Raw genomic sequence first — 230,686 nt, forward strand, 5'->3', positions numbered from 1 at the left:
GAGCGAGGGGGAGAGCCGCAACAGCGTGAACGTGTGTGTCCAGCCGCTGTCGCTCGCTACGACCGCTCTCCAAATGGCCTTGTCGTCCGGTGTGGCCTGCAACATGCCGTGGTCTTGCAGCACGTTGAAGACGGCCGTGTTATTGGCAGGGATACCATCAATGCCCTGCGACAACAGGTGTGCTCGCAGCTTGTCTGAAACCGTTTTGCTGACCAGCCACAATGCGTCTTGCGTCAGCCATCCATCCGATGCTTGCGGCTGGTTCAGTTTCAGCTCCTCTTTGAGTAGGTAGCGCAGACCTTCCAGCAGCTTGCGCTGCAACGCGTGCTTCGGTGCAGCCAGGGCCTTGGCAGGGTCGCCGCCGAGTTCCTGGGCAACAGAGGCCCGGTCCGCCTGCGTCACCAGTTCGCCCAACACTCCGGCGCGTTCGTACTGGCCAGCGAGGACATAGAGCAGCGCCGACCAGAGTGGAGGGTAGCCACTGAGCCAGTCGAGGATCTGACGGTCGAGCACGCGGTTGTACAGGAGCCCGGTGGCCGCGCCGTGCAGACGATATTCCCGATCGCTGCGGTAACGGAAGCGGTATGGCTGCTGCAGCGGCCCGTGCCAGGGATGCCAGACGTTGCCGTCGCCACAGTCAACCTCCAGATCGACGGCAATTTTCCCAATGTCGTGCAGGAGCGCTGCGTAGGCGGTCGCCGCCGTCCAGGCCTCGGCTTGTGCAGCCTGATCTTCTGGGGTGGTCCCTGCCGGGAGCAGATGAGACTGCCGCAGCTTGAGTGCATAGGCGACGATTTCCAGCCCATGGTCGAGCATGCCCCCAGCATAAGCGTGATGGTGCGATTCTGACGCGGGGAACTGCTGGACCAGCTCTGCGTAGCGATGCAACGGTGCGAGGTAAAGCTTTGCAAACTGCGCGCGCGGAAGCGACGTACGTTGCCAGATATGCTCGAGCAAGCGCTGACGGCGAGGAGTTGCCAGCAGGGTGGTGGCGGACGCCGGCTGCAGCAACCCTTTTTCTTTTTCCATCCGGGCGGGTGCAGGCGGTGGAGGTGGGGCAGGGGTCTTTCGTTGAAACAAAGAGAACATGGTGGCACCTGCTGGAACCGGCGACGACGCAGATCGCCCCTCTTGTTCTTCGACACAGGTATAGCGCCGACGACACCGCTGGGACGACCAACAATGCGGGGAGTTCGATGTCCGGTTGAATGTTTGCGGGGTGCAATTCTGTCAGCGCCTAGCCGTGGCGAGCAGCTTCTTCGCGAGCATGCATCGTCGATTGCTAATAGACGACGGTTACCGCTCTTCGGTCAACACGCCAACAAAGGAAAGCAGACGGCTTCTGACGCGCGGTGGCAATTGCAAGAGATGTCCAATGAAGTCACGCCCTTCGTTGGTCGCAATGTAGGCGATCAACTTGCTGGATTTTGGAGCGATGTCGGAGAGCTCTCCTGAACCAGGCTCCGGTAGACCTTCGAAGAACGAAGCAACAGGCACCCTCAGATGGCCAGCTATGTCATAGAGCATTGAGCCGCTAACGCGATTTTTGCCGCTCTCGTATTTTTGGACCTGCTGGAAGGTAACCCCAATGCCCTCAGCGAGGCTGACTTGAGATACATCTGACTGAATTCTGCAAAGCCGAATCTGTTGCCCTATATGGCGATCAACCGGATGCACTCCGCCACCTTTTACTCGCATCGCATATGCTCCTGCAATCTTGTTTGCACTTCATCGCGTATCCCATCTCTAAAAGTCATTGCGACAAAATATGCGGTATTCGGTTCATCCGGCATCCGGAATTATGATGCAAAGTGTGTGGAAGTGCAAAAGCTTGATCCCTTGCCGCAGATCTGAGTAGCGCCTTTTCCTTTTCAAGATAGGCCCATTTCCCTTGGCTCCCTTCCATTCTCCCCTTGTTAAAAAGCCTTTTTCGGGTGCACCGTTTGGATCTGCCGAAGTTATCCTCTCAGATGATTGATCCATCACGATTTGGCGTGACCACTCGCGGGTGTCGTTTGCCACAGTAGCGTAGCTGTCTATCGGCTACACCAGTGAGGAATCGATAGCCGCGTATACCAGTACGGACTACGCCTATTCACATCTGGCGCTGCAGTTGCTGTATTAGCTTTATATCCGCCCAAGTTGCTGTGAAAGATCGGCCGGGATGTTCCGGCCGATCTGCTGAGAGGGATTGAACTATGAAATGCGTAGGAATTGCACTGTGGCTCTGCGCCGGTCTGTCGGCTACGGCACAGGCGGCTGAAGGCAAGGCAGCGCGGCCGGCCAACCTGTCGGAGAACTACGTGGGTTCACCGAGCGAACAACTGGAGTTGGCCACCGGGCCGATCGTCCAGCAACTGCGAGAGCAATATGCGGGACGTCTTGCAGGTATGTTTTTGGAACGGGACCAGCGCCAGATCGTGGTGCGGCTGACTGGCCCAGAGCGGGTCGCGGCCGAGACGCATCGAGTGGGTGGCGGCGATTTGCAGGTCGTGTTCGAGCCGAACGCCGAGCACACGTTTGCCGAACTCAACCAGGTCATGGCCAACAACGACGACAAGATCGCCGAGGCATTGCCGACCGCCCATGCGCGCTATGTGGACGAGCGAACTGGCGAGGACGTCATTGCGATTGCACCGGATCCCTCGCTGGAAGCGAAGCGGAAAGCCCTAACGGGCGCGCTGGGTGTCCCGGTGCGGATCGTCGTGGAAGAGCCGGTCGTGCTGCAGCCAGCGATGCGGAAATAAGGGACTGGCAGGCGGTTCGAAGAAGAGGTACTCGTAACCTCCGCCGCGGGGTCGCGCGGCGGACAAAGAGACGGACCTTACTGGTTCAACCTGGGAACGCCGGGAACTTCTGGTCGGGATGGCGGGCCTTCCACTCATTGTAGGCGGCGGTGCCTTCCCAGGCGGCGAAGGCCCTGGGCATGCGACCGCGGCCACTCCAGGTTTCATGCGAGTGCGGCAGCCAGTATTTTGGAACGGCCTCACTGCGCGTGGCATTGGCCGATTTTTTGGGTTTCTGCTCCCCCGCGCCGACGAGAGTGGCAACTTCGGCCTTCTGCTTCGCGCTGAAATGGGAGCTGAACTCGGCCAGGAGTCTGACGATGGCCGAGAAGGCCTCCATCGCCTGTGACTGGAGGAGCTGCGCTTCCTGTACTTCCAGTTCGCGCAGTTCCTCGGCGAGCTTGGCTTTGGCTTGGGTAATCGACTGCAGGTTCACGGTCTTCTTGTCGCTCATCGGATGTTGTTCTGCATATGGTGGAAGGATCACGGTGGGCTTTTCGGGAACGAGATCTGACGCGGCGACAGCTGTCGCGTCCATGTCTTGCTTCCAAGCGTGTCTGGTCAGCTAACGATCGGTCTTCAGGCGATCTGACCCATTCTACGTATGATCTGAAAGCGAGCCAACATAGTTGCTCGCCTAATCGCGGTTGAAAAAGACGAATGACCGTAGCAATATTGATGAACGCTGGCCTGTTTCAGCAGGCGATCAGAACCCCCTTTCTGAGCTGATGCAGCACTGATGGGAGAGGTACACCATGGCAACACGTGCACATGCGAACCGAGGAGCTTTCCGGCTGGGCCGAATGATGGGCCGAGCCTGGCGCGGTTATGTGTGCCGGGAGCGCCACGTCGCTCACTGGCTGGTGGATCGCGGCTTGCCGACGGTGGGCGCGGGGGTGCTGCTGTGGTCCATCAAGGTCGCGCTGCTGGCCGCGCTGCTCTATCTGGCGTTCTGGCTGACCTTCGCGTTCGCTTTGGTCGTCGCGTTTGGCTGGATGGCCGCGAATGCGGATTTGGAACCGCAGGAACCCAAGTTGGAGTGGCAGGATGGCCATAGCGGTTTTGGTTTGTACGACAGGAACGAGTGGCGGCACGATCAGGGCGATCCTGACCGGCAGTGACAACTCACTTAAGGATCGATTTGGCAGCGGCCATGGTGGTACGGCCACCTGCAGCTCCGGCCGATTTAGCATCTGACGTCGCGGTCGTAAGTCCCCCAACAACGTTGCCTGCACGAACGCCGACCCAAGTCAGCGCTGTTACCCAGAAACCGGGTAGAACGATGAACATCGTCGCCATGACGAAATTCAACAGCATGTCTCCAAAGGCATTGTTCAGTCCCATCACCGGATCGAAGTTGCTGACCGGGCGGTTCCAGCCCCATCCCCAGCCGTAGAGCGCATCGAGGATCGTGCTGTCGATCCAGCGGGCAAGCTGGAACCAGAAGTCGACGAAGAACAGCGCGAACTGCACGACACTCACCGTGACCAGGTTCTTCAGTTCATATGTGCCGATCACCAGCACCAACGGGATGCAGATCACCAGCGCCATCTTGAGCAGCGCCAGCACCATCGGCAGCGCCTGCCGCATCACGTCCATCGCTGGGAAAAATCCGACTGCTCCGACCGCCATACCCACGTCGCCCGCGCCACGCGCCACAACGTTCGGCAAGGTCTTGTCGATCTGACCGCCGTAGTCCGTGTAGACGTCGCCCTGGTTCAGCTTCTGCTGCCGCGGCGCGGCGATCGCGCGGATCACCGAGTCGTCGAGGTCGGTCTTGGAGATGAAGCCAGCCCAGTTTCCCATACGCGACAGCAGGCTCGGGTCGACTTGGGCCAGGAGGCGGGAGCGCAGACCGGTGCTGCTATCGCTCCACCATTCCTTGCAGTTCGGATATCCGGCACCGCTCGGCACCTCGGTCAGGCCCGCATCGCGGTTGCTGTCATAGGGCCAGGATTCGCGCGGCGTGCTCGATCGATACGTGTCGTAGTAGCCAGGGGTATCGATGAAGAACCGCGAGCCGATCCAGCTTACGTCGTGCATCTGTTTCTCGTCGAGATCGGGACGAGTCATGAACAGCTTGGCGCGCGCGGGGCCGTAACAGTTGAGCGCGAAATCCGTGACCTCCTGAGCCAGGACCGGATCATCGATCCGCGTGTTGTCGATATCCATGCGCATCTGCCGCAGGTCTGTCCCGCAGGGGATCGCCGCCACGGCCGCACCGGTCACCGCCCGCGAGATCGCGTGCATGAAAAACCACCAGACGGGAACCTTCGCCGACTGATTGTTGAGCGTCGTGAAGGACTGCGACCAACCGGTCTGGTCGGGCGTGGGCACACTTACCTGACACTGCGAGGAGCGCGACTGGTCGAAATTGATCGTGTTCATGTCCACGTCGATGAAGGGCATGCCCGCAAACATGATGACGATGATGGCAACGAACACGCGGTTCTCGATGCGCATCGAACTCAAGACGCCCTTGTTGCCTTCGTCTGCGCCTTCCGAGCGAGCCTTGAGCCATTCCTGCATGATGATGGAGAGGAACGGGATCGCGAAGACGCCGCTGGCGACCAGGACGTTCCAGATACCGTTATGGACGATCCAGCCGACGAGGGTCAGGTAGTAGTCCAGATAGTCGGTTGAATAGAGTGTCATGGCGATGTCCGAGCTAAGCAGATTGCAGCTGCAGGCCTTCGAGCACGGCGAGAGCTATAACCGCGCAAATTTCCAGGCGCATGAGACGCTGGCGCGACTCCGCGTCGGGTTCGCGGCTTTGCAGGCGCTTGCGCATCCACCACCAGCCGCAAGCAACGCCCGCATAGAGCAGGAGGCGCCAGGCCAGAAAGTAGACAGCGTGGTCGCGCATCCAGCGTTCCCAGGTGTCGATGTTGCCGAGCAGCTGTATCCCGGCGAGATTGACTGTAAATGCCGTGGCGAGCAGCAGCGCCGTCCATAGAAGCGCGAGACCGACGCGGCGATTGAACAGCCAGCGGAAGCGTAGCCATCCGAAGTTCATGGATTGCTCCCGCCAGGTTTCGAACGCTGCAACTCGTCGAGTCGATCAGGTGTCGGATCCCCTTGGTAGACGCCCCGCGATCCTGCGGCACGGGCGCTATGGCGCTGGATGATCGCCATGGGCGCGTTGTTTGCCAGTTCGCGGCGCAGCTCCAGTTCGGTCTTGAGGTTGTTGATCTCGCGGTCGAGGACATCGCTCTGCTGCGTCACCGCGCCCTGTGCGAGTTCGTTGGCTGCGACGTTGGGTTCCATCCGCCCTGTCATCAGCGTGCGCTGCAACAGCAAGGCTTTTTCGAGCGTGCTCGCGAGCGCGACTTCCGAGGCTAGCCGCCGGGCAAGGATGTCTTGGTCGGGTTCGTCGCGCAACGCCTCGATGACCCCGCGCGTGATCGGCAGAGATGTACTGCTTGCCGCCTGCAGGTTCTCGAAGCTGGTTGTACGGCTCCCTCCGATCAATTCCTGCAGCGCCTGAAGCTTGGTCTCGTATTCCTCCTGAATGATCGGCGTCAAACCGACACCGGGGACGGTTTGCGTTTTCGTGCAGTTCTCGCACGTGCGCTGCTGCTGTTCCCCCAGCACACGCGTGGCCCATTCGACAGCGCCCTGCGGCGAGTCCCAGGTTTGGCATGCGAGACGGTCGCCGCAACTGGCCGTATCGACCGGCGACGTGTCGTCGGCACTGCGTCCATTGATCAGGTTGTAGCCGGCGCGGGTGACGTCGGCGACCACCTTGATGGGGGCTTGGCCGGCGCCGCCAGCGTTGTCGCCGCCGACCCACGGCACGCCATCGTTGCCTTTGCTGGCCTCGGCTTCTTCGACGGCCGAGACCGCATCGGTGCTGGCGACAGCCTTCTTCAGCGCCATGCCCTCTGCCAGCTGGTCCCAGCCGAGTTGGCCGCCGGCCATGTCGGCCATGCGGTTTGCAATTGCGCGGCACGTCAGCTTCGAGCGATCGAAGTCCATGCGTGCCTGCAGCACACCATTGGTGAGCAGGTTGTAGAGGCCGGGATCGGCGCGTTGGATGATGAGCGCGGGCAGGGACGCCACGGCGCTCGTTGCGTTCTGGACGACACTCGACATGATGTTCTGAAAACCGTTGGTGATGCCGTTGAGCTGGTTCTGGATCGTCGTGGCGATGTTCATGTTTCCGCAGATCAGGTTGCTGTTCCAACCCACGCCCACGCCGATCGACCGCATGTTGGCGGCGCCGGACATCGAGACCGCGCGGCCGCCTCCAATGCTGTACAACACGTCGTCACCGATGACTTTGCCTTGGTACTGCAGGCCGTACTGTTCGGTGCCAGTCTCGGCGCGGATTTCGGTGCTGGTGGTCGCCAAGGCGGCCATCAGCAACGCCATCCCGAGAGGATTGCGAGTGGCGTGGCGACGGGACGTGCACGTTGGGATATTCATCGCATCTGGCCCCATTGGAAATCCGTACTGCCGAGGAACACTTGGCCGCGCCGCTGGCAGCAGCTGTAGGGCCGCCAAAGCGCCCAGGCGTAATCACCCTGCTTGGCCTGGACCTGGGTGCCCTTGTGGGGGAAGACAGCGCAACTGTTCGAAAGGGTAGGGGTCAGCTCCTGCCATTTCCCCGTCGAGGCATCGCCCTCGATCAGTGCGCCTGCTGGCCAGTAACCATCGCTGGCCTTGGCGAGCAGTGGTCGATAGACGTGGATCTGATTGCGGCGAGTGACGACGTCGCCGGCGCGTTGTGCAACCACAGCACCGCTCTTGTAATCGTCGGTCTGGTGCAAGAAACCGCCGCGCGGATAGACGTTGCCCCACAGATTGGAGGCCGAACGCGCGCCGATCTCCCGGCGGCCGGGAATTAGCGCTTCGGGGTAGACCGCTTCCGGTAGGTTGTAGCGCCACGCCACGGTATCGAGCGTGCTGAGCAGGTAAGGGCTGAAGGCCGTGCCAGCCCCTTGGCATGTGTAACCGAACGTCTTAGCGAACTGGTTGAACACCGCACTGCCGGGATGCCCGATCACGTCGGCATTCTTGAACTTGGACAGATTGTTCTCGTGCTCCTGGGCAGTCGTGCCGTCGCCACCAGCCCGAGCCGTCGTGTTGGAGGGGCTCATCACCCGCACGTCAGTCCATGGGTTTTCGCCTGTGTTGGCGTAGCTCGATACCACAGCGTCGGGCACGTAGTGGCGGATCTTCACGGACGTGCGAACGGAGCAGCCGAAGGTGGTGCAGTACAGCCAGTAGCAAATGCCGACGACCCGGTATTCGAGGCAGTCCGTCGATAGCGCTGACGAGACGATGGTCGTTGAGTTGAGAGCGAACGCTGACGATGCGAATCCCAATGCAAGGGCGGCAACGCCAGTGCGAAGGCGTCGGACGCACCTCATGGCTGTGTCCTCCGGTACGCGTCTATCCGGGCGACGGCTTTTGCTACGTCGGGCTCGCCGTAGACGACATAGCGCCGATCGACGACCACGGCTGGCAGGGTGGTAACGCCCAGATCCCAGGCATCAGCTACGCTTTGGTAGGCCGATGCAAGATCGCGCTGTAGTTGGTCGCCGCCCTGCTGCAGACGCTGTTGGGCGATGGCCTGGGCGCGGTTGGGGTCGGCAGGCAGATCGGCCGCAAGCTGCGTCTCGAGGGTGCGGGCAGCGTCGAGGTGAACGACGGTGGCACCGGCCGCTCCTCTCACTGGGACGGACTGGTCGGTGAAGACCGTGATCTCGGTGGCGCTTGCCAGCGGCAGCACAGCCAGCAAGATGCCGGCCGCGACCAGCGGGACGTACAGCGGCCCGGGTGCGGGACGAGGAAGGGGAAGCATGGCCGGACTCCTGCAAGCATGGTTGCCGTGATGGAGCCTGCGAGTTCACCCTGAACCGGGATGCATGTCAGTCTACAATCGGAACGGTGCGATCACCGCATTCGTGGCGACGACCTACCGCCGCCGCTCAACGGCGCAATATGACGTGACCTCGATTGCTGGTGCATCGACAGAAGACGTGCCGCAACGAGCTAGTGGCCGAAGAGGGTTCTCTGCTCGCACTTTTCGAGTCATGGCTAAAGCCGCCCGAATGGGCGACTTTATTTCTTCATCAAACAAGTTATCGGTTTTCGTGTGCGGATCGACATGATCCATGTTACAAATTAAAGTCGAGATCTCAGTTGCTTGGTATCTACTAGGCCTGCCCCTGGGACCCAAAATCTCATATCGTCCGGAAGGAGAGTAATGTCGTTCAGCGCGCGAGATTTTTCATTGACTTCAATTAGGGAAAACGCCCGCAGGAACAGCGCGGAACTTAAATAGTAATCGAAATCTTCTTTGTCTCCGATTTCTATAACGTGATCTAGCGCCTCGATAGCATCCAAGTGTTTTCCAAGCCTAATGTTTGCCCGCGCTAAGTCAAAATAGTCAGAGGGTTCATCAGTGCTCGTTGAAAGGATAGATAAAATATCCACTGCCATTTCAACCTGACCAATGCCAATAAGTGCAGAAGATTTTTCTCTCAGAATTGAGTGATCCGTCGGATCTTGTGACAATATCTCATCGCAAATTGCAATTGCCGTTTTGTAGTCCTCTTTTTCTAAGAGCCTCTTTATTTCGCTTAATTTTTTAAGATTATTCATTTTAATCACCGTAGTCCACGGCATTTCCGCCGCAGCGCTCGCTAACTAGTCCAGCAGCACATCTATAGAGATCCGTGTATCCGCCAGTAACGCCCGTGACGCTTCTTTTTTTCTTTCTCCCAGCTCGCTGAAGCATTTGCTCATAAATAAGCTCACGACATCTTTTAAATGCATTCTCCCATTGCCTGTCGCAGTCGCTTTTGTCTTCGCTCAGGCAGCTTGTTCCAATAGCGGTTGCGTAGGGTGCCATAAAAGGAATGCTGCTGACGGCGGTGAAAGCCAGCAAACCAAGTTGCATTTTTGAGGGTGCCGTTAGCGTAGGGTCTGCGTATCGCTGCCCAGAACTCAAATCTCGTTGGTCTGCGCTATATGGAGCTGCGCCAAAACGAGTCCCGACGAGCCTCGAGGCTTGAAGTCCAAATGAATCGATAGAGTCAATTGGATTTGAATCTACATACGCATAGGTTGAAATGCTGGCTGGAAGACCGATAGGATCACTCTGTACATAGCGGCCGTCTGGCGGCGAGAAGTCTCGGTAATAATTCTGGTTTAGCCCACTGGCTGCATCGTATCGCTGCCCCGGGAAGCGCATGTCGAACACGAAGGCGGTGCCGTCCTTGTCCGGGTCCTGATCCGGCGGGGTGTTGCCGAACGCTTCGCCCTTTAGGTCCCAGGTCCAGATCGCCACGTCGCGGACCGGGTCGATCACGGCACGCGGCGTGCCCAGGTGGTCCGGCTGCACGTAGCGAACGCTGTTCTTAGCCAGCACGCCGACCGGCAGGTCGTCCAGCCAGATCGCCTGCTGCAGCGTGGCGCCATTGGCGTCGTAGTTGCCCAGCCAGTGCCCGCTCTCGTCGTACAGCGTGTAGGTGTTGGTTTTGTCCACCCGCCGCACCTGCTCGCCGCGGCCGTTGTAGCCGTACTTCATCACCACCGTGCCGGCGCGCTTGGCCTGGTTCATCCGGCCCGTGGCGTCGTAGGCGAATTCCTGTGCCGTGCCGCCGATGGACAGCGTGTTGCCGATCGCGTCGTAGGTGCGGGCGGTGCCGGCCACCGCGCTCAGGCGGTGGTTGGTGGTCGGGTACGTGTAGCTCTGGGTGATGGTGTTGACCTTGGCGCTGAGCCGGTTGCCGGTGGCGTCGTAGCTGTAGCCGTCGATCACCGCGCCAGTCGGGCCGTCCTTGAATGCGGTCAATCGGCCCAGGGCGTCGTAGTCCAGGCTGACGACTGGAGCGGTGTTACCGGCCGCGGTCAGCGCACTGAGGTTGCCGGCCGGGTCGAAGGCGAAGCCGGTGCTCAGGCCGTCGCTGCGGGTGTCGCTGACCGCCAGCGGGCGGTAGTCCTGGTCCAGCACGCGCTGCATCGGGCGGCCGTTGCCGTAGGACCAGCTCGCCACCGGGCCGAACGGGTAGTAGGTCGCATTGCCCAACAACACCTGCCGCGTGCCACCCGCCGGGGTCACGCCCACTTCCGTGGTCTGGCCCTGGGTGTTGCGCACGTAGTCCACCGCCGCGCCGTCGGGATAGGTCAGCCGGCTGAGCTGGCCCGCCTTGGTATAGGCATAGCGCAGCACGAACACCTTGCCGTTGGTGGTCTGCACCTTGCGCACCAGGTCGCCGAAGCGGTCGTAGCAGTAATCGGTGGTGCCGCTGCCGTCCTGCATCCGGGCCAGACGGCCGACGGCGTAGGTCTCGCCGCTGGCGCACGTGGTCTGGCTGACGTCGTAGGTATAGGTGACGTTGAGGCTGGTGGTCGGATAGGCCACCCTGGTCAGCCGGTTCAGCGCGTCGTAGCTGTAGGTGGTCTTGATGTTGCGCGCATCGGTCTGCGTAGCGCGGTTGCCGGCGCTGTCGTAGGTGTAGGTGGTAACGCCGGTATCCGGGCTGGTGCGCGTGGTCAGGTCACCCAGGCCATTGTATGCATAGGTTGTATCTAGGCCCTTTGGGTCAGTCACTTTGATCAGGTTATCGAATGCGTCGTAACCGAATTTTGTCTCTGCTGCTATGCCGCCCACGTCCTGCAGCGTGCGCGCCAAGCGATTGAGCGGGTCGTAGTCGTTCTGGGTCTTGTGGCCCAGCGCATCGGTGACTGTGCCGGTATTGCCACTGAGGTCGTAGCCGAAATCGGTGGGGTCGCCTTTAGCGGTGGCTTGGGTCGCTAGTTGCCCGAGTTGGTTGTAGACGCGCGAAAGCGTGCGCTTTAGTGCACCCGAGGCGTCCTTGGTGTCTTCCTTAACCCGGTTGCCGGCGTTGTCCAGCGTGTAGTGCAGGGTGTTTCCGGCGTTGTCTGCGATATCGGTCAGCCTGTGTGCCGTATCGTAAGTGAAAGCGGTGAACGCGCCGTCGGGCTGCGTTACCTGCTTGACCAGGCCGGTCGGCCAGTAGTCGATGCTGGTAGCACGGTTGCTGGCATTGTCGGCACCGCGTACGGTACTGGTGATCAGCCAGCCGCGCGGGTGGTATGCGTAGTCGGTAGTCAGGCCGTTGGCGTCTCGGACCGATAGCACGCGGCCGGCGCCGTCGTAGGAGAGATACTCGGTCACTTGGCCCAAGGCAGTGGTGATTTTCCACAGGTCACCTTTTTTGTGCCCGCAGGCCTGACCGCAGCCTGCATCGTTGTCTGTGTAGTAGGCGAACGCCGTGGTATCGGAAACGTCCACGCGCGGCCCATCCGCGGCCTTGAGCAGCCCTTCTAGCGGGCATCCCGTATTGGGCGCTGCCGCGTCGGCGGCCGTGCAGTAGGTCAGCGTAGTCTGCCTAACACCGGCTGGCGCATTTGCTGCACTGCCGCAGGGATAGTTGTCGTCCGAACTACTGTTGTCGTAGCCGCAATAGGCCAATGGACGCCCGCTGTCGTCTCGCTTGATCGCCTTGAGCTGCCTTCCGAGCTGCGTCTGCTCCGTTCCCGAGACTAGCGAACGCACCACTTGCATCGAATGATCGCGCTGGATGGTCTTCTTTCTCTCTTGGGGGGTGGCGGCTGCTTCTGTGGTGACGTTCGGATAAGTAAAGCTATCCGCATAGGCGATGGCGGTCTTCGTACCTCGCGGATCCGATGCATCAGTCAGCCAGCCCACGCCGTTTAACCAAAAATGATAATAATTGTACGATCCTGTGCCATAGCTCATCTTGGTAATTTGAGGTCCGACGTAGTTATACGCGCGATTTTCCCCAGTTGGACGAACGACCGATGCTGAGCCGTTGGTGTCGTTGTAAGTGATTGTGGTGGTGTCGGCTTTGTCGCTGACTGAGGCGTGCAGGGTGCTGTTAATGGGTCGCCCCTTTGCATCGTAGGAAAATGTTGCGTAGCGCACGTTGTTCTCGGAGATGCCTGTCAAGTGGTGTAGCATCTGCGCTGTTGCCAGACCAGTTTCCGCATAGTGGTAGGTGCGCGTGTAGCCGGGTGTCTCGGCGCTGACCAAGTTGCGACTGGTGTCGTATCCGTAGGTGACAGTCTGACCGTCGCTTGAGGCGATTCCTGCCAGTAGTCCCATAACCGTGTCGTCGGTGTATTTGAGGACGAGTTGGCGTCCGGTGGCGTCTGTCACATAGGAAAGACGGCCCAGCTCGTCATAGGAAAGCGTCACGCTTTTCTGAGGCGCCGACCTCGAATCGATGGCGATAAGTTTTCCTGACGTATCGAATGTCTTGATCAGATCGCCCTGATCCACCATCTTATAGATAGAGCCGACTTTATTGACGGTCCTGCCAGGAAAAGAAGCGGAATGGCCACTGACCCATGGCTCAGTAGTTATATAGGGTTCGAGATTGCCTTTCTCGTCGTTTGCGAAAAGCGAGCCATTCGAATCGAAAAATAGCTTCTGGGCATAGCTATGTGTCCAGCCAGGCGCCATGCCTGGCGCGAATGTCTGCTGCATCGAGTGATAACTACGGATGAAAGGACCTATCGGGAACTCCAGGTCTTTCTCGAAACGTGCTTTGTCACCCGTAGCTGGAAAGCAGGGCTGTCCATTGGCCGGGCAGCTATCGACTTGCAATACCTGACTTGCAATAGATGGACTATATGTGCTTTTGCACAATATGGAGAGAAACCTATGTTCCGGTGGCGTGTAATAGACCGCATCGAAGCCGACGGTGCTATATCTTGATCTGCAGGTGAAGCTAGCTTTTTTTTCAATGCTCCTGTGATCTGTGTAGCCGTCTTTGCCAGTTATATTTATAAGGCGGCTACCGAAAGAAATGCGTTCACCACTGTCCATGTTGACAAATTTTGGATCTTCATAATAAGCCCCTTCGACAGTGTATGTGAATTCCCCTATCTTTTGCTTGACTTCAGCAATAATTGAATCGAGAGCTTTCTTTTCGGAATCTTCGCTGTTCCAATTATAAACTATTGTTTCGGGTCGCTCCAGTGGCACTGCATAGCTTTCTGTCCAATTATTCTTACTGTATTCCGCCTTGTATTTATAAAGCGGAAAATATGTATCAAGCGATGCATAAGCAGATGGGTAGTCAGAATAGTTTGTGCATCCCGCGCGAACACAAACTATGTATTTCCCAATCGACTGCGCATTGCTGACGCTTGACGTGATTGCCAAAACAAACAGTGCAAATATACTTGCATATGCAGAGATTGAATAAAATTTTAATTTTTTCGTCGCACCAAAGGATCGATAGATATTCATAAAACGTCCTGTAAGAATTTCCATATGCAGCACGACTTAGCGGCCAATTTTATGAAGGTATCTAACCCTGCCAGTGCCCGTACTACCCCGCTCGAATAATGCCAGCTTGGAACTGAGATTGGTCAGGCATTTCCATCCCGGTTGTGTACTGCTCCGCACAACTTTCAGCTGGCTATTCAACATGCACTTGGGCCGCGCAATCGTCGCGCCGCCACCCCTGTGCGTTGCCATGTCCCGGTATCAATTCTCGCGCTTTCTTGCCGAATTTGGCGGAGTGTAAGGTGGCCTCTGGTTCTGTGCCCAGGCCCGATGCGAGTCGGTCCACCCGGTGGTTTGCGCCCAGTCGTTCTGAGACTTGGAGGTCATGAGGCTGTCGGTGGGTGAGGTGCGCGGGAGCTCTAGAGCTCCCGCGTGGATCATGAAGTTGCCGCCAGAGCCACCTTCCGAGCGTGTACGCGCCAGAAGTGGGCCACCAAGCGGCCCTCAAGCACACTTGCTTGAAGTCGCAATCCTTGGGCGGTGGAGAAGTTGTCCCATCCGGCTTCGAAAGACGCTTCGTCGCGAAGGGCGTTAGCGCGCTTGGCGACTTCTCCCGCTTCCTCATCGGAGGCAACTGGGATGGACCATCGAACGCAATTTCCCCACGCCTGTCCTGCGAGGACAAGACAGTTGCTTCGGTCGCGGATCTGGATCCGCTCCGGATGGAAGGCGAGCGCTTCGGGATAGTCCAAGAGATCGAAATCGCGCTGTGCTATCACGGCTTCGGCCAGGGCCTTGGCGTCCTCGATCAGACCATGGTGGCCAAGATCAAGGCTGTGGGAGCGTCGCCAGGTACCATAAACAGGATCGTCTTCCAGATACTCGATTTCGCCGAAACAGGTGATCGAGAATTGGCGCCAGAAGACATCTTCTCGGATGTAGGTTCCAGTTTGATAGGGATTGGCGACGAAGGGTTTGCCGTCGATGTCATGAATTTGGATGTGCATGGTGGGCTCCTCTCGAGAAAATGCACGGGCTGTGTGCTGCCCGTGCGGGGCCAGACGCAGCCCGTGCAGGGTGAAAACAGAACGAACGTGGGAAGAGGCGCGCTCTTGGCGCACGGGCGACCTGCTACATCAGGCCGGCTTCGGCGAGAGAGAACGGCTCTCCCTTTCCGACAATGAAGTGATCCAGCACTCGGACATCGACCGTCGCCAATGCGGCTTTCAACCGCTTGGTGATCAAACGATCTGCCTCGCTGGGCGTGGTCCCGCCCGAAGGGTGGTTATGCGCAAAAAGAACGGCGGCGGCATTGATTGCCAATGCACGCTGGACAACCACACGCGGGTAAACGGCGGCCTCGTCGACGGTGCCTTGAAACAGTGGCTCGTAGGCGAGGACTTGAAACTGGGTATCAAGGAAAACCGCAGCGAAGATTTCATTGAACTCTGACGCCAACTTCAAACGCAGATAGTCCCGAACATCGACGGGGCCGAGTAACGTGGGTCCGGCTTTGAAGATGCGCCGTTCGAGCAAGACGATAGCCTGATGGATGATCCAGTCATCGTGCTGGTTGGAGGGAATGGCAACCAATTCCCGATGGGTTCCGACAGCAACTGGCGTAGCGGACATGGCGATCCTCCAATGGATGAAATCGGAGGGTGCTCACCCCTGAGAGGGGGAGCCCTCCAGGGACGGGATTGATGACGATCAACGGACCTCCACCACCACGGACGTGGTGATCGTTCGCGACGTGGAGGGATGCGAACAGCTGTGATCAGCGCGAATGCATCGCACCGTAGCCTTGAAGATCGGAGGCTACCTGGGCACGTCGCCGACTACGTCGGCAGGCATGTTGGCGTTTTCGATCGCGCCGGGATCGTCCTCACCCGACAGCAGGTCCAATGCAGACAGCAGCGTGTCGCCGTCAGCAGGGCCGGGCAGGAACAATGTCTTGCCGCTCTTGTCTGCGATCACTTTCAGCGTAGGCGTGGCGGTGACACCGTCTCTCGCACCCTCGTTTATGTGTGCCTGGATGTGAGCGGCGGGGCGTCGCCCGTCAATGCACAACTGGATCTGCGGATTGAGGCCAGGAAATTGCGCATCCGGAGGAAGCCCTTGACCGTCACTGCGGGTTCGCTGGTAGATCCATGTAACCGCATCCCAGAACGCGGCGTTGCCTTTGACCTGTCCGACGCATTCGGCCAGCAGGGCTTCGCGAGAAGCGGCGGGTTCGTGGATGGACAGTGGCAGATGGTGCCATTGCAGATTGGCGTCGGGATGCCGGTCCACCCAGGCTTTCACGATTGGGTAATAGCTCTTGCAGAACGGGCACTCGAAATCGGCATACAGGACCAGTGTGAAATTCGCATTTGCCGGGCCGTAGCGCCATGGCCGCCCCACATCGTGGTCACCGGCATGCGTGCGCTGATCGGCGTGGTCTTCCTTCTTGGCGAGTTCTGGCGCACCGGGCCCCGCCAAATGCGAGATCGCCAAAGCCACCAGCAAAAGCACAAGGGTTACTGCAAGGCCGCGGGGGATAGGTCGTTGCAGAAGAAAGGGAGCAGGCATCGCGAGTTCCTCATATGGCGTCGGCCGCGTCGTTCAGCAGTCGGCCACATGACTGAGCGTCTTCATACAAACAAACCGTAATTGGCTGCGGCGGTTTGTCCGTTGCTGGATGCCGCGACCAACTCAAGATGCTGGCATGTCGTCGCTTATCAGGAAGCACTCGCAGGCGGTGCTGCAAGATGATGGAAGTGAAGCAAGTGCCGCGCGTTCGCGCGGCCTGCGACAAGGCTCTACCACCGGGTTGCAACTTGTTAGGTTTTCATGTAAATTATCTAACAAATGGAGGTCGGTATGACTACGTCCCAAGCGATCCGCGAGCGGATCGCCACGCATTCTGCGGGTGAACCCTTTACTCCCGCCCTGTTCGCAGGGCTGGGTTCTCGCGCGGCCATCGATCAAACCCTGATGCGCATGGCCAAGGCCGGCCACATTGCACGGCTCGGGCATGGACTCTACAGCGTGCCCAAGCCAAGTCGCTTTGGAGTCAAGGCCATGCCGGCACCGGAAGTGGTGGCCCAAACGCTGGCGGCAGCGGAAGGCGCGACCGTCGATGTCCATGGTGCCGAAGCCGCGCGGCGGTTCGGGTTTTCCACGCAAGTACCAGCGCAGCCCGTCTTCTATACCACTGGGTCTTCCCACGCGGTGAGGATTGGCAAGATGGTCGTCCGGCTGCAGCACGTGGCGCCGCGTAAACTGGTGCTGGCTGGCCGTCCGGCCGGACAGGCGCTGTCGGCACTGTGGTATCTCGGTAAGCGCCAGGTCACCCGTGCAACCTTCCGGCGGTTTGCCGAAAAGTTGCCGCCGAAAGAGTTTCAGGCGTTGCGTGAGGCCAAGTCGTCAATGCCAGCCTGGATGGTGGAGGCGTTGATGGACTATGAGCGTAGCGAATCCACGCATGTCTGAGTCCATTCCCACATCCTACTTCGACCTGCCCGGGGAGGAGCAGGCGGAGCTGTTGAACGGCCTGGCACCGGTGCTGGGCCGCCGGGCTGAAATCCTGGAAAAGGACATCTGGCTGTGCCGGATCCTCGGCATCCTGTTCAGTCTGCCATGCCGCAAGCCCATGGCGTTCAAGGGGGGCACGTCGCTGTCCAAGGTCTACCAGGCCATTGAACGGTTCTCCGAAGATATCGACGTCACCGTCGACTACCGCAGTCTGATCGCGGACGCGCCAGAACTGGCGACGCTCACCAGCGGCGGCCAGCGCAAGAAGCTCTCGGAGGCGCTCAAGTTGGCGCTGATCCGTCATGTGCTCGATGAGCTTGTGCCGGCGCTGCGGGAGGCTCTGTTGCGTGCGTTGCCGGGGTTGGAAATCGGGATTGAGGTCAGCGAAGACGCGGAAAAACTTTGGATCTACTACCCGAGCGCCGTGGAAAACACGGATGCCTATCTGCGTCCCAATGTGCTGATCGAGTTCGGTGGACGCAATGCCACACTGCCGCAGGACACGCTGACCATCACCCCGGATGTGGCCGCGCATGTTCCGGAGCTGATGTTCCCCACAGCAGAGGTCACTGTCCTGTCGCCAATGCGCACCTTCTGGGAGAAGGCAACGTTGATCCACGTTGAATGCCATCGTCCGGATCTGCGGCAGGGTGCTGACCGGATGTCGCGGCATTGGTACGACCTAGCCCGCCTCGCCGACCATGACATCGGGCGTCGTGCCATACCTGACCTTGGGCTATTGCGGGATGTACTGTCTATCAAGGAAACCTTCTATCGCAGCGGCTTCAGCAACTACGACCTCTGCCTGGCCGGAAAACTCAAACTGATACCGGCGGCGGCGCTGCTCGATGCGTTGCGACAGGACTACCAGGCCATGCTTGGAGCGCAGATGTTCTATGGCGATATCCTGCCATTCGAGCGCATTGTGGAGCGCCTGACTGCGCTGGAAGGCGAGATCAATCAGGCGCGGTAAACGCCCTCGTGCTAAGTCTCGTCTTGCCGCAGCGCATCGAGACGTAAGGACTCGATGCCCCGCGCCCGGTCGATCTTCTCGGCGACCTTGAGGGCAGCGTCCAATTCGCTGATCCCGAACTGCTGCATCAGCTGGAAGCGCTCGGCTTTCTCCTCCGGCTCGGTCATCGCCAGCGCAAGGTACAGACTCGGTGGCACAGCGCGGAAAAGGAGTTCCATGGATTTGGAAAGGATCACGCCTTCCGTGTACTTGCCAGCTTCCTTGCGCGCCGACAGCATCAATGCCTTCTGTGAGTCGTTGAGCTCGCGGAATCGGGCAATTTTCTCGACTTCGTCCGGCGGCATGGACAGGCAGATCCACCATTCGATCATGTTGAGCATCGGCTCAGCCGCTTTCGGGAGGTCGTCCAGATTCTGCGTTGCGAGCCAGAACCAGGCGCCGAGCTTGCGCCACATCTTAGTGACCTTGACCACGTAGGGTGCGAGCAGTGGATTTTTGGTAATGATGTGGCCTTCGTCGGTGACGTTGATGATCGGCCGGCCAAGGAATTGGTCGCGCTCTGCGATGTTGTTGACCGTGTTGATCAGCGAGATGTAGGCGATCGAAAGCTGCGCGTTGTAGCCCTCGCGCGCGAACGTTGCTAGGTCCACGATAGTGATGTCGGCCTCGGGCCATGGCGTCCCCGGCCGGTCAAACATTTCACCATCGACGCCCTGGCAGAACATGTCCATTGCATCCGCCATTTCCAGCAATCGCGTGCGTCGGCTTTCCGGCAAGGTTGCGTCGCGGCCACGCTCCCGCAACGCATCGCGCACGTCGCGGGTCAGCACCGTGCGGTGCTCTCTGACGCAACGCTGCGCAGCTTCGAGAATGCACTGGCGGATCAGGCTTCGGTCGGCGCGGGTCATGCGCGCTTCTTCCTTGTCCTCGCCACCGGTAATCATCAAGCGCGCGGTGATCTCCAACTCGCCCAGCACGTCGCGCTGTTCGTCGCCCTCAGCTTCGCCCTGAGCCTCACGGTCCTCATCCAAAGCGTCGGCATCGAGCGTCTGAACCTGGCTCGGGGTATTGACCAGGCGCCAGGCATCGGCAAACGGAGCCAGGCTTACGCCGGACCCAGGCGACAACTTGACGCGATGCACCGTGAGGCCCAGCCGCGCCGCGAAATCGCCGAACAGGCCAAAGCTGTTGCCGGCCTCAACGACGAACATCCGTGGCCGGTAGATGGCGGTGACCTGATTGAGGATGTTGTTCAACGTCGCGCTCTTGCCTGAGCCAGTGGGTCCGAACAGAAACAGATGCGCGTTCATTTGCCGGTCGAGACGGTTCAACGGATCGAACGTGACCATGCCGCCGCCGCGGTTGAAAAATGTGATGCCAGGATGGCCGGTGCCCTGGCTGCGCCCCCATACCGGCGAAAGGTTCGCGACGTGCTGAGCGAACATCAATTGCGTGTACCACTGGCGCTTGTCTTTGGCCGGATCGTAGACGCAGGGCAGCCAGCGAAGATAGCTGTTGATCGGTGCCACTTCGTCTTCCTCGCGAACCGGCTGCAGGCCGGCGTTGAGCAGCACGTTTCCAAGTTGCAGGCCGCGCATGTCGAGATCTGCAAGGTCGCGGCCACGCAGGTAGAAGGCGAGGGACGCGCGATAGAGCTTGTGTGCACTGCCGATCAACCCACGGGCCTGCTGGACATCTTTCAAAGTTTGCTCGGACGCCAGCGTGTCGCCGACGGCTTTTTTGGCGAGATGGTTCAGATGGGCTTCGAGGATGTCCTGCGGGGTGATGACCATGGTCAAGCACATCACCGTCCCCTCGGGCATCTGATCCATCAGGGCGTTCGTTGCGTCGCCTCCCTTGCGAGTTTCGCCGGTGACATGCCCCGTGTTCGGTGGCGCGCGCAGACGGTCGAGCACAATCGTTCGATGGGGCATCCCATCGAAATACCACAGCCCATTGTCGACGTCCGATCGCGGTTGGCCGAAGAACAGGCGCTGCGCAAAATCGGTACCGCTGGCCAGTTCGATTTCGCCTGGCTCGATTTCCTCCGGATATGCGGCGACCCGATAAAAGTGTTCGCGATCTTCCGCAGTGGGACCGAGCAAGGTGGGGTTGGGGTTGAACCACGGTAGCAGCCAGGCGTGTATTGCAGCCGCATCGAGGCGCCGTGCACGCACTCCGGCGTTGGCGAGGCCGCCGACCAGGCGTTCGCACACGACGTTCAATGCCTGTTCGGGGGACTGTCCGCGGCGCGCTGGCGTGTGCCCGACGCGTCGGTAGACGACCAGACGCACCCGACGTGTCTGGCCGCGCCAGGGCAAGCGCGTCACGGTGCGGTCCTCAAACAGGCCGCCTTGCTTCGCGACGGCGCGCAGATGATGACCGAAGAAGCGCAAATAAAAGTCGCTGAACGATGTTCCTTGCGCGCGCGGCTGTAGGTAGGTGCGCAAATTTTCCAGGTAAGTGTTCCAGTCCGGCTCGTCCTGAGCGTAGAGCTGCATCACCCATGGAGACTCGTCCAGCTCGTCGAAACTGTCCTGAAGGGTGTTTTCGAGCGCGTCGCGCGCTTGCGCGAACCACGATGCTTCTCGACCTTCGGTCCCGATGGGGGTCAGTTCGAAAAACGCCGCGACCGAGACGCCATCTTCCAGCAGCATGCACTTTGTTTCGGGCAGGTATTCGACCCAAGGCAGCAGATCGGCGAAGGAGGGGGACACGTTGTAAAGCGCCTGTTCGTCGGCGAGGGTGGCACGTCGACGCTTGGAACCACGTTGCTGTCCGGGCTCGGGAATGCCGGCCGCCTTCAATTCTTCGACGTGCCGCGCCCAGGGATCGGACGCGTCGTCGTCGTCGGTGGACGCTTCACGATCCGAGCGGAAGAACGGCCAGCGCATATCAGTATTCCTCGGTGCGTTCGCCCGGCATTGCGTACTGGACGCGCTGGTACAGCGGAAACACGGTGGTATAGCCGGGAACGGGAGCCGGATCGCTACCCGCCAGATGCGGGAACACATACATGGCGAGATCGGGATTCGGCAGTCGGTGAAACTGCCTGTCGATTTCGTTTTGCGCTGTCCGGGTGTAGCTGGCGTTGACGGCAGGCGCAGCACTCACGTCTTTGTCGGTCAATGGGCGGCGCAGGGACTGCCTCGCATCAAGCAGCTGACGGCCCGTTTGACCGCCGCGTGCACTGCCGCCGGTTTCCGTGTCCCAGACATCCTGCATCGTCCGCCCGTCGTGCGGCAGCAGCTTTTCCTTGCTGGTCGAGCAACTGCCCAACAGTACGGCGACAGTGAGAACCCCAAGTCCTTCAGTCCAGATCCTGCGCATGCGATGCACCTCCGAGGCGATGATCGACCTTGCGACCCTTCGGGTCGTAGTCGATGTTGAGGGGTTGTTCCAGGTGGACCGCAACCTTGGCCCCAGGCTTGACGTAGACGGCGGCAAAGGCCTGGCCGTACAGCTTGTTGACCCATTTCGACATGTCCTGCACGCCGCCAGCGAGGATGCGGCCCATCGCTTCATTGCCGGAGATGCCGACCGTGCCGAGTGAACCGCTGTCGTTGGAAACCACCGCAAAATTGCCGGTGTCAGACTTGATGAGCGAGGCGGCTCCGGCCCCGGCGGCGGTGATCAGCGCTTGGGTTCCAAGATACTGCTGCGCGTTGCTGCGACGTTCGCCACTGACGCATGGAATGCCGTAGGGATCGCTGATCCAGCCCAAGCCTTCCTTCGTATCGCCACCATTGCCAGTGCCGTTGTTGTTCTGCTGACTATTGCCGCCGCGATCGCCGCCTTCCGGTACGGTGCGGATGGTGCCGTCGTGGAAGACAAACGTCACGGAGCGAATCTGCCCACGGACGCACGACAGTGTCCAATCGCCCGAGGCGGTCCCACTCATGACGGCACCGGCGACGTCGGGGATATCGATGCCGTTCGCCGTGAGATTGTCGGCACCGATCAACACTTTGAACGGGTAGGGATCGTTCACTGTTCCATCGATCGGGACACGACCGATCAATGCCGTCATCGAGACGGAGCCCATCAACGTAGCGTTGGTCGGGACGGTATAGACGGGTTCGGCCGCAGAGACCTTGGTCGTGCGGTCGCCCTCTCCTCCGTTTGTCTCCCCGGAGGTATCCAAGGTCTTCTGGGCTGGACCAAAGCTGGTGGGGAAGTTGAAGTTGCCGCCTTTGTTGGAGGCCTTGCCCTTCTCGTCGCTTCGGACATCGTCCGGCTCGATCCATTTCACGCCGTCGCTACCAAGTGCAGCACCGTCACCGGGTGCCAGACCCAGTCCGACCGGAAGGTCGCTGCCGCCTGGCTTGCCACGCAGCGTATCGAACTGACGTTGCAAATCTTGCAGCAGGCCTTGCGTCTCCTGCCGCTCGTTGGCGACCTGCTCGCGATCGTTCTTCAGCTGGCTGCGCTCGGTTTCCAGCGCGCTCTGAATTCGGCGGTCGATCGCTCCTTCGCGCTGGCGCAGACGTTCGTTCTCGGCCTTCTGTTCCTTGGTTGCGGTCAACGCACTCTGCAATTCGGTGCGCAACTGCTTGACCTGGCCAACCAACGTCGCAACGGTATCGCGAGGGGTGTCGCCATCGATACCCAGCGCTTTTGCTTCTTCCTCGGTGAGCTGTGCCCCTCGATCATGGGTGGGCTGGTTCTTGCCACCGGAGAATAGTTTTATTCCGACGAACACCAGTAGCAACGCCATAGGGATCATCAACCACTTCAGCAGACCATTACTTTTCATGGTTGCCCCCATCGTTCAGCATGGACCGGGCAGGCTCGGGCAGGTTGAGCGCGGCGTCGATCCGACTGACCGCCGGCAGCAGGGATTCAGCCAGCCCGTGTCCTTTGGTCACCAGGTAGACCACGGTGGTGTCGTCAGGTGCACCCTTGGGGCCAAGCGTCGCATGCTGGAATGTGCCGGTTTGAAAATTTCCCTGCAGCGCTCTGGGGTCCATGTGGAGTGGGCGCGTTGACGTGTTGCGCAAGCGCACTGCGGTGAGCCAGAAGTCGTCAAGGCGCCAGGCGGCGATGGCCCTGGCGTCCACAGGCATGGTCGGCAGCAGCGTGTCCAGTGGAAGTTTCCGGGGCAGTGTCACACGCGTAACGCCAGGAACGGGTTCAACAGTACGAAGTGGCGCGTAAAGGTTCTGCGCCGCAAATCGGGTCAGCACGACCGGAACCGGTGTCTCGCGCACCGCACGGGGTGGAGCGGAATCCTCCGTCGTGTCTGCGTCGGATTTGGCAGCAGCGGCCGCGTCGCCGTAGCGCGTCGGGGGCATTTCACCCTCTACGATACGGACCGGCTCCAGCGGCGAGGAGTCCGCTTGCGCAGGTTCGGCGGCGATGTCGAGCAGTATCAGCGCGCCGGTTTCGGCATCCTGCAGCTGCAGTCGGGTGGGCTCGATCGGCTGGCTGGCACGCAGATAGATCGCGCCCCCAGCGCTTTGAACCCGCAGGTGCCCACTCAGCGAAGCAGGAACGCCGACGCGCACATTGCGGTCGATGAAGATGACACGTTCCTCGTCCACATGCAGAGGGATCGCCAGTGGTAGCCGCTCCCAACGCATGATTTCGAGCGCATGCGCGGTGGGTGGCAGGGTGGTTGTCAGCAGCAGGCTGAGGGTGGAAAGAGCGCGCTTCATGGTGTCTCCACAGCGCCACCGGGACCGCCAGGTGTTGTACCGGCGGGCGTGGCGGGATCAGGGGTAGCGATGCGTTGAGGTGCACCGTCGTAGCAGTCAAGCGCGAGGCCGAAGGGGTTGCGCTGCGGGTCTACATCCATCCGCACGACTTTGAGCGGATAGCGCACGAGCGCGCGCTTGACCTGTTCCGAGCCGAAGTATTCGTCAGCCGTGACATCCAGCGTGACCACCCAATCGCGGTCGGAGACGGCCTTGACGCGCAACGTCGGATCGTCGCCAAAGCCACGGCCGGGGATCTCGTAGATGCCGCGCACGCGTTGACGGAGTTCGCCTGCGTTGCGGCGGTATTCGTAGTCGGCTTGCAGAATGCTGCGACAGCTCGGCGTGAAATAGGCCGATAGCGCATGCAGATTGCGCGGGTAGTCCTCGTCACCATTCGTGGGCCAACGCTGAAGCTGCTGCCAGATGTAAAAGGTGAAGGCGTAAACGCTCTCGGGAGGAACTTCCCACCACTTCCTCGTGCTGCCCGAACGAAGATCCGGAGGTACGTGGATCGTCAGATCGCGCGGCGCGCTCCACCAGCCCAAGCCAAGCATCAGCGCCAAGGCGAATAACGCACCGCCGCCCAGACGTAAGGTTTTGATGTGTGCCTGCAATTGGACGATTTCGTTCTTGAACCGGCTCACGTCCTGGTCCTCCGGGTGGTCCAGTAGCCGGAGCGCGTTACGATACCGAGAGCACCGACGAACGTCGCCAGGCGTGGGTGCCGGCGCGCGATCCACCATTGGAGCTGCCGATACAGCCAGGTGTCCGGTCTGCCGCGCTTCTGACGGCGCAGCATTCCGCCGCCCACGAAAACGCCGGTAGCGATCCCTAAGATCATGACAGTGGGAACGATAGCGATCTTGGAGAGTGCGAACGCTAGCGGTATGCCGACAGTCAGGCCACCCGTAGCCGACAGCCCCGCACAGACCCAAAGTTCGTCCGCGGTCAGTCCGCGCACGACGACCGGGTGCCGGTTGAGGCGGTGGGGAAGGAATGCCACCGTGCCGTCGGCACGGATATCCTGATGCTCGGCCATGTCGGGCGCGCTCTTACAGGATGCCGGTGGCTTCGGTCAGCAACCAGATGCCGACTACGAGCAACACCGCACCGACTGCAATCGTCAAGCCGAACTGTCCCCACGTCTTGCGACCGGTGTGGATCTCGGCATAGGTGCCGTATGCGTGGTAGCACACGCCGACGAACATGCCGGCGATGACGATCAAGGCAATCAGCATGACGATGTCGTAGCTGTAGTTGCGTAGCGTATCCATAATCCCGCTGCCCTTGCCGCGGGACGGATCCTCCAAGGTGGGCAAGCCTTGGGCTTGGGCGAAGGACGACAGCATGCTGAGCGCGGAAGCGCTGCACAGTCCGGCGATACGGCGACGCTGAAAGAGAGTGTTCATGATGCGAAACCTTTGCGTTAGGAGAGCAGGAAAAAAGTCAGGACGAGGTACATCGCGACAAAACGCACCGCGACACCTAGAAATTGACGCTGGGAAATTCGCTGTTCAGACCAGCCGACATACGCCGCGCGCAGCGCCCACACGCCCCAGAGCAGCAGAACCGCAAACACAGCGCCCACCAGCACAACGGATGCAGTGGATGGGGTGAAGCCGCCATTTGCCTGGAAGGCGCTGAGCTGATTTGCATTCATTGGGAGGGCTCCTGCTCGGAGTCTTTCCGATAGTCAGCAGGCAGCGCCGTCGCGTCGCGAGGCTGAGCGCGCTGCGGTGTCAGGTAATCGTTGATGCCCGCGCGCACGCGCAGCAGGTCTGCTGCAAGGCGTGGATAGTCGAAGTGGTAGCGGGCACGATCCGCAGATGCCGACGCTGCGGACTCCTTCGCAAGACGGTCGAGTAGATCCAGCTGGCGAACCACCGCCGCCAGCTTCTCGCGTTCGGCGCTGTCGTCCGCCGCCGCGGCGCGCGGTACCATTGCCGCGCATCCGAAGGACAGCGCGATACATAGAGGTAGCCGGGAAAAGTCCCAGTTGCGCGATCGTGCCATCGTGCCGTTCCCTGTTGGGCTTGAAGCGAATGGCTGGATGCTGCTGCGATGGCGAGCAGAAAGCCGCAAACAATCAGGATCGGAGAGGCACCACTTTCTTAGTGGGGCGGCCACGAACGAGTGCTGTAGCACCCGGATTGGGCAGAGTTGATCGCGTTGGGTTGGATCGGCCAAAATACCGAGCCACGAGACTGCGTCCTGTACTTGCAGGCCGCGCCCATCCTCAAGCCGGAAGCGATATGATTGAAATATCAAACGATGGTGCGGCGATCGCGTACACGAATTATTTCGACACGGAGCTCGCACGAGCGGGCTACTTTTACGTGAGCTACAACGCGGGAGCAGCCCGTCTACTGGTCCCCGATAGCCGCAAGACCATGCTTGATGACATGCGTACGGGGCGCTACGTCATCGTGTCCACCGGCCCCTGGAAAGATCAGCAAGATCGAAGCGGACTGGAATTGCTGTTTGAAGATGGCACGGATTCACCGTTCTGCTTGCATCTGCTCGTGCAAGAGCAGAGCGATCGCGTACTGCCCGAGACCGATCAGGGCAGCAGCTTCATAGTTGCTGCTTGGACGCGTGAGGGCAAAGTAGCAAGTTGGCCAGGTAAATACCGGCGCGTCGGCTGTATTCCGTGCCTGGAGCCATGGCAGGAGCACTGACGGTGGTATGCAACGGAGCGACAACCATCGAGCGATTGTAATCCGATCGCTCATTCTGGCGATGAGCGGTGCATGCCATAATGTCCCAGTTCTCGCTTCTACCCATGTTATGACTATTCCACGGATTCCCACCTTCAAGCTTCTTGGTCACCTTGCGGTGCCGTGCGACAACTTGCTCGAATGGAGCGAATGGTACGAAAGCGCAGATCGCCGTGTGGCCGAAGACTGGATCGACGACGTGCGAATATCCACAGTTTTCCTGGGGATTTGTCCGCTCGGTCAAAGCGAGCCCCTATTGTTTGAGACGGCAGTCTTTCTTGCCGGGGCCGTTCACCAGATGCAGCGATACTCACTTTGGGAAGACGCGCAAGCCGGCCATGCGGAGGCGGTCAACTTGTTTCAGGCCGAACTGATCGCGGCGAAGGGAAAGGCAGACGAAGCACTAGCGGCGGTTCTCTGCAGGAAAGTAGGGCAGTAGGAGTTCTGCTGAGGCGATGACTATCTCGGTTTGATCGGAAGATAGTCGTTGTTGGCTCCACGCCGGCGCGCTTTGGTGTCCACACGGGCGCACAGTCCCGTACCGCATTGCACGATATCTGCCTGGTTGAAGGCCTGTACCAGATCGCCGCGATCTTTCGCCGGCACTACTCGGCTCTCGTAATAACGAAGCACCACGTGAGCACTCAACAATGGTCCGGCGGCTGCAATGATGGCAACGCCGAGTACGATCCAGGCATGGCGCAACTGCCGCGCGCCGGCTTGCCGTTGCTGCGCCATGGCGCTCTCGGACGCGGCCGTAATCTGGCGCGCGGCGACTTGCACATCGTCCAGGTATTTTTTGGTCGCCACCGTCAAACCATCTTCCAGTGCGGAACGCACCTGGGCGCGCAGCCGATCCAACGCGTCGGACTGTGTGGCGTGGATCTGCTGGACGGTTGATGCCACCGCCCGTTGCAGTGCCTGAAGGTGGTGCTCGGTGGTGTCGGCGAGGCGCGCCTCGCTCTGCTTCATCGCCACCGCCAGGCTAGCCAGCGCTTGCGCGGCGGTGTTCAGATCGGCTCTGTTTTCTTCCATGGCAATGCCCGGGTCAGGGGAGGAGATCTTGCAGTTGAGGGTAATCTGATTGCAGCCGGGCTGCCGCTTGCAACGCCAGCGGGGTGCAGTTGGACAGACGAAGTCCCTGAGCCGCCACCCAGGCGTTATCGACCATCGCGTTGCCAGCCTGGAACTCGGGCAGGCCGTCGCGGCGGCGCAGAGATTGCACCGCCAACAACTCCATGGGAAAGATCCAATCTGGCGGATCGTCGAAATCGAACGGGGTTTTCTCCGTAGAAATCCTGGATTGGGATTCGTGATAGACCGCCGCAGCCTGCATCGCCTGACGAAAGGTGTCTTCGTTCCGGGTGCGCCACTGCGAAATCAAGTCCGCATAGGCCGTATGCAAGGGGCGGACCGGCGCGTAGGTCGTCGAGACATCGAGCGCGTCGGCGAAAAGCGCAATCAGAAAAGCATCGCTGGTGCCTTTCCCCCAGCCGGTCGATCGCACTTCGGGCGGCTTGAGTCGCTGGTTCGTCTCCGCGACATGAGCAAGCCAACGGGCGCACTGGGTTGCCCAGGGCCACCAGCCCGCAACACATGGGCCGGCGGCATCTAGGCCCGACTCGAAGGGCAGCGGGAGTATCCCGGGCTGTTTGGGATGCGGTACTGCCGCCTGAAGTAGGAACGCGAGTGCCTTGAACGCGACGGCATTGGCCAAGGACGTGCGCACCTCTTCGTGATCGCCTCTTCCCAAGTACGCGCCGGCACGCACTGCATAGAAATAGCCAATCATTCGCAACGTCGCACACTGTCCGCGACTGATCTTGCCCGGCAGGGAAAGTTGGCGCGTTAACTCGACTTCTTCTTTCTCGATGCCTCCGCTGGTGATGGATTTTGCAAATCCACTCTCCAGCATTTTGAAAGCGTTTTCCATGAACGGGTCTTGCATCTGCACACTTCCGATTCGCCAGGAGAATTCTCGAAACCAGACTCAACCACCACCACCACCACCACCGCCTCCTCCGCCAGCACCTCCTCCTCCTCCGCCGCCGCCGTCTCCACCACCACCGCCGCCACCCGGACCCTGCATCATGGTAGGAGGCGTGAGGCGATGCATCATGACCGGACCGCGGGTGGTCTGCACTTCTGCAACGGCCGTCTGCAGTCCAATATTTTCAGCCATGTTGGCTTGATCCTGGGCTAACGCCATCGTCTGCTCATCCAGGCGCGCTTCCGCTTCCTTCATTAGGGTTTGGGCTCCTGGAGAGGCCGCTACCCGTTCCATCGCCGCGTAGAGTTGCTGGTCGCTGCCACTCTTTAGCGCGTAGAACATCTCATCGATGTCCGGGGCGCCTATGATGCCGGGCGTGTGTGTACCGTGGAGGCCCAGACTGCCGTGCTGCTGGGGCGGCAACCACTCCTCGATGGACATGTCGCTGCTCAGCTTTCCGGTATGCAGGTCTCGGTCGAGGTTCACCCGCACCCACTTTGCGGTGATGCCACTGGCTTGCACATCCGTCATTAGCTCGCGTGCGCGAGCCACTGTTTCTTGCTCCCAGATGTTGTGGGTCTCCCAATATTTTTCGTTGCCGACGGCTTTCGCCAGACGACCGGGAATGATTTCTTCTGGATCACCGGATGCGGCGCGTGCCCGGTTGTATACCGAAGCTTTCACTTCGAAATACTCGATCTCTCCATTCGGGGCCAGACCCACCATGTCGTTGCCGTGCCCCGAGATGTTCTGAATGGGCATCAGGTCGGTATAGCCTTCCTTGACCAGCCGGTGCGCTAGCAATGCCTCACCAATGTCTCCGATATCGCGGCGGCCCAGGGACTGTAACGGTCTGTCGCCGATCCAGGCCTCCAGCGATTGCTCGAACGGCACCTTGCCGGAGAAGACGTCCGGCTGCTTGCGAATCAGGTAGTTGAGTTCGTTGGGGTGCAACGCGCCGCTACCGAGCAGGTCGTCCATGTGCCCGGCCTTACGCACGGTGTCGATCAGTTCGTGCAGCTCACCCTGGCTGCGTTTTATCCCGGCCATGCCGCGGTAAAGGTTCTCCGCGACTTCCTCGCCAGCGGCGCTGCCGCGCAGGGCGCGCGCCTGGCCGAGCGTCTCGGCGATCTCGGCTGCGGCTTCCGGCCCGCCGAGCTCCAGTCCGCGCACCAGCTTGGCAAGCCGCGTCGCGCCGCCCACGGGCAGGGCAGACATCGCCACCTCGAAGCCGACGGCACCGCGGATCTGGCCCCCGGCTTCATGGCCCTTGCCAGCCTCCTGCGCCGCCTCCATGCGCTGGGCGAAGCCGGTGTAGACGGCCTTGGCCGCCGATCCCAGGTCGTGCAGCGGTTTGCTCGGATCCTGCGCGGCCTGCGCTGCGTACACGCCCACCGCGCCATTGACCACGTCCCGGTAATTGGCATCGTGCTGGTAGCGGTAGCCAAACTGTGCCGCGGCGCCAGCGCCGGCCACCATGTCGAACGCGGCGCCGTACTGGCCCTTCTTTTCGCCGTAGGCTTCCTGAGACTTGCCCAATGCGAACCCGGCGACATGGCCGACTGTGCGTTCGGCCGACGTGGCGGCGGGATCCGTGGCCACGCCATCGCTCAGCCGCTTGGCATCGGCCAGCGTGTCACTGATCGACTGGTCCACGCGCTCGGCGGCTTGCCGCACCCTCTCGTGCGCTTGGTCGTATGCGGCGCGCGCGCGGTCGGCGAGGCCGGGATCCGTGATGCCGCCTGTGGCGAGCGCACCAGCCAGCTGCGCGCGGCTGGCAGCATCCAACCGGCTGTTGATAGCCTCGACCAGGGGCTGAACCTGGGTCTTGCCATCAGGGCCGGTGAAGGCGGGTGAGTCCTTGAGGTCACGGACCAGCGCGTCGGCATCGATACCGTCGATGGTCTCGTTGGCGTGGATCAGCCGCTGCGCCTCGTAGGCCGCCGGATCGAAGCGGCCGTTGTCGTCAATGGCACCAAGCAGTGCGGCGTATTCACCAGTGGTATAACGGCTCTGCCGGCGCTCCGTGCTCATGAGTATGGTTCCTGCCGTTGCGAACTTCGACGCAATGATGCCGGTGTGGGCTTGCGGGCGGAGTAGGGAAATTCTGAACTTTCGTAGACAAATCGCTCGGGGTTAGCCGGTGAAACGCATGGCCGTGGGGCGTTATGTAGACAATTGCCCCCTTCAGCGTGGGAGGCGTTGTGGGTGGCAGAAACCAGGCCTAGCCTCCACACGGCTGGTGCTGTGCCTGCTGGGCACACGGCCGCAGACCAAGGTCAGACGGCTCAATCGGAACATCTGAGGATGGACGCTATGAACAGGCGATGGCTTTTGCGGATGGTGGTACTGGTGAGTGCGCTTGTTGTCTTTGAAGCAGCCGCATCGGAAAACAAGGCGGGAACCGACATCATCCAGGGGATGGGCGACAGGGTCCCTGCCGGCAAGGACAACGTCAGTTTGTCGCCCCAGTTCAAGGTCTATACGTTCGAGAAAGACGGCCTCAAATTCGTGCAGATCAACTCGTTGGATGACGAAGTGCTGACTGTGATCTCCGTTACCCCGGGCGCAGTGTCGCGCTTGCCGATCGGCTCGGCTGCGAATGAGCCGCTGGTCGTCGTTCCGTAGTCGTTGAGACATCGCCTCGGCGAAGGATGCCGTTCGCCTGACAAATCGTGCAACGGACGGCCGCCACGTCAAAGATACTTCTTGAAACTGGCGGCGGCGATGTTCACCGCGAACCCGAGCAGCACTGCGCTGGGCAGCAGGATGAGCAATGGGTTCACACTGATCGGCAACGCGAGATAGGTGACCCATGGCAGGACCGCCAGCGGCATGAGGCTGGCCTTTGCACGGTGATAGACGAACCCGGACTCGCGCCCGGCACCGAAGCGGCGGATATCCCGGCGTGCCAGACCGTCGACAAGTCCGACGAAAGCGGCGAGTAGGAACAACGGTAGCGTCAGCACGAGGACGAGCAGCCGTACGATGAACACGAGAACAGTGAATGCGGCCGCGATCAGGTAGCTCTCCAGCCAGACATATGCGTGACTGATGTAGTAGCGAAAATCCCGCCCGGCACCCTGGTTGGGTGCACTGGCCTGGGCCGAGGCGTTGCGGATCCATTCCATCAGACCGCTCCTCACGAAGAGCCACTCGTACCCCTCTTTAACCAGTTTGTTTGCGGTGCGCCCCGGTTCCTGCACGACGGCGCTGCGCGTAAAATTGTCCGAGAGTTGAGCCACCTCGTAGTCCAGCATGCTCGACGCGTGCCGCCAGCCCTGATCGGGCCAGAAGAAGTGCATGCCCACGCATTCGAGTGTGATGGACAGCAACAGCGAGCCACACAGCACGCCAAACAGACGAAACGGCAGCGTGATGAAACCGGCAATCAGCCCCTGCTGTTGTGTCTGCTGGCGTTGCGCCGTGGTGGCTGGATCGCTCATGGTGATACCGGCGCGTCGTCCGAGCCGGCGATGTGTTTAAAGTCATCGAGGAGGTCGTCCGGCAGCGCCGCTTCTTGCAGCCCGGGCACCGCCTGATGCTCCCACCAGTCACCCGCTGCAACATAGTGCTGGCGCATGTATCCCGCGAGTTGCTGCAGATCCTGCGGCATCACCTCGTCGGGATCCGGCGCTGGCAGCGGCATGCGGATCTTCCAAAGGTTTCCGCCCTCGATCAGCGCAAAGCACTGCCCTTTGGGAAGTGCAACCACATGCGCCGGCTCGATCAGCGGTACGCTGGTGGAGCTGATCCGGTCTTGCGTGTTCGATGTGAACGCGGTGTTGCCGCGTGGATCGGAACTGTCGGTCGCACCACTCATGACCGAGGTGGCGTAGACCTCGACCTTGGGGAGTTGCCGCGTCAGCAATTCGGCGGTGGCGGTCTCGCGCACGCGCAGCATGAACAGATTGTTGAAGTTGCCGACGACCTGGCCGGCCTTCGCGCGGTTGCCAATGCGCGCTTCGATGTCCGAGAGCGTTTGGGTATAAGCGGTGACCTGCACGCCGGCACCGCCGCCCTTGTTGACCATGGGAACGAACTCGTCGCCCATCAGTTCGTTGAACTCGTCCGCGTGGACATTGATGGGTACCTTCAGGCCACTGGCCGAACCCGGCAAGCCATCATCGATCCCGAACTTGTAGATGTGGCCGGCCACCGAGACCAGATCGCTGAACATCGAGTTGCCGACGGCTGCGGAGACCTCCGCATCCGATAGTGCATCGAGGCCGACGTAGACGACTGCACGTTTGCGGATGATCTGCATCCAGTCGAAGATCGGGCGCGGGTCGCTCAGGTCGGAGTAGTTCGGCGCGAGCAGCTGGGCGATCTTGCCCGTGGTGAGTTTTTCCAGCAGCGGCAAGAGTGACGCTACGATCTTGTCGAAATAGGTGCGGTCGTAGCGCACAGCGCTGCGCAAGCCGTCAAGCACGGGGTCGTAGACCCGCACCTGGGAGAGGTACTGTTCCAGCGCCACCACGCGCTTTTCGCGGCCGACCATATGGCGTGGGATGTTCTTGTCATTGATCTTCGCTTCCAGCTGGACGATCACTTCCCAGGCCTTGGGCTCATGCTTGGCGAAATACTGCTGGGCGTACTCGATGAAAAGCGCATCGATGTTCACCACGTGCCGCTGGATCAGCAGGTAATCGGGGCGTTGCCCCAGCTCGACCAAGGCGCGTGCAATGATGTTGACGAAGCGCCAGGCGAATTCCCGAAATGCCGCGCTATTGCCTTCACCGGAAAGCTGTCCGGCGATGCGGGTGGCAACTTCGCTGATCCGCCCGAAGCGCCCCACGGCGTTGTAGCGGGATGAGATATCGGGCCACCCCAGATGGAAGATGTAGAACTCGCCCTCGCGTCCGGCGCGCTTGGCCTCGACGTACATTCGCTTCAGCAGGTCCGCATCGCCCTTCGGATCGAAGACGATCACTACCTCGAATTCGCCGGCGCCGTTGCGGCGCCGGATATCCTGCGTGATGAACAGCTCGGCCAGCCTAGTTTTGCCGACGCGCGTGGTGCCGAGCACCAGCGAGTGGCCGACGCGCTCGCCCAAGGGCAGAGTGACATCGATTTCGTGCGGCTCGATACCATGCAGACGTGGTAGTCCTCCCACCGGGGGGAGTGGGCGTGCCGGGTTAAGCGGGCTGTCCCAGGCGATCAGGCGGGCGAGCTTGGAGAGCGGAAATGGCGCGAATTCAAGGCGCTCTTCCAGACGGCGGCCGAGGCGATAGATCGATGTCGGTTCGACGTAGCGGCGGAACTCGGGCCGGTAGGTCTGCATCAGGCGGTGCGTATGCCGCTGGTCCCACCGAAAACCACGGCCGATGAACAATCGCTGCTGGCTCACCGGCACGTCGTGGCTGGTCATCAGGTAGCGCGGCAGGCGGCGAATATTGCGGCGGTAGCGAAGAATGGCCACCGCCTCGCGTAGCCGAACGGCACCGAATGCAAAAAATGCCAGAGAACTGCCCAGGCCGAGAACAGGACTCAGCGCGAGCGACCACGGTGCCACCACGCACACCAGCGCGGCGCCCGTGCAAACCGCAACGGTGTATAGCTCCACTGCCGGGCGTAGGAGAACTTCGACTGCATGGTGCTGGGCCATCGTCGCGGACTCACTGTTCGATGCCGGTGGCAGTGATCAGAACCGGGTAATGTTGCAGGTTCAACCGCTGCGCCAGGTCATCACCCGCGGTTGGCGAAAGCGTCAAATCTGGGACCAGCTTGCGCAGTGCAGCCAACGCTTCCGCCGAAGCAACATTGACGACCAGGCCGATCGCGTTCATCTCGCGCAGTGCCGTTCCACGCTGGTCCAGCCAGGCGCGAGATTGATCATCGTCGCCGATCAAGAAGACTGGCGTCAGACCCGGAGCGCGGATCACGCGCCGCGGTTCAACACCAGGGGACAAGCGTTCGGAACGTACCGGCAGCATGTCCGCCTCGCTGAATGATTTGCCTTCGGACGACGGGACCGAGAGTGTTGGAGCAGGCGGTTGATCTTGCCGTGGCGGTAAGTCCAGCGCCTGGTAGTAAGGCAGGGCCGAGACGCCACCATGATCCTCAACCACGATCAACGGCGCAGATTGGGCGAAGGCGGGTGGAGCGGTCATCCAGGAAAGGATGAGCAGAATGGGCGCGTAGGCCTGCGATGGGAGCAAGTGTTTCATGGAGAGTGTCTCCTTGATGCTTGCCGGCCTGGTGAAACCTGTTGGGTCTGCCGGCTTGACGGCGGTGTGTTCCGCAAGGGAGATGGTCATCCGGTGTTCCTCTCGCAGAGCGCCAAGTCGGAAGTACATCCGCCACCTTGCTGATCCTCGAAGAACATGTCGTACTGCCGTCCTCCCCGGCTCGTCCGGCTCCAGTCGACGACTGTGCGAATGCCGGCGTAGGTGCCGGGCCTGTCGGCATCCATCGGGTCTTTAAGCGCCGGGAAGAATGTCGAGATGCCGCGTTTGTTCGCCGCTGCGACGACGGCTTCCCAGCGCTCGATGCGATCGATGTGTGCCGGGAACCTGTCGGCGATCGAACGCAGCTCACTTTTGCGGCAGTTCATGCAGGGCATGCAGCCGACACGATGCATGCCTAACGCGTAGAGCGGATTCGGAGATAGGCTATGGCGGCGGTGAATCGCCCAAACGTCGGTCTCGGCCCAATGGAAGATCGGGCGCCACACCATCGAGCCGCTGTCGTGGCGGTTCCAGCGTGGCTGCTTCGCCCGGTGTGCACTTTCCGCCGCACGAATGCCCAACCACTGAAGCACCGGGCCATTCCGAAGCATGGGGAACACCACCTGCAGCGTGATCGGCAGGGTCTTCAATTCCTCCGTGCAGAATTGTGCCATCCGGCTCGGGAATCGGCCTTTGGAGATGCACAGATCCAGGAACGGAATGCCCGTCGGCTCATGAAGGGCCGCGGCTTCGAGGACGATATCGTCGGAAATACCCTGTTGCGGCCATTCCCGCAGGATATGCTCGCGATGCCGCGCAAGCTGTCTGCTAAAATCCGCGCGCACAATCTCGACGTTCGGGCCGCCCGTGTGCAATGCAAGCTTGTCTACGAACTCGTAAGTCAACTCGTGTTCGTTGCCAGTATCGGCAAAAATCGCGCGGAAGGGTCGCCCAAATTCGAGTGCAAGCAGATAGGTGGCGGTGCTGTCCTTACCACCAGAGACATTGACGAGATGTTGGACCGCCGAACGACCTGTGCGGCTTGGAACGGGGAGCGCGCGCTTCATTGCTCGATCCTCGTCGGCCCGGTATGTTCCGCGCGTGCGGATGGCCTTGCGATGACGCGTGCCAGGTGCTGGCTCACGCTGCGTCGATAGCGCTCAGCAGGCGCCCCCCCAGCGGGGCGATGGTATCGACCGATCGCAAGCAGCCAATCTTCGCCAGGGGCATGTTGTTCGCGCAGGATTTCTGCGGCGATGGCGAGGTTGCGATACGGGTCAAGCAGCTCGCAAGGCTGGCGATAGCGATGCTTCTGGTAGCCGAGATTGATCTGTCCCAGCCCTGCATCCACTCGGGTCGCCGGCACTTCACGCAACGCTTGGCGTAGCCCAGCGCAGGCTTCAAGTTGTGTGGAAAAGCGTCGTGAGGATCCGGCGACATTCAGGCTCCAAGGCCAGGGCACCACACGGTTGCCGCGCGACAATCCGCTTTCCTGCAACGCAACTGCATACAGCACCGGGGAAGGAACACCGGCATGCTGTGCCGCCAGCTGGTAGGCCGGCGGTGGCACCTCCTGCGCCCCGACTGCCGGGTCTATCCCGATCCAGCCGATCAGCAGGAGAAGCACGCGCGCGCCGCGCATCACTGGCGTTGCCATTGGCCCGCGACCTGCCGCACCACGGCCGGCAGCTCTCCCTGGAGGCCTAGCGACAGCCAGCGGCCCGCATCATGGTTCAGAGTGATCGTGCGTGCGCGCACCCTGGCTGGATCGATGCCGGCTTGTGCGGCCCACTGGCGAATGCGGGCGTCGTCTCGACGGCTGCCGACGAAATAAATATCGAACGGCGTGCCGGCGCTCTGCAATTGCTTCACGCGTTGCTCGCAGGGTGTGCAGTCGCCCTTGACGAATACAGCGAGACGCCCAGTGTCGGGAGATGGCTCCCCGGCCTGACCGGGTGTGGGGCCGGCGCCCGTCAGGTTGACCCGTTGCAGGCCCGGGTGCAGGCGCTGCCAGGCGGTGTCGTAAGCGCGTTGGTAGGCCAGCATCTTCTCGACGCGTTGAGCCTCGACCTGGACCTGCAGTTCCGCGTAGCGACGACGCTCTTCATCCGAGCGCGCCTCGATACCGAGGGCAGTAAGCGGATCGAGATTGGGTGAGAAAATGCCGAGCGGCCCTTGCATCACCTCGCGGTAGCGCGTCCATTCTTCGGTACGCAGCCCCCAGTCGCGCGCTTGCCGTTCCTCGGTGACAGTGGTGGCTGTGGGCTGTTCGCGGCTAGGCGCCATCGTTGCCGCATTTGTTGGCGCGTTCTGCGCAAATGCTGGAGGCAGGCTGACAACCACAAGGCAAAGGGTAAAGGCGGTGGAAATCGAGTGGTTCATCCGATCCTCCTACGGCACGCGGATGCGATGGATCTGACCGTTGTGCTGAAACAGCGCCGTCTGGTCGTCGATGCTCGCTAGCGTCCACCCGGCCTCTGTTTCGCTTGGCCGCAAGACCCGCGTCTGAGAGGCCTCAGCTGAGGCCGCAGGCAAAATCGACAGGAAACGCTCGCCGCCGCGCAGTTCAAAACCGATGACCGTAAAGGGCGGCCCCGTCCTCTCGGACGGCTTTGGCTGGCTCTTCCGGGTCTGACCTAGTGCAGGAGCGGTTGGGCGGGTTCTCGCCAGCCGAGCCTCCACCTGGTCGATGCGAGCACTGAGCGGTGACAGGCTTTCTGCGGTCAAGCGCGCAGCGACTGCCTGCTCGATTGCGGAAAGCCGCTGTTCCTGCGCGTGGCGTTCGGTATCGAACTGGGCCTGCGAAAGGGGGGCTGGCCGTTGGCGTTGCTGATCGATTTGTTGGCCGAGTTCCGCCACGCGTGTTTCTAGGGCGGCAACTTTCCCACCTTGTGCATTAGCGTCCGTCCGCGTGGTCAGGCGCGATAGCGCCACCTGATTGATGACGGTGCCGACACCGATGAGCAGCAGCCATGTGGCCACTGCCGCGCGCAACAGCTTGGCGCGCTTCTGGCGGTTGTCCGGCAGAGCGGTCATGGCCGGACCTTCGTGGTGAGCGGACGTTTTTCAACGTGGTCAGCGCGTTTGTTGGCCGTGGTAAGCGATTGAGGGAAGTTCGCGTCCGGGATTGGAGGTCCGACACGGATGAAGCAGATCCGCCGTGCGCGGTCGTCGACTTCGAGATCCCAAGCCGGGCCGGCCAGCGTTAGCAAGGCATCGCGCAACAGCAGCGGCCCCAGGTGGTAGTGCGCCGCCGGCAGTGGCAAAGTGTTCAGCGCAGCGATATCACCACCCGCGCAAAGCTGGTAACCGGAGCGCAGCAGGACATGGCGCAACGCATCGCCTACAGTTGCCTTGCGAGTATCGGGAATGACGACATCTACGACTTGCAGCAGCAAGTCCTGCTGGGCGGAGGCGGGGGCCATTTCAACCAACGTGTAGCGGCCATAACGGACGACTGGAACGAGTTCGGGCTGTTGTTTTGCCGAAGGTGTGGCAGGTTTCTGGTCAGGCGCCGTGGTCGGGGCGACGGCTTTCGTGGCGCAGCTGGTCACCAGCGCAGTGGCGATCAGCAGGCCACAGCCCACCAGGTAGCGACGAAAGGGAATGGTCGGTTGCATGTGCCGGTTCTCTGAAGCATCGAGCCGACACCATCGCCACGGATAGCCAGGACATCAGCAAACAACACGATCCGGCGAACAACCGCTTTGCCTCAGGTGGCGATACGTTGCCGGGGCGCGCGACTGAGAAAAAGAAAGGCCGGCGACCCGTAGGTCGCCGACCTAATGCGCATCAAGCTGCGATAAGTTGCTTGGCTAGTGCCACTTCGACCGAGTCGGCATCCTGATTGAGAACGTCAAGCCCGGATTCCGGCACGTCTCCTGATGTGCTTTGAGACACCAGGATTTTTTTCGCCATCAACGATAGGCAAGCCATCTGCGACGTGGCGGCGTAGCCAAGGTAGATGACCTTGATCAGCAGCTTCTGTCCGATGCGCCAGGAGCGACGCGCGGCTTGCTGAAGCGTGTAGACGTTCCACCCCGACTGCATGAACACGATCGTTGGGAACTCCAGCAGATCCAGACCGGTTTTGACCAACTCGGGATTTGTGATGAGCACGTCGATGCCGCGATCGACCTGTTCTGCAATCCAGTCCTCGCGCCGGGAGGTGTCCACGCTCGCGCGCAACACTGCGACTTTCAGACCTTCCTGCTCCAGCAGCAGCTTCAACCTCGACATGGTGTCCCGTGTTACAGTATAGACCGTATAAGCCAGCACCTTGCGGTTTTCGGCTTTCTCTGCCTTGCAGATGTCGATTAGCTCACGCTCCTTCGGCGTGATTTCAAGTTCGCTGAACTGCGACGGCGTGAAGGCGAGCATGGCCCGCGTACGCGGATGCTTCACCGTTTCGGGACGAAAACATGTGTCCGGCCAGGCCAGCAGCACGTTGAGTACAACGCCCAGAAGCGTCGTGTCTCGCTTCCTCAAGGCATCCTTGAGCTCCGCGGTCAAACGCCCTGACAGATCACGATAGGCGACTGCCTGGTCCGCTTCCATTGCGACTTCTCGGAACTCCTCCTCGTAGGGAGGAAGGACGTTGCCACCGATATCCCGCAGCTTGAGGAACACGGTGAACGGCAAGACGCAACGCAAGATGCCCTTGGGACCGAAGCCCGGAGCTTTGACGGTGCGCACAGTAACCTTGCTGCCTTTAGCGGTCTTGTGCGCGGTGCCCTTGCTCTCGGAGTAGATGTCCTTGAGCACTCCATGATCTCTCATGAAGGCCATGGCTGCGGAGGTCATGCTGCCGGTTTTGGAAGGCCGGTAGCCATCTTCGATCATCCGCTCCGGAAGCATCCGGAACAGCAGTGCGAACAGATCATCCGCATAGCCGCCCATCAGTGTTCCAGTGAGCAGTAGCGCTTTGCGGACCTTGGCGGCGAGTACACCCATAGCCTGCCCTTGGGCAGATCCAGGCGATTTGTACTCGTGGCCTTCGTCCACGACCAAGAGATCAAAGAACCTCTGTGGAAGGTAGCGCTTCACGAACTCCGTTGGTTGGTATCCGCCTTCACCGAAGCCGAATTCCATCGAAGCCATGGCACGTTCCATCCGCTGCGCCTGTCGATCCGAGAAGACCAGTTCGCCATTGCCATCCATCAGGTTGATGAACTCATGGATGTTGTCGCCCAAGAGGGACACCAGGAACGACTCGCCGAACTTTTTCATCAGCTTCTGCGCTGTGGCTTCGCCGATCGTCGGAATACGCTTCAACGCTTTGATCACCGCAGAGGACTGGTCCGTGAGAGACAGCGAGCGAGGACGTATCAGCGTCCAAAGCGCGGATGTGCAATGGCTGCATTTGCGCCGCGACTCTTCAGCCTCCAGTTCGACTGTATTGACGGGCTCGCCGTCGAGGTCGGTGATAACTTGGCCGCAATGCGGGCATGTTCCGATGAAGCCATCATGGGTGCGCCGACGAACGAATGCCGGCTTCCAGTGGAAACCCATGCGCATGCGTACACGGCCCAGGACAAAGAACTCCTGACCCTCTGCCGGCACACCGAGTTGCTCGCGCAGCTTCAGCAGCTTGACCAACGTGTCGGGTCCGTTGAGAACCCATACTTTCGCACCGGGGACAGTTTCGAGGATCTCGCGGCGCCATTTGTAAACCAGGTGCGGCGGGGACAGTACCAACGTCCGCCGATAGCCTTCGGCATGCATGACCGCCGCAGTGGCGATGGCCATGATGGTCTTGCCGGTGCCCATTTCCGCATTGATGATGGCGGCGCGTTCGTTCCTGTCGATCAGCAGTTCTCCGACTGCATGTACGACCTCGGCCTGGGCCGGGAACAGCTGACGCTTGAGACCGGTGAGAACGTCCTGCCGGTATGGCCGGGCCTGTCCGGTGTAGACCGGGGGATTGGCGCGGTTGAGAGAGTCCAGTAGTTCATCGCCGAACTCGGAGACGAAGTCAGTCAGGCTGATGGTGAGAGGTGATGTGTCAGCGTCCAGCAAGTCATCCTGCACGGGCGCGTCGAGAACGGTATCGAGATGGGTCATGGTGATGCTCCAATAGAAAAGGGGCATGCACCGACCCCAGCAGGGCGATGGACATGCCCCGGCTGGGAAGAACGGACCGGCAAGCGGCCGGTTTGATGAGGGTCAGTATTCGCTTGGCAACAACAGCGTGGTGGCGCTGCGATCCCATTCGGTGATGATCCAAAGCCTCAGATCGGGTTCGATTTCGTAAGCCGAGAACAGACGATCCTCGCCGGATTTCAGCGCGGTGTCGTTGCACTGCCAATCGCTGTCATCGACGTCGCCCCAGTCGCCACGTAGGTGACGATGTAGGTACAAGTAGAGACGTGGCTGGCAACGTCGTTCTAGATCATTGACCCCAGCGGTCGTGATAATCCGGCCAGGCGAGAACTTCTGGCTCAGGATCAAGCTGTAGAGCAGTGTTTCGAGTGTCATGGTTAGCTCCTTGATGAGAAGGAGGAGCCACGGCACCCCTTTTGGGGCGTGTGGCCCCATTGGGTGGATAAGTTGGTAAGCAGACGCTATTGTCCTGTCGTGACGGAACAGCGCTGCAACAGAGTTAGTCTTCCGATGCAAGGACGATATGCGTCTCGCTGCGATCCGCTTCTGTGACGATGCGGATGGTCAGTTCACGAGTGACCACGTACCAGGAATCGAGGCGATCGCTGGACTTGAGGGCAGCGTTGTTTTCCTGCCATTTGTCGTCGGCGATATCGCCCCAGTCACCACGCATGTGGCGTTGAAGGTAAGGTAGGGGATCAAGCCGGCCCTCCCGCATCAGACGGTCGATGCCTTGGCTGAAGATCAATGCGCCGATCGGGAACAGAAGATTGCGCCGATGGTGGGATGTCATGGTGTTTCTCCGTTGCAATGGGAGAGCCACGGCACCCCTGCGGGGTGACATGACCCCGGTGGGTAAAGAAAATCCGACAGTGCTGCCTGTCTAGGCAACAGCGCCGAGAGGATGTCAGCGGATGGTCAACACCTCGCCCCGTGTAGGGGAGCCAGGTGTCATGTCCCATGCGCGGATGACGGGGACGAACCTGTCGGTCAGGACACGCGTCTCGGCCACAGAGCCGTCGTCGCGTTCGGTGTACTCCACGGCGGAGGTTTTCTCTTTGTGGGTATCGCCTTTGACGACCATCACCTTTCCGGTCTTGGAGCGAACGACGCCGGAAATAGCGCCGGCGGCCAAGGCGAGAGCCATGTGCCACGGAGACAGTGCACGCGCTGGTGGCCGCAGCGATTGCTGAGCCACGCCGAGGTGTGTTTGGAAAGAAGGCCACAGCCCTTGCAGGCGGTGAACTTCGTTTGCGAATTGCTCCGGTTCCATCGTGACCCGGTAGAAATGCTCCGGCTCCGCTATTGCGGCGGGAACCTGATACGGCAGGAACGGCCATTCGGCCGGCAATTCCTCCGCTTCGATATCACCCGCACCGATCTGCAGTAGCGCAGTGCGGGCGGATTTCGTCGCATCCCCCACCAGATCTCGCTGGCGGGACCGCGTTCCGAAGATCACCACTTGCTTGAACTGTGTTTCCACAGCGCGATAGATGCGTAGGTCGGTGAAATGCCGTGTGAGCCAGCCCACCAGCTCTGCATCGAGGACGTAGTGCGGGATGATGAACACCAGCACGCCACCATACTGCAGCATTGCAAGCGTGCGCTGATAGAACAACTTTTCGAGCCTTGCTCGGCCCTGTCCCTGATAGCCAATGTTGCCATTGACGTCTTTTGACAGATCGCCATATGGCGGGTTGAGCCAGAGCAGGCCGAAACTTTGTCGAGAAATCAGTGCGTCCATCAGGTCGCTGTGCAGGCAGTGATCGACGAGGTTCCGGGCGTGCCTGGCGCGTTCGCCGTCGTACTCGACGGCGTAGGCATTGACCAGGTCGCGACCGAGTGCATGTGCGGCTTCGGCGATGGCAACGCCTTCGCCCGCACATGGATCGATGATGTTCATCGGAGCAACTGCTGGTGCCAGCGCTCTCAGCGCCCGCTCCAGCGTGGGTTCGTCCGTTGGGTAGTACCCGTTCTTCGCAAAGTTCCGGGCGAGCCGGGGGAACATGAGAGCCATGGGAATCTCCTGATGGTTGGGAAAAAATAAAAGGCATGTGCGATGCACATGCCCTTGTGAGATCGGGTCAGGCGACGCGCCGGAGCGGTTCGCCGGATGCCAGTTCGTGTTCGGTGGCGCTGAGGGTGCCATTGCGGATCAGGTTGCCCAGCGCGTTTGTTAGCACCGGAACATCGAGCGAGAGCCGATGGCCTTCCAACCGCCCGAGGGCCATGGGAAGACGCGTCAGCATGGAGTGCTCCAGCAGCAGGGCCAGCACGGTGTCGCGCCAGTGATCGAGCAGCGGCAGTGGGCAGGTGTCTTGCACCAGCGTCCACAGCCGGTCGGACTGTTGGTTGGAGTCCCGGGGCAAGAGTGCCAATGCAGTAGCGTTGGTCTTGTCGGGCTTTACGCAACGTCGATCGAACAGCCACACATTGACCATGGAACCGAACAACGTGCGACGGAACATACGCGTGGAACGCTTCTCCAGCTTATCGACGCTACCGATGAACACCGGGACGGAGCCGCCCTGTTCGGTGAGGAGATGGAACTGGTCCAGTCCATCCTCATCACGCCCCAGCGTGAGCCGGGCCAGGAACTGTTGGACGGCGGTGTCGCGCGCCCAGACGGATAGGAAGACCAGATTGCCGGTTTCCTCACCGACGCAGCCGTCGGCCATCAGGTCTGGGCATTCGTCGATGCGAAACAGCGGTTGAGCAGATGCAGATAAGGTATCGGGCATGATGATGTCCTCTCGGATGAAGAAGGACAGCACGGCCCGTCGGGCAGATGCTGCCCCATGGGGTGGATGAAATTCCGCGGTTGCGGTGGTGGAGATCAGCCCGCCTCGCGGTGCCAGTGCTGCGACGTGGCGCTGAAGGTGTAGCCGAGTTCGGGCATGCGCTTGGACTGCAATCGCAGCGTACGGCGATCGACGGTGGCATCGAGCTTTACGACATCCTTGAGCGGCCAGAGCACACCGAACAATGCTTCGTCCTCTGCGTCGACCGAGGCTTCGGGCGAAGATGGAGGCTCGTAGCCGAATGGTGTGGTGTCGATCAGCGGGTCGCGCGGGTTGGGTGCCTTCGCTTTGGCTGGAGCCTTAGCAACGGGCGCGGGCGCCTGCGCTTCTTCGTCGATCGGATCGACTTCCTGCGGGCTTAGCTGTTGGGCTTCGTCCGTACTCAGGCGATCGACGTTGGAGAGGGTCATCCCGCCCAGGAGCGCGCGGATCTCGATGACCATCCGTCCACTGGTGTTGTAGGTAGATGGTCTGATTTCTGCGATAGCGAAATCGCCGTCGTATTTGCCTTCACAGTATTGCTCCAGTTCGGCATTTTTGATGACGAACTCGCCAATGCTGGTGGACAGTCGGCCAACATTGAAGTCGCCGTTCCTGCCGTGGATGGTCTTGATGGCCAGCTGGCCGGGTAGGGTGATCATGGAGGGCTTCTCCTGGTGATGATGGGACAAACAAAGGCCACCGATGCAGAGCATCGGTGGCCTTTGAACGGGAGAGAGAGGACAAGGCCCGGGATGGAACCTTGTGGATCAGTCAGAAGGACTCGGCCATGGCCGGAGCCTGTTCCTCGATGCTTTCTTCGGGCGCGACAGCGGTCTCTTCAGTTTCGGGAGCCGGTGCTTCTTGCTCGACAGGAGTAGCGACGCGCTCGCTGGCTTCGTTTTCAGACGCTGCCGACTTCGGCTCGGCCTTGTAGACCATGCTGCCGTCGACCTTGATCCAGCTGATGTACAGCAGACGGGCCTTGAGGCTGACGCCCTGTTCGCCGATGCGTTCACCTTTTTCATAGGTGAAGACGTCGGTCCACAGATCGCCGAGGCGAAAGCCGATCAGCACTTTCTTCTTGTCGTCGACGGCCTGCCGGCACTTACGCACCAGGTGCTGAGCTTCGGTGCCCGAAACGCGCGTGTCGAAACGCACCTTCGAGACGTCGTCACTCGGACCATTGAGCGCTACGATGTCGCACGCCAGGAAAGGCGCGCCTTTCTTCGGCTTCACTTCGCGAATGCGATTGAGATAGCCGAGGCCGGTGATGTGCAGGTCGAAAAAGGACTTTTCGTTGGATGTGGTCATGGTGGATCTCCAGGAAAAAGAATGCGGAGACACACCGACCCTGACGGGGGAGGTGTGAAAACCCCCGCGTGGGTTGATGGATCGTGATATGTGCTGTGACTAAATTGGCATCACCGCCGATGGCTCGGCGATTGTTCGCACTGGGATGCCGGATGCGAACTGGTCTGATCACGCGGACGGAACCGCGCCGTAGCCTCGAAGATCGTGGCTACCTGGGCATGTTGCTGACCGAGGTCAGCTGAACATGGCGGCAGCGTCGCACCAGCCCCCTCCGGCGGCCATGGGAAATCGGTACTGGCCCATCGCCCCATTGTGTCTGAGGTATTCGCCTCAACGGAAATCCGGATAGTCCCGGCGCACCCGCTCCTCCACCGCCACGGCGAGCGGATGCGGTGAACATGCGGGCAGGTTGCGTAGGATGGCCCAGGGCGTGTCAATCAGCAGATGGCCGGTGTCGAAATGTGGCAGGCCGTCGCGCTGGCGCAAGGCCTGCACGGCGAGCAGTTCGGCGGGGTAGACGCGATCGATGTCCTTCTCGAACTCGTAGGTGTTGCGCTCGGTGCCGTCCTTGCTGCGGGCGATGTGCCAGTCGGCCGCGGCCTGCATCGCGGTCTGGAACACCGCTGCGTCTGTGCTGCGCCAGTGGTCGAGCATGGCCTGGTACTCGGGGATCAGCGGAAGCACGGGCCGGTAATGGGTCGAAATGCCGAAAGCCTGTGCGAACAGGAAAATCAGGAAAGCGTCGTTGGTGCCTTTTCCCCAGCCCTCGCGACGCCACTCGTCCGGCTTCAGGGCCTGGTCCTTGTGCGCGACCTGGATCAGGAAGCGGGCGCCGGCTTCGGTGGCCTCCCACTGCGAGAGCATTGCGGTGGCGGCCACCTTCATGCTGGTCCAGAACGGCAGCAGCGGTTGCCGCTCGGTGGTCCAAGCCAGAGTCACGGCGGCCTCGAAGCGGAACGCGATCGAGCGCATCACTACCGCCCAGCGCAGCGGTTGGGCGAGTTCGTCCACGCGGCCCTGACCGCTGATGGAACAGGCTTGGACCGCATACACATGGCCCGCCCAGGTCAGTTCCATCCAGAGTTTGCCCGACACGGGGCCGGGAGCCGCAAGATAGTTCTCTATGTTCTCGAAATACCGCTGTGGTTCATTGTCTTGGCTGGCACGTTCGATCCAGCGATCACACTGCTTGAAGGTCTTCTTCAACGAAGGATGCCACGTGGGCAGGTGTTGGTCGCTCTTGTCGTTTGCCATCAACTCATCCTCGGGCCGCGCTGAGCCAAGTTCTGTTGCTCCGTTTCCTGGGCCAGCGCTTGTTGCTGGTTGAGCTGCTGGACCTGAGCGAAGCTCTCGGCCGCCGGATGCTGCGCGGCTTGCTCGGCTTCGACGTGGACATGGAAACCCGGGCCTTTCTCGCCGTGCGGAGAGCTGACTGCGAAGATGCGTGGCGTATCGGCGCTGCCGCCGATGCGCACCGAATCCAGGGTCTTACACAGCGGGTCGGCTTTATATTCCTTCAGCAGGCTCGCGGCAATATTGTGGCTTTCCGCAACGTTCCAACGACCGTCGCCCTGCACCGTGCGCAGCATCGTGTCAAATGCGGCGTGGTCGGGGTGGTCGGCATCGCCAGGAGTCAGCATCGTCTGTTTGGGCGCTGCGGGCTTGACCCATGGATCTATCTTGCGTTCGATCTGCAAGTGCGGCGCGTCTGGGCTCCGGCTCAGATTGAGCCGCACCCACGTGGCGTTGATGTTCTCGGCCTCCGGGCCGATTTCCCTGCTGATATCCTGAGCGATCGACTTCAGCCCAGGTATCGTGTTCTTCGGATCCCAGTGACCCTGGGCGTCAATCGCCCGCTCAAGCCGCTTGGCTACGAATTGTTCCGGGTCCCCATGTTGCGCCGGCGCCAATCCCTTGGCCGAGGTCTTGATCTCGAAGAACTCCAGATCACCGTCAGGGTTGCGGCCGACCAGGTCGATGCCGTGACCGGAGCGGTTCTTGATCGCGACGATGTCGCTATATCCCTGCTTTACCAGGTCATGGGTCTGGATGGCTTCGCCGATGTCGCCGAGCTGGCGGGTGGTGAGCCGGGTCAGGTCCACGCCCTGCGTACTGTGGTCTAGGGCCGTCGGGAAATCGATCTTGCCGTCAAAGACATCCGGGGTGCGCTTGAGGATGGCGGTGAGTTCGTGCGGTTCCAGTTGGCCGCTGCGCAGCAGGCCTTCGACGTTGTCGGTGGCGCGCGCGGCGCGGACTAGATCGTCCAGGTGGCCGTCCTGGCGGGCCTGGCCGACCAGCCCGCGCAGCATCTGCTGAGCCCCTTCGCCGGCCTCACCACCACGCCGGGCGGCCTGGCCCACTTCATCCAGTGCCTCGGCGTAGGCGCCAGCGCGGCCCGGCAAGCCAGCACGGCGCTCGGGCGCATGCTCAGCGCCGTCGTGGGCGCGCGCACCAGTGCGTTCGGCGCGCGCGGCATCGGCCAGGCCTTCGCCGGCCTCGGCGGCGGCACGCGGGGCGATGTCCTCCATGATCTGCGCGGCCTTGCCGAGCTTGCTCACTTTGCTTGCCGGCACCAGGGTGGCCAGGATCTCCACCCCGGCCGCACCGGCCGCGCTGCCGATGTATTCGCGCTCGCGCCCATCGCGCTGCGCCTGCGCCAATCCCTGTTCCCAGTGCTGCCACGCCTGCGTGGCGGCGCTGCGGGCCTGGTCGATTGGCTTGTGCGGGTCGGCGGCGACCTCGGCGGCATAGATGCGGACCATGCCGACCACCACGTCGCGGTAGTTGGGATCGGAGGCCAGGCGCACGCCCATGCGCGCCAGATCGACGGTATCGCTGAGCGTGGACAGGGCGTGCGTGGCACCGCCGGTGACGAAACCGTAGCCTTGCTGAGCCTCGCCGATCACGTTGCTGCCGACGTTCGCTGCAGCACGCAAGGCGAGCGAGGCACCGGGATCGGCGGCCGTGTGGCGGGTGCTGCGCTGCCCAGCGGCCAGGCCGTCGCTGACCTGGGCGCCGGCCCGGCTCGCCGCGTTGCGCGTAGCGTCATAGGCCTGCTCACCGGCCTCGAAGGCCCGCTCGCCCATTCGCTCGAGCCAGCTGTCGCTGAGGTTGGCCTGGTCCAGCGCATCAGCAAAGCGCTGCCGTTCCTGCGGCGTGTCCAAGCGCTGGTCGATGGCGGAAAAGAAGGCGTTACGGTCGAAGGTGGCGAATCCCGGCGAGGCCGGCAGAGCACCCACCAGTGCAGCGGCATCCACGCTCCCCATGCCTTGGTGCTGCAGGATCAACCGTTGCGCTTCGTAGGCCATCGGATCGACCCGGCCCTGGGCATCGGTGGCAGACAGCAGGGCGGCGATCTCAGTGGTGCTGGCCATGTGGCTTCCTCCGGGCATGTAAGGTGTGCATTCCCTGCGACCCTATTTTGAGCGCGGTGCAGCCGGTACTGCAAGTGTCGGCCAGACCCAGGGGAAGTGGCCGGAGGATACATTCCCCGGCATGTTGCACTCTCTACGACAGCCATTACAGCCCCGATTTTGGCAGGATCGACGGTCCGGGCGATCACGACATGCGCGTCGATCGAGAAGGCCGCAGGTAGGCCAGCAGCTTCTGGCGTCCTTCAGGCGTTCGCTCGCCGTGCTCGGACAGGAAATACACCCCTTGGTCCTTTACCAGGACGACGCGGCATTTTTTCGCGGCTGCTTCGGCAAGAACTGGGCGCAAATCGGCACCTTTGAATCGCAACATGGGTCACTCCATTGATTAAAAAAGGGGAGACTTCCCGCCGGGGCGGCGGGAAGTCGATCGGTAAGGAAATTGTGGGTGCTGGATCAGTGATTGGTCGGCTTGCTTTGGCCAGAAAGGACGCTCACCTGGATATGCCGCCAGGTACCATCATCGATCAGCTGCTCCAGCGTTTCTCCGAGGGTGTCGAAGAAGACCGAGTCCACCCGTTGGACCAGCTCCTCGCCTCGCCGCAGCTCCACGGCATAGAGGTCGCCGACGCGTTCGTAGAGAACAGTGACCTGGCCCTGGAACTTCGCCGTTGCGACGGTGAAGCTGATGGACGGCGGGGTCTTGATGATGTCGCGCGGTAGCGGATCGACCCAGGCGAAGTCCCGTGCGTTTGCATCCACCAGCAGATGGGTGATACGCCGGAAACCATCGGGAGCCGGTAACTGCTCCAGCTGCTGAACGAGTTCCTGCAGTTCCAGGCAGCGCGGTTCGGGGATCGGAAGCTTGGCAGGTGCCGAGCCGAGAATGCGCGTCTTAACCACATAGGGCGTGCCATCCGGCGTCCGTTCTGTCCGCTCCTCCGGCGTGTCCGCACGCAGACCATCGAAGCGGCGCCGGGCGTAGGGTTGGACGTGTACCTTGGCACCTTCGTCTGGCTCCTGTGTCGCCAAGCGGCGATCCAGAACAGCGAACTCGGTGCGGCCTATCTTGACGACGATGGCGTCGTCGGTCTTGGCGACGACCTTGCCTTCGAACGGCTGGGGATCAACGTGGAGGCCGAGTGCCGACACCAGAGGCTGCCCATCGTGAATGCGGAACTTGATTTTGCGGGTGTTCCTTGGGACATGGCCCGATACCAGCGTTGGTATTTGGGCGCGAATGGTTTGATGATCCATGGGAGATACCTTGAAATCAAGGGACTCCCGCCCACAAGGGAGGAGATCCCTTGTGGGTTGATAAAAAGGCGCGGTATTGCGCCGGGACGAAATGCAACCAGTGCGGCGAACCGCACCGTAGCCTTGAAGGTCTGGGCTACCTGGGCATGTTGCTGACTGCGTCAGCGGAACATGACGCTCAGACTGCCGGAGCGGTCATGTGGCGTCGTGTGAGAAGTGGTATTTCGGCGAGCCCGCTTTTTTACCCTGAGCCGCAAAAAAAGAGCCTCCCGAAGGAGGCTCGTTGTGGGTCAAGTCAATTGTCTATCATTGTCAATCCGTCCAGCGGTGGCGCGTCAGGATCGAATATCAGGAAGCGGGTATCTGCTCGGCCTGCCAGATGTAGAACTTCCCGCAGGGAGTTCGGAACGCCTGCGGCTTCCTGCTCTTGCCAGAGCTTTTCGGCGCCGTGTCCTTCGATGGGAACCAGATTGGCGTCTGTCCACGGCGTGGAGATCAGTTTCACGCCGATGCCCACGTCGTCAGGGAACCGGAACGCTTCGAACAACAGACCCAGAGGCGTCGAGGCGTCGGCCAGTTATTTGAGGTACTGCATCGCGTCTTCGGTGATGTGCCCCGTGCTGATTTCCCAAGCTCGGCTGTAATGGCCCGTCTCGAATGCCAGGCGTCTGATGACTGCTAAGCCGTCGGCCCGCGACCGCGTGTCGCAGACATGGATTAGCTTACCGTCCTCTTCTGCGGTAACGGTATAGATCACCGCGCGGACAATGCCATCGACGGGACAGGTTGAATCGATCTCGTCCGGAACATCCTGACCTTCGGTAACCACCGCGTGATGTTCATTGAAGATGCAAGGATGGCATTCGACCGATTGGTCGGGAAGGTTGTACTGGTAGTCATGCAGAGGTCGATAAATCAACGTCGGATCGCTGTCCGTAGAAATAGCCAACAGGCGGCGCATGGATAGCTTCTGATAGCCTCGGATGAAGGGATTTCGATCTTGGGACATGGGGGTTCTCCGGTAGGGACAAGATGGAGCCACCCCAACGGGGATTGGCCCCAAAGGTTGTAAGAGGTGTGTTCCCAAGCGGAACTGCTATCTAGTCAGGGTCTGTGACGCGCGTGACGCGGCTATGAAGCTTCCTGCATCAACTCGTTCAGAGCCTCTGTCAGTTCTTGTTCGTCAAGTGTGATAAACAGTCGCCGTGCTGATGCATTCAAAGCGAGGCGCGCGTTACGGTCATTGAGTACGAAACCGTACTTTCGAGCGGTGTAGCGAGCCTGAGTTACGACAGCAGCGACGTCCATACGGCGCAACGTGTCGATGAGCGCTTTCGGTGATACGACACGCCGGCCAGGATGGTAAGGTTTTGGAACAATCTCATAGCCGCTGGCCTCGAACACGGCGTCTCCGACGGGTATCTGGAACAGATCGTCCGTATGCGTAAAACGGGTTGCGACGTCGCCGACGGCAATGCGCGGGGGAGCGACGTTGATCGGCCAGTTTTCGATGATGATGTCCTTTACCAGTGTGCCATCGACAATGACGGCAATAAGCGGGACGTTTGACATGAGACGCTCCTTGAAGTGAAGCGAGGAACGCAAGCCCCAACGGGGACATGTGTCCCTCGTGAGGTGGGTGAAGAAAGTCAGGGCAAGGCGAGCACGCTCACCAGCCGTTGTAATTGAGGATCAGATCGGCGATCACTTTGCGGCGAGGCAGATCGAGGCCGCTGAAATCCGCCAGTCCTTTGAAGCCGGCGCGGTTGAGCATCTTGCCGCCATCGCGGGTGTCGTAGATGCTCACCATGGCAGACAGAAACATGCGCTCGCTGGGACTGAAGACTCCCAGGGCGTCGTTGATCAACAGGACGTTCGGGCACAAGTCCCATTTGCTGGTGGCCTGCTCCAGACCGGCTTGCGTGCCAGCACCGAACCATCTGGCTCCCGCACACGCCGCGCCACGTTTCCAGGCTTGGAAGAACGCAGAAGGCGCTTGGTCAAAATGCGCGAGTTCCTGTACGAGCTGATCGGCTACGTCTTGAGGCAAGGAGGAGTGCATGGATATTCTCCTGAGACAGAGAGTGAAATTACGGGTGCAACCGCTGCGTCCATGCACCTGTCGCCAGGGCGTGGGTTGCAGCTTCGTCGCTGGGGAAATACTCGATCGACTCGCGCGAGACAGGACCTTCGTTATCGATGGTTCCGATGTAGTGGTCCGCTGCGCTTGCCAGCACCTGTAGGGGCAGGCGAGTGCCGACCCAGATCAGAGCCAAATAGCCGACGAATTCGGTTTTTGCCTCCCCGGGAGTCAAGGACGGCGAGGTGTAAGCAGGGGACATGGGTTCTCCTGATGAACATGATGGGAAAGTGCAACGTCCTGACGGGCGTGGAAGCTTCCAGAGGGACGGTGGTGGAGCATCTACGTCGTAACGACGCGCGTCCGCGGAGGCGATGCGAGGCGGACTGGTTGGGTCAACGCAGATGATTCCGCGGCGCAACCGGCTTGACCCTGGCTGCTGGCATGGTGCTGACGGATCAGCGACGCATATGCGGCAGCTTCAGCCGGATCGCTGGGGGCGTCATGCCGGAATGCGGTGCCGGGCTCGCCCTATTCGAGAGCGGATAAGGAGAACGCTCCCGAAGGAGCGTTCTTACAATGGACTCAGGATGAAACTTCCTGCAGCCTTCCTTCGCCATCGAACACCAGACACACGGTCGCCCCGGCTAGCCGCGGCAGCGGACTGTGGCGCAGCGAGGTCGGCAGCAAGGCGCTGACGACACCAGCAGGATCCGGCGAGCGGCCCACTGCGATGAAGGTGGCGATGGTGGCCGCGTCTTCAGCTTCGCTATTTTCATCGTAGCGATCGTTGAAGATGTAGTCGGAAACGAACCGCGTGACCTGATCTGCCCCAGATGTGAGGTAGAGGGTTTCGCCTTGGCGCACGGTTTCGACCGTGTATACGCCTGGCTCGCCGTCGAGGTAGACACTGAGTGTGTCAACTAGCTTCAGCACGAGCGGCGGATAGTCAGCCAGCGGAAGGTTGGCGTCCTCATGCAGGATGGCCCCTTGCTTGATGACGATTCGGCTCGGCTCGATAGTCTTGACCATGCCGCTCAACCAATGCCCGGGATCGAGATATGCCTCCTCGAGCAGGAAGGCTTCGCGCACCTCCAGATAGACGTGGGCCGCGTGTTCGTCGGTCGCGTCTTCCCCGACCTGCCAGACACCGGCCTCTTCGAGCGCCTCCTTCGCCACGATGCCTCCGAGCAAATAGCGTTCCCAAAACCGACGGTAGCCGGGTGGCTCGTCGGCCCAGTTCCGGAACCAGCTTCGTTGCGCGAACGGAACGTCGTTGAGCAGGTCGGCGTTTGACGAGCGCAGGCAGTCCGATCCATGCCGTTCGACGAACTCGCTGCCGGACAGGTTTGCCTTGGCTTCGATCAGGGCCTCGCGATAGGCCTGGTCGATCGCCGCCTGGATGCGCTTGTTGTCCTCCGTCTCGTTCAGCAGGTGTTGCCGATCTGGAGGCCGGGCGATGAGATTGTCGCGCAAGAGTACGACTTGGTGGTCGTTGAGCCGGGGTCGTGTACCGATGGGCAAACCTTGCAGGAAGCATCGCCATTCCGTACGCGGTGCGGACAGACTGAGCAGCACCTGGCCCATGGTGGTCTGCCGCCACTTCAGTGAGGGATCGGCCAGTGGTCGAGCGATTGCGACGCCGTTGAGTGATACGGGAACGGGAAACGCCTCGCACAGCCTTGCGAGCTCTCGCCGAACCCAGTCAGGCAGATTCATGCCGGTCTGCGGCGACGCCACGCCGTTCAGGCGTATCTGGGTGCCGATGCGCAACGGCGCGGGAATCACCTCGACATCGCTACCGCGGATGATCGATGCCGTTTCGGCTTGGAAGGCCTGGTCGACGGAGTGCACGCTCAGGTGCTGGGCGAAGTACAACGTGGACAACACGCCCAGGCCGAAGGCGTTTTCGCGGACGATCAGTTCGTCGTCCCAGCCGGACTCGGCGATGAAGATGAGGGTTTGCAGATCGGCGATGCCGATACCGTCGTCGCTGACGGTCAGCGTGTCGTTGTCCACGGTGATGTGAATGTGGTTGGCTTGGGCGCGTCTGGCGTTCTGCAACAGTTCGCCCAGCATGGAAGCCTGGTTGAACGCATGGCGCAGGTTGGCGATCAGACGATGCTGATTTGTCTTGAGACGAATCGTGGACATGGTTGAGCTCCTTGGACAAGTGATGCGCCCATCGAGGCGCTTGAACGGATGGCGCTCAGGTAAGGCGAGCGCAGGCGATGGCAGGACTGGACGGGCCAGCTACGGACGAGGTTGAGGACGGAAGAGGCATCGACGCCATGGCTGGCGCGCGTCCGCCGGCGGTGATGCGGCGCGGACTGGGTGGTCGGTGCGGGGGAACCGCATCGCAGCCTGGAAGACCGTGGCTGCTGGCATGGCGCTGACGAATCAGCGGTGCATGGTGTGAGAATGAAAGATGGGCGAGCGCGTGTCGTCAGGGAATGGTGGCCGGTGCCTACCCGCTTTTGTGCATCGGCGGCGGGTTGTCGCGATACGGCATCAGCGTGTTGCTGATCTACGGTGCCCTGCGGTTTGACGAAAACGCGTCTGAGAAGTAATTCGCAGTCAGCGCTTGCAACCTTGCGTAGCTCTATGGAGCTGCTTTATGTAGTTCCCGCGTTGTTTCGAAGCTGGAAAGACAGACTTGTTGAAAGGGCAGGGCGTTTGCGACTTCGTCGAATGAAGCGAGGGATCTTTTCGAGATACTTGCGTTTGCTGCGGGCGTCGTTCAATTGTCCGATGCTACCCACAGGGCTCGGATATGTGCAGTCTATGATGAGGGGCGCCAGCTGATAACCCGAATCGCACCGCCGGGAACACCACCCCGGCCGAGCATCGTTGCTTGCCTTGCGCGCTTTGACGCACACAAGGAAGTCGGCGATGCCGCGGTGGCGGGATGGGTGCTTGCGGCGATCGCAGCGCGTGTCGCGCAGCGAGATCTCGAAAATTGGGACTTTTTTCAGATGATCATTGATAAGGCGTCTGACATGCTCGCTATCTATAACGATAGGAAACCGCACTGATTCCAGCCGAGATGACGTGTCGTGCGCGTCCGTCCAACATTACTCATGGAAGCCCATAGCAAAAAAGCTCCCGTAGGTAGCGGTGGATACTATTTCAGCAATGCCTGTTGCAGGCGACGGCCGAGCCACGCCACACACGGGATCGCCATCGAATTGCCGATCGCCTTGTAGCGCGGCCCATCTGCCGCCGGCTTGCCGCGATACGGCACCAGCGTGTAGTTGTCGGGCATGCCCTGGAGTCGCTCGCATTCCACGGGCATGAGACGTCGCACGCGCCAGCCCACCCATTGCGACCATCCGGCCTTATTCGGGCTGGCCAACTCGCCTTGGAAGTAGCCCTCTGTCGAGAGCAGGACGACATGGGCCTTGTCGCCACCACCTCCGCTGGCGCGCAGGGCACTCGCTATTTCTCCGCCAAGCTCGATTGTCGCGCCTCCATCGCGGCCACGCAGGGCGACGGACTTGGCGACCAGAGCCGGACCAAGGATAGTGTCACCGACTACCGGATGCTTGCTGCAATGGCTGATCAGCGTGCCCGAAACGTCGTAACTGAAATTGGCTTCCAGGGACTTGAATGCAATAGCCGGCATGACACCGGCATTCGCATGGCTTTCAGAGTGCCCCCCAGCCCGCAGTGTCGGAGCAAGGTTATCGAGCGCATCGGCTCCGTAATCCTTGGCGGTGAATGCGACGATTGGCGTGTTCTCGCGATCGCTTTCCCGTTCGGTGATTTTGACGGGTCCGTAGGCGATTGCGGGCAGTCCTTGTTCGGGTTTACCTCCCCCAGTCGAGAGTGTGCCGACGATCTGGCCATGACGGGATTCAAGGCGTACCTCGGCACGGCTGTTCTGTGCGAAGGCGATGAGAGGAGCATAGAGTTGGAGCGGCTGCGCGACGATGGGAACGCCGCGACCAGTGCCATCTTCGCTGCTCCCCTTACCGCCGTTGGCGGTATTGAGGGCATGCGTCTGTTGTCCTGTGGCGGATTGGGCGGCGAAGGTCTCGACCTCGAAATCGCACTTGTGACCGCGAGCCGTTAGGCACGCGGCCTTGTCGATCGGCCCCCGTCTGTTTCCGCCTCCGAAGCAAACGGTCAGAGATTGCCTAAGATAGGCCCCGGCCAGAGTGTCGGGAAGGCTACCTGGGCAGTCAGCGCCCCCTTTAGCAGGTCCGGAAGTGATTTCCCGCGCTTGGTCGCTCGGCGAAGAATCCCTGCGCAGGCCACCGGACTCAAAAAGTACCGAGGCGGGATCGAGGTCATTTCGACCACTTGCCACAAGGAACACACGCTTGCGACGTTGGGCGACGCCGAAATATTGTGCGTCGAGTACCCGCCACGCGACGCGACGGCGGGGTCCAGACACACAACCTGCGTGCGTCCATTTTTTCCCTGGTGGTTCCAGCGCATGGCCTTCTCCGGCCAATGCGCCCAGAAGGCAGCCGAAGGCATTCGACCGGTCGGAGAGCACGCCCGGGACGTTTTCCCAGACGATGACCGAGGGTGGCTGGTGGTGTTGGTGGCGGGTTTGGTCGATGGCATCGGCGAGCTCCGAAAATTTGAGGGTCAGGGCGCCGCGCGGGTCGGACAGGCCGCCTCGTGCGCCGGCAAGGCTGAACGCTTGGCATGGCGTGCCGCCGACGAGAACGTCAGGGGCTGGTACGGTGCCGGCGAGCACCTGATCGGCGATCAAGGTCATGTCGCCGAGGTTGGGGATGTCGGGGTAGTGGTGGGCGAGGACGGCACTCGGAAACGGATCGACCTCCGAAAACCAGGCCGCCTCCCAGCCGAGCGGCTTCCAGGCCAAGCTCACAGCTTCGATGCCGCTGCACACACTGCCGTAATGGATCGACGGGTGTTTCATGTCTCATCTCCTGTTCTTGGGCGCACAGGCCCACGGCCACCCGGTCGGGGACCGGAGGCGCAAGGTGTGGGGGAAGGAGGGAACAGGACGCCGGAGGCTGTATGCCTCCGGCGGGAGAGAAAGAAACCACCTGTGGGCTGTGCATAGACCTGGCCGTCGGTAGAGCCCGTCACCGCAGCAGCAATCGCACCCGACCCGTTTCGTGGTTGGGGTCGGTATCATTCGGCGCACATCCGCGCACAAAAGGCGCCCGTTGTTTCACCGGCGGGCACCGGCATCGAACACCGTCGTCCCCGAAGGGTCTCCTCGTCTCTCGCGCACAAGAAGCGAGGAGACCCTTCGGATCGAACGTAGATATCGCCGATCAACAGGGCGCGTATGGGCGACCGAACAGGAAAACACCTTCATCCATCCGGCGGTAGGAGCCGCTGGACGCATGTCGTTTCAGAAGGCGGTGACATGTTGGGGTGCCCCGTCGGCGACGGGGCAATGCCTGGCAACCGCTGGGAACGCGGTCGGGGCAGGATGTATGTGGCGTCAGGACGCCTTGGGGGCAGCGCGCTGCTTGCGGGCGGCGGTGCGCTTGGCACCGGGCGAAGCGATCGCCACGGTGCCCTTGCACTCGGGGTAGCAGGGGCACGACCAGAAAGCGCCGGACTTGCCGGTACGCTGGCGGGTGGCCGTGCCGCACAGCGGACAGGCCGGCCCTTCAGGAACCTTGATGGTCAATGTGATGGAGCGATATTGCTGAACAATTTGCGCAATCCAGGCGGATTGTTTTTCGATGAACGTATCCAACGTCAACTGGCCGGCCTCGATCATGTCCAGTGCCTGTTCCCAGATCGCCGTGGTGCCGGGATCGGCAATGGCCGCCGGTACTGCATCGATCAGGGTGAACGCAGCATCCGACGCGCGAACGGACCGGCCTTTCTTCATCAGGTAGCTGCGGGTCAGCAAGCCATTGATGATGTTGGCGCGCGTAGCTTCGGTGCCAATACCGGTCGTGTCCTTGAGCTTCTGCTTCAGGCGCGGATCGGTAACGAGCTTTGCGACACCCTTCATCGCCTTGACCAACTCGCCCTGCGTATAGGGTTTAGGTGGTAGCGTCTTCAGCGCTTTGAGTTCGACTTGTGCGACATCGTAGCGGATGCCATCGGCCAGGGGTGGCAGAGTCTGGCTGCGCTGTGACTGCTCGTCGTCGTCGGAGCTCGACTCGCGGTGACCTAGCGCCAGATGCCAACCCGGTACGACAATCTGCTTGCCGGTCGCCTGCAATGATTGCCCTGCGCAGGTGAACAGCGCCACGGTTCGGTCGAATTCGTGATGAGGTAAGAACTGCGCCAGGTAGTGCGCCCGGATCAGACGGTAGACCGCTAACTCCTTCTCTGACATCGCCGAGAGTTTGGCGGGTTCGAGCGTCGGGATGATGCCGTGGTGCGCGGTGACCTTGCCATCGTTCCAGGCGCGCGAACGCTGACCACGGTCGAGCTTGGCGATGAGGGAACCCAAACTGGGATCGGTGGCGAGCAGCGCGTCGAATACGGTCGGTATCTCGGGGAGCATGCTCTCCGGCAGATAGCCTGAGTCGGAACGGGGATAGGTGGTGGCCTTATGCGTTTCGTAAAGCGCCTGCGCGATGTCCAACGTTTCCTGCACGTCCAGTCCCAACTGGCGGGAGCAGACCTCTTGCAGCGTGCCCAGGTCGAATGGCAGCGGTGGCGCTTCGCGGACGCGTTCGGTTTCGACGGATTGCACCAGCGCCTCACGGCCGGCACGCATGCGTTCTGCGGCTTGCTGCGCGACGGGTTGCCGCAGGCATCGGCCTGCCTCGTCGGTGGCATCAACCGGCGGCACCCAACTCGCCGTGAACGATTGGCCTGCGCGAGACAACTCCACGTCGATGGCCCAATACGGGACTGAGACGAAGCGCGCGATCTCACGGTCGCGATCCACTACCAGCCGCAACGTCGGCGTTTGTACACGGCCGACCGACAACACGCCCTGATACCCGGCCTGACGGCCAAGCACGGTGAACAAGCGGCTGAGGTTCATGCCAATCAGCCAGTCGGCTCGTGAACGGGCGAGTGCCGAGTGGTACATCGGCAGTGTTTCGCTTGAAGGGCGTAGCGCACTGAGCGCTTTGCGGATCGATGCGTCGTTGAGCGCCGACAACCACAGCCGTTGGATCTGACCGCGGTAGCCGCACAGATCGATAATCTCTCGGGCGATCATCTCGCCTTCGCGATCGGCGTCGGTGGCAATCACCACCTCGGTCGCTTGACCGACCAGCTGTTTAACGACCTTGAACTGCGTGGCGGTGGAGGCCTTGACCTCGCTGCGCCAGCGCTCGGGGAAAATGGGAAGCTGTTCGATGGACCAGCGTTTGTACTGTTCTCCGTAGGCTTCCGGCGGCGCGGCTTCGATCAGGTGTCCGATGCACCAAGTCACAACGATGCCGGAACCGTTGTAGCAGCCGGAGCCGCGTTGATTGGCACCCAGCACACGCGCGATGTCTTTACCCTGCGAAGGCTTCTCGCACAGATACACGCGCATGTGGCCTCCTTAATGACCAGCTTCTTGTCGGACAGACAACAAGATGCCTGCTGGGAAAAGGATCGGCAGTTAAAAAGCGGGACGTGGTGACGACCGCTTTGCGGGTTCGAATTCGTCCGACCCATGCCGGTCAGCGCGATCGCGCCGTGGGTCTGCGCCGTTTGGGAACCGGAATGCTGCTCACATCAGGCCGCCATTAGCTGCTGGCATATTGATCGTGCCGGAGCGCCTAAGCCTGCGGAAGGGAGTCCGCCTCTCTGCTGGGAGCAGTCATGTCTACGAAAATGCTTGCATGTATTGTCTTCGTTCTAGCGCTGGCGGTTGCGAAAATTGGGTTCGCTGCGCCATCCGTTCCACCCCTGAACTCGTTGACTAGAGAACAAGCGCAAGCCGTGGATGCTGAGAAAATTGGTGCCATCATGGGCGTCAGTTCGAGTGAAGCGAGAAATCGGTTGAAATTACAGGATGCGACGGTCGCGCTCAGCAAGTCGTTACGCGCCAAATATATCGACCGTCTGGCAGGCATCTATCGAGAGTGGTCGCCAACGCCGCGCTTTGTCGTTCGTCTGAAGGGCCAGCAATTGGAGCGGTCACGGTTCTATACATTCGATGGAAAGACCTTCGAGGTGTCATTTATTTCGGGAGCCGAGAATACGATCAGCGAACTACGCGAGGCCTTGCGCGCGAACCTGTCAGCGCTCGCAATGGCATTCCCGACGCTCCAAGCAACTCGCACCGATGAGAAGACCGGAGAGGTGGTGATTGACATAATGGCTGCTGACGCCAAGGGCGATGCGAATGCGCGCGCGCAGGCCATCCTCGGCGTACCCGCGCGTGTAGAGGTCGGTGACATGCCGGGGCTGCTTGCGATCAGCGGAAGCGGTTCGCTCGACATCGGAGGCGTTGCTGGTGAATGCACGGGTGGCTTTGTTGTGTCAAACAGCGGAAATACGATTCCTGGAATCGTTACTGCCGGCCATTGCCCCAACAACGCAACAACGGACTACATCACGCTTGATGCGAACTCGATCAATCTGACTTTAGTGGCCGAAGTCTGGAACGGATCGGAGGACCTCCAATGGTACAGGCCGACACAGTCCAGCGATTATTCCGAATTGGAAGCAACATTTTTCGCGACGGGTGCAGACAACAGGACTGTCTATGGGGCCTTCTATCTGAGCGATACCAATGTTGGCGATGCTTTGTGCTTTTTCGGCCAATCGTCAGGTGATAACTGTGGCGTCGTTGACGCGCTCGATTACAACCCGAATCTCCCGAATAACGGTTGTGGTGGTTACACCTGCGAAGCTGCATTCGTCTCGGTCGCAGCCCCGGCGTCGGATACCAACTTCATATGCAACCCAGGCGACAGCGGCGCACCTGTATTTCGAGATAACTACGCCTACGGTATCTTGTCGGGTGGCGCCTTTAGTCAATCCACGGGCAAGTGCGCGCGCATCTTTTACACGCCCCTCGATAAGTTGGACGATCTCGGCATCCACGTCATGATCCCCTCCTGAGAAATGACGAATTTCTGCCACAGCGACATGTTCTAGCTCATCTAACTCATGTCGCTGTTTGGGGTGGAAATGAAATATCTGACGATCGCACTGCTGTTGATGACGGCGGGGACAAGTCACGCCGGCGGATGTATCCGAACCGGGGATATCGATATGCTCTTGCCATTATCAGATGGCAGGGAGTTGCGGAAGATTTTCCCAACACTTCGCTACGCCAGCATTCCAGACAGGAGCAACGCGACCCTTCAGATTGGACAGGAGGACTGTGATGCACCTGACGTCGAACAGCGACGGGTGAGAGCGGAAAAACTGATAGGTCAACCCGTCATCTTAATCCTCAACACTGACGATTTTGTTCTCATCCCTAGAGGCAACAACCAGATCATGCGGAAGATCGTAGACATCTTCCCCTCCGCGAAGTTGCGCGGGCAGAAAATTGACGAGGATGCGGAGGTGATCTTCATCGGCCCCCAGGATATCGATGCTCCAGACGTGGCTGAACGAAGAGCCAAGGTTGAGGAAATTCTCGGAAAGCCGGTTTACCTCCGACGGCTCCGCTAATTTCGCGGTGAGCGATTGGAATTCAGTGGAACTCGCTGGTGCAATATTCCCGACATGTCGATTGCTGCGATGGCACAGATGCTCGCGGCGCGATTGGCTGGCGCATAGAGGGCGACTGTGAATTGCGGCAGTCGCCCTCGCAGATCTCCCACTACTCGGCGTGTGGGTCGGGATCGGCCCCCGACGTCTTGGCACCGAGGTGCACCGACTCGATGCGATACGGCAGGATGCCGACACGACGGCTTTCGATCTTGAAGGTCACGCGCTCGTTCTCGTCGGCGTCCTCCCATTCGTCGCGCACGGTGCGGCCTTCGACCAGCACACGCATGCCCTTCTGGTAAAGGCTGGCCCAGCGCTCCGCATCACGGTGCCAGATCTCGACCGGAGCCCAGAAGCCGCCGCGATCCTCGTAGCCATCCTTTGTCGGGACAGGATTGTCGAAATAGACGTTCAGCCGCAGCAGCCTGCGGGGTTCTTCGTTCCCGTTGGGGAACGCCCGAAATTCCGGCGCAGAACCGATGTTGCCTTCGCCATAGAAATGCGTGCTCATGTGTGTGGCTCCTTCGGGTGGGTGGCGCGGGTACGCCGCTGGTGGATCGCCTCGGCCCGGGCCATCTTTTTGGCGCAGTCCAGGGCTTGGCGGGCGATGCTGTGGCAAAGGCTGATCTGCATGTTCAGCACGATGCGTTGGACCTCGATCGCATAGAGGTCGTTGATCAGCGATGGCGGTGTGGCAGGGCTGGAAAGCAATTCCTCCCACAACGCCACGCCCATCGAAGAACGGTCTAGGTTGCGCCAGCGCAAGAAGGTCGTGCCTGCGCCAGTGGTCTGCTGGGCCAGCTGTACGGGAAGCAGATTGAACGGGTGACTGCGTGCCTGCGCCAGAATCCGGCGCTGCGCCAGAGCAATGATGTCGTCGCGCAAGGCAGTGCATAGGCTGGCCCAGTCCTCCAGACTCCCATTACCTTTAAAAGGCTTCAAAAGGCCTTTTAGGTAGGCTGCATGTTCCAGTCGCTGGAAGTCCGCCTGTTCCAGTGCAGAGAATCGGATGGGACTGCTCACGCCGGCTCATCCTCGTCATCTGGTGCCTCTGCCGACGCTTCCGCGGCTTCAGTCGGCGCATCGATGTCGGTGTCGGTTGGCGCAGCAGCGAGCGCGGTCGACCGGCGGGATGTGGACGACAGCGGCGACCGACGCAACAGCGGTGGCGCGAAGCGCGATCGGTGGGTGCCTTCAAGCACATCCTGCGGCAGCGGTCCATATTTCTCGATCGCGTTGCGCGCCGCGGCATTGTTGGCGGCGAAATCGTCGCGTTTCGTGCCGGAGTACCGATACTGCTGTGCCAGCGAAAAGAGGCTACGCAGCGCGTGAGAGCCGTCGTTGAGCCAGCGCTCCAGCGTTGAACGGTCGATCAGGGCAGTGTGATGCGCCAGGATCAGGCGGCGGGCGAGATCGTCGTAGTCCGCCAACAAGTACACGGCCATGAAGCCTAATTGCGAGGAGACAAACAGCGGCAGCTTGACCGGCTGCACGTTGAGGTTTTCGCCGATGGTGAGAGCAGGGGGAACATCCGCAAGCGCCTGGTCCACCTGTTCGCGCAGTGCTTGAAGTTGTTCTTTCGTTAAGTTGAGCTTGTCTTCGATCCGTAGCATCCACCAGTCCGAATACGGATCGTCCTGCTCCGCGCCGCGCTTCAATTTATTCATGATCGCGACGAAGCCGTTCAAGCCGACGATGCCGGGCTTGTTTTCAGCGGGGGCTCGCCCATGCCAGATCCGCGATGCGTGGTGGGTGTGCAGCGTCAGCGACATCGCGCTGCGCAGCGATCCAAGGTTCAGCTGCAGGGATTCCGTTTCGTTGACCATATCGACGACTCTCATTGATGAAGCGAGCCCGCAGCATCATCATTGACCGGAAGCCAGTCAGTCTTCAAACCGAATGCGGCGGCCGCCCGTTTTCGTGCGCTGCCGCAGTGCACGGTTCGGCTCCGCTGGCGCATAAAGGCGGTTTTCCGGAAGGCTGCGTGTTGCGCTATACCCCGGGTATAGGCCTCTATGGCGTTCGCTGGACGCTATCTGTCCGCGAGAGGGTAAGGGGGGCTAGGGTGGTTGGAACACTGCGCCTACGCCTATACCCGGGGTATAGACCGCCATGGAACAGAGCGGACTTCGATTGGCGAAGACCGCATCACATGGTGCTGATGCTCGTCAGCGCCTGGACTTGTCTAGGACTGGCGGAGTAGCGCTTGAAGACGGGCGATGTGTTCCCGCGCGACCTCTGGATCAACTGATTGCCGGGGTGGTGCGGTTTCCTGATGAGTTGGTGGTGCTGGTGTTCTGTGTCCAGCCCAGGCGCGGAACTCGCCTCGGATGGCTTTCTGGATGATGCCGAACAGATATCCTGCGGGATTGCGCACCGTGCTCTGAGAGCAACGGGCGTTCCATTCGTCCAGAATTGCCTGGTGCAAATCGCGATCTACCGGCTGCAGCGCCGCCAGTGCGCCCGATTGCTGCTCCGCTTTCAGTGCTTTGAATCGCTCGGGCAAATGCAGGTTGGCCCGCGCGGGCGGTACAGTACGTATTTCTTTTATATCTTCTTTACGTACAGTACGGTCCGTCTTCGGATTCCGAAGTGAGCCGGTTTCGCGGGGTTGCTTGCCTGCTTCGGAATCCGAAGTCGGGCGTTCTTGATTCCGAAGAGGGTCTGCTGGCCTTTCTTCGGAATCGTGATTATCCCCAGCCTGTGGATAAGATGCGGTGTCCGTCCAGCCTTGCGCCGCCAATCGCTGCGACAGGACCTGCAGACGAGTTGGTAGTATCCCGCCACCCAGCTGGGGGTCATCGTTCATCTCTTTCAGCGAGTGCACGCCAACACGTTGGATCGATTTGCTGGCATGGGTAAGCGCCTGACTGACCAGCCCAAGATAATCTGGATCGAGCTGGATAGCCTCGTAGGGCGTCAACGGTTCATCGTGCAGGACGTACAGGTTGCCCAAAATGCGGCCGGTGTCCGGATCTCTTCGGCGTCGCACCAAGCTAATCCAGCGAGCGAGACGCAGCAGCGTCAAGGCGCGAGCAACGGTCTCATGTGAGGCCCGCGCTGAGCATGGCATCGAAGCGAGCCAAGGGGCAAGTTGATCGTATGTCGGCAGGGCGGTGATGCCATCGTCATTCAGCAATAGCCGGAATACTTGCCAGGCATTGCGCTCAAGCGGCGTCAGACGGTTGTCCATCAACAGAGCGCGCGGCACGCTATCGTGGCGGTTGCCGCTGTATATGAAACCGTCCGTTTGCTTGGCTGTTGCGATCCCACCGGATTGTTGGTCCTGCATTCGCTGGAGGGTCTGATCGAAGAGCTCGCCTATGACAACTGGACCGTTTGATCGGCGTGGGCCGGCCATGGTCAAACCAGCCTTTCGCTGATCCATCCGCGAATGGCACTCCAAATCACCGAGATCGGAAGGTCCATGGATTCGGCAAGGTCTGCAGCGATGGCGAGCATACCTGTCTCGTCAGCCAAGGATGTCCCGCGTTCTTTCACCGTAGCGGACCAACGGTTCCACAACTCCGCGTCCTGGACCTCCGTCAGGACAGGGTGTCGCCCCTTGCGCTTGGGGAGCCCGATGATGCTGCGCCGAAGGGCAATTTCCTGGTGCGTCAATCCGTAGAACTTGCTGACGAGTTCCGTGCTTGCGCCCAGGCGTAACAGGCGGTCAATCTCTTCGATCTCCCTGGTGACGTCATCCACTTGATGGAGAAGGCGACGCAGCACATCGCGATTGATGGTTACCGAGCACCAGGAGACGTTCGCATTGGCCAACACACTGGCCATGGCCGGGTGTTTCAGCGCATCCAGGTCCTCATCATCAAAACCCATGGATTTTGCTCGGCGTAACTGACCGTTTCGTAGGTCGTGGAGTGCTTGCGCGATCACTGCCTGATTGAGAGGGTGGGGACCGGACATCACGCGCCCTCACGGCCCACGTGCCGGGGCGTCGCCACCCGCGGCACCTGCCTCGATATCCAGCAATCGGCGAGCGAGCCGCAGCAGCCGAAACAACTTCACCAGACCGTTGTCGCTGAGGCGAAGGATCCGTCCCTCGCAAGCGCGAGCCTCCCCCAGCAGCAGGCGTCCCAAGTCGCCGGGCAGCTGGGAGGTATCGATACGCGCCGCGCCGCCGCCAGGCAGCTGATAGGGCGCGCTTAGGACGTGGAGGAGTGCAAGCACCGCACGCGGGAGCGGCGCGAGAGCTCCTTGGTCGCCCGAGGCCTCCGCTTGACCGCAAGCAAAGCCGATGCTGTCATCGCAAGGCACGATGCCGCGATCCAGACCAGCCTCTGTGGCAATCTCCTGGGCGAACTGAGCGATGTGGGTGCGCAGGCGGTCCGGCTCGTCCAGGCTGGGCTCGATGTGCCAAACATCGGAGATTGGGTAGAGGCCTCCGGCTTGCACAGGGATAGAACGCAGCACATTGCTCTCGAAATCGTTGGGTGTTTCCCCGGTGTGGTCGGCAATCAAGCGCTGAATCGATTGCAAGCGATCGGTGGTCGCCGCAGGCGAAACGATGTGGCCCTTGAGGATGGAACCATGGCCCCCATGTTCCTCTTGCGGATCATCGAGATCGGCGGAGGGCGTGATGTTCAATAACGCTTCCGATGGATCACTGGCACCAGAGATGGAGGTCGGAGTGGGCACCGCACGGGGGGCGGGCACCGGGGCCGTGGACACTATCGAGGATGGCGATCTTTGCGGCGCCGGAGGGGTGGGCAGTGGTGCGATTGGGGGAGCGGGTTGCATACTGGCCGGTTCGCGGCTCAGCACTTGCCAGCGTTTGTCGGAGTCGGTGATCTCCAAGGCGAGTGTGTCGTATTGAACGCCTAGTAGTTCAGCCATTTGCCCGATCAACTCATCCTGCACACGCTGAACATTGAAGCTGCTGGCGCCGCCGTCGAAGAGGACCAGGACATCCTGAAACAACGATGTGAAGTCGATGGTTCCAGAAACCGACGCCGAACGGGACTCCCAAATCTTGGCGGCCGATCTGCGCAGGCTCGTTAGTTGTTCAACCTGATGGCGTCCCAAACCAGCATAAAGGACGTTGGGTATCGCTGGCAGCAGGTGCTGGATCGCTTCTTGCATGCGGCTGATGTGCGGCTGGGACACAGGATAGCCGTCCGCCCTGAGCCGACGTGCCAATTCCGACTGCGACAAGGATTTGCCTGTCTCCTGTTCGTAGAGTTCGCGGACTTTTTCGACGCCCAGGGCGCGCTCGATGAACGACAGGCTGCCATGAAGCTCGTTTTCCGCCAGGTGGCCGGTCAATGCGACAATCTCTCCGCGTTCGGGCCAGGGGCGGAACACGCATGCAATTCTGAAAAACCGCTCCTCTTTCGTCTCGGTCCAGAGCTCGCGCAGGATGGCCAGGCGCGTATTGCCACCGTTGCGGATGATGTAGTGCGGTGCGCCGGGCCTGCGCGTGATTGGCGGCGGTGCGTCCAGACCGCGTTCGCGAATAGACGCTTTGATCTCATCATAGAGCGGGTTGCGGGTCAGGCGGGGATCGAATTCATACGACCGTAATTCATCCAGCGTCACGACAATCGGCGTATCGGCGATTGGATCAGCCAACGCGTCAGCAACCGGCCCTGAGCGAGCGAAGCCCTCGCTCATCAATTTGGATGCCATTTCCTGCGCGGAGATATCAGCCATACTCGGCGCCTCCTTCCGTGGCAATGTTCGTGGCGGCTTGGCGTTGCGCACGGCGCAACATGGCGCGGGCATTGCGTTCAGTCCGGTGATCGCTTGTTGTGGAGCTGGTATAAATCGGTGGCAGGCCTTGCTTGAAAAATTTCAGGTGACCTCCTGATGTTCGGGACACCTGCCACCCTTCGCTTAAGGCGAATTCAATTAGCGGCCGTAGCCGTTTATGCCCCCGGGCGAGTTCATGGGCGTTCGACATGAGACTGTCTCCCTCCCCGCCTTCCAGTTACCCGTGCAAAATGATCGTGCCATTGCGGGAACAGCTCGTCGGCCATCCCTCGAACGATCTCCAATGCCGCGGGTGCCAACCGACCTGTTGGGCGGCGGTGCTCAACGCGATGAGCTGGCAGGCTTTGAGTGGCTGCTCTTGGAAACGCCTCGATGGAAGGGACTTCAGTCTGCAGTACATGTATGCCGGCCTGTCCGTTGAAGATCAGGCGCAACGTTTGCCGGATCAATCGAGCATTCGACGACACGGCTGGTACGCGGTTAATCAACAGGTGCAAGACGGGGGGGGTAATACCCAAGTGCCGATAAGGGGCGATATCCTCGATGAGCTGCAAGGTGCCGCGCCGCATTTCCCGAGCGGCAAGGATCTCCGGCGTCACCGGCGATATCGCCAGCTCGGACGCGAGAACCGCCATTTCGAGGAGAACGCTACGCGCGCCCTGAGTGTCAATCAGCACTAAATCGTAATGGGGCTGGAACATCGGCAGAAGATTGCGCAGTCGCAACCGGCCATCTGGTGCATTCAGTAACATCGTGCTCAATTGCCGATGCTCGTCGTTCGACACGACGACGTCTAGGCGCTCGATTGCCGTGTGGGATGCCAGACGCGTGACGTCGCGCTCGTTGAACGCCAAGAGTTCATAGACCCCGCCGGGCGCGCGATGGATAAGCTCGTAATAGGACGACAGCGTAGGCTGCATGTCCAGGTCGAGTAACAAGACTCTTAAGCCAGAGTCGGCGATGAAGCCGCCGAGGTTCGCAGCGATGGTGGTTTTCCCAACACCGCCCTTGGTTGAGATGACGGAAATCACTTGCATGGACTGCTCCTTATCGAGAGTGAATGGAGCAGCGTCAGACACGCTCTTTGAGGCGGTCTGTAATCCATTGATCGATTTCGGCGGAATCCCAGCCTACTGCGCGAACGCCGAGGCGCAATGCCTTCGGGAACTTGCCATCTTTCATCAAGCTGTAAATGTGGGCTCGCTTGAACCCAGTCTTGGCTTCAACTTCTGCACGACGAAGTATGCGACGCTCCGTCACCGGAGCAGCGTGCTGTTGGAACATGGTGATCACTCCTTGATGCTCGGTGGCACTTCTTGGGCTTCCCCGTACTGAAGAGCACCGACCGCTCGAAAACATCAATCAATCGGATTTAGCCGACCACCGCATTCTCCGGTGTATTTAACCTGGTGCGGCGTACTTGCGGTCAACGAAATCCACGGAGCTTTTACTATTAGGACGTGTTCCGGACTGATAAAGAGCCGCAAACGCGACCGGCGGCCTCGCTAATTTTGTGTGCGGCAGGGATTGCCGATTTTTGTCACTAAACGGACGAAAAAAGTACGATAATTGGTGAGGCCGCTAATGAGATGGGTGTTCAACATTGAGCCGCGTTACCGACGCGGCTTGTCGCTTGCATGCGTTGCATCCACTTCTGGCCGTCGAAATTAGACTGACTTTTTGCGTCTTAAGCCTGACAGAAAATGTATGCCTATAGTACAACCGTACAATGAGTGCGGTTATGGGGATGTCTCTTCGCCAATTTGCTGTGCCCGCTTTATGAAGCGTTCCACCGCCGGGGAGAGGGACTTATCCAACGTGACCACGAAGGTCGCGGTATTGGGAATGTCATCGGTGACAGGCCGGACGATAACGTCAGGATGCCGAAAAACAGCGAGTTGCGACTCCAGGCCGATGCCAACGCCATATCCCGCTGCCACAAGCATCATCATCGGCTCATGACCGGATACATACTCTGCGATGCTAGGCGCGGGCACATCGCCTGAGCTGCACCACCGGCGAATGACGTTGTAACCGCCTGAGCAGCGCTCGGGATGGCACAGTATCAGGGGGTATCGGTATACTTCCTCCATTGAAATCTTCTCGAAAGACAGGAGTGGATGATGTGTGGGAATTGCAATCGCGGGGCGTTCGTCCCAAATTATCGTTTGGGCATAACCTCCCGCAATTTCTCCGTCTACGGTAAAGCCGATGTCAATCTGATCGTAAGCAAGACCCTGAAGCATTTCGCTAACCGTCATTTCATTGATCCTGATCTCGGTAAGTGGCTCTTCTTCCCGGCATCGCGCAAGTAAACGGGTCAAGCGAATTTGTGCAAGGCTGTCAGCTATTCCGAGCCGTATGCGACCCCGGAACCCACGGGATGCCGAATGCACGCGGGTCTGTGCGTCATCCATAAAGGCAACGATGCGGCGGGCTTCTTCTCGAAAAACTTCTCCGGGCCATGTCAATTTGATACGGCCTTTCGCGCGGTGGAATAATCGCACGCCCAATTGTGTTTCGAGCTCCTTAATCGCTCTTGAGAGTGGTGATGGTTCAATGTGAACCCTTTCGGATGCTCTAACAAAGCTTTGTTCTTCAGCAACGACCAAAAAATAGTGAAGATGGCGAATTCGCATTCAATATATTCCCGTGTCTTTTGAAGCTGTTTCTTGGAAGCAGACGGGATACTGCTTTTCGAGGCTAAAAAATGAACGAAGTATGCCGTCGCTAGTGGAAGTGCTCCTGGGTTTCGATGTAGCTGCACTGACGCCCGTTTTGGCTGGGTCTTTCGACATTGCCTGACGGATTGTTTTTGGGCGCGGCGTTAAGTTCGGCATGGTTGCTACATGATTAACATTTAACGGCATTGTTTTGGTCGTCGTTTTCGTGGCGGGGCTCACGGATCGATCAACTGTCGCGTAGAGCGACCAGGACGCAACCGATCCGGCGACCCGCGAGCGACTGGTGACGCATGTAGAGGAACTGCAGACGTTCCATTGCGTGCCAAGTGCTCCGGGTGAGCCGCATAACGAGTGGTGGATTCCGCTCAAAAACCTAAGCAGTGCGCACCGTGTGAGACGATGTCTTTGGTAGGGCTCAACGTTTCTCGGAGAGCGAGAGTATTCCGTGCGCATCGACTCCCAGGCCGATGCTGTCGGCAGGCTCGACTGGCGAGCGATAGACGACCTTCAAGGCGTCCTGAGTCCGATCGAACTGCCGACCGAAATTCGTGGCAAGTGCCTTGAGTTCATGCAGGCAATGGGACTGGATATGGGGTGCTTCGATTTCATCGCGGATCGTTCCAGGAATTGCATTTTCGTGGAGGTAAATCAGCAGGGGCAATTCCTCTGGTTGGAGGACTATGTTCCCTCCATGAGGGTTCTCGGCGAATTCTGTGAATTTGTCGTCGGACTGTCGTCCGACGCGAGCCCGCCATCAGCGGCGGACTCGAACGGGATCGAGTTGCAAGCCATCTGCGCGTCCCATCGCTACGCGCAACTGATGGCCCAGCTCAGCAACAGGCATTCCATGCCAAGGGTGGCGCCGGGCGACTGGCGCAGCGTCGGACGGGCACTGCCCGAATCCGGTGCGAGGCGGCGCGCTATGCGGACAGTGGTGACCTGGCCAAATTCATTGGTGTTTCGTCTCTAAAGCCATTTATAAACAAGGGCTTAGTCCTGGCCGAACTTTTGGATTTTTCTATCCCTGGTACTCAATTCAGGGGGGGCGGGCTGACCACTGAAATCTACGAGTTGATTCTTCGGGCGTAACGGGAACACATACTGACGAGCTAGCAAGCAGATGATCTTGTGCTTCATCCGCCAGGCGGTTTTGTAGTTGACCCCCAGATGAAGCATCAGCTCCAGCGCGGCCATGTTGGTCTTGGTCGAGGTCAACAGGGTACAAGGCCAGCATCCAGGTGCGCAGCGGCAGCTTGGTGCCTTGGAACATCATGCCATCGATCAGGCTGGTCTGGTGCCGGCATACGCTGCACTGGTAGTAGATGACGCCACCACGCTTGAAACGCGAGCGTGCTCGTCCAGCGCAGTAGGGACAGCGAAATCTCTGCGGCCATCGCCATCTGTACAGAGCGCGGTAGCACTTGGCCTCGGTGTCTTAGGACGCAAAGAACTCTGGCATCAACGCTCCAGCCTGGAACTGCACGGCATTGATGCTCATCACGCCACCTCGTTGGCTTCAGGTGGCAACATCATCAACCCACATGGGCGCAGATCCTGCGACTGCTGGCTGATGGTCGGGGCTAATCAGGTCGATTCTTGAAGTCGCCGGCTCACATCCTGAAGAGGTAGCTGCAGATCTCTGTGGCAGCCAGAGGTGTTCCGTAGACAAGAATTCAGCCGCGGGACTTGCCAACCCGCGCGAATAAGGCCAAAATCATGGCTATTACCGTTCCGGGGATGCGTAAAAAACGTTGATTCCACAGCAGGTTAGAGACTAGATACAGGTCCCTTCACCCGCTCCAGTTAATTGCCAACGCCTGTAAGTGGCTTGACAAGTCTCGTCCTAGGCGGCTCTGCGACACGGCGCTTCCAGCGAATTTCATCGCTGAGAGTTGGAGTGATCGCGCTAAGTTTGTATTCAGATTCTGACGCTCAGCGCTGTCAAAGTTTCGGTCGTCATGGTGCCCGTGGCGGATAAGCCATGATCCCGCTGGAAGGCGCGTATGGCCGTCTGGGTCTGCGGATTCATCACGCCGTCGATAGCGCCAGGATCATAGCTGCGCGCAAAAAGTGCCGCCTGTACTCGCATGATGAGCAGCTTGAGTTCGTTTTCGCTCCGGCGCGGCACTTGCGTTTGCGTGGATGACAGCGGCCGCACCGAGGTCGAGGATGGATGGTAGGGCTCGGCTGTATTGCCCGACGGTGCAGTCAGTGTCTCCGTTGATTGAAGCGACTGCGTTGTGGGCGTGCCGTAAGTCGACGGCGCCGCGGAAGTGGGTGAGGGCGAGTAAGACCGATAGGAGCTTCCCGACCCCGAGGAATGGGAACTGTGGGAACTGTGAGAGCTATGCGAACTGTGCGAGCGGTGTCCCGCGTAGAGGTTGTAGCGCCCCTCGTTCAAGGGCGAACTCAATACCGTTGCATACTTCCCGTCCATTTCCACCAAATCATGAAGCCCAGCCGGCGTCTGCGGCGGCTCGGTGCCGAAGGCGCCAAGCGTTGAGCTCGCGAGGATCAGTGCGTTAGACATGCAATCTCCTTTTTGATGGGGCTGACGGCGCGGCTGGTCCATTGGGGTGTCACCCAAGAGAAAAAGCCGCCACATTGGGTCTTGGCCGCACAGCCGGAGCAGGCATCCAGGTAGTCGTTCTTCCAATTCGAGATGCTTTGCTTTGCGTAAGGCCAGAGCGTTTGCGGGATGGTGCAAAGGGGCAGGTTGTAAAGCGATACCGCTACTCCTGCGCGACGAAAGGCGCCGCTCGAAGCCGTGAGCTGCTCGGCGTAGTCGGCCGGGTCCGCCCACAATGATTCGTAATGCGCTTTTGCGAATCCGACCGGCTCGATGCCCATCAAGGCAACATGTTCGGCAAACGGGAGGTTGCGCAAGATGAAGCGCGTGATTTCTTGGAGGCGCTCGAACGCAGGGCGTACCAGGACGACCCGAATCTCAACCCGTTGCTGCGCGGCTTCGAGCGCATAAAGCCCCCGGATCGTCTGTGCGAACGCGCCTTCGCTTTGGACAACATAGTCATGCAGAGCGTAGTGGTCGCCATACAGCGGGATGCCCCAGCTGAGCCTGGATGTCAGGCCTTTGAACTGGTCGGCAAGCGCCTGGTCGCCGAGCAAGCGGCCATTGGACAGGATATGAAGATGGGTATCGGGTAAGGCTTCTGCGCATTTTGCGATCACGCGGCGAAGGCCGTCGCCAAGCAGTGTCGGTTCGCCGCCACTGATCGCCAGCGATGGTTCAGATCGATCGATGAGCTCGGACAGCTCGCACAATTGCTCGATCCGCCAGTCATCCTGGATTTGCCGCGGCGGCTGCGAGCACATCAGGCAGAAGCTGTTGCAGCGTTCGGTCGCAAAGAGCACGTTGCCTTTGTCGCCACGGCGGTACCGAACCGCGATCTTCTGCCGGAAGTGGTCAAGCTCGATGACGTCGCCCACGCGAACGATGCGGGGATCTCCGCTCAGAGCGATGCAGGGACGCCCCGGCACTACGGCCTGGGATTCTTCGCTCAAGAAGGCAGCCCATGGCAAATCCACAAGATCAGAGGAAAGGGCGTTGGCAGGTACTGCCCGGAGGTCCAGGGCCATTCGCTCGAAAGGATGCGCGCCGGCGGCAATTTCTGCCAAGCCTGCGATCTTGAGCAAACTGGTCTGGGTGTGGCCCGAGATCGTCGCCTTACTCTCAAGCGGCAACATTGAGCGGGCCCTCGACTCGTTCGGCAGCAGGCGATCTCAAGGCCCACCTTTCGAGAAGTTCGCGTTCTTGGGTGCTCGCCGCATCATAGCGCTGCAGCAGCAGATCGAAGAGGCCCATCTGGCGCCGGCAAAAGTCGCTCGTGGGGCGATGGCCGACGACATCGCCTTGTCGCGCGAAGTGGTCTACGGGGTCCGCGCCGCAGAGGGGGACATAGGCGCAATCGCTACATGTCGGCAGCGCCTCGGCTACGGCAGCCTGCATTAGGTGTTTCATCGCTGGCGACGCCAGCCATTGTTCGACCGATTGATCGACGCGTCCAAGCGCGAAGCGCGCGTCACCCATCGCCGCCAGCATGCGTGCTTCGTCCGACGGATAGACCTGCCCATCGTAATCGTAGACGACCGCGCCGAATCCGGCGCCGGTGGGTGAGCGCAAATCCACATAGCCATGGGCAAACGGTCCCAGCAACTGCGACAGCAGCAAGCTCGCGTAAGTCTCTTCCATTTGGAAGCCGCTTCGGTTGACTTCGATGAGGTGATTCAAGGCCCTTGTATAAAAATCCAGGAAAGCGTCTGTCGAATAGCCGTTGCGATCCTGTGTCTTGGCGGCAAAGCCGTAAGGGCTCAGCGGACGCAACGAAATCGAATGGAAACCGAGCTTCCGGTACTCGTCGATGATGGCTGCAGGGACTTCCAGGCTTCGCTTGGTCAAGGTCGTGAGCGCCGATACCGCGTCGTCGCCAAGCGCCGTGCGGCCGCGCTCGATACCTTCAAGGGTTCTGCGATAGCTGTCGCGCTCAGGGCGCGGCCGGTTGGCGTTGTGCAACCATTCCGGGCCGTCCAGAGAGGTGGAAAGCTTGAACCGATGCTCCTTGAAGAAGCTGAGTTGGCTGTCGGTCAGGTCGTGGAGCGTAGACGCCACAACAAAGCGCAGAGAACGTTTTTCCGCGACATTGCGTGCAAGGATCCGCTCCGTGATCGCTCTGACCTGGTCGAAGTGAAGCAGGGGCTCGCCGCCTTGGAACTCGATGGTGAGTTCAGGAGTTGGCCACTCAAAGAGACGGTCCACAGCCAAGGCTGAGGCATCGGTGTTCATGTCGAAGTCGGTCGCGGAAGAGTGCTGTCGAGAGACCTGGCAGTAACTGCAGGTATGGTGGCAGCGAAGCGATACCACGAAGATGTGGAGTGCGGGACCGTCCAGCAGATAAGACTTGCGCGTGCGGTACTGGCTCATCAGCGGCGCGAGCGAACTCCTGCTCTGGTCGAGGACCAGCAAGTGGCGCGCTTGCAGGTCGGCAAGTAACGGGTCGTCGGCGGCAAGGTCGTGTCCAACGAAGCGCTCGAAAGCCGAGCGCTGCATCATCAGCCAGTCGCCCGCCAAGGATGAGACGAAAACCCGGTCCTGATCCCAGGGCAGTCGTCGGAAGCGAAGAGGCAGGAGATGGTAGGTTTCTGCCTTGCCCATGAATGCTTGGGGAGATCGGAATTTCATGTGGTCGATGCCGCTCTGCGAGGCAATGCTTCTCGGAGCGCGGCCTGGATGAGTTCCCGATGGATGTCGGCGGTCTCGATACGCACCGATTCGCGAAGTCGCTCGTCGAGCGCATCGTTGAGGAAGCGTGATTTCAGGTCGGCGGGTATCTGCACGCCGTCATGCGGTGTCAGTACGACGCCGATTTCGATGTCGCTGCTCAGCAACTCGATGTTGAAAAAATGCGTGTAGCGGTGCGCTGCCCGCACAACGACTTCGTCGCTGAACAAGCGCCGTTCAAGCATAAACTTGAAGCCCTGCATCTCTGCGTCCCCTCGCAGCCCCCCTGCGATAGTGAGACTTTGCGCCAAAGTTAGATGGCTTGCATCCTTAAATCAGAAAAAATTCTACTTTTGTAGACGAATCTCTGTTCCTGCTGCGGCAGGAACAGGCATATGCGCGGGTTGTCGTCGCTCAGGACTGCGTGGTGATCGCGAACTCGTCGAGCTGGCGCTGCGCCATGCTGCTGTTGTTGAGGATCACCACCGTTTCGCGCGTGTCCAGGCGGTGCGCGAGCAGTGAGCGGTAGCCGGCGGTATTGCCGGTTTCCCAGGCGTAGGTGCGGCGCTTGCCCTGCAGCGTCAGCGTCTTCACGCGGCCGCCGAGCGCGTATTCCTCCGGCATTTCCACGGTGGTGAGCTGGCGCAGCGACGCTGGCGACAGAAAGCCCTTGTCGTAGGCGCGGTGCGCGGCCTGCATCAGGCCGCGGGCATTGCTGAAATACCCGCCTGCCGCGGCGATGAAGCCCGGCCTGTCATAGGTGCGGCGCTCGGGCGGCGACAGCGTCCGCTAGGACGGAACCGTGGCCGGCGCGGCCGCGATCGCCGCGCCGGTGCCGGTATGGCGCAGCTCCAGCGGGTCCAGGACCAGGGTATGGATCGCGTCCACGAAGGGCATGTCGGCGACCGCTTCGACGATCGCGTAGACGACGATCCAGTTGGCGAAGATGTAGTCGAACTTCGCGCCCGGCTCGAATGCGAGGTCGGCGCTGGCGAACTGGCGCACTGCCTCGGACGCCGGCAGCTCGCGCGTCAGCAGCGATGGATCGGCCTTGGACGCCGGACCGAATCGCTCGGTCAGGCCGCTGCTGTTGGACAGCAGGCGCCGCAAGTTGATGCGGGCGCCGGTATCGGCGCGATAGTCCGGCAGCCATGCGCTGATCGGCCGGTCGAGGTCGAGCTTGCGCTGTTCGACCAGGCGCACGATCGCCAGGGTGGTGAACCATTTGGAGATCGAAGCGATTCCGTAGACGTTGTCGATCTTCGCCGGGCGCTGCGCTTCCAGGTCCACGATGCCGAACGGCCGCGCGTAGGCGACCTCGCCGTCGCGAGCGAGCGCGACGACGCCCTGGAAGCCGTTCGCCTTCGCCCACGCGTCGATGATGGCTGGCGCTTCCTTCGCCGCCGCCGATGCGGGGCCAGGCAACGCGGCCAGCAGCAGCCCCGCCCCGGAAGCGGCCAGTGGCGATCGCCGCGACATCGACGGGGCAATGGGCGATCTGATCATGGCGATGTCTCCAGAATGGGGGCGGCTGCCGGAATGCGATGCGTCTGGCCTGGTCGATGCCGGCGTGTGCGGCCGCGATCGCGCCCTGGCGGCCGTGGAGGACTACGGCATCCGCGCCGACTCGGGCGCACCGACTGTATCAACTGCGGTCGATCGCATGGTTGCGAAGTCCCGCGCGGGTCGCCACGGCGCAGGGCGTTCGCTCGAACAGCATCCGGTGTCCGCGGGCTTGGCTTGCCAGGCCCGTTTCATCCGCAGTGTCCACGCCGGCCGGCGCATGGCGCGATACGCGGCTGGGCAGCGGAGGCGTTGCCAGGTCGCGTCGCGGATGTCGTTTTGGGGCGGTGGCGTCGATGCGGCGCACCCATGGAGTGCGCGCCGCGTGCGTGGCGCCGTGGCGGGCACTGCCTCAGGCGGGCTTGATCATGTCGCGGGCATAGTCGAGGCCGATGCCGTAGCCGCCGCCGTGATCGACGACGATGCTGCGCGCGGCCTCGTAGGTGGTGTGCCTGGTCCAGTCGCGTTGCAGCTCCAGCAGGAACTGCAGCCATGAGGTCAGCACGGCGCCCGCCTGTTCCATGCGTCGCAATGCCGCGTCGTGGCTGGCGGCGGTCAGGCCGCCGCAGGCATCGGCGACGACGTGCACCCTGTAGCCGTCGGCCAGCGCCGACAGCACCGGAAAGCTGACGCAGGCCTCGGTCAGCAGGCCGGCAAAGACCAGCGTCTTGCGCCCGGTCGAGACGATCGCCGCCTTCGCCGCATCGTCTTCCCACAGGTTCATGTTGCGCCGCTCGATCGGCGCGATGTCCGGCAGCGCCGCGCGCAGCGGCGGCATCAGCGGGCCGCTATAGACCTTCGATGCCGAGGTGCTGACGATCACGGGCACGGAGAACGCGACGGCCGTGCGCGCGAGCGCCAGCGCGTTGCTGCGCAGGGATTGCCGGTCGGCGGAACCGGCGGCGAAGGCCAGGCCTGCCTGTTCGTCGACCAGCACCAGCGCGCACTCGGCCGGGGTCAGCAAGGGGATGTCGCTCATGATGCGCTCCGGAAATTGGGGTTACGGCGTGATGCCAAGTTGCTGATCGACGGTCAGCCGATCCCAGTAGATGCTGACCTCGGCGATGCGATGGTCGGCCCGGTAGCCGAGCAGCATGACGCCAGGGTGATCGAAGCGGCGGCCGTTGCCGGGCGTGGTCTTGCCGGTGGCCGGGTCCACGTAGGGACCGCTCCAGGTGCCGGTGACCCGTTCGACCGACACGCCTTGCATGCCATCGACCAGCGCGTCGGTCAGCGCCACGTGGAAGTCGGGATAGGCCTTGAAGATCATCGAGAAGAACGCCAGCGTTCCTGCCGCATCGAGCGGCTTGGGATTGCTCGGCTGACGAACGATCACGTCGGGCGTGAACAAGGCCATGACCGTGTCGATGTCATGGCTGTTCCAGGCATCGGCCCAGCGCTGGAGATCGGCATGGCCGATAGCGCCGGTCGTGGCGGGGATGGGCGAGGCATGGCCCGGCGCCGGGCTGGCGGCGAGCAGGGCGGCGCACAGCGCGGGCAGCAGCATCTTGCGGTTCATCGTCTGGTTCCTGGGCGCTGCGCGAACCCCGCGCAGGGGTCAGCGCGCGGCGCGGGTGCTTTCGAAGAGGAACCAGGAGCGGCGTTCCGCCTCGTCGATCCACACTTCGATCAGGCTGGTGGTGGCGACATCGTGGTATTCGTCGCACACGGCGTGGGTCGCGCGCAGGAAGCCGGTGAGGCGGCGATTGTCCTCGGCGAGTTCGGCCAGCATGTCCTGCGGCGTGACGTAATCCGCGTCGTTGTCGAGCAGGCGCTGCAGGCGCTGGATGTGGCCGATCGAGCGCAGCGTGCTCGCGCCGACCTTGCGCGCGCGCTCGGCGATGGCATCGGTGGTGGCGAAGATCTGGTCGCCCTGTTCGTCGAGCAGCAGGTGGTAATCGCGGAAATTCGGTCCCGACAGATGCCAGTGGAAGTTCTTGGTCTTCAGGTAGAGCGCGAAGGTGTCGGCGAGCAGCACGTTCAGCGCGGCGCCGATATCGGTGGTGGCCTGGGCGCCAAGATCGCTCGGGGTATGCAGCGCGCCGCTCTGGCGCGACTTGATCGAAACGGTATCCATGGGGTGTCTCCGGTTGAGGGCGTGCCCGCGCCGCTGCACGAGTGCCGCGGTGGTCGGTTGGCAGGTGGTTGCGGTTGCGCCGGTGCCCACTCGACAGGACAGAGGTTAGGCGGCCGCCGAGGGCGCGCAAATCGGCGGATCGTTTCGCTGCCTCATACCTTGGTTTAGGCGGCGGCACGCGCGGGCCGTGATCGCGCCGCCGCGATGGTCGCCTGTTGGCGCAGACGGCAAGGGCGTACAAGAAGTCGCACGCTCCGAGTCCTACCATCGCCGGCATGGCAGGTGCGGTTGCCCAGGTGCGCCTGGCCTCGGCTGCCTGCACTGCTGTGCGTGCGTTTTCCATCCCGGGAGGCAAATCCTTGTTCACGATGTCGCGCAGGCAGCGGCTCGCGCTCTCGCCATTGCGCTGGGGCGCGGGGGCGTGGACGCGCTCGGGCGCAGGCGGGAGCCGGCCGGGGGTGTGCCTGGTCGCGGCATTGCTGATGGGCGCCATCTTCCTGGTCGATACCTTCACCGCGCTGGAAGGCGCCATCGCGGTGCTGTATGTCGTCGCCTTGCTGCTGGTGGCGCGTACCGCGCGGCGCAGCGACATCGTCGTCACCGCGGTCAGCGGCGTCGCCCTCACCATCGCCACCTATGTGGATACGCACGGCGTCGAGCATCTCGGCTCGCAGACCCTGCGGGCCGTCGTCAGCCTGGCGGCGATCGCGATCACCGCCTTGTTGCTGCTGCAGAACCAGACGGCGATGAAGGCGCTGCGCGCGCAGGCGACCTTGCTGGATCTGTCGCACGACATGATCTTCGTGCGCGATCGCTTCGGCGTGATCACCTTCTGGAACCGCACTGCCGAGGACGTGTATGGCTGGTCGTCGCGACAGGCGCTCGGGCGGGTGGCGGACGAACTGCTCGGGACCCGCTATCCGATCCAGCGGCAGGCGATCGAAACCGCGCTGCTGGAAACGGGGGCCTGGGATGGCGTGCTGGAGCAGCGCACCAGGGCCGGCGCCACGCTCGTGGTGGAAGGCCGCTGGGTGCTGCAGCGCGATCCGCAGGGAGAGCCATTGGGGGTGCTGGAGACGCATACCGATGTCACCGAGCGCAAGGCGGCCTATGCGGCGCTGGTGCAGAGCGAACGGCGCTACCGCCGGATGTTCGATGCCAGCCGGATCGGCATCGCGCAACAGGACTGGACGGCGCTCAGGGCCGAACTCGCCGCGCTTGGCCTGAACGACGCCGCGGCATTGAACGCGTATCTGGCCGATCGTCCGCACTTCGTCGAGCGCGCCCGCCGCTTGACCAGGATCGAGGATCTGAACCCGGCGTTCCTGTGCATGCTGGGCGGCGGCAGCGCGCCGCGGTCGCCGACCTCGGTCGACGACGTGCTGGGCGAAGGCGAGCGCAGCTTCGCCGCGGCCTTGGCCGCATTCGTCAGCGGCGATGCGTTCCATGAGGGCGAAACCGAAATCGTCCACGTCGACGGGCATCGCATTCCGGTGCTTTTCACCATCACGTTTCCCGGCCCGGACGACGACGACGGCTGCGTGCTGGTGTTCGTGGTGGACAATTCGGAGCGCAAGCAGGCGCAGCGCGCCGTGCTGGCGGCGCAGGTGGAACTGGCACATGCCGCCAGAGTGGCGACGCTCGGCGAACTCACCGCCTCGCTCGCGCACGAAGTCAATCAACCGCTGATGGCGGTGGTGACCAACGGCGAGGCCGCGATGCGCTGGCTGCATCGCGACGTGCCCGATCTGCACGAGGTGGACGCCGCCATCGCACGCATCATTTCCGAAGGCCGCCGCGCCAGCGAGATCGTCCGCAGCGTCCGGGATTTCCTGAGCAAGGCCCCGATGAAACGCGACGCGCTGAGTGCGGCCCGCCTGGTCGAAGACGCCGTGCGCCTGGTGGAGCACGAGTTCGCGCGCGGCCGGGTGGAAGTGCAGGTGGAACTGCAGCCGGACCTGCCGGCCGTGGTCGGCGACCGGATCCAGTTGCAGCAGGTGCTGGTCAATCTGATGGTCAATGCCAGCCAGGCCATGGCCGAACAGCCGGCGCTGCGGCTGCTGCGCGTTCGCGCGACGCGGCTTGCGCACGACGAGGTTGCGATCACGGTGGCCGATACCGGCCCGGGCATCGCCGCGGAACATCTGGACCGCCTGTTCGATCCCTTCTTCACCACCAAGCAGCAGGGGATGGGCATGGGACTGGCGATCTGCAGGACCACCGCCGAAGCGCACGGCGGCCGGCTGTCGGTGGAAAGCCAGCCCGGCAGCGGCGCGAGCTTCCGCCTGGTGTTGTCCGCAACACGCGATGGTGCGGGCGCATGACGGCGCAGCCGCCGTCACGCGCGGCCGCGGCCAGCGTACCGGTGGTCGTCGTCGTGGACGACGATGCCGCCGTGTGCGATTCCCTGGACAGCCTGCTGCGCTCGATCGGTCTGCGCACGCTGATCTTCGCCTCGCCCGCGGAACTGCTGCAGGCCGCGTTGGCGGACGTGTGCGGATGCATCGTGCTCGACGTGCGACTGCCGGGCATCAGCGGCCTGGACTTCCAGGATCAACTCGCGCGCAGCGGCATCCACCTGCCCATCGTGTTCATGACCGGCCACGGCGATATCCCGATGACGGTGCGGGCGATGAAGGCCGGTGCGGTCGATTTCCTGTCCAAGCCGTTCCGCGACCAGGACATGCTGGATGCGGTCAGCGCCGCGATCGAGCGCGACAGGCGGCGCCGCGCGGCGGCCGGCGCCGTGCAGGACCTGCACTCCCGATACCAGACCCTGACGCCGCGCGAGCGCGAGGTCCTGGCCTTGGTGGTGTCCGGCCTGATGAACAAGCAGGTTGCCGGCGAAATGGGCCTGAGCGAGATCACGGTCAAGATCCACCGCGGCAATGTGATGCGCAAGATGGGGGTGCGCTCGCTCGCCGATCTGGTGCGCAGTGCCCAGACGCTGGGGATTTCCCGGCCCTGAGCGCGGCACGCAAACCTGTGTATGATTTTCGCGGGCGCCGCGGAATGGGACAAAGGCAGCATCTGCCGCGCATCGGACGCACTTCCATGCGACACGCGGCAGCTGGGACTCCCGCAGATGAGCCAGGCTGCCGCAATCGCGATCGTGGACGACGACGAAGGGGTCAGGACCTCCCTGTGCAGTCTGTTGCGCTCGCTCGGCTACGAGATTCGCAGCTATGGCTCGGCGATCGACTTCCTGGCCGACCAGGGGCGTACCGATCCCGCCTGCCTGATCGCCGACATGCAGATGCCGCGCATGAGCGGAGAGCAATTGCAGGCCGAGTTGCTGACGCGTGGCCGTACGTTTCCGATGATCTTCATGACCGCGTTCCCTGCCGAGGCCACGCGCAACCGGGTCATGGCCCGTGGCGCCCGCGCGTTCCTCGACAAGCCGGTCGATGGCGAAGTCATCGCCTGCTGCCTCGCCAGCGCACTCGCCGGCAACCGCACGGCCTAGCGCTGTGCCGGCGACCCACACCTTCGTATGAGGCGGCAAGCCGAGCGTAGGATTTTCGCCGGCCGCCCAAGTCTCTAGTCTGCGTTTGCGTTTCAACCATCACTCAACAGAGGCAAAGCCATGAGCACGATCACCACCAAAGACGGCGTCGAGATCTTCTTCAAGGATTGGGGCCCGAAGACGGCGCAGCCGATTTATTTCCATCATGGCTGGCCGCTGTCGAGCGACGACTGGGACGCGCAGATGCTGTACTTCCTCGGCAAGGGCTTCCGCGTCGTCGCCCACGACCGGCGCGGCCATGGCCGTTCCAGCCAGGTCAGCGACGGCCACGACATGGACCATTACGCCGCCGACGTGGCTGCCGTCACCGAGCATCTGGACCTGCGCAACGCGGTGCATATCGGCCATTCGACCGGCGGCGGCGAAGTGGCGCGCTACGTCACCGCGCATGGCAAGGGGCGCGTGGCCAAGGCCGTGCTGATCAGTTCGGTGCCGCCGATCATGCTCAAGACCGCGGCCAATCCGGGCGGGCTGCCGCTGGACGTGTTCGACGGCATCCGTGCCGGGCTCGCCGCCAATCGCGCGCAGTTCTATCTCGATTTCGCCAGCGGGCCGTTCTACGGCTTCAACCGTCCGGGCGCGCAGGTCTCGCAGGGCGCGATCCAGAACTGGTGGCGGCAGGGCATGCTCGGCGGCGCCAAGCCGCATTACGACGGCATCAAGGCGTTCTCGGAAACCGACTTCACCGAAGACCTGAAGGCGATGGACGTGCCCACCCTGGTGATGCACGGCGACGACGACCAGGTGGTGCCGATCGCCGACTCCGGCCTGCTCTCGGCCAAGCTGCTGAAGCACGGCTCGCTGAAGGTCTATCCGGGCTATCCGCACGGCATGTGCACGACCCACGCCGATGTGATCAATCCCGACCTGCTGGCGTTCATCCAGGGCTGAGCCGCCTTGCGCAGGAACGGGGCATGCGCTCCGTTCCTGGCGCGGAGCCGACACAGCCGGCTGGCACCTTCCGGCTCGATCCGGTCATGCACTGGCAGATGCCCGGCGCAGCCCTGTCAAACCCGCTTCATCTGCAGCGTCTACGCTGGCCAGTCCGTGAGCGCAAGCTCGTCGCCGGTCTCTGCCCGTGGTCGAACACAGTCGTCGCCGTTTCCTCGCCAGTGCGTCCCTGGCCCTCGGCGCCGGGGCGGTCATGCCGCTGCTGCCCGGCGCCATCCGCAGCGCGCTGGCGGTGCCGCCGGCGCGGGTCACCGGCACCGTGCAGGACGTGCAGCACGTGGTGATCCTGATGCAGGAGAACCGCTCGTTCGACCACTACTTCGGCTGCCTGCGCGGCGTGCGCGGTTTCGGCGACCCGCGGCCGTTGCGCCTGCCCAGCGGCCGTCCGGTCTGGTATCAGCCCGAGGCCGGCGCCGGCGATGGCTACGTATTGCCGTTCCGCCTGAACGGCCAGACCAGCAGCGCGCAGTGCATGGAGGGCCTCAACCACGACTGGAAGGGCTCGCACGAGACCTGGAAGCACCACGATGCCTGGATCGCGCAGAAGAGCGCGATGACGATGGGCCACTTCCAGCGCGAGGACCTGCCGTTCTACTACGCGTTGGCCGATGCCTTCACCATCTGCGACGGCTACCACGCCTCGCTGTTCGGTCCGACCAATCCCAATCGCATGTACATGTTCACCGGCACCAGCGGCCTGAGCGTCGGCAACGACGGCGAGCAGGCGGTGAACAACCGCGACGACGGCAACTGGACCGCGGACATGGCGCGCGACAACGCGACGTTTCCCGGCTACACGTGGACCACCTATTCCGAACGCCTGCAGCAGGCCGGGGTGAGCTGGCAGGTGTACCAGGAATTCGACAACTACGGCGACAACAGCCATCCGTACTTCGCCAATTTCCGCAATCTCGACCGCGCCTCTCCGCTGTACCGGCGCGGCCGCGCGATCGTGCCGGGTTCCACCGCCGACAACGCCAAGGCCTCGCGCGGCGAGCACCTGGTCGCCGCGTTCGAGCGCGACGTGCGCAGCGGCACCTTGCCGCAGGTGTCGTGGATCGTGGCGCCGTACCTGCTCAGCGAGCACCCCCAGGCCACCCCGGCCTATGGCGAGTCGCTGAGCGCGCGCCTGCTGGAGGTGCTGGCGGCATCGCCCGAGGTGTGGTCCAAGACCGTGTTCCTGATCAACTACGACGAGAACGACGGCTTCTTCGATCACGTGCCGCCGGCGCTGCCGGCGACCGATCCGGCCATCGGCGCCAGCAACGTCGACCTGCGCGGCGAGGACTACCATGGCATCCCGGTCGGCCTCGGTCCGCGCGTGCCGATGCTGGTGGTGTCGCCATGGAGCCGCGGCGGCTGGGTCGATTCGCAGGTGTTCGACCACACCTCGGTGATCCGCTTCCTGGAGCGCCGTTTCGGCGTCGCCGAACCCAATATCGGCCCATGGCGCCGCGCGGTCGCCGGCGACCTGACCTCGGCGCTGGATTTCGCCGGTCACGACGACGCCCGCGTCGCCTTGCCGGACACCCGCGACTTCATTGCCCGCGTCGATGCCACCGCGGCCCTGCCGCCACCGCAGCGCCCCGCGCAGCAGGCGCTGCCGGTGCAGGAGCCGGGCCAGCGCCCGGCGCGCGCGCTGCCTTACGATTTCGACGTGCGCCTGCAGGTGGGGCCGCAGGGGCCGACGTTGCGGATGCTCAACCGCAGTACGGTCGGCGTCGCGCTGAACGCCTATGCCGATGGCGGCAGCGCCGGCCCGTGGTTCTACACGCTGGCCGCGGGCAGCGAATTGAGTGATGCGCGCCACTGGCGCGGCGCTGCCGCCGATGCCGGCTATGCCTTGCGTGTGCATGGCCCCAACGGCTTCCTGCGCGAGTTTTACGGCGACAGCGTGACCGATGCGGGGCTGCAGGCCGAGGCCGACTACGACGCGGCCAGCCAATGCCTGCTGCTGGAGCTGCGCAATGCCGGCACGCGGGCATGCCGGCTGCGGATCCGCGATGGCTACCGTGGCGGGGCGGAGCAGGAGTTCGAACTCGCGGCCGGCGCGCATCAGGCGCTGCGCTTTCCGTTGGCGGCGCAGCATCATTGGTACGACCTGGAGATCGCGAGCGCGTCCATGCCGCAGTGGCGGCGGCGGCTGGCCGGACATATCGAGACCGGCCGTCCGAGCATGAGCGATCCGGCGATCGGCGCGGGCCTTGCCGTCTAGCGGCCGGCGTGTCCCGGGCGATGCCCTTGCCGGTGTGTCGCGGCTGACGCCTCCTGCAAACCAGGACGCTGCGAGTTCTTGCAGGAGCGGTTTCAACCGCGACGAGCAGCGTGGTGAATCTTCCGGCTGCGGCCCCGTCGGGACTGAAGTCCCTCTCACAGTGCACCCGCTGAGTCGGCCACGAGCCGCGTGTGGGAGCGACTTCAGTCGCGACGAACGGAGCGACAAACCCGGCCGCGTCGGGCACCGTCCGGAGTGACGTTCTTCCTTCCACAGCATCCAGCGACTCTCTCGCGTAGCCTCCACAGGAACTGCGGGCGGCGGCGGGCAATCAGCCGCGACCGATGGCCAGGGGCAGTACCGCCACCGACCGCGCCATGCGCAAACGACGAAGCCGCCCAATGGCGGCTTCATGCATGCGCGGTTACCCCTCAAACCCAAGCGCCGCCGCTGCTTTCGCAAGGACGGCGCGGTCGCCTTCCCCTGGCGCTGCCTCAGATCAGAACTTGCCGCTGAAGGTGACGAAGAACTGCCGCGGCGCGCCGGCCATCAGCGTCTGGTTGTAACCGTTCGGATCGGAGACGACGTAGCCGTTGGTGCCGACCGTGGCGAAGTAGCGCTTGTCGAACAGATTGGTCACGTTCGCGCTCAGGCCCAGGTTCTGGAACATGCCGACCTCGCCGAAGTCGTAGCCCGCGCTCAGGTCGAAGCGCCAGTAGCTCGGCACCGACGAGTCGTTGAGGTAGCTGATGTAGCGGCGGCCGGTGTACTTGCCGTCCAGCGAGGCATGCCAACCGGCGTTCTCGTAGGCCAGGCTGCTGGAGAACATCCACTCCGGGATGCCGACCACGCGCTTGCCGGCGGTGGCCACGACGCCGCCGTTGAGGTAGTCGTCCTGGTAGGTGGAGTCATCGTAGGACAGCGAGTTCAGCCAGCGCAGCTGCGCGATCGGGCGCCACATCATCGCCAGGTCGGCGCCCTGGCTGCGCACCGAGCCGACGTTGTTGAGCGTGGCCGAGCAGGTCTGGATCGCGCTGCACGGCGAGGTCACCAGCAGGCGGTTGTCGAAGGTGGTGTGGTACAGCGCCAGCGACGCCTCGATGCCCTCGCCGCGCACCCGGTAGCCCAGTTCGTAGGTCTGCGCGGTTTCCGGCTCCAGCGATTTCTTGATCGCGTCGAACGCCGCCTGCGATTCCTGGAACGGGGTGAAGCCGAAGCCGGCCATGTTCTTGTTGTAGGACGCGTAGAGTTCCTGGTGCTCGTCGAGCTTGTAGTTCACGCCCACCTGCGGCAGCAGATCCGAATCGGCCTTGATCTCGCCGGCCGCGTAGGAGGTGGTCGGCACCAGCGACTGCGCGGTGGTGTCCACCTGCAGCTTCTTGGCGCCGAAGTTCACGGTCAGGCGGTCGTCGAGCAGGCGCAGCGTGTCCTGCGCATAGAACATGCGCGTGTCGGTGTCGTAGTGCTGGGCGAAACCGCGCGCGAACAGGGTGCCGGACTTGTTGAAGTAGTACAGGTCGGTGAACGGGCCATCGAGCAGGAAGTAGTTGCGCTCCTGCACGGTCTTGGCGTTCTGGTACCAGCCGCCGATCTCGATCTCGTTGCCGGCGACGGTGAAGTTCAGCGACGCGGTGACGCCATGCCGGTTGAGGCGGTAGTCGGTGGTGCGCATCGACAGCGGCACCGTGGCCGAGGACGCCACGTACGGCGTGGTCCATTGCCCTTCGCCGTTGTTGTCGTGGTAGTAACCGGTCAGGTTCAGCGTGGCCGTGCCGCCCAGGTTGAACGCACCGCTGAGCGCGGCCAGGTTGTCGCGGCGCAGGCCGGCGCCGGAGTAGTAGGACGCGTCGGCCTTGTCGTAGTCGGCGGGCAGGGCGTTCAACGACGCCGGGTAGCTGCCCTTGCCGTTGAGCGCGTTGGCGATCTGCACCGCGCTGTTCCAATCCGGCATCAGGTAGTCCCAGTCCCAGCCCAGCGCTTTCTGCGAGGTCAGCGACAGGTCCATGATGTCGTATTCCTTGCGCTTGGAGCTGTCCAGGAACAGGCTGACCCGGTTGCCGTCGCCCCACTGGTACAGCGCCTTGACGTTGGCCTGGTTGTACTCGTTGTTGCCGTAGCCTTTCCACTTGTCCACTTCGCCGTGCACCAGCGAGGTGTACATCGAGAAGCCGTTGATGTCGCCGGTGTCCCCGCGCAGGTAGGTGCGGCGGGTGGAATCGGAGCCGAAGGTCTGGCTGAAGCGGATGCTCGGCGTGGCGTCCGGATCGTCGGAGTAGTAACGCACGGCACCGCCGAGGTTGCTGCTCGAGGCGGTGCCCAGGGCGCCGGCGCCCTGCGACAGCTCCACCGAGCCGACGTTCTCGGAGATGATCGCGCGGGTCACCTGCAGGCCATCGCTGACGCCGTAGCTCATGGTGCCCAGCGGCACGCCGTCCAGGGTGAAGCCGAGGCGGCTCTGGTCGAAGCCGTGCAGGCTGATCGCGGTCGACCACTCGTAGGAGCCCCACGCATCGGCCGACTGGAACTGCACGCCGGGCAGCTTGTCCAGCACCTTCAGCGCGCTGGTGCCGGGCGTGGCGATGCCGATGTCCTCGCGGGTGATGCGCTGCACCTGGCGGGTGGTACCGGTGGACACCACGGTGATCGCATCGAGCATCGTTGCGTCGCTGCTGCCGGCGGTGGCCGTGGCATCGGCGTCGGCCGGCGCGGTCTCTGCCAGCGCGGCGAAGGCCGGCAGCGCGGACGCGACGGCGAGCACCAGCGCATGCAGGCGCAAGGATCTGGAGGTGGGGGTCATCGAAATTCACCAATAAAATGGGGGGAGGCGTTGGGGCCTGCCGTGCGATGCGTGACAGCCAACACACGGCCTATGCGGCCCGCTCGCCACCATGCAACGGTTTTGTGAACGTTTCGGGGCGGTTCCGTGTCGTCTGTGGGACAGCGTGTCTGCAGATGCCGGTAGCCGAGCGGGCATGCCGGCCGGTCACGCGTCGCCCAGGCGCTCGCGCACGAACTATCGGGCATGCCCCGATCCCGCAGCGCCGACGGCGCAACGTATGATGCCGGGCCAGCCACCGCCGTCGCGCCTCGATGAAGCTCGCCATCCTGTCCCGCAACACCAAGCTGTATTCGACGCGGCGCCTGGTCGAGGCCGGCCGCGAGCGCGGGCATACGGTGCGCGTGCTCGACCCGTTGCGCTGCTACATGCGCATCGCGGCCGGCGCCTTCACCATGCACTACAAGGGCAAGCCGATCACCGGCTACGACGCGGTGATCCCGCGCATCGGCAATTCCGTCACCCGCTACGGCACCGCGGTGCTGCGCCAGCTGGAGATGATGGGCGTGCGCACGCCCAACCCGTCCGATGCGATCCTGCGCGCGCGCGACAAGCTGCGCGCGCACCAGTTGCTGGCGGCCAAGGGCATCGACATGCCGATGACCGTGTTCGGCGACAACCCCGACGACACCGGCGATCTGCTGTCGATGCTGGGGCCGCCGCCGCACGTGGTGAAGTTGAACGAAGGCACCCAGGGCACCGGGGTGATCCTGACCGAGAAGACCAGCGCCTCGCGCGGCGTGGTCGAGGCGCTGCGCGGGCTGTACGCCAATTTCCTGGTGCAGGAGTTCATCGGCGAGGCCGAGGGCGCCGACCTGCGCTGCTTCGTGGTCGGCAACCAGGTGGTCGCGGCGATGCGCCGGCAGGCGCCGGAAGGCGACTTCCGCTCCAATCTGCATCTCGGCGGCAGTGCGCAGTTGGCCACCGCCAGCCGCAGCGAGCAGGACGTGGCGGTGCGCTCGGCCAAGGCGCTGGGCCTGGGCGTGGCCGGGGTCGACCTGATCCGCTCGCGGCGCGGCCCGCTGGTGCTGGAGGTCAACTCCACCCCCGGCCTGGAAGGGATCGAGGCGGTGTGCGGGCTGGATATCGCCGGCAAGGTCATCGAGCATCTGGAAGCCAGTCTGATTCGAAAGAAATCAGCTACTTAGGGTGATGTTCGCCCCTGCATTCTGGCTTAACGCGGGTTTAATTCCCCCCTGCGTATGCTTCCTCGGACCGCAGCTCTGCCCTCCTCAGCAGGAACGGTAATCGGGATATATCTTTCGGCCCAAGCGGCCTTGCCGCTTGGGTCTTTTTCTATGTGCGGGGAGGTGCCGTCGGCGCAGTGCCGAGCCGGTGCCGTGCGCAGCTTGCGGCTCCGTTCGCGGGACGGCTACATTGTGATTCATGCCACCAATCGCGTAGGGGGCAGGGATGAAGAAGGTGATCGGTTTGATGCTGGGGATGGCGCTCGCGTGCAGTGCGGCGGCGGCACCGAAAGGTGAGGCGCCCATGAACGTGAAGAAATCGTTCGCACAGCAACTCAGTACAATTCGCCAGCAGTTGGACGATGGCAAGACCTATTCGGAACTCAGTGCAGAAAATCGCAGCAAGGTGGAAGCCGCGCTGTCGCGCATGGCGACCGTGCTGAATGCACACGCTGACGTGGATACGCTGCGCGAGGAAGACAAGGTGATGCTGTTCAACGATCAGGAAACGGTCAACACGCTGCTGTCCAAGGCGTCGTCGGACAGCCGGCTGATCTGCAGGCGCGAAGCGGTCATCGGATCGCTGCGCACCACGACGCAATGCAAGACCGTGGCGGAACGCCGCCGCGACAACGAGGATGCGCAGGAACTGATGCGGCGCAATCCAACTGGCAAGTACGACTGACGGGGTAAATGTTGGTGCGAATTCTAGTGATCGAAGACAACAGCGATATCGCTGCCAACCTGGGCGACTACCTCGAAGACCGCGGGCACACGGTGGATTTCGCCGCCGACGGCGTCACCGGCCTGCATCTGGCGGTAGTGCACGAATTCGATGCCATCGTGCTCGACCTCAACCTGCCGGGCATGGACGGCATCGAAGTGTGCCGCAAGCTGCGCAACGAAGCGCGCAAGCAGACCCCGGTGCTGATGCTCACCGCGCGCGACTCGCTGGACAACAAGCTGGCAGGCTTCGATTCCGGCGCCGACGACTACCTGATCAAGCCGTTCGCGCTGCAGGAAGTGGAAGTGCGGCTCAACGCGCTGTCGCGCCGCGGCAAGGGCGTGCATACCCGCGTGCTGGAGACCGGCGACCTGGAATACAACCTGGACACGCTGGAAGTGCGGCGCCAGGGCAAGCTGCTGCAGCTCAACCCGACCGCGCTGAAGATATTGCAGTCGCTGATGGAAGCCTCCCCCGCGGTGGTGACCCGGCAGGAACTGGAAACCCGCGTGTGGGGCGAAGAACTTCCCGATTCGGACTCGTTGCGCGTGCACATCCACGGCCTGCGCGCGGTGGTCGACAAGCCCTTCGACGTGCCGATGATCCAGACCCGCCATGGCATCGGCTACCGCATCGCCGCGCCCGATGCCTGAAGCTGGAGAGTTGCCGCGGGCGGTGCGGCGGCGCGGACGCTACCGCCGCCGCCTGCGCAGCCGCATCATCCTGTCCTTCGTGCTGTTGGGCTTCGGCCTGACGGCGCTGTTCGCGTTCGCCACCAACTGGGCGCGCGCGCGGGTGGAGAATCAGCTGGTCGAAATGGTGTTGAACCGCAACATCGACGAGTACTCGCACCGGTATTTCTCCGAACCGTCGAAGAACCCCGACCTCCCGGTGCAGCAGATGGTCGGCCGGGTGGTCAAGAGCGACCGCTTCGAGGCGCTCAAGCGCGAGCAGCCGGAGTGGTACAACTTCTCCGACGGCATCCATCCCGTCTCCGGGATCGACGAATCGGGCAAGCCGTTCGCCTACAAGCTCGCGGTGCGCAAGACGCCGGACGTGTGGTTCTTCCTCGCCTACGACATGACCCAGACCATCCAGGGCGAGGTGCAGCTCAAGCGCACCCTGATCCTGTCGGTGCTGGTGTTCAGCGCGCTGTCGCTGGTGATCGGCTGGTGGTCGGCATCGCGGGTGATGCGCCCGGTCTCCGATCTGGCCGCGCGGTTGCGCGCCTATCGCGGCAGCAGCGACCCCAAGCCGCTGGCGCCGCATTTCCCCGACGACGAAGTCGGACAGTTGGCCGAAGCGCTGGACGACTATTCGGGCCGGCTCACCGAAGTGGTGCAGCGCGACCGCGAGTTCAACGCCGACGTCAGCCACGAATTGCGCACGCCGCTGGCGGTGATCCGCGGCGCCACCGAGCTGTTGCTGACCCGGCCCAATCTCGACGAAAAAGTGCTGCAGCGCCTGCAGCGCATCCAGCGCGCCGAACAGCAATGCAGCGACCTGATCGGCTCGCTGCTGCTGCTGTCGCGCAACGAGCGCGGACAGGGCCACAGCAACGTGGCCAAGGTCGCCGAGCAGCTGATCGAATCGCACCGCGCGCAGCTGGGCGGCAAGCCGCTGCAGCTGTTGCTGGAGGGCGAGCGCAACCTGACCATCGACGCGCCGGAGTCGGCGCTGTCGGTGGCGCTGGGCAACCTGATCGGCAACGCGGTCAAGTACACCCAGGAAGGCCAGGTCGTGGTGCGGGTGCTGAGCGACGCGGTGCAGGTGATCGACTCCGGTCCCGGACTCAGCGCGGAGGACGCCGCCAAGCTGTTCCAGCGCGGCTACCGCGGCACCCATGCCGGACACTCGCAGGGCGGCGGCATCGGCTTGTCGATCGTCAGCCGCCTGTGCGACCTGTATGGCTGGCAGGTCAATGTGCGCCCGGGTGCGAGCAAGGGCGTGGTGGCGACGCTGTGGTTCAGGCCGGCGACGGGCTGAGGTTGGCTTCGCAGGGCTAGCCCCCGCGGCGTGCAGGGTTAGGGCGCTTGCCGCGGTCGCATTTGGTGCAGATGCAAGGAAGGGCTCCGATTGGTCTGGGGACCATCTGCTCCGATTTTGTCCGAAGCCGCCGGGTACGCCACTTCGTTCGTGGCGACTGAAGGGCACCTCTAAAAACCTCGATTCCAAAATTTCCGCGCTATGCGCATCAATGACTTGCGAGCGTTTTAGCCGAGTTTTTGGGGTTGTTAGAGGTGCCCTGAAGTCGCTCCCACAAGGGTTCGCGGGCGTCTCGCTGGGTGCACTGTGGGAGGGGCTTCAGCCCCGACGCTCGCAAGGCCTGCCGATCGCAACGGTCTAAGCGATCTTCGCCGCCGCCAACGCGCGATAGCGCCGATCCAATGCATCCGCCGCATCCTGTAGTCGCGCGGCATCGCCATCGTTCACCACCACATCGTCGGCGATCGCCAGCCGCGCCGCGCGCGTGGCCTGCGCCGCCATCATCCGTTGCGCCAGCTCGGCGGTAATGCCGTCGCGCTGCATCAGGCGCGCATGCTGCAGCGCTTCGGGCGCATCGACCACCAGGATCCGGTCCAGCCAGGGATACGCCGTACGCGCACCGACCTCGGTCAGCAGCGGGATCGCCGCCACGGCATAGGGGCTGGCGGCCTCGCGACACGCCTGCTGCATCAGCGTGCGAATCGCCGGATGGGTGATCGCCTCCAGCTCGCGGCGCGCCACCGGATCTTCGAAGATGCGCTGGCGCAACGCGGCGCGATCGAGGCTGCCATCGTCGCGCAGGATCTGCGTACCGAAACGGATCACGATCTGCGCAAGCGCCGGATGCCCCGGTGCGACCACCGCGCGTGCGGCCACGTCGGCATCGGCCACGACGATGCCCTTGGCTTCGAAGCGGCGGCTCAACTCGCTCTTGCCGGAGGCGACGCCGCCGGTGAGGCCGACGATGAAATCGCTCACCGCGTCGCTCCGCTCAGCGCAGCCCGGACCAGCGCATGTAGGTCTCGATGATTTCCGTGCCCCAGAAGAACACGATCCAGCCGGCGATGGCCAGATACGGGCCGAACGGAATCGGCGTGGCCCGGTCGCGGCCCTTGGCGGCCAGCCAGATCGAGCCGAGCACCGCGCCGACCAGCGAGGAGATCAGGATCGTCGGCAGGATGCCCTTCAACCCGCACCAGGCGCCGATCGCCGCCAGCAGCTTGAAGTCGCCATGGCCCATGCCTTCCTTGCCGGTGATCTGCTTGAACAGCCACCACACCGACCACAGCGACACATAGCCGACCGCCGCGCCGAGCAGCGCCGGCTTGGCCGGCATGTACAGATTGTCCATGCTGCCGACCAGGCCCAGCCACATCAGCGGTAGGGTCAGCTGGTCCGGCAGCAAGCGGGTGCGCAGATCGATCCCCGACATCGCGACCAGGAAGCAACTGAACACGATCGCGCCGAACCCCTGCCAACCGAAGCCGAAGCGCCAGACGCTGGCGACCACCAGCAGGCTGGTCAGCATCTCCACCAGCGGGTACTGGATCGAGATCGGCGCATGGCAATGCCGGCACTTGCCGCGCAGGGCCAGCCAGCTGAACAGCGGGATGTTCTCGTACCAGGACAGCTTGTGCTTGCAGTGCGGGCAGTGCGACGGCTCGACCACGATCCCGGGCGGCGGCGGATCGTAGAGGTCCGGCAACTCCAGGATCTCGCGCGAATCGCGCTTCCACTGCCACTCCATGCGCTTGGGCAGGCGCAGGATCACCACGTTGAGGAAACTGCCTACCAGCAAGCCCAGCCCGGCCGCGGCGGGGTAGCCGAGGCCGGGGTGTTGATCGAGAAATGCCATTAATGCTTATCCAACGACGGAGGCCAGCTTGAAGATGGGCAGGTACATGCCGATCACCATGCCGCCGACGATGGTACCAATGAATACCATGATCAACGGTTCGAGCAGGCTGCTCAAGGCATCGACGGCATTGTTCACTTCCTGCTCGAAGTACTCGGCCACCTTGAACAGCATCGCATCCAGCGCACCGGCCTCTTCGCCGATAGCGGTCATCTGGATGACCATGTGCGGAAACAGGTTGGTCTGCTTCATCGCTACGTTGACGGGGTAGCCCACCGCCACGTCGTCGCGCATGCGCAGCACGGCCTTCTCGTAGACGCTGTTGCCGGTGGCGCCGGCGACGATGTCCAGCGCCTCCACCAGCGGCACGCCGGCGCGGAAGGTCACCGCAAGGGTGCGTGAGAAGCGCGCCACCGAGCTGTTGTGCATGATCTGGCCGATGACCGGCACCTTGAGGATCAAGCGGTCCATGCCGTGCTGCATCGAGGGCGAACGTTTGTAGGCAAAGATGAAGCCGCCAATCGTGCCAATCAGGAGGATCAGCAGGATCCACCAATAGGACACCATGAAGCGTGAGGCGGCTACGATCATCTGCGTAAACGCGGGCAACTCCGCGCCAAAGCCCTTGAATACGTCCTCGAACTGAGGCACGACCCATACCAGCAGGATCGAGCTGACCAGCAAGGCGACCGCCATGACCATGGCCGGATAGAACAAGGCCTTCTTGATCTTGCCCTTCAGTGCTTCGATGTTTTCCTTGTAGGTGGCGACCGTCTCCAGCACAGTTTCGAGCACGCCTGCGCCTTCGCCGGCCTTGACCAGGTTGCGATACAGCTCGTCGAACTGGATCGGGTGCCTGCTGACCGCCTCGTAGAGCGACGAGCCGCCTTCGATGTCGGTGCGGATCTGATCGACCATCTTCTTCATGCGCGGGTTCTTGTGCCCGCTGGCGATGATCTCCAGAGATCCCACGATGGGGACGCCCGACTTCATCATGGTCGCCATCTGGCGGCTGAAAAAAGCGATGTCCTTGGTGCCGATCTTGCTGCCGGCGGCGCCGAACAGGGGCTTGGGCTTGGGCTTGACCACCGACGGCGTGATGCCCTGGCGGCGCAGTTCGGCACGCAACAGGTTGGCGTTCTTGGCGGACTGTTCGCCCTTCATCTTGATGCCGCGCTTGTCCGTCCCCTCCCAGACGAACGGCACCTGCTGGCTGGTATTACGTGCGACGGGCTCTTTAGATACTGCGCTACGAGTTGCGGACATCAGCTGTGCTCCCCGTCCGGCCATCCCCAGGCGGACATGCCTTGCATGGTATCGGTTTCCATGGCGTCTGGCATCCGCGGTCAATCGCTGGGATGGGCGCCTGGGCGTGAAAGCCAAATTTCCGTCGTAGTGACGTTGGGCGTCACTTTGTGACATCTTCTGACAGAGGGGATATCCCGTCGCAAATCGCTTCTTTCCCCCTGTCTGGCCCGATGCAATGAGGCATCATGCGTCTCGGGGGAGCAAATGGTGCGTGTAAGGACGTTGGCACGCAGCCTGCTTGTATCACCCGCACGTGGCGCTCTGCCGCGCGGCGCTCGAGGGGTAACAAGCTCCACGGGCCGAGTGTCTGCCAACTCAACACCATACTCTAGGGGATTCACAAATGAAGAAGCAGCAGGGCTTTACCCTGATCGAACTGATGATCGTGATCGCGATCATCGCGATCCTGGCCGCCATTGCGTTGCCGATGTACCAGGACTATGTCGCCAAGTCGCAGGTCACTGCCGGTCTCGCCGAAATCACCCCCGGCAAGACTCAGGCGGAAGTGCTGTTGAATGAAGGTACCGATTTCTCGACTGCAGCCGCAATAGGCCTGGCCGTGTCTTCTCGATGCACTGCACTTGACGTTTCTGGCACCGCTAGTACGGGCGCGGCATCGATCAAGTGCACCTTGGCGGGTAATTCTAAGATTTTAAGTAAGTCCATTACGCTGACCCGTACTGCAGACACTGGTGTCTGGACTTGTGCTACCACGGCGGACACCAAGTACAAGCCGGGCGGCTGCAGCTGATCGTATGCTGATCGGATAAAAGGTCCTGTCTAAGATGGTAATGCTGTCCAGTTGATTATTGGGCCTGTACAGGGTCTTCCAAAAAAATCCGATGCCAGATCTCTGGCGTCGGATTTTTTATGCCTATCCGTCGCAAATGTTTGACATGAGCGACTTGTTGAGTTTGGCATGTTTGGTGCTGTATGAGATCAATGGGGCGGAACGGCAGAAGATAACGGGGTGGGTATGTGCTGCAGTCGTAACAGAGTTGGGGGATTCACTCTGATCGAACTGATGATCGTGGTGGCGATCATCGCGATCCTGGCCGCTATTGCGTTGCCGATGTACCAGGACTATGTGGCGAAGACGCAGGTAGCTGCCGCGCTTGCAGAAATTCGGCCGGGCAAAACGACGGTTGAATATGTGGCCCAAGAAGATAAGGAGCCGTCACTTGTTGACGTCGATTACGTGGGGTTGAAAGTAAGTACGCGATGCCCCGAGCTTGCAGCCACACTTACAGGTGCAGGTGTCGGAACCATCACGTGTACGGTGAGAGGTAATTCGAAAGTGGATGGCAAGGACCTGGTGCTGCGACGTGACACCGACGGCGTATGGAGTTGCGACGGCAGCGCATTCGATGAGCGTTACCGGCCAGCCGGCTGTGGTTGAATCGAATAACGGCGAATAACGGGGCGAATAACGGGGCCAGAGGAAATATCCGTTTTGGGCGAATAACGGGGCCAGAGGAAATATCCGTTTCAACTTTTCGTTCGTGTAGCGGCCGCAAGCCCTCCTCCCGGGCAATAACGGGCCAGAGTCTGAGGTTTCCCCCGGCGAATAACGGGGCCAGAGGAAATATCCGTTTTGGAATAACGGGGCCAGAGGAAGTATCCGTTTGAACTACCTGTTCAATCAGCCACCCGAATATCGGGGCCAGAGGAAATATCGAATATCGGGGCCAGCGAATATCGGGGCCGAATATCGGGGCCAGAGGAAATATCGGTTTGAACTTTCGCCGAATATTGGGGCCGGATAACGGGGCCAGAGGAAATATCCGTTTCAACTTTTCGTTCGTGTAGCGGCCGCAAGCCCTCCTCTCGGGCAATAACGGGCCAGAGTCTGAGGTTTCCCCGGGAATAACGGGGCCCGGGAATAACGGGGCCAGAGGAAGTATCCGTTTGAACTACCTGTTCAATCAGCCACCGATTTCCTCGGCCGCCCTGGTGGCTGGACGTGCACCGGACGATTCAGCGTTCGCGCCGCCATGGCTTGAAAGCGCGGATGGCCGAGCGCGCGTTCCTGCTGAAGATGCAGGCGAATGGCGTGCAATTCGTCGTCGGCGACGCCTTGATACAGCCATTGACGATAGCTGGCGGCTCGGTCTGCCGGGTCGGTGCCGAGCGCAAGATAGGCCGGATGCGGTGAAACGGCTGGGTCGGCCGCGATTCCCAGGCTGGAACGCGCGCTGGACCAGTGGTAATCCTCTGCCGCGGTGGTCATGGCCGCCCGGACGGGATTGAGTTCGATGTAGCGATGGACCATCAGCAGGTAGCGCTCCGAATCGACGAGGCAGGACTTGAAGCGTCCTTCCCATAAGGTGCCGGTACGCCCGTGTTTGCGATTGAATACCGGCACGTAGCGCTGTCCCAATACCCGCATTGCGGCCGATAGCCGCCCAGGTGCCGGTGGCGTGAGCAGAAGATGCACATGGTTGGTCATCAGGGCATAGGCATGCAGGGCGATGTCGTGTGCCTTCAACGCATCGTTGAGGAGGGCGCGATAGCGCGAGTGGTCATCCTCGTCCAGGAACACCGCGCCGCGATTCACGCCGCGCTGGGTGATGTGCAGGGGAAAGCCAGGTAGTTCGAGTCGGGGGCGGCGCGGCATGGCAAGAGCGACAGATGTCGATGTCCCATCCTGTGCCGATGTCCTGCCTATGTTGGATAGGAGTTTGCCGCACGACTGGGTCGAGAGATGCCGTCGATTTCAAACGGATATTTCCTCTGGCCCCGTTTGGGAGTCGGGCGTTTGTACAAGGCCGTGCGCGGCCAACCGATGCGTTATTCTTGCCCGGGTAGCCTAGGGGGCCATATGAACGCTCAGACATCCGCCAATCTGGTCGGCATCACCGGCATCGCACGCCGCCTGGTTCAGGACGGCGCGCTGGAGGAAGCGGTCGCGCGAACCGCGATGGCGCATGCCGCCGAGGCCAAGATCCCGCTGCCGCAGTGGTTTTCCGAGAAGAAGCTGGTCACCGCGGCGCAGCTGGCCGCCGCCAATGCGGTCGAGTTCGGGATGCCGCTGCTGGACGTGTCGGTGTTCGATGCCAGCCAGAGCGCGATCAAGCTGGTCAGCGAGGAGTTGCTGCAGAAGCACCAGGTGCTGCCGCTGTTCAAGCGCGGCAACCGGCTGTTCGTGGGGGTCAGCAATCCGACCCAGACCCGGGCGCTGGACGACATCAAGTTCCATACCAATCTGACGGTGGAGCCGATCCTGGTCGACGAGGACCAGATCCGGCGCACCCTGGAGCAGTGGCAGACCAGCAACGATACGCTCGGCAACAGCCTGGGCGGCGACGACGAGGGCATGGACAACCTCGAGGTCGGTGCCGGCGACGAGGACATGGGCAGCGGCGGCGATACCGGCGTCGATGCCAAGGGCGACGATACGCCCGTGGTCAAGTTCGTGAACAAGATGCTGGTCGATGCGATCCGCCGCGGCGCCTCGGACATCCACTTCGAGCCGTACGAGGACGACTATCGGGTGCGCCTGCGCATCGATGGCCTGCTCAAGAGCGTGGCCAAGGCGCCGGTCAAGCTCAACCAGCGCATTGCGGCGCGCTTGAAGGTGATGTCGCAGCTGGACATCGCCGAGAAGCGCGTGCCGCAGGATGGGCGCATCAAGCTCAACCTGTCCAAGAGCAAGCAGATCGACTTCCGCGTCAGCACGCTGCCGACGCTGTTCGGCGAGAAGATCGTGCTGCGTATCCTCGACGGCAGTGCGGCCAAGCTGGGCATCGACAAGCTCGGCTACGAGCCGGAGCAGCAGAAGCTGTTCCTGGACGCGATCCACAAGCCCTACGGCATGGTGCTGGTGACCGGCCCCACCGGCTCGGGCAAGACGGTGTCGCTGTACACCGCGCTGGGCATCCTCAACGACGATACCCGCAACATCTCCACCGCCGAGGATCCGGTCGAAATCCGCCTGCCCGGCGTCAACCAGGTGCAGCAGAACAACAAGCGCGGCATGACCTTCGCCGTGGCGCTGCGCTCGTTCCTGCGCCAGGATCCGGACATCATCATGGTCGGCGAAATCCGCGACCTGGAAACCGCAGAGATCGCGATCAAGGCGGCGCAGACGGGCCACATGGTGCTGTCCACGCTGCATACCAACGATGCGCCGCAGACCATCGCGCGCCTGATGAACATGGGCATCGCGCCGTACAACATCACCAGTTCGGTGACGCTGGTGATCGCGCAGCGCCTGGCGCGGCGGCTGTGCAACAACTGCAAGCGCCCGACCCAGTTGCCGGAGAACGCGCTGCTGGCCGAGGGCTTCAGCGAGGCCGAGGTCGCCGCCGGCATCCAGCTGTACGAGGCGGTAGGCTGCGACGAGTGCACCGAGGGCTACAAGGGCCGCACCGGCATCTATCAGGTGATGCCGATGAACGACGAGATCGCGGCGATCGTGCTGCAGGGCGGCAACGCGATGGACATCGCCGAGGCGGCGCAGAAGATCGGGGTCAAGGACCTGCGCCAGTCGGCGCTGCTCAAGGCGCGCGCCGGCATCACCAGCCTGGCGGAGATCAATCGCGTGACCAAGGATTGATGGGGCCGGGATTCGGCATTCGGGATTGGGGATTCGTAAGAGCGGAGCAGCGGCTTTTCATTCCGGCTTGATCCGGCTTTTTTCCACTTAGGCCGAATGAGGGGGAAGGATGGGAAGCCATTGCTTTTACGACTCCCCAATCCCGCCTCCCCAATCCCCGCTCTTCTACTCCATCCCCAATTTCTTGAGCTTGTAGCGCAGCGCACGGAAGGTGATGCCGAGCTGGGCCGCGGTGCGGGTCTTGTTCCAGCGGTTCTCTTCCAGCGCCTTCTGGATCGCGGCGCGTTCGAGCTGCTCGATGTAGGAGGGCAGGGCCGAGGAGGTCGGGTCGATGTCGACCACGCCGGGCGGCAGCGCCGGGGCGGCTTCCGCCGCGGCGCGCGCGCTGTTGCCGGGTTGCGGCAGGCGCAGGTCGGCGGCGCTGATCTGGTCGTCTTCGGCCATCGCCAGGGCGCGCTCGAGGATGTTCTCCAGTTCGCGCACGTTGCCGGGGAAGGCGTAGCGGTTCAGCGCGTCCAGCGCCGATGGCGACAGCAGCGGGGTGACCCGGCCGTGGCTCTTGGCCAGCCGCGCCAGGATCGCCGCGGCCAGTTGCGGCAGGTCGCCGCCGCGGTCGCGCAGCGGCGGCACCCGCAGTTCGATCACGTTGATGCGGTAGTACAGGTCGTGGCGGAAGCGGCCGTCGGCGACCAGGTCGGCCAGGTCCTTGTGCGTGGCCGACAGGATGCGCACGTCGGTCGGCACTTCGATCGAGGCGCCGACCGGGCGCACCGCCTTCTCCTGGATCGCGCGCAGCAGCTTGACCTGCATCGGTAGCGGCAGCTCGGCGACTTCGTCCAGGAACAGGGTGCCGCCGTGCGCGGCCTGGAACAGGCCGGCCTGGTCGGCATGGGCGCCGGTGAAGCTGCCTTTCTTGTGGCCGAAGAACTCGCTTTCCATCAGTTCGGCCGGGATCGCGCCGCAGTTGACCGGCACGAACGGCCCGGCCGCGCGCGCGCCCTGCTCGTGGATGGTGCGCGCGACCAGTTCCTTGCCGACGCCGGACTCGCCGAGGATGTAGACCGGCGCCTGGCTGCGCGCGACCTTGGCGATGGTGGCGCGCAGCACGTCCATCGCCGTCGAGGCGCCGAGCAGGCGGCTGGCCTGCTCCGGCGGCGGCGCCGGCGGTGCGGCGCGTTCGCTGTTGTTGAGTTCCAGCGCGTGCTTGACCAGGCCGCGCAGCACGTGGATGTCCACCGGCTTGCTGACGAAGTCGAAGGCGCCGGCCTTCAAGGCTTCCACCGCCAGGTCCATGCTGCCGAAGGCGGTGATCATCGCCACCGGCGTGCGCGGATAGTGGCGGGCGATCTCGCTGACCAGTTCGATGCCGTTGCCGTCGGGCAGGCGCATGTCGGTGATGCACAGGTCGTAGGGATTGCTCGCCAGCAGTTCGCGGGCTTCGGCTAGGTTGGCGGCGGTGCTGATGCGCAGCCCCATCCTGCCCAGGGTCAGCACCAGCAGTTCGCGGATGTCGCGTTCGTCGTCGACGACAAGGGCGCTTCGGGTTTCGTTCATGTGCGGAAAAGATAGCCCAGGTGCAGGGGGAGGCGCCAATTTATCGACGCGGGCAGGAGCTTGGCGGAGCGATTCTCAACCAGACAGCATGGTGTGCGGGCCGGGCAGCCACACCCGGAAGCAGGCGCCGCCGGCCGGCACCGGCACGTATTCCAGGCGCGCCTGGTTGGCCCGGCACAGTTCGCGGGCGATATACAGGCCCAGCCCGGTGCCGTGCTCGGAGGTGGTGAAGAACGGGCGGAACAGCTGCGCGGCCACCGCTTCGGGAATGCCGGGACCGCGGTCCATCACGTCGACGATGGCGTTGCGTTCCTGGATCGCCACGCGCAGCCGCACCCGCGCCGGCTCCTCCATCACCCGGCCGTACTTGAGCGCGTTGTGCACCAGCGCGCTGAGGATCTGGTGCAGGTGCTTGGGATCGACCAGCGCGTGCACCGGCTGCGGGGCGAGGATGGCTTCCAGGCTGTCGGTCTCGATCGACAGGGTCTGCCGGTATTCCAGCACGAAGCGGCGCACGAACACGCCCAGGTCCAGGTTCTCCGGATTGGAGCGCTCGCGCCTGGCCAGGCCCAGCACGCTCTCGACGATGCCGTTGGTGCGCTGGCACTGCATGTGGATGATCTGCAGCAGGCGGCGGTCGGCGTCGCCGATCGCCGGCGATTCCTCGAGCAGCTGCGAGGCGTAGCTGATCGCGGCCAGGGGGTTGCGGATCTCGTGCGCCAGGCTGGCCGAGAAGCGGCCCAGCGCCGACAGGGTCAGCGATTCGGCGCGCCGCGACACCACCGTCGCATCGTCCAGGAACACCAGGGTCAGGTCGCCTTCCATCAGCAGCCGGGCGAAGCGCGGCTGTACCTCGGGCTGGTCCGGCGACAGCTGCAGCGGCGTCTCTTCCTGGTTCCAGCCGTTGCGCCAGCGTTGCAGCCGCTTGCCCAGCTCCGGCGCGGCGCTGAGCAGGTCCAGGCGGCCGCTGGCGCTGTTGCCGTCGGCGTCGCCGAGCAGGGCCGAGGCCGCCTCGTTGGCCAGGGTGACGCGGTTCTGCGCGTCCACCACCAGTACCCCGGTGCGCATGCGGCGAATGATCAACTCGTTGATTTCGTAAAGATTCGCCACTTCGGCGCCGCGCCGGTCGGCCAGCGTCTGGCTGCTGCGCGCGCGCTGCCCGATCTGGTAGCAGATGTAGGCCACCGCCAAATAGCTGCTGGCGAACATGGCCAGTTCGGCCAGGCTGCGGGTGCTTTCGCCGCCGTCCAGCGAGGTCCACAGGTATTCCAGCAGGGTCGCCGCGGCGGCGGTCAGGGCGATGCCGAAGCCGTAGCGCAACGGCAGCAGCATCGCCGCGGCGGCGACATTGAACAGCAGCATCATCGCGATGCCGGCGCTGGCCGCCGGCAGCGCATGCGCGGCCAGGGTGGCCGCGGCGATGTCCGCGGTGGTGCTGCAGAACACGATCGGGATCAGGTGGCGTTCGTTGCGGCCCCATAGCAGGAGCAGCAGCGCCACCAGCAGGTAGGCGCTCGCCAGCCCGGCCGCCAGTTGCGCGAAGCGCGGCTCGCCGACCAGCACGCTCAACGGGCTGAACACCAGCGCCGCGATCAGCCCGGCCACCAGCACCCGGTACAGCGCGAAGAAATACAGTTCGCGGCGCGGGATGGACTCGATGCGGTCGATGAGCGAGGCGCTTGTGGGCAAGCCGGACTCCAGCCAGGCGACGGACGGCGCGAGTATAGGCGTCGCGCCGCGGAATGCGATGGCAGGCGTGGGATCGGGCCGGCGCCGGTGGCGGCCGCGGCATGGCAGGGGAGGGGCGGGGCGCGGTACTGCCCGAGCCGCGTCGCGGCGTTGCCGTGACGGGTCTGCGGGGCGGCCTGCGTCGGCGCCCGAACCGGCGCCCGAACCGGCGCTTTTGCGCCGCCGCCCAGGGTCGGCGACAATATGCAGCCCGTCCGTACCATTCCGCCGCCATCTCACGGCCCGGATCGCTGCGGGACGGTCGTTCCTCTTCCCACGGTGACGCATGAATTTCCACGAATACCAGGCGAAACAACTGTTTGCCGACTACGGCATCCCGGTCCCGGCCGGACGCGTCGCGTCCACGCCCGAAGAAGCCGTCGAAGCGGCCAATGCCTTGGGCAATGGCCCCTGGATGGTCAAGGCCCAGATCCACGCGGGCGGCCGCGGCAAGGCCGGCGGCGTGAAGTTCTGCAAGACCACCGACGACGTCAAGGCCGCTGCGGCCAAGATGCTCGGCACCTCGATGGAAACCTACCAGTCCGCTGGCGTGGCCCTGCCGATCAGCCTGGTGCTGGTCACCGAGGCCGGCGAGATCGCCAAGGAACTGTACCTGTCGGTGCTGGTGGACCGCGGCACCCAGTCGATCACCTACATCGCCTCGTCGGAAGGCGGCGTGGACATCGAGCAGGTCGCCGCCGAGACCCCCGAGAAGATCCAGACCCTCAACGTGAACTTCGTCGAAGGCCTGCAGCCCTACCAGGCGCGCGAGATCGGCTTCAAGCTCGGCCTCACCGCCAAGCAGGCCAACCAGCTGGCCAAGATCATGGGCGGCCTGTACACCCTGTTCAACGAAAAGGACCTGGCGCTGGTCGAACTGAACCCGCTGGCGATCCTGGACAGCGGCGACCTGTACGCGCTCGACGGCAAGGTCAACTCCGATGACAACGCCACCTTCCGCCACAAGGATCTGGCCGCCATGCGCGACAAGACCCAGGAAGACGAGGCCGAAGTGCGCGCCAGCGAGTACGACCTGAACTACGTGACCATGGACGGCAACATCGGCTGCATGGTCAACGGCGCCGGTCTGGCCATGGCCACCATGGACGTGATCGCGCTCAACGGCGGGTCGCCGGCCAACTTCCTGGATGTCGGCGGCGGCGCCACCAAGGAGCGCGTGACCGAGGCGTTCAAGCTGATCCTGTCCTCGGACAAGGTCAAGGCCATCTTCGTCAACATCTTCGGCGGCATCGTCCGCTGCGACATGATCGCCGAGGGCATCATCGCCGCGGTCAAGGAAGTGGACGTCAAGGTGCCGGTGGTGGTGCGTCTGGAAGGCACCAACGTCGAGGCAGGCAAGAAGCTGCTGGCCGAATCCGGCCTGGCCATCACCCCGGCCGACGACATCAACGATGGCGCCAAGAAGGTCGTCGCAGCCGTCGCTGCCTGAACCCACGAGACTAGGAAGAATTCATGTCTGTTTTGATCAACAAGAATACGAAGGTCATCGTGCAGGGCTTCACCGGCCAGCAGGGGACTTTCCACGCGACCCAGATGGTCGAGTACGGCACCCAGGTGGTCGGCGGCGTGACCCCGGGCAAGGGCGGCACCACCCACATCAACCTGCCGGTGTTCAACACCGTGCGTGAAGCGGTCGAAGCCACCGGCGCCGATGCGTCGGTGATCTACGTGCCGCCGCCGTTCGCGGCCGATGCGATCCTGGAAGCGGCCTCGGCCGGCATCAAGGTCATCGTCTGCATCACCGAAGGCATTCCGGTGCTGGACATGCTGCGGGTCAAGAACGTGCTGAAGTCGCACCCGGACGTGACCCTGATCGGGCCGAACTGCCCCGGCGTGATCACCCCGGGCGAGTGCAAGATCGGCATCATGCCGGGCCACATCCACATGCCGGGCAAGATCGGCATCGTGTCGCGCTCGGGCACGCTGACCTATGAAGCCGTGAAGCAGACCACCGCCGCCGGCCTGGGCCAGTCCACCGTCATCGGCATCGGCGGCGATCCGATCAACGGCCTGAACTTCGTCGACTGCCTCAAGCTGTTCAACGAAGACCCGCAGACCCAGGGCATCATCATGGTCGGCGAGATTGGCGGCGACGCCGAGGAAGCCGGTGCCGAGTACATCAAGGCCCACGTCAAGAAGCCGGTGGTCGGTTTTATCGCCGGCGCCTCGGCCCCTCCGGGCAAGCGCATGGGCCACGCCGGTGCGATCGCCTCGGGCGGTTCGGGCACCGCGGCCGGCAAGTTCGCGGCGATGGAAGCCGCCGGCGTCAAGACCGTCCGTTCGCCGGGCGACCTGGGCGCGGCGATCGCTTCGCTGGTGAAGTAAGCGACACGGCGGTTGCGGCATGCGGCGCTCAGGTGCCGTATGTCGCGACCGTTCGCTGGCGGCAATGCCGGTCAGCGTCGAACGGGGCCTCGCGAAAGCGGGGCCCTTTTTTTGTGTCGGCGTTTTTTCGAAGGTGTAGCGCCGTGCTGTCTCAGGTGACGAGTGCTTCGCCTGTACCTTCACCCCAAACTCCCCTCTCCGACCGGGCTTGTCGCTCTGCCGTTGCGTGCCGCGCGCCGCTGCTGCACCCGGCAACGTCTGTCAGCTCGGCATGTTCGACGCGGGATTTGCGTTCAACAGTGCGTTCGGCGTGACCTTCGCCGCAACGTGCGTTACCGGAAGGCCCGTCGCGCCCAACGGCCGGCGCTTCCAGAGCCGTTTCCACAGGATTTGCGCCGTGGCTGCGATTCGAGAATGTCCCGACGTGCGGTTGCCGGCCATCATGGGCCCGCTTGGCGCCCGCCCCATTCGTCCCTGCGCGCCCGCCATTGGTCACTGTCGTGGCCGCCGCCGTCCCTTGGCCGTGGCGGGCGGACGGGCGCTGCACATACTTGCCGCCACTTCACGCAACGACAGGAGCGCACCGGTGGGCAGCAGATGGCGGGCAGCGGTATGTGGTGCGGGACTGGCGCTGGGCGTTGGCGGGATCTGCGCGGCGGCGCCGGGCGACTGGTCCAGCTATGCCGGCGCGCCCGGCGGCGGCCAGCATTCGCCGCTGACCCAGATCACTCCGGACAACGTGGGACGGCTGCGCATCGCCTGGTCGTTCCGGACCGGCGAACTCGGCGCGGGCCTGCCGGATCCGGAGCGGCGCCGCTTCGAGGCCAATCCGCTGGTGCTGGACGGGCGCATGTACCTGGTCACCGGCACCGGCATCGCCTTCGCGCTGGATGCGGCCAGCGGCCGCGAACTGTGGTCGTTCGACGCCCAGGTCGCGCGCGGCAAGCACTACAGCGATCCGGCCTCGCGCGGGGTGAGCTTCTGGCGCGACGCGCAGGCCACGGACGGCACGTGCCGCGAGCGCATCGTGTTCGGCACCCTGGACGCACAGCTGATCGCGCTGGACGCCGCCGACGGTCGGCCCTGCGCCGGGTTCGGCACTGCCGGCAGCATCGACCTGCGGGCCGGGATCGACGTGCAGGACAGGCCCGGCGATGCCTGGGCCAACTATGCGGTGACCTCGCCGCCGGTGGTGGCCGGCGACGTGCTGGTGGTGGGCAGCTCGATCGGCGACAACCGCGGGCATGCGCTGGAGCAGGGCGTGGTGCGCGGCTACGACGCGCGCAGCGGCCGCGAGCTGTGGCGCTGGGATCCGGTGCCGCGCGCTCCGGCCGCCGCGGCCGCGGCCGGCTGGCAGCCGGAGCAGGCCGCCACGGTTGGCGGCGGCAACGCCTGGGCGCCGCTGGCGGTGGATCCGGCACTGGGGCTGGTGTACGTGCCGACCGGCTCGGCCAGTCCCGACTACTACGGCGGCGAGCGGCTCGGCGACAACCGCGATGCGAATTCGCTGGTGGCGCTGGACCTGCACAGCGGGCGCCGGGTGTGGGCGCAGCAACTGGTGCATCACGACCTGTGGGACTACGACCTGGCCTCGCAACCGGTGCTGACGACGGTGCAGACCGCGCAGGGGCCGCGCGAGGCGGTGCTGCAGGCGACCAAGACCGGCTTCCTGTTCGCCTTCGACCGCCGCGACGGCAGCCCGGTGTTCCCGATCAGCGAAGTGCCGGTGCCGGCGACCGACGTACCCGGCGAGCGCATCTCGCCGACCCAGCCGATGCCCGAGCCGGCGCTGCGCCTGGCGCGACATACGCCGCTGACCGCCGCCGACGCCTGGGGCGCGACGCCGGGCGCGCGCCGCGAGTGCGCCGCGCTGATCGCCGGGCTGCGTTCGGAAGGCCTGTTCACTCCGCCCAGCGTGCGCGGCACGATCGCGCTGCCGGGCTGGGCCGGCGGGGTGAACTGGGGCGGCATCGCGGTGGACCCGCAGCGCCAGCTGGCGATCCTGCCGGTGTCGGACCTGCCGATGCAGGTGGCGCTGATCCCGCGCGCGCAGTTCCTCGACAGCGACCACGCGCGTTATCCCGCCCAGCAGTTCAACGACATGCAGGGCACGCCGTACTACATGCGCCGCGGCATGCTGGCTTCGTCCCGCGGCGTTCCCTGCGTCAAGCCGCCATGGGGGCGGCTGGTGGCGGTGGACCTGCGCACGCGCAAGATCGCCTGGGAACGCCCGCTCGGCACGCTGGAAGAGCGGCTGCCGTGGCTGCCGCTGGACGTGGGCACGCCGCTGCTCGGCGGCGCGGTGACCACCGCCAGCGGGCTGACCTTCATCGCCGCGGCCGCCGATTCGCGCCTGCGCGCGCTCGACAGCGCCAGCGGCAAGACCCTGTGGGACGCCAAGCTGCCGGCGGGCGGCCAGGCCACGCCGTCGATCTATGCGGTGGGCGGCAAGCAGTACGTGGTGATCGCCGCCGGCGGCCGCGAGGGCATGGGGGCGCTGGGCGATTACGTGGTCGCCTATACGCTCGATGGCCAGGGCCAGGAGGTGGTGTTCCAGCACGGCGTGGCCGCGCGCATGGCGACCCTGGGCATCGTCGCGCTGGCGCTGCTCGCGGCCGTGGTGACGCTGTGGCGGCGCTGGCGCCGTCGGCGTCGTGCGCGGGCAGGGAGCCGCGGCAACGGATGAAGCGATGCGCGGCGTGCCGCTCCGTGTGGGAGCGACTTCAGTCGCGACGCGGGGTCTGTCAGCGATCGGCTTCGGAGCCAGTCGGGACTGAAGTCCCTCCCACAATGCACCCAGCGTGACTCGGCATGCGGCTCCTTGTGGGAGCGACTTCAGTCGCGACGCGGGGTCTGTCAGTGACCGGCTTCGGAACCAGTCGGGACTGAAGTCCCTCCCACAATGCACCCAGCGGGACTCGGCATGCGGCTCCTTGTGGGAGCGACTTCAGTCGCGACGCGGGGTCTGTCAGTGACCGGCTTCGGAGCCAGTCGGGACTGAAGTCCCTCCCACAACAGTGCACCCATCCGGTGACGGGCGCAGCGTGGGGTAGGCAAGCCGGATCGTCTGCCGCGGTGCGGCGCTACACTGCGCATTGCCGTCGTGCGCATGTCGGCTCCGCTGCTGCTGGCGCTGCGCCGTCGGCGGCTGGCATCGGCGCGGTCGCCGCGCTTTTCCCCCTCCCGCTTCTGCAAGGTTGTCCATGTCTTCTTCCCTTCGCATCGCCATGGCCCAGTTCGATTTTCCGGTCGGCGCCGTGGCTCAGAACACCGATCGCATCATCGCGATGATCGACGAGGCGCGCGACGAGTATGGCGCCGACATCGTGCTGTTCCCGGAACTGGCGGTCAGCGGCTATCCGCCGGAGGACCTGCTGCTGCGGCCCGGTTTCCTCGCCGATTGCGAACTGGCGGTGCAGCGCATCGCGGTGCGCGTGCACGGCATCGTCGCGGTGGTCGGCTGGCCGCAGAGCGCCGGCAGCGTGGTCTACAACGCGGCCAGCGTGCTGCGCGGCGGGCAGATCGAAACCACCTACCGCAAGCGCGAACTGCCCAACTACGCGGTGTTCGACGAGCGCCGCTATTTCGACGTCGATCCGGACGGCGGCAGCTGCGTGTTCGAGGTCAAGGGCACCCAGGTCGGCCTGGTGATCTGCGAGGACCTGTGGTTCCCCGAGCCGCTGGCCGATACCGTGCGCCACGGCGCCGAACTGGTGCTGGTGCCCAACGCCTCGCCGTACGAGCGCGGCAAGCATGCGCAGCGCGATGCGCTGCTGGCCGAGCGCACCCGCGAGACCGGCGTGGCGCTGGCCTATCTCAACGTGGTCGGCGGCCAGGATGCGCTGGTGTTCGACGGCGCCTCGGTGGTCGCCGACGGCGACGGCAGCGTGCATCCGGCCGCGGCGGCGTTCACCGACCAATGGCTGGTGGTGGACTACGCGACGCAGGCGCGTGCGTTCACGCCGTTGCGCTGGATCGACGACGGCGACGAGAGCATGGACGCGCTGGCCTGGCGCGCGGTGGTGCGCGGGCTGCGCGACTACTGCGGCAAGAACCGGTTTTCCAAGGTGTGGCTGGGCCTGTCCGGCGGCATCGATTCGGCGCTGGTGCTGGCGATGGCGGTGGACGCGCTGGGCGCGGACAACGTCACCGCGGTGCGGCTGCCGTCGCGCTACACGGCCGAGATGTCCAACGACCTGGCCGACGAGCAGTGCCGCGCGCTGGGGGTGACGCTGGAGACGGTGGCGATCGAGCCGGCGTTCGAGGGCTTGTTGAAAGCGCTCGGCCCGATGTTCGAAGGCACCCAGGCCGACGTCACCGAAGAAAACCTGCAGTCGCGCAGCCGCGGCGTGATCCTGATGGCGCTGGCCAACAAGTTCGGCGGGCTGCTGCTGACCACCGGCAACAAGAGCGAGTACGCGGTCGGCTACGCCACCATCTACGGCGACATGTGCGGCGGCTATGCGCCGCTGAAGGATCTGTACAAGACCGAAGTGTTCGGGCTGGCGAAATGGCGCAACACGGTCGGCGGCGCGCCGGTGATCCCGCCGGCGGTGATCGCGCGGCCGCCGTCGGCGGAACTGCGCGCCAACCAGACCGACCAGGATTCGCTGCCGCCGTACGACGTGCTCGACGGCATTTTGTATCGCTATGTCGACCAGGAGGAATCGCGCGACGAGATCGTCGCCGCCGGCTACGCCGCCGAGGTGGTCGATCAGGTGGTGCGGCTGGTGCGGATCACCGAATGGAAGCGGCACCAGGCCGCGCCGGGGCCGAAGGTGTCGCGCCGCGCGTTCGGCCGCGAGCGGCGTTATCCGATTACCAATGGGTATCAGGCATAGGCGGTAGGACGACGTCGCGGTCTCGCGGCGTTGAATTCCAAGACGGCGTTGCGCAGGGTGCCAGTCGCGTTTGAAGCCCTACAGACGCAGCGATGGGCTGCCCTGTAGGAAGGCTTCAGCCCCGGTGGTGTCCGCAGTCGGGAACATGCGACACCTCGCGCGCCGCTGTCCGAGTCCCGAGTCCCCGGTCCCGAGTCCCGGTATGCCTCACACCGCCTGCAGCAGCCGCAACCCGAACGCATCGTCCTGCGCGTTCCAGCCATGGCTGACGCGCAGGCCGGCGGCCGCGGCCATTTCGCCGAAGCTCTGGTCGCTGTACTTGTGGCTGTATTCGACCTGCATCGCTTCGCCGGCGGCGAAGTCGAAGCGCTGTCCGGCCACGTGCACCTGCTGTGCGCACTGGCTGACCAGGAAGGTCTCGATGCGCTGGCGCTCGCGCGCATACACCGCGCGGTGGCGGAACTGCGCCAGGTCGAAGTCGCTGCCGATCTCGCGGTTGAGGCGGCGCAGCAGGTTCAAGGTGAACTCGGCGGTGACGCCGGCCGCGTCGTTGTAGGCCGCTTCCAGTACCGCAGGATCCTTGTCCAGATCGATGCCGATCAGCGCGCAGCCATCGTGGCGCATGGTCTCGCGCATCGAGGCCAGCAGCTTGATGCCGTCCTCGCGGGTGAAGTTGCCCAAGGTGGAGCCGGGGAAGAACACCAGGGTGCGGCGCGCGCCGCGTTGCGGCGCCGGCAGGTCCACCGGCGTGGTGAAGTCGGCGCAGACCGGCAGCATCTGGATGCGCGGGAAGCGCTCGGCCAGGCGCGCGGTGCTGGACATCAGCATGTCGCGCGAGATCTCGATCGGGGTGTAGGCCACCGGCTCGCGCAGGCCTTCCAGCAACAGTTCGGTCTTGCGTCCGCTGCCGCTGCCCAGTTCCACCACGTGCGCACCGACGCCCACCGCCTGCGCGATCGACGGCATCCGCGCTTCCAGCAGGGCCAGCTCGGTGCGGGTCAGGTAGTACTCGGGCTGGCGGGTGATCGCTTCGAACAGGCGCGAGCCTTCGGCGTCGTAGAAATACTTGGACGGCAATTGCTTGGGGCTGCGCGACAGCCCGGCGATCGCGTCGGCGGCGATGTCGTCCGGTTGCGGATGCAGGTCGGTGAGCGCGGCTTCGGTTAGGGCGCGTGCGGTCGCGGCGTTCATGCGGGATCCTTGGCCAGGCGTAAGCCGGCGAATTGCCAGCGCGCATCGGAGGGAAAGAAGTTGCGGTAGCTGGCGCGGAGGTGGTCGTGCGGCGTGGCGCAGCTGCCGCCGCGCAACACCCACTGCGCGTTCATGAACTTGCCGTTGTATTCGCCCAGCGCGCCGGCCCACGGGCGGAAGCCGGGGTAGGCCAGGTAGGCGCTGCCGGTCCATTCCCAGACATCGCCGAACAACTGCTGCAGGCCGGCCTCGCCCTGCGCGGCGGACTGCGGGTGCAGCGCATCGGCCTCGACGAAATTGCCTTCGATGGCCACGCCGGTGGCGGCCTGTTCCCATTCGGCTTCGGTCGGCAGCCGGGCCCCGGCCCAGCGCGCATAGGCGTCGGCCTCGAACAGGCTGATGTGGCAGACCGGCGCATGCGGATCGCGCTCGCGCCAGCCGCCCAGAGTGAACTCGCGCGCGCCGTCGGCATGCCAGTACAGCGGCCGCTGCCAATCCTCGGCGTTGCGCCGTGCCCAGCCATCGCTGAGCCACAGGGCGACGTTGCGGTAGCCGCCGTCGGCGATGAATTGCGCGTACTCGGCGTTGCTCACCGGACGGCTGGCCAGCGCATGCGCCGGCACCAGCACGCGGTGCCGCGGCGACTCGTTGTCGTAGGCGAAGGCCGCGTGCACCGGCCAGCCGGGCGCGCCGATCTCGCACAGCTGTTCGTCGCGCTGGATCCAGCGCAGGGTTCGGGCCGGGGCCTGCGCCACGGCCAGATCGTCGCGATAGGCCGGGGCCAGCGGATTGCTCCAGAACGCGTGCTTGATGTCGGTCAGCAGCAGTTCCTGGTGCTGCTGCTCGTGGTGCAGGCCCAGTTCCAGCACCTGCAGCGTCTGCGCCGACAGGTCGCCGGCCTGCAGCCGCGCCAGCACCCGCGCCTCGACCTCGGCGCGGTAGTCGCGCACCTGCGCCATGGACGGGCGCGACAGCACGCCGCGGCGCGGCCGCGCATGCATCGGGCCGACGCTCTGGTAGTAGCTGTTGAACAGGTAATCCCACTGCGGATCGACCGGGCGGTAGCCGGCGTCCGCGCCCAGCACGAAGCGTTCGAAGAACCAGGTGGTATGCGCCAGGTGCCATTTCGCCGGACTGGCGTCGTCCATGCTCTGCACCATCGCGTCCTCCTCGCTCAGCGGCGCGGCGAGCAGGTGGGTGCGTTGGCGCACGCTGCGGAAACGCGCCGCCAGCGGGACGCTGGACGCCGCGGGCGAGGGGGATGCCGCAGGAGAGGTCGCTTGCATCCACCAAGCTTAGGGGAAGACCGTGAATATGCCGTCATGCGCGGTGGAACGTCGCGTTACGCTAGTGCCTGTTCATGCGATCGGAGTTGGTGTTCTTCCGAACGCGCCACCCGGCCCGCACGCATATGTCTACAGCAGCCCCGTCCACCCCATTCATGTCCGCATCCGTGGCCGTCGCCGCAGCGCCGGCGGGCTTGCCCGACCTCGCCGAGGCAGCGCAGGCCTTCGTCCTGCCCGAGGGCGTGCGCTATCTGGATAGCGCCAGCAAGGGGCCGCGGCTGGCCAGCGTGCTTGCCGCCGGGCAAGCGGCGCTGGCCGATTCGATCGCACCGTGGACGCTGTCCTTCGACGCGTGGCGCGCGCAGATCGAGACCTTGCGCGGCCTGGCCGCCGCGACGTTGTTCGAAGGCGACGTCGATGGCGTGGCGATGCTGCCCTCGGCGGCCTATGGCCTGGCTACCGCGGCGCGGCAATTGCCGCTGGCGGCCGGCGAGGCGGTGTTGCTGCTCGATGGCCAGTTCCCGTCGAACCTGTTGCTGTGGCAGCAGCGCTGCGCCGAGACCGGCGCGCACCTGGCGGTGGTACGGCGCGGACCGCAGCAGGACTGGACCGGAGCGGTGCTGGCGGCGCTGGACGCGGAGCCGCGGGTGCGGATCGCGACCCTGCCCAATGCCTACTGGCGCGACGGCGCGCTGCTGGACCTGGACCGCATCGCCGCGCGCGTGCATGCGGCGGGCGCGGCGCTGGTGCTGGACCTGAGCCAGAGCCTGGGCGTGCTGCCGGCGCGGCTGGCGACATGGCGGCCGGATTTCGTGGTCGCGGTCGGGCACAAATGGCTGCTCGGGCCGATGGGGCTGGCCTGGTTGTGGGCAGCGCCGCACTGGCGCGCGCACGGCGTGCCGATCGAACACCACTGGCAGGCCCGCGATCCCGGCGCTGACTGGCACTTCCCGGTCGAGGCGCCGCCGCCGTTTCGCACCGGCGCGCGCCGCTTCGACGCCGGCGGCGTGACCGAACCGCTGCGGCTGGCGATGGCCACCGCGGCGTTGCAGCAGGTGCAGCATTGGCAGCCTGCGCGGATCGCGGCGCGGCTGGGCGAACTCGGTGCTGCGTTCGAGGCCGAGCTGCAGGCGCAGGGTGCCGGCGATTGGAGCGTGCCCGGTCATGCGCCGCACCTGTACGCGCTGCGTCCGCCGGCGTCGGCGCTGCAGGCCTTGCTGCCATGGCTGCAGCGCGCGCAGGTGATCTGCACGCACCGCCACGGCGCGTTGCGCATCGCGCCGTATCTGCAGCTGACGCCGGAGGCGATGCGTGCGCTGGCGCGCGAGATGGTCGCCGCGGCGCGCGAGTGAGCGGTGGCTTTGAGCGTTGCTGGAAGGATTCGCCGCCAGCCTGCCGGGTGCACTGTAGGAGGGGCTTCAGCCCCGACAGATAGCCGAAACCACGCGAGTTCCGACTCCGCTCGTCGCGACTGAAGTCGCTCCCACAGGGGCTTGCGGCGAGTTTGCTGGTATGCATGTAGAGGAGCCCCGACTTTTACCGAGGCTGGAAGGGTTTCCGCTTCGTCTGTCGCGGCTGAAGTTGCTCCTACAGGGGCTTGAGGCGAGTCGGCTGGGTGCACTGTGGGAGGGACTTCAGTCCCGACGGGTGCCGAAGCCGATCGCTGGCCGGCGCCACGGTGCGATCGATGGGCTAAGCGTACGATCGCTTCCGCTGTCGCGCCGATGGGCGGCGCCTGCGTGCGCCGGCCTCAGCGCCGCGCCGCCAGGCGCAGGCCGCGCGGGGTCAGCCAGCGTTCCAGGCCCTCGAACAGCGCCTGCACCAGCAGCGCCAGCACCGCCGCCGGGACCGCGCCCTCCAGGATCAGGCCGATATCATCGAGCCGAATGCCGGTGAGGATCGGTTGGCCGTAGCCGCCGGCGCCGATCAATGCGCCCAGCGTGGCGGTGCCGACGTTGATCACCGCCGCGGTCTTGATTCCGGCCAGGATGGTGCGCAAGGCCAGCGGCAGTTCGATCCGCCACAGCCGCGTGCCCGGCGGCAGGCCGATCGCCGCAGCGGTCTCGCGCAGTTCGCGGGCGATGCCGGTCAGGCCGGCATGGGTGTTGCGCACGATCGGCAGCAGACTGTACAGGAACAGCGCGGCGATCGCCGGCTTGGCGCCGATGCCGAACAGCGGAATCATGAACACGAACACCGCCAGCGACGGCAGCGTCTGCAGCACCCCGGTCAGCGACAGCACGACCTGGCCGAGCCGCGGCCGATAGGCGGCGAGAATGCCCAGCGGCAGCGCCGCCAGCAGCGCGAGGCCCAGCGACAGGCCGACCAGCGCCAGGTGTTCGCGCGTGCGTTGCAGCAGGCGCGTCAGCCTGGTGTCCTGTGCCGGCGCGGCGATGCCCAGCCAGTGCGCGGCGATCGCGCTTTCGGCGCGCTTGTCCAGCTTCGCCTCGGCATTGAGCCGCTGCATCGTCGCCGCGTCGATGCGTCCGCCCAGGCCCTGCAGCGCCTGCACGAACCGCGGCGCGCGCTGCGCCAGGTCGCTGCGATACAGGAACACCGCGGCGTAGCGCGGAAAGTAGCGGCGGTCGTCCTGCAGCACCAGCAGGTCGTGCGCCGGGATCTCGGCGTCGGTGCTGTACAGGTCGGTGATGTCGATCGCGCCGCTGTCCAGCGCGCGGTAGGCCAGGTCGTGGTCCAGCCCGGTCGGGGTCTGCGGCAGCCGGTAGGCCGCGCGCACCCCGGGCCAGCCGTCGGCGCGCGACACGAACTCGTTGCTGAGCCCGAGCTTCAGCGACGGATGCGCGGCCAGGTCGGAGATGCGGGCGATGCCCAGCGCCTGCGCGCGCTGCCGGCGCAGGCCGAACGCATAGGTGTTGTCGAAGCCCAGCGGCGCGCTCATCGCCAGGCCGTGCGCGGCCAGGGCGCGGCGCAGCGCGGCATCGTCGGCGTCGGGCAGCTGCAGCAGTTCCGTGGCCAGGGTGCCGGTGTATTCGGCATAGGCGTCGATCGAACCCTGCTGCAGCGCGCGCCACAGGATGCGGGTGCCGCCGAGCTGGCGCCGGTGTTCGACTTCCACGCCGGCCTGGCGCCCGGCGCCGGCGGCGATCTCGCCGAGCACCACCGCCTCGGTGAAGTTCTTCGAGCCGACCACGACCTTCTCCGGCGCTGCCGCAGCGCTGCCGGCGAGCAGGACGAGCGCCGCCGCGAGCAGGAGCAGCGGCACCGCGCGGCGCCGCACCGGCGCCCTCACCGCGCATCCTCCAGCGTGCGCTGCGCGTGCAGGAACTGGCCGACGAACGGTTCGGCGGGCGTATCCAGCAGGTCGCGCACGCTGCCTTGCTGCACGATGCGGCCGTTGCGCATCAGTACCAGCGTATCGCCCAGGTAGGCGGCCTCGGCGACGTCATGGGTCACCAGCACCACGGTCTTGCCGAGCAGCGCGAACAGCTCGCGCATCTGCGTCTGCAGCTCGTGGCGCACGACCGGGTCGAGCGCGCCCAGCGGTTCGTCCAGCAGCAGCACCGGCGGATCCAGCAGCAGCGCGCGGATCAGGCCCACGCGCTGGCGCTGGCCGCCGGACAGTTCGGCCGGATAGCGCGCCAGCAAGGCCTCGGGCAGGCGGCACAGCGCGGCCAGCTCGTGCAGGCGCGCGTCGATCCGCGGCCGCGCCCAGCCCAGGGTCTGTGCCAGCAAGGCGGCGTTGTCGCGCGCGCTCAGGTGCGGGAACAGCCCGCCTTCCTGGATCACGTAGCCGATGCGGCGGCGCTGCGCCAACAGGGTGTCCCGGCGCAGCGGCTCGCCCTGGAAGCGCACCTCGCCGCTGTCGGGCCATTCCAGCCCGAGCAGCATGCGCAGCACGCTGGACTTGCCGGCGCCGCTGGGGCCGATCAGCGCGGTGGTGCGGCCGGAGGCGATGCGCAGATCGACCCGGTCCAGCGCGAGTGCGTCGCCGTAGCGGCGGGTGACCTGATGCAGTTCGAACATGCGTCCAAGCATAGCCGGGCCGCGCCGCCTGGCGCGCGAAGGCGTGGCGCGGCACGCTCAGTCGGCGAAATCGGTCAGCAGTTGCAGCGTCGGCTTCGGCCGCGACAGGTCGTACATGAGGCCGAAGTGGCTTTCCACGCCTTGCAGATTGGTCTGGTCGAGCAGTTCGTAGAGGTTGATCTCGGCGACCACGTCGGCGTAGTCGCTCTGCAGCGTGCGCACGATCTGCGCCACGCTGTCGTAGCAGGCGCCGTCGCCGGCATGGCCGCCGTCGGTGTTGCCGGCGTAGACCTCGGCGCAGTTGACCTCGTTGAAGAACACCTTGCCGCCGTACTTCTGCGCCGCGCCGCGCATCTGCCCCAGGTACAGGTCCATCCAGTAGCCGCGGTCGTGGTGGAATGGATAGTAGTGGAAGCTGATGTGGTCGAAATCGAAGCCGGAGGCCTTGGCCATGTCCAGGAACCACAGCGAGCCGTGGCGATCGCCGGGGCAGCGCGCGTTCGCCGACTGGTCGTCGCTGTTGCAGGCGGTGATGTTGATGGTGAATTCCAGGCCGGCGCCGAGTTCGTCGGAGGCCTGTTTCATGCCGCGGTACATCGCGGTCATCGCATCGATGCGCGCCTGCGCGCCGTCGCGGCTGTAGTCCTGCTCGTTACCGATTTCCCACAGGGTGATGTCGGCGGCGTAGCGCCGCGCCAGCTGGTAGCCGATCTCGCGCGACATCGGGTACACCATCGGCCGCAGCGCGATGCGGTACTGGCGCGACAGCGCCACCAGCCGGTCGAGCACGGCGAAGTTGCGCGGGTCCACGTCGAAGCGGTAGCTGCGCAGGTTGCGCTGGTCGAGCAGCCGGAACACGGCCTCGGCCTGGCTGAGCGGATAGGCGGGGCGGTCGTCGTGGCCGTTGACGCCGAACACGATGGTCGGCACGGCACGCTCGGCAGCGCCAGCGGGCAGGGTGCCGGCGGCGAGTGCGAGTAACAGGAGCAGCAGTGGGGCGGACAAGCGGGGCATGGGGCGTCTCCTGGCAGGGCCGGCGAGCGCTGTGGCGACAGGCGGTGTCGCAAGCGCACAGGGACGGCGGGCGAGTGGGTCGAGCCTAGCAAGCGACGGTTGCGCTCGGCGCGCAGCGGCTGCGCGCTGCACCACAGATCGCGCCACTGGTCCCGGCCAGCGTCATTGGCCAGGACCACCTGTCCAGGGCGCTGCCGCTGGCGGCTGCCCGGACAGCCGCGGTCCTGCGTGGACGCCGGCGGCGGGTGCTCGGTGCGCACGGCTGCGTCGGCAATGCCTTGGCCGCCAACGAAACAGGGGCCTCGCGGCCCCTGTTTCGTTACATCCGGCAGCGTGGCTCAGCGGGCCATCTGCGAGTTGGACTGCCCGGTGGAAGCGGACTTCTCGCCGGCGAACGGGTTCAGCTTGCGGATCATCCACGGGTACTTCGGCCAATGGCCGGTCAGCCACGGATGCTGGGGATCGTTGAGTTCCAGCACCCGGCGCGCGTCGTCGGCCAGCGGCTTGTTGCCCAGGTGGGTGTAGGCGTCGGCCAGCACCGCCACCGCATCGTACTGGTAGGCGCTCTGCGGATAGGTTTCCAGCAGGTAGGTGGCGCGGCCGGCGGCCGATACCCAGGCGTCGCGGCGCAGGTAGTACAGCGCGTTGTCCAGCTCGTGCTGGGCGAACACGTTGCGCAGCGCGATCATGCGCTGGCGCGCGTCGGCGGCGTAGCGGCTGTTCGGATAGCGCTCGGCGACGATGTTGAAGTCGGCGTAGGCCTGCTGCGGCGTGGACAGGTCGCGGCGGCTGGGGTCCAGCGACCACACCCGGCGCAGGAACACCGTGTCGCGGTTGGAGTTGGACAACCCGCGCAGGTAGTACATGTAGGCGATGTTGCGGTGGGTCGGGTAGGTGCGGATGAAGCGGTCGATGCTGGACACCGCATCGTCGTGCTTGCCGGCCTTGTACTGGGCGTAGGCGCTCTCGATCATCGCCTGCTCGGTGTACTGGCCGTAGGGGTACTGCGCGATCAGGCGCTTGAAGCTGCCCTCGGCGCCGGCCCAGTTGCCGGTCTGCATCTGCGTGTGCGCCTTCTGGTACAGCTGCTCCACCGGCATCCCTTCCTCGGGATTCTTGTTCTTCTGGCGGTGGCAACCCGTTGCCACGACGACCATGACCAGCATCAGGGCGATGAAACGGACGTGCGCGGAGAGCGGGACGGAGCGTCGGATCATGGGTTCGGGCAGGACACGTCAGGAATACGAAGGGGCGATGATAGCCTAGTGGCCTGTCCGGCGACTGACTATGGCCGCCGTGACCCTCCCTTTCCGACGTAGCCGTGCCTTTTCCATGCCCAATACCCTCCCGGACACCCCCGAGGACGACGCTTCCGACGGCCCGCGCCAGGCGCGCGTGCCCGACCAGGCCGCCGGCCGCCGCTTCGACGCGGTCCTGGCCGAACTGTTTCCCGAGTTCTCGCGCTCGCGCCTGGCCGAATGGATCAAGTCCGGCGATGCGCTGCTGGACGGCGCCCAGGCGCGGCCGCGCGACGCCCTGCGCGGCGGCGAGATCGCCAGCCTGCATGCGGTGCTGGACACCCAGACCCATGCGCTGCCGGAGGACATCCCGCTGGAGGTGCTGTACCAGGACGACCAGGTCATCGTGCTGAACAAGCCGGCCGGGCTGGTGGTGCATCCGGGCGCCGGCAACCCCAGCGGCACCCTGGTCAATGCCCTGCTGTACTTCGATCCATCGCTGTCGTCGCTGCCGCGCGCGGGCATCGTGCACCGCCTGGACAAGGACACCAGCGGCGCCATGGTGGTGGCGCGGACCCTGCCGGCGCACACCTCGCTGGTGGCGCAGCTGTCGGCGCGCGACGTGCACCGCCAGTACCTGGCGGTGGTGGCCGGACCGCTGGTCTCCGGCGGCACCGCCAATGCGCCGATCGACCGCCACCCGCGCGACCGCCTGCGCATGGCGGTACGCGAGGACGGCCGCGACGCGGTCACCCACTATCGGCTGCGCGAGCGGTTCCGCGCGCATACCGCGCTGGAGTGCCGGCTGGAGACCGGGCGCACCCACCAGATCCGCGTGCACATGGCGCACCTGAAGCACCCGATCATCGGCGACCCGCTGTATGGCGGCCCGCTCAAGCTGCCCAAGGGCGCGACCGAGGAACTGATCGCCGAACTGCGCGGCTTCAAGCGCCAGGCGCTGCATGCCGAGACGCTGGAGTTCAAGCACCCCACCCATGGCGAGCCGGTGCGCGCCACTGCCGCGGTGCCGGCCGACCTGCAACGGCTGCTGGCCGCGCTGCGCACCGATTCGCGGCTGGCCGCCGAGCAGGCGCGGCGCTGAGCATGGCACCGGTGGGCGAGGGTCGGCCCGGCGCCTTGCCGCCCTTCCCGAGCGGACCTGCCCGGGAAGGGACGGCATGGCTTGGCTTGCCGGGGCCGGCGGCGGACACGTGCTGCCGGCGTTGCGGTTGCCGAGACGCTCGCGCGGCGGTCGCCGCCGGGAGCGCGGCGCTGCGCCCGGTTGCGCCGTTCGCAGGCGTTGCCTCGTCCCTGGCTGCACACGCATGACCGACTTCGCCCTTGCCGCGGACTGGCCGGCATCGCCGCGGGTGCGCGCGCTGACCACGCTGCGCACCGGCGCCGGGGCGTCGTTGCCGCCGTTCGATCGCTTCAACCTGGGCAACCGCAGCGCGGCCGACGGCGACGACCCGGCCACGGTGCAGCGCAACCGCGACGAACTCGCCGCGCGCCTGGCGCTGCCGTCGCCGCCGCACTGGCTGCGGCAGGTGCACGGGGTGCAGGCGCTGCGCTTCGAGCAGCCGCCGGCCGCGGCCGGCATCGACGCCGAGCCGAGCGCCGATGCCGCGGTCACTGCCGTGCCCGGGGTGGTGCTGGCGATCCTGACCGCCGATTGCCTGCCGGTGGTGTTCGCCGCCCGCGACGGCAGCGAGGTCGGGGCCGCGCATGCCGGCTGGCAGGGCCTGGCCGGCGGCGTGCTGGAAGCCACCGTCGCCGCCCTGCGCACGCCGTCGGCGCGCCTGCAGGCCTGGCTGGGCCCGGCCGCTGGCCCGCAGGTGTACGAGATCGGCGAGAACGTGCGCGATGCCTTCCTCGGCCACGATCCGGCCGCGGCCAGCGCCTTCGTCGCCACCCGTCCCGGACACTGGCGGGTGGACCTGTATGCGCTGGCGCGGCAGCGCCTGGCTGCGGCGGGGATCGACCCGGCGCAGGTGTACGGCGGCGGCCTGTGCACGATTTCCGACGCGCAGCGCTTCTTTTCCTATCGCCGCGACCGCCGCAGCGGGCGCATGGCGACGCTGGCATGGATCGCCCGCTGAGCACGCCGCTGTTCGCGCAGCTGCTGCCGGCCCTGCGCGCGCTGCCGTTGCCGCGGCGCCGGCTGGCCGGCATGCAGTGCCGCGAAAGCGAGCGCGACGGCCGCTATGCGTCTCTGGTCGCGGTGGCGCTGCCGTGGATCGGCCCGTTCATCTGTTACGAGGGCTGGCTTGAGCCGGCCTGACCGCGCGCGCGGCGCAACGCTGGCGGCGGATGCGGACAGCGCGATCGTGGTGTTCGACGGCGTCTGCCTGCTGTGCAGCCGCTGGGTGCGTTTCCTGCTGCGGTTCGATCGCCGCGGCCGCTACCGGTTCGCGTCGCTGCAATCGGCCCGCGGCCGCGCCTTGCTGCGCGACAATGGGCTGGATCCGGACGACCCGCTGTCGTTCCTGCTGCTGACGCCGCAGCGCGCCTGGACCGGCTCGGACGCGGCGATCGGCGTGATCGCGGGCCTGGGCGGGGCATGGCGCATTGTTGCCGTGCTGCGCCTGCTGCCGCGGCGCTGGCGCGATGCCGGCTATCGGGTGCTGGCGCGCAACCGCTATCGCTGGTTCGGCAGCTCGGCACAGTGCTTCCTGCCCGATCCGGAGCAGCGTTCGCGCTTTCTGGAGTGAGCGTGGCGACGCGCGCGCACGTTCGCTGCCTTGCGCCGTTTCCGTTCCCGCCCGGCGCCTGTTGCCGCGACCGGGATTGGCCACGCCGTCCCGGGCGCGCCCAACGTCTCTCTCGGTGTGGGCGATGGCAGCGACGTCGATCGCGATGCGGCTTGCCGACAACGCCTGCCGCGGCCGATGCCCGAGGCCGCCCGCAGCCGCTTACAGCAGGGGCTGCCTCCGGAACGACAGCGCTCTAGCGGGCAGTGCGCAGCAGCGAGGTGACGTTGCCGCTCCCCGGCTGCGCGCGATTGGCTTCGATCCGGAACACCGCCACCGCAGTGGCCAGGCCGCCGGCCTGTTCTTCCATGCTGCGCGCCGCGGCGGTGGCTTCTTCGACCAGTGCGGCGTTGCGCTGGGTCACCTCGTCCAGCTGCATCACCGTGCGGTTGACCTGCTCGATGCCGCTGGACTGCTCGGCGCTGGCGGCGCTGATCTCGCCGATCAGCCCGGTCACGCGCTGCACCGAGCCGACGATCTCGTGCATGGTGGCGCCGGCGCGGTTCACCAGCCCCGAGCCCAGCGTCACCTTGTGCGTGGAGTCATCGATCAGCTGCTTGATCTCCTTGGCCGCGTCCGCCGAGCGCTGCGCCAGCGAGCGCACTTCCGAGGCGACCACGGCGAAACCGCGGCCCTGCTCGCCGGCGCGCGCGGCCTCGACCGCGGCGTTGAGCGCCAGGATGTTGGTCTGGAACGCGATCCCGTCGATGACGCTGATGATCTCGCCGATGCGCCGCGACGAGGTGCTGATCGCGCTCATCGTGGCGACCACCTCGTCCATCACCTTGCCGCCGGACCGGGCGATCTCGCCGGTGCCGTGCACCAGGCCATTGGCCTGCTGCGCGTTGTCGGCGTTCTGCCTCACCGCCGAGGTCAGTTCCTCCATCGAACTTGCGGCTTCCTCCAGGCTGGCCGCCTGCTGCTCGGTGCGATCGGACAGGTCGGTGTTGCCGGCGGCGATTTCCATCGCCGCGCGGCGGATCGCCTCGACCGTGCCCTGGATGCCGACGATGATCTCGGTCAGCTTGGCCACGGTGCGGTTGGTGTCCTCGCGCAGCCGCGCGAACACGCCCTGCGCGTCGCCGTCGACGCGATGGGTGAGATCGCCTTCGGCCAGCGAGGCCAGCGCGCTGGCCAGCGCCGCCAGGTTGCTCTCCACCGAATCGGAAATGCGGTTGACGCCCTCGGCCAATGACTTGAGCACGCCGTCCATCGACGCGGTATCGAGGCGGCGGCTGAAATCGCCATGCGCGGCGGCGTCGATCACCGCGGTCAGCGCCTGCTCGGCATCGACCTGCGCGGTCACCTCCTCCCACTGCGCGATGGTGCCCAGGCGCACGCCGTCGGCGCCGGTGATCGGGCTGTAGACGAAGTCGATCTGGCGGCCGAAGAACGGCGCGCGCACGCGCTTGGAACCGGTCAGCGCGCGCATGCGGTCGATCGCCGCCTGGCTGTCCGGATAGATGTCGCCGATGCTGCCGCCGACGAACTGCTCGGCGCTGAATTCGGGGCGGAAGCTCTGCACGTCAGGCTCGATCGCGCGCAGCATCTGCAGCAGCTTGCGGTTGGCGAAGTGCACGCGGCCGTCGTCGTCGGCGATGCGGACCATGGTGTCCAGGTCGTCCAGCGCCTGCAGGACGAAGCGGCCGTGGCGCAGTTCGGCCTCGGTCTCGGCCTGGCGTGCGGCCAGTCGCGCCTGCGCCGTCTGTACCGCGCGCAGCAGCGCGGCGTCGGCGGCGTCGCCGGTGCCATCGAGGCGTTGTTCGAAGCGGCCTTCGCCCAGCGCCTGCACCGCCTGCAGCGCGCGTTGCGACGGCGCCGCGCGCCGCGTACCGGCCCAGGACAGCGCCGCCACCAGCAGTGCCGCGGCGGCCAGTGCTGGCGCCAGGCGCGCCAGCGCCGGCCCGTTCGGCCCGAGCTGGCGGCCGAGGTGCAAGGCGTACAGCGCCATCGCCAACAGGCCCAGCGCATAGGCCAATGCGAACAGCAAGGGGCGCGGGGGCCGGCGGGAGCCTCCAATCGGACGAGGGGATACGGCGTCTGGCAAGGTCATGGCGGCTACCGGCTAGGAAAAATCGGCGCAATCCGTTCACGTCGACGAAACTTAATGTGTCTCCCAGTATCGGCCGGCAGGATCGTGGGCTTGATCGCGGCACAGACCGCTCGTCGGAAATATCGCGCCTGAATAGGCGAGATAGGTCGCTGAAAACACTGTATTTTTTGCTGCAGCGCAATAGGCCGCCCGGCGATGGCTCGGCCCGCAACGGGGACATGCGCGGATGCGCCGCCGTTGGCCGGCAGCGTTCCGGGCAAAAAAAACCGGCCGTCTTGCGACGGCCGGTCGGGTCCGGCGGAAGCGCGCCGGCGTTACTTCGCCGGCGCGGCGTCCGGCAGGGTCCAGGCGATCACGCTGTCGCCGGGCTTGGTTTCCATGCGGTCGTGGCCGCCGATCGCGGCGACGATGTACTGCTTGCCGTTCACCGTATAGCTCAGCGGCGCGGCCTGCGGGCCGGCCGGCACCCGCACTTCCCACAGCAGCTTGCCGGTCTGGGTGTCGTAGCCGCGCAGGAAGTTGTCCAGCGCCGCGCCGATGAAGGTGACACCGCCGGCGGTGGCCAGCGAGCCGCTGTTGTTCGGCGTGCCCAGCTCGAACTTCATCTTCGACGGGATGCCCATCGGGCCCTGGTCGTAGCCGGTGCCCAGCGGACGCCGCCAGATCACCTGCTGGGTGCGCAGGTCCACGCCCGAGATGTAGCCCCACGGCGGGGCGATGCACGGCGTGTTCAGCGGCGACATCCACGGTTCCTTGCGCGCGCCGTAGGCCAGGCCTTCCTGCGCCATGTAGCCCGGCGTCTTGCTCTTGCCGTTGAACACCGACACCACGCCGAGCTCATGCATTTTCTCGCGGGTGTAGACGTTCTCGGTGTACGGCAGGCGGTTGCTGTTCATCACCATGATGCCGCGCTGCAGGTCCACCGACACGCCGCCCCAGTTGATGCCGCCGTGGTTGCCGGTGAACGACAGCGAGCCGCCCAGGCTGGGCGGAGTGAACATGCCCTGGTAGCGCAGCTGCTTGAACTGGATGCGGCAGGCCAGCTGGTCGAACGGGGTGATGCCCCAGGCGTCGGATTCGACGATGGTCTCGTAGCCCTTGCTCGGCGCGCCGACGGTGTTGGGCATGCCCGGCGACACCGGCTGGGTCTTGGCGGTCCAGTCGCCGTGGTCGGTGCCCTGCGGCACCGGCCGTTGCTGCACCGGCATGATCGGCTTGCCGGTTTCGCGGTCGAGCACGAACACCTGGCCGGACTTGGTCGCCTGGATCACCGCCGGGCGCGTGCCGCCGCCGGGAACCGGGAAATCGACCAGGTTCGGCTGCGGGCCGATGTCGTAGTCCCACAGGTCGTGGTTGACGGTGCGGAAGTGCCAGCGCTCCTTGCCGGTGGCCGCGTCCAACGCGACCAGCGAGGCGGTGTATTCCTCTTCCTGCGGGGTGCGGCCCTTGCCGAAGAAATCGCCGGAGGCGTTGCCGGTGGGCAGATAGACCAGGCCCAGTTCGTCGTCGGCGGACATCAGCGACCACACGTTCGGGGTCGAGCGGGTATAGGTCTGGCCGGCCGGCGGCGCCGCGTCGATCGCCGGGTTGCCCAGGTCCCAGGCCCAGCGCAGCTGGCCGCTGATCGCATCGAAGGCGCGCACCACGCCGGACGGCGCATCGCGTTCCTGGCCGTCGCGGACCTGGCCGGTGGGCTGGATCACCACCCCGCGCATCACCATCGGCGGCGAGGTCGGGCCGACGAAGCCGGGCTTGGTGTTGCCGGTGTCCTTGTTGAGGTCGACGTAGCCGTGGTCGCCGAAGCTCTCGCACAGCTTGCCGGTGGCCGCGTCGAGCGCGCCCAGGCGGCCATCGACCATCGGCCAGAAGATGCGCTTGGCGCATTCGGCGACCGGGCTGGTGGCCTCGAAATAGGACACGCCGCGGCAGGTGGTGGCGGCGACGCCGGCCATCGCCTTGGGGTTGGTCTTGGGATCGAAGCGCCAGCGTTCCTTGCCGGTGCTGGCCTCGACCGCGATCACCTTCTGCGTGGGCGTGCAGATGTAGACCAGGTCGCCGACCTTCAGCGGGGTGTTCTGGAACGCATAGCCGAGCTTGGAGCCGGCCGGCTTGAGGTCGCCGGTATGGAATTCCCAGGCGATCTTCAGGTCCTTGACGTTGTCGGGCGTGATCTGCGCGCCGGGACTGTAGTGGTTGGACAGGTTGGACCCGGCGTAGGCGGTCCAGTCGCTGGCGTCGTGGTTGGCGGCGACGTTGCCGTCGGGGCTGCGCACCGTGGCGCGGCTGAACGCGTCCTGCGGGCGCTGCGCGGCCAGCGCCGGGTCGGCCAGTTCGACGGTGCGCGGGAAGAACAGCGGCCCGAACACCAGCAGCGCGCCGAGGACCGGCAGCACGCCGGTGACCAGCGCGTAACCCAGCCCGGACACCGGCGCCAGGCGCCAGCGCGCCACCTTCCAGAACGGCAACAGCAGCAGGCCGAGCACCGAGATCATCGCCAGGCGCGGGATCAGCGCCCAGCCGTCCAGGCCGACTTCGGCCAGCGCCCAGGCGATGGTCGCGGCCAGGGTCAGGCCGAACAGCCACAGCCCGGCGCGGCGGCCCAGGGCCAGCAGCACGCCGGACACGGCCAGCGCCAGGCCGGCCAGCAGGTAGTACCAGGAGCCGCCGACGGCGACGAGTCGGCCACCCATCGCGGCCAGGGCGGCGCCGATCAGGGCGATGAGCACGGCATAGGCGACGAACAGCCAGCTGCCGGGTCCGTGTTTCGGGGAGTGAGGGGTCATGGATAAGGTCTGCAGGAGATCCGGCGGCGCCGCGCTGGCGCAGGAAGATCGTGGAGGGGATCGAGCGCTGGTTCGGCTGTATCGGCGGCGACCTGGCGCTCAACAATCACGCCGCGCGCCCCTCCCAGGGTCTCGATGCGCGGCGTGTGGGCGGGGATTTTAAAGGAATCCGCGTCCGCGGTCCGTGACCGCGCACAAACCTGCGTTCTGCGTGCGGTGGCGTGCCTGCCGCGAGCGGTGCTGGCGCCGCCGCGGCAGGCGCGGATCAGCGCCGCTCCAGCGCCTGCAGGTAGCGCTGCCGCCACACGCCGATGTCGTTCTTGCGCAGGTGCTCCATCATGGTCTGCCAGCGCTCGATGCGTTTGGCCTTGGGCAGCGAGGCGGCGGTGGCGATCGCATCGGCGACGCCGTCCAGGTCGTGCGGATTGACCAGCAGCGCTTCCTTCAGTTCGTCGGCGGCGCCGGCCAGCAGCGACAGCACCAGCACGCCCGGATTCTCCGGGTCCTGCGCGGCCACGTATTCCTTGGCCACCAGGTTCATGCCGTCGCGCAGCGGCGTCACCAGGCCGACCTGGGCGGCGCGGTAGAAGCCGGTCAGGGTGGCGTGGGTGAAGTTGCGGTTGACGTAGCGCAGCGGGGTCCAGTCCGGCTCGGCGTGGCCGCCGTTGATGTGCCCGGCGATCTGTTCGAGCTGGTTGCGCAACTGCTTGTATTCGGTGACGTCGCCGCGCGAGACCGGCGCGATCTGCAGATAGGTGAGGCTGCCGCGCTGGTCCGGATGCCGCTCCAGGTAGCGCTCGAAACCGAGGAAGCGTTCGGGCAGGCCCTTGGAGTAGTCCAGCCGGTCCACGCCGATCGCCAGCTGGCGATCGCGCAGGCTGCTGCGCAGGTCGCGCACCGCCGGCTTGGTCACCGCCGCGCGCGCCTGCTGCGCGATCAGTTCGGTGTCGATGCCGATCGGGAATTTCTCGGCGCGGAAACGGCGCCCGCCGGGCGCCTCCAGCACGCCGTCCTTGATCACCTTGCCGCCGCCGAACAGGCGCACGTAGGCCTGGAAGCGGTCCACGTCGCGCTGGGTCTGGAAGCCGACCAGGTCGTAGGCGTAGAAGCCGGAGAACAGCCGCGCATGGTCGGGCAGGGCCTGGATCAGGTCGGCCGAGGGGAACGGCACGTGCAGGAAGAAGCCGATGCGGCAGCCGATGCCGCGCTCGCGCAGCAGCGAGGCCAGCGGGATCAGGTGGTAGTCGTGGATCCACACCGTGTCGTCTTCGCGCAGCAGCGGCGCCAGCTTCTCGGCGAACATCGCGTTGACCCGGCGGTAGCCCTCGCGGGTGGCGCGGTCATAGTCGACCAGGTCCAGGCGGAAGTGCAGCAGCGGCCACAGCGTGCGGTTGGCGAAGCCGTTGTAGTACGCGTCCAGGTCGGCGCGGTTGAGGTCCATGGTGACGAAGCGGATGTCGCCCTGGGTCTGCTCGTGCAGCGCGCCGCTGTCGCCGCGCACGGTCTTGCCGCTCCAGCCGAACCACACCCCGCCGCGTTCCTTCAACGCGGCGAGCAAGCCCACCGCCAGGCCGCCGGCGCGGTTCTCGCCGGGCAAGGCCACGCGGTTGGATACCACTACGAGTCTGCTCATGAAGCCTCCTGCCAGCTGCGCGACAATCGCATCGCGGCGATGATCAGGCCGACATGCGAATAGGTCTGCGGGAAATTGCCCCAGGCCTCGCCGCCGTCGAACGCCAGGTCCTCCGACAGCAGGCCCAGGTGGTTGCGGCGCGCGAGGATGCGCTCGAACAGCTCGCGCGCCTCGTCCTTGCGCCCGATCGCGGCGAGCGCGTCGATGTACCAGAACGTACAGATGGTGAAGCTGGTTTCCGGCGCGCCGAAATCGTCCGGCGCCACGTAGCGGTACAGCGCGTCGCCGTGCTTGAGGTCGCGGCCGATCGCCTCGACCGTGGCGACGAAGCGCGCATCGTCCGGGGCGATGAAGCCGATGTCGGCCAGCAACAGCAGCGAGGCGTCCAGGCGGTGGCCGTTGAAGGTGTCGGTGAAATGGCCGCGCTCGGCGCTCCAGGATTCGGCCAGCACCCGCGCATGGATGCTGTCGGCGCGTTCGCGCCAGTACGCCACGCGCGCGTCCAGGCCCAGCCGCGCGGCGATCTTGGCCAGGCGGTCGCAGGCCGCCCAGCACATCGCGCTGGTATACGTGTGCACCTCGGCGCGGCCGCGGAATTCCCACAGCCCGGCGTCGGGCACGTCGTGCAGCGCGAACGCGCGCTCGCCCAGCGGCTCCAGGCGCAGGAAGGTGTCGGCATCGCCCGGATCCTTCAGGCGCAGATCGAAGAACAGTTGCGTGGAGGCCAGCACCACGCTGCCGTACACGTCGTGCTGCTTCTGGATCCAGGCCAGGTTGCCGCGCCGTACCGGGCCCATGCCGCGGTAGCCGGCCAGCGACGGGACTTCGTGTTCTTCCAGCGCCGCCTCGAAGCCGATGCCGTACAGCGGCTGCAGGCTGCCGTCGGTGGTGGCGATGTTGAAGATGTAGCCGAGGAACTGCTCCATGGTGCGGGTGGCGCCGAGCCGGTTCAGCGCGCGCACCACGAAGGCGGCGTCGCGCAGCCAGCAATAGCGGTAGTCCCAGTTGCGCGGGGTGTCCGGCGCTTCGGGGATGGAGGTGGTCATCGCCGCGATGATCGCGCCGCTGTCCTCGTACTGGCACAGTTTCAGGGTGATCGCGCTGCGGATCACCGCGTCCTGCCAGTCCAGCGGCACCGACAGGTAGCGCACCCACTCGCGCCAGTATTCCTCGGTGCGTTCCTGCGCTTCCTGGATGTAGCCGGTCAGCGAACGGGTCAGCGATTCGTCCACGCCGAGCATCAGGTTGACCGGGTGGCTGAGCACGAACGGCAACTCGTCGCGGATGAAGCGCACCGGCACGTCGGTGGTCAGGCGCAGGGTGAACTCCGGCAGCAGCCAGCGCACGTGGTTGCTGCCCCAGGTGCTTTCCGGCTGGCGCGCGCCCCAGTCGGCCAGCGGCCGCGCCAGCACGCGGATGCGCGGGTTGCCGGCCAGCGGCCGCACCTGGCGGATGATGCTGACCGGCCGGTAGAAGCGGCCGTGGTTGCGCCAGCGCGGCGCGAAGTCGATCACTTCCACCGCGCCGCCGTGCGCGTCGCGCAGCACGGTGCGCAGGATCGCGGTGTTGGCCAGGTAGTGCTGCTCGCTGTCGGCGAAATCCTCCAGCTCGATGCTGAAGTCGCCGCCGGCGTGGTCGCGCGGCGACAGCAGCGCGCAGAACGCCGGATCGCCGTCGAAGGCCGGCAGGCAGCTCCACACCACGCGTGCCTGTTTGTCGACCAGCGCGCCGAAACTGCCGTTGCCGATCACGCCGAGGTCGAGAGTGGGGGAGCTCATGGAGGAAGCAGGTCCTTGTGCGGGGTGAGTGTTCGTGAGCGCTGCGCTCATGCGGCGTTGTCGCGCAACCAGGCGTGCACGCCGCGCGGATCGGGCAGGGCGAACGTCGCCGCGCTGTGTTCGCGCGCGCCGACCAGCACGCTCCAGCCGCCGGCGGCATTGGCCGCGGCGAAGCCGAACTCGTCGGTGAGGTCGTCGCCGACGAACACCGGGCGGCGGCCCTGGAACGGCGGCTGCTGCAGCAGCGCGGTCAGCGCCAGGCCCTTGTCGCTGCCCTCGGGCACGAACTCGACCACGTGGTCGCCGGGCTGCAGGCGGTAGCCGGGCAGCGCATCGATCTGCGCCTGGGCGAAGGCCAGGACCTGCGGCCCGGCCTGCGGCGCGGCGCGCCAGTGCAGCGCCAGGCTGGCGCCCTTGTCTTCGACCAGCACGCCGGGATGCGCCTGGCGCAGGTGCGCGGCGCGTTGGTGCAAGCCGTGCAGCCACTGCGAAGTATCGGCCGGCATCGCCGCGCGGGCATTGATGTCGCTGCGCAGTTCGTGGCCGTGCAGGCCGGCGGCCGGCAGGCGCAGCGGCGCGAACAGCGCGTCCAGTTGCGCCAGCGGCCGCCCGCTGACCAGGGCCAGCGCGCCGTGCAGGCGCTGGCTGATGCGCGCGATCGCCTCGCGCACCTCGGGCAGCAGGTGCACGCCGTCGGGGCGATCGGCGAATTCGATGAGGGTGCCGTCCACGTCCAGGAACAATGCGCAGGCATCGTCCAGGCGCGGCGGCGGCGGTCGGAGGGGGAGCGCGTCTGCCATGCGTTCATGATGAACGAGACAGCGTTAGGGCCAAGTGGAGTGGGGGCTGGGAATCGGGAATGGGGAGTCGGGAATGGGAAAGGCAGGAGCGTTGGCTCCTGATCCATCCCTATTCCCTTCCGTTGTCAGGAATCGGGATGGAGAAACGGGGAATGGGATAGCAAAAGCGGGAGCCGACGCGCGGCTCTTGCTTTTACCCATTCCCTATTCCCGTTTCCCCATTCCCCACCTTCGTCAGAAGGTAAACCGCACGCGCCCGTAGTAGTAAGCGCCATTGCTGCCGATCGGCGACAGCACGTCGTAGGGTAGGTTGCCGAAGTAGTAGATGTCGGTGTTGGAGCGGTCGGAGTAGTTGTCGGTGAGGTTCTGCCCGCCCAGCGCCACGCTCCACTGCGGGGTGATGCGGTACTCGACCTCGGCGTCGAGCTGCCACTCGGCGCCGTAGGTCTGCCGCGGCACGTAGCCGTCGCCGAAGTCGAACACGCGGGTGGCGCTGCCGTAGCGGCTGAGGCGGGTCTGCAGCGCCCAGCGGTCGTTGCTCCAGTTCGCCGCGAACTGGGCGCGGGTGCGCGGCGCGGCGTCGGTCAGGGTGTTGCTCTCCTCCACGCCGAACAGCACGTAGTCCGGGTTCAGCGCCAGCAGCTGCGCCGGCGTGGCGACCAGGTTCTTCAGCTCGGTCTTGGCGTAGCTCCAGGTGCCGGTCAACTGCAGCTGACCGTCGCCCAGCGCCTGCCGCCAGTTGCTGACCAGTTCCGCGCCGCGGGTGCGGGTGTCGGCGGCGTTGACGAAGAAGCTGGCGCTCTGCAGGCCGGTGACGCCGAAGTTCTGCGCCACGAACGCGGTCAATGCATCGCCGCTGATGTCTTCGGACAGCGCGATGCGGTCGTCGATGTCGATCTGGAACAGGTCCAGCGACAGGTCGAAGTGCGAACCGATGCGGCTGGTGAAGCCGAAGCTGTAGTTGACCGACTTCTCCGGCTTCAGGTCTTTCGCGCCAAGCGCCTGCGCGATCGGATTGTTGACCGACAGCAACCGGCCCTGCAGCAGCTGGCCGGCCGCGTCGTAGCCGGTGGAGGTGGCTTCGTAACCGATCTGGCTCAGCGACGGTGCGTGGAAATTGTTGGAGATCGCGCCGCGCAGCGCGAACGCCGGCACGAACTCGTAGCGCGCGGCCAGCTTGCCGGTCAGTTCGCCGCCGAAATCCTGGTAGTGCTCGTAGCGCGCGGCCAGGTCGGTGGAGAACTTGTCGCCGAACTGGCTGGACACGCTGGCGTAGGCGCTGGCAACGTTGCGCGACAGGTCGGCCGCGTCCTGCGGGGTCAGCCCGCCGCCGGCCTGGGCGCCGGTAGGACGGTCGGTATAGGCGCCGGCGGCATAGCTGGCCGGATCGCCGGGACGGGTGCGGTAGTGCTCGCGGCGGAACTCCACGCCGCTGCCGACGGTGTGGGTGGCGCCGGCGGCGTCGAAGCTGCGGCTCAGGTCCAGGTTGGCCACGCTCTGCTCGAAGGCGTAGTCGCCGGTCTTGAAGCGGGTCGGGCTGCCCGGGCCGAGCGAGGCGTTGAGCGAGTTCTTCAGCCGGTAGGTGAAGTCGTTGCGGCCGTAGTCGACACTGGCGTCGTAGGCCCACTCGCCCCATTGCCCACGCGCGCCGGCCACGCTCTGGATGTCGCGGTTCTCGCCCAGCGACACCGGGCGGTAGCCGTTCGGGTAGACCTGGGTCCAGTTGGCGTCGCTGTCCGGATAGCGGAAGTAGTTGGCGCCCTGCGTGTCGCGCTGGTTGTAGGTGCCGAAGAAATAGAACTCGCTGCTCTGGCCGAACGGCAGCTTGCCGTTGATCCAGGCGTTGAGGTCCTTGCTGGCGCCGTCGCCGAGCACGTAGTTGCGCTTGCCGGCCAGGGCCAGATTGGCCGGGGTCTGCGCCTCGAACGGCGGGATCTGGTCGTAGCCGGCGCGGTTGGTGCCCTCGCGGTTCTTCAGTTCCAGGCCGACCTTGAAGAAGCCGCCGTCCTCGCCCAGGCGGGTACCGACCTTGGCGCTGGCGTAGCTGGTCTGGCCGTCGGTGACGGTGCGGTCGATCGGCTTCACGTCGGTGTGGTTGGCGCCGAAGCTGGCTTCCAGCGCGCCGCTGTCCGGATCGTCGTCGAGGATCACGTTGATCACCCCGGCCACCGCGTCCGAGCCGTACTGCGCGCCGGCGCCGTCGCGCAGCACTTCGATGCGCTTGATCGCGCTGATCGGGATCGAATTGAAGTCCACCGGGGTGGTGCCCTTGCCGATCTTGCTGTCGGTGTTGACCAGCGCCGAGGTGTGGCGGCGCTTGCCGTTGACCAGCACCAGCACCTGGTCGGGCGAGAGCCCGCGCAGCTGCGCGGCGCGGATGTGGTCGGCGCCGCCGGAGTTGGACTGGCGCGGGAAATTGAACGACGGCAGCAGCGCCTGCAGCGCGCTGCCCAGTTCGCCGTTGACCACGCCGGCCTTGCGGATGTCCTCGGCGCTGAGCACGTCCACCGGCGCGGTGGACTCGAGCACGGTGCGGCCGCTGGCGCGGGTACCGGTGACGATCACCGTGTCCAGGTTGGTCGCGGTGCCGGGATCGGCCTGCTGGGCCAGGGCGGGGGCCGACAGGGCCAGGGCGATGGCCAGGCTCAGCGGCCGGGCGAACGGGTACGACATGGGGGCTCTCTCCTGCAGTGACGCAAAACCCGGCTGCGGCGGTGGTCCGTGCCGCGCAGGCGGAATGAATTTCGGGTACATCCATCCGGATGAAGCGATATATTATCTTATCGTTAACGCGGCCGCGAGCCGCCCTGTCCGCCGCGTTCGGCATGAGCTGATTCCCTGCGGTTATCGGGCGCGCGCTGCCGCGCTCGCCTACCATTCCGTCCTCCCGTTCCGCTTCCGAGACCTGCCGATGTTGCTGCGTGCCCCCTTGCTTGCCGTGTTCCTGGCCCTGACCGCCTGCGCCAGCGTCGCGCCGTCCGCTTCCACCGCGCCGGCCACCGTCGGCGCCGCCATGCAGGGCGATGCCGCGCGGCCGGCGCAGGCCAGCGGCTGGGTGCGCAGCGAGCTGTACTTCGGCGTCGGCGAGGAGAGCGGCCCGGCCGATCGCCCGCAGGCCGAGCCGATCAGCGAGGCGCAATGGCGCGCGTTCCTGGACAAGCAGGTCACGCCGCGCTTCCCCGACGGCCTGACCGTGTTCGACGCCTACGGGCAGTGGCTGTTCCGCGGCGCCAAGGAGCCGAACCGGCTCAACACCAAGGTGCTGGTGATCCTGCACGAGGACACCCCGCAGCGCCGCGCCGACATCGAGGCGATCCGGCTGGCGTGGAAGCAGGCCACCGGGCACCAGTCGGTGCTGTGGTCGCGGCAGCCGGTGGAGGTGTCGTTTTGACGCCGGGACTCGGGACCGGGGACTCGGGACCCGGAAAGGCAGGAGCGGCGGCGTTCGCGATTCGTCGGGACGACCTGTCCGGCGAGGCGGTGCGTGCGTTGCTGGCGTACCACCTACAGCAGATGCATGCGCAGTCGCCGCCGGGCAGCGTGTATGCGCTGGACCTGTCAGGGCTGCAGCGCGCCGACGTGACCGTGTGGAGTGTCTGGCGCGGCGACGCGCTGGCCGCGGTCGGTGCGCTGCGCGTGCTCGACGATGGCGGCGGCGAACTGAAGTCGATGCGCACCCATCCGGACTTCCTGCGCCAGGGCGCGGCCGCGGCGCTGCTCGAGCACATCGTCGCCGCCGCACGCGCCGCCGGCCTGCAGCGGCTGAGCCTGGAGACCGGCAGCGGCGCGGCCTTCGACGCGGCGCTGGGCCTGTACCGGCGACGCGGTTTCCGCAACGGGCCGGCGTTCGCCGATTACGTGCCGAGCGCGTTCAACCAGTTCCTGCATCTGGATCTGTAGCCGCGGCGCAGAGGCGCCGGCCGGGATGCTGCATCCCTGGTCGCGCGCCAATCCGCAAGCGCCGCTTCCATTACCATCCATCGATCCCTCACCTAGCCACCGCCCGCATGCCCAGCACCGTTCCTGTTTCGTCGCGCCCGCGCTGGTTCGTCGCCGGCGACCTCAACGGGTTCTTCGGCCTGGTGGTCGACAACCTGTCGATCCTCGGCTTCATCACCCTGGCCCTGGTCGGCCTGTTCCAGTTCCCGGCCGAGGTGATCTATACGCGGATGATTCCCGGCACCGCGTTCGGCGTGCTGATCGGCAACCTGCTGTACACCTGGATGGCGCGCCGGCTGGCCGCGCGCAGCGGGCGCAGCGACGTCACCGCGATGCCGCTGGGCCTGGACGCGCCGACCAGCATCGGCATGGCCCTGCTGGTGCTCGGCCCGGCCTTCGTGCGCTACAAGCAGCAGGGCCTGGACCCGCAGGCTGCGGCGCTCGCCACCTGGCACCTGGGCATGGCCGCGCTGGTGGTGATGGGCCTGCTGAAGACCGTGCTGTCGTTCTTCGGCGATGCGGTGACCCGCGCGTTGCCGCGGGCCGCGCTGCTCGGCTCGATCGCCGGCATCGCGCTGGTGCTGATGGGCTTCCTGCCGCTGCTGGAAACGCTGCGCGCGCCGCTGGTCGGGCTGGTGGTGCTGGGCCTGCTGCTGTACGTGCTGATCGCCAAGGGCCGGCTGCCGTACGGCCTGCCGGGGGGGCCGCTGGCGCTGCTGCTGGGCACCGGCCTGTACTACTGGTCGAACGCGGCCGGGTTCGGCATTCCCGGCTACCAGGCGCCGCAGTGGGTGGCACCGCACCTGGTGCTGCCGTGGCCGAGCCTGGGCTTCGTCGCCGGCCTGGCCGACACCGTGCCGCTGCTGCCGCTGCTGCTGCCGTTCGGCCTGCTGATGGTGGTGGGCGGCATCAACGTCAGCGAGAGCGCGCGCGCCGCCGGCGACGACTACCGCACCCGCGACATCCTGCTGGTCGAGGCCTGCTCGACCCTGGTCGCCGGCATCTGCGGCGGCGTCGCCCAGACCACGCCCTACATCGGCCAGCCGGCCTACAAGCACATGGGCGCGCGCAGCGGCTACACGCTGCTGACCGGGTTGTTCATCGGCCTGGGCGGCATGCTCGGGCTGGTCGCCGGGCTGGTGCAATGGCTGCCGCTGGCGGTGCTGGCGCCGATCATCGTGTACGTGGCCATCGACATCACCACCCAGGCGTTCCAGGCCACGCCCAAGCGCCATGCCGGGGCGATGGTGCTGGGCTTCCTGCCGTCGGTGGCCTACCTGCTGGCGATCAAGGCGCCGGGCTGGATCCCGGCGGACAAGCTGGCCGCGCTGACCACCACGCTGGACGGCCACGGGTTGCCGGAGCTGGCGGTGATCTTCACCCTGGGCAACGGCTTCATCATCACCGCGATGCTGTGGACCGCGGCGGTGGCGGCGATGGTCGATGGGCGCCTGCGCCGCGCCGCGGTGTTCCTGCTGGTGGCGGCCGCGCTGACCCTGTTCGGGCTGATCCATTCGGTGGATCCGCGCGGCGGCATCTACCTGCCGTGGACGCTGAGCGGGCTGCCCAAGCTGATCGCCTGGCAGTTCGCCGGCGGCTACCTGGCCCTGGCCGCGCTGCTCGGCCTGCTGTCGCTGCAGAAGCCACGCGCGGTGCTGGTGGACTGACTGCGCGACAATCGGCGCCGGCATCGCGCCGGCGCGCGATCGGAGAGCGGCATGGACAAGAGAAGGGGCTTTTGCGCGAGCGTGTTTGCGCTGGCGCTGGCGCTGGCGTGGATGCCCACGGCCGCGGCGGTGTCGTTCGACTGCGCCAAGGCGTCCAGCGCGGTCGAGCGGCTGTTGTGCACCGACCCGCGACTGGACGCCGCGGACGAATGGCTGGCCCGGCGCTATGCGGCGCTGCTGGCGGTGGTGCCGGCGGCGCAACGGCAAGGCGTGCGCAGCGCGCAGCAGGCCTGGCTGGCGCAACGCGATGACTGCCTGTCCCAGCCCGATCCGGGCGCCTGCCTGAAGCAGCGGATCGAGACGCGGGTGCGCGCGCTGGACAGCCAGTTCGCGCCGCAGGCGGCGCGCTTCGATCGCATCGTCGCCGGCATTCCCGCCGCGCCGGCCGCGGCGGCAACGCACCTGCGCGCTTACGATGGCGGCCTGGCCTCGGCCTGGCTGGTGTACCTGCATCGTTTCGTGCCGGCGGCCGGGGTCGGCGCGGCCGAAGCGCGTGCCCGCTTTGCGTCTGCGAGCGCCGCGCTGCGCCAGCAGGACGGGGTGGCGGGCGGGCTGCTCGATACGGCCGAGCCGGCCAGCCGACAGGCCGGGGAAGCGCGCGATCTGACCCTGCTGCGGCTGTGGATCGAACGCAGCGGCTACACCCTGGATGCCGCCACGCAGCCCAATCCGCGTCCCTACGTGCATTGTTTCGTGTTCGCGCAGCAGGGCCAGGCGGCCTACGACGCCATGGGGCCGCTGTACGGTTCCAGTCGCGATCTTTCCGCGCCGATTTGCCGGCCGTTGCCCGGCCTGTTCGATCAACCCGCATGGACGCAATTGCAGCAGGCGTTCCGCAGCCTGGTGGATCGCGTGTCCGACGATGCCGGCACCATGCGCTATGCCGATTTCGCCGCGTGGCGGGTGCTGTCGTTGCAGGCGACGGTGTCGCCGCTGTTGCTGTTGAAGCAGCCCCAGGGCGCCGAGCCGCCCGGCGATCCGGCCGCCGCCATCGCGGCGTGGCACGACGCGAGCCTGTGGCCGCAGGCCGATCGCAAGGCGGCATTGGCCGCCCTGCAGCCGGCGCGCGAGGTCAGCGCGCGTTGGATGGTCGAACATGCGTCCCTGCCGCCGGCGCAGGCCGGGCAGGTCGCCGCGGCCCTGGTCGCGGAGTGGGTCGAGGCGCGGATCGCTTTCGGCAAGGGACCCGAAGGCTAGCGTCGCTGGCTCGGCGCGCGGCGTGGCCGCCGCGTGTGCAGGCTGAACGCCGGCCGTCCCGCATTGGAACCGGCGACGGGTGCGGTGGTCACACCTGCCACTGTTCAACGGAGAACCGGACACCATGCAGCCGCGTCATTCGTTCTGGCCCTGGATCCTGGTCGCTGTGCTGGTGGCCGCTGCCGCGTCGTGGCTGTTCCGCGACAACCTGAGCGCGTTGCTGCGCAGTGCCGGGCCTGCACCTGCCACGGTGGCGCCGGCACCCGCTTCCGGCGCGGCGCCGCCTGCGCCCGCGGCGGCAGCGGCCGCCGCGCCGGCGCCGATCCAGCACCCGATCGACCCTGCCGCCGCGGCCGATGCAGCGATCCCGGCGCTGGCCGACAGCGACGCGGCGGCGTGGGCCGAACTGGCGACGCTGGCCGGCAGCGAGGCGCCGCTGGCGCTGTTGATCCGCGACCATCTGATCCAGCGCGCGGTGACGATGATCGACAACCTGCCGCAGCGCCGCGTCGCTGCGCGCACCCTGGTCCTGAAGCCGGTGCCGGGGCAACTGCAGGTCGCCACCGATGCGGCCGGCGCCAGCGTGATCGACGCGGCCAACGCGCAGCGCTACGCCCCGTACGTGCAGGCCTTCACCCAGGCCGATGCCGGCGCCATGGTGGCCGCGTACCGGCGCTTCTATCCCTTGTTCCAGCAGGCGTACGTGGAACTGGGCTATCCCAAGGGCTATTTCAACGACCGCCTGGTGCAGGTGATCGACCACCTGCACCAGGCGCCGGTAGCGGCGGCGCCGCCGGCGGTGACCGCCGATGCGCGCACCGGCAAGTACCGCTTCGTCGATCCGGCGCTGGAGTCGCTGTCGGTCGGACAGAAGGCGCTGCTGCGCCTGGGGCCGGCGCAGGCCGAGGCGGTGCGCACGCAATTGCAGGCGATCCGTGCGGCGTTGATCAAGACCTGACGGCGGCTGGCGGGCGTTGCGAGATCGTCGGTCGGCGTGTGGAGGACGGTCGGCTCTGCCATTCAGGCGGACGATCGGTGCCAGACGCCCTGTCTGTTTCGATGCTGTGGTTGCGGCATCTCCTGCGCAAAGCTGTGAAGCACGATGTGGGAGCGACTTCAGTCGCGACGGGCTTCAGCGGTAACGCCTGTCGCGACTGAAGTCGCTCCCACAGGAGACTTCACGCTGAAGCCTCGGCTCGATAGCGGACCTCTCGATTCGCTACACAGACGGCGTGCCGCCACGCATCAGCCATCCAACTCCGGGTAGTGGCGGAAGATGCCGTTGCCGTTGAACGGCAGGCGCCGTGCCGAGGCCAGGTAGGCGGCCACGCCGGGACGTTCGGACACGCGTTGCTGCAGGGCACGCAGTTGCGGCAGTTTCGGCGAGAGTTTCTTCATCGCGGTGGGAAACGCGTAGTCCAGTCCGCTCATCAGCTGGAACAGCGACAGGTCCACGTAGGAGTGCTCGCGCAATGCGTGGCGCCCGCCGCCCTGGCGGATGACCTGTTCGAAATAGCCCAGGAACCTGGGCAGCCGCTGCGTGCGCAGGTCCTCGGCGCGGCGTCGCGCCTCCGGCTTCTGGTCTTCGTAGTACAGCGCGCTGCCGATGGGATGGTGGCTGTCGTGGATCTCGGTCACCAGGTCGGCGATGGTCAGCTGCAATTGCAGCGCCTGCATGCGCCGCGATTCGCTGTCCGGCACCAGCCCCAGCGACGGCCCCAGGTAGTGCAGGATGTTGGCGACCTGCGCGATCACCAGCCGTCCGGCTTTCAGGAACGGCGGCGCGAACGGGCGCATGCCCGGTTGCGCGCCGTCGAGGAACGGCTGCAGTGCCGCATCGCCTTCCTCGCGGGCGACGTCGCGGTAGGCCGCGCCAGCGTCTTCCAACGCCAGTCGCACGAACTCGCCGCGGCCCTGGATGCCGGTCCAGTAGTAGAGTTCGTAGTGCATTGCGGCTCCTGTGCGGAATGTTCGGAAGCGCGAGGGTAGGCGCTGCACGGGTAGCGGCGTGTGACCATGCTGCGACTGGCGCAGGAACCGTTTGGGTGGCGAGGGCGCTGCGCCGGACGGCCGCCCCCTGCAGCGGCCGGGCGCGCATCGCGGCCGTCGCAGCGCCCCTCGCCAGGTGGTCCGCCACGCCGCGCGGACGTATGCGGGCCGCCCCGCGGCCTTGAAACATGCCGCAACAACCGCATCTGACTAGCATGCCGGCGCGGCCGGCCCCCCTTTCAGAGGAACTTCCCGATGCGGATGGACAAGCTCACCTCGCGTTTCCAGCAGGCGCTGGCCGACGCCCAGTCGCTGGCCGTGGGCCGCGACCACACCATCGTCGAGCCGGTGCACGTGTTCACCGCGCTGCTCGACCAGTCCGGCGGCAGCACCCGGCCGCTGCTGGCGCAGGCCGGGGTCAACGTGCCGGTGCTGCGCGAGCGGCTGGGCGAGGCGCTGGACAAGCTGCCCAAGGTCAGCGGCCAGCCCGGCAACCTGTCGATCGGCAACGACCTGAGCCGGCTGCTCAACCAGACCGACAAGCTGGCGCAGCAGCACAACGACCAGTTCATCGCCAGCGAGTGGTTCGTGCTGGCCGCGGCCGACGATGCCGGCGCGCTGGGCCTGGCGCTGCGCGCCGCCGGCGCCGACAAGAAGAAGCTCGAAGCGGCCATCGACAAGCTGCGCGGCGGCGAGACCGTGCAGTCGGAGAACGCCGAGGACCAGCGCCAGGCGCTGGAGAAGTACACCATCGACCTCACCGCGCGCGCCGAGCGCGGCAAGCTCGATCCGGTGATCGGCCGCGACGAGGAAATCCGCCGCACCATCCAGGTGTTGCAGCGGCGCACCAAGAACAACCCGGTGCTGATCGGCGAACCCGGCGTCGGCAAGACCGCCATCGTCGAGGGCCTGGCCCAGCGCATCGTCAACGGCGAGGTGCCGGAAGGCCTGCGCGGCCGCCGCGTGCTGTCGCTGGACATGGGCGCGCTGATCGCCGGCGCCAAGTTCCGCGGCGAGTTCGAGGAGCGGCTCAAGGGCGTGCTCAACGACCTGTCCAGGACCGAAGGCCAGGTCATCCTGTTCATCGACGAACTGCACACCATGGTCGGCGCCGGCAAGGCCGACGGCGCGATGGATGCGGGCAACATGCTCAAGCCGGCGCTGGCGCGCGGCGAGCTGCACTGCATCGGCGCCACCACGCTGGACGAGTACCGCAAGTACATCGAGAAGGACGCGGCGCTGGAGCGGCGCTTCCAGAAGGTGTTCGTCGGCGAGCCGACGGTGGAGGACACCATCGCCATCCTGCGCGGGCTCAAGGAGCGCTACGCGGTGCACCACGGCGTGGAGATCACCGACCCGGCGATCGTCGCCGCGGCCACGCTGTCCAACCGCTACATCAGCGACCGCCAGCTGCCGGACAAGGCCATCGACCTGATGGACGAGGCCGCCAGCCGCATCCGCATGGAGATCGACTCCAAGCCCGAGGAACTGGACCGCCTGGAGCGGCGCCTGATCCAGCTCAAGATCCAGCGCGAAATGCTGAAGAAGGAAAAAGACGAAGCCTCGCGGCAGCGCCTGGCCGACCTGGAAAGCGACATCGACAAGCTCGAGCGCGAGTTCTCCGACCTCGACGAGGTGTGGCGTTCGGAGAAGGCCACCTTGCAGGGCGCGACCCGGATCAAGGAGCAGATCGAGCAGGCGCGGGTCGAGCTGGAGGCGGCGCAGCGCCGGCAGGACTACGCCAAGATGAGCGAGATCCAGTACGGCCTGCTGCCGAACCTGGAGAAGCAGCTGGCCGCGGCCGGCGATGCCGAGCACCACGATTTCAAGCTGGTGCAGGACCGGGTCACCGCCGAGGAGATCGCCGAGGTGGTGTCGCGCTGGACCGGTATTCCGGTCAACCGCATGCTCGAAGGCGAGCGCGACAAACTGCTGCGCATGGAGGACGAACTGCACCGGCGCGTGGTCGGCCAGGAAGAGGCGATCAAGGTGGTGTCCGACGCGGTGCGGCGCTCGCGTGCCGGCCTGTCCGACCCGAACCGGCCCAGCGGCTCGTTCCTGTTCCTGGGTCCGACCGGCGTCGGCAAGACCGAACTGTGCAAGGCGCTGGCCGAGTTCCTGTTCGACAGCAGCGAGGCGATGATCCGCATCGACATGAGCGAGTTCATGGAGAAGCACTCGGTGGCGCGGCTGATCGGCGCGCCTCCGGGCTACGTCGGCTACGAGGAAGGCGGCTACCTGACCGAGGCGGTGCGGCGCCGGCCGTATTCGCTGATCCTGCTCGACGAGGTGGAGAAGGCGCACAGCGACGTGTTCAACATCCTGCTGCAGGTGCTCGACGACGGCCGCCTCACCGACGGCCAGGGCCGCACCGTGGACTTCCGCAACACCGTCATCGTGATGACCTCGAACCTGGGCTCGCACCAGATCCAGGAACTGAGCGGCGACGGCTCGGCCGAGGCCTATACGCAGATGAAGGCGGCGGTGATGGGCGTGGTGCAGGCGCACTTCCGCCCGGAATTCGTCAACCGGCTGGACGACATCGTGGTGTTCCATCCGCTGGACAAGGCGCAGATCAAGTCGATCGCGCGCATCCAGCTGGGCGGCCTGGACAAGCGCCTGGCCGAGCGCGGCCTGAAGATCGAACTCAGCGACCGCGCGCTGGAACTGCTCGGCAACGTCGGCTTCGATCCGGTGTACGGCGCGCGGCCGCTGAAGCGCGCGATCCAGTCGCAGCTGGAGAACCCGCTGGCGCAGCAGATCCTGTCCGGGCAGTTCCTCAGCGGCGACACCATCCGCGTGGAGGCCGAGGGCGGGCACCTGATGTTCGTGAAGGCCTGATGCGGCCGGCGGCAAGGGACACGGCGCTGCCGCGGCCCGTTGCCGTGGCGGTGCCTGTCCGCCAGGCGCGGCTGGCCAGGCCGGGCGCGTGGCGCCGCCGGCACGCCATGCAGGGCGTGCCGGCGATGGCGTGCGCTGACAACCGGCCAGCATGAGCTGATAACCGGGCGTGCGTGGCGCCTGCCCGGCATGGCGCTATCGTCTCGGCTCCTCTTGCCGAGCCCCGCCCATGTCCGACCCGAACTGGAAGCTGGAAACCATCGCCGTGCACGGCGGCTACCGCCCCGATCCGACCACGCGCGCGGTGGCGGTGCCGATCTACCAGACCGTGGCCTACGCCTTCGACGATACCCAGCACGGCGCCGACCTGTTCGACCTGAAGGTGCAGGGCAACATCTACAGCCGCATCATGAATCCCACCACCGATGTGCTGGAGCAGCGCATCGCCGCGCTGGAAGGCGGCATCGGCGCGCTGGCGGTGGCCTCCGGGCAGGCCGCGGTGACCTGCGCGATCCAGACCATCGCCGAGGCCGGCGACAACATCGTCTCCTCCAGCGCGCTGTACGGCGGCACCTACAACCTGTTCGCGCACACGCTGCCGCTGTCCGGCATCGAAACCCGCTTCGCCGACTACCGCGATCCCGGCGCGTTCGCCGGGCTGATCGACGAACGTACCAAGGCGATCTTCGTCGAGTCGATCGGCAATCCGCGCGGCAACGTCACCGACCTGGAAGCGGTCGCCGCGATCGCGCACGCGCACGGCGTGCCGCTGATCGTCGACAACACGGTGCCCACGCCGTACCTGCTGCGGCCGATCGACTTCGGCGCCGACATCGTGGTGCATTCGCTGACCAAGTACCTGGGCGGGCACGGCACCAGCCTGGGCGGGGCGATCGTGGATTCGGGCAAGTTCCCGTGGGCGGCGCACGCGCAGCGTTTCCGCCGCCTCAACGAACCGGACGTCAGCTACCACGGCGTGGTCTATACCGAGGCGCTGGGCGAGGCCGCCTACATCGGCCGCGCGCGGGTGGTGCCGTTGCGCAACACCGGCGCGGCGCTGTCGCCGTTCAACGCCTTCCAACTCCTGCAGGGCATCGAGACGCTGCCGCTGCGCATGGACCGGATCAACCAGAACACCTTGGCGGTGGCCCGGCATCTGCAGAGCGAGGCCAAGGTGGAGTGGGTCAACTACGCCGGGCTGCCCGGGCATCCGGAGCATGCGCTGGCGCAGAAGTACCTGCGCGGGCACGGCTCGGGCGTGCTCACCTTCGGCCTGCGCGGCGGCCGCGCCGCCGGGGCGCGCTTCCTCGACGCGCTGCAGCTGTTCACCCGGCTGGTGAACATCGGCGATGCGAAATCGCTGGCCACCCATCCGGCCTCGACCACGCACCGCCAGCTGTCGGCGCAGGAACTGGAACGCAGCGGGGTCAGCGAGGACACGGTGCGGCTGTCGGTCGGCATCGAGCACATCGACGACCTGCTCGCCGACCTGCGGCAGGCACTGGCAGCCGCCTGATTCGGGTTCCGGCGTTGCCGTCGCAGGGGCGCAGCATCCCGTGCGACGGCCGACGCTGTCCATGGCCGTGCCGCCTGCACCCCCGGTAGCCGGGCCGGGGACGCGGCAGCTGCGGTCAGTAGTCGTAGGACACTGACAACCTCGCATAGCGTGGCGACTGGCGGATGATCACGGTGTCGTAGAGCGGGTTGTTGGGGCTGGGATCGTCCGCATCCGGCGAGATCATGCTGAACGCATAGCGCTGTAGCGGTGTCTGCGCATTGAACAGATTGAACACGCCCAGGGTGATGTTGAGCCGGTGGTCGGCGAAGGCCGGCATGTAGGACACGCCCACGTCGAACTGCTTGACCCACGGCATGCGACCCTGCTTGCCGGGAGGCGAGGGCTGGCCGTTGCAGAAGTGATAGACGCTGCCGTAGCTCAACGGGTCGGTCTGATCGCTGCCGTAGTAGCTCAGGCAGTGCTTGGGGGTGCCGGAGACCAGGCTGGCATTGCCCGACACCATCCACGCCGGCGCGACCTGGTAGTAGCCGAACAGTTTGAGCTGATGGGTGTGGTCGTTGTTCTGCGGACCATTGGCGTTGGCCATGATCGTCCAGTTGTCCCAGTCATAGCTGGTCGAGGTGCCGGACTGGCTCACGTCCGAGCGGACCTGGCCCTCGGTGTTGCCGTAGCTGCGCGAGAACGTATAGCTGATCTTGCCGTACCAGCTGCCGTTGAACGGATGCTCCAGAACGTTCTCCAGGGCGTAGTAGCGGCGCTTGAGCCTGGGAAAGCCCAGTTCGGTGTTGCTCATCGGGACCTGCACGTAGTTGCCGGTGGCATCCACCAGCAGGAAGGCGTTGGAGCGGCCCGGATTGATCAGGTAGCAGCTGTTGTAGTTCTGGATGTCGTAGCCCAGGCTCTGGGCCTTGGCCACCACCTGGCTCATCGAGCAGAAATCGTCGATGGCGTTGCGCAGGTTGCGGAAGGTGCCCTTGACGCCGTACACCCAGGAGCTTCCCAGGGTCTTCTCGAAGCCCAGGATGTATTCGTCCTGGTACTCCGATTCCAGTCCCTGCGCGGTGGTGGTCTTCGGGTCCGGCGCCTGCCCGTATTGGTTCAGCGCCGACACCACGCCGGACACCGCGGTCAGCCCGGTCGGGGTGCCGTCGGCGGCGATGCCGCTGTAGGTGAAGTACTGGGTGGTGTTGTACAACCCGGCGGCGACCACCAGGGCGGGATTGAGCGGCAGCCCGAGGTAGTAGCGCCCTGCATTGGCGTAGACCTTCAGGCTGGCATCGCCATGCACGTCCCAGGCCGCGCCCAGGCGCGGCGCCCATTGCGGCTTGGTCTGGCGGATGTAGGCCACGCCGTCGGAGTTGAAGTTGGTGAACTGATCGTTGCGCACGCCCAGGGTCAGCAGCAGGTTGCGGGTCGCCTGCCATTTGTCCTCCAGGTACTGCGCCTTCTGCGCGGAACTGATGCTGACGATGCCGCTCCAGCTGTTCTTCTGCACGTAGTACCCGCTCGCGCCGTTGGCATAGTCGGCAAGCGCGCCGACGCCCAGCTCGCTGTTCAGCGCGGTGCTGGGGCTGGGGGTGTAGCCGTATTGCCAGATATAGCCCGGCCCGGAGCTGCGGTCGCCCTGCTTGCGGGCAATCGAGCGCAGATTGTCGATGCCGGCGCTCAGCGTGTGCGCTCCGATCACCCAGCTCAGGTCCAGGCGCAGGTTGCTGCTGTGGTTGCCGCGGTCCGGATCGCTCACGGCCGAGACGGTCTGGTTGTTGCCGATCGGCGCGCCGTCATTGAGGGCCGGGTTCTGGTAGGGCAGGCCGGCCAGATAGGTCAGGCTGGGATCGTAGGCGGAGGAGTCGATGTAGTCCTTGGTGTCCATCTCGCCATACATGGCGGTCAGCGTGAGCGCGTCGGTCAGGTAGCCGGTGTACTTGGCCACCCAGAGGCTGCCGCCCGACTCGGTGTCGTCGGCCGGGCCGACCAGGCTGCCGCGCTGTTTGCCGACATAGTCGTAGGCGTAGTAAGTGCCGCTGGTCTTGCGCTTGTCCGACACGCCGGTCAGTTCCAGGATGTGGTTGTCGGTGATGTTCCAGTTCACCTTGGCATAGCCACGCGGCATCCTGTAGCTGTAGTCCAGGTAGGAAGTCGAGGAGTTGGCCTCCACGTTGTCCACCCGGGTGCCGTTGCTGCGCTCCAGTTCCATCCCGGCGAACACGAACAGGGTGTCGCGGACGATCGGCCCGCCGGCATAGAGCGAGGTGGTCACCCCGTCGGTGCGGTCGTCGCCCTTGTAGCTGTAGAGGCTGCCCGCCACCGCCGAACTCGGCTGGCCGTTGCCGTAGTCGCTGCTCCTGCCTTTGGAACGCAGGAAGTCCGGTTCCCACACCACCTGGGCGCCGTAGTGCCATTCGTTGGTACCGTGTTTGCCGATGGCGTTGATCACCCCGCCGTCGGAGCGGCCGTACTGGGCGCTGTAGCCGCCGGTGTACATCTCCTGCTGGTCGATCACCCCATAGGGCAGGGTCAGGCCGCCGAAGGCCTGCAGGGGTTCGGTCGTGTTGAAGCCGTTGATGTAGTAGGCGTTCTCCGTGGGCGAGGAGCCGCCGAAGCTCACCAGTTGCCGTCCGGTGGGGCTGGAGAAGCCGCCGCTGTTGGCCACCACGCCCGGCGCCAGTTTGGCGATGTCTTCGGAGGTGCGGCCCAGCGGCAGCTTGCGCAGCTGTTCGGCGTCGATGACGGTGCGCGAATCGGTGGCGGTGGTGTCGATCGGCGGGATCGACGCGGCGGATACGTTGACTGCGTCCAGGGTGGTGGCCTGGCCCGCGCCGGCGCTGCCGAAGGAGACCTCGGTGGAGGTGCCGACGCGGACCTGCACCTTGCGGGTCTCCACCGCCGCGCCCTCGCGCATCAGGGTGACGACGTAGTCGCCGATCGGCAGGTTGGGGGAACGGTAGTGGCCCGCCGCATCGGCGCTCAGGTCGCGCGCGACGCCGCTCGCGCTTTCGATGTGGATGACGGCGCCGGCGTCCGGCACGGAGCCGAACAGCATGCCGGTGGTGGACTGGGCCAGGGCACAGGGACTGAGCGCAAGACACAGTGCGAGCGCCAGCAGGCTGCCGGCAGGATGGGGACGCTGCAGGGGATGGGACATGCGGGACGATCTCCTGATGTTGGGCAACACGTTCCCGTCACTGGCGCCAAGCGCCTGCGGGCAAGGGTGATCTCGAAATGACCTGTACGGATACGGCGGCTGGCTGGCACCGACGATCGCTGCACTGCGCGCGATCGCCTGTGGAGGCTTGCTGCAACGTGAATGTGGTAGCCCCCGGACACGTTCTAATTTTTTGTAAACGCTTACACAAGCGGCTGAACGGTATTTGGTTGAAACCGCTTCCATCACCGCCCGAACGAGAGAATTGTCGGGAGTTTGTCGCGTTGTGCAGTGAAAATCGCGCTGTCGCCAAGGTCATCACGCTGTATTTACGTTGTGCATGCGCAAGCCTTCGGAAGGCCTGGCCGTAGCAGGGCTGGCTCCCTGGCTGGGGCTGGGCACCAGGCCGCTTTCGGCCGTGCGGCGCAGCACCGTACGCCCATCGTTGCTGCACCCGGATGGTGCGTAAGGGCGCCACGAGGCCTTGCAGCGCGATGGTGCGTGGGCTTGCCGCCATCTGGCGACGGCCCCGACGCGATGGTCGGCGCTCGCGCGTTGCAAGCGACAGCGCCGTCCCGCCATGCGCTGCCGTGGCTGCCTGCGGCGAGCCTCAGGCCGTTGCCCAGGGTGACGGCCGGGTGCTGGCGGGGGACAGTGGCGAAAGGCGATGGAAAGACGGCATTGCGAGGGTGGACAGACGATCCCGGTGCCATGGAGCCATCGCCGATGTCATTCCCGTCACAGGTCTGGTCGCAGTTGGTCACCGAGGTGGCCGACCATGGCGTTGCGCCGCTGCTGGCGACGCTGCACCTGACCGGCCTCAGCGACGATCCGCGCGAGATTGCCGCATCGTTGCTGATCGCAGCCCTGCAGCTGTGCATCATCGGCGTGCTGTTCCGCCCGCTGGAAAGCCTGTGGCCGGCCGAGCGCTGGGAGCACCGGCGCCTGGCCAGGATCGACTTCCACTACACCTGGCTGATGCTGGTCGGGGTGTTCCCGCTGTTCTCGTTCCTGATCCTGACCCCGCTGGCCAATGCGCTGGGCGGCGCCGACGCGAGCGCCGCGTCGGCGTCGGCGCCGGCGTTCGGCCTGCGCCACGCCTGGCCGTGGCTGGACCGGCATCCGCTGGTCTTGTTCGCGCTGTACTACCTGGCCTACGACTTCACCTACTACTGGATGCACCGGGTCCAGCACTGGCTGCCGTGGTGGTGGGCGATGCACAGCATGCACCACAGCCAGCGCCAGCTCAGCTGCTGGGCCAACGACCGCAGCAACTATCTGGACGGTGCGCTGCAATCGTTCGTGCTGGCCGCGGTGGGCGTGGCGTTCGGCATCGCCGCCGACGAGTTCGCCTGGCTGATGCTGCTCGGCGAACTGGTGCAGAACCTGTCGCACGCCAACGTGCGCTTCGGGTTCGGACCGGTGCTGGAGAAGATCCTGGTCGATCCGCGCTTCCATCGCCTGCACCACATGCGCGTGGATCCGCAGCGGCCGAACCTGCACAACTGCAATTTCGGCCAGGTGTTCGCGTTCTGGGACGTGCTGTTCGGCACCGCGTTGTACGGCGAGCCGCTGCGTCCCACCGGGGTCGGCGACCCGATGGTGGATCGCGACAACGAGCTCGGGCTGGTCGCGTTGCAACTGGAGGGCTTGAAGCGGTTCTGGGGCGCGGTGCGGCGCCGCGCCGGGTGGACGCCGGGCGAGGTCGCCTTCAGCGAGGACTACGTGCCGATCCCTGTCGAGCATGTCCCTGTCGAGCATGCGGCCGTGGAGCATGCGGCGGCGCAGAGCGACCGCATCGCGTCAGCGGACCGCGTCGCCGATCCTGCGGCTTAGCATTGGCAGGCGCTGGACGCGGCCTGTGCGCAGGTCGCGTCCACGGCGCGTTCGCCCGCAGATCACTGCTTCTTCAGGCAGCCGCTCATGAAGCTCTTGCGCGCATCGCCCTGCAGCTTCTGCGTGGCCGCCTTGGCGTTGCAATCCTTCATCCGCTGCTGCGAGGCGTTGCCGGACGCCGGCGCCGCACTGCCGCCGCTGAGGCAGGCCTTCTGCGCGCTCTTGTAGTCGTCGCCTTTCTTGCCCTTGTTCTGGGCCGAGCACTGGGCCATCAGCGACTGCTGTGCGGTCTGCTGCCTGGGCGCGGCAGCGGCCAGCAGTGGCGCGGCGGTCAGGCTTAGCAGCAGGCAGGCGGCGAGGGTGGCGGAACGGGTCATGGCGGTGGTCCGGTCGGGTGGTGCGCGCATCCTGCGCCTGCGTACCTGAGCGAACCGTGACACATATCACGAACCAGTGCCGCCAGTGGAGGAACCCGGCGGAACGCATCGGCAGCGCGCGCCGCACTCAAACCTGGGCGAATCCTCCATCCACGAACACTTCGCTGCCGGTCATGAAGCTGCTCTCGTCCGACGCCAGGAACAACGCCGTCGCCGCGACTTCTTCCGCCCGGCCGATCCGGCCCAAGGGGATCTGCGCGGTCATGCCCTCGATGATCGCCTCCTGCTGGCCGGTGCCGGACAGCGCCAGATCCAGGCCCGGTGTCGAGATCGGCCCGGGCGACAGCACGTTGACGCGAATGCCGGTGCCTTTCAGGTCCAGCGCCCAGCTCCGGGCGAAATTGCGCAGTGCGGCCTTGGTGGCGCTGTACACGCTGAATGCCGGTGTGCCCATGCTGCCGGTAGTGGAGCCGGTGAGGATCACCGAACCGCCGGCGCGCATCAGCGGCAATGCCTTTTGCACGGTGAACAGCGTGCCCTTGACGTTGATGCCGAAGGTGCGGTCGAAGGAGTCTTCGGTGATCGATCCCAGCGGCTGGAAGTCGCCCAGCCCCGCATTGGCGAACAACACGTCGATGCGGCCCCTGGCGGCTTCGACCTGGGCGAAGACGCGGTCCAGATCGTCCAGTTTCGCAATGTCGCCCTGAATGGCGATGGCGTCGGCACCGATCAGGCGCAGCGCCTTGTCCAGTTCTTCCTGGCGGCGTCCCACGATGACGACCTGGGCGCCTTCGGCCGCAAAGCGAATCGCGCTCGCCAGGCCGATGCCGCTGTTGCCGCCGGTAACCACTGCAATCTTGCCGTTGAGCCTGCCCATGACGCACTCCAGAGAATGGTGAGGCGCAACTGTAGATCCGGGCTATTATTTTGAATAGTATGCACCATTAGGTAAGTACCTCGGGAGCGATCGACATCATGGCCAACACCACCCGTTTCAGCTGCGGGCTCGAGGCCGCCCTGGCCATGCTTGGCGGCAAATGGAAACCCCTGGTCCTGTACAACCTGGCCAAGGATGTCCACCGCTACGGCGAGTTGCGGCGCGCGATCGGCGGGGTGACCGACAAGGTGCTGATCCAGCAACTCAAGGAGCTGGAGCGCGACGAAATCGTGGCGCGCATCGACTTCCAGGAAATCCCGCCCAAGGTCGAATACTCGCTGACGCCGTTCGGGCAATCCCTGGCGACTGCGCTGGGCGGGCTGTGCGCGTGGGGCACGGAACACATGCAGACGGTCGAACGCATCAGCGAACGCCGCGCGTCCGCCCTCTCCAGATCCCAGCCCGTTGCCTGATCCGCAGCGCGACGGCCGGCACCGGCGCTGGATGGTGTTGACGTCCGCGCCTGGCGGCGTGGCCCGCTCGTGCACGGCGGTGGCATCGGCCGGGTCGGCAGCGAGTGCGGCGTCGATGCGCCGCCGCCGCTTCGCTCTCGGCGCCGCTAGCGGAAGAACTGGCTCGGCGGCTGGCCGAACTGGCGTTTGAACATCGCGGTGAACGCGCTGGGGCTGTCGTAGCCGAGCTCGATCGCCACGTCGATGATGCGGTCGCCGGCGGCGAGGCGTTCCAGCCCGCGCAGCAGGCGCAGCTGCTGTCGCCATTGGCCGAAGCTCATCTGCAGCTCGCGCCGGCACAGGTGCTGGATGGTCTTGACGTCCACGCCCAGCCGCGCCGCCCAGGCGTGCAGGGTGGTGGCGTCGGCCGGGTCGGCATCGAGCGCGGCGGCGATGCGCAGCAGGCGCGGATCCTGCGCTTGCGGCAGGTGCAGCGGCAGCGCCGGCAGCGCGTGCAGCTCGTCCAGGATCAGCCGCATCAGGCGCCCGTCGCGCGAGTCGGCAGGGTAGTCCCAGGGCACGCTGGCAGCGCTGCGGATCAGCGCTTCCAGCAGCGGCTCCACCGCCATCACCGACGGCTGCGCCGGCATGCCGGCGATCGCGCCGGGGCGGATGTACAGGCTGCGCATGCCCAGCGTGCCGACGCAGCGCACGCTGTGCACGGTGCCGGCCGGCATCCACAGCGCGCGCGTGCTCGGCACCACCCAGTGGCCCTGGCCGGAACGCACCACCATCAGCCCGTACAGCGCGTAGACCAACTGGTGGCGTGCGTGCCGGTGCGGGGCGATGGCGGTCTCGCTGGGATAGTCGGTGGCCTTGCACACCACGTCGGCGGGCGCGTCGTCCACGCTCCACGCGTGCGGCGCCGTGGCGCTGGCACTGTCCTTTTCTCGACGAGTGGTGGGCATGTTGCGCAGGAAGGTCGAAGCGGGTCAGTCTACCATGCGCGCCGAGCCCTCACTGACCGGTCCGCCATGTCGAGTCTGCGCCCTGCCGCCGCCACCGTTCCTGCCGCCGCCACGCCGCGCCCGGTAGTGGCCGGGGTCCTTGCCGCGATCACCTCCTCGCACCTGATCAACGACATGATGCAGTCGCTGATCCTGGCCCTGTACCCGGTGCTGAAGGGCCAGTTCCAGCTCAGCTTCGCCCAGGTCGGGCTGATCACCCTGACCTACCAGCTGACCGCCTCGCTGTTCCAGCCGCTGATCGGCTTGCGCACCGATCGCCGCCCGGCGCCGTACTCGCTGCCGCTGGGCATGACCTCGACCCTGTGCGGCCTGCTGCTGCTGGCGTATGCGCCGAGCTTCGCGATGGTGCTGCTGGCCGCGGCGCTGGTCGGGATCGGCTCGGCGATCTTCCATCCCGAATCCTCGCGCATCGCGCGGCTGGCCTCGGGCGGGCGGCATGGGCTGGCGCAGTCGGTGTTCCAGGTCGGCGGCAACACCGGCACCGCGCTGGGGCCGCTGATCGCCGCGGCGGTGATCGTGCCCAACGGCCGCCATGCCGTGGCCTGGTTCGGCGCCGCGGCGCTGCTCGGGATCGCCCTGCTGTCCTACGTCGGGCGCTGGTACGCGCTGCACCTGCAGGCGGTGCGGGCCGCGCCGCGGCCCGCCGCCACGGCGCCGGCATTGCCGCGCAAGACCGTGCTGCGGATCGTGGCGATCCTGCTGCTGCTGATCTTCTCCAAGTATTTCTACATCGCCGGGCTGAGCAGCTACTACACGTTCTACCTGATCCAGCGCTTCGGGGTGTCGGTGCAGAGCGCGCAGTTGCACCTGTTCGCGTTCCTGCTGGCCTCGGCGCTGGGCACGCTGATCGGCGGCCCGGTCGGCGACCGGATCGGGCGCAAGCCGGTGATCTGGGTGTCGATCCTGGGCGTGGCGCCGTTCGCGCTGGCGCTGCCGTATGTCGGGCTGCACGCGGCGACCGCGCTGACCGTGCTGATCGGCTTCGTGCTGTCCTCGGCGTTCTCGGCGATCCTGGTCTATGCGCAGGAAATGATGCCCGGCCGCATCGGCACCATCTCCGGGCTGTTCTTCGGCTTCGCCTTCGGCATGGGCGGGCTGGGCGCGGCGGTGCTCGGCCTGCTCGCCGACCGCGAGGGCATCGTGTTCGTGTACCAGGCGATGTCCTACCTGCCGCTGCTGGGCATCGTGGCGGCGCTGCTGCCGAGCCGGCGTCCGGTGCAGGCTTAGGACGTACCCCTGGCCGGTGAACGGCCTTCGCCCGCGGCATCCACGAACAGCATCTGCGGCGGCGGGTGCATCAGGAACCGCTGGTGCGAGATGTTCCAGGCGTAGGCGCCGGCCAGCGGGAATGCCAGGCAGTCGCCCGGCGCCAGCGCCGCGACCGGTTGCGCGCGCGCCAGCACGTCCTTGGGCGTGCACAGCTGGCCGACCAGGGTCACCCGCGTCTTGCGCAGCAGCGGGGCCCGATCGCCGCGCAGCACCAGGAACGGATGGTCGTGGCCTTGCGCGGCCGGGGTGCGGAAGTGATGGGTGCCGCCGCGGCCGATGGCGAAATATTCGCCATGGCTGCGCTTGATGTCGAGTACCTCCATCAGGTACCAGCCGCAGCCGGCGCTGACGTAGCGGCCCGGCTCCAGGCGCAGGCGCAGGCCGTCGCCGTGCGCGCGCAGCAACGCCGGCAGGCCGGTGCAGAATCCGGACCAGTCGAACGAGGCCGCCGGGTCGGCGTAGTTCACGCCGAAGCCGCCGCCGGCGTTCACCGTCAACGGGCCCAGCGCATAGGCCTGGCGCCAGCCCTGCACGGTCCGCAGGTAGCTGGCGACCAGGCGCAGTTGCGCCTGCGCGTCGCACTGGTGCGACATCAGGTGGAAGTGGAAGCCGGCCAGCTGCAGTGCCGGGGCCTCGCGCAGCAGTCGCATGGCCGCATCCAGGTCGAGGACGTCGAGCCCGAACGGCGACGGCCGCCCGCCCATCACCAGCCGCGTGCCCTGCAGGCCGGGCACGGCGATGTTCATGCGCAGGAACACCGGCACGCGGCGCGCGCCCTGCGCGGCGATGCGCGCCAGCCGCTGCAGTTCGCCCAGGCTCTCCACGTGCAGCGTGCACTCGGAGATCGACACCGCCAGCTGCAGTTCGGCGTCGAGCTTGCCGGGACCGCCGAACAGCAGCGGCCGTCCCGGCTGGTGTTCGCGCAGCCATTGCAGTTCGCCGCCGGACGCCGCCTCGAAGCCGTCCACCCATGGCGCCAGCGTGCGCAGCAGCGGCGGCTCGGCGTTGGCCTTGGCCGCGTAATACAACTCGCACCCGGCGGGCAGCTGCGCGCGCAGCGCCGCGGCGTGGCGGCGCAGCGCGGCCAGGTCGTAGACGTAGGCGCACAGCGGACCGTCGCCGCGTTCGCGCAGCTGGGTCAGCGCCGCCGCCAGTGGCGCCGGATCGATGTGCAGGCTCATGCCGCGGCCTGCCGCTGCGCCGGCAGCGCGATCGGGTTGGGCAGCAGGGTGTAGTCGGCATGGCGGTCGGCGCGTTGCAGCAGGCGCAGGCGCAGGTTGTTCTTGGCCGGCAGCGGCGCGCCGTCGAGCAGTGCCTGCAGCGCCGGCTGGGTGCCGTGGCGCTGTTGCCAGGCTTGCGCGATCTCGCCGACGATCCGCCACAGTTGCCGTTCGCGGCGCTCGTGGCCGTCGGCCAGATGGAAGATCGCCTCGGCCAGGTTGTTGACCAGCGCGCAGTAGGCGATGCGGTTCCAGCCCTGTTCGGCGCTGTAGTACAGCGACTGCCGCGCGGTTTCGGACATCCCGTGCAGGCGCGCGGCCGGCCAGCGCGCCGGCAGCAGCTTGGTGCCTTCCAGGTCGCGGATCCAGACCCGCGCCGGCAGGCCGTCCACGCAGCCGATCACGGTGTTCTGCAGGTGCGGCTCGAGCACGATGCCGTAGTCGAACCAGGCGCTCCAGACGCCGTCCAGCAGCAGCCGCGCATAGGCATGGAACCAGGCCGCGGTGGCCGCATCCAGGCTGCCGTAGCGCGGTGCCAGCGCCTGCAGCGGCGCCGCGCAGGCGGCGTTGCCGCGCGCATCGCGGGTGAACAAGGCGCCGGCCACCTGCGGCTGGAAGCGCAGCCGTTGCGGCGCCGGGATCGCCTGCCGGTAGAGCATGCCGAAGCTTTCGCCCAGGTCGCGGCAGGCCTGCGCATCGCCGCCCAGCGCCGAGAAATCCAGATCGGTGGCGGCCGGTTCCAGCAATACCTGGAAGCCCGGCACGCGCTGCGCCAGTTCGCGCCAGGCCGGCGCCATCAGGCGGGTCAGCGCGACCGCGCTTTCCAGTTCGTACCAGGCGTTCTTGCGCACGCAGTTGGTCAGCCGCACGTGCACCGACAGCTTGAGGAAGTAGTCCAGTTCGGCGTGGTAGAGCGTGCGCACCGACGAGGTCGGGCGCAGCGCGAGGCCGCGTTCGCCCAGCGGTTCGATCCAGCCGCGCGCCTGTGCCTGGCGCAGCAGCGGGTGCGCGAGCACGCGCTCGGCTTCCCATGGATGGCACGGATACAGATCCGCTGCACCGCCGGCCTGCGCCAGCGTGGCGCGCACGTCCTGGCCCTGCGCGCGGTACAGGCGCGGGTCGATGCGGAACCAGAACAGCGGGAACCGGCTGCGCGCCTCCGGCGCACAGGCCAGCACCTGCGCCAGCGGCACGCCTTCGCGGCTCTTCGGCGTCGGGTGCAGGGCGTGTCCCCACAGCATCGATTGCTCGGCATCGATCATCGCCTCGCCGCTGGGCGCGGCGGCCTCGGCGCAGCGCAGCAACTGCGCGGTCACTGCGATGCTGTTGTCGCTTTGCGCCAGCAATTCGGCGTTGAACGCCTCGCCGTCGGCCAGTTCCTGCAGCAGCAGGCGCACCAGCGCCGCCGCGTCCAGGCAGTGCCACGGCTGTGCGTTGGCCTTGAGGTACGGCGCCGAGCCGAAGCGGCAGCGGCCCAGCGTGTCGGCCTGCGCCAGGCGGATGCACAGCGCGGCGCCCGAGGGCAGGCGCAGGCGCAGCCAGCGCTCGCCGGCGCCGGCGATCCCGGGACGGTCCAGGCCGCGGTAGTCGAACTCGGCCTGGCCGCGGCCGATCGCCACTTCGCGCAGGTAGCAGTTGAGCCAGCAGGTGATCGCCTGCGCTTGCGCCAGGCTGTCGTACCACGGGTCGTGCAGCGGGTCATGCGTCGCGAGCTGGGACATGCGCGGTTCTCCTTACGGAAGTGAGCGAGAGGGCCGGCGCCAGCGCCAGCAGGGCCGCCGCAGCGGCCGCGAGAAATGGCACGGCCAGGCCGTGGTGTTGCACCAGGGCGCCGGCGAGCGCGCCGCCGGCCACGCCGGCGTATTTGCCGAACGCATCGAAGCGTCCGAACAGCCGCCCGGCGGCGTGCGCGTTGGCGACGCCGGCGAGGCTGCGGTTGAGTCCGCGCAGCGCCATCCACATGCCTACGCCGAACAGCAGGCGCGCGGCGATCAGCCACGCCGGCGCGTGCAGCACCGCCTGCAGCAGGCAGGCCAGCGCGAACAGCGCCAGCCCGGCCGGCAGCGGCGAGGCGCCGTGCTCGCGGCCGCGCCAGCACGGCAGCAGCACCAGGTAGACCAGGTGCGGCAGGCTGTACAGCAGGCCTGCGGCGGCGGCGTTGCCGATGCCCTGCGCCTGCGCGTACGGCAGGAAGTACGGAAAGGTCACCACCATCGCAAGGCAGAACAGGAACTGCGTGCTCCACAGCGCCCAGCGCTGGCGACGGCGGCCGCGGTCGTCGTGCATGTCGGCATGCGTCGTCGCCGTGGCATGGCGTGGCCGCGGCGGATCGGCGGGCAGTCGCCAACTCAGCGCGAAGGCGAGCAGCGGCAGCAGCGCCAGATAGCGGTACAGCGCTTGCGCCGGACCCAGCGCGCTGGCCAGGCCCAGCAACGCCGGCGCAGTGACCATCGCCAGCCGCGCCGAGAACTGGGTCCAGTCCAGCGCGCGCGCCAGCGGCCCGGTCCGCGCCTGCGTGGTCAGATAGGCGTTGCTCGCGGCCAGCGAGCCGCCGCAGGCGCCCTGCACGACCAGCCCGGCCACCAGCCAGCCCAGGTCGGGGGCGAAGCCGGCCATCGCGAAACCCAGCGCCAGGCCCAGCTGCGCGCGCAGCAGCGAGCGCTTGCGTCCGTAGCGGTCGGCCAGCCGGCCCCAGGCGCTGGCGGTGAGCGCGGTGCACAGCGTCGGCAGCACGTACAGCACGCCGCTCCAGCCGATCGCCGCGCCCGGCGCCAACTGGTGCAGCACCTGCGGCAGGAACAGCGGCATGCCCAGCGCGGTGAACGCGGCCAGGTAGTGCGCGGCCAGCACCGGGCCGAGCACCCGCTTCATCGCGGCGCTCCGTGCGCGAACGCGGCGTGCGCTGGCGCCGCGACAGCAGGCGCTGGCGCGGTCGCGCACTCTTCGCGCAGCAGATTGGGCGCGCTGTCGCCATAGAACTTGTTGATGTCGGCGGCGCCGGTGATCTGCTTGCCGAGCAGGCTGCCGGCGCTGAGCAGGTACTTCACCGGCAGCCGCGGCGCCGCCAGCAGCGCCTGCGCCGGGGCGGTGTCGATGCCTTCGCCATGCAGCTCGCGCAGCGTGCCGTGCAGGCGCGCGCGCAGTTGCGCGTACAGCGGCGCGCGCAACGCGGGTTGCGCTTCGGCCAGGCCTTCCAGCACCGCCTGCAGGTCGAGCTGCAGGATGATGGTGCAGAACATCCGCGCCAGCGCGGCCTCGTCCTCCACCGCAATGCGCACGTCGCGCGGCGGCCCCAGTTGCGCCAGCTGCGGCCGCTGCGCATACAGCCGCGACAGCTTCACCCGTGCCGCGTCGTTGTCCTTCAGCAGCAGCCGCGGTGCGCGGCCGGGGGCGTAGATCAGCACGCTGTTCTGCTGGTTGGCCTCCAGCGCGATGCCGTAGCGCAGCCACAGCCGCAGGTGCACCTGGCACATCAACCCGAGGTAGGCGTCCCACCACGCGTGCAGGTCGCCGCCATGGAAACGCTCGGCCAGGTGCAGCGCCAGCGCGCGTCCGTCCGGCATCGCGGCGCACAGGCCGGCCACCGGCACCAGGGTCGCCTCCGGCAGCGGCGGATAGCGGCGCAGCAGATAGGCCAGGTGACGCGCCTCGCCGACCTGGCCGGCGTGCGATTCGTCCGCGTGCAGGTAGCGCGAGCCCAGGGCCGGATCGTCCGCGGCGATGGCGCGCAGCACGCGTTCGAACCAGTGCCCGTCGTACAGGGTGGACGGCTTGATCAGGCGCAGGTTGAGCGCGCCGAGGCTGCGCATCGGCAGCGGCAGCTTGAGGTGGTGGTCCGGGTATTCCAGCGGGATCACCGTGCGCACCGACAGCGACGGGCGCACCTGCAGCCAGGGCTGCGGCGCGGCGCGCGCGCCGTCGGGCAGCGCGAAGCCGTCCTCGCCCAGGCGCGCGAAGGTCAGCGGATGCAGCGGCCAGGCGACGTGGCTGGCGTCCAGCGCCGGCGCCAGGCCGAGCATGCTCGGACGCGGCCAGAACGCCGGCGGCGGCGTGGTCCGCGTCGCCTGCGTTGCAGGCAGCGCCAGCCAGCGCAGCGCGAAGCACGGCGCGAACTCGGGCGCGTAGTGCGGCAGCTGTGCGTCGTCCAGTCCGACCTTGGCGCGCGCGGTCGGATAGAACGGATGGTCGCGATGGCTGGCCAGCTGCTCGCAGCGGTAGGCGCGTTCGTGCGCCTCGGCCGCGTCCAGCACGGCGGCCAGCAGCGGGCGTTGTTGCGCGTAGGCCTGTCGCGCCAGGGCGCGCTGGCTTACCGCGCAGTGCGCTTCGTCGGCATAGGCGCGGTGCAGGCGCCGGGTGTCCGCGTCCAGCCCGGCGCTGATCCGCGCCAACCAGGTTTCGGCGCCGTATTCGAAGACGATGCGCTCGCCGTCGCGCAGCAGCCAGCCGTCGCTGCAGGCGCTGAGGTCCTGCAGGTAGCCGCGGCGTTGCAACGGCAGCCACAGTTCGCCGTCGGGCAGGTGCGCGATGCGCCACCAGGTCGCGCTCGGCAGCGGCGCCGGCCATGCCGCCAGCAGCGCCGGCGACGGCGCGGCGGCGTTGCCGAGGCTGACGATGCCGCGCAGGTCTTCGCGCAGGCAGGCGTCGATGATGCGCAGGTCGACATAGCGGCGGTCGTCCAGGTTCATGGCTGCGCTCCGGCGTTGGCCTCGATCCGCCATTGCAGCGGCGCCTCGGCGGCGGCAAGCGCGCGTTGCAGGTCGGGCGCGGCGTCGGCGAGCACGTCCAGCGCGCCCAGATAGTCCTTGTTGGAGTGGCTCAGGCGGATGCTGTCGCCGGGTTGCCGCAGGCGCCGGTAGCGCGCCTCCCAGTGCGTGTCGGTGCAGGCCTGGTCGTCGCTGGCCGCGGCCAGGGTGCCTTCGCTCGCGGCGACGTAGTAGCGCACCAGGGCGTGTTCGCGCTGCGCGCGCAGGGTCGGCAACGGTTGCCCCAGATGCAGGCCGAGCACGCTGTCGAACCAGCGTCCGCCGAACATGCGGTCGAGCAGGAATTCGCGGCCGTCGCCGATGCTGCGGTAGTTGATCTCCACCAGCACCGGCCCGTCGGCGGTGAGGATGAATTCGCTGTGGCAGGCGCCGAAGCCGATACCGAACGCCTGCAGCTGCGCCAGCGCCTGGCGCAGCGCCGGCGTGCCGGGGTCGCCGCGCCAACTGGCCTCGCACTCGACGAAGTGCGGCGGCGGCGACAGGCGCACGTCGAAGCCGCCCAGCGCCTGCAGACGCTGCCCGTCGCCGAGCGTTTCCACGGTGAACAACGGACCTTGCAGCACGCCCTCCAGCAACACGCTGCGCTGCGGGTGGCGTTGCCAGAAATCGTCGAGATAGGCCTGCAGTGCGGCGGCATCGGCGCAGTGGCGCACGTCCAGGCTGGCCACGCCTTCGCGCGGCTTGGCGATCAGCGGCCACGGCGCCTGCGCCGGCAGCGGTGCGCCCGGCGCCAGGCTGCAGAACCACGGCGCCGGCAGCCCGTGCGCGCGCAGCCGCTGGCGCATCGCGGCCTTGTTCTTGGCCGCATAGCAGATCTGCCAGTCCTTGCCCGGCAGTTCCAGCGCAGCGGCGACCAGCGCGGCGCTGGTCTGCAGATGATCGCTGTTGCTGAACACCGCGCGCGGCTGCACTTGCAGGGTGCTGAGCAGGTCGAGCACGCCGAGCGGATTGAACACGTCGCACTCCAGGACCTGCAGCGGCAGCGCCGGCGGATGCCGGCGGAAGTGCGCCAGGTGCTCGTGGCGGTGGTCGGTCAACACCAGCACCGGCACGCCCAGGCGTTGCGCCGCGGGAATGAAACCATCGGTCACCGCCGGATGGCAGACGTGGCTCAGGATCAGCAGGGGAGCGTCATGCGGGGTCATGATCGGTTCTCGTTCGGAAGACGGGGGACGGACGCGCGCGACGTCGCGCGGCCGCGAGCTGCGGACACGGGGAGCACAAGCCGCGGCTGCGGCGATAGAGGACTGCCTGGCGCACGCATCGGGCGCGCGCTGGGTGTGCTGCGAACGCGGCCGCGTTCGCCGGAAGCGCCCGCGTATCCCGCGGGCGGTGGCGCGCCGGCTGGCGCGCGGTGCTGCGAACGCTACCGTCGTCGTCCGACGGCAACGGCGATCAGAAGCGGTATTCCAGGCCGACGGTGACGCTGCGGCCCGGGGCCGGCTGCCGGCCCCACGGGCTGGTGTCGATGCCGCGGTACCAGTACTTGCGGTCGAACAGGTTGTTCACCGCCAGCGAGGCGCTGAGCTTGCCGCTGTCGCGCTCGCTGAGCACCTGGCTCAGCTGCGCGTTCCAGACCCAGTACGCCGGCAGCTCGCCGACCGAGCCGATCGCGTTTTCCTGCACGCTGTTGGCGGCATCGCTGAAGGCGCGGCTGAAGTAATAGCCGGACACTGCGACGGTGGTGTGACCGGGCTGGTAGGACGCGCCGAGGCTGAGCTGGTTGCGCGAGGTGTAGGGCACCAGCTTGCCGTCGTAGGCACCCGATTCCTGGCGCGCATCCAGATAGGCGTAGCCGGCGTTGAGAGTCAGCGCGCGCAGCTGCGCCGGACTCCATTGCAGTTCCAGCTCGCCGCCCTGGTGGCGGGTCTTGCCGAGGTTGCGATAGGTACGGGTGGTGTTGTCGAGCTGGATCTGCTGGTCGAAGTCGATCAGGTAGCCGCCGAACTGCACGCGGGTGCGTTCGTTGGGCTGGTAGCGCGCGCCGGCCTCGTAGTTCCAGGCCAGCTCGGCATCGAGGTTGTCGCCATAGATGATCTGGGTGACCTGCGGCGCGCGCAGCGAGCGCTGCCCGTCGGCGTACAGGTACCACTGCGGCGTGGCCTGGAAACCCAGGGTCAGACTGGGCAACACATCGCTCGTCTTGTTGCGCGTGCTGGCGCCGCTGGCGAGGTTGTAATAGCGCGAATCCACCCGCTCGTAGCGCAGCCCGGGGGTGATGGTGACGCGGTCGTCGGCCAGGCCGATCGCATCGCTGACGTAGGCGGCGGCGCCGCGGTCCTTGAAGCGCCAGTCGCGCACCAGGGTGTACAGCCCGTCGCTCAGCCGCGTGTTGCCGACCAGGAAGTCGATGTCCTCGCTGATCGCGCGCGCGCCGACGGTCCACTGCTGGCTCACCGCACCGGAGTCCATCTTCCAGCTCAGCCGCGGCTCGCTGCCGTAGACCTTGAAATCGCGCGGCGCGCTCTGCCGCAATTGCGGCGGCAGATCCGCCCGCCAGGTCTCGCTGGACGCCGAGCGCATGCCGACGACGAAGTTGCGGCTGCTGCGCGCGCTGAAGTTGCTCCAGTCCAGGCGCAGGTCCTGGAACGGCCCCAGGTCGCCGAAGTCCTGCTGGTAGACCAGCGAGGCGCGCGTGGTGCGGCCGGTGAACTCGTCCAGCGGCCGCGTCGACTGGCGCGCATCGCGCAGATAGTCGGCGGTCGACAGGGCGCCGGCCATGTCCATGTCGGCCACGTAGCGCTGCACGCTGGCCTTGAGCAGCTTGTCCGGCGCCAGCCACCATTCGGCGCGCAGGCGCAGGTTCTTGATGTCGGTGTCGCTGTGCTCGCGCCAGTACTCGCCCTTGGTCCAGTTCGCGTCCAGCTGCAGGCCGAAGGTGTCGCTGGCGTAGCCGCCGGTGCTGATCGCGGTGTCGCCCAGGTAGTGCCCGGCGCCGCCGGCGGTGACCTTCTGTCCGAGCGTGGTGGTCCAGGTCGTGGGGATGTCCGGACTGATCAGGTTGATCACGCCGCCGACGTTGTTGGGGCCGTACTGCACCGCCGCGCCGCCGCGCACGATGTCGATGCGGTCGACCTGGTTGAGGCCGACCGGGAACAGCGACAGGCTGGTCTGCCCGTACGGCGCCAGTGCCAGCGGGATGCCGTCTTCGAGCACCTGCACGCGGCCGCTGCGGCTCTCGTACAGGCCGCGCAGCATGATCTGCGGCAGCGCGCCGGTGCCGGTCTCGTCGAACACCTTGATCCCCGGCACGCGCTGCAGCGCGTCGTCCAGCGAGCGGTTGGCGCCGTTGCGCAGCTGCGCGCTGTCGATCACCTGGCGGCTGCCGGCGTAATGCTGCACGTCCTGCACGGTGGAGCGGCCGAGCAGGCTGCCCTGCACCTGCACGGTATCCAGCTGGCGGATCCGCGCCGCCGCGTCCTGCGGGTCCTGCGCCTGCTGGGTCTGTTGGGCGCTGGCCACGGACGGGGCGAGCAGGGCGGCGCCGACGGCGAGGGCCAGCAACGAGGGGGGAAGCGAAACGGTCAAGGCGAAGACTCCGGGGAACGAAGGATCAATGCGCGCGCAGTTCGGCGGCGTGCTGGCGCAGCGCGGATTGCAGCAGCGCGCGGTCTTCGCCGGCGAACAGCCACTGCAGGTCCGCCTGCGCCAGCCAGTGCCGGCGTTGCGCCGCATCGCGCGGATTGGGACAGAACGGGATGCCGGCGTCGCGACAGGCGGCGGCGATCGCCAGCAGCTGCGCCCACACCTGCGGATGGCTCGGCTGCGGGCCGACCCCCAGGTCCAGCGCCAGGTCGAGTGCGCCTTCCATCACCAGCGACACGCCCGGCACCTGCAGGATCTGCGGCAACGCCCGCACGCCGGCCGCGCTTTCGATCATCGGCACCACGCGCAGGGTGTGCCGGGTGCGCTCGATGTAGTCGGCCAGGGCGACGTTGCCGAAGCCGGTGACGCGGCCGCCGCTGATGCCGCGCCGGCCGCGTGGCGGGAAGTGCGCGGCGGCGACCGCGCGTTCGGCCTGCTCGGCGCTGTCCAGTCCGGCCAGCACCACCCCGCGCGCGCCGGCGTCGAGCACCCGGCCGATCAGCTTGGCGTCGACCTCGGGCACCCGCACCCAGGCTTCGCAGCCGCCCAGTTCGCAGGCGCGGATCGCGTGTTCCAGCTCGGCCGGCGAGCGCAGCACGTGCTCCAGGTCGAGCACCGCGAAGTCGTAGCCCAGGTGGCCGAACATCTCGCACAGCAACGGGCTGGGCACCGAATTGAGCAACCCGATCTTGCAAGCCATGGGGGAGGGCGAGCGGGGCTGGGGAAGGGGCTGCAATCCTGGCCTAAACGATAATGGTTATCAAGTAGGTTTCGGCGGCGGCCACTGCATTCGCGTAGACGTTTTTTGTGCGCGCCGGCACCTATGCCGGGATGCAGCGCGCTTGCGCCGGTGGCGCGGGCTTCTGCGAACGGACGCCGCGCAAGCCTCAGCCCGGCACGGCGCGCATGGCGCGGTAAGGCGGCGTCGCCATCACCATCTCGGCCAGCGAATAGGCCAGCTCGCGCTCGGCCATCACCGTGCCGTCGGCGCCGTGCTCGAGCAGGTGCTTGACCTCGGCATCGCTGTGCGCGCGGGCCAGCAGGGTCAGCCCGGGATTCAGCGCGCGCAGCTTGGCCAGCGCTTCGCCGGCCTCCAGCGGCTGCGGGATCGCCAGGATCGCGATCTTGGCCTGTTCCGGATGCGCCTCGGCCAGCACCCGGTCGGCGGCGGCGCTGCCGCGGATCCCGGGAATGCCGTCGGCATGCGCGCGTTCCACGTGCTCGCGGTTGTCGTCGATCACCAGCACCGGCACCCCGCGCTCGCGCAGCACCGCGGCCAGGGTGCTGCCGACCCGGCCGTAGCCGATCACGATGGCGTGGTCGACCAGGTCCAGCGACGGCCCCGGCGGCAGTTCCGCTTGCACCGTCACCGGCGCCTCCACCGCCTGCCTGGCCTGCCAGCGGTCCAGCCAGGTGAACAGCAGCGGGTTGGCGATGATCGACAGCAGCGCGCCGGCCAGGATCAGGTCGCGCCCGGTCTCGGGCAGGATCGCCAGGCTCACCCCGAGCCCGGCCAGGATGAAGGAGAACTCGCCGATCTGCGCCAGGCTGGTGGAGATGGTCAGGGCGATGCCGGTGGGGTGGCCGAACGCGCGCACGATCACGAACGCGGCCAGCGACTTGCCCACGGTGATGGTCAGGAACGTGGCCAGCACCTGCCACGGATGCTCGAGCAGGATGTGCGGATCGAACAGCATGCCGACCGAGACGAAGAACAGCACCGCGAACGCATCGCGCAGCGGCAGCGAATCGCTGGCGGCCTTGTGGCTGAGCTCCGATTCCTTCAGCAGCATGCCGGCGAAGAACGCGCCCAGCGCGAACGATACCCCGAACAGGGTCGCCGAGCCGAACGCCACGCCCAGCGCGATCGCCAGCACCGACAGGGTGAACAGCTCGCGCGAGCCGGTCGCGGCGACCTTCTCCAGCGCCCACGGGATCGCGCGGCGCCCGACCACCAGCATCACCACCACGAACGCGGCCATCTTCAGCAGGGTGATGCCCAATGCGCCGAGGATCGAACCGGTGTCGGCGCCCTTTCCGCCCAGCGCGTCGGCCAGCGCCGGCAGCAGCACCAGCGCCAGCACCATCACCAGGTCCTCGACGATCAGCCAGCCCACCGCGATGCGCCCGCGCAGCGTTTCCAGCAGCCGCCGTTCCTCCATCGCGCGCAGCAGCACCACGGTGCTGGCCACCGACAGCGCCAGGCCGAACACCAGCCCGTGCAGGGTCGGCCAGCCCATGCTCCAGGCCAGGCCCCAGCCGAGCAGGGTGGCCACCGCGATCTGCGCCAGTGCGCCAGGGATCGCGATCCATTTCACTTCCATCAGGTCTTCGAGCGAGAAATGCAGGCCCACGCCGAACATCAGCAGCATCACCCCCAGTTCCGACAGCTGGTTGGCCAGCGCCTGGTCGGCGACGAAGCCGGGCGTGAACGGGCCGACGCAGATGCCGGCCACCAGATAGCCGACCAGCGGCGAGAGCTTGACCCGGTGGGCGAGGGTACCGAGGACGAAGGCGAGGGCGAGCCCGACCGCGATGATGTCGATGAGACTGGTGTCGTGATGCATGCAGATTCGCAGAACAAGGATGCCTGGAGTGTGGCCGATGCGGCTTTTATCGGCAAATCCGGCGCGTCGGCCGTGGTATCGGATAGCAGGTGTCGCGGACGGCACGTCGGTGCGTGTCGCGTAGCGGCCGCTGGCGCGCCGGGGCGACTATGGCCATGCCTGGTCGCCAAGCGGCAGCTGTCGCCGCCCGGCTGTCTGCGCTGCAACGGGCGCTTGCGGTTCGCACGGCGACGCGGTGCCAGACCCGAAACGGAGGCGCTGCGGCAGGACATGCGTCGCGTTCCCATCGCCCCGCGCTGGCGCACTCCGCCGAGCGACGGCGGTGCCGTCCGATTGCGATAAAGCCGCGCCACCCCGACAAAAACGCCGACAGGCGGTGCCGCGCGGGCGTGGAAAGGGGGGGGATGCGCCGCCAGCCCAATATCGGCGACACTCTCACGGGTGCGTGATACGTGAAACCGTCAAAATGGGGCGGATCCAGGACCATGCCGAATGAGAAGCCTGTCCCAGTATCCCTGCGATCCCCGCAAACCCGCGCCGCGCGAGGCGTTGCCGCCTTCTTGCGCGCCGCAAACTGTCTACTGTGCGGGTTCGCACCGTGATGTATGTTTGCGCCAATTAGGCGTCCTGCCAAGGATCAAGGTGGCATGGCTACACTGAAAAAATTCGCCGGCGGCATCCTCCTGAGTGCGGCGTATTGCGCGCTCTACGTGTTCGTCTGGCACTGGTCGATGGACCAATGGTTCCTGCCGGCCGGCCTGCGCGCGGCGGCGTTGCTGTTCCTGCCGTACCGGCTCTGGCCTTATGTGTTGCTGGGCGATGCCGCCGCGTTGCTGACGATGCGCGTGCCGATGGCCAACCACGACGGAGTCAGCGAGGTGTGGGCGTACCTGAGCCCGTTCCTGGCGGCACCGTTGTTTGCGTTGCTGCCGTGGGCCTTCCGTAGCCGTTTTCCCGCTTCGTCAGTGGTGCAGCGCTGGTTGCCGTTGCTCGCGCTGGGCCTGGGGCTGTGGGGCTTGCTGGTCAACAAGGCGATCAACGCGATGTTGGACGGGCCTGCCGCCTTCATCACCCTGGAAACCAGCGTCAGGTACTGGATCGGTAGCTACCTGGGTATTTTGATGTTCTTCCTGCCGGCATTGCTGTGGCTGCATCGCAAGGCCGACAAATCCTTGTCCAGAAAATTGCTACGCGACTCGGCGATCGCGGTCCTCGCCGTGGCCGGCATTTTTGCTCTGGCGATGCGGACACCGGGTCTACTACACCAGTTCATCCTGCTGATGTTGCTGGTGCCGGGCGCCTGGCTCACCCTGTCCTACGGCTGGCGCGGCTCGGCGGTCGGCGTGGTGCTGGCCAATCTGGCGGTCGCGATGTCGCTGCCGCGCTCGAACTATGCGGGCGCTTACGACCAGCAGACGTTCGACGTGCAGATGCTGGTCGCGTTCGCGGCGACCCTGCTGTTCGTGCTCGGCGTGAAGATTTCCAGCGCGTTCCGCCAGGCGCGGCACTTCGGCTATGCCGAGCAGCAGGCGCTGCAGGTCGCGCAGGCCAGCTACATGTCCGCCGAGCGCACGCTGCGCAACCGGGTGATCGAATACACTGACATCCATACCCATCTCAACAAGCTGCGCCGCGATATCGCCTCCTCGCTGAAGGAGCGCGGCCACTACGCTGCGGCCATGGAGATGAACCGTACCGGGGTGATCCAGGCGCAGTTGATGGACGATTACGTCGCCGCGCTGTATCCACTGGACATCGAGACCCGCGGGCTCTACGGCGCCCTGAACTCCATCGCCTTCGCCAATGCCTGCGACACCGAGGTGGAGACGCGGCTGCGCGGCGAATCGCGGCAGTTGTCGATCGGCCTGCAGCTGGCGGCTTACCGCTGCGTGCTCAACGCGATGGAAGTGTTGCCCAGCGGCAGCCGCCATCGGATCACCGCGCGCGTGTGGAAAGCGCGTGGCCGGCGCGGCCTGGTGGTGGCGATCGCCGCCGATCCGACGCTGCTGGTCGACAAGGACACACGCAAGCGCGTGGACGAGATCGAGTGGGAGCTGGCGAGCCGGTTGAAAGCCCATGACGGCACCTGCCGGCGCCGCCATGAGCTGAAGATCAGCTTCCTCGTTTCCGAACCGTCGGAGCGGCGTCCCCTCACTTCTTGATGGTGACGGTCCACGCGTCGCCGCTGGTGGTGCTGGCTCGCTGCACGGTGAAGTAGCGCGCATCGTAGACCACGCCGCCGCGGCTGTAGTCCAGCGTCTCGACGATGCTGACCCGATCCACGTCCTTGCCCATCGGGGTCACCCAGGCGGTGTTCTCGATGCGTCCGATCGCGCCACGCACCTGTCCATTCGCGTCGTTGATCTGCAGATAGGTCACCCCGTTGCGCTCGAACTGGTAGATGCTCACGGTCGCGTTGGCCGAGAGATCGGTTGCGGCCGGTGCGCTTTCACCCAAGCCTTGCCTGGCGATCTGGCTGCCGCCTCCCGTGGGGCAGCAGCTCTGCGCATGAGCGGCGGTGGCAAACGCCGAGCACAGCAACGCTCCCGACGCCAGCGTCGCGATTTTCGAAATATTCCATTCCATAGCTTTTTCCTTCCCCTGCTAAGGGTCTAGCGCCTGCCGTTCAGGCCATTCCACCTTACGCGAGTCGCAGCGTCCAGCTGTTGACAAATATGCGGTAGATACACGGCGTGCAGCGATATGCCGTTGATAGTTTGGGGATTGTCTGATTGTCTACAGAAGTAACTTCCTGCAGTTCTTGATTCGTGCTATCCGCTAACATTAATCGGTAGACGTCGCGCCCCGATTAACCAGCGATCGCCGGCCTGCGCGTGGCTCACCCTAAAAAAGCCCCGGCGAACCGGGGCTTTTTCTGTCTGGCAGCGAGTGCCGCATCGGTCACCGCTGCGCGCGCATCACCATTTGTAGTTGACGTTGGCGTAGGCGAATGCGCCGTTGAAGCCGAACGGCGAGGAGGTGCTGTACGGCAGGTAGGTGCGGGTGCCGGCGCCGGCGCGCGACTGGTCGGGATATTCGTTTAGCACGTTGTCGCCGCCGATGGTGAAGTCCCAGTTGCCCAGCTTGTAGCTGGCGGCCAGGTCCAGCGTCCACTTCGCGGCATAGGTCTGGTCGGCCGCGGCGGTGGTGCCGAAGTCGGTGAACTCGCCCCAGCGCGTGGCGGTGGCGGTGAACGCCCAATCGCCCGGCGCCCAGACGCTGCTCAGGAAGAACTTGTCGCGCGGCGCGCCCTTGGTGATGCGGCCGATCTCGGCGCGGCCGATGCGCACCGCGGTCGGGTCGATCGCCTCCAGCACCGCCGGGTTTTCGGCGATCTTCTCGATCTCGGTCTTGTTGTAGTTGTAGCCGGCGGTCAGGTCCAGATTGCTGCTGCTCAGCGCGATCTTGTAGGTGCCGACCGCGTCGATGCCCTGGGTCTTGGTATCGATCGCGTTGGTGAAGTAGCGGCCGCCGCCGATGCCGGCATAGCCGTTGGCCTGCAGGTAGTTGCGCACCGCGGTGGAGGTCAGGTTCTCCGACAGCACGATGCGGTCGTCGATGTCGATGCGGTAGGCGTCGACGGTGACGTACAGCGCATCGACCGGCTGCAGCACCAGGCCCAGGCCGTAGTTCTTCGACTCCTCCGCCTTCAGCGGTTCGGCGCCGAGCGCGACCGCGGCCGGATTGTCGGTGCGGAAGGTGCCGATCTCGAACGGCGTGGCGGTGATGCTGCCGTCGGCCTGGGTGACGTTGATGAAGTTGGTGGCGATGGACTGGAAATACTGCTGCTGCAGCGACGGCGCGCGGAAGCCGGTGGAGGCGGTGGCGCGCAGCGCGATCTTGTCGGTGAACGCGTAGCGCAACGACAGCTTGCCGGTGCCGGTGTCGCCGAAATCGCTGTAGTTCTCGTAGCGCCCGGCCAGGCCGGCGGAGAACTTGTCGGTGATGTCGCCTTCCAGATCGACGTAGGCCGAATAGCTGTTGCGGTCGTAGTGGCCCGAATCGCTGGGCTTGAAGCCGGCGAACACCTGCGCGCCCGGCAGCAGGCTGCCGTTGGCCGAGGGCACGCCGCCGTTGATGTAGGAGGCCACGTCGCCCGGCGATTCGTTGAACTTCTCGCCGCGCCACTCGCCGCCGAAGGCCAGCGTGACCGGATAGGCCAGGCCGACGTCCAGCGACTTGGTGAAGTCGGCGTTGAGCAGGTTCTGGGTGACTTCCAGGGTGCCGGCATAGAAATCGGTCGGACTGGTCGTGCCCAGGCTGTTGTTGAGGCTGTTCTTGACCTCGAAGCTGAGGTTGTTGCGGCCGTAGTTGTAGCTGATGTCGATGCCCAGCCCGCCCTCGGTGCTGGCCTTGAAGCCGCCGACCCAGGACACGTCCTTGCTGACGTTGTAGATCTGCGGCAGGAAGCCGTCCGGATAGATCTCGGGGCGGTTGCGGTTGTCACCGGACCAGCGGAAGTAGCCGTTGGACAGCACTTCGCGGCGACTGAGCATGCCGTAGGAATAGAAGGTCAGGTACTCGGCCGGGCTGTACTGGCCGTTGTAGGAGAACGCGCCCTGGTCGACGTCCGGGTCGCCGTAGCGCTGCTGCACTTCGCCCTGGTACGGCTTGGCGCGGTCGGTCTGGTCCTGGTGGCCGCCCTGCGCGGCGAAATGCACGCTGCCGTTCTCGCCGAACTTGACCCCGGCGTCGCCGGACAGCTGGTACTGCTCGCCGTCGCCGGCGCTGTACTTGCCGTAGCGCGCGGCGATGCTGCCGCCTTCGCCGCTACCCTTGAGCACGATGTTGATGACCCCGGCGATGGCGTCGGAGCCGTATTGCGCCGAGGCGCCGTCGCGCAGCACCTCGATGCGTTCGACCGCGGCGATCGGAATGGTGTTGAGGTCGGCCGGCGACGAACCGCGGCCCTGCGCGCCGTTGAGGTTGACCAGTGCGGTGGTGTGGTAGCGCTTGCCGTTGACCAGCACCAGCACCTGGTCCGGCGAGAGCCCGCGCAGCTGCGCCGGGCGCACCGCGTCGGAGCCGTCGGTGATCGCCGGGCGCGGGAAGTTCAGCGACGGCACCGCGCGCGACAGCGCGGTGGCCAGTTCGGTGGTGCCGGTGGACTGCAGCATTTCCGGCGAGATGATGTCGATCGGCGAGGCCGATTCGGCGACGGTGCGGTCGGCCACGCGGGTGCCGGTGACGATCACGGTGTCCAGCGTCTGTGCGCTGGCGGAAGAACTCTGGGCGAGCGCGGGCGTTGCGAATGCGGTCAGGGCGAGAGCGATGGCAGTCGCGAGAGGGCTGAACGAGCGGGTCATTGGCGGGGCGGCTCCATAGCGGGGGAAGAGTCGGCGCCGCCGCATTCGTCATCACCCCCTCCCGGGTGTTGCGCGTATGGCGAATGTTGCGGCTGTCGCCATGGATTACCGACATACGTCGAGTATGTCAACATTCCGTTAAGCCTGTGCGCGTGGTTGCATGTGCAACGACCGCCGCGACACTTGCGGCAGCGGCGATACAGATTTTTCATGCGCTTGTAGACAAAAGCCGAGTGCGCCTCCTAAATGGCCTTTGGCGCGCGTTCAATTTCACACGGAGCGGCGCACTGGCGGAATCGAGGCCGCCAGGTACGGCTTGCGCGGTTCCACCTTCAACGGGTTATCTGATCGACGGCCCGCGGCAACCGCGATCCCGCCTCACCAGGTACCGCATGGCCGGCGATTTGGTGAGCGCGGCCAGCCTGTACGTCGGCGAGATGGTGTCGCTGGCCGGCCAGGACGACGCGCCGAGCCTGCGCGCTGGCCGGTCTCTGGAAGCTCCTGCCGGCGCGCTACCGCCCAGTGTGCTGATCGCGGTGCGACTGTGCGACCAAGGCGGTAGGCAGCGCTTCAACCGCAAGAGCCTGGACGACGTACTGCAACCCCGACGCTTCCAGAAGCCGCGTAGCACAACGCCGCCATCGACCATTTCGACAGCGACGCCGCCGGACATGCGTCTGGTCATGGCCGTCGCCAGGAATGCCCTCATTGGCACCACGGGCGCGGCGAGCAGAGCAGTGGCGGCATGGGACCCGTGGCGTACTAGAGTGCGCGCAAGTTGGAGACTTGGCTAAACAACTAAGGAGGGGGGGCGCGATGAGCGATGAGACGAATGCTGACAGCAGCGATCCCGATCGCCCCGGCACACGCACGGTTGCGATGCGCAGCTCCCACGCGCCATGGCCAACGTCAATGCGGACGTTCACGCCAAGCTGGGCGCATCGCCACCTGGCGGATTGCCGGTGCAGCCCAGGCGCTAGCCCGACCTGCTGCACCCGCCTGTTGCCGCCGCATCCGCGATTTACCCGCCCGAGGAACACCCGATGAAACTGCACCACCTGGCCGCTGCCGCCATCATGTCCATGGCCGTGGCCGCCGCGGGGTGCTCGAAAGGCATTGATGTCGGCAACGACGGTGCAACCGGTCACCTGAACCCGCATCCGGTCAAACGCTACGAAGTCATTGCCACCTCCCATGCGCCGGGGCCGTGGGATACGTTTGAGGGGGGGGCTACATCGGATATGACGTCATCAATACGGAATGCGTGCCGATGATCCCGTTCATTGGCGAGCAGCACGTGCCCAATACCGGCCTTAATATTCCCATGACACGAGTGGACGACCACACGTGGAAGGGGTATTTCTACCGGGCTGCCTTGCAGGATGAGGATTATTTCAAGCTTGGCGTTTGCCATTGGGATGTCACGAGCGTGGGCGTCAGTGCGATAGCGCAAGGAGTGCGGTTCGGTTGGGGGGGTGTTGGACGAACTCCTGCGCGACAGTCCGGAGACGAGTTATTTCAAGAGGAGCGTGTATGGAGATCGATCTTTCGCTCCCTATGGGGCGCCCGACTATTCTCCTCTTAGGCCCGAATACAAGCAGAACCCGGATGATTTCTTTCCAGTCACCATCGCTGTCAAGGAAGCCAAGCTATGAGACCCATCGATCAAGCACTCGCCGATGCAGCCAATGATTCGTATGCAAACCGTCCACAAAGTGACGTCGATAATAATAAATACGTGTCTTTGGACGGGAAAAGGTACCAAGTCTTCGGTTGCGCGAATGACCTAGCCACCGGCTTTCATGCAACTGCATATCAGGATGTCGCGACGGGTGAGGTCATCATCGCCTACCGCGGCACCGACCCGGTATTATTCGCCGGCGAAACCAAGGCCGAAAAGGCCGGCCATGCGCTCACTACACTGCAGGACATCGCCGTCGATGCCAGATGGTGCGCGACACCGGCAACACGCAAAAAGCTGCGGCCGACGCCTTCACCGAGCAGATGATCGCCAAGGCGGCCGCGCAGGGTATTTCCAATGACCATGTATTCGTTACCGGCCACTCCCTGGGCGGCGCAGTGGCGGAAATCGAAGCGGCCAGGTACGGCTTGCGCGGCTCCACCTACAACGGCTTCGGAGCGGCGGACCTGATCGACGGCCCGCCGCAACCGGGGTGCCAGCTCACCAACTACCGCATGGCCGGCGACGTGGTGAGCGCGGCCAGCCAGCACGATCTGCAGAACGGCGCCGCCTCCGCCCGCGCGACCGCCCCTGCAGCGCACGACCTGGACGAAAGCGTGGCGTCGGCAGCGCGAGGCCGGCGCGTATGGCGCCGTCGTCACCCCATGGCGCCGCCGGCGGTGCGTGACCACCGCTGGCCATGGCCTCGCCGGCCCCATGGGCACTTCAAGCAGTGGCAGCACGGGGCCCTTGGCGTAATATCGCGTGCGTAGGTTGGAGAATTGGTCAAACAATAAGGATAGGTAACGCGCGATGAGCCGCGACAAGAACGAGTACAGCGACAACCCCTATCGCCCCCGCACGCGTACGGCAAGCGATCCGCATCACGACGCGCAGCTGCTGCGCGATGTGGCCCTCATCAATGCGGAGGTTCACGCCAGGCTGCGCTCACTGCCACCGGGCGGATTGCCGGTGCAACCCAAGCGCAAACCGAACCTGCCGCCGCCATCCGTTATCGCCGCACCCGCGGCTCACCCACCCGAGGAAGACCCGATGAAACTGCACCACCTGGCCGCTGCCGCCATCATGCCCATGGCCGTGGCCGCCGCGGGGTGCTCGAAAGGCATCGATGTGGGCAACGACGGTGCAACCGGTCACCTGAACCCGCACCCGGTCAAACGCTACGAAGTCATTGCCACCTCCCATGCGCCAGGGCCGTGGGATACGTTTGAGGGGGCCTACATCGGATATGACGTCATCAATACGAAATGCGTGCCGATGATCCCGTTTATTGGCGAGCAGCACGTGCCCAATACCGGCCTTAATATTCCGATGACACGAGTGGATGACCACACGTGGAAGGGGTATTTCTACCGAGATGCCTTGCAGGATGAGGATTATTTCAAGCTTGGCGTTTGCCATTGGGATGTCACGAGCGTGGGCGTCAGTGCGATAGCGCAAGGTGTAAGGTTCGCTTGGAGCAGTTCGCTTGAAGAACTCTTGCGTAACAGTTCTGAGACGAATTATTTCAAGAGGAGCGCATACGGGGACCGGTCTTTAGTGCCCTATGGTGCGTCGGACTTCGATCCTGCCAATCCTGAAGTGCTTCAACGCCCCGATGCTTATTTTCCCGTCACCATCGCTGTCAAGGAAGCTAAGCTATGAAGTCCATCGATCAAGCGCTCGCCGATGCATCCAATGATTCATACAAAAATCGTTCCCAGGGAGATATCAAAATCCCGAAAACCGTTTTTCTAGACGGCCAGAAGTACCAAGTATTCGGCTACGCCAACGATCCGACCACTGGATTCCATGCCACGGCGTACCGCAATGGAAGAACAAACGACATCATCATCGCCTACCGCGGCACCGACCCGGGATTATTCGCCGGCGCAACCAAGGCCGAAAAGGCCGGCCACGCGCTCACCACGCTGCAGGACATCGCCGTCGATGCCAAGATGGTGCGCGACACTGTCAACACGCAAAAAGCCGCGGCCGATGCGTTCACCGCGCAGATGATGGCCAAGGCGGCCGCGCAGGGTATTTCCAAGGACCATGTATTCGTTACCGGCCACTCCCTGGGCGGCGCAGTGGCGGAAATCGAAGCGGCCAGGTACGGTTTGCGCGGCTCCACCTACAACGGCTTCGGGGCGGCGGACCTGATCGACGGCCCGCCGCAACCGGGATGCCAGCTCACCAACTACCGCATGGCCGGCGACGTGGTGAGCGCGGCCAGCCCGCATATCGGCGAGGTGGTGTCGCTGGCCAGCCAGGAGGACGTGCAGAGCCTGCGCGCTGGCCGCTATCTGGATGCGCCGGCCGGCGCGCCGCCGCCCAATGCGCTGATCGCGATGCGGCTGGACGACCATGGCGGCCAGCAGCATTTCAATAGCAAGAGTCCGGACAACGTGCTGCAACCCCAGCGCTTCCAGGAAGCCGCGCAGCGCTACGCACAGCACAAGGCGGCCATCGATCAATTCGGCAGCGACGTGTCCCGCGCCCGCGCGGAACTGTCCCAGTCCTTGCGCCAGATGCACGGGCACGGCCGCCAGGGCGACCTGTCGCCGAACGTGCAGCGGCAGGTGAACGAATACCTGGCGGTGAATGCCGACCCGTCCATCCGCGACGGCATCGAACGCAACGCGCCCGTGCAGGGCGCCGAACACGGCCTGCTCTACGGTGCCGGCTTCGCCCGCGCGACCGGCCGTGCCGCGCACGACCTGGACGAACGCGTGGCGTCGGCGGCGCGCGAGGCCGGTGCCTACGGCGCACCCGTCATCCCGCTGGCGCCGCTGGCCGGGGGTGTGGCCGGCGAAGCGGCGCATCTGCATGCACAGGCCGCCGATGCCGCAGGCCGCTTGGTGGGCGATGGATTGCAATCGGCCAAAGGCGCCGTGGAACAGCAGGCGCACGCTGCCGCCGAGGCCGTGGTGCGGCGGATCCACCACCCCGGCTTCCAGGCTGGCGCGGCCAACACCGTCAATCACATCGTCGACACCTATGACGCCGCCCGAGTTGGCGCGCAAGCCGCCGAGCAGAAGTACCAGGACGCCAGGCACGCCGTCTCCCAGCGAATCGAGCACGCCGAAAACGCCGCCATGCACACCTATGGCGCGGCCAGGCACGCGGTCTTGGAAGGTGTCGATAGCGCCGAACGTGCCGCCACGCAGACGTACGACGCCACCAGGCACGCGGTCTCGCAGGGTGTCGATCGGGCCGAACGTGCCGCCACGCAGACCTACGATGCGACCAAACAGGCCGTGTCGCGCGGCATCGACGCCGCCGGACACAGCGCTGGCCAGGCCTACGACACGCTCACCCATCCGGGGCAGTGGTTCCAGCACGACGCGCCGGCGCATGCGCCCGTGCAACCGCACGCGCCTGCCGTGGCACACCCCCACGCGCAGGCTCCGGCCACGCCGCCCGGTTCTGGCGATTTGCGGCATCCATCCAATGCCCAGCGCGCGCGCCACGACGACGCGGGCCATGCGCCGATGCCGGCTCCAGCGCAACCGGCGACGGACTTCCGCGACCCGGCGCATCCCGGCCACGCCGAGTTCATGAAGACCTTGCGCGAAGTGCACTGCATGGAGGCCGGTCGTGGCATCGCCTCCGGTCCGCACAGCGAGAAGGTGGCGGCCGCGCTGCTGGTGCAGGGCGAGCGCGAGGGACTGCGCATCAGCAACGTGGCGATGGGGCCGGATGGGCAGGCGCAAGGACTGCAGCGCTTCAGTGCCTTCGATACGCCGAAAACGGTGCAGGTCGATCCGCGCCAGGCGCAGTCGGTGGAAATGCAGGGTTACGCCAGCCAATGGGCGCAGTTGCGTTCGCCGCACCTGGTCAGCCAGGCGCGGCCGGCCGAGCGCACGGCCGAGCAGGCGCAGGGCATCGCCGCGCTGTCGGCGTCCGACCAGGCGATGTTCGCGCGCATCCGCCAGGATGTGCCGGCGCATCTGAGTGATGCGCATGTGGCGCAGGCGATGCTCGCGGCCAAGCAGGCGGGGATCGACGATGCAGGCAAGATCGACCGCGTGCAGATGGCGGGCGAGAAGCTATGGGTGTCCGGGCCGACGCCGGGCTTCCGCGCGGCCACGGACATGTCGCAGCCGCCCGCGCCGATGCAGGACACGCTGCAGCAGGCGCAGGCGCTCAATCAACAGCGCGAGCAGCAGCTGGCGCTGGAGGTGCAGCAGCGGCAGCAGGAAGGTCCCGGTGGCAGGGGCGTGCCGGTCATGGGGTGAGCATGCACGCATTGCCCGAATCCGTGTTGCCGTTGTTGCGTGTGCGCGGCAACAAGGAGCGAGACGTTCTTGCCCCAGCGAGGCGTGTGACCCCACCGCCGCAGCGAATGCAACCAGAGCTCATGCGGGTGAATCGGGCCATGCAGCCGGCGGAAACCGGGCGCATCGGCGGGATTGGCCGCGAAACCCTCTCCCGCGAACGGAAGAGGGCCGTGTCTCACGCCGCGATCACCAGCGGTAGTTGATCCGCCCATACACATAGGCGCCGTTGAATCCGTACGGCGAGTAGTTGCTGTACGGCAGCATGCCGTAGGTGGAGTTGACCAGGTTGGTGGTCTTGTCCGGATACTGGTCCAGCAGGTTGTCCGCGCCCAGGGTCAGCGTCCAGTTGTCGCTGGGCTTGAAGCTGGCCGAGGCGTCCACCACCCAGCTGGCGTCGTAGGTCTGGTCGCGGGCGGCGCTGGCCGAGTTGCGCACGGTGAAATCGCCGTAGCGGGTGGCGGCGAGGTTGAAGTCCCAGTGCTGCAGCTTCCAGGTGCCGCTGAGGATGATCTTGTCCTTCGGGAAGCTGTCCTCCAGGCGCCCGATCTCGTCGCGGCCCAGCGTGGTCTGGGTCGAGCCGATGTCCGCCAGCGCCTGCGGCTGCTGCACCGCATGGGTGATCTCGGTCTTGCTGTAGCCGTAGCTGGCGGTGAGGTCGAGCGAGCTGGCCGCGAACGGGATCGTGTAGGTGCCGACCAGGTCCACGCCGCGGGTGCGGGTGTCGGCCGCGTTGCTGAAGTAGCGCACGCTGGTGACGTTGGAATAGCCCAGGCTCTGCAACTGCGCGAGCACGGCGGCGTCGTTGAGGTTGGAGGACAGCAGGATGCGGTCGTCGATCTTGATCTGGTAGGCGTCCAGGGTCACGTACAGGCGTTCGACTGGCTGCAGCACCAGGCCCAGGCTGTAGGACAGCGAGGTCTCCGCCTTCAGCGGCGCGGCGCCCAGCGCCTGGGCCACGGCGCTGTCCACCGGGAAGGTGCCCGATTCGAAGAAGCTGCCGTTGATGTAGCTGCTGGTCACCGCCTGGTATTGCTGCTGCGCCAGCGACGGGGCGCGGAAGCCGCTGGCCACGGTGCCGCGCAGCGCCACCTGGTCGGTGAACGCGTAGCGCGCCGACAGCTTGCCCGAGCTCTTGCTGCCGAAGTCCGAGTAGTCCTCGTAGCGGCCGGTGAGGCCGGCAGAGAACTTGTCGGTGAAGTCGGCTTCCAGCCCGGCGTAGACCGCGTAGTTGTGGCGGTCCGAATGCACCGCGTTGGCCGGCGAGAAGCCGGCGAAGCCCTGCGCGCCGCCGGTGGTACCGGTGTAGGAGGCCAGTTCGCCCGGCGACTGGTTCCACTTCTCCTGGCGGTACTCGGCGCCGAAGGACAGCGTCACCGGATAGGCCAGGCCCCATTCCAGCGGCTGGGTGAAGTCGGCGTTGACGATGTTCTGGGTGTACTCCAGCGCGCCGTCGTAGAAGCTGCTGGGGCTGTCGATGCCGAGGCTGTAGTTGATGCTGTTGCGGGTGTTGAAGTCGATCTTGTTGTAGCCGTAGTTGTAGCTCACGTCCCAGCCGAAGCCGCCGTCGGTGCTGCCCTTGAGCCCGGCCACCAGCGAGCGGTCCTTGGAGTACTGCTCGATCTCCGGCACGTAGCCGTCGGGATAGGTCTGCGCCAGCAGCGCGCTCTGCCCGTTGTGGTTGCGCGAGCGGTAGAACGCGAACGAGGTGATGTCGCGGTTGCTGGCGATGGCGGTGGCGTAGCCGGTGACGCGGTCGCTGAAACGGAACTCGCCGTTGGCCGAGACCGCGGTCGCATCGACCTGCGGGTCGCCGTAGACGAAGGTGGTCTCGCCGATGCCCGGATAGTTGCCGGTGTTCGGCGCGCTGCCCCGGTAGGGGCCGGCGCGGTTGGTTTCGTCCTGCTGGCTGATCTGCCCGGCCACATGCAGGCTGCCACGGCCGTCGCCGAAGCCGATCCCGGTATCGCCGGAGAGCTGCGACTTGGCGCCGTCGCCGGCCGAATACTGGCCGTGGTCGACGCTCAGGCTGCCGCCTTCGCTCGAGCCCTTGAGCACGATGTTGATGACCCCGGCGATGGCGTCGGAGCCGTACTGCGCCGAGGCGCCGTCGCGCAGCACTTCCACGCGCTCGATCGCCGCGATCGGGATCGCGTTGATGTCCACCGCCGAGGCGCCGCGGCCGATGCTGCCGTTGACGTTGATCTGTGCGGAGGTGTGGCGGCGCTTGCCGTTGACCAGCACCAGCACCTGGTCCGGTGACAGCCCGCGCAGCTGCGCCGGGCGGATGCCGCTGGTGCCGTCGGTCAGCGCCGGGCGCGGGAAGTTCAGCGAGGGCAGCACCCGCGACAGCGCGGTGGCCAGCTCGGAGGTGCCGGTGGACTGCAACGCTTCGCTGCTGATGATGTCGATCGGCGACTGCGACTCGGCCACGGTGCGGTCGCTGACCCGGGTGCCGGTGACGATGACGGTGTCGAGCGTGCTCGGGGTGTCGGTGGCGGTCTGGGCCAGCACCGGAGGGGCGGCGAGGGCGGCGAGCACGGCGCTCGCCAACAGGGACAACGGACGGTTCATGGAAACTCCAGCGGATGCCGAACGGCAAAGGGGGCGGTCGCTGCGCGACGGCGGCCGGGTGGGCCTGCCCCAGGGATCGTTATTATTATTTAACAATCGCGCGACAGCGCCGCATGCCTCGGCATGTTCTTATGCTTTTCGGTTCTAAGCGGAATGGCGGCCGGTCCCAATGGCACAGGCCGCCCGCGCCCTGAGGCGGAGCGGCCCGTGCCGGGGCCGAGCGTGCGGCTGGCCTAGAAGCGGTAGCTCACCCGGCCGAACCAGTAGCGGCCGTTGAAGCCGAACGGAGACAGCGACGAGTACTGCAGGCCGCTGGGGCGGTCCTCGTAGATGTTGTTCGGTGCCGACCGGGTCGGGTACTGGTTGGTGAGGTTGTCCGCGCCCACGCTGAAGGTGAGGTCGCGCCAGGTGTAGCTGGTGGACAGGTTCAACAGCCAGCGTGCGGCGAAGGTCTGGTCCTGGCTGCCGTCGGCGTTGTCGCCGCGGCGGGTGACCGCGCCATAGCGGGTGGCGTCGCCGCGTACGCTCCAGCCGGCGCGGGTCCAGTCGGCGCTGAGCACGTACTTGGTGCGCGGGGTGGCGTCGGTCAGCAGGCCCTGGCTGGCACGCCGGAAGTTGGGATCGGAGACTTCCAGGATCTCGGTCTTGTTGTAGTTGGCGCTGAAGCTCAGGTTGAGCTTGCCGGCCTGCTCCAGATCGAGCAGGTAGTTGTTCACCCAGTCGACGCCGCGGGTGCGGGTGGTCGCGCCGTTGACGAAGAACTGCACCGCGGTGACCTGCCCGATCGGCTCGTCCAGCGAGAGCTGGTCCGAATACAGGATCTGGTCCCAGATGCGGATCTGGTACAGGTCCAGGGTGGAGCTGAAGTCGGTGCCGGCCTGCCACACCGCGCCGACGCTGTAGTTGCTGGATTTCTCCGGGGTCAGCGGTTTGGCGCCGAGCGCGATGGCCACCGGGTCGGAGGTGCGGTAGGTGCCGATCTGGGTCAGTTGCCCGTTCTGCAGCAGGGTCACCACCGAGGCGTAGTTCTGCTGCGCCAGCGACGGCGCGCGGAAACCGTTGGAGACGGTGCCGCGCAGGGCGAAGCCATCGTTGAACTGGTAGCGCGCCGACAGCTTGCCGGAGCGGGTGGAGCCGGCGTCGCTGTAGTCCTCGTAGCGCGCGGCCAGGCCGCCGGAGAGTCTTTCGGTCAGGTCCGCCTCCAGGTCGGCATACACGGCCTTGCTGTGCCGCTCGAAGTTGCCGGCCACCGCCGGCGACAGGCCCGGGAACACCTGCGAGCCGCCCGGATAGGCGCTGCCGGTGTCCGGGTTGATCGTGGTCGGGTCGAAGAAGTACGAGTCCGGCGAGCCGGCGTTGACCGCGTACTTGTCCTGCCGGTATTCGGCGCCGAAGGCGAGGTTGACCGGGTAGGCCAGGCCCCAGTCGAAGGATTTGCTGGCGTCCGCGTTGAGCACGCCCTGCCGGTTGCGGAAGCCACCGGCATTGAAGCGGGTGGGCGAGGCGCCGGTGGTCCAGTACAGATTGGTGTTGATGGTGTTGAGCAGGTTGAAGGTCACGTCGTTCTCGCCGTAGTCGGCCGAGACGTCCCAGGTCCAGTCGCTGTCGGTGCTGCCCTTGAGGCCGAGCACCGCGGCGCGGTCGTTGGACGGGTTGTAGATCTGCGGCAGGAAGCCATTGGGATAGATCGCCTGCACGTTGCGGTCGCTGTTGTCCCAGGCGCGGTAGTAGCCGTTGGATACCACTTCGCGGCGGCTGAAGTTGGCGTAGCCGTACAGGTCGATGCGCGGGGTCAGCGCATAGCCGAAGCTGAGCAGGCCCTGGTAGGTCTTGACCGCGGGATCGCCGTAGCGCTGGTACGGAATGCCGCCGGGGTTGTCCGCGCCGGCCAGCGTGGTGGCCTTGTCGGTGTTCTCGGCGCGGTTGGTGTTCATCGCGTTCTGGTAGTTCCAGGACAGCCGCACCCAGCCGGGCGCTTCGCCGTCGTTCGCGCCGCCGAAGGCCAGCCCGTAGGAGCCGTCCACGCCGTTCTGCGCGCCGTCGCCCTTGTCCATGATGCCGCCGTTGACCGAGACGCTGTTGCTGCCGGGTTTGGCGCCGTGCTTGAGCACGATGTTGATCACCCCGGCGATCGCATCGGAGCCGTACTGCGCGGAGGCGCCGTCGCGCAGCACTTCGATGCGCGCGATCGCCGACATCGGGATCGAGTTCAGGTCCGCCGGCGCCGAGCCGCGGCCGACCGAGGGGTTGTAATTGACCAGCGAGGTGGTGTGGTAGCGCTTGCCGTCCACCAGCACCAGCACCGCGTCCGGGGACAGGCCGCGCAGGGTCGCCGGGCGTAGCGCGTCGTTGCCGTCGTTGATGGCCGGGCGCGGGAAGTTCAGCGACGGCAGCAGCTTGCCCAGGGCGCTGCCCAGGTCGCTGGCGCCGGTCGCCTGCAGCGATTCGGGGCCGATGATGTCGATCGGCGATTGCGACTCGGCCACCGTGCGGTCGGCGATGCGGGTGCCGGTGACGATGATGTTGTCCAGGGTCTTGGGGGCCTGGTCTTGCTGGGCGAAGCTGGTGCCGGAGGCGAGGGCGAGCAGGATGGCGCTGGCCAGGGGGAGCGGGGGGTGCTTCATCGTACGGAGACTCCAGTGGCTGGGGGATGGCGTGGGTCTGAGTGCCCGGGGGCATGCGGCGTGCTGCGGTGCAGCGAGAAATCCTCCCGATTGAAATGGTTTTTTAACCAAGGCGCGTATACAAAAACGGTACTGGGTCGTGTTGCCGGTCGCCGGGCTGGCCCGATCGATGGCCCGGTCGCTGGGCGCGGGCGCCAGGCCATGCCCCGGATCCGGGGTGGGCCATCCGGGACGAAGCGGATACACTGCCGCCTCGATATTCGAGTGCCCCCTGTCCGTGATTTCCCTTAGAAACTTCGCCATGCGCCGCGGCGAGCGGCTGCTGTTGTCCAACGTGGATCTGACCCTGCATGCCGGCTACCGCGTCGGCGTGGTCGGGCGCAACGGCACCGGCAAGTCCAGCCTGTTCGCGGCGATCCGCGGCGAGCTGGAGGCGGACAAGGGCGATGTGGAACTGCCCGGCAAGCTGCGCACCGCCAGCGTCGCCCAGGAAACCCCGTCGCTGCCGGACCCGGCGCTGGACTTCGTGCTCGGCGGCGACACCGAGGTGGCCGCGGCGCTGCAGGCCGAGGCCGACGCGCTGGCCGCCGAGGACTGGGAGGCGGTCGCCGCCGCGCACGTGCGCCTGGAAGAGGTCGGCGGCTACGACGGCACCGCGCGCGCCGGCAAGCTGCTGCACGGCCTGGGTTTCCCGGCGGCGACCCATTCGCGTCCGGTCAAGGACTTTTCCGGCGGCTGGCGGGTGCGGCTGAACCTGGCGCGGGCGCTGATGATGCCCTCGGACCTGCTGCTGCTCGACGAGCCGACCAACCATTTGGACATGGACGCGGTGCTGTGGCTGGAGCAGTGGCTGCTGAAGTACCCGGGCACGCTGCTGCTGATCAGCCACGACCGCGAATTCCTCGACAACGTCGCCACCCACACCCTGCATCTGCATGGCGGCGGGGCCAAGCTGTACGTCGGCGGCTATACCGATTTCGAGCGCCAGCGCACCGAGCAGCTGCGCCAGCAGCAGATCGCGCACGACAAGGAACAGGCCGAGCGCGCCCACCTGCAGAGCTTCATCGACCGCTTCAAGGCGCAGGCCAGCAAGGCCAGCCAGGCGCAGAGCCGGATGAAGCGGCTGGCGAAGATGGCCGGCACCGAGGCGGTGCGCGCCGAGCGCGAGTTCCGCATCGAGTTCGCCCAGCCCAACCGGCTGCCGCATTCGCTGATCCGGCTCAACCACGCCGACTGCGGCTACGGCCGCGAGGTGATCCTGCGCCAGGCCGGGTTCGGCCTGGAGGCGGGCGACCGGATCGGCCTGCTCGGCCCCAACGGCGCCGGCAAGTCGACCCTGGTCAAGAGCCTGGTCGGCGAGATCCCGCTGCTGAGCGGCGAGCGCAGCGCGCATCCGGACCTGCGCATCGGCTACTTCGCCCAGCACACGGTGGAGTCGCTGCACGAAGGGCAATCGCCGATCGACCATTTCCGCGAGATCTCGCCGGACGCGTCGATCCAGGCGTTCCGCGACTTCCTCGGCAAGTGGAATTTCCCCGGCGACCGCGCGTTCGAAGTGGTGGACGGCTTCTCCGGCGGCGAGCGCGCGCGCCTGGCGCTGGCGCTGATCGCCTGGCAGCAGCCGAACGTGCTGCTGCTCGACGAGCCGACCAACCACCTGGACCTGGAGATGCGCGAGGCGCTGGCCGAGGCGCTGAGCGATTTCGAGGGCGCGATCGTGATGGTCTCGCACGACCGCCACCTGATCGGCCTGGTCTGCGACACGTTCTGGCGCGTGGCCGACGGCGTGGTCGAGCCGTTCGCCGGCGACCTGGACGAATACGCGGCGTGGCTGCGCAGCCGTCCGGCCGCGCAGGGCACCAAGCAGAAGATGGCCGAGGTCGCGCCGACCCCGCCGCCGCCGGTCAAGCCGCTGCCGGCGAAGAAGCCGCCGAACCCGCACAAGCTGGCCGCCGCCGAGAAGCGCGTGGGCGAACTGGAAGCGGCGCTGGCCGAGCTCGACGGCCAGCTCGCCGACCCGAAGCACTACGCCGACGCCGAGAAGATGGCGGTGCTGGGCCGCGATCGCGAAGCCACCGCGCAGCAGCTGGCGCAGGCCGAGCAGGCGTGGATGGAGTTGATCGAGGGCGCCTAGCGCATTGCGCTCGCATCGCGAGCGCAGGCAGCCGCAGTTTTTTCCGGTGCCGCGTGCGGATGCCGGTTCATGCGCGCGCCAATAAGCTTGTGCCGACGACAGCAGCCAACGGGACCGGCCGAGCATGATCAGCGGCATCATCAGCGTGGACGATTATCTTGCCGCGCAACGTCTGCACCAACGGCGCCCGCTGCGGCGCGCGCTGGTGCTGACCGCGACGCTGCTGCTTGCTGGAGTGCCGCTCGTGATAGTCGGCACCAGCGATGCCGTCTGCGTCGTCGGCGGCATGCTGGGCGGCATCGGTGGCGGCGGCCTGATCGGCCTGGCCCTGCTGTACGGGTGGAAACTGCCGCGCAAGCTGCGGCGCCTGCATGCGCAACAGGCGGCGCTGCGGCATGCCATCACCTATGCCTGGGACGAGACCGGCCTGGAGGTGCGTTGGTCGGGCGGGCAGGCGCGGCGTCCCTGGACCGATTTCATCCGCTATCGCGAAAGTCCGCAGGTGCTGCTGCTGTACCACAACGACATGTTGTTCGACATGGTGCCCACCTCCTGGTTCGCCGATGCCGCCCAACGCGAGGCGTTCCGGCGGCTGGCAGCGCGGGTGGGAAGCGACGCCGCGCGCGCCGTGTAGCGCCGATAGCCAGGTGCCTGGGGCATGCGCGAATGACGATGAAGGATCGCGGCAGGCACATGGCGTCCGCCTACGGTAGTGTCAGCGCGGATAGTCGGGCCATTGCCCGCTTCGCGCTTGCCGGCGCGGTGCCGGCGTGCTCCGGGCTGCTCAGGCGGCGGCGCTGGCCACGACCAGCAGGCCGCCGGCGATGGCGGCCCAGTCCAGCGGCGTGCGCGAGCGCAGGCCGCGCAGCGACGGGCGTGCCGTCGGCGTCGGCCGCAAGCCGGCCTTGATCCCCATCAGGGCCAGCCCGGCCGCGCTGAGCGCCCAGTGCCATTCGCTCGCGCCGCTGCGCAGGAAATAGGCCAGATGCAATACGCACAGGCAGGCCAGCGCGGCGGCCAGGACGATGTCGCGCGAAACCAAGGCCGGACGGGCGGCCATGACGAAACGGTTCATTGCGTGTTCCCCCAGGAACGTGATCGCCTTCCCCTGGCGCACATTACGACTGCGACCACGATCATAGTTCGGCGCCTGGACGGCCGCCAAGTGGCAGTGCACCAATTCTTCACGTGCCTTGCGCCTGCGCCGCGTGCGTCCCGGTCGCCATTGCCGGCACGATGGCTGGCCAGGTGCGGCGGCGCTGGCCGGAACCGGGCCCGGTATGCGTTGGAGCTTGTGGTGTGGACGCGGCGACAGATGTCCGCGCCGCGCGCGGTGGATGCGGCGCGCGGGCGGCCGCTGGCCATGGAGACGACCTCAAGGAGAGCGGCATGAACCGAGTCGTGGCAACAGCGCTGCTGTTGGCATTTCTGTCCGGCTGCGCCAGCTACGGCCAGCAGCGGACGCAGCGGGCGATCTGCCGCGAGGCCTCGTCCCTGTCCAGCGGGTGCAAGGCAGCGGAGTTCATCGTGCTGGACGGCGATGGCGCCGCGCCGGCACCGGCACTGGCCTTCGTCGAGTTCGACCAGAACGGCGCGCCCTACGATCCAGCGTCGATCGACGACGTCATCGGCAAGATCGCCGCGACCGCCGCGCAGCCGCCGCAGCGCCTGCTGCTGGTCGTGTTCATCCATGGCTGGAACCACAACGCGGCGCAGAACGATGGCAACGTCATCGCCTTCAAGGCCTTCCTGCGCCAGCTGCAGGCGCAGGAACAGGTGCTGGCGGTGGGCAAGCGGCGTGCGGTGGTCGGCGTCTACCTGGGCTGGCAGGCCAAGGCCTCGGACAACAGCCTGCTCGAACTGCTCTCGTACCGGGACAAGAAGGAGTTGGGGTTGACCACCGGCGTGGAGGGCGTGCGCGGCGTGCTGGCGCGCCTGGCCGAGTTGCGCCGCGCCGCGCCGGAGAGCCGCCTGGTGCTGATCGGACACAGCTTCGGCGGCGGCGTGTTGTTCACCGCGGTCAAGGACCGCATCGTCGCCGCCGTCGGCGATCCGCAGGCGCCTCGGCAGAAGGCGTATGGGGATCTGGTGATCCTGCTCAATCCGGCGATCGAGGCCGAACAGTTCGTCGCGCTGCACCAGGCCGTGGCGCAGACCGCATTCCGGGCGTGCGAGCCGCTGGCGATGGCCAGCTTCACCTCCGACGCCGACACCGCGCTGTCCAGGGAATTTCCGCGCGGCATGCGTTTGTTCTATCCGCAGCGGCTGGCGGCGGCGAGCGCGGACGAGGCCGAATTGATCACCACGCCGTACGGCCTGTATCCGCCATTTTCGCGCTATCGGCTGCGCGTGCTGCCTGGAGCGACGGTGGAGACCGCGCTGACCCCGGCGGCGTTCACTGCGGCGGCACGCACCTGGAGCGGCTTCAGGGCCGGCACCGGCGCATTCGCACTGGGCGGGATCGAATTGGCGTCCAGCGCGACGCAAGCGCCGCAGCCCTGGGTGCCGCTGTTGAACGTGCGCGTGGACAAGGCGCTGATCCAGGAGCACAACGCGATCTGGGATCCCAGGTTCGCCTATTTCATTCGCGGCCTGGTCGGCATGGAATTCGCCAAGGGCGATGCCTGCCGATGAGCCGGCGGCGCGTGCGACATCGATCGTGTGGGCCATAGGGCGTATCCGCATCGCGGGACGCGGCCGAACCGTCCGCGCGCGCTGCGCTCAGTTCGCCGCGTGCTGCTGCTCGGCCAGCAACCATTCGCGCAGGCGGCGTCCGGCGTCGTTTTCCGCGCGCGAGCGCAGCCGGGTGAGCCAGTAGCGTCCGGCGTCGATGCGGGTCGGGAACGGCGAGAGCAGGCGCCCGGCGTCCAGGTCCTGCGCGAACAGGCGCAGCGGCAGCAAGGCCACGCCGGCGCCCGCCGCCGCGGCGCTGGCCAGGGTCAGCGACGAATCGCAGATCGGCCCGCTGGCGACCACTTCCGGCGCGCCGGCCGCCTGCAGCCAGCGCGCCCATTCGTCCAGCCGATAGGACCGCAGCAGCGGCACGCCGCCCAGGTCGGCCGGCACGCGCAGCGACCGTGCCAACGCCGGCGCGCACACCGGTGCGAACGGCGCGTCCAGGATCGGCGTGGCGCACTGGCCTTGCCAGTCGCCGTCGCCGAAACGGATCGCCAGGTCCAGGCCTTCGCCGGCCAGATCGACCCGGTTGTTGTGGGTGTGCACGCGCAGTTCGATGTCCGCATGCGCGGCGTGGAAGGCATCCAGCCGCGGCAGCAGCCAGCCGACCGCGAAGGTGCCGACCACGCCGATGCTCAGCGTCTCGCGGTAGCGGCCGCCGGCGAAGCGCTGCAAGGTGGCGGCGATGCGGTCGAAGGCCTCGGTCAGCACCGGATGCAGGCGCTGGCCCTCGTCGGTCAGCGCCACGCCGCGCGGCAATCGCTGGAACAGGACCACGCCCAGGCGCGCTTCCAGTTGCTTGATCTGGTGGCTGAGCGCGGCCTGGGTCACGCACAGTTCGGCGGCGGCGCGGGTCAGGTTCTGGTGCCGGGCGGCGGCCTCGAAGGCGCGCAGGGCGTTCAACGGCAGCTGCGGGCGGATCATCGTGAGGCATTAGATATTTTCATGATCGCGATTGAATAACCTCGCTGGTGGGCCGCGGTCAAGCTGCGCATGATCGGGTCTTCCGATGGAGGTGGACGATGCTGGACAGACGACGATTCCTGCAGGGCATGGGGCTGGCGGCGGCCGCGCTGGCGGTCGCGGCGGTGGATGCGAAAGTGCCGCAAAACAAGGCGCAGACGCTGGCGCAGCGGCTGGCCGGGATCGAGCGGCACACGGGCGGGCGACTCGGGGTGGCGCTGCTCGACGGCAGCGGCGCAGCGCTTGGCGGGCAACGCCAGGACGAGCGCTTCCCGATGTGCAGCACCTTCAAATTTGTATTGGCGGCGGCGGTGCTGCAGCGGGTCGACCGCGGCGAACTGAGCTTGCAGCAACCGGTGCAGATCCGCGCCGCGGACATGCTGGCGCACGCGCCGGTCACCGAGCGCCATGTCGGCGGCGCGCTCAGCTTGGCCGAGCTGTGCCGGGCGACGATGATCTTCAGCGACAACCCGGCGGCCAACCTGCTGTTCCCGCTGGTCGGCGACCCGCCCGGGTTGACCCGCTTCCTGCGCGGGCTCGGCGATGCGCAGACCCGCAGCGACCGCCACGAGCCGGAGATGAACCGGTTCGCCGCGGGCGACCCGCGCGATACCACCACGCCGGCGGCGATGGCCGCGACGCTGCGCGCGCTGCTGCTCGGCGATGCGTTGCAGCCGGCTTCGCGCGAGCGGCTGGCCGCGTGGATGCTCGACAACCGCACCGGCGACGCCTGCCTGCGCGCCGGCCTGCCGCCTGGCTGGAAGATCGGCGACAAGACCGGCAGCAACGGCACCGACACCCGCAACGACATCGCCATCGTGTGGCCGCCGGGCCGGCGCACGCCGTTGTTGCTGACCGCCTATCTCAACGGCGCCAAGGTCGATGACGCCGCACGCGACGCGGCGCTGAAGGCGGTGGCGGTCGCGGTGCGGGAGACGCTCGCGGATTGAGCGTTGCGGTGCTACCAAGCCGCACACGTTTGCGGCGTAGCCATTGCCGCTCGGCAACTGTCGTGGCCCAGCGGATGCCGCCGCTGGCTGGCGGCATCGCGCATCCCCAACTGGGCGCGGCAGCCGCGCCCGCATTGCAGATCACGACATCCAGGCGCATGCGCTGCCAGGCCTGCAGTCGAACGCATCGCGTTTTTTCCACGCATCGCATCCACTCCTATCCCCATCCTCGCCATCCACTGGACCACTACCAATGCGTAATCCGCTTCTTTTTGTAGTCGCCGCCGCCGCACTTGTGGTCGCTCACACACCGGCGCAGGCCGAGATCTGGCAACCGGCGCCGGGCCATGTTCAGGTGCCGATCTGGCCAGGCAAGGTGCCCGATGCGTTGCCTCATCCGAAACCGGAATCGGTCGGTCCCGGCCCGGGGCGCCCGTGGTGGCCCAGGGCCAACGATGTCAGCCGGCCGACGATGACGGTGTACGCGCCCACCGGCCGCAACAGCGGTGCGGCGGTGGTGGTGTTTCCGGGCGGTGGCTATCAGGTCCTGGCCATGGATCTGGAAGGCACGGAGATCTGCGATTGGCTGACGTCACGGGGTATCACCTGCGTGTTGCTGAAGTATCGCGTCCCGAACTCGGGGCCGACCTGGGTCAACGGCGGCCGCTACTATCCGAAGGTACAGACCGCGCTGCAGGACGCGCAGCGCACGCTCGGACTGGTGCGCCTGCATGCGGCGGAGTGGGGGATCGATCCGCACAAGATCGGCGTGATCGGGTTTTCCGCGGGCGGGCACCTGGTCGCCGCGGCCAGCACGCATTTCGCAACGCGCACGTATCCGGCGGTGGATGCCGCGGATGCGCAGAGTTGCCGCCCGGACTTCGCCATCGCCGTCTATCCGGGCCACCTGTGGGCGCACGAGGATGAGGATCGTGCAAAGCGCGATCCGACTCACCTGGAGCTACGTGCGGATATCACCGTGAGCGCCGACACGCCGCCGACCTTCCTGCTGCAGGCCGAGGACGACGAGGTGGATGGCGTCGCGCAATCGTTGGCCTATTACGTCGCGCTGAAGCAGGCCGGCGTGCCGACGGAAATGCATCTTTACGCGCAGGGTGGGCATGCGTTCGGGTTGCGGCCGAGCACGTTGCCGATCGCGCAATGGCCAAGGCTGGTGGAGACGTGGCTGGGAACCATCGGCGTGTTGGACGCGGTTGCGACGCACTGACTGCCGCCGCGCTTGCGTGGCATGACCCGCAAGCGTGATCCCGCACTGCGCGCAGCCTTTGCGCTGCGCAAGGCGGGAGCGCTCAGCCGAGCGCGCCAACCGCGATCGGGTCGTCCTGGAACAACCGCGCCGGCCCGCCCATCGCCGGATCGCTGACGCCGGGCTTGCCGGTTTCCACGCGCCCGGCCAGACGCTGGCGCGCGCCGTCCTGGATCAGCCACAGGTCGTACCAGCCGCCGCTGGGCGCCGCGCTCCAACTGCGCCGCTGTTCGGTGCCGGGCGCCAGCGTCACGCTGTCGTGCGGTTGCGCCTGCGCATAGGCGCCGGGCTGCAGTTCCACGCGCAGCGCGCTGCTGCCGGGATTGCGCAGCAGCAGGCATAGCGCCCGCGGATCGCGCGCGTCCTGGGCGATCTCGGCGTGCAGCGGCGCAGCGTCGAGGTCGCCGCGGTAATGGCGGTGGAAGCCGTTGGGGCCGAGCAGCCACAGGTCGTAGCGGCCGTCGTAGGTGGTCCAGGTGGCGTCCAGCGTGGCGCCTGCGCCGAGCGTGTAGCGCCGCGGAATCGCGGCCAGGTCGTAGCGGTCGTAGACCTGCAGCACCGCGGCTGCGCCGGCATTGCCCATCCGCAGCAGCACTTCGCCGCGTGCGCTCACGTGTTGCAACTGCACCGTCGGGCGATACGGCAATGCGCGCGAGCGGCGCACGCCGAACGGCTGCTGCGGCGCCTGCACGGTGGCTGGCAGCGGCGGCAGCACATGCTCGTGCAGGGCGGCCGCGCGCGCGGCGGCGGCGCTGACGTCGGGCAGCGCGGCGAAGAACGGGCGCGTATCGGCCTGGCGGAAGTCGAAGGCATCGACCAGGTCGCCGCAGACCGCGCGGCGCCACGGCGTCAGCCCGCTGGCGGCGACGCCGAAGCGGCGTTCCAGCAGGCGCAGCACCGAGGTGTGGTCGTAGACCTGCGAGTCGATCCAGCCGCCGCGGCTCCACGGCGAGATCACGTACATCGGCACCCGCGGGCCCAGCCCGTAGGGCCGGCCGCGCAGTTCGGGCAGATCGGCTTTTTCGTCGCCCGGGGCGGGGTGCAGGTGGTATTCGCCGTCGGTGCTCACCGTCGAGGCGCCGGCCCAGCCGCCGGCCGCGGCGGGATCGGGCGAGGGCGGCGCCGGCGGTGGCACGTGGTCGAAGAAGCCGTCGTTCTCGTCGAACATCAGCAGCAGCGCGGTGCGCGACCAGACCTTCGGATCGGCGGTCAGCGCATCCAGTACACGCGCAGTGTAGGCCGCGCCCTGCGCGGGGCTGGACGGATCGGGATGCTCGCTGCCGGCGGCGTCGGCGATGATGAAGCTCACCGCCGGCAGCCGCGCGCCGAGCACGTCCTCGCGCAGCTGCGCCAGCGTGCGCGTACCGACGCCGCGTTCGCGCAGGTGCGGTTCGTGCCCGGGCGCGCCGCGCCAGGCGGCACGGAACGGAGCGAAGCCGGCCAGCGGGTTGTCGGTGAAGTTGTCGGCCATGTCCTGGTAGATCTGCCAGGACACGCCGGCCTGCTGCAAGGCTTCCACGTAGCTGGGCCAGCGGTAGTCGTCGGCATGCCCGCCCAGTTCGGGGAAGTTGTCGTGCGAGTTGGCGATCACCGGCCCGCCGGCGCGCGCCTGCGGATCGTTCTGCCCGGTCCACAGGAACACGCGGTTGGGATTGGTGCCGGCCTGGATCGCGCAGTGGTAGGCGTCGCACAGGGTGAAGGCCTCGGCCAGCGCGAACTGGAACGGCAGGTCGTCGCGTTCGTAGTGGGCCAATGCGTGGTCGTGCTTGGCCGCGGCCCAGCGGCCCATGCGGCCGTGGTCCCAGGCCTGCTGCGCATTGGGCCAGGTGTGCGGGGTGCCCTGCACGCGCATGCCGCGGAAGTCGCGCGCGGTCTGCAGCGGGAACGGCGCCAGCAGCCGGCTGCCGTCTTCGCTGGGTTGCAGCCAGACGGTGCGCGGCGCGCTGCCGGGCAACGGCGGCGCCGGGATCGGGAAGCGGTCGCCGAAGCCGCGCGCGCCGGCGAAGCTGCCGAAGTAGTGGTCGAAGGCGCGGTTCTCCTGCATCAGGATCACCACGTGCTGCAGGTCCTGCAGGGTGCCGCTGCGCACGTCCGGGGCGATCGCGGCGGCGCGGGCGATGCTGAGCGGCAACAGCGCGGCGGCGGCGCCGGCGACGCCGGCCTGGAGCAGGCGGCGGCGGGGAAGATCGGTCATGGCGCGTGCACCGGCAGGACGGGACGAAAAGGGCTCGCCGGCGGCGCCAGGCCGCCGGCGAGGACGCAGCATGCGGGCTGCGCGATTACAGATCCAGCGTCAGGGTCAGGCCGACCGTGCGCGGTGCGGCGATGAACGCGCTGTCGCTGCCGTCCACGCCTTCCAGGTAGCGCTTGTCGGTGAGGTTGCTGACGTTGAGGTCCAGCTTCACGCCCTGCAGCTGGGCCGACAGCTGCGACAGGCTCAGGCCCAGGTGCGCGCCGAAGGTGGTGACGCCGTCCAGGCTGTTGCTGTTGGACGCATCCAGGTAGCGCTTGCCCAGGTAGCGCCCGGAGATGCCGAACGACCACGCCTGGCCCTGCCAGTCGGCCGAGGCCACCAGGGTGTTGCGCGGCTGCCCGATCACCTGCGAGCCGGGGGTGATCTCCAGTGCGGTGTCGCGCGCGGCGTCGCCGCTGCCCAGGTAGGTCGCCTTGTTGAAGGTGTAGGCGCCGTTGATCCGCCAGCCGTTGTCCCAGCCGTAGCCCAGCGCCGCTTCCACGCCGCGCGCATGCACGCCGCCGAAGTTCTCGTAGACGCCGTCGGTCTCGCCGAGATAGTCGATGCCGCTGACGAAGTTCGCCGGCACGTAGACGATGCGGTTGTCGAAGCGGATGTCGTACACGGTGACGCTGCCGGTCAGCGGCCAGCGGCTCATGCGCAGGCCCAGCTCGATGTTGTCGGCGGTCTCCGGCTTGACCCGGCTCAGCGCCACCGGGTCGGTCTCGCCGAGCACGCCGGAGGGAATCGCGGCGAAGTTCTGCGAATAGCCGGCGAAGGCTTCCAGGCCCTTCACCGGCGTGGTCCAGGTCAGGCCGGCGGAGAACAGCGGATCGGAATGCGAGTCCGACTCGACGTGTTCGCTGTCGCCGATGCGGCGGTCGCGGGTCTGGTCGACGAAGAACTGCTTGACGCCCACGCGCCAGGCGAAGTTGCCGTAGCGCATCACGTCTTCCACGTAGTACATGCGCTCGTCGGTGTCGTAGTGGTCCTTGAACTGCACCCAGTACGGCACGTGGTCGAAGGCGATGTTGGTGCCGACGTTGAGCAAGCGGTGCCAGTCGCGGGTGACGCTGCGCTGGTATTTTTCCAGCCACACACCGGCGCGCACGGTGTTGTCGATCGCGCCCAGGTCGGCGCGCCATTCGGCATCGGCGGTGACGCCGGCGCGGTCGTTGTCGTAGTGGCTGTGGCGGTAGGACTGCACCGCCTGCGAGCCGGCCGGGTAGCAGGCCGGATCGGACTCGGCCGGCACCGTGGCGCTGCCGCTGCAGCCGGCCAGCATCGTCGCCGCCGCGCCGCCGGGGGTGACGAAGTAGATCTTGCCCAGGTCGCTGCCGCCGTACACGGTGTGTCCGCCGGTGTATTCGGATTCGGGCTTGCCGCTGCCGTCGTCGGTCACGTCCACCAGGTACGGCGGGATCCAGTCGCCGCGGCCTTGCATGCGATGCGCATAGCCGGCGAGCGTGGCCTTGAAGCCGTTGCCGCCGTCGAACGCGCCGCGCAGGTAGCCGAAGGTGTTCTTGCGCAGCGCGCGCGAGCCGGAACGGTAGTTCTGGTCCAGATAGGGAATGCCGGTGAGGGTGCCGGTCAGCAGGTCGTGCTCGGGATCGCGCGCGAACTGCTCGGGGGTGACGCTGCTGTACTCGGATTCGTCGGCATCGTCGTAGGACAGGTAGCCGCTGAGCTTCCACGCGCCCAGGTCGCTGTCGAACTTGCCGGCGAGATGATCGCGGGTGGTGTGGCCGCTGCCGTCGATCCAGTCGGTGTTGCTGCTGTGCGAGGCGCTGAGCCAGGCCTTGCTGGTGCTGATCAGGCCGGTGTCGTAGCGCGCGTAGTACTTGCGCGCCTCGTTGTCGCCGATGCCCACGGCCATGCGCACGCGCTGCGCGTCGAGCGGTTCGCTGGTCAGGTAGTTGAGCGTGCCGCCCAGCGCTTCGTTGGAGCGCGAGGCGATGTCGGCGGTGCCCTGGCTGACTTCGACCGTCTCCAGGTCGAGCGTGTCGATGAAGCGGTTGGCCTTGGAGCCGCCGCCGTAGGCCGAGCCGCCGTTGGGCAGGCCGTCGATGGTGGTGCCGATCTGCTGCGTATCGCGGTTGCTGACGAAGCCGCGCATGCTGATCTGCGTGCCCCAGTCGGAGGAGCCGAACGCATCGGCCTCGGTCACGATCACCCCGGGCAGTTCGTTGAGCACGTCGTTGACGCTGCCCATCGCGAACTGGCGGTCCAGCATCTCCTTGCTGACGCTGGTCTTGGCGTAGGTGGTGGCCTGGCCGACGACCTGCACCTGGTCCAGGGTGGAGACCTGCGCGTCGGCATCGGCGGCAGGAGCGCTGGCGTCGCTGGCCGCCTGGGCGTGGGCGACCATTGCCGACAGCAAGAGGGCGAGGGTCGTGCGCCGCGGAGCACGGAAACTTTTCGGAAAATTCATCAAGGGCGAATGCTTGTGTGGGGGCTGCGATGGTGTCGACACATGGTTGCGTGTGTGTGACTGCCTGTTTGCGTTACGTGCTGCCGTGCGCGCGCATCCGCGATACGGCGTGCGCAGGGCGCGTGCCAGCGGCGAGGCATGCGGACACGTCTCGCCGCTGCCGCGCTGGAGCCGCTGCCTCGCGTGTCAGGCTGCCGGCCTGCATACAGATAGGGAACAGGCAACCACTGCAGGCGCCGGTGCAGCGTGACGACACCCGTGCGCGCCACGCGGCATCATTGGCGCTGCTGCCGTCGCCGCCGGTGGCCCCCACGATGGACACGCTGCCCGATGAGCCACGAACTGATCTACCTGCTGCTGATCTTCGCCCTGCTGGTGATCCCGCGCGCGCTGCAGCGCTTCAAGCTGCCGGCGCCGCTGACCTGCCTGCTGTTCGGCATCGTCGCGATGCTGGCGATGGGCGAGCGCGCGCACGATGCGGTGATCGCACTGCTGGCCACGCTCGGCATCTCCTCGCTGTTCCTGTTCGCCGGCCTGGAGGTGGACCTGAAGGCGCTGCGCCGCGGGTTGTGGCCGCTGCTGCTGCACCTGCTGGTGCGCGGCGGCACCTTGTTCGGGGTCGGCTGGCTGGCCTGGCGCTACGCCGCGCTGCCGTGGCAGGCGGCCGGGTTGCTGGCGCTGGCGCTGCTGACCCCGTCCACCGGCTTCATCATCGATTCGCTGGGCCGGCTCGGGCTCATCGAGGAAGAGCGCTTCTGGGTCACCAGCAAGGCCATCGCCGGCGAATTGCTGGCGCTGGCGGCGTTGTTCGTGATCCTGCAGGCCGGCGATCCCTGGCGGATGGGCCTGTCCAGCCTGGCGTTGCTGGCGATGCTGGTCGGCCTGCCGCTGCTGTTCGTGGCGCTGGGACGCTGGGTGGCGCCGCAGGCGCCCGGGTCGGAGTTCTCGCTGCTGGTGATGGTCGGGCTGATCGCCGCCTACATCACCTATTCGCTGGGCGTGTACTACCTCGTCGGCGCGTTCATCGCCGGGCTGGTCGCGCGCCTGCTGCGCCAGCGCATGCCGCTGCTGGCCTCCGACGAGAACCTGCACGCGGTGCGCCTGTTCGCCTCGTTCTTCGTGCCGTTCTACTTCTTCAACGCCGGCACCAAGGTGCCGAGCGGGGCGCTGAGCCTGCAGGCGCTGGGACTTGGCCTGGCGCTGACCGCGTGCGTGCTGCCGCTGCGCATCGGCATCGTCTGGCTGCAGCGGCGGCTGCTGTTCGGCGAGGATGCGCGCAGCAGCCTGCGGGTATCGCTGGCGCTGGCGCCGACCCTGATCTTCACCCTGGTGCTGGCCGGGATCCTGCGCGAGCGCTTCGCCATCGCCGATGCGCTGTTCGGCGCGCTGCTGCTGTACGCGGCGCTGAGCACGCTGCTGCCGTCGTTGCTGTTGCGCATGCCGTTCGACGTGGATCCGGCCGACGCCGCGCCGCTGCCGGCGGCGCCAGCCCAGGGCCTGCGCGAGGCGCCGGCTGCGCAAGATCCGGCACCGCCGCTGCCGGTCGATCCGCCGCGGCCGGCGCTGCCGCAGGCGGCCGTTTGAGCGGCCCGCGGTTCCCGGGCCCGCGCAGCGACGCGGCGGCCCGCAGGGAAATCCCTGCCCCCAGGGCGCCACGCGCCGGTATCGCTTGAAAGCCGGCGCCCGGGCCCCATACTGGCTGCCTGTGTTCCTTTCGCGTTTTTGCCGCCATGCCGATCTATGCGTTCCAATGTGCCGAGTGCGGTCACAGCTTCGACCGCCTGCAGAAACTGTCCGATCCCGATCCGGACGCCTGTCCGGCGTGCGGTGCGCCCGCGGTCAAGCGGCAGCTGACCGCGCCGTCGTTCCGCCTGTCCGGCAGCGGCTGGTACGAAACCGACTTCAAGAAGGACGGCGACAAGAAGCGCAACCTGGCCGAGTCCGGCAGCGGCAGTACCGGCGAGGCCAAGCCGGCCGCCGCGTCCGCCTCCACCGACAGCGCGGCCAAGCCTGCCGCAACCCCCGCGGCCACGCCGGCGCCGGCCGCCAAGCCCGCTGCGACCTGAGCGGGACGTCCCGGAAATGCGAACGGCCCGGAGTCGCCTCCGGGCCGTTCGCGTTCCTGCCTGGCAAGATTCAGCGGGCGCCGAAGCGTGCCCGGCAGCCTTCCTTGACCCACACCGCGTTGCCTTCGTAACCCCAGTTGCGGCCTTCGACGCAGGTGGTGCCGGAGAGCTGCTGGATCACCGCCGGGCGGCCCTGGCGGCGGTCCCAGGCGCAGCTGCGCAGGCGCTTGTCGTCGCTGCTGCAGGTCACCGAGTAGTCGTCGCCGGACGGCGGGCGGCCCGGACCCCAGCCGCCACCGCCGCCGCCCCGGCCTTCGGCGAACTCGCCGCGGCAGCCATCGTCCACCCACACCGCGCCGTCGCGCTGGCCCCAGGTGCGGCCCTCGATGCAGCGGGTGTCGGAAAGCTGCCGCACCAGCACCGCATTGCGCCAGCCGGTGGTGCAGACGCGCTGGCGCTGGTCCTGGCTCTCGCAGCGGATGGTGCCGCCGGGACCAGGGCCGCCGCCATCGCCCCAGCCGCCGCGGCCTTCGGCGAAGCGGCCGCGGCAGCCGCGGTCCACCCACACCACCCCGGGGCCGGACCCCCAGGTCTGGCCCTCGATGCATGGCGAATCCGACAGCGCGCCGACCAACTGCGCGCGGCCGCGGAACGGGGTGGCGCACTGGCGGCGCTTGCGGTCGTTGCTGGAGCAGGCGATGGTCTGGGCATTGAAGCCAGGTTGCGGCCGCCACTGGCCGCTGCTGCCGCGCAGCGAGGTCGAGATGTCCTGCTGGATGCGGCCGAAGCCCCAGCCGCGGTCGATCTGGTCCAGGTAGAACTCCAGCTGGTCGTCGGGGATCTGCCGGCCGCGGCTCTGGTCGGCGTATTCGCGCTCGATCACCCGCACCCGGCTCGGCACCGACAGCTGCCGCAGGTCCTCCGGCGCATAGGCGCGGGCGCTTTGCGCAGCCACCGGCCCGCTGGTCAAGGCCAGGCCGACCACCAACAACCAACCGCTCAGCTGCTTCAACATGGGTCCCCTCCGACGCCCGTGACTGTGGGCGGACTATAGCCTCACGGAAACTTAAGGCCAGGTGAGTTGCGGCGGGATTTGCCCGGGCCGGCGCCGCGCCGCAGAATATCCGGCTCGCCGGCGCGTTCTGCGCCGGCGGCCCCACCTTGGAGTTTGCGATGCGTACCCACTTCTGCGGCCTGGTCGACGAGACCCTGATCGGCCAAACCGTCACCCTGGCCGGCTGGACCGATGTCGCCCGCAATCTCGGCGGCGTCTGCTTCATCGACCTGCGCGACCACGAGGGCATCGTGCAGGTGACGGTGGAGCCGGAGAGCGCGGAGGTGTTCGCGGTCGCCGCCTCGCTGGGCTACGAGGACGTGCTGCAGGTCGAAGGCGTGGTGCGCGCGCGGCATGCGGTCAACGACAAGCTGCGCAGCGGCAAGGTCGAGGTCATCGCCACCCGCATCAGCGTGCTCAACAAGGCCGCGCCGCTGCCGTTCCATGCGCACGAGAACCCGGGCGAGGAAACCCGCCTGAAGTACCGCTACCTGGATCTGCGCCGCCCGGAAATGCAGCGCATGCAGCGCACCCGCATCAAGCTGGTGCAGGCGCTGCGCCGTTATCTGGACGAGCGCGGCTTCCAGGACATCGAGACCCCGATCCTGACCAAGGCCACCCCGGAAGGCGCGCGCGACTTCCTGGTGCCGGCGCGCATGCATCCGGGCGAGTTCTACGCGCTGCCGCAGTCGCCGCAGCTGTTCAAGCAGATCCTGATGGTGGCCGGCTTCGACCGCTACTACCAGATCGCGCGTTGCTTCCGCGACGAGGCGTTGCGCGCCGACCGCCAGCTCGAGTTCACCCAGCTCGACATGGAGTTCGCGTTCGTGCGCGAGCGCGACGTGCAGGATGCGGTGGAACAGATGATCCGCCACATCTTCAAGGAAGTGGTGGACGTGGAACTGGCCGCGCAATTCCCGCGCATGACCTGGGCCGAAGCGATGCGCCGCTATGGCTCGGACAAGCCCGACCTGCGCATCGGCCTGGAGTTGGTCGATGTGGCCGAGCTGGTCAAGTCCAGCGAGTTCCCGGTATTCGCCGCGGCCGCCGCCGATGCCGACGGCCGCGTCGCCGCGCTGCGCATTCCCGGCGGCGCCACGCTGTCGCGCAAGCAGATCGACGACTACGCCGCGCATGCCGCCAAGTACGGCGCCAAGGGCCTGGCCTACATCAAGCTGTCGGAGACCGGCGAAATCAGCTCGCCGATCGCCAAGTTCTTCTCCGAACAGGCCTTCGCCGCACTGGTCAAACACGTCGGCGCCGGCAACGGCGACATCGTGTTCTTCGGCGCCGGCGGCTACAACAAGGTCTCCGACTTCATGGGCGCGCTGCGGCTGAAGGCCGGCAAGGACTTCGGCCTGGTCGCGCAGGGCTGGGCGCCGCTGTGGGTCACCGATTTCCCGATGTTCGAATGGGACGAGGAAGCGCAGCGCTACGTCGCCCTGCATCACCCCTTCACCGCGCCGGCGGTGGACGACATCGCGCAGTTGCGCACGCATGCCAGGACCGCGGTGTCGCGCGGCTACGACATGGTGCTCAACGGCAACGAGATCGGCGGCGGCTCGATCCGTATCCACCGCCCGGAGATGCAGAGCGCGGTGTTCGAACTGCTCGGCATCGGCGCCGAGGAGGCGCGCGCCAAGTTCGGCTTCCTGCTCGACGCGCTGAACTACGGCGCGCCGCCGCACGGCGGCATCGCCTTCGGCATCGACCGCATCGCCGCGCTGATGGCCGGCACCGACTCGATCCGCGACGTGATCCCGTTCCCCAAGACCACCGGCGCGCAGGACCTGATGACCGACGCGCCGTCGCCGATCGCCGACGCGCAGCTGGCCGAAGTGCACGTGCAGGTGCGCGCCAAGCCGGTGCAGGGCTGAGCGATGGCGTTGGCGATCCGCCAGGCCACGCCGGACGACGCCGCCGCGCTGGCGGCGCTGGCCGCGGCCACCTTCACCGAGACCTTCGGTCATCTGTATTCGCCGGAGGACCTGTACGGCTTCCTCGGCGAGACCTACACCGCCGAACGCCAGCGCATCATCCTGCAGCACCCGGATTACGCGATCTGGCTGCTGGAGGACGACGGCGTGGCGGTGGGCCATGCCGCGGCCGGTCCCTGCGGCCTGCCGCATGCCGAGGTGCAGCCCGGTGACGGCGAATTGAAGCGGCTGTACCTGCTGCGCTCGCACCAGAACAGCGGCTGGGGCAGCCGCCTGTTCGAAACCGCGCTGGCCTGGCTGGAGCGCCAAGGCCCGCGCACGCTGTGGATCGGCGTGTGGTCGGAGAACTTCGGCGCGCAGCGCTTCTATGCGCGCTACGGCTTCGAGAAGGTCGGCACCTACGAGTTCCCGGTCGGGCAGACCCGCGATCTGGAGTTCATCCTGCGCCGCGTGCCGCAGGCCGCGTAGTCCACGCGGCATACCGATGTGGATGGCCGCCGGGAAGGGCGGGCGATGGGGGCGTAGTAGACTGGCGGCTCCGAGCCTGACAGGAGATCGCCATGTCGCGACCACTGAAATGCGCCGCGGCCTCGCTGCCGCTGCTGGCCGCATGCGCGCCACCGGCCGCGCTGCAACCGGCCACTGGCGGGCCGGCGGTGGTCATCGTCCGCCTCATCTGTGGTTGAGGCCGCGCGCACGCGCACCCTCGGCGCCGCGGTCGATCGCTTGCCGCAGGTCCTGCTGCTGCACGGAATCTGGAACGGCCGCGTCTGGCTCGGCCCGCTGGCCTGGCGGCTGCGCCGCGAGGGCTTCCGCGTCGCCGCCTTCGGCTATTCGACCGCCTTCGGCGGCGCCGAGGCGGCGCTGCCGCGCCTGCAGCGGCGGATCGAACAAATGGCGGAGCGGGGGCCGGTGGCGCTGGTCGGGCACAGCCTGGGCGGGCTGATCGCGCTGCAGGCCTTGCGCCAGGCGCCGCAGCTGCCGGTGACCCGGGTGGTGTGCCTGGGCTCCCCGCTGGCCGGCAGCGCGGTGGCGCAGACGCTGTTGCGACGCGGCCTCGGCGTCGCTCTCGGACGCAGCGCGGCCTTGCTGCAGCAGGGTCTCGGGCGCTGGGACGGTCCCGCCGCGGTCGGCATGGTGGCCGGCAGCGTCGCGCTGGGACTGGGCAACCGCATCGCCGCGCTGGGGCCGCAATCGGACGGCACCGTGGCCCTGGCCGAGACCCGTGTACCGGGCCTGCGCGACCATTGCCTGGTGCGCGCCAGCCACAGCGGCCTGCTGTTCTCGCCGCTGGCCGCGCGCCAGGCCGCGGCGTTCCTGCGCCATGGCCGCTTCGCCGCCTGAGCGCTTGCGCCGCGGATGCGGGCGCGGCGGCGCAATCGAGTAAAATCCGCCGCTTGTCCTAACTGATGTCCGGAACGCCCCATGGGTAGAGGCCCCTCGATCGAAGCCCGCAAGAACGCATCCGATGCGAAGCGCGGCAAGATTTTCACCAAGATCATCCGCGAGATCGGCGTCGCCGCGCGTGCCGGCGGCGGCGACCCGTCCAACAACCCGCGCCTGCGCGTGGCGATGGACAAGGGCCTGGCCTCGAACATGTCCAAGGACGTGATCGAGCGCGCGATCAAGAAAGCCACCGGTGAGCTGGAAGGGGTGGAGTACGAGGAGATCCGCTACGAGGGCTACGCGCCGGGCGGGGTCGCGGTGATCGTCGATTGCCTCACCGACAACCGCGTGCGCACCGTGGCCGACGTGCGCCACGCCTTCAGCAAGTGCGGCGGCAACCTGGGCACCGAAGGCTCGGTGGCGTTCATGTTCAAGCGCCTGGGGGTGCTCAGCTTCGCTGCCGGCGCCGACGAAGAGAAGATCACCGAAGCGGCGATCGAGGCCGGCGCCGACGACATCGTGGTCTATCCGGAGGACGGCGCGATCGACGTGCTGACCTCGGCGGACGCGTTCCACGCGGTCAAGGACGCGATGCAGGCGGCCGGCCTGGCCGCCGACCATGCCGAGATCAGCTTCCGCGCCGACAACGACATCGCCGTGGAAGGCGATACCGCGCTGCAGGTGCGCAAGCTGCTGGACATGCTGGAAGACCTGGACGATGTGCAGGCGGTCTATTCCAATGCCGACCAGTCCGCGTTGAGTGGCGGCTGAGATGGCGACGGCCGGGACTCGGGGCGCTGCCGGGACTCGGGACTCGGGACTCGGGACTCGGAACAGCGAGGTGCCAGGGCCTGACGGATCGTCGGCGCGGCCTGTCGCAGCCATTAGCCCCGGCCGTGCTGCAGCGCCTTCGAGTCCCGAGTCCCGGGTCCCGAGTCCCGCCAAGGTCCGCATCCTCGGCATCGACCCGGGCTCGCAGCGCACCGGCGTGGGCATCATCGACATCGACGGCAGCGGCCGCACCACCCATGTCCACCATGCGCCGCTGCTGCTGCTCGGCGAGGGCGACTTCTCGCAGCGGCTCAAGCGCCTGCTGCACGGCCTGGGCGCGCTGATCGAGGAATACCAGCCGCAGGAAGTGGCGATCGAGCGGGTGTTCATGGGCAAGAGCGCCGACGCGGCGCTCAAGCTCGGCCACGCGCGTGGCGCGGCGATCTGCGCGGTGGTGCTGCGCGACCTGCCGGTGCACGAGTACGCGGCCAAGGAGATCAAGCTGGCCATCGTCGGCAAGGGCGCGGCCGAGAAGCAGCAGGTGCAACATATGGTCGGTCTGATGCTGAGCCTGACCGGCAAACTGCAGGCCGACGCCGCCGACGCGCTGGCGGTGGCCATCACCCATGCCCACGTGCGCGCGACCGCGCAGCGCCTGGGCGTCAGTACGCAACAGGCTTGGAGCAGGAAATGATGAGATATGTGGGGACTCGGGACTCGGGACTCGGGACCCGGAACAGCGGATTGCCGCGTTCCAAGAGATCGCCGGCGCGCCGGGTCGTGCCCGTCCATCACCACCGCGCAGCAAACCCTTCGAGTCCCGAGTCCCGAGTCCCGAGTCCCGAAGGAGCGCTCCAATGATCGGCCGTCTGCGCGGCATCCTCGCCTACAAGCAGCCGCCGTGGCTGGTGATCGACGTGGGCGGGGTCGGCTACGAGCTGGAGGCGCCGATGAGCACCTTCTACGACCTGCCCGACGTCGGCCGCGACGTGATCCTGTTCACCCACTACGCGCAGAAGGAAGACAGCGTGTCGCTGTACGGCTTCCTGCGCGAGGGCGAGCGGCGCCTGTTCCGCGACGTGCAGCGGGTCACCGGGATCGGCGCCAAGATCGCGCTGGCGGTGCTGTCCGGGGTCAGCGTGGACGAATTCGCGCGCATGGTCACCAGCGCCGACGTCACCGCGCTGACCCGCATCCCCGGCATCGGCAAGAAGACCGCCGAGCGCATGGTGGTGGAACTGCGCGACCGCGCCGCGGACTTCAGCGGTGGCGCGCCGGTCAGCGGCCAGCTCGGCACCGATGCGGTGTCCGAGGCCACCGTGGCGCTGCAGCAACTCGGCTACAAGCCGGCCGAGGCGGCGAAGATGGCGCGCGATGCCGCCGCCGACGGCGACGAGGTCGCCAGCGTGATCCGCAAGGCCCTGCAGGCCGCGTTGCGCTGACCGCGCGCCGTACCTCTTTCTTCACGCCTCGCGGCGCTAACCTGATCCCCACATGTCCTCCACTCCCGCTCCGTCCCCCGGCTCCGGCCATTCGGCCGATGCCTCGCATGGCAAGGCCGGCTTCGCGCTGATCATCGGCGCCATCGGCGTGGTGTTCGGCGACATCGGCACCAGCCCGCTGTACACGCTGAAGGAAGCGTTCTCGCCGCATTACGGCCTGAGCAGCGACCACGACACCGTGCTCGGCGTGCTGTCGCTGGCGTTCTGGTCGCTGATGATCGTGGTCACGCTGAAGTACGTCACCATCATCATGCGCGCCGACAACGAGGGCGAGGGCGGCATCATGGCGCTGATGGCGCTGACCCAGCGCACCATGCGCAAGGGCTCGCGCTCGGCCTACGTGGTCGGCATCCTCGGCATCTTCGGCGCCTCGCTGTTCTTCGGCGACGGGGTGATCACCCCGGCGATCTCGGTGCTGGGCGCGGTCGAAGGCCTGGAGGTGGCCGCGCCGGGGCTGCATGCGTTCATCGTGCCGATCACCGTGGTGGTGCTGGTGATCCTGTTCCTGGGCCAGCGCTTCGGTACCGAGAAGGTCGGCAAGGTGTTCGGCCCGATCACCTGCCTGTGGTTCCTGTCGCTGGCGGCGATCGGCATCTGGAACATTGTCGACGCGCCGGAAGTGCTGAAGGCGTTCAGTCCATGGTGGGCGATCCGCTTCTTCCTCGACCACGGCTGGCACGGGGTGTGGATCCTCGGCGCGGTGGTGCTGGCGGTGACCGGCGGCGAGGCGCTGTACGCGGACATGGGCCACTTCGGCGCGCGCCCGATCCGCCACGCCTGGTATTTCTTCGTGCTGCCGTGCCTGGTGCTGAACTACCTGGGGCAGGGCGCGCTGGTGCTCAAGCATCCGTCGGCGTTGAAGAACCCGTTCTTCGAGGCGGTGCCCGGCTGGGCGCTGTACCCGATGATCGTGCTGGCCACGCTGGCGGCGGTGATCGCCTCGCAGGCGGTGATCACCGGCGCGTTCTCGATCGCGCGCCAGGCGATGCAGCTGGGCTACATCCCGCGCATGCTGATCAAGCACACCTCGCACGACACCATCGGCCAGATCTACATCCCCGGCATCAACTGGCTGCTGATGGTGATGGTGATCGCGCTGGTGCTGATCTTCCGCAGCTCCACCAACCTGGCGGTGGCCTACGGCATCTCGGTGTCGGCGACGATGCTGATCGACACCCTGCTGCTGGCGCTGGTGGCGCGTGCGCTGTGGCCGCGCTGGCGCAACTGGGTGCTGCCGCTGTGCGTGGTGTTCTTCGTCATCGACGCCGCGTTCCTGATCGCCAACGGCGCCAAGCTGCTGCAGGGCGCCTGGTTCCCGGTGGCGCTGGGCATCGTGATGTTCACCCTGATGCGCACCTGGCGCCGCGGCCGCGAGCTGCTGCGCGAGGAGATCCGCAAGGACGGCATCCAGATCGACAGCTTCCTGCCCGGGCTGATGCTGGCGCCGCCGGTGCGCGTGCCCGGCACCGCGGTGTTCCTGACCGCCGACGCCACGGTGGTGCCGCACGCGCTGATGCACAATCTCAAGCACAACAAGGTGCTGCACGAGCGCAACGTGTTCCTGACCGTGGAAACCCTGCCGGTGCCGTATGCCTCGGCCAAGCAGCGGCTGAAGATGGACGCCATCGGCGACGAGTTCTACCGGGTGATCGTGCGCTTCGGCTTCATGGAGACCCCCGACGTGCCGCTGGCGCTGATGCGCTCCTGCGACCAGGGCGGCATCTACTTCGACCCGATGGACACCACCTATTTCGCCAGCCGCGAGACCATCGTCGCCAGCGCCAACCGCGGCATGCCGATCTGGCGCGACAAGCTGTTCGCGGTCATGCACCGCAACGCCGCCCCGGCCACCGGCTTCTTCCGCATCCCCGGCAACCGGCTGGTGGAGCTGGGCGCGCAGGTGGAGATCTGAGTGGCGGCGGGACTCGGGTTTCGGGACTCGGGACTCGGAAAAGCGGCAGTTCGCCTGCCAGTTGCCTACAATAGCCGGATGCCGACCCGCGCCTGCGCCACCGTCCGTTCGCCGATGATCCGCCCGATGGCGGGAACGTTTGCCGAGTCCCGAGTCCCGAGTCCCGAGTCCCGCTGATGGAGCCGCGCCTCATCGCCAGCAGCGCCACCCGCGAAGACGACGCGGTCGAGGCCAGCATCCGTCCCAAGCGGCTGGCCGACTACCTCGGCCAGCAGCCGGTGCGCGAGCAGCTGTCGATCTATATCGAAGCGGCCAAGGCGCGCGGCGAGGCGATGGACCATGTGCTGATCTTCGGCCCGCCGGGCCTGGGCAAGACCACGCTCAGCCATGTCATCGCCAACGAGCTGGGGGTCAACCTGCGCGCGACCTCCGGCCCGGTGATCGAGAAGGCCGGCGACCTGGCGGCGCTGCTGACCAACCTGCAGCCGCACGACGTGCTGTTCGTGGACGAGATCCACCGCCTGTCGCCGGTGGTCGAGGAAGTGCTGTATCCGGCGATGGAAGACTTCCAGATCGACATCATGATCGGCGAGGGCCCGGCCGCGCGCTCGATCAAGATCGACCTGCCGCCGTTCACCCTGATCGGCGCCACCACCCGTGCCGGCCTGCTGACCGCGCCGCTGCGCGACCGCTTCGGCATCGTGCAGCGGCTGGCGTTCTATACCCCGGAAGAACTGGGCAAGATCGTGCGCCGTTCCGCCGCCATCCTCGGCATCGCCTGCGACGCCGACGGCTGCGCGGAGATCGCGCGGCGCGCGCGCGGCACCCCGCGCATCGCCAACCGGCTGCTGCGGCGGGTCCGCGATTTCGCCCAGGTCCGCGCCGGCGGGCTGATCGACCTGCAGGTCGCGCAGGCGGCGATGCAGATGCTCGGGGTCGACCCGGAAGGCTTCGACGACCTGGATCGGCGCCTGCTGCGCACCATCATCGACTACTTCGACGGTGGCCCGGTCGGGGTCGAGTCGTTGGCCGCCTCGCTGTCGGAAGAACGCGGCACCCTGGAAGACGTGATCGAGCCCTACCTGATCCAGCAGGGCTACCTGATCCGCACCGCGCGCGGGCGCATGGCGACCAACAAGGCCTATCTGCACTTGGGCCTGAAGCCCAAGATGCGGGAATCGGGAATCGGGAATGGAGAATCGGAGGGGCTGTTCTAGCATGCCGTGCCTACCCAATTACGGACGGGAGCACCGCTCTTGACTTCCGATTCCCGATTCCCGATTCCCGATTCCCGGCAGCTATTCAGTTGGCCGACACGCATCTACTGGGAAGATACCGACGCCGGTGGCGTGGTCTACCATGCGCGCTACGTCGCCTTTCTGGAGCGGGCGCGCACGGAGTGGCTGCGCGCGCTGGGTTACGGACAGGAGCGCCTGCGCCTGCAGCACGGTCTGGTGTTCGCGGTGCGCGCGATGCAACTCGACTTCCTGCGCCCGGCCCACCTGGACGATACCTTGCAGGTCGGCGTCGCGCTGTCGCAATGCAAGCGCGCCAGCCTGCTGTTCGCGCAGACCATCCACCGCGATGGCGAGTTGCTGTTGCGCGCGCAGGTGAAGGCGGCGGCGCTGGATACCGGCAGTTTCCGCCCGCGCGGCATGGACGACGCGCTGTACGACATGTTGAAAGCTCTCGAAATCACTGAAGCAGCATTACTGAGGAACGACGGATGATCGCATTGCTCCTGGCCCTGCAGGACACGGTGGCGGAGGCGCTACCGCAGGACGTGACCCAGACCGCCGCGCAGGCCGTCGCCAGCACCGCCGCGCATGGCGGCATCAACTACCTGGATCTGCTGATCAAGGCCAGCCTGCCGGTCAAGGTGATCGTGCTGCTGCTGCTGCTCGGCTCGCTGATCAGCTGGGTGATCATTTTCCGCAAGGCGCGGGTGTTCAAGCAGGCCAACCGCGAGGCGGACGACTTCGAGAACCGCTTCTGGTCCGGCACCGACCTGACCAAGCTCTACGCCGGTGCGGCCGACCGCAACCGCGTGGTCGGCGGCCTGGAGGCGATCTTCGAAGCCGGCTTCCGCGAGTTCACCCGTCTGCGCGACAAGCGCAAGCTCGACGCGCGGATCCAGCTGGAAGGCGCGCAGCGGGCGATGCGCGCGACCTACGCGCGCGAAGTGGACCGTCTGGAGCGCAACCTGGAACTGCTCGCCAACATCGGTTCCACCGCGCCGTACGTCGGCCTGGTCGGCACCGTGTTCGGCATCATGGTGACCATGCACGACATGCTCAACAGCGGCCAGCAGGCGGGCATCGCCGCGGTCGCGCCGGGCATTTCCGAGGCGCTGTTCGCCACCGCCATCGGCCTGTTCGTGGCGATCCCGGCGGTGTGGGCGTACAACCGCTTCACCACCCGGGTCGAGCGGATGGCCGTGCGCTTCGAGACCTTCTCCGAAGAGTTCAGCTCCATCCTGCAGCGCCAGGCCAGCGGCGACTGAGCGCCGCCGCGCGCTCCGTCCCAGACCCCAGGATTCCCGCATGACTGCCGCCATTTCCCGCCGCAAGCGCCGCAAGCTCAAGTCCGAGATCAACGTCGTGCCGTACATCGACGTGATGCTGGTGCTGCTGATCATCTTCATGGTCACCGCGCCGCTGCTCAGCCTGAGCGTGGACGTGGATCTGCCCGATTCCACCGCGCGTTCGGTGGAGAGCAAGAAGGACCCGGTGATCGTCAGCGTCGACGCCGAGGGCCGCTACACGCTGACCCTGCAGGACGGCAAGCCGGAGAAGATCGGCGCGCCCGAGCTGAAGGCGAAGATGCAGGCCTTCGTCAGCCAGAACAAGGACGTGCCGGTGTTCGTCGCCGCGCCCGGCAGTTCCAACTACCAGCTGGTCATGGACACCATGGTCATGCTGCAGCAGGCCGGCGTTCCCAAGGTGGGCCTGATGAGCCAGCCCGGTACCAATGCACGCTGAAGCCGATTCCCGACCGCCCCGCGAACAGGACAGCAACCAGGGCCTGATCGTCGGTGTGCTCCTCGCGCTGGCCGTGCACGTGCTGCTCGGGCTGCTGTTCTTCCTCGCCTGGTGGTGGTCGCCGGTGCGCCAGGTGGAACCGGCCGCCGGTTCGCCGATGGTCGAGGCCTCGCTGGTGGTGTCGGCCGCCGACGTGCGTTCGGCGCAGAAGGCGGTGCAGGACGCGCCCAAGCCCTTGCCCGAACCGCTGCCCGAGCCGGTCAAGGAGGTCGCCGAGGACGACACGGTGCCGCCGCCGCAACCGGTGCCCGTGCCCAAGCCGCAGCAGGCGCCGACCCCGCAGCAGCAGAAGGCGCAGGACTTCATCCCGGTGCCGGACAAGACCGACCAGGACCGCGCCAGCCGCACCGCCATCTCGCAGGAAAAGGAGAAGCAGGAGCAGGAAGCCAAGCGCCGCCAGGAGCAGATCGACCTGACCGAGCAGAAGCGCCAGCAGGAGGCCGAGCAGAAGCAGCGCCTCGCCGCGCAGCAGGAAGAGGAGCGGCAGAAGAAGATCGCCGACATCCGCAAGCAGCGCGAGCAGGCCGACCGCGAGGCCAAGCTGGCCGAGCAGAAGCTGCGCCAGCTGGCCGACGTGCGCGCCAAGCAGGCGTCTGCCACCGCCGCGACCACGCCGCAGGCCGCGCCCGGACAGAACGGCACCAACACCGACCTGTCGGCCAAGTACGCCGCGGCGATCCAGCAGGCGGTGCTGAGCCAGTGGGTGCGCCCGGACTCGGTGCCGCTGGGGCAGAAGTGCAAGATCGCGATCAAGCAGATCGTCGGCGGGCAGGTGATCGAGGCCAAGGTCAGCCCCGACTGTCCCTACGACGAAGCGGGCCGGCGCTCGATCGAGGCCGCGGTGCTGCGGGCGCAGCCACTGCCGTACCGGGGCTTCGAATCGGTGTTCGCGCGCGACCTGACCTTCAACTTTACTGCGCAGGATCGCTGAGAGGCCGGGATTGGGGATTGGGGATTCGGGATTGGGGATGCGCACGCTCCCTGTCCAGGGTCCAAAAGCTTGCTTCCCGGCCTGAAGAGGCCCGGCGAACGCCCCGGGCGGCGGTGCGATAGGCGATAATCCGGGCTTCCTGCCATCGGCTTCACATGTCGGTGGTTCATGATTGCGAATACGTTCACCCGCGCATTGCTATCTCTTGCGCCTTCCCGAGTACCGCTGAGCGACCCATGAAGAAACTGCCGCGCTGGCTTGCCGTCCTGACTGCCCTGTTGCTCCCCCTGGCCGCGTCCGCGCAGGACAAGGGTCTGGAAATCGACATCGTCGGCGGCAACGCGTCGGCGACCCCGATCACCGTCGTGCCGATGCCCTACCAGGGTTCGGCCGCCGCACCGTCCACCGACGTGTCCGCGGTGGTCCGCGCCGACCTGGACCGTTCCGGCCAGTTCCGCAACCTGCCCGAGGCGCAGATCGTCGAGCGCCCGACCCGCGGCAGCGAAGTGCAGTACGCCACCTGGCGCGCGCTGAAACAGGATTACCTGGTCGCCGGCCGGGTGATGGATGCCGGCGAGGGCACCTACCGAGTCGAGTACGAACTGTTCGACGTGGCCAAGGGCGAGCGCATGCTCGGCCTGGCGATGACCGCGCGCGCCAGCGCGATGCGCGACGTGGCGCACCAGATGGCCGATGCGATCTACGAGAAGATCACCGGCGTGCGCGGCGCGTTCTGGACCCGCATCGCCTACGTCACCGCCAGCGGCAAGGGCGGCGCCATGCGCTATGCGCTGATGGTCGCCGACTCCGACGGCTACAACCCGCAGACCATCGTGCGCTCGGCCGAACCGCTGCTGTCGCCGAACTGGAGCCCGGACGGCAAGAAGCTGGCCTACGTGAGCTTCGAACGCGGCAACTCCTCGATCTACATCCAGGACATCGCCACCGGCGCCCGTCAGCTGGTGTCCAGCTTCCGCGGCATCAACGGCGCGCCCTCGTTCTCGCCGGACGGCCGCAGGCTGGCCCTGGCCCTGTCGCGCAGCGGCAACCCGGAGATCTACGTGATGGACCTGGGCAGCAAGCAGCTGACCCAGCTGACCAACCACTTCGGCATCGACACCGAGCCGACCTGGGCGCCGGACGGCAGCACCATCTACTTCACCTCCGATCGCGGCGGCCGCCCGCAGATCTACCAGGTGGCGTCCACCGGCGGCAGCGCCAGCCGGGTCACCTTCCAGGGCAACTACAACGCCACCGCCAGCGTGTCCTTCGACGGCAACAAGATCGCCGTCGCCCAGGGCAGCGGCAACACCTACAAGATCGCGATGATGGACCGCAGCCTGGGTTCGCCGCGCTGGAGCACATTGTCTACGGGGTCGCTGGACGAGTCGCCGAGCTTCGCCCCGAACGCCAGCATGGTCCTGTACGCCGCCCGCGAAGGCGGGCGAGGGGTGCTTTACGCGGTCTCGGCCGATGCCCGCGTCCGCCAGCGCCTGGTCCTGGCAGATGGCGACGTGCGCGAGCCGTCGTGGTCGCCGTATCGGACCGCGCGTTGACACGTAAGTTTGATGTTAATATTTCGCTGCGTTGAACCCCCTTTCGGCTCAGGAGCCATATAGGTATCCCCATGAACAAGACCACCCGCGTTCTGCTTGTTTCGCTGTTGTCCGTTGCAGCTCTGGCCGGCTGCTCCAAGAAGGTCAAGGAAGTTCCCCAGACCGACACCACCGGCACCACCGGTTCCACCACCCCGACCGGCCCGTCGACCTCCGGCCTGTATGGCCCGGGCGATCTGGACACCGATGCCTGCCTGCGCCAGCGCGTGGTCTACTTCGATCTGGACCAGGACTCGCTGAAGCCGGAGTTCCAGGCGATCATGGCCTGCCACGCCAAGTACCTGCGTGACCGTCCGTCCTCGCGCATCACCCTGCAGGGCAATGCCGACGAGCGCGGTTCGCGCGAGTACAACATGGGCCTGGGCGAGCGTCGTGGCAACGCCGTGTCTTCGGCGCTGCAGGCTGCCGGCGGTTCGGCTGCGCAGCTGACCGTGGTCAGCTACGGCGAAGAGCGTCCGGTGTGCACCGAGTCGAACGAGTCCTGCTGGTCGCAGAACCGTCGCGTCGAGATCGTCTACACGGCGCAGTAATAGATGCGTATCGGTGTCCTCACATCGATGATCGTCGCGGCGGCCCTGGTGGCCGCCGCGCCGGCTCATGCGCAGCGCGCAAGCCTGGCCGATCGCGTGTCCGCGCTCGAGCAGCAGGCGATGAATACCCAGGCCAACACCGACATGCTGAACCAGCTCAACCAGCTGCGGACGCAGATGCAGTCGATGCAGGCCACGATCGAGCAGTTGCAGCACGACAACGAACAACTCAAGCAGCGCGCCAAGGACCAGTACCTGGACCTGGACGGCCGCCTGAACCGGATCGAGGGTGGCGCCACGCCGCCGTTGCCGCCGGCTGGCGCTGCCGCACCCGCCGCGTCCGCACCCGCTGCCAAGCCCGCTGCTGCCGTGTCCGAACGGCCGCCGTCGGTGCATGGCGATGCCGGCACGCTCGCCGCCAGCGGCGACGAGCGCACCAGCTACAACGTCGCCTTCGATGCGCTGAAGGCCGGCAAGTACGCCGACTCGGCGAATCTGTTCCAGAGCTTTCTCGAGCTGTACCCGAACGGCGTCTATGCCCCCAATGCCTTGTATTGGCTGGGCGAGAGCTATTACGCCACCAAGAATTTCCCGCTGGCCGAGGCGCAGTTCCGCGACCTGATCGGCCGCTACCCGACCCACGACAAGGCCTCCGGCGCCCTGCTCAAGCTGGGCCTGTCCCAGTACGGCGAAGGCCGCACCCAGGACGCCGAGCAGACCCTGCAGCAGGTGATCACCCAGTATCCGGGATCGGATGCCGCGCGCACCGCGCAGGACCGCCTGCAGTCGATCCGCATCGGCCAGCAACTGCGCTGAGCCCCCGAACGCTGCCGCCATCGTCGCGGGGGCATACTTTCCCGCCATGGCCGCCGTTCCCAGCGATATCGTCCAAAGCCCGCTGTCGCGCCTGAAGCTGACGGAGATCTTCCTGTCGCTGCAGGGCGAGGCCGACAGCGCCGGCTGGCCGACCGTGTTCGTGCGCCTGACCGGCTGTCCGCTGCGCTGCAGCTACTGCGACACCGCCTACGCCTTCCACGGCGGGCAGTGGTGGGACATCGATGCGATCCTGGCCGAAGTGGCGCGCCACGGCGTGCGCCACGTCTGCGTGACCGGCGGCGAGCCGCTGGCGCAGAAGCGCTGCCTGCGCCTGCTCGAGCAACTGTGCGACGCCGGCTACGACGTATCGCTGGAAACCTCCGGCGCGCTGGACATCGCCGAAGTGGACCCGCGCGTGTCGCGGGTGCTCGACATCAAGACTCCCGCATCGCAGGAAGCGGCGCGCAATCGCTGGGAAAACCTGCCGCTGCTGAGTGCGCGCGACCAGATCAAGTTCGTGCTGTGCAGCCGCGCCGACTACGACTGGGCGCGCGCGATCGTCGCCGAGCACCGCCTGCACGATCGCTGCACCGTCTGGTTCTCGCCGAGCAAGAGCGAACTGGCGCCGCGCGAGCTGGCCGACTGGATCGTCGCCGACCGCCTGCCGGTGCGCTTCCAGATGCAGCTGCACAAGCTGCTGTGGAACGACGAGCCGGGCCGTTAGCTGCGCGGGAGCGCAGCTGGGAATCGGCAATGGAGAAACGGGAATCGGCGAAGCGCTGCACTGCAGGCGTCTCGTTGGTTGATTAGCTTCTGCTTCTCGAAAACCGGCGATCTTCCATGTCCAGTGCGGCTGTTACGCTCTACCCATTCCCGTTTCTCCATTCCCCATTCCCAGCACCCCAATGAAAAACGCCGTCGTCCTACTCTCCGGTGGCATGGATTCCGCCGTCGTCGTCGCCATCGCCCGCGAGCAGGGCTATGCCGTGCATGCGCTGAGTGTCAGCTATGGGCAGCGGCATACCTCCGAGCTGGATGCGGCCACGCGCGTGGCGGCCGCGCTCGGTGCGGTGGCGCACAAGACCGTCAACGTCGACCTGCGCAGCATCGGCGGCTCCGCGTTGACCGACGACATCGACGTGCCGGACGCGGGCGGCGAGGGCATCCCGGTGACCTACGTGCCGGCGCGCAACACCATCATGCTGTCGGTGGCGCTGGGCTGGGCCGAAGTGCTGGGCGCGGCGGACATCTTCTGCGGGGTCAACGCGGTGGACTATTCCGGCTACCCCGACTGCCGCCCCGAGTTCATCGACGCCTTCCAGACCCTGGCCAACCTGGCGACCAAGGCCGGCGTGGAAGGCGCGGGGCTGCGCGTGCACGCGCCGCTGCAGCGCATGAGCAAGGCCGACATCGTGCGCGAGGGCATGCGCCTGGGCGTGGATTTCGGCCTGACCGTGTCCTGCTACCGCGCCGATGCCGACGGCCGCGCCTGCGGCCACTGCGACGCCTGCCGCCTGCGCGCCGCCGGCTTCGCCGATGCCGGCGTGGCCGACCCGACCCGCTACGCCTGATTTCGCGTTGACCCGGGGCTGGGGTAGACTACGCACCCCGGCGCAAGGCCGGGGCGTTGTTTTGGGCCGTTAGCTCAGTCGGTAGAGCAGAAGACTTTTAATCTTTTGGTCGATGGTTCGAATCCATCACGGCCCACCATTCGAGTCGCTGCGTCGACTCGCTTCTTCAGGCGATTTCGTCGCAAATGCCTGAGACATCCTCCGGCAATGATGGTGACGGCATGGCGTCGAACATGGCTGCCGTGGGCATGGCGAGGACAGCGTGGCTGTCTGGCCACCGCATCAATCCGCGATCGCGACTAGGCGCTCCGGCTCACACGCGTTGCCGCGCAGCCTGCATGCCCGCCGCCGCCGCGCGCAGCGCCTGGCCGATCTGCTGCAGGACGCTCGAGCGCACTGCCGCGTGCTGCCAATAGAGCGGCACGTCCAGCCAGCGTTGCGGGTCGACGATGACGATCTTCTTCTCCCGCAACGCGGGCATGACCAGTTGCTCGGGGGCGAGGCACCATCCGAGGCCGCGCGCCGCGGCCTCGACGAAGCCGGTCGAGGTCGGCAGGTAGTGGATGGGAGGGGCAAGCCGGGTGCGGGTGATGCGCCGCACGAAGCGGGCCTGCAGGTCGTCCTTGCGGTTGAACACGATCATCGGCGCCTGCGCCAACGCGGCCGCGTTGAGTCCTGCGGCAAGGTAGCGCGCAACGAACTGCGGGGAGGCGATCGCGTAGTAACGCATGGCGCCCAGGGGGTGGACGTTGCAGCCCTGCAGCGGCTTGCTCGCGGAGGTGACGGCGCCGAGCACGGTGCCGTTGCGCAGCAGTTCCAGCGTGTGGTCCTGGTCGTCCACGTGCACGTCGAACAGGAAGCCGTGCGCATGGTGCAGCGACGCCAGCGCGGCGAGGAACCAGGTCTGCAGCGAGTCGTCGTTGACCGCGATCGCGATGCTGCGCGCGGGTCCGGCGTCGGCCGCGTTCGGCAGGAAATCGGCCATCGCCTCGGCCTCCAGCGCCTGCATCGGCCGCACCCGGCGCAGCAGCGCTTCGCCTGCAGGCGTCGGCCGGCAGGGTGCCTGGCGCACCACCAGCACCTGCCCGAGGCGGTCCTCGAGCGCCTTGATCCGTTGCGAGATCGCCGACGGCGTCAGCGACAGCCGCCGCGCGGCCGCCTCGAAGCTGCCTTCGTCGAGCACGGCGGCGAAGGCCGACAGTTGCGGATGAAGCAGGTCCATGCGGCCGCCTGATTAGCATTTCTTCATAGCGTACAGAATATTTAGCTTGGCTAATCACGACCTTCAGGCCAGCATGCGCCTCCCTCGGTCCTGGCCATCCTCATGGTGCTAGAAGCATCGCTTGCCGGCTTCATCGCCGGCGCTGGCTTGATCGTCGCGATCGGCGCGCAGAATGCGTTCGTCCTGCGCCAGGGTTTGCAGCGGCAGCAGGTGGGCCTGGTGGTGGCGGTCTGCGCAGCCGGGGATATCGCCTTGATCGTGCTCGGGGTCGCCGGCATCGGCGCGCTGGTGCAGCAATGGCCCGCGCTGCTGCAGGTGCTGCGCTACGCCGGCGCGGCCTTCCTCGGCGTCTACGGCCTGATGGCGGCGCAACGCGCCTGGCGCGGTGCCGGCGCATTGAAGGCGCAGAGCGAGACGCCGGCGAGCCGGCGCCGCGTGCTGCTGGCCTGCCTGGGCTTCACGTTTCTCAATCCGCACGTGTATCTCGATACGATGGTCCTGCTCGGCAGCCTGTCCACGCGCTATCCGGGAGCGCTGCGCTGGGCGTTCGCGTTCGGCGCCTGCCTGGCGAGCGTGGTGTGGTTCTGCGGCCTGGGGTATGGCGCGCGGCTGCTGCAGCCGGTGTTCCGCAATCCCCGCGCATGGCGGGTACTGGACGCCTGCATCGCGGTGTTCATGCTGGCGCTGTGCCTGTTGCTGTTGCTGCGGCCGCTCGGCTGACTGCCTCGGTCGGGCTGTTTCCGAGCCGGCGACGCGCACGCGCCGCATGCGCGGTATGTTCAACGCGCCGTTTCATCCGCAATCGCCGATGAGCGCTGCTTCCCGGGCACGTAGACGGTGGCTCGCGAGGACGCTCCTCCCACCGCAAGGCCAGGCCTGCGGGCAGCGAGTCTGCGGCGGTTGCGCCGCGCTTCGCAGGGTTTTTGCCACGCCGCGCCCGCACGGTGGGATTGCGCTCGAACGCGATGCAGGTCGCGCCACTCGCCTGCGGCGCGAAGCGGAGATGGACGAGCGCTGCGGCGAGACGGCGGTCGAACGTGCGCCTGTGCGTATAATAATCATTCTCGTTATCGGACGGCGCCGGCACATCTGCGATTGGCGCCGTCCCTGTCACAAGGATCCGTTGATGCGTTTGCTGTGTTCCCTGTCCGTCGCGGTGCTTCCGCTGGCGGCTGCCGTCACTGTCGCCCGGGCGCAGTCGCCCTCCCCGCAAACCTTGGATACCGTGGTCGTCAGCGCCTCGCGCACCGACCAGCCCGCGGAGACCGCGCCGCAGACGGTGGTGGTGATCGACCAGCAGGAGATCGCGCAGCAGCTGACCATCAGCAGCAATTCGTCGGACCTGCTGTCCAGCCTGCTGCCGTCGTATACGCCGAGCCGCGGCAAGATGAACGGCAGCGGCGAGACCTTGCGCGGACGCACGCCGCTGATCCTGGTCGACGGCATCCCGCAGTCCAACCCGCTGCGCCCGACCGGGCGCGAGGCGCACACGATCGACTACGCGATGGTCGAGCGCATCGAGGTGATCCAGGGCGCCAACGCGATGAACGGCCTGGGCGCCACCGGCGGCACCATCAATCTGGTCACGCGCCGCCCGCAGCCGGGCGCGCTCAACCAGCATGTCGAGGTGCAGGCGACCGTGCCGACCACCGACGTCGATGCCGAGACCACGACCTACAGGACCAGCTACCGCATCGACGGGCGCCGCGACAAGCTCGACTACCTGTTCGCGGTCGGCTACGAGGACCAGGGCCTGTATCTGGACGGCGACGGGCGCGCGATCGGCACCGACGTGACCCAGGGCGATCTGATGGCCACCCGCGCCTACGACGTGCACGCCAAGCTGGGCTACTGGATCGACGACCGGCAGGAGCTGCAGTTCAGTTCCAACCGCTACCGGATCAAGTCCAAGGCCGAGTACCTGAGCGTGGCCGGCGATCGCGAACTCGGCATCCCGACCACCTCGGTGCGCGGCCGGCCCGAAGGCACGCCGCCGTGGAACGACGTATGGACCACCGGCCTGTCCTATGCCCACCACGATCTGGCCGGCATGGAGCTGAAGGCGATGGTGTTCAACCAGGAGTTCGAGGGCCTGTTCGGCGCCGACAACTCGGCCACCTTCCAGGATCCGCGCATCGCGCCCAACGGCACGCTGTACGACCAGTCGCGCTCGGTCGCGTCCAAGTGGGGTTCCAAGACCAGCCTGGGCAAGGACGACCTGCTCGATGGCCGGCTCAAGCTCACCGGCGGCTTCGACACCCTGTGGGACAGCGGCAAGCAGGACCTGTATGGCACCGGCCGCACCTATGTGCCCGAGTCGGAATACCGCGACCTGGCCGCGTTCCTGCAGGGCGAATACCGGCTGCTGCCGCAGCTGACCGTGCATGGCGGCGTGCGCCACGAAGACGCGAAGCTGCGCATCGACAGCTACCAGACCCTGGCCCGCTACAACCGCGTGCAGGTGCAGGGCGGCACCCTGTCGTTCGCCGAGACGCTTTACAACGCCGGCGCGGTGCTGGCGCCGAGCGAGCGCTTCAACGTCTTCGCCAGCTATTCCGAGGGCTTCGGCATGCCCGACGTGGGCCGCGTGCTGCGCTCGATCAACACCCCGGGGACCACGGTCGCCAGCCTGAGCGCGCTGCAGCCGGTGCTGACCCGCAACGTCGAACTGGGCACGCGCCTGCGCGGCGAGGCGTGGGATGTCGATGTCGGCTTGTTCCAGTCGCGCTCGGACTACGGCACCCGGGTGATCGCGGTGGACGGCGCGTTCCAGATGGCGCGGGAGAAGACCCGCATCGAAGGCGTGGATGCCAGCGCCAAGTATCGGCTCAACGAGCGGCAGCGCCTCGGCCTGGCCTATGCGTATACGCGCGGGCGCTACGACAGCGACGGCAACGGCACGCTGGATGCGCACCTGGACGGATTGAACATCGCGCCCAACCGCGTCGTCGGCAGCTGGTCGTCGCAATGGACGCCGCGGCTGTCCAGCTTCGTGCAGGCGCAGTACGCGTTCGGCCGCAGCTTCGACGATCCGCAAAAGCGGTTCAGCGGCTACGCGCTGGTCGATGCGGCGCTGAACTACCGGCTGCGCCAGGGCGAACTGCGCCTGGCCGTCGCCAACCTGCTCGATCGCCAGTACATCACCTACTACTCGCAGAGCGCGCTGGTCGAACCGGACCGCTACTTCGCCGGGCGCGGGCGCACGCTGACGGTGGGCTACGGCCTGGATTTCTGAGCCGCCGCCTGGCGCGGCGCGGACGTGACGCGCGCGGGTCCGTTCCCTGCCGTGCGCGCGTCGCCACGCTGTGCCGTTGGCGCTGGAGGCGAGGGAGTGTCGCGGCAGCGACGGCCGCGCCATCCGCTGGAGCCGGGCTCGTGCCCGACCAGCGTGCCGCCTAGGCGTCGGCCGTGGACGACCTGCACGCCGCGGCTGCTTGCGCGGCGCCGGCACAAACGCGCCGCCGCCTGCGCTGGCGGCCGCTACCAGCCGTAGGGATAGCCGTAGCCGCCGCGGCCGTAGCCACCGTGGCCTTCGCTCTGGCCGACGCTGATGCTGATGCCGACTTCGCGCGGCTTGCCGTCGTCGTTGTAGTAGGTCTTGCACAGGTTGAGGTTGGCGGCTTGGTAGTTGCTGTTGCCGCCGCGCGAGGAATAGCCGAAGCCGGTGGAGACGCTGCCGTGCACGTCGCCCTTGCAGCGGTCGGCGCGCGCCTGTTCGGCCTCGGCCAGGGCCTGGGTGGCCGCGGCCTTCTGCGCCGAGGCCGAGGTGCCGCTGGTGTCGCCGTAATAGGCGCCTGGCGGGTCGGCCTTGTACACCGGGTCGGTGCCGTAGGTGATCGGCTGCTGCGGCACGCTCAGGTCCAGCGCGCGCTTGGCCGCTTCGCTGTCGCTGCTGCCGCTGTCGGCAGGGGTTTGCGCCATGGCCGGGCCGGCGAGCAGGGCGCAGGCAAGCAGGAAGGATCGTTTCATCGGACGTACGCCAAGGAAAGAAGGGCTGGGTGGCGGCAGCCGCAGCTGCGCGCCACCATGCAGCGACGCTATCAATACCAGGTTGAACCCGGCCTGTCGGCGGCCGGGGATTTTCTTGCCGGTGCCGGACACGGGCCGCGACGTGGCGGCAAACGGCCGTCGCCGGAGCGGTTCCGCTAGCCCTGTTGCAGGACGATATCGATCAGCTGCTGGCCGTAGCGCGCCAGCTTGGTGCCGCCGATGCCGCCGACATGGGCCAGTTCGTCCAGGCTGGTCGGGCGCTGTTCGGCGATGTTGCGCAGGGTGCTGTCGTGGAAGATCACGAACGCCGGCACATTCTGTTCCTTGGCCAGGCCGGCGCGCAGGTCGCGCAGCGCGTTGAACAGGCTCAGGTCCTGCGGCTGCACCGGCACGCCGGTGCGCGGGCTGCCGCTGCGGTCGCTGCGTTCGCGGCCGCGGCTGGGCGCCTCGCGGCGCATCATGATCTGGCGCTCGCCCTTGAGCACCTGGCGGCTGGCGTCGGTCAGGCGCAGGCCGCCGTAGGCGTCGCTGTCCACCTCCAGCAGCCCGGTGGCGACCAGCTGGCGGAACACGCCGCGCCAGGCGCGCGCGTCCAGGTCCTTGCCGATGCCATAGGTGCTGAGCCGGTCGTGGCCGAATTGCTTGATCTTCTCGCCGTCGCTGCCGCGCAGGATGTCGATCAGGTGGCCGACGCCGAAGCGCTGGCCGCTGCGGTAGACGCAGCTCAGCGCCTTCTGCACGGCCACGGTGGCGTCCCAGGCCGCGGCCGGGGTCAGGCAGTTGTCGCAGTTGCCGCAGGGCTGCGGATAGGTCTCGCCGAAGCCGGCCAGCAGCACCTGGCGCCGGCATTGCATCGATTCGCAATAGCCCAGCAACTGGTCGAGCTTGCGCCGCTCCACCCGCTTGCGGTCCTCGCTGGCTTCGCCCTGTTCGATCATCTGCTTGAGCAGCACCACGTCGCCCAGGCCGTAGCACAGCCAGGCCTCGGCGGCTTCGCCGTCGCGCCCGGCGCGGCCGGTTTCCTGGTAGTAGCCTTCCAGCGACTTGGGCAGGTCGGTATGCGCGACGAAGCGCACGTCGGGCTTGTCGATGCCCATGCCGAAGGCGATGGTGGCGCACATCACGACGCCGTCCTCGCGCAGGAAGCGGCGCTGGTTGCCGGCGCGCACCTCGGCCGGCAGGCCGGCGTGGTAGGGCAGGGCGTTGAGCCCTTCCTTGGCCAGGAACTCGGCGGTCTCCTCGACCTTGCGCCGCGACAGGCAGTAGACGATGCCGGCGCTGCCGCGGTGCGCGCGCAGGAAATCCAGCAGCTGGCGGCGGCTGTTGTCCTTCTGCACCACGGTGTAGCGGATGTTGGGGCGGTCGAAGGAGCTGACGAAGTGGCGCGCCTGGGTCAGGTCCAGGCGTTCGGCGATCTCGCGCTGGGTCGGCGGATCGGCGGTGGCGGTCAGGGCGATGCGCGGGATCTGCGGCCAGCGCTCGTGCAGCACGGTGAGCTGGCGGTATTCGGGGCGGAAATCGTGGCCCCATTGCGACACGCAGTGCGCCTCGTCGATCGCGAACAGGGCGATGCGGCTGCGCTCGATCAGCGACAGGAAGCGCGGGGTCAGCAGGCGTTCGGGGGCCACGTACAGCAGGTCCAGCTCGCCGGCCAGCAGCTCGCGCTCGACCCGCTGCGCGGTCTCGCCGTCCAGGGTGGAATTGAGGTATTCGGCGCGCACGCCGAGCTGGCGCAGCGCCTCGACCTGGTCCTGCATCAGCGCGATCAGCGGCGAGATGACGATGCCGGTGCCGTCGCGCAGCAGCGAGGGGATCTGGTAGCACAGCGACTTGCCGCCGCCGGTGGGCATCAGCACCAGCGCGTCCTGGCCGGCGGCGACGTGTTCGACGATGTCCTGCTGCGGACCGCGGAACTGGTCGTAGCCGAATACGCGGCCGAGTACGGAATGGGCGGAAGATTGCATGCGCCTAGGATACCGCGTAGGTCAAGCGCGGCAGTGCGCCGCCACCACGCACCGCGGTGTCAGGCGCCAGCGACCGCGTGCGTAGGCATTGCCCGACGCGCGCGGCGCCTGCCGACGAAGTGGCCGATCACCAGCACCGGCAACGCGACCAGCAGCGCCGCCGAACAGGCCAGCGCCGGCGCGATCGTCGCCAGCACTTGCGCGGGATGGTCGGCGTCGTCTCCGCGGGCCCACACCGCCACTGCCACCAGGCCCGGGCCGCTCAGCAGCACCAGCAGCGCCAGTGCGGTCATCTTCGGCACGCTGCGCTGCTGCGGCTGGCAGCAGTCCACTGCCAGGGCCAGGGCGACGCACGCGGCCCATCCCCCGGCGAACCAGTTCAGCGCGGGAACGAGAAAACTGATGCTGTCGCTGATCGCGGTCAGCACCGCGTTCAGCACCGCGACCAGTTCATTTCCACTCTTGGTGGGCACGCCCGAGTCGTCGAGTTGCGACCCCGCATGAAAGCCGGCGGCCAAGCCAGCCGCGATACCAACGACGCATCCCAGCACGATGGCCAGCAGCGGGCGACGCAGCGAGGGATACGCAGACGGGGCGGTCATCGAACGTCCATGTAGGCGGAGCCGCCGCCTCGCCCGCCAGCATGCAGGACGCTTGCGACCCAGAAGCCCCTTGCGCGGAGCCCCCAGCGTGCAAGCCCCCTTGGTAAGGGCGCGCGCCGAAGGCGCGGGGATTGGAAGCCACGCAGCTGGGCCCCAGAGTTTGCAACGCAAACTCTGGGAGGCCATGCCTGCTGCGCCGGCGTGGTCGTCCCCTTACTGCAGCAGCGACCGCAGCATCCACGCGTACTTCTCGTGGGTCTGCAGGCGCTGGGTCAGCATGTCCACCGACGGGTCGTCGCCGGCGGCGTCGGCGGTCTTGAGCGCCTTGCGCGCGGTGCGGCAAAGCGCCTCGTTGCCGACCACCAGCTGGCGCACCATCTCGCGCCAGTCGGCGCTGTCGCTCAGGCCCGGCTCTTCCGGGATCGAGGTCAGCGCGGCGTATTCCTTGTACGAACCCGGCGCGTTGAAGCCCAGCGCGCGGATGCGCTCGGCGACGTCGTCCAGCGCCGCCCACTGCTCGGTGTACTGGGTCTCGAACATCAGGTGCAGCGAGTTGAACATGGACCCGGTCACGTTCCAATGGAAGTTGTGGGTCTTCAGGTACAGGGTGAACGCGTCGGCCATGAAGTGCGACAGGCCGTCGGCGATCTTCTTGCGGTCGCTGCCGCTGATCCCGATATCGATGTTGGGCGCGGACGGCGCCAGCGCCGCCAGCGGCGTGGTGGATGCGGCCTGCTTGGCGGGGCTCTTGGTCTTGCCGGGGGTCTTGCTCTTGGCCATCAGGAAATCCTCTTGAGGGGTTGGAAACGATATGGCGTCACAATAGACAGACTAAAGCATGCGCTGTTATTCAAAGTTCAACGGCCCCTGATTGATGAGCACTATCGAAAAACACCTGGCCACCCGCCTGCGCGAGCGCCGCGCCGCGATCGACGCGGCGCTGACCCGCGACCGCGGCCGCCTGATGGGCCTATGGTCGCGCTGGCAGGCCGCGCCCGGCAATCCCGCATTGGAGGCGGCGTTCGAGCAGGCGCTGGGCCAGTCGCGGGCGCGCTGCGAGGCGCGCGCGGCGGCGGCACCGGCGATCACCCTGGACGACCAGTTGCCGATCGCGCGCGAGGCCGAGCGCATCGTCGCGCTGATCCGCGCGCACCAGGTGGTGGTGATCGCCGGCGAGACCGGCTCGGGCAAGACCACCCAGCTGCCGAAGCTGTGCCTGGCCGCCGGCCGCGGCGCCGCCGGCATGATCGGCTGCACCCAGCCGCGGCGCCTGGCGGCGCGCGCGGTGGCCGCGCGCGTGGCCGAGGAACTGCGCACGCCGGTGGGCGGGGCGGTGGGCTTCCAGGTGCGCTTCAACGACCGGGTCGGCGAGGAGACCCGGATCAAGTTCATGACCGACGGCATCCTGCTGGCCGAGATCGCCAGCGACCGCTGGCTGTCCAGCTACGACACGATCATCGTCGACGAGGCGCACGAGCGCAGCCTCAACATCGATTTCCTGCTCGGCTACCTCAAACAGCTGCTGCGCAAGCGCCCGGAGCTGAAGGTGATCGTGACCTCGGCGACGATCGACACCGCGCGCTTCGCCGAGCATTTCGACGGCGCGCCGGTGATCAGCGTCGAAGGCCGCACCTATCCGGTGGAAGTGCGCTACCGGCCATTGGAAGAGCCGGGATTGGAGAGTGGGGATTCGGAAGCCCGGAATCCCGAACGCTCACGGCCATCCGCCGTTGCGAATCCCCAATCCCCAATCCCCAATCCCGGCCTCACGGTCAACGATGCGATCGTGGCCGCGGTGGACGAGATCACCCGGCTCGACCCGCGCGGCGACGTGCTGCTGTTCCTGCCCGGCGAGCGCGAGATCCGCGATGCGCACCAGGCGCTGGAGCGGCGCAAGTACCGCGAGACCGAGGTGCTGCCGCTGTACGCGCGGCTGTCCAACAGCGACCAGGACCGGGTGTTCAATCCCGGCCCGCGGCGGCGCCTGGTGCTGGCCACCAACGTCGCCGAGACCTCGCTGACGGTGCCGCGGATCCGCTACGTGGTCGATCCCGGCTATGCGCGGGTCAAGCGCTACAGCCCGCGGCAGAAGCTGGACCGGCTGCACATCGAACCGATCTCGCAGGCCAGCGCCAACCAGCGCAAGGGCCGCTGCGGGCGCGTGGCCGAAGGCATCTGCTACCGGCTGTACGCCGAGGCCGATTTCCAGGCGCGGCCGGAATTCACCGATCCGGAGATCCGCCGTTCCAGCCTGGCGGGGGTGATCCTGCGCATGCTGCAACTGGGGCTGGGGCGGATCGAGGATTTCCCGTTCCTGGAGCCGCCGGACGAGCGCGCGGTCGCCGATGGCTGGCAGCAGCTGGTGGAACTGGGCGCGGTCGGCGAGGCCGACCGCCACGGCCTGCGCAAGCTCACCGAGATCGGCCGCAGGATGGCGCGGCTGCCGGTGGACGTGAAGCTGGCGCGGATGCTGGTGGCCGCGCAGCAGCACGGCTGCCTGCGGCCGATGCTGGTGATCGCCGCGTTCCTGGGCATCCAGGACCCGCGCGAGCGCCCGCCGGAAGCGCGCGAGGCGGCCGACAACGCGCATGCCAAATTCGCCGATGCGCGTTCGGAATTCGTCGGCATCCTGCGCCTGTGGGACGGCTACCGGCAGGCGCACGAGGAGCTGACCCAGTCCAGGCTGCGCGACTGGTGCGGGCGCCACTTCCTCGGCTTCCTGCGCATGCGCGAATGGCGCGAACTGCACCGCCAGCTGCATCTGCTGTGCGAGGAACTGGGCTGGAGCGAAGAGCCGGCGGCGGCCTCGCTGTTGCCGCTGCTGGCCGGTGCGGCGTCGCCGCCGCCGGCGCGCGATGCCGAGACCAGCGCGCGCGCCACGCGCGGGCAACTGCACCGTGCCGCGCGGCTGGCGCGCGAGGGCCGCAGCGAACCGGCTGCAGCGCCGTCGGTCGATGCCAGGCCCGCGCCGCCGGTGCACGACGCCGCCGACGCGCCACGTGCGAGCGAGCGCGAACGCGCCGCGGCCTACCAGGCCTTGCATCGCGCGCTGCTCGCCGGCCTGCCGACGCAGGTCGGCCAGCGCACCGAGAAGGGCGATTTCCTGGCGCCGCGGCAGCGCCGCTTCCTGCTGTTCCCCGGCTCCACGCTGGCGCGCAAGCCGCCGCCGTGGGTGCTGCCGGCCACGCTGCTGGACACACAGAAGGTGTGGGGCCTGACCAATGCCGCGGTCGAACCGGACTGGGTCATCGCCGAGCTGCCGCACCTGCTGGCGCGCAAGCATTTCGATCCGCACTGGTCGCGCGCGCAGGGGCAGGTGCTGGCCTCCGAGCAGATCAGCCTGTTCGGGCTGGTGCTGGCGCCGAAGAAGCCGGTGCACTATGGCCGCATCGACCCGCCCGGCGCGCATGAACTGTTCGTGCGCCAGGGCCTGGTGCCGGGCGAGATCAACACCCGCGCCAGCTTCGTCGCCGACAACCAGAAGGTGCTGGCGCAGGCGCACGAGGAAGAGGCCAAGCTGCGCCGCGCCGGTATCGTCGCCGACGAGGACTGGCAGGCGCGCTGGTACCTGGACCGCATTCCCGGCGAGATCCATTCGGCGGCGGGCCTGGACGCGTGGTGGAAGGCGTTGCCGCCGGAGCAGCGGCGCACGCTGCAGTGGACGCTGACCGACCTGCTGCCCGGCGAAGGCAGCGAGGCCGACCGCTATCCGAAGTACTTCGCGCTCGGCGACGCGCGGCTGGCGCTGCACTACAGGTTCGAACCGGGCGCGGCCGACGACGGCGTGACCCTGGAGGTGCCGCTGCACCTGCTCAACGCGCTGGACCCGGCGCGGCTGTCGTGGCTGGCGCCGGGCTTCGTCGCCGACAAGGCGGCGGCGCTGATCCGCAGCCTGCCCAAGGCGCTGCGGCGCAACTACGTGCCGGCGCCGGACTTCGCCCGCGCGTTCTATGAAGCCTTCCCGCAGCCCGGCGCCGACGACATCCGCGGCGAGCTGGCGCGCTTCCTGCAACGCGCCACCGGCGCGGCGCTGGCCGCGCTGGATTTCGACGACAGCGCCCTGGAGCCGCACCTGCGCATGAACCTGCGCGTGCGCGACGAGGCCGGCAAGGTGCTGGCCGAGTCGCGCGACCTGGACGCGCTGCGCGCGCGTTTCGGCGATCGCGCCGGGCAGGCCTTCGCCGCGCGCGCCGGGCGCGAGATGGCCGCGGTCGGATTGCGCGAGTTTCCGTCCGCGCCGGTCCCGCTGCAGGTGCCCGGCGAGGCCGGCGTGCCGGCGTATCCGGCGCTGGTGGACGAAGGCGAGAGCGCGGCGCTGCGCATCTTCGCCGACCGCGCGCAGGCCGAGGCCGCGCATCCGCGCGGCGTGCGCCGCTTGCTGGAGATCGCGCTGGCCGACAAGGTCAAGCAGGCGCGCAAGCAATTGCCGGTGTCGCCGAAGACCGGGCTGCTGTACGCGGCGATCGAGTCGCAGGAGCGCTTGCGCGGCGACCTGGTGGATGCGGCATTGAACGCGCTGCTTGAGCAGGACCTGGACGCGATCCGCGACCCAGGCAGCTTCGCCCAGCGTCGCGATGCGGCAGGCAAGCAGCTGTTCGGCGAGGCGATGGAGCGGCTGAAGCTGGCCGAGGCGATCATGGGCGCGGCGGCGGAACTGAAGCCGCAGCTGGAAGCGCCGCTGATGGGCTGGGCCAGCGGCAACCTCGACGACCTGCGCGCGCAGCTGGCGGCGCTGGTGCATCCGGGTTTCCTGCGCGAGACCCCGGCCACGGCACTGGCGCAGTTCCCGCGTTATCTGCGCGCGATGATCCTGCGTGCCGAACGCGCCAAGCGCGATCCGACGCGCGATCAGGCGCGGATGCTGGAACTGAAGCCGTTCGTCGACGCGCTGGCCGATGCCGCCGCGGCCGGGCGCAGCGGCGATCCGCAGTGGCAGGCGCTGCGCTGGGACCTGGAGGAATTGCGGGTGTCGCTGTTCGCGCAGGAACTGGGCGCCAAGCCCGGGATCTCGGCGAAGAAGCTGGCGCAGCGGGTGGCTGGAGTGCGGTGATTCGGGATTGGGGATTGGAGATTCGTAAAAGCGACTACGGATGCCTGATCGCACGCTTTGCGCTTTTACGAATCCCCAATCCCCAATCCCGGCCCCTAACTCAATCGTCGACGCGTTCGCCCATCAGCTCGCGCTGGCGCTTGTCCAGTTCCTCGGCGTAGCGCTTGCGCACGAAGCTCTCGGTCAGCACGCCGAGTACCTTGCCGTGGTCGTCGACCACCGCCAGTTCGTCGCTCTGGGTCAGGTCGAACTGGCGCATCGCGGTGACCACGTCGGTCTCGGCGCGCAGCGCCACGTCGCGGTTGCCGGCATAGTCGACGATCGCCGCGTCGGCGCTCACGCCATCGGCATAGGCCGCGGCCAGCGTCACCAGCCCGGCGTAGTGGCCGTGCTCGTCCTCCAGCACCACGCGCACGCCCGAGCCGAGCGGGAAACGGTGGCGGAACTCGGCCACCGAGGTGGTGGCGGCGAGCGGCTGCACGTCCTTGCGCATCATCCGTCCGGCGCTCAGGTGCTTGACCCAGCCCACGTCGCGCGCGCTCTTGATGGTCTCGCCGCGCAGGTGCAGGCGCCAGGTCGAGAACGAATAGCCGAACACCTGGCGCACGATGGTGTTGGCCACCAGCACCGCCACCATCACCGCGCTGGCCAGCACGAAATCGTGGGTGCCCTCGAGCACCAGCATCGCCATCGTCATCGGTGCGCCGACCACCGCCGCGGCCAGCGCGGCCATGCCCGCCAGCGACGCGGCGGTGCCGTCGACCAGGGCCATGCCGGTGCCCAGGTTCAACAGGCCGGCGAACAGGCCGCCGACCAGCGAGCCCATGAACAGCGAGGCGAAGAACAGCCCGCCGCGAAAGCCGAAACCCAACGAAATGCCGGAGGCCAGACACTTGAGCAGCAACAGCACGCCCAGCCATTGCAGCGAGGTCGGGCTGGTCAGGTCCAGGTGCAGCGCGCCGTGTCCGGAGGAGAGCACCTGCGGGGTGATCAGCGCCAGCGGGATCAGCATCAGGCCGCCGGCCACCGGCCGCGCCCAGCGCGGCAGCGGGCTGCGGTTGACCGCCTGCTCGATCGCCCCGACCAGGCGCATCACCGCCACCGCCAGCAGCGCGCAGATCGCGCCGAGCAGCGCGTACAGCAGGTAGTCGCGCGCTTCCAGCGCGGACGCCGCCGAGGCCGGCAGCAGGTACGGCTGCACGCCGGCGGCCTGGGCCACGAACACCGCGCCCAGCGAGGCCACCGCCACCGGCGCCAGCGCCGAGGGCGAGTACGCGCCGATCACGATCTCGAACGCGTAGAACGCGCCGGCCAGCGGCGCGCCGAACGCGGCGGCGATGGCGGCGCCGGCGCCGGCGCCGACCAGGGTGCGGATGTCGGCGCGGCGCAGGCGCAGGATCCGCCCCAGGTGCGAACCGCTGCCCGCGCCCATCTGCGTGTACGCCGCCTCCAGCCCGACCGAGGCGCCGCAGCCGTTGGACAGCAGGGTCTGCGCGGACACGATCAGGTTGTCGCGCATCGACATGCGCCCGCCGTACAGCGCGTTGGCTTCGACCGCATCGATCAGCTGGCGCTTGCGCGCGCGCGCGGCCATGCCGAGCAGGCCGACCAGCAGCCCGCCCAGCGGCAGCACCAGCAACTGGCCCAGGCTCAGTTCGGGCATCGCGCTGAGCCGGGCGTCGGCATCCAGGCCGAACAGCCAGGCCTGCGCGCCGTGGGCGAGGCCGCTCTGCAACAGGGTCAGCAGGCCGGCGACCAGGCCGACCAGCAGGGCCAGCGCGATGAACCAGACGTCGCTGGCGCGGAAGCGCCGGCGCAGCACGTCAGCGAGGCTGTGCGAGGCGTCGGCCAGGCCCAGCCGCGGATGCTGGCGCAGGTGCATGGCGGGCGGTTACTTGATGCGACGGACTTTGGCGCGTGTGTTGTAGGTGTCGATCTGCATGTACCACACGCCCATGATTCCCGGGGTGATCTTCACCTTGGGCGCGTTGCGGCGCACGCTGGCCAGGCTGGCCGCCTCGGTCTGCTCCCATTCCTGGCCGTTGGCCAGCACGTAGCGGCGGCCCTTGGAGAAACCGGTGAACTCGCCGACCAGGGTGCTTTCGATCGGCTCCTGGCTGCCGAAGTCGAAGAAGCCGCGGTTCTTCACGATCACTTCCTGGCGGCCTTCCTCCTTGGCCTTCTCCAGCGCCACCGCGGTCTCCTTGGCGACCTTGCCCTGCAGCCAGTCGTTCAGCGCGGTCAGCTCCTGCGGGGACAGCTTGTCGAGCCCGGCGGCCTTGAACTCCTGCGCCGACATCTGCGTCTGCAGGTCGCCGGCGACGGTGCGCTGGGCGGCGGCGGGAGCGGCGCACACGGCGAGCGCCGCGCACAGGACCAGGGGAGTGAGGCGCGCAAGCAGCATGGCGGGATCCGGGCAGTGGGATGCGACGTAGTGTAGTCGCAAGACGTGGCGCGGGTGCTGGGCGGCAGATGCCTGCCGGTGCGCTGCCGCTGCGGTCATGCCCGGCTGTGCGACATCAGTGCCGCCATCGTCGCCATCGCCGCGGCACGCGGTTGGCCGGCGCAGATGCCCGGCCGGCGATCAGCCCGCGCTGGGCTCGGTTTCCGCTTGTGGCCGCGCCGGGCGCCGGTACACGAACGCCGGCGCCGCGTCGGCCGCCTCGCGCTGCGCCAGCGCCTGCAGCGCGGCATGCTCGGGCGCGCGCTCGCAGACCGGGTCCAGCGTGGCCGCGTCGCCGCTCAGCGCCAACGCCTGGCAACGGCAGCCGCCCCAGTCGATCTCGCGTTTCGGACAGCCCTGGCACACCTCCGGCATCCATGCGGTGCCGCGGTAGCGGGCGAACGCCTCGCCGTCCTGCCAGATCGCCGCCAGCGGCCGCTCGCGCAGGTTTTCGAACACCATGTCCGGCAAGGTCTCGGCGGCGTGGCAGGGCAGCACGTCGCCGCGCGGGGAGATGTTGACGAAGCGCTGGCCCCAGCCGCCCATGCACGCCTTGGGCCGGTGCGCGTAGTAGTCGGGGGTGACGAAATCGATGGTCAGCCGGTCGCCCAGTCGTTCGCGTGCCGCGGTCACCGCGACCACGGTGGCGTCGATCTGCGCGCGGCTGGGCATCAGCGCGGCGCGGTTGCGCAGGCCCCAGCCGTAGTACTGGGTGTGCGCCACTTCCAGGCGCTCGGCGCCCAGTTCCAGCGCCAGCTCGATCATCGCCGGCACCCGTTCGGCGTTGTGGCGGTGGATCACCGCGTTGATCGTCAACGGCAGCTGCAGCGCGCGTACCGCGGCGGCGAACTCGCGCTTTTTTGCAAGACTGCCGCGGTAGCCGGCGATGCGGTCGGCGCCGGCCGCGTCGGCGTCCTGCACGCTCAGCTGCACGTGCTCCAGCCCGGCGGCGGCCAGTTGCGCCAGCATCGGCGCGCCGCCGGCCACGCCGGAGGTGATGAGGTTGCTGTACAGGCCCAGCGCGCGCGCATGCGCGACCAGCTCGGGCAGGTCCTTGCGCAGCATCGGCTCGCCGCCGGAGAAATGCGCCTGCAGCACGCCCATTGCCGCGGCCTGGTCCAGCGCCGAGCGCCAGCCGGCGCTGTCCATCTCTTCGCGCAGGCCGGCCAGCGCGATCGGATTGGAGCAGTACGGGCAGGCCAGCGGGCAGCGGTGGGTCAGCTCGAGCAGCAGCGACAGCGGCGGCGGTACGCGGATGCTCATGCGCGCAGCAGGCGCTTGCCGTGCAGGTCCGCGGCCAGCTCGAGCACGTCGTGCTCGACCTCGGCCGGGTCCGCATCGAACTCGGCGGCCAGGTCCGCGGCGATCGCCGCCAGCGAGCGCACGCCGTCGCAGCGCGACACGATCGCATGCGCGATCTCGTCCAGTTCGATCACCCGTTCCGGCGCCAGCAGCACCCATTGCGCACGGGTGCGATCGTGCTGCAGGCGCACGCCGGCGGCCAGGCGCGGGCAGCTGGCGGACGCCAGTGCGCTCATGCCAGTTCCTGCGCCGGCGCAGTGGCGACGAACGCCTCCGGCCAGGCCACGCCGGGCTGCACGTAGGCGAAGTGCAGCGCGTCCAGCTGCGACCACAGCACGCCGCACTTGAAACGCAGCGCGTCCTGCACCAACTGCTGCTTCTCCAGCGTGTCGGCGTGGCGCTTGACGTAGTCCAGGGCGAAGTCCGAATCGCGTGGCGCCTCGTGCAGGCGGTGCTCGAAATACGCCAGCGCCTCGCGCGAGACGAAATCGTAGTGCTGCAGCATGCCGGCCACGCGGTGGCCGATGATGCCCGGCGCGAACAGCTCGGTCAGC

General features: G+C 66.2%; 196 protein-coding genes, 1 tRNA gene and 3 pseudogenes (2 of these 200 only partly in view). 77 read left to right on the forward strand and 123 right to left on the reverse strand.

Features of this window, described 5'->3' with window-relative positions:
- Both NRY95_05420 and NRY95_05425 read right to left on the reverse strand, forming a co-directional pair.
- On the reverse strand, window positions 1–1,089 hold the 5' portion of the coding sequence (locus NRY95_05420) for a TraI domain-containing protein (GenBank protein UYC17403.1). The gene continues 744 nt to the left of window position 1, outside the view; the window shows 1,089 of its 1,833 coding nt (coding positions 1–1,089); its start codon is at window positions 1,087–1,089; its stop codon lies beyond the left edge, outside the window.
- Window positions 1,090–1,296: 207 nt separating this feature from the next.
- Entirely contained in the window at window positions 1,297–1,698 is a 402-nt protein-coding gene (locus NRY95_05425) for a helix-turn-helix domain-containing protein (GenBank protein UYC17404.1), read from the reverse strand.
- Between the two features lie 500 nt (window positions 1,699–2,198).
- On the opposite strand from NRY95_05425, the gene NRY95_05430 reads away from it, so the two are divergent.
- Window positions 2,199–2,747 carry a hypothetical protein gene (locus NRY95_05430; protein UYC17405.1) on the forward strand — a complete coding sequence of 183 codons (549 nt, stop codon included), beginning with the start codon at window positions 2,199–2,201 and terminating at the stop codon, window positions 2,745–2,747.
- An 85-nt stretch (window positions 2,748–2,832) separates the two neighbouring features.
- On the opposite strand, the gene NRY95_05435 is transcribed toward NRY95_05430, so the two are convergent.
- A complete protein-coding gene (locus NRY95_05435; protein ID UYC17406.1) occupies window positions 2,833–3,240 on the reverse strand; it encodes an H-NS histone family protein in 408 nt (135 codons plus the stop codon).
- A 301-nt stretch (window positions 3,241–3,541) separates the two neighbouring features.
- Here NRY95_05435 and NRY95_05440 point away from each other — a divergent pair, with 301 nt between their 5' ends.
- Complete coding sequence (locus tag NRY95_05440) at window positions 3,542–3,907, forward strand: DUF3742 family protein (protein ID UYC17407.1); 366 nt, start codon at window positions 3,542–3,544, stop codon at window positions 3,905–3,907.
- A gap of 4 nt (window positions 3,908–3,911) precedes the next feature.
- On the opposite strand, the gene NRY95_05445 is transcribed toward NRY95_05440, so the two are convergent.
- The 10 genes from NRY95_05445 to NRY95_05490 all read right to left on the reverse strand — a co-directional run bounded on the left by NRY95_05445 (window position 3,912) and on the right by NRY95_05490 (window position 16,593).
- Window positions 3,912–5,441: a conjugal transfer protein TraG N-terminal domain-containing protein gene (locus tag NRY95_05445; protein ID UYC17408.1), complete on the reverse strand. Its 1,530-nt coding sequence runs from the start codon at window positions 5,439–5,441 to the stop codon at window positions 3,912–3,914.
- A gap of 13 nt (window positions 5,442–5,454) precedes the next feature.
- Window positions 5,455–5,802: a hypothetical protein gene (locus NRY95_05450; GenBank protein UYC17409.1), complete on the reverse strand. Its 348-nt coding sequence runs from the start codon at window positions 5,800–5,802 to the stop codon at window positions 5,455–5,457.
- Window positions 5,799–7,160 (reverse strand): integrating conjugative element protein, encoded by a 1,362-nt coding sequence (locus NRY95_05455; GenBank protein ID UYC17410.1) that lies wholly within the window; start codon window positions 7,158–7,160, stop codon window positions 5,799–5,801. The genes NRY95_05450 and NRY95_05455 overlap by 4 nt, the downstream gene beginning before the upstream one ends.
- Window positions 7,161–7,210: 50 nt before the next feature.
- The gene (locus NRY95_05460; GenBank protein ID UYC17411.1) at window positions 7,211–8,161 is read right to left on the reverse strand and encodes a TIGR03756 family integrating conjugative element protein; all 951 of its coding nucleotides are present in this window, start codon (window positions 8,159–8,161) and stop codon (window positions 7,211–7,213) included.
- Window positions 8,158–8,595 (reverse strand): TIGR03757 family integrating conjugative element protein, encoded by a 438-nt coding sequence (locus NRY95_05465; GenBank protein ID UYC17412.1) that lies wholly within the window; start codon window positions 8,593–8,595, stop codon window positions 8,158–8,160. Before NRY95_05465 ends, NRY95_05460 begins: the two co-directional genes overlap by 4 nt.
- A 323-nt stretch (window positions 8,596–8,918) precedes the next feature.
- Window positions 8,919–9,398, reverse strand: coding sequence for a tetratricopeptide repeat protein (locus NRY95_05470; GenBank protein ID UYC17413.1), 480 nt, complete (start codon window positions 9,396–9,398; stop codon window positions 8,919–8,921).
- A 1-nt stretch (window position 9,399) separates the two neighbouring features.
- A complete protein-coding gene (locus NRY95_05475; protein UYC17414.1) occupies window positions 9,400–14,043 on the reverse strand; it encodes an RHS repeat protein in 4,644 nt (1,547 codons plus the stop codon).
- Window positions 14,044–14,459: 416 nt separating this feature from the next.
- Window positions 14,460–15,029, reverse strand: coding sequence for a hypothetical protein (locus tag NRY95_05480; protein UYC17415.1), 570 nt, complete (start codon window positions 15,027–15,029; stop codon window positions 14,460–14,462).
- A 124-nt stretch (window positions 15,030–15,153) separates the two neighbouring features.
- Window positions 15,154–15,654, reverse strand: coding sequence for a DNA repair protein RadC (locus NRY95_05485; GenBank protein UYC17416.1), 501 nt, complete (start codon window positions 15,652–15,654; stop codon window positions 15,154–15,156).
- Window positions 15,655–15,840: 186 nt separating this feature from the next.
- The gene (locus NRY95_05490) at window positions 15,841–16,593 is read right to left on the reverse strand and encodes a thioredoxin domain-containing protein (protein ID UYC17417.1); all 753 of its coding nucleotides are present in this window, start codon (window positions 16,591–16,593) and stop codon (window positions 15,841–15,843) included.
- A 291-nt stretch (window positions 16,594–16,884) separates the two neighbouring features.
- Between NRY95_05490 and NRY95_05495 the strand changes: the two genes are divergently transcribed.
- A complete protein-coding gene (locus tag NRY95_05495; GenBank protein ID UYC17418.1) occupies window positions 16,885–17,496 on the forward strand; it encodes a DUF6088 family protein in 612 nt (203 codons plus the stop codon).
- Window positions 17,489–18,511, forward strand: coding sequence for a nucleotidyl transferase AbiEii/AbiGii toxin family protein (locus tag NRY95_05500; GenBank protein UYC17419.1), 1,023 nt, complete (start codon window positions 17,489–17,491; stop codon window positions 18,509–18,511). Before NRY95_05495 ends, NRY95_05500 begins: the two co-directional genes overlap by 8 nt.
- A gap of 11 nt (window positions 18,512–18,522) precedes the next feature.
- On the opposite strand, the gene NRY95_05505 is transcribed toward NRY95_05500, so the two are convergent.
- From NRY95_05505 to NRY95_05545, 9 genes are read right to left on the reverse strand one after another with little or no spacing between them, the layout of a single operon-like run.
- Window positions 18,523–21,405, reverse strand: coding sequence for a conjugative transfer ATPase (locus NRY95_05505; protein ID UYC17420.1), 2,883 nt, complete (start codon window positions 21,403–21,405; stop codon window positions 18,523–18,525).
- A 1-nt stretch (window position 21,406) separates the two neighbouring features.
- Complete coding sequence (locus NRY95_05510) at window positions 21,407–21,841, reverse strand: TIGR03751 family conjugal transfer lipoprotein (GenBank protein ID UYC17421.1); 435 nt, start codon at window positions 21,839–21,841, stop codon at window positions 21,407–21,409.
- The gene (locus NRY95_05515; protein UYC17422.1) at window positions 21,822–23,267 is read right to left on the reverse strand and encodes a TIGR03752 family integrating conjugative element protein; all 1,446 of its coding nucleotides are present in this window, start codon (window positions 23,265–23,267) and stop codon (window positions 21,822–21,824) included. The genes NRY95_05510 and NRY95_05515 overlap by 20 nt, the downstream gene beginning before the upstream one ends.
- Window positions 23,257–24,168 carry a TIGR03749 family integrating conjugative element protein gene (locus NRY95_05520; protein ID UYC17423.1) on the reverse strand — a complete coding sequence of 304 codons (912 nt, stop codon included), beginning with the start codon at window positions 24,166–24,168 and terminating at the stop codon, window positions 23,257–23,259. The genes NRY95_05515 and NRY95_05520 overlap by 11 nt, the downstream gene beginning before the upstream one ends.
- On the reverse strand, window positions 24,165–24,854 hold the full coding sequence (locus tag NRY95_05525; GenBank protein ID UYC17424.1) for a TIGR03746 family integrating conjugative element protein: 690 nt from the start codon (window positions 24,852–24,854) through the stop codon (window positions 24,165–24,167). The genes NRY95_05520 and NRY95_05525 overlap by 4 nt, the downstream gene beginning before the upstream one ends.
- A complete protein-coding gene (locus NRY95_05530) occupies window positions 24,851–25,249 on the reverse strand; it encodes a TIGR03750 family conjugal transfer protein (GenBank protein UYC17425.1) in 399 nt (132 codons plus the stop codon). Before NRY95_05530 ends, NRY95_05525 begins: the two co-directional genes overlap by 4 nt.
- 13 nt (window positions 25,250–25,262) lie before the next feature.
- On the reverse strand, window positions 25,263–25,619 hold the full coding sequence (locus NRY95_05535; protein UYC17426.1) for a TIGR03745 family integrating conjugative element membrane protein: 357 nt from the start codon (window positions 25,617–25,619) through the stop codon (window positions 25,263–25,265).
- Between the two features lie 17 nt (window positions 25,620–25,636).
- Window positions 25,637–25,870 carry a TIGR03758 family integrating conjugative element protein gene (locus NRY95_05540; GenBank protein UYC17427.1) on the reverse strand — a complete coding sequence of 78 codons (234 nt, stop codon included), beginning with the start codon at window positions 25,868–25,870 and terminating at the stop codon, window positions 25,637–25,639.
- Window positions 25,867–26,223 carry an RAQPRD family integrative conjugative element protein gene (locus tag NRY95_05545; GenBank protein UYC17428.1) on the reverse strand — a complete coding sequence of 119 codons (357 nt, stop codon included), beginning with the start codon at window positions 26,221–26,223 and terminating at the stop codon, window positions 25,867–25,869. The genes NRY95_05540 and NRY95_05545 overlap by 4 nt, the downstream gene beginning before the upstream one ends.
- A gap of 239 nt (window positions 26,224–26,462) precedes the next feature.
- Between NRY95_05545 and NRY95_05550 the strand changes: the two genes are divergently transcribed.
- Together NRY95_05550 and NRY95_05555 are read left to right on the forward strand one after the other, a co-directional pair.
- Complete coding sequence (locus NRY95_05550; GenBank protein ID UYC17429.1) at window positions 26,463–26,888, forward strand: hypothetical protein; 426 nt, start codon at window positions 26,463–26,465, stop codon at window positions 26,886–26,888.
- 7 nt (window positions 26,889–26,895) lie between these two features.
- Window positions 26,896–27,366 carry a hypothetical protein gene (locus tag NRY95_05555; protein ID UYC17430.1) on the forward strand — a complete coding sequence of 157 codons (471 nt, stop codon included), beginning with the start codon at window positions 26,896–26,898 and terminating at the stop codon, window positions 27,364–27,366.
- 20 nt (window positions 27,367–27,386) lie between these two features.
- On the opposite strand, the gene NRY95_05560 is transcribed toward NRY95_05555, so the two are convergent.
- From NRY95_05560 to NRY95_05570, 3 genes are read right to left on the reverse strand one after another with little or no spacing between them, the layout of a single operon-like run.
- Window positions 27,387–27,962, reverse strand: coding sequence for a hypothetical protein (locus NRY95_05560; GenBank protein UYC17431.1), 576 nt, complete (start codon window positions 27,960–27,962; stop codon window positions 27,387–27,389).
- A 13-nt stretch (window positions 27,963–27,975) separates the two neighbouring features.
- Window positions 27,976–28,875, reverse strand: coding sequence for a hypothetical protein (locus NRY95_05565; GenBank protein ID UYC17432.1), 900 nt, complete (start codon window positions 28,873–28,875; stop codon window positions 27,976–27,978).
- 42 nt (window positions 28,876–28,917) lie between these two features.
- Window positions 28,918–30,951 carry a hypothetical protein gene (locus NRY95_05570; GenBank protein ID UYC17433.1) on the reverse strand — a complete coding sequence of 678 codons (2,034 nt, stop codon included), beginning with the start codon at window positions 30,949–30,951 and terminating at the stop codon, window positions 28,918–28,920.
- A 282-nt stretch (window positions 30,952–31,233) separates the two neighbouring features.
- On the opposite strand from NRY95_05570, the gene NRY95_05575 reads away from it, so the two are divergent.
- Window positions 31,234–31,545 (forward strand): hypothetical protein, encoded by a 312-nt coding sequence (locus tag NRY95_05575; GenBank protein ID UYC17434.1) that lies wholly within the window; start codon window positions 31,234–31,236, stop codon window positions 31,543–31,545.
- A 68-nt stretch (window positions 31,546–31,613) separates the two neighbouring features.
- Here the strand turns inward: NRY95_05575 and NRY95_05580 are convergent, their stop codons facing one another.
- From NRY95_05580 to NRY95_05710, 27 genes and pseudogenes are all read right to left on the reverse strand, one after another.
- Entirely contained in the window at window positions 31,614–32,363 is a 750-nt protein-coding gene (locus NRY95_05580; GenBank protein UYC17435.1) for a TIGR03747 family integrating conjugative element membrane protein, read from the reverse strand.
- Complete coding sequence (gene traD / locus NRY95_05585) at window positions 32,360–34,525, reverse strand: type IV conjugative transfer system coupling protein TraD (protein ID UYC17436.1); 2,166 nt, start codon at window positions 34,523–34,525, stop codon at window positions 32,360–32,362. The genes NRY95_05580 and traD overlap by 4 nt, the downstream gene beginning before the upstream one ends.
- Window positions 34,526–34,535: 10 nt before the next feature.
- Window positions 34,536–35,030, reverse strand: coding sequence for an integrating conjugative element protein (locus NRY95_05590; GenBank protein UYC18512.1), 495 nt, complete (start codon window positions 35,028–35,030; stop codon window positions 34,536–34,538).
- Window positions 35,031–35,173: 143 nt separating this feature from the next.
- Entirely contained in the window at window positions 35,174–36,154 is a 981-nt protein-coding gene (locus tag NRY95_05595; protein ID UYC17437.1) for a phosphoadenosine phosphosulfate reductase family protein, read from the reverse strand.
- Window positions 36,151–36,744: a transglycosylase SLT domain-containing protein gene (locus tag NRY95_05600; protein ID UYC17438.1), complete on the reverse strand. Its 594-nt coding sequence runs from the start codon at window positions 36,742–36,744 to the stop codon at window positions 36,151–36,153. The genes NRY95_05595 and NRY95_05600 overlap by 4 nt, the downstream gene beginning before the upstream one ends.
- Window positions 36,729–37,469, reverse strand: coding sequence for a TIGR03759 family integrating conjugative element protein (locus tag NRY95_05605; GenBank protein ID UYC17439.1), 741 nt, complete (start codon window positions 37,467–37,469; stop codon window positions 36,729–36,731). Before NRY95_05605 ends, NRY95_05600 begins: the two co-directional genes overlap by 16 nt.
- Before the next feature lie 9 nt (window positions 37,470–37,478).
- Window positions 37,479–38,123: a hypothetical protein gene (locus NRY95_05610; protein UYC17440.1), complete on the reverse strand. Its 645-nt coding sequence runs from the start codon at window positions 38,121–38,123 to the stop codon at window positions 37,479–37,481.
- Window positions 38,120–38,707: a hypothetical protein gene (locus NRY95_05615; protein UYC17441.1), complete on the reverse strand. Its 588-nt coding sequence runs from the start codon at window positions 38,705–38,707 to the stop codon at window positions 38,120–38,122. The genes NRY95_05610 and NRY95_05615 overlap by 4 nt, the downstream gene beginning before the upstream one ends.
- 172 nt (window positions 38,708–38,879) lie before the next feature.
- On the reverse strand, window positions 38,880–41,150 hold the full coding sequence (locus NRY95_05620) for an SNF2-related protein (protein ID UYC17442.1): 2,271 nt from the start codon (window positions 41,148–41,150) through the stop codon (window positions 38,880–38,882).
- A gap of 102 nt (window positions 41,151–41,252) precedes the next feature.
- Window positions 41,253–41,564, reverse strand: a complete 312-nt coding sequence (locus NRY95_05625; protein ID UYC17443.1) for a hypothetical protein — start codon at window positions 41,562–41,564, stop codon at window positions 41,253–41,255.
- A gap of 124 nt (window positions 41,565–41,688) precedes the next feature.
- Window positions 41,689–41,982 carry a hypothetical protein gene (locus tag NRY95_05630; GenBank protein UYC17444.1) on the reverse strand — a complete coding sequence of 98 codons (294 nt, stop codon included), beginning with the start codon at window positions 41,980–41,982 and terminating at the stop codon, window positions 41,689–41,691.
- Between the two features lie 114 nt (window positions 41,983–42,096).
- Complete coding sequence (locus NRY95_05635) at window positions 42,097–43,206, reverse strand: DUF6094 domain-containing protein (protein ID UYC17445.1); 1,110 nt, start codon at window positions 43,204–43,206, stop codon at window positions 42,097–42,099.
- A gap of 67 nt (window positions 43,207–43,273) precedes the next feature.
- The gene (locus NRY95_05640) at window positions 43,274–43,930 is read right to left on the reverse strand and encodes a hypothetical protein (protein ID UYC18513.1); all 657 of its coding nucleotides are present in this window, start codon (window positions 43,928–43,930) and stop codon (window positions 43,274–43,276) included.
- Between the two features lie 95 nt (window positions 43,931–44,025).
- Complete coding sequence (locus tag NRY95_05645; GenBank protein ID UYC17446.1) at window positions 44,026–44,631, reverse strand: DUF3275 family protein; 606 nt, start codon at window positions 44,629–44,631, stop codon at window positions 44,026–44,028.
- Window positions 44,632–44,743: 112 nt separating this feature from the next.
- The gene (locus NRY95_05650) at window positions 44,744–45,283 is read right to left on the reverse strand and encodes an STY4534 family ICE replication protein (GenBank protein UYC17447.1); all 540 of its coding nucleotides are present in this window, start codon (window positions 45,281–45,283) and stop codon (window positions 44,744–44,746) included.
- Between the two features lie 330 nt (window positions 45,284–45,613).
- Window positions 45,614–46,537 carry a hypothetical protein gene (locus NRY95_05655; protein ID UYC17448.1) on the reverse strand — a complete coding sequence of 308 codons (924 nt, stop codon included), beginning with the start codon at window positions 46,535–46,537 and terminating at the stop codon, window positions 45,614–45,616.
- On the reverse strand, window positions 46,537–48,657 hold the full coding sequence (locus tag NRY95_05660) for a hypothetical protein (protein ID UYC17449.1): 2,121 nt from the start codon (window positions 48,655–48,657) through the stop codon (window positions 46,537–46,539). Before NRY95_05660 ends, NRY95_05655 begins: the two co-directional genes overlap by 1 nt.
- 217 nt (window positions 48,658–48,874) lie before the next feature.
- A pseudogene (locus tag NRY95_05665) lies at window positions 48,875–49,027 on the reverse strand (DUF3085 domain-containing protein).
- An 83-nt stretch (window positions 49,028–49,110) separates the two neighbouring features.
- Complete coding sequence (locus NRY95_05670; GenBank protein UYC17450.1) at window positions 49,111–49,911, reverse strand: GTPase; 801 nt, start codon at window positions 49,909–49,911, stop codon at window positions 49,111–49,113.
- 295 nt (window positions 49,912–50,206) lie between these two features.
- Window positions 50,207–50,416 carry a hypothetical protein gene (locus NRY95_05675; GenBank protein ID UYC17451.1) on the reverse strand — a complete coding sequence of 70 codons (210 nt, stop codon included), beginning with the start codon at window positions 50,414–50,416 and terminating at the stop codon, window positions 50,207–50,209.
- A 72-nt stretch (window positions 50,417–50,488) separates the two neighbouring features.
- Window positions 50,489–50,872 (reverse strand): hypothetical protein, encoded by a 384-nt coding sequence (locus tag NRY95_05680; protein ID UYC17452.1) that lies wholly within the window; start codon window positions 50,870–50,872, stop codon window positions 50,489–50,491.
- 170 nt (window positions 50,873–51,042) lie between these two features.
- Entirely contained in the window at window positions 51,043–51,483 is a 441-nt protein-coding gene (locus NRY95_05685) for a hypothetical protein (GenBank protein UYC17453.1), read from the reverse strand.
- A 97-nt stretch (window positions 51,484–51,580) separates the two neighbouring features.
- A complete protein-coding gene (locus tag NRY95_05690) occupies window positions 51,581–51,973 on the reverse strand; it encodes a hypothetical protein (protein UYC17454.1) in 393 nt (130 codons plus the stop codon).
- A 28-nt stretch (window positions 51,974–52,001) separates the two neighbouring features.
- Window positions 52,002–52,253 (reverse strand): hypothetical protein, encoded by a 252-nt coding sequence (locus NRY95_05695; protein UYC17455.1) that lies wholly within the window; start codon window positions 52,251–52,253, stop codon window positions 52,002–52,004.
- 323 nt (window positions 52,254–52,576) lie between these two features.
- Window positions 52,577–54,145, reverse strand: coding sequence for an ATP-binding protein (locus NRY95_05700; protein UYC17456.1), 1,569 nt, complete (start codon window positions 54,143–54,145; stop codon window positions 52,577–52,579).
- A 970-nt stretch (window positions 54,146–55,115) separates the two neighbouring features.
- Window positions 55,116–56,888, reverse strand: coding sequence for a DNA cytosine methyltransferase (locus NRY95_05705; GenBank protein UYC17457.1), 1,773 nt, complete (start codon window positions 56,886–56,888; stop codon window positions 55,116–55,118).
- A 537-nt stretch (window positions 56,889–57,425) separates the two neighbouring features.
- Window positions 57,426–59,441, reverse strand: coding sequence for a DNA topoisomerase III (locus NRY95_05710; protein UYC17458.1), 2,016 nt, complete (start codon window positions 59,439–59,441; stop codon window positions 57,426–57,428).
- Between the two features lie 272 nt (window positions 59,442–59,713).
- Here NRY95_05710 and NRY95_05715 point away from each other — a divergent pair, with 272 nt between their 5' ends.
- Both NRY95_05715 and NRY95_05720 read left to right on the forward strand, forming a co-directional pair.
- Entirely contained in the window at window positions 59,714–60,961 is a 1,248-nt protein-coding gene (locus NRY95_05715) for a S1 family peptidase (GenBank protein ID UYC17459.1), read from the forward strand.
- A 69-nt stretch (window positions 60,962–61,030) separates the two neighbouring features.
- A complete protein-coding gene (locus NRY95_05720) occupies window positions 61,031–61,522 on the forward strand; it encodes a hypothetical protein (protein ID UYC17460.1) in 492 nt (163 codons plus the stop codon).
- Between the two features lie 151 nt (window positions 61,523–61,673).
- Here NRY95_05720 and NRY95_05725 read toward each other — a convergent pair whose 3' ends face one another.
- The 10 genes from NRY95_05725 to NRY95_05770 form a co-directional block, all read right to left on the reverse strand.
- Window positions 61,674–62,072 (reverse strand): single-stranded DNA-binding protein, encoded by a 399-nt coding sequence (locus NRY95_05725; GenBank protein ID UYC17461.1) that lies wholly within the window; start codon window positions 62,070–62,072, stop codon window positions 61,674–61,676.
- The gene (locus NRY95_05730; protein ID UYC17462.1) at window positions 62,069–62,584 is read right to left on the reverse strand and encodes a DUF3158 family protein; all 516 of its coding nucleotides are present in this window, start codon (window positions 62,582–62,584) and stop codon (window positions 62,069–62,071) included. Before NRY95_05730 ends, NRY95_05725 begins: the two co-directional genes overlap by 4 nt.
- Window positions 62,581–63,387, reverse strand: a complete 807-nt coding sequence (locus tag NRY95_05735) for a TIGR03761 family integrating conjugative element protein (GenBank protein UYC18514.1) — start codon at window positions 63,385–63,387, stop codon at window positions 62,581–62,583. Before NRY95_05735 ends, NRY95_05730 begins: the two co-directional genes overlap by 4 nt.
- Before the next feature lie 359 nt (window positions 63,388–63,746).
- A complete protein-coding gene (locus NRY95_05740) occupies window positions 63,747–64,922 on the reverse strand; it encodes an STY4528 family pathogenicity island replication protein (protein UYC17463.1) in 1,176 nt (391 codons plus the stop codon).
- Window positions 64,923–64,924: 2 nt separating this feature from the next.
- Window positions 64,925–65,485 (reverse strand): DUF2857 domain-containing protein, encoded by a 561-nt coding sequence (locus NRY95_05745; GenBank protein UYC17464.1) that lies wholly within the window; start codon window positions 65,483–65,485, stop codon window positions 64,925–64,927.
- A 9-nt stretch (window positions 65,486–65,494) separates the two neighbouring features.
- Entirely contained in the window at window positions 65,495–67,231 is a 1,737-nt protein-coding gene (locus NRY95_05750) for a ParB family protein (protein ID UYC17465.1), read from the reverse strand.
- Complete coding sequence (locus NRY95_05755) at window positions 67,224–67,481, reverse strand: type II toxin-antitoxin system HicA family toxin (protein UYC17466.1); 258 nt, start codon at window positions 67,479–67,481, stop codon at window positions 67,224–67,226. Before NRY95_05755 ends, NRY95_05750 begins: the two co-directional genes overlap by 8 nt.
- Window positions 67,465–68,328: a ParA family protein gene (locus NRY95_05760; GenBank protein ID UYC17467.1), complete on the reverse strand. Its 864-nt coding sequence runs from the start codon at window positions 68,326–68,328 to the stop codon at window positions 67,465–67,467. Before NRY95_05760 ends, NRY95_05755 begins: the two co-directional genes overlap by 17 nt.
- Before the next feature lie 34 nt (window positions 68,329–68,362).
- A complete protein-coding gene (locus NRY95_05765; GenBank protein ID UYC17468.1) occupies window positions 68,363–68,575 on the reverse strand; it encodes an AlpA family transcriptional regulator in 213 nt (70 codons plus the stop codon).
- Window positions 68,576–69,030: 455 nt separating this feature from the next.
- Window positions 69,031–69,930, reverse strand: coding sequence for a LysR family transcriptional regulator (locus NRY95_05770; GenBank protein ID UYC17469.1), 900 nt, complete (start codon window positions 69,928–69,930; stop codon window positions 69,031–69,033).
- A 490-nt stretch (window positions 69,931–70,420) separates the two neighbouring features.
- Between NRY95_05770 and NRY95_05775 the strand changes: the two genes are divergently transcribed.
- Complete coding sequence (locus NRY95_05775) at window positions 70,421–70,945, forward strand: hypothetical protein (protein UYC17470.1); 525 nt, start codon at window positions 70,421–70,423, stop codon at window positions 70,943–70,945.
- 137 nt (window positions 70,946–71,082) lie between these two features.
- On the opposite strand, the pseudogene NRY95_05780 reads toward NRY95_05775, so the two are convergent.
- The 10 genes and pseudogenes from NRY95_05780 to NRY95_05825 all read right to left on the reverse strand — a co-directional run bounded on the left by NRY95_05780 (window position 71,083) and on the right by NRY95_05825 (window position 78,851).
- Window positions 71,083–71,473: pseudogene (locus NRY95_05780) on the reverse strand (transposase).
- A gap of 420 nt (window positions 71,474–71,893) precedes the next feature.
- Window positions 71,894–72,505, reverse strand: a complete 612-nt coding sequence (gene hxsA, locus NRY95_05785; protein UYC17471.1) for a His-Xaa-Ser repeat protein HxsA — start codon at window positions 72,503–72,505, stop codon at window positions 71,894–71,896.
- The gene (gene hxsC, locus NRY95_05790; protein ID UYC17472.1) at window positions 72,490–73,680 is read right to left on the reverse strand and encodes a His-Xaa-Ser system radical SAM maturase HxsC; all 1,191 of its coding nucleotides are present in this window, start codon (window positions 73,678–73,680) and stop codon (window positions 72,490–72,492) included. The genes hxsA and hxsC overlap by 16 nt, the downstream gene beginning before the upstream one ends.
- A complete protein-coding gene (hxsB, locus tag NRY95_05795) occupies window positions 73,667–75,172 on the reverse strand; it encodes a His-Xaa-Ser system radical SAM maturase HxsB (GenBank protein UYC17473.1) in 1,506 nt (501 codons plus the stop codon). Before hxsB ends, hxsC begins: the two co-directional genes overlap by 14 nt.
- Window positions 75,169–75,474 (reverse strand): hypothetical protein, encoded by a 306-nt coding sequence (locus NRY95_05800; GenBank protein UYC17474.1) that lies wholly within the window; start codon window positions 75,472–75,474, stop codon window positions 75,169–75,171. Before NRY95_05800 ends, hxsB begins: the two co-directional genes overlap by 4 nt.
- Before the next feature lie 151 nt (window positions 75,475–75,625).
- Window positions 75,626–75,910: a hypothetical protein gene (locus NRY95_05805; protein UYC17475.1), complete on the reverse strand. Its 285-nt coding sequence runs from the start codon at window positions 75,908–75,910 to the stop codon at window positions 75,626–75,628.
- Between the two features lie 90 nt (window positions 75,911–76,000).
- Window positions 76,001–76,717, reverse strand: a complete 717-nt coding sequence (locus tag NRY95_05810; protein UYC17476.1) for a beta-lactamase family protein — start codon at window positions 76,715–76,717, stop codon at window positions 76,001–76,003.
- Window positions 76,718–77,126: 409 nt separating this feature from the next.
- A complete protein-coding gene (locus NRY95_05815; GenBank protein ID UYC17477.1) occupies window positions 77,127–77,753 on the reverse strand; it encodes a hydrolase in 627 nt (208 codons plus the stop codon).
- 21 nt (window positions 77,754–77,774) lie between these two features.
- Complete coding sequence (locus tag NRY95_05820; GenBank protein ID UYC17478.1) at window positions 77,775–78,293, reverse strand: ester cyclase; 519 nt, start codon at window positions 78,291–78,293, stop codon at window positions 77,775–77,777.
- 39 nt (window positions 78,294–78,332) lie between these two features.
- Window positions 78,333–78,851 carry a DNA starvation/stationary phase protection protein gene (locus tag NRY95_05825; GenBank protein UYC17479.1) on the reverse strand — a complete coding sequence of 173 codons (519 nt, stop codon included), beginning with the start codon at window positions 78,849–78,851 and terminating at the stop codon, window positions 78,333–78,335.
- A 482-nt stretch (window positions 78,852–79,333) separates the two neighbouring features.
- Here NRY95_05825 and NRY95_05830 point away from each other — a divergent pair, with 482 nt between their 5' ends.
- From NRY95_05830 to NRY95_05850, 5 genes are all read left to right on the forward strand, one after another.
- Window positions 79,334–81,175 (forward strand): ATP-binding protein, encoded by a 1,842-nt coding sequence (locus tag NRY95_05830; GenBank protein UYC17480.1) that lies wholly within the window; start codon window positions 79,334–79,336, stop codon window positions 81,173–81,175.
- Window positions 81,172–81,819, forward strand: a complete 648-nt coding sequence (locus tag NRY95_05835) for a response regulator (GenBank protein ID UYC17481.1) — start codon at window positions 81,172–81,174, stop codon at window positions 81,817–81,819. The genes NRY95_05830 and NRY95_05835 overlap by 4 nt, the downstream gene beginning before the upstream one ends.
- 117 nt (window positions 81,820–81,936) lie before the next feature.
- On the forward strand, window positions 81,937–82,317 hold the full coding sequence (locus tag NRY95_05840) for a response regulator (protein UYC17482.1): 381 nt from the start codon (window positions 81,937–81,939) through the stop codon (window positions 82,315–82,317).
- Window positions 82,318–82,437: 120 nt separating this feature from the next.
- Window positions 82,438–83,268 carry an alpha/beta hydrolase gene (locus NRY95_05845; GenBank protein UYC17483.1) on the forward strand — a complete coding sequence of 277 codons (831 nt, stop codon included), beginning with the start codon at window positions 82,438–82,440 and terminating at the stop codon, window positions 83,266–83,268.
- Window positions 83,269–83,521: 253 nt separating this feature from the next.
- Window positions 83,522–85,543 (forward strand): phospholipase C, phosphocholine-specific, encoded by a 2,022-nt coding sequence (locus tag NRY95_05850; GenBank protein UYC17484.1) that lies wholly within the window; start codon window positions 83,522–83,524, stop codon window positions 85,541–85,543.
- Between the two features lie 499 nt (window positions 85,544–86,042).
- Here the strand turns inward: NRY95_05850 and NRY95_05855 are convergent, their stop codons facing one another.
- Window positions 86,043–88,340, reverse strand: a complete 2,298-nt coding sequence (locus NRY95_05855; GenBank protein ID UYC17485.1) for a TonB-dependent receptor — start codon at window positions 88,338–88,340, stop codon at window positions 86,043–86,045.
- Window positions 88,341–88,633: 293 nt separating this feature from the next.
- Between NRY95_05855 and rimK the strand changes: the two genes are divergently transcribed.
- The 4 genes from rimK (at window position 88,634) to NRY95_05875 (ending at window position 92,276) form a co-directional block, all read left to right on the forward strand.
- Window positions 88,634–89,527: a 30S ribosomal protein S6--L-glutamate ligase gene (gene rimK, locus NRY95_05860; protein UYC17486.1), complete on the forward strand. Its 894-nt coding sequence runs from the start codon at window positions 88,634–88,636 to the stop codon at window positions 89,525–89,527.
- Window positions 89,528–89,792: 265 nt separating this feature from the next.
- Window positions 89,793–90,251 (forward strand): hypothetical protein, encoded by a 459-nt coding sequence (locus NRY95_05865; GenBank protein ID UYC17487.1) that lies wholly within the window; start codon window positions 89,793–89,795, stop codon window positions 90,249–90,251.
- A gap of 14 nt (window positions 90,252–90,265) precedes the next feature.
- Window positions 90,266–90,943, forward strand: coding sequence for a response regulator transcription factor (locus tag NRY95_05870; protein UYC18515.1), 678 nt, complete (start codon window positions 90,266–90,268; stop codon window positions 90,941–90,943).
- Window positions 90,936–92,276 (forward strand): HAMP domain-containing histidine kinase, encoded by a 1,341-nt coding sequence (locus NRY95_05875; GenBank protein ID UYC17488.1) that lies wholly within the window; start codon window positions 90,936–90,938, stop codon window positions 92,274–92,276. The genes NRY95_05870 and NRY95_05875 overlap by 8 nt, the downstream gene beginning before the upstream one ends.
- A 357-nt stretch (window positions 92,277–92,633) precedes the next feature.
- On the opposite strand, the gene coaE is transcribed toward NRY95_05875, so the two are convergent.
- The 3 genes from coaE to NRY95_05890 are packed head-to-tail and all read right to left on the reverse strand — an operon-like array spanning window position 92,634 to window position 95,397.
- Window positions 92,634–93,254 carry a dephospho-CoA kinase gene (gene coaE / locus NRY95_05880; GenBank protein UYC17489.1) on the reverse strand — a complete coding sequence of 207 codons (621 nt, stop codon included), beginning with the start codon at window positions 93,252–93,254 and terminating at the stop codon, window positions 92,634–92,636.
- 13 nt (window positions 93,255–93,267) lie between these two features.
- Complete coding sequence (locus NRY95_05885) at window positions 93,268–94,131, reverse strand: A24 family peptidase (protein UYC17490.1); 864 nt, start codon at window positions 94,129–94,131, stop codon at window positions 93,268–93,270.
- Window positions 94,132–94,137: 6 nt separating this feature from the next.
- The gene (locus NRY95_05890) at window positions 94,138–95,397 is read right to left on the reverse strand and encodes a type II secretion system F family protein (GenBank protein UYC17491.1); all 1,260 of its coding nucleotides are present in this window, start codon (window positions 95,395–95,397) and stop codon (window positions 94,138–94,140) included.
- Between the two features lie 385 nt (window positions 95,398–95,782).
- Here NRY95_05890 and NRY95_05895 point away from each other — a divergent pair, with 385 nt between their 5' ends.
- The gene (locus tag NRY95_05895; protein ID UYC17492.1) at window positions 95,783–96,190 is read left to right on the forward strand and encodes a pilin; all 408 of its coding nucleotides are present in this window, start codon (window positions 95,783–95,785) and stop codon (window positions 96,188–96,190) included.
- 225 nt (window positions 96,191–96,415) lie between these two features.
- The gene (locus NRY95_05900) at window positions 96,416–96,838 is read left to right on the forward strand and encodes a pilin (GenBank protein UYC18516.1); all 423 of its coding nucleotides are present in this window, start codon (window positions 96,416–96,418) and stop codon (window positions 96,836–96,838) included.
- Window positions 96,839–97,360: 522 nt separating this feature from the next.
- Here the strand turns inward: NRY95_05900 and NRY95_05905 are convergent.
- Window positions 97,361–98,056 (reverse strand): transposase, encoded by a 696-nt coding sequence (locus NRY95_05905; GenBank protein UYC17493.1) that lies wholly within the window; start codon window positions 98,054–98,056, stop codon window positions 97,361–97,363.
- A gap of 204 nt (window positions 98,057–98,260) precedes the next feature.
- Here NRY95_05905 and pilB point away from each other — a divergent pair, with 204 nt between their 5' ends.
- Window positions 98,261–99,997 carry a type IV-A pilus assembly ATPase PilB gene (pilB, locus tag NRY95_05910; GenBank protein UYC17494.1) on the forward strand — a complete coding sequence of 579 codons (1,737 nt, stop codon included), beginning with the start codon at window positions 98,261–98,263 and terminating at the stop codon, window positions 99,995–99,997.
- Between the two features lie 165 nt (window positions 99,998–100,162).
- Here pilB and NRY95_05915 read toward each other — a convergent pair whose 3' ends face one another.
- Together NRY95_05915 and NRY95_05920 are read right to left on the reverse strand one after the other, a co-directional pair.
- Entirely contained in the window at window positions 100,163–101,551 is a 1,389-nt protein-coding gene (locus tag NRY95_05915; GenBank protein UYC17495.1) for a sigma-54 dependent transcriptional regulator, read from the reverse strand.
- Window positions 101,552–101,626: 75 nt separating this feature from the next.
- Window positions 101,627–103,240, reverse strand: coding sequence for a HAMP domain-containing histidine kinase (locus NRY95_05920; GenBank protein ID UYC17496.1), 1,614 nt, complete (start codon window positions 103,238–103,240; stop codon window positions 101,627–101,629).
- 325 nt (window positions 103,241–103,565) lie between these two features.
- Here NRY95_05920 and sucC point away from each other — a divergent pair, with 325 nt between their 5' ends.
- The 4 genes from sucC (at window position 103,566) to NRY95_05940 (ending at window position 110,466) form a co-directional block, all read left to right on the forward strand.
- Window positions 103,566–104,729 (forward strand): ADP-forming succinate--CoA ligase subunit beta, encoded by a 1,164-nt coding sequence (gene sucC, locus NRY95_05925; protein ID UYC17497.1) that lies wholly within the window; start codon window positions 103,566–103,568, stop codon window positions 104,727–104,729.
- Between the two features lie 23 nt (window positions 104,730–104,752).
- Entirely contained in the window at window positions 104,753–105,625 is an 873-nt protein-coding gene (sucD, locus tag NRY95_05930) for a succinate--CoA ligase subunit alpha (protein ID UYC17498.1), read from the forward strand.
- 586 nt (window positions 105,626–106,211) lie between these two features.
- Entirely contained in the window at window positions 106,212–108,311 is a 2,100-nt protein-coding gene (locus NRY95_05935; protein ID UYC17499.1) for a pyrroloquinoline quinone-dependent dehydrogenase, read from the forward strand.
- Window positions 108,312–108,828: 517 nt separating this feature from the next.
- A complete protein-coding gene (locus NRY95_05940; protein UYC17500.1) occupies window positions 108,829–110,466 on the forward strand; it encodes an NAD+ synthase in 1,638 nt (545 codons plus the stop codon).
- Between the two features lie 207 nt (window positions 110,467–110,673).
- On the opposite strand, the gene egtD is transcribed toward NRY95_05940, so the two are convergent.
- Window positions 110,674–111,657 (reverse strand): L-histidine N(alpha)-methyltransferase, encoded by a 984-nt coding sequence (egtD, locus tag NRY95_05945; GenBank protein UYC17501.1) that lies wholly within the window; start codon window positions 111,655–111,657, stop codon window positions 110,674–110,676.
- Window positions 111,654–112,943 carry an ergothioneine biosynthesis protein EgtB gene (gene egtB, locus NRY95_05950; protein ID UYC17502.1) on the reverse strand — a complete coding sequence of 430 codons (1,290 nt, stop codon included), beginning with the start codon at window positions 112,941–112,943 and terminating at the stop codon, window positions 111,654–111,656. Before egtB ends, egtD begins: the two co-directional genes overlap by 4 nt.
- A gap of 155 nt (window positions 112,944–113,098) precedes the next feature.
- On the opposite strand from egtB, the gene NRY95_05955 reads away from it, so the two are divergent.
- Window positions 113,099–114,295 carry an aminotransferase class V-fold PLP-dependent enzyme gene (locus NRY95_05955; GenBank protein UYC17503.1) on the forward strand — a complete coding sequence of 399 codons (1,197 nt, stop codon included), beginning with the start codon at window positions 113,099–113,101 and terminating at the stop codon, window positions 114,293–114,295.
- 398 nt (window positions 114,296–114,693) lie between these two features.
- On the opposite strand, the gene NRY95_05960 is transcribed toward NRY95_05955, so the two are convergent.
- From NRY95_05960 to NRY95_05975, 4 genes are all read right to left on the reverse strand, one after another.
- The gene (locus NRY95_05960) at window positions 114,694–116,154 is read right to left on the reverse strand and encodes an ABC transporter permease subunit (GenBank protein ID UYC18517.1); all 1,461 of its coding nucleotides are present in this window, start codon (window positions 116,152–116,154) and stop codon (window positions 114,694–114,696) included.
- A gap of 35 nt (window positions 116,155–116,189) precedes the next feature.
- Window positions 116,190–116,927 carry an ATP-binding cassette domain-containing protein gene (locus tag NRY95_05965; GenBank protein ID UYC17504.1) on the reverse strand — a complete coding sequence of 246 codons (738 nt, stop codon included), beginning with the start codon at window positions 116,925–116,927 and terminating at the stop codon, window positions 116,190–116,192.
- A 57-nt stretch (window positions 116,928–116,984) separates the two neighbouring features.
- A complete protein-coding gene (locus NRY95_05970; GenBank protein ID UYC17505.1) occupies window positions 116,985–117,941 on the reverse strand; it encodes an arabinogalactan endo-1,4-beta-galactosidase in 957 nt (318 codons plus the stop codon).
- A gap of 338 nt (window positions 117,942–118,279) precedes the next feature.
- Window positions 118,280–119,158 carry an outer membrane protein assembly factor BamD gene (locus NRY95_05975; GenBank protein UYC17506.1) on the reverse strand — a complete coding sequence of 293 codons (879 nt, stop codon included), beginning with the start codon at window positions 119,156–119,158 and terminating at the stop codon, window positions 118,280–118,282.
- A 115-nt stretch (window positions 119,159–119,273) separates the two neighbouring features.
- On the opposite strand from NRY95_05975, the gene rluD reads away from it, so the two are divergent.
- The 4 genes and pseudogenes from rluD (at window position 119,274) to NRY95_05995 (ending at window position 121,890) form a co-directional block, all read left to right on the forward strand.
- Entirely contained in the window at window positions 119,274–120,281 is a 1,008-nt protein-coding gene (gene rluD / locus NRY95_05980) for a 23S rRNA pseudouridine(1911/1915/1917) synthase RluD (GenBank protein UYC17507.1), read from the forward strand.
- A gap of 223 nt (window positions 120,282–120,504) precedes the next feature.
- Window positions 120,505–121,278, forward strand: a complete 774-nt coding sequence (pgeF, locus tag NRY95_05985; protein UYC17508.1) for a peptidoglycan editing factor PgeF — start codon at window positions 120,505–120,507, stop codon at window positions 121,276–121,278.
- Window positions 121,279–121,349: 71 nt separating this feature from the next.
- A pseudogene (locus tag NRY95_05990) lies at window positions 121,350–121,460 on the forward strand (DUF4166 domain-containing protein).
- Complete coding sequence (locus NRY95_05995; protein UYC17509.1) at window positions 121,447–121,890, forward strand: thiol-disulfide oxidoreductase DCC family protein; 444 nt, start codon at window positions 121,447–121,449, stop codon at window positions 121,888–121,890. Before NRY95_05990 ends, NRY95_05995 begins: the two are co-directional and overlap by 14 nt.
- Window positions 121,891–122,125: 235 nt before the next feature.
- Here NRY95_05995 and NRY95_06000 read toward each other — a convergent pair whose 3' ends face one another.
- The 6 genes from NRY95_06000 to NRY95_06025 form a co-directional block, all read right to left on the reverse strand.
- Window positions 122,126–123,982, reverse strand: coding sequence for a methyl-accepting chemotaxis protein (locus NRY95_06000; GenBank protein UYC17510.1), 1,857 nt, complete (start codon window positions 123,980–123,982; stop codon window positions 122,126–122,128).
- Window positions 123,983–124,296: 314 nt separating this feature from the next.
- Complete coding sequence (locus NRY95_06005) at window positions 124,297–126,726, reverse strand: membrane-bound PQQ-dependent dehydrogenase, glucose/quinate/shikimate family (protein UYC18518.1); 2,430 nt, start codon at window positions 126,724–126,726, stop codon at window positions 124,297–124,299.
- Window positions 126,727–127,030: 304 nt separating this feature from the next.
- Window positions 127,031–128,398 carry an alpha,alpha-trehalose-phosphate synthase (UDP-forming) gene (gene otsA, locus NRY95_06010; GenBank protein ID UYC17511.1) on the reverse strand — a complete coding sequence of 456 codons (1,368 nt, stop codon included), beginning with the start codon at window positions 128,396–128,398 and terminating at the stop codon, window positions 127,031–127,033.
- A complete protein-coding gene (locus NRY95_06015; protein UYC17512.1) occupies window positions 128,395–130,176 on the reverse strand; it encodes a glycoside hydrolase family 15 protein in 1,782 nt (593 codons plus the stop codon). Before NRY95_06015 ends, otsA begins: the two co-directional genes overlap by 4 nt.
- A 47-nt stretch (window positions 130,177–130,223) precedes the next feature.
- Window positions 130,224–130,976 carry a trehalose-phosphatase gene (gene otsB / locus NRY95_06020; GenBank protein UYC17513.1) on the reverse strand — a complete coding sequence of 251 codons (753 nt, stop codon included), beginning with the start codon at window positions 130,974–130,976 and terminating at the stop codon, window positions 130,224–130,226.
- Between the two features lie 234 nt (window positions 130,977–131,210).
- Window positions 131,211–133,649, reverse strand: coding sequence for a TonB-dependent receptor (locus NRY95_06025; protein UYC17514.1), 2,439 nt, complete (start codon window positions 133,647–133,649; stop codon window positions 131,211–131,213).
- A gap of 238 nt (window positions 133,650–133,887) precedes the next feature.
- On the opposite strand from NRY95_06025, the gene NRY95_06030 reads away from it, so the two are divergent.
- From NRY95_06030 to NRY95_06050, 5 genes are all read left to right on the forward strand, one after another.
- A complete protein-coding gene (locus tag NRY95_06030; protein UYC17515.1) occupies window positions 133,888–134,367 on the forward strand; it encodes a DUF3574 domain-containing protein in 480 nt (159 codons plus the stop codon).
- Window positions 134,368–134,456: 89 nt separating this feature from the next.
- Complete coding sequence (locus tag NRY95_06035; protein ID UYC17516.1) at window positions 134,457–134,876, forward strand: GNAT family N-acetyltransferase; 420 nt, start codon at window positions 134,457–134,459, stop codon at window positions 134,874–134,876.
- Between the two features lie 107 nt (window positions 134,877–134,983).
- On the forward strand, window positions 134,984–136,582 hold the full coding sequence (locus tag NRY95_06040) for a hypothetical protein (protein UYC17517.1): 1,599 nt from the start codon (window positions 134,984–134,986) through the stop codon (window positions 136,580–136,582).
- Window positions 136,583–136,633: 51 nt separating this feature from the next.
- On the forward strand, window positions 136,634–137,839 hold the full coding sequence (locus tag NRY95_06045; protein ID UYC17518.1) for a lysozyme inhibitor LprI family protein: 1,206 nt from the start codon (window positions 136,634–136,636) through the stop codon (window positions 137,837–137,839).
- Window positions 137,840–137,963: 124 nt separating this feature from the next.
- Entirely contained in the window at window positions 137,964–138,797 is an 834-nt protein-coding gene (locus NRY95_06050) for a DUF3014 domain-containing protein (protein ID UYC17519.1), read from the forward strand.
- Between the two features lie 287 nt (window positions 138,798–139,084).
- Here NRY95_06050 and NRY95_06055 read toward each other — a convergent pair whose 3' ends face one another.
- Complete coding sequence (locus NRY95_06055) at window positions 139,085–139,789, reverse strand: glutathione S-transferase (GenBank protein ID UYC17520.1); 705 nt, start codon at window positions 139,787–139,789, stop codon at window positions 139,085–139,087.
- Between the two features lie 294 nt (window positions 139,790–140,083).
- Here NRY95_06055 and clpB point away from each other — a divergent pair, with 294 nt between their 5' ends.
- Both clpB and NRY95_06065 read left to right on the forward strand, forming a co-directional pair.
- Window positions 140,084–142,669, forward strand: coding sequence for an ATP-dependent chaperone ClpB (gene clpB, locus NRY95_06060; GenBank protein UYC17521.1), 2,586 nt, complete (start codon window positions 140,084–140,086; stop codon window positions 142,667–142,669).
- Between the two features lie 229 nt (window positions 142,670–142,898).
- Window positions 142,899–144,185, forward strand: coding sequence for an O-acetylhomoserine aminocarboxypropyltransferase/cysteine synthase (locus tag NRY95_06065; GenBank protein UYC17522.1), 1,287 nt, complete (start codon window positions 142,899–142,901; stop codon window positions 144,183–144,185).
- Window positions 144,186–144,300: 115 nt separating this feature from the next.
- On the opposite strand, the gene NRY95_06070 is transcribed toward NRY95_06065, so the two are convergent.
- A complete protein-coding gene (locus tag NRY95_06070; GenBank protein UYC17523.1) occupies window positions 144,301–147,333 on the reverse strand; it encodes a TonB-dependent receptor in 3,033 nt (1,010 codons plus the stop codon).
- A gap of 726 nt (window positions 147,334–148,059) precedes the next feature.
- Between NRY95_06070 and NRY95_06075 the strand changes: the two genes are divergently transcribed.
- The gene (locus NRY95_06075; GenBank protein ID UYC17524.1) at window positions 148,060–149,169 is read left to right on the forward strand and encodes a sterol desaturase family protein; all 1,110 of its coding nucleotides are present in this window, start codon (window positions 148,060–148,062) and stop codon (window positions 149,167–149,169) included.
- A gap of 62 nt (window positions 149,170–149,231) precedes the next feature.
- Here NRY95_06075 and NRY95_06080 read toward each other — a convergent pair whose 3' ends face one another.
- Entirely contained in the window at window positions 149,232–149,546 is a 315-nt protein-coding gene (locus tag NRY95_06080) for a PsiF family protein (protein UYC17525.1), read from the reverse strand.
- A gap of 127 nt (window positions 149,547–149,673) precedes the next feature.
- On the reverse strand, window positions 149,674–150,423 hold the full coding sequence (locus NRY95_06085) for an SDR family oxidoreductase (protein ID UYC17526.1): 750 nt from the start codon (window positions 150,421–150,423) through the stop codon (window positions 149,674–149,676).
- 98 nt (window positions 150,424–150,521) lie between these two features.
- On the opposite strand from NRY95_06085, the gene NRY95_06090 reads away from it, so the two are divergent.
- Entirely contained in the window at window positions 150,522–150,896 is a 375-nt protein-coding gene (locus NRY95_06090) for a helix-turn-helix transcriptional regulator (GenBank protein ID UYC17527.1), read from the forward strand.
- A 146-nt stretch (window positions 150,897–151,042) separates the two neighbouring features.
- Here NRY95_06090 and NRY95_06095 read toward each other — a convergent pair whose 3' ends face one another.
- Window positions 151,043–151,783: a helix-turn-helix transcriptional regulator gene (locus tag NRY95_06095; GenBank protein UYC17528.1), complete on the reverse strand. Its 741-nt coding sequence runs from the start codon at window positions 151,781–151,783 to the stop codon at window positions 151,043–151,045.
- A gap of 234 nt (window positions 151,784–152,017) precedes the next feature.
- On the opposite strand from NRY95_06095, the gene NRY95_06100 reads away from it, so the two are divergent.
- Window positions 152,018–153,130 (forward strand): MFS transporter, encoded by a 1,113-nt coding sequence (locus NRY95_06100; GenBank protein ID UYC18519.1) that lies wholly within the window; start codon window positions 152,018–152,020, stop codon window positions 153,128–153,130.
- On the opposite strand, the gene NRY95_06105 is transcribed toward NRY95_06100, so the two are convergent.
- The 8 genes from NRY95_06105 to NRY95_06140 form a co-directional block, all read right to left on the reverse strand.
- Window positions 153,127–154,353: a type III PLP-dependent enzyme gene (locus NRY95_06105; GenBank protein UYC17529.1), complete on the reverse strand. Its 1,227-nt coding sequence runs from the start codon at window positions 154,351–154,353 to the stop codon at window positions 153,127–153,129. The two genes, NRY95_06100 and NRY95_06105, sit on opposite strands and share 4 nt — an antisense overlap.
- On the reverse strand, window positions 154,350–156,113 hold the full coding sequence (locus NRY95_06110; GenBank protein UYC17530.1) for an iron transporter: 1,764 nt from the start codon (window positions 156,111–156,113) through the stop codon (window positions 154,350–154,352). Before NRY95_06110 ends, NRY95_06105 begins: the two co-directional genes overlap by 4 nt.
- Window positions 156,091–157,263: an MFS transporter gene (locus NRY95_06115; protein ID UYC17531.1), complete on the reverse strand. Its 1,173-nt coding sequence runs from the start codon at window positions 157,261–157,263 to the stop codon at window positions 156,091–156,093. Before NRY95_06115 ends, NRY95_06110 begins: the two co-directional genes overlap by 23 nt.
- The gene (locus NRY95_06120; protein UYC17532.1) at window positions 157,260–159,077 is read right to left on the reverse strand and encodes an IucA/IucC family siderophore biosynthesis protein; all 1,818 of its coding nucleotides are present in this window, start codon (window positions 159,075–159,077) and stop codon (window positions 157,260–157,262) included. Before NRY95_06120 ends, NRY95_06115 begins: the two co-directional genes overlap by 4 nt.
- Window positions 159,074–160,300 carry a siderophore biosynthesis protein PvsA gene (locus NRY95_06125; GenBank protein UYC17533.1) on the reverse strand — a complete coding sequence of 409 codons (1,227 nt, stop codon included), beginning with the start codon at window positions 160,298–160,300 and terminating at the stop codon, window positions 159,074–159,076. Before NRY95_06125 ends, NRY95_06120 begins: the two co-directional genes overlap by 4 nt.
- Window positions 160,301–160,550: 250 nt before the next feature.
- Window positions 160,551–162,617 (reverse strand): TonB-dependent siderophore receptor, encoded by a 2,067-nt coding sequence (locus NRY95_06130; GenBank protein UYC18520.1) that lies wholly within the window; start codon window positions 162,615–162,617, stop codon window positions 160,551–160,553.
- A gap of 91 nt (window positions 162,618–162,708) precedes the next feature.
- Window positions 162,709–163,440 (reverse strand): aldolase/citrate lyase family protein, encoded by a 732-nt coding sequence (locus NRY95_06135; GenBank protein ID UYC17534.1) that lies wholly within the window; start codon window positions 163,438–163,440, stop codon window positions 162,709–162,711.
- A gap of 187 nt (window positions 163,441–163,627) precedes the next feature.
- On the reverse strand, window positions 163,628–165,307 hold the full coding sequence (locus tag NRY95_06140) for a Kef family K(+) transporter (GenBank protein UYC17535.1): 1,680 nt from the start codon (window positions 165,305–165,307) through the stop codon (window positions 163,628–163,630).
- Window positions 165,308–165,954: 647 nt separating this feature from the next.
- Here NRY95_06140 and NRY95_06145 point away from each other — a divergent pair.
- On the forward strand, window positions 165,955–167,469 hold the full coding sequence (locus NRY95_06145; protein ID UYC17536.1) for an MASE1 domain-containing protein: 1,515 nt from the start codon (window positions 165,955–165,957) through the stop codon (window positions 167,467–167,469).
- Here NRY95_06145 and NRY95_06150 read toward each other — a convergent pair.
- Together NRY95_06150 and NRY95_06155 are read right to left on the reverse strand one after the other, a co-directional pair.
- Entirely contained in the window at window positions 167,459–167,716 is a 258-nt protein-coding gene (locus tag NRY95_06150; protein ID UYC17537.1) for a hypothetical protein, read from the reverse strand. The two genes, NRY95_06145 and NRY95_06150, sit on opposite strands and share 11 nt — an antisense overlap.
- Before the next feature lie 509 nt (window positions 167,717–168,225).
- Window positions 168,226–170,613: a TonB-dependent receptor gene (locus NRY95_06155; protein UYC17538.1), complete on the reverse strand. Its 2,388-nt coding sequence runs from the start codon at window positions 170,611–170,613 to the stop codon at window positions 168,226–168,228.
- Window positions 170,614–171,005: 392 nt separating this feature from the next.
- Between NRY95_06155 and NRY95_06160 the strand changes: the two genes are divergently transcribed.
- The 6 genes from NRY95_06160 (at window position 171,006) to NRY95_06185 (ending at window position 176,535) form a co-directional block, all read left to right on the forward strand.
- Window positions 171,006–171,407 (forward strand): hypothetical protein, encoded by a 402-nt coding sequence (locus tag NRY95_06160; GenBank protein ID UYC17539.1) that lies wholly within the window; start codon window positions 171,006–171,008, stop codon window positions 171,405–171,407.
- Window positions 171,408–171,656: 249 nt separating this feature from the next.
- On the forward strand, window positions 171,657–171,887 hold the full coding sequence (locus tag NRY95_06165) for a hypothetical protein (protein ID UYC17540.1): 231 nt from the start codon (window positions 171,657–171,659) through the stop codon (window positions 171,885–171,887).
- A 377-nt stretch (window positions 171,888–172,264) separates the two neighbouring features.
- Entirely contained in the window at window positions 172,265–172,621 is a 357-nt protein-coding gene (locus NRY95_06170) for a hypothetical protein (protein UYC17541.1), read from the forward strand.
- Complete coding sequence (locus NRY95_06175) at window positions 172,561–173,067, forward strand: hypothetical protein (protein UYC17542.1); 507 nt, start codon at window positions 172,561–172,563, stop codon at window positions 173,065–173,067. Before NRY95_06170 ends, NRY95_06175 begins: the two co-directional genes overlap by 61 nt.
- A 40-nt stretch (window positions 173,068–173,107) precedes the next feature.
- The gene (locus NRY95_06180) at window positions 173,108–173,959 is read left to right on the forward strand and encodes a hypothetical protein (protein ID UYC17543.1); all 852 of its coding nucleotides are present in this window, start codon (window positions 173,108–173,110) and stop codon (window positions 173,957–173,959) included.
- Window positions 173,956–176,535 (forward strand): hypothetical protein, encoded by a 2,580-nt coding sequence (locus NRY95_06185; GenBank protein ID UYC17544.1) that lies wholly within the window; start codon window positions 173,956–173,958, stop codon window positions 176,533–176,535. The genes NRY95_06180 and NRY95_06185 overlap by 4 nt, the downstream gene beginning before the upstream one ends.
- Before the next feature lie 228 nt (window positions 176,536–176,763).
- Here NRY95_06185 and NRY95_06190 read toward each other — a convergent pair whose 3' ends face one another.
- Window positions 176,764–179,148 (reverse strand): TonB-dependent receptor, encoded by a 2,385-nt coding sequence (locus tag NRY95_06190; GenBank protein ID UYC17545.1) that lies wholly within the window; start codon window positions 179,146–179,148, stop codon window positions 176,764–176,766.
- Window positions 179,149–179,381: 233 nt separating this feature from the next.
- Window positions 179,382–181,772: a TonB-dependent receptor gene (locus NRY95_06195; GenBank protein ID UYC17546.1), complete on the reverse strand. Its 2,391-nt coding sequence runs from the start codon at window positions 181,770–181,772 to the stop codon at window positions 179,382–179,384.
- A 277-nt stretch (window positions 181,773–182,049) separates the two neighbouring features.
- Between NRY95_06195 and NRY95_06200 the strand changes: the two genes are divergently transcribed.
- Entirely contained in the window at window positions 182,050–183,906 is a 1,857-nt protein-coding gene (locus tag NRY95_06200; protein ID UYC17547.1) for an ABC-F family ATP-binding cassette domain-containing protein, read from the forward strand.
- 124 nt (window positions 183,907–184,030) lie between these two features.
- Window positions 184,031–184,540, forward strand: coding sequence for a YcxB family protein (locus tag NRY95_06205; GenBank protein ID UYC17548.1), 510 nt, complete (start codon window positions 184,031–184,033; stop codon window positions 184,538–184,540).
- 150 nt (window positions 184,541–184,690) lie between these two features.
- Here NRY95_06205 and NRY95_06210 read toward each other — a convergent pair whose 3' ends face one another.
- Window positions 184,691–184,981 (reverse strand): hypothetical protein, encoded by a 291-nt coding sequence (locus NRY95_06210; protein UYC17549.1) that lies wholly within the window; start codon window positions 184,979–184,981, stop codon window positions 184,691–184,693.
- Between the two features lie 314 nt (window positions 184,982–185,295).
- Here NRY95_06210 and NRY95_06215 point away from each other — a divergent pair, with 314 nt between their 5' ends.
- Window positions 185,296–186,540, forward strand: coding sequence for an alpha/beta hydrolase (locus NRY95_06215; GenBank protein ID UYC17550.1), 1,245 nt, complete (start codon window positions 185,296–185,298; stop codon window positions 186,538–186,540).
- An 87-nt stretch (window positions 186,541–186,627) separates the two neighbouring features.
- On the opposite strand, the gene ampR is transcribed toward NRY95_06215, so the two are convergent.
- The gene (gene ampR, locus NRY95_06220; protein ID UYC17551.1) at window positions 186,628–187,506 is read right to left on the reverse strand and encodes a LysR family transcriptional regulator AmpR; all 879 of its coding nucleotides are present in this window, start codon (window positions 187,504–187,506) and stop codon (window positions 186,628–186,630) included.
- A 98-nt stretch (window positions 187,507–187,604) separates the two neighbouring features.
- On the opposite strand from ampR, the gene bla reads away from it, so the two are divergent.
- A complete protein-coding gene (gene bla, locus NRY95_06225; protein ID UYC17552.1) occupies window positions 187,605–188,495 on the forward strand; it encodes a class A beta-lactamase in 891 nt (296 codons plus the stop codon).
- A 253-nt stretch (window positions 188,496–188,748) separates the two neighbouring features.
- Window positions 188,749–189,723, forward strand: a complete 975-nt coding sequence (locus NRY95_06230) for an alpha/beta hydrolase (protein ID UYC17553.1) — start codon at window positions 188,749–188,751, stop codon at window positions 189,721–189,723.
- Window positions 189,724–189,805: 82 nt separating this feature from the next.
- Here the strand turns inward: NRY95_06230 and NRY95_06235 are convergent, their stop codons facing one another.
- Together NRY95_06235 and NRY95_06240 are read right to left on the reverse strand one after the other, a co-directional pair.
- Window positions 189,806–191,956, reverse strand: coding sequence for a phospholipase C, phosphocholine-specific (locus NRY95_06235; GenBank protein ID UYC17554.1), 2,151 nt, complete (start codon window positions 191,954–191,956; stop codon window positions 189,806–189,808).
- An 85-nt stretch (window positions 191,957–192,041) separates the two neighbouring features.
- Entirely contained in the window at window positions 192,042–194,426 is a 2,385-nt protein-coding gene (locus tag NRY95_06240; protein UYC17555.1) for a TonB-dependent receptor, read from the reverse strand.
- 330 nt (window positions 194,427–194,756) lie between these two features.
- Between NRY95_06240 and NRY95_06245 the strand changes: the two genes are divergently transcribed.
- On the forward strand, window positions 194,757–196,010 hold the full coding sequence (locus tag NRY95_06245) for a cation:proton antiporter (protein UYC17556.1): 1,254 nt from the start codon (window positions 194,757–194,759) through the stop codon (window positions 196,008–196,010).
- A 146-nt stretch (window positions 196,011–196,156) separates the two neighbouring features.
- Complete coding sequence (locus NRY95_06250; protein ID UYC17557.1) at window positions 196,157–196,492, forward strand: zinc ribbon domain-containing protein; 336 nt, start codon at window positions 196,157–196,159, stop codon at window positions 196,490–196,492.
- 70 nt (window positions 196,493–196,562) lie between these two features.
- Here NRY95_06250 and NRY95_06255 read toward each other — a convergent pair whose 3' ends face one another.
- Window positions 196,563–197,507: a DUF3011 domain-containing protein gene (locus NRY95_06255; GenBank protein UYC17558.1), complete on the reverse strand. Its 945-nt coding sequence runs from the start codon at window positions 197,505–197,507 to the stop codon at window positions 196,563–196,565.
- Window positions 197,508–197,665: 158 nt separating this feature from the next.
- Between NRY95_06255 and aspS the strand changes: the two genes are divergently transcribed.
- From aspS to NRY95_06350, 19 genes are all read left to right on the forward strand, one after another.
- Window positions 197,666–199,423 carry an aspartate--tRNA ligase gene (gene aspS, locus NRY95_06260; GenBank protein UYC17559.1) on the forward strand — a complete coding sequence of 586 codons (1,758 nt, stop codon included), beginning with the start codon at window positions 197,666–197,668 and terminating at the stop codon, window positions 199,421–199,423.
- Between the two features lie 3 nt (window positions 199,424–199,426).
- Window positions 199,427–199,951, forward strand: a complete 525-nt coding sequence (locus NRY95_06265) for a GNAT family N-acetyltransferase (GenBank protein UYC17560.1) — start codon at window positions 199,427–199,429, stop codon at window positions 199,949–199,951.
- Between the two features lie 92 nt (window positions 199,952–200,043).
- Complete coding sequence (locus NRY95_06270; protein ID UYC17561.1) at window positions 200,044–200,169, forward strand: hypothetical protein; 126 nt, start codon at window positions 200,044–200,046, stop codon at window positions 200,167–200,169.
- A complete protein-coding gene (locus NRY95_06275; protein UYC17562.1) occupies window positions 200,162–200,827 on the forward strand; it encodes an alpha/beta hydrolase in 666 nt (221 codons plus the stop codon). The genes NRY95_06270 and NRY95_06275 overlap by 8 nt, the downstream gene beginning before the upstream one ends.
- An 81-nt stretch (window positions 200,828–200,908) precedes the next feature.
- Entirely contained in the window at window positions 200,909–201,640 is a 732-nt protein-coding gene (locus tag NRY95_06280; protein ID UYC17563.1) for a YebC/PmpR family DNA-binding transcriptional regulator, read from the forward strand.
- 181 nt (window positions 201,641–201,821) lie between these two features.
- Window positions 201,822–202,334, forward strand: coding sequence for a crossover junction endodeoxyribonuclease RuvC (gene ruvC, locus NRY95_06285; protein ID UYC18521.1), 513 nt, complete (start codon window positions 201,822–201,824; stop codon window positions 202,332–202,334).
- Window positions 202,335–202,497: 163 nt separating this feature from the next.
- Complete coding sequence (ruvA, locus tag NRY95_06290; GenBank protein UYC17564.1) at window positions 202,498–203,082, forward strand: Holliday junction branch migration protein RuvA; 585 nt, start codon at window positions 202,498–202,500, stop codon at window positions 203,080–203,082.
- A gap of 52 nt (window positions 203,083–203,134) precedes the next feature.
- The gene (locus NRY95_06295) at window positions 203,135–205,054 is read left to right on the forward strand and encodes a potassium transporter Kup (GenBank protein UYC17565.1); all 1,920 of its coding nucleotides are present in this window, start codon (window positions 203,135–203,137) and stop codon (window positions 205,052–205,054) included.
- Window positions 205,055–205,230: 176 nt separating this feature from the next.
- Window positions 205,231–206,271, forward strand: coding sequence for a Holliday junction branch migration DNA helicase RuvB (gene ruvB, locus NRY95_06300; protein ID UYC17566.1), 1,041 nt, complete (start codon window positions 205,231–205,233; stop codon window positions 206,269–206,271).
- A 39-nt stretch (window positions 206,272–206,310) separates the two neighbouring features.
- A complete protein-coding gene (gene ybgC / locus NRY95_06305; protein ID UYC18522.1) occupies window positions 206,311–206,784 on the forward strand; it encodes a tol-pal system-associated acyl-CoA thioesterase in 474 nt (157 codons plus the stop codon).
- Entirely contained in the window at window positions 206,781–207,557 is a 777-nt protein-coding gene (gene tolQ, locus NRY95_06310; GenBank protein ID UYC17567.1) for a protein TolQ, read from the forward strand. Before ybgC ends, tolQ begins: the two co-directional genes overlap by 4 nt.
- A 40-nt stretch (window positions 207,558–207,597) precedes the next feature.
- Window positions 207,598–208,035, forward strand: a complete 438-nt coding sequence (gene tolR, locus NRY95_06315) for a protein TolR (GenBank protein UYC17568.1) — start codon at window positions 207,598–207,600, stop codon at window positions 208,033–208,035.
- Entirely contained in the window at window positions 208,025–209,026 is a 1,002-nt protein-coding gene (gene tolA / locus NRY95_06320; protein UYC17569.1) for a cell envelope integrity protein TolA, read from the forward strand. Before tolR ends, tolA begins: the two co-directional genes overlap by 11 nt.
- Window positions 209,027–209,262: 236 nt before the next feature.
- Complete coding sequence (tolB, locus tag NRY95_06325; GenBank protein ID UYC17570.1) at window positions 209,263–210,582, forward strand: Tol-Pal system beta propeller repeat protein TolB; 1,320 nt, start codon at window positions 209,263–209,265, stop codon at window positions 210,580–210,582.
- A gap of 71 nt (window positions 210,583–210,653) precedes the next feature.
- Entirely contained in the window at window positions 210,654–211,172 is a 519-nt protein-coding gene (pal, locus tag NRY95_06330; protein ID UYC17571.1) for a peptidoglycan-associated lipoprotein Pal, read from the forward strand.
- Between the two features lie 3 nt (window positions 211,173–211,175).
- Window positions 211,176–211,988, forward strand: a complete 813-nt coding sequence (gene ybgF / locus NRY95_06335) for a tol-pal system protein YbgF (protein UYC17572.1) — start codon at window positions 211,176–211,178, stop codon at window positions 211,986–211,988.
- Between the two features lie 46 nt (window positions 211,989–212,034).
- A complete protein-coding gene (gene queE, locus NRY95_06340) occupies window positions 212,035–212,712 on the forward strand; it encodes a 7-carboxy-7-deazaguanine synthase QueE (GenBank protein UYC17573.1) in 678 nt (225 codons plus the stop codon).
- Between the two features lie 181 nt (window positions 212,713–212,893).
- On the forward strand, window positions 212,894–213,559 hold the full coding sequence (queC, locus tag NRY95_06345) for a 7-cyano-7-deazaguanine synthase QueC (GenBank protein ID UYC17574.1): 666 nt from the start codon (window positions 212,894–212,896) through the stop codon (window positions 213,557–213,559).
- Between the two features lie 63 nt (window positions 213,560–213,622).
- A tRNA-Lys gene (locus NRY95_06350) sits at window positions 213,623–213,698 on the forward strand.
- A 174-nt stretch (window positions 213,699–213,872) separates the two neighbouring features.
- Here the strand turns inward: NRY95_06350 and NRY95_06355 are convergent.
- Complete coding sequence (locus NRY95_06355) at window positions 213,873–214,781, reverse strand: LysR family transcriptional regulator ArgP (protein UYC17575.1); 909 nt, start codon at window positions 214,779–214,781, stop codon at window positions 213,873–213,875.
- Between the two features lie 102 nt (window positions 214,782–214,883).
- On the opposite strand from NRY95_06355, the gene NRY95_06360 reads away from it, so the two are divergent.
- Together NRY95_06360 and NRY95_06365 are read left to right on the forward strand one after the other, a co-directional pair.
- Window positions 214,884–215,501 carry a LysE/ArgO family amino acid transporter gene (locus NRY95_06360; GenBank protein ID UYC17576.1) on the forward strand — a complete coding sequence of 206 codons (618 nt, stop codon included), beginning with the start codon at window positions 214,884–214,886 and terminating at the stop codon, window positions 215,499–215,501.
- A gap of 505 nt (window positions 215,502–216,006) precedes the next feature.
- Window positions 216,007–218,016, forward strand: coding sequence for a TonB-dependent receptor (locus tag NRY95_06365; GenBank protein UYC18523.1), 2,010 nt, complete (start codon window positions 216,007–216,009; stop codon window positions 218,014–218,016).
- A gap of 245 nt (window positions 218,017–218,261) precedes the next feature.
- Here NRY95_06365 and NRY95_06370 read toward each other — a convergent pair whose 3' ends face one another.
- The 4 genes from NRY95_06370 to NRY95_06385 all read right to left on the reverse strand — a co-directional run bounded on the left by NRY95_06370 (window position 218,262) and on the right by NRY95_06385 (window position 222,117).
- Window positions 218,262–218,750, reverse strand: a complete 489-nt coding sequence (locus NRY95_06370; protein ID UYC17577.1) for a hypothetical protein — start codon at window positions 218,748–218,750, stop codon at window positions 218,262–218,264.
- Between the two features lie 176 nt (window positions 218,751–218,926).
- Entirely contained in the window at window positions 218,927–220,735 is a 1,809-nt protein-coding gene (recQ, locus tag NRY95_06375; GenBank protein ID UYC17578.1) for a DNA helicase RecQ, read from the reverse strand.
- 59 nt (window positions 220,736–220,794) lie between these two features.
- Window positions 220,795–221,337, reverse strand: coding sequence for a hypothetical protein (locus NRY95_06380; GenBank protein ID UYC17579.1), 543 nt, complete (start codon window positions 221,335–221,337; stop codon window positions 220,795–220,797).
- A gap of 213 nt (window positions 221,338–221,550) precedes the next feature.
- Entirely contained in the window at window positions 221,551–222,117 is a 567-nt protein-coding gene (locus NRY95_06385; GenBank protein ID UYC17580.1) for a DNA starvation/stationary phase protection protein, read from the reverse strand.
- A gap of 94 nt (window positions 222,118–222,211) precedes the next feature.
- Between NRY95_06385 and hrpA the strand changes: the two genes are divergently transcribed.
- The gene (hrpA, locus tag NRY95_06390) at window positions 222,212–226,387 is read left to right on the forward strand and encodes an ATP-dependent RNA helicase HrpA (protein ID UYC17581.1); all 4,176 of its coding nucleotides are present in this window, start codon (window positions 222,212–222,214) and stop codon (window positions 226,385–226,387) included.
- Between the two features lie 100 nt (window positions 226,388–226,487).
- Here hrpA and NRY95_06395 read toward each other — a convergent pair whose 3' ends face one another.
- The 5 genes from NRY95_06395 to pqqC form a co-directional block, all read right to left on the reverse strand.
- Window positions 226,488–228,269 (reverse strand): chloride channel protein, encoded by a 1,782-nt coding sequence (locus NRY95_06395; GenBank protein UYC17582.1) that lies wholly within the window; start codon window positions 228,267–228,269, stop codon window positions 226,488–226,490.
- A 9-nt stretch (window positions 228,270–228,278) separates the two neighbouring features.
- Window positions 228,279–228,791 (reverse strand): hypothetical protein, encoded by a 513-nt coding sequence (locus NRY95_06400; GenBank protein UYC17583.1) that lies wholly within the window; start codon window positions 228,789–228,791, stop codon window positions 228,279–228,281.
- Window positions 228,792–228,971: 180 nt separating this feature from the next.
- Window positions 228,972–230,093, reverse strand: a complete 1,122-nt coding sequence (pqqE, locus tag NRY95_06405) for a pyrroloquinoline quinone biosynthesis protein PqqE (GenBank protein UYC17584.1) — start codon at window positions 230,091–230,093, stop codon at window positions 228,972–228,974.
- Window positions 230,090–230,368 carry a pyrroloquinoline quinone biosynthesis peptide chaperone PqqD gene (gene pqqD, locus NRY95_06410; GenBank protein ID UYC17585.1) on the reverse strand — a complete coding sequence of 93 codons (279 nt, stop codon included), beginning with the start codon at window positions 230,366–230,368 and terminating at the stop codon, window positions 230,090–230,092. The genes pqqE and pqqD overlap by 4 nt, the downstream gene beginning before the upstream one ends.
- Window positions 230,365–230,686 carry the 3' portion of a pyrroloquinoline-quinone synthase PqqC gene (gene pqqC / locus NRY95_06415; GenBank protein UYC17586.1) on the reverse strand. It continues 428 nt past the right edge of the window, so the window shows 322 of its 750 coding nt (coding positions 429–750); its start codon lies beyond the right edge, outside the window; its stop codon occupies window positions 230,365–230,367. Before pqqC ends, pqqD begins: the two co-directional genes overlap by 4 nt.

The sequence above is a fragment of the Xanthomonas campestris pv. phormiicola genome (assembly GCA_025666215.1).
Taxonomy (GTDB): Bacteria; Pseudomonadota; Gammaproteobacteria; order Xanthomonadales; family Xanthomonadaceae; genus Xanthomonas_A; species Xanthomonas_A campestris_A.

Excerpts from the sequence above, each read along its gene's own strand:
- NRY95_06025 (UYC17514.1), bottom strand. The coding sequence starts at position 133,649 with ATGTCGTACCCGTTCGCCCGGCCGCTGAGCCTGGCCATCGCCCTGGCC.
- NRY95_05575 (UYC17434.1), top strand. The coding sequence starts at position 31,234 with ATGAACAGGCGATGGCTTTTGCGGATGGTGGTACTGGTGAGTGCGCTT.
- NRY95_06370 (UYC17577.1), bottom strand. The coding sequence starts at position 218,750 with ATGAAACGATCCTTCCTGCTTGCCTGCGCCCTGCTCGCCGGCCCGGCC.
- NRY95_05955 (UYC17503.1), top strand. The coding sequence starts at position 113,099 with ATGTCCGCATCCGTGGCCGTCGCCGCAGCGCCGGCGGGCTTGCCCGAC.
- NRY95_05425 (UYC17404.1), bottom strand. The coding sequence starts at position 1,698 with ATGCGAGTAAAAGGTGGCGGAGTGCATCCGGTTGATCGCCATATAGGG.
- NRY95_05855 (UYC17485.1), bottom strand. The coding sequence starts at position 88,340 with ATGACCCCCACCTCCAGATCCTTGCGCCTGCATGCGCTGGTGCTCGCC.
- NRY95_06170 (UYC17541.1), top strand. The coding sequence starts at position 172,265 with ATGAGACCCATCGATCAAGCACTCGCCGATGCAGCCAATGATTCGTAT.
- NRY95_05455 (UYC17410.1), bottom strand. The coding sequence starts at position 7,160 with ATGGCGTTGCTGATGGCCGCCTTGGCGACCACCAGCACCGAAATCCGC.
- NRY95_05900 (UYC18516.1), top strand. The coding sequence starts at position 96,416 with ATGTGCTGCAGTCGTAACAGAGTTGGGGGATTCACTCTGATCGAACTG.
- NRY95_06160 (UYC17539.1), top strand. The coding sequence starts at position 171,006 with ATGGCCGGCGATTTGGTGAGCGCGGCCAGCCTGTACGTCGGCGAGATG.
- NRY95_05835 (UYC17481.1), top strand. The coding sequence starts at position 81,172 with ATGACGGCGCAGCCGCCGTCACGCGCGGCCGCGGCCAGCGTACCGGTG.
- NRY95_05670 (UYC17450.1), bottom strand. The coding sequence starts at position 49,911 with ATGGATCATCAAACCATTCGCGCCCAAATACCAACGCTGGTATCGGGC.
- egtD (UYC17501.1), bottom strand. The coding sequence starts at position 111,657 with ATGAACGCCGCGACCGCACGCGCCCTAACCGAAGCCGCGCTCACCGAC.
- NRY95_05850 (UYC17484.1), top strand. The coding sequence starts at position 83,522 with ATGCCGCTGCTGCCCGGCGCCATCCGCAGCGCGCTGGCGGTGCCGCCG.
- NRY95_05435 (UYC17406.1), bottom strand. The coding sequence starts at position 3,240 with ATGAGCGACAAGAAGACCGTGAACCTGCAGTCGATTACCCAAGCCAAA.
- NRY95_05765 (UYC17468.1), bottom strand. The coding sequence starts at position 68,575 with ATGTTCCAACAGCACGCTGCTCCGGTGACGGAGCGTCGCATACTTCGT.
- NRY95_05755 (UYC17466.1), bottom strand. The coding sequence starts at position 67,481 with ATGTCGAACGCCCATGAACTCGCCCGGGGGCATAAACGGCTACGGCCG.
- NRY95_05800 (UYC17474.1), bottom strand. The coding sequence starts at position 75,474 with ATGCAGGGCTTCAAGTTTATGCTTGAACGGCGCTTGTTCAGCGACGAA.
- egtB (UYC17502.1), bottom strand. The coding sequence starts at position 112,943 with ATGCAAGCGACCTCTCCTGCGGCATCCCCCTCGCCCGCGGCGTCCAGC.
- NRY95_06295 (UYC17565.1), top strand. The coding sequence starts at position 203,135 with ATGTCCTCCACTCCCGCTCCGTCCCCCGGCTCCGGCCATTCGGCCGAT.
- NRY95_06235 (UYC17554.1), bottom strand. The coding sequence starts at position 191,956 with ATGACCGATCTTCCCCGCCGCCGCCTGCTCCAGGCCGGCGTCGCCGGC.
- NRY95_06135 (UYC17534.1), bottom strand. The coding sequence starts at position 163,440 with ATGGCTTGCAAGATCGGGTTGCTCAATTCGGTGCCCAGCCCGTTGCTG.
- NRY95_05875 (UYC17488.1), top strand. The coding sequence starts at position 90,936 with ATGCCTGAAGCTGGAGAGTTGCCGCGGGCGGTGCGGCGGCGCGGACGC.
- NRY95_05815 (UYC17477.1), bottom strand. The coding sequence starts at position 77,753 with ATGAGCGACATCCCCTTGCTGACCCCGGCCGAGTGCGCGCTGGTGCTG.
- NRY95_06360 (UYC17576.1), top strand. The coding sequence starts at position 214,884 with ATGGTGCTAGAAGCATCGCTTGCCGGCTTCATCGCCGGCGCTGGCTTG.
- ampR (UYC17551.1), bottom strand. The coding sequence starts at position 187,506 with ATGATCCGCCCGCAGCTGCCGTTGAACGCCCTGCGCGCCTTCGAGGCC.
- NRY95_05700 (UYC17456.1), bottom strand. The coding sequence starts at position 54,145 with ATGTCCACGATTCGTCTCAAGACAAATCAGCATCGTCTGATCGCCAAC.
- bla (UYC17552.1), top strand. The coding sequence starts at position 187,605 with ATGCTGGACAGACGACGATTCCTGCAGGGCATGGGGCTGGCGGCGGCC.
- NRY95_05690 (UYC17454.1), bottom strand. The coding sequence starts at position 51,973 with ATGCACTCCTCCTTGCCTCAAGACGTAGCCGATCAGCTCGTACAGGAA.
- NRY95_06040 (UYC17517.1), top strand. The coding sequence starts at position 134,984 with ATGCCCAGCACCGTTCCTGTTTCGTCGCGCCCGCGCTGGTTCGTCGCC.
- NRY95_05740 (UYC17463.1), bottom strand. The coding sequence starts at position 64,922 with ATGGCCGGCCCACGCCGATCAAACGGTCCAGTTGTCATAGGCGAGCTC.
- NRY95_05890 (UYC17491.1), bottom strand. The coding sequence starts at position 95,397 with ATGTCCGCAACTCGTAGCGCAGTATCTAAAGAGCCCGTCGCACGTAAT.
- NRY95_06245 (UYC17556.1), top strand. The coding sequence starts at position 194,757 with ATGAGCCACGAACTGATCTACCTGCTGCTGATCTTCGCCCTGCTGGTG.
- NRY95_06185 (UYC17544.1), top strand. The coding sequence starts at position 173,956 with ATGAAGTCCATCGATCAAGCGCTCGCCGATGCATCCAATGATTCATAC.
- NRY95_06205 (UYC17548.1), top strand. The coding sequence starts at position 184,031 with ATGATCAGCGGCATCATCAGCGTGGACGATTATCTTGCCGCGCAACGT.
- NRY95_05645 (UYC17446.1), bottom strand. The coding sequence starts at position 44,631 with ATGATCACCCTACCCGGCCAGCTGGCCATCAAGACCATCCACGGCAGG.
- NRY95_06115 (UYC17531.1), bottom strand. The coding sequence starts at position 157,263 with ATGAAGCGGGTGCTCGGCCCGGTGCTGGCCGCGCACTACCTGGCCGCG.
- NRY95_05550 (UYC17429.1), top strand. The coding sequence starts at position 26,463 with ATGATTGAAATATCAAACGATGGTGCGGCGATCGCGTACACGAATTAT.
- NRY95_05710 (UYC17458.1), bottom strand. The coding sequence starts at position 59,441 with ATGCGCGTGTATCTGTGCGAGAAGCCTTCGCAGGGTAAAGACATCGCG.
- NRY95_06050 (UYC17519.1), top strand. The coding sequence starts at position 137,964 with ATGCAGCCGCGTCATTCGTTCTGGCCCTGGATCCTGGTCGCTGTGCTG.
- NRY95_06165 (UYC17540.1), top strand. The coding sequence starts at position 171,657 with ATGAAACTGCACCACCTGGCCGCTGCCGCCATCATGTCCATGGCCGTG.
- NRY95_06080 (UYC17525.1), bottom strand. The coding sequence starts at position 149,546 with ATGACCCGTTCCGCCACCCTCGCCGCCTGCCTGCTGCTAAGCCTGACC.
- NRY95_05905 (UYC17493.1), bottom strand. The coding sequence starts at position 98,056 with ATGCCGCGCCGCCCCCGACTCGAACTACCTGGCTTTCCCCTGCACATC.
- NRY95_05640 (UYC18513.1), bottom strand. The coding sequence starts at position 43,930 with ATGCCCGATACCTTATCTGCATCTGCTCAACCGCTGTTTCGCATCGAC.
- NRY95_05510 (UYC17421.1), bottom strand. The coding sequence starts at position 21,841 with ATGCGCAGGATCTGGACTGAAGGACTTGGGGTTCTCACTGTCGCCGTA.
- NRY95_05620 (UYC17442.1), bottom strand. The coding sequence starts at position 41,150 with ATGACCCATCTCGATACCGTTCTCGACGCGCCCGTGCAGGATGACTTG.
- tolA (UYC17569.1), top strand. The coding sequence starts at position 208,025 with ATGCACGCTGAAGCCGATTCCCGACCGCCCCGCGAACAGGACAGCAAC.
- NRY95_05515 (UYC17422.1), bottom strand. The coding sequence starts at position 23,267 with ATGAAAAGTAATGGTCTGCTGAAGTGGTTGATGATCCCTATGGCGTTG.
- NRY95_05680 (UYC17452.1), bottom strand. The coding sequence starts at position 50,872 with ATGCGCCGCCTGTTGGCTATTTCTACGGACAGCGATCCGACGTTGATT.
- NRY95_06215 (UYC17550.1), top strand. The coding sequence starts at position 185,296 with ATGAACCGAGTCGTGGCAACAGCGCTGCTGTTGGCATTTCTGTCCGGC.
- NRY95_05540 (UYC17427.1), bottom strand. The coding sequence starts at position 25,870 with ATGAATGCAAATCAGCTCAGCGCCTTCCAGGCAAATGGCGGCTTCACC.
- NRY95_05735 (UYC18514.1), bottom strand. The coding sequence starts at position 63,387 with ATGGTCAACGAAACGGAATCCCTGCAGCTGAACCTTGGATCGCTGCGC.
- NRY95_06280 (UYC17563.1), top strand. The coding sequence starts at position 200,909 with ATGGGTAGAGGCCCCTCGATCGAAGCCCGCAAGAACGCATCCGATGCG.
- NRY95_06270 (UYC17561.1), top strand. The coding sequence starts at position 200,044 with ATGTCGCGACCACTGAAATGCGCCGCGGCCTCGCTGCCGCTGCTGGCC.
- NRY95_05975 (UYC17506.1), bottom strand. The coding sequence starts at position 119,158 with ATGATCCGACGCTCCGTCCCGCTCTCCGCGCACGTCCGTTTCATCGCC.
- NRY95_05760 (UYC17467.1), bottom strand. The coding sequence starts at position 68,328 with ATGCAAGTGATTTCCGTCATCTCAACCAAGGGCGGTGTTGGGAAAACC.
- NRY95_05470 (UYC17413.1), bottom strand. The coding sequence starts at position 9,398 with ATGAATAATCTTAAAAAATTAAGCGAAATAAAGAGGCTCTTAGAAAAA.
- NRY95_06065 (UYC17522.1), top strand. The coding sequence starts at position 142,899 with ATGTCCGACCCGAACTGGAAGCTGGAAACCATCGCCGTGCACGGCGGC.
- NRY95_05830 (UYC17480.1), top strand. The coding sequence starts at position 79,334 with ATGGGCGCCATCTTCCTGGTCGATACCTTCACCGCGCTGGAAGGCGCC.
- rluD (UYC17507.1), top strand. The coding sequence starts at position 119,274 with ATGCCCAATACCCTCCCGGACACCCCCGAGGACGACGCTTCCGACGGC.
- NRY95_05970 (UYC17505.1), bottom strand. The coding sequence starts at position 117,941 with ATGCCCCGCTTGTCCGCCCCACTGCTGCTCCTGTTACTCGCACTCGCC.
- NRY95_05445 (UYC17408.1), bottom strand. The coding sequence starts at position 5,441 with ATGACACTCTATTCAACCGACTATCTGGACTACTACCTGACCCTCGTC.
- NRY95_05845 (UYC17483.1), top strand. The coding sequence starts at position 82,438 with ATGAGCACGATCACCACCAAAGACGGCGTCGAGATCTTCTTCAAGGAT.
- tolB (UYC17570.1), top strand. The coding sequence starts at position 209,263 with ATGAAGAAACTGCCGCGCTGGCTTGCCGTCCTGACTGCCCTGTTGCTC.
- NRY95_06265 (UYC17560.1), top strand. The coding sequence starts at position 199,427 with ATGGCGTTGGCGATCCGCCAGGCCACGCCGGACGACGCCGCCGCGCTG.
- NRY95_06250 (UYC17557.1), top strand. The coding sequence starts at position 196,157 with ATGCCGATCTATGCGTTCCAATGTGCCGAGTGCGGTCACAGCTTCGAC.
- NRY95_05625 (UYC17443.1), bottom strand. The coding sequence starts at position 41,564 with ATGACACTCGAAACACTGCTCTACAGCTTGATCCTGAGCCAGAAGTTC.
- NRY95_05560 (UYC17431.1), bottom strand. The coding sequence starts at position 27,962 with ATGGAAGAAAACAGAGCCGATCTGAACACCGCCGCGCAAGCGCTGGCT.
- NRY95_05475 (UYC17414.1), bottom strand. The coding sequence starts at position 14,043 with ATGAATATCTATCGATCCTTTGGTGCGACGAAAAAATTAAAATTTTAT.
- NRY95_05490 (UYC17417.1), bottom strand. The coding sequence starts at position 16,593 with ATGCCTGCTCCCTTTCTTCTGCAACGACCTATCCCCCGCGGCCTTGCA.
- aspS (UYC17559.1), top strand. The coding sequence starts at position 197,666 with ATGCGTACCCACTTCTGCGGCCTGGTCGACGAGACCCTGATCGGCCAA.
- NRY95_06355 (UYC17575.1), bottom strand. The coding sequence starts at position 214,781 with ATGGACCTGCTTCATCCGCAACTGTCGGCCTTCGCCGCCGTGCTCGAC.
- NRY95_05895 (UYC17492.1), top strand. The coding sequence starts at position 95,783 with ATGAAGAAGCAGCAGGGCTTTACCCTGATCGAACTGATGATCGTGATC.
- pqqE (UYC17584.1), bottom strand. The coding sequence starts at position 230,093 with ATGAGCATCCGCGTACCGCCGCCGCTGTCGCTGCTGCTCGAGCTGACC.
- NRY95_05885 (UYC17490.1), bottom strand. The coding sequence starts at position 94,131 with ATGGCATTTCTCGATCAACACCCCGGCCTCGGCTACCCCGCCGCGGCC.
- NRY95_06155 (UYC17538.1), bottom strand. The coding sequence starts at position 170,613 with ATGACCCGCTCGTTCAGCCCTCTCGCGACTGCCATCGCTCTCGCCCTG.
- NRY95_05430 (UYC17405.1), top strand. The coding sequence starts at position 2,199 with ATGAAATGCGTAGGAATTGCACTGTGGCTCTGCGCCGGTCTGTCGGCT.
- NRY95_05480 (UYC17415.1), bottom strand. The coding sequence starts at position 15,029 with ATGCACATCCAAATTCATGACATCGACGGCAAACCCTTCGTCGCCAAT.
- NRY95_05555 (UYC17430.1), top strand. The coding sequence starts at position 26,896 with ATGCAACGGAGCGACAACCATCGAGCGATTGTAATCCGATCGCTCATT.
- NRY95_05940 (UYC17500.1), top strand. The coding sequence starts at position 108,829 with ATGTCTTCTTCCCTTCGCATCGCCATGGCCCAGTTCGATTTTCCGGTC.
- NRY95_05825 (UYC17479.1), bottom strand. The coding sequence starts at position 78,851 with ATGGATACCGTTTCGATCAAGTCGCGCCAGAGCGGCGCGCTGCATACC.
- tolQ (UYC17567.1), top strand. The coding sequence starts at position 206,781 with ATGATCGCATTGCTCCTGGCCCTGCAGGACACGGTGGCGGAGGCGCTA.
- NRY95_05595 (UYC17437.1), bottom strand. The coding sequence starts at position 36,154 with ATGAAGCGCGCGCTCCCCGTTCCAAGCCGCACAGGTCGTTCGGCGGTC.
- NRY95_05450 (UYC17409.1), bottom strand. The coding sequence starts at position 5,802 with ATGAACTTCGGATGGCTACGCTTCCGCTGGCTGTTCAATCGCCGCGTC.
- tolR (UYC17568.1), top strand. The coding sequence starts at position 207,598 with ATGACTGCCGCCATTTCCCGCCGCAAGCGCCGCAAGCTCAAGTCCGAG.
- NRY95_05635 (UYC17445.1), bottom strand. The coding sequence starts at position 43,206 with ATGGCTCTCATGTTCCCCCGGCTCGCCCGGAACTTTGCGAAGAACGGG.
- ybgF (UYC17572.1), top strand. The coding sequence starts at position 211,176 with ATGCGTATCGGTGTCCTCACATCGATGATCGTCGCGGCGGCCCTGGTG.
- sucC (UYC17497.1), top strand. The coding sequence starts at position 103,566 with ATGAATTTCCACGAATACCAGGCGAAACAACTGTTTGCCGACTACGGC.
- NRY95_05805 (UYC17475.1), bottom strand. The coding sequence starts at position 75,910 with ATGCAGGCCGCGCACCGCGCCTACGACAAGGGCTTTCTGTCGCCAGCG.
- ruvB (UYC17566.1), top strand. The coding sequence starts at position 205,231 with ATGGAGCCGCGCCTCATCGCCAGCAGCGCCACCCGCGAAGACGACGCG.
- hrpA (UYC17581.1), top strand. The coding sequence starts at position 222,212 with ATGAGCACTATCGAAAAACACCTGGCCACCCGCCTGCGCGAGCGCCGC.
- traD (UYC17436.1), bottom strand. The coding sequence starts at position 34,525 with ATGGCCCAGCACCATGCAGTCGAAGTTCTCCTACGCCCGGCAGTGGAG.
- NRY95_05810 (UYC17476.1), bottom strand. The coding sequence starts at position 76,717 with ATGATCAGATCGCCCATTGCCCCGTCGATGTCGCGGCGATCGCCACTG.
- NRY95_06030 (UYC17515.1), top strand. The coding sequence starts at position 133,888 with ATGTTGCTGCGTGCCCCCTTGCTTGCCGTGTTCCTGGCCCTGACCGCC.
- NRY95_05505 (UYC17420.1), bottom strand. The coding sequence starts at position 21,405 with ATGCGCTGGCCGTTCTTCCGCTCGGATCGTGAAGCGTCCACCGACGAC.
- NRY95_06195 (UYC17546.1), bottom strand. The coding sequence starts at position 181,772 with ATGAAGCACCCCCCGCTCCCCCTGGCCAGCGCCATCCTGCTCGCCCTC.
- NRY95_06075 (UYC17524.1), top strand. The coding sequence starts at position 148,060 with ATGTCATTCCCGTCACAGGTCTGGTCGCAGTTGGTCACCGAGGTGGCC.
- NRY95_05770 (UYC17469.1), bottom strand. The coding sequence starts at position 69,930 with ATGCGAATTCGCCATCTTCACTATTTTTTGGTCGTTGCTGAAGAACAA.
- NRY95_05655 (UYC17448.1), bottom strand. The coding sequence starts at position 46,537 with ATGGCAAACGACAAGAGCGACCAACACCTGCCCACGTGGCATCCTTCG.
- NRY95_06090 (UYC17527.1), top strand. The coding sequence starts at position 150,522 with ATGGCCAACACCACCCGTTTCAGCTGCGGGCTCGAGGCCGCCCTGGCC.
- hxsC (UYC17472.1), bottom strand. The coding sequence starts at position 73,680 with ATGTTGCCGCTTGAGAGTAAGGCGACGATCTCGGGCCACACCCAGACC.
- NRY95_05865 (UYC17487.1), top strand. The coding sequence starts at position 89,793 with ATGAAGAAGGTGATCGGTTTGATGCTGGGGATGGCGCTCGCGTGCAGT.
- pgeF (UYC17508.1), top strand. The coding sequence starts at position 120,505 with ATGACCGACTTCGCCCTTGCCGCGGACTGGCCGGCATCGCCGCGGGTG.
- NRY95_06145 (UYC17536.1), top strand. The coding sequence starts at position 165,955 with ATGGCTACACTGAAAAAATTCGCCGGCGGCATCCTCCTGAGTGCGGCG.
- NRY95_05495 (UYC17418.1), top strand. The coding sequence starts at position 16,885 with ATGACTACGTCCCAAGCGATCCGCGAGCGGATCGCCACGCATTCTGCG.
- NRY95_05650 (UYC17447.1), bottom strand. The coding sequence starts at position 45,283 with ATGACCACATCCAACGAAAAGTCCTTTTTCGACCTGCACATCACCGGC.
- NRY95_06180 (UYC17543.1), top strand. The coding sequence starts at position 173,108 with ATGAGCCGCGACAAGAACGAGTACAGCGACAACCCCTATCGCCCCCGC.
- NRY95_06125 (UYC17533.1), bottom strand. The coding sequence starts at position 160,300 with ATGACCCCGCATGACGCTCCCCTGCTGATCCTGAGCCACGTCTGCCAT.
- NRY95_05705 (UYC17457.1), bottom strand. The coding sequence starts at position 56,888 with ATGAAACACCCGTCGATCCATTACGGCAGTGTGTGCAGCGGCATCGAA.
- NRY95_06175 (UYC17542.1), top strand. The coding sequence starts at position 172,561 with ATGGTGCGCGACACCGGCAACACGCAAAAAGCTGCGGCCGACGCCTTC.
- NRY95_05580 (UYC17435.1), bottom strand. The coding sequence starts at position 32,363 with ATGAGCGATCCAGCCACCACGGCGCAACGCCAGCAGACACAACAGCAG.
- NRY95_05820 (UYC17478.1), bottom strand. The coding sequence starts at position 78,293 with ATGAACCGCAAGATGCTGCTGCCCGCGCTGTGCGCCGCCCTGCTCGCC.
- NRY95_05685 (UYC17453.1), bottom strand. The coding sequence starts at position 51,483 with ATGTCAAACGTCCCGCTTATTGCCGTCATTGTCGATGGCACACTGGTA.
- NRY95_06190 (UYC17545.1), bottom strand. The coding sequence starts at position 179,148 with ATGAACCGTCCGTTGTCCCTGTTGGCGAGCGCCGTGCTCGCCGCCCTC.
- NRY95_06085 (UYC17526.1), bottom strand. The coding sequence starts at position 150,423 with ATGGGCAGGCTCAACGGCAAGATTGCAGTGGTTACCGGCGGCAACAGC.
- NRY95_06055 (UYC17520.1), bottom strand. The coding sequence starts at position 139,789 with ATGCACTACGAACTCTACTACTGGACCGGCATCCAGGGCCGCGGCGAG.
- NRY95_05530 (UYC17425.1), bottom strand. The coding sequence starts at position 25,249 with ATGGCCGAGCATCAGGATATCCGTGCCGACGGCACGGTGGCATTCCTT.
- NRY95_05965 (UYC17504.1), bottom strand. The coding sequence starts at position 116,927 with ATGTTCGAACTGCATCAGGTCACCCGCCGCTACGGCGACGCACTCGCG.
- NRY95_06240 (UYC17555.1), bottom strand. The coding sequence starts at position 194,426 with ATGAATTTTCCGAAAAGTTTCCGTGCTCCGCGGCGCACGACCCTCGCC.
- NRY95_05630 (UYC17444.1), bottom strand. The coding sequence starts at position 41,982 with ATGACATCCCACCATCGGCGCAATCTTCTGTTCCCGATCGGCGCATTG.
- pilB (UYC17494.1), top strand. The coding sequence starts at position 98,261 with ATGAACGCTCAGACATCCGCCAATCTGGTCGGCATCACCGGCATCGCA.
- NRY95_05440 (UYC17407.1), top strand. The coding sequence starts at position 3,542 with ATGGCAACACGTGCACATGCGAACCGAGGAGCTTTCCGGCTGGGCCGA.
- NRY95_05565 (UYC17432.1), bottom strand. The coding sequence starts at position 28,875 with ATGCAAGACCCGTTCATGGAAAACGCTTTCAAAATGCTGGAGAGTGGA.
- NRY95_06070 (UYC17523.1), bottom strand. The coding sequence starts at position 147,333 with ATGTCCCATCCCCTGCAGCGTCCCCATCCTGCCGGCAGCCTGCTGGCG.
- NRY95_05460 (UYC17411.1), bottom strand. The coding sequence starts at position 8,161 with ATGAGGTGCGTCCGACGCCTTCGCACTGGCGTTGCCGCCCTTGCATTG.
- NRY95_05500 (UYC17419.1), top strand. The coding sequence starts at position 17,489 with ATGTCTGAGTCCATTCCCACATCCTACTTCGACCTGCCCGGGGAGGAG.
- hxsB (UYC17473.1), bottom strand. The coding sequence starts at position 75,172 with ATGAAATTCCGATCTCCCCAAGCATTCATGGGCAAGGCAGAAACCTAC.
- NRY95_06380 (UYC17579.1), bottom strand. The coding sequence starts at position 221,337 with ATGACCGCCCCGTCTGCGTATCCCTCGCTGCGTCGCCCGCTGCTGGCC.
- NRY95_06015 (UYC17512.1), bottom strand. The coding sequence starts at position 130,176 with ATGAGCTCCCCCACTCTCGACCTCGGCGTGATCGGCAACGGCAGTTTC.
- NRY95_05720 (UYC17460.1), top strand. The coding sequence starts at position 61,031 with ATGAAATATCTGACGATCGCACTGCTGTTGATGACGGCGGGGACAAGT.
- rimK (UYC17486.1), top strand. The coding sequence starts at position 88,634 with ATGAAGCTCGCCATCCTGTCCCGCAACACCAAGCTGTATTCGACGCGG.
- NRY95_06000 (UYC17510.1), bottom strand. The coding sequence starts at position 123,982 with ATGACCTTGCCAGACGCCGTATCCCCTCGTCCGATTGGAGGCTCCCGC.
- NRY95_05615 (UYC17441.1), bottom strand. The coding sequence starts at position 38,707 with ATGCAACCGACCATTCCCTTTCGTCGCTACCTGGTGGGCTGTGGCCTG.
- NRY95_06385 (UYC17580.1), bottom strand. The coding sequence starts at position 222,117 with ATGGCCAAGAGCAAGACCCCCGGCAAGACCAAGAGCCCCGCCAAGCAG.
- NRY95_06255 (UYC17558.1), bottom strand. The coding sequence starts at position 197,507 with ATGTTGAAGCAGCTGAGCGGTTGGTTGTTGGTGGTCGGCCTGGCCTTG.
- NRY95_05725 (UYC17461.1), bottom strand. The coding sequence starts at position 62,072 with ATGAGCACGCATTTCTATGGCGAAGGCAACATCGGTTCTGCGCCGGAA.
- clpB (UYC17521.1), top strand. The coding sequence starts at position 140,084 with ATGCGGATGGACAAGCTCACCTCGCGTTTCCAGCAGGCGCTGGCCGAC.
- recQ (UYC17578.1), bottom strand. The coding sequence starts at position 220,735 with ATGCAATCTTCCGCCCATTCCGTACTCGGCCGCGTATTCGGCTACGAC.
- NRY95_06045 (UYC17518.1), top strand. The coding sequence starts at position 136,634 with ATGGACAAGAGAAGGGGCTTTTGCGCGAGCGTGTTTGCGCTGGCGCTG.
- sucD (UYC17498.1), top strand. The coding sequence starts at position 104,753 with ATGTCTGTTTTGATCAACAAGAATACGAAGGTCATCGTGCAGGGCTTC.
- NRY95_05695 (UYC17455.1), bottom strand. The coding sequence starts at position 52,253 with ATGTCCCCTGCTTACACCTCGCCGTCCTTGACTCCCGGGGAGGCAAAA.
- NRY95_05915 (UYC17495.1), bottom strand. The coding sequence starts at position 101,551 with ATGAACGAAACCCGAAGCGCCCTTGTCGTCGACGACGAACGCGACATC.
- ruvA (UYC17564.1), top strand. The coding sequence starts at position 202,498 with ATGATCGGCCGTCTGCGCGGCATCCTCGCCTACAAGCAGCCGCCGTGG.
- pqqD (UYC17585.1), bottom strand. The coding sequence starts at position 230,368 with ATGAGCGCACTGGCGTCCGCCAGCTGCCCGCGCCTGGCCGCCGGCGTG.
- NRY95_05485 (UYC17416.1), bottom strand. The coding sequence starts at position 15,654 with ATGTCCGCTACGCCAGTTGCTGTCGGAACCCATCGGGAATTGGTTGCC.
- NRY95_05840 (UYC17482.1), top strand. The coding sequence starts at position 81,937 with ATGAGCCAGGCTGCCGCAATCGCGATCGTGGACGACGACGAAGGGGTC.
- NRY95_06110 (UYC17530.1), bottom strand. The coding sequence starts at position 156,113 with ATGTCCCAGCTCGCGACGCATGACCCGCTGCACGACCCGTGGTACGAC.
- NRY95_05660 (UYC17449.1), bottom strand. The coding sequence starts at position 48,657 with ATGGCCAGCACCACTGAGATCGCCGCCCTGCTGTCTGCCACCGATGCC.
- NRY95_05610 (UYC17440.1), bottom strand. The coding sequence starts at position 38,123 with ATGACCGCTCTGCCGGACAACCGCCAGAAGCGCGCCAAGCTGTTGCGC.
- queE (UYC17573.1), top strand. The coding sequence starts at position 212,035 with ATGGCCGCCGTTCCCAGCGATATCGTCCAAAGCCCGCTGTCGCGCCTG.
- NRY95_06100 (UYC18519.1), top strand. The coding sequence starts at position 152,018 with ATGATGCAGTCGCTGATCCTGGCCCTGTACCCGGTGCTGAAGGGCCAG.
- NRY95_05605 (UYC17439.1), bottom strand. The coding sequence starts at position 37,469 with ATGAACCACTCGATTTCCACCGCCTTTACCCTTTGCCTTGTGGTTGTC.
- NRY95_06400 (UYC17583.1), bottom strand. The coding sequence starts at position 228,791 with ATGCTGCTTGCGCGCCTCACTCCCCTGGTCCTGTGCGCGGCGCTCGCC.
- NRY95_05465 (UYC17412.1), bottom strand. The coding sequence starts at position 8,595 with ATGCTTCCCCTTCCTCGTCCCGCACCCGGGCCGCTGTACGTCCCGCTG.
- NRY95_06210 (UYC17549.1), bottom strand. The coding sequence starts at position 184,981 with ATGAACCGTTTCGTCATGGCCGCCCGTCCGGCCTTGGTTTCGCGCGAC.
- otsA (UYC17511.1), bottom strand. The coding sequence starts at position 128,398 with ATGAGCAGACTCGTAGTGGTATCCAACCGCGTGGCCTTGCCCGGCGAG.
- NRY95_05750 (UYC17465.1), bottom strand. The coding sequence starts at position 67,231 with ATGGCTGATATCTCCGCGCAGGAAATGGCATCCAAATTGATGAGCGAG.
- NRY95_05535 (UYC17426.1), bottom strand. The coding sequence starts at position 25,619 with ATGAACACTCTCTTTCAGCGTCGCCGTATCGCCGGACTGTGCAGCGCT.
- pal (UYC17571.1), top strand. The coding sequence starts at position 210,654 with ATGAACAAGACCACCCGCGTTCTGCTTGTTTCGCTGTTGTCCGTTGCA.
- NRY95_06120 (UYC17532.1), bottom strand. The coding sequence starts at position 159,077 with ATGAACCTGGACGACCGCCGCTATGTCGACCTGCGCATCATCGACGCC.
- hxsA (UYC17471.1), bottom strand. The coding sequence starts at position 72,505 with ATGTCTAACGCACTGATCCTCGCGAGCTCAACGCTTGGCGCCTTCGGC.
- NRY95_05520 (UYC17423.1), bottom strand. The coding sequence starts at position 24,168 with ATGAAGCGCGCTCTTTCCACCCTCAGCCTGCTGCTGACAACCACCCTG.
- NRY95_05715 (UYC17459.1), top strand. The coding sequence starts at position 59,714 with ATGTCTACGAAAATGCTTGCATGTATTGTCTTCGTTCTAGCGCTGGCG.
- NRY95_05600 (UYC17438.1), bottom strand. The coding sequence starts at position 36,744 with ATGGCAACGCCAGTGATGCGCGGCGCGCGCGTGCTTCTCCTGCTGATC.
- NRY95_05570 (UYC17433.1), bottom strand. The coding sequence starts at position 30,951 with ATGAGCACGGAGCGCCGGCAGAGCCGTTATACCACTGGTGAATACGCC.
- NRY95_05545 (UYC17428.1), bottom strand. The coding sequence starts at position 26,223 with ATGGCACGATCGCGCAACTGGGACTTTTCCCGGCTACCTCTATGTATC.
- NRY95_06140 (UYC17535.1), bottom strand. The coding sequence starts at position 165,307 with ATGCATCACGACACCAGTCTCATCGACATCATCGCGGTCGGGCTCGCC.
- otsB (UYC17513.1), bottom strand. The coding sequence starts at position 130,976 with ATGGCAGACGCGCTCCCCCTCCGACCGCCGCCGCCGCGCCTGGACGAT.
- NRY95_05745 (UYC17464.1), bottom strand. The coding sequence starts at position 65,485 with ATGTCCGGTCCCCACCCTCTCAATCAGGCAGTGATCGCGCAAGCACTC.
- queC (UYC17574.1), top strand. The coding sequence starts at position 212,894 with ATGAAAAACGCCGTCGTCCTACTCTCCGGTGGCATGGATTCCGCCGTC.
- NRY95_06230 (UYC17553.1), top strand. The coding sequence starts at position 188,749 with ATGCGTAATCCGCTTCTTTTTGTAGTCGCCGCCGCCGCACTTGTGGTC.
- NRY95_06105 (UYC17529.1), bottom strand. The coding sequence starts at position 154,353 with ATGAGCCTGCACATCGATCCGGCGCCACTGGCGGCGGCGCTGACCCAG.
- NRY95_06395 (UYC17582.1), bottom strand. The coding sequence starts at position 228,269 with ATGCACCTGCGCCAGCATCCGCGGCTGGGCCTGGCCGACGCCTCGCAC.
- NRY95_05590 (UYC18512.1), bottom strand. The coding sequence starts at position 35,030 with ATGACCGCTCCACCCGCCTTCGCCCAATCTGCGCCGTTGATCGTGGTT.